The sequence below is a fragment of the Streptomyces sp. NPDC085944 genome (assembly GCF_040686295.1).
GTDB lineage: Bacteria > Actinomycetota > Actinomycetes > Streptomycetales > Streptomycetaceae > Streptomyces > Streptomyces salinarius.
Genome location: NZ_JBFBJX010000003.1, coordinates 20,674 through 246,282 on the forward strand (window position 1 = coordinate 20,674; position 225,609 = coordinate 246,282).

Sequence of the window (225,609 nt, forward strand, 5' to 3'; positions counted from 1 at the left end):
CGAGCCGGGAGCCGGGAGCCGGGAGCCGGGAGCCGGGAGCCGGGAGCCGGGAGCCGGGAGCCGGGAGCCGGGAGCCGGGAGCCGGGAGCCGGGAGCCGGGAGCCCCCGGGGGGCGAGACGCCCCACCCCGAGGCCGGGTACGGGCCCGTCCGCGCTCCGGTTCCGTCCGGTGTGACGATCGGTTGATCCGATCAGGGGATGTGCCCGCCGCGCTCCGCCGGGAACGTCGCAGAGCGTGAACTAGGCTCGGGAAACGCCCGAACCGGGCTTCCGGCGGGCACCGGCGTGCGGTGGGATCGGGAGTGTGGCCCGTGACGGATCAGGCGGTGGACACGGACGGCGTACGGCTGTCTCAGGACCCTGCTGAGGAGAGCGGGTTCCTCGGCCGCACCCGGGAGCTGAAAGAGCTGCGCGCCGACATCGAGCGCGCCGGCCTCGACACTCTCTCCGGCCGCAAGGCCCCCCGCGCGCGCGTGCTGCTCATCGCGGGCCGACCCGGCTCGGGGCGCACCGCACTCGCCGAGGAGCTGGCCGCACAGGTCGCGGACGCCTACCCCGACGGCGTCCTGCGGGCCAGGCTGAGCGAGCCGGACGGCACCCGCGTACCCGTCGCACACCTCGCCCGGGACCTGCTCACCGAGCTGGACCGCACCGCCCCGCCCGGCGCCGACGAGGACGACCTGACCGAGGCCCTGCGGGCCGCGCTCGCCGACCGCAGGGTTCTGCTCCTGCTGGACGCCGTCGCCGACGCCGAGCAGGTCGACGCGCTGCTGCCGGACACTCCGGACTGCCTGGCCGTCGCCGTGGCCGAGGGCCCGCTCATCGGCATCGCGGACGTCCGCCCCTGCACGCTGGGCGGCTTGGACACCAAGTCGGCGGTGGAGCTGCTGTCCCGCCACACCGGCTCGGTCCGCATCACCGTCGACCCCCGGGCCGCCGAACAGCTGGTCGAGCTCTGCCAGGCCCAGCCCGCCGCCCTGACCCTGGCCGGCGGCTGGCTCGCGGCCCGCCCCCAGGCGGCCGTCGCCGACCTGGCCAAGCACCTCCACGCGGAGGCCGAGGAAGGCAGCGCGCTCGACCGCGTCTTCCGCCTCGTCCACGCCTCCCTGCCCGGCACCGCCGCCCGGATGCTGCGCCTGCTCTCCCTCGCCCCGGCCGGCCTGGTCGACCCGCACACCGCCTCCGCGCTCGCCGGCTGCTCGGTGAACGGCGCCCGCACCACCCTGGACGACTTCGTCGCCCTCGGTGTGCTGCGCGCCGCCGACTCGCCGCTGCCCGAGTACGAGGTCCCCGGGTGCCTGCACGAGCGGCTGACACGCCTCGCCCGCAAGCACGAGCGGCCCGCCGAGCTGCAGCTGGCCCGCGCCCGCATGCTGGAGCGGACGGTGCGCCTGCTCCAGTCCTGCCGGGCGGTCACCGAGACCGACAGCCCGCAGGCCCGGGAGAAGCTCCTCGCCACACCGCGCGACCTGCGCTTTCCGCACCCCAGGGCCGCCGCCGACTGGCTGCGCGCCCGGCGTCCCGCCCTGCTGGCGGCGGCCCGCCTCGCGGTCGCCGACGGGGAGCTGGACACCCTCGCCCGCCGGCTCATGTCCCAGCTGGTGCGGGCCGTGGTCGCGCACTTCGGCACCCAGGCGGCCGCCCCCGACCTGTACGGCGTCCACCGCCTCGTCCTCGACGTGGCCGAGCGCCGCGAGCTGCCCCGGGAGAAGGCGGCGGCCCTGCTGAACCTGGCCGACCTGGACGCCCGTACCGGCCGTACCGCCGAGGCCCTGGTGCGCTACCGGGCCGCGCTGGACGCCGGACGCGAGGCGAACGACCCCTACGCCACCGGCCGCGCGATGGAATCCGTGGGCGGCGCCCACCTGGAGCTGGGGGACTACGACCGTGCCGCCGACTGGTTCGGCCGGGCCCTCGCCCAGCGCCTCGCCCGAAACGAGCGCGCCGACGCGGCCCGGGTCTACGGCCGCATCGCCACCGCCCACACCTACGCCGGACGCTATGGCGAGGCGGTGCGGTCCTGGCGGGCCGCCATCGCCGGGTACCGCAGGACCGGCGACGTGGCCGCGCACGCGCGGGCGCTGTCCGAGCTGGCCCGGGTCCAGGAGTACGCCGGGCGCCCCGAGGAGTCGCTGCGTACCTGTCAAGAGGCGGTCGACTGGGCCCGCCGGGCCGAGGACGACCGGCTCCAGGCCGCGCTGCACCTGCGGCTCGCCGACACCCTCGATCGGCTCGGCGATCCCACCGCGGCCGGGCTGCAGCGGAGCGTGGCCGAGCGCATGTTGAGGGAAGATCCCGCAGACGCCTGCGAAATCCGTAGCGCAGAGTCTGAAGATTAATGCTTTGAAAGGCTAGACAGAGGGAACGCCTTCATTAGACTGGCTCTGCCGCACTTTCTCCTGCGGTCTGACCCGGTGTGCCCGCGTTTGAGCGGGTATGCCTTGTAATAACCCACCCTCTGAGCCAAGGACCGTGATCCACGTGAAGGTCGGCATCCCCCGCGAGGTCAAGAACAACGAGTTCCGGGTGGCCATCACCCCCGCCGGCGTGCACGAGCTGGTGCGCCACGGTCACCAGGTCGTCGTCGAGCGCGACGCCGGCGTCGGCTCCTCCATCCCCGACGAGGAGTACGTGGCGGCCGGCGCGCGGATACTCGACACCGCCGACGAGGTCTGGGCCACCGCGGACCTGCTCCTGAAGGTCAAGGAGCCGATCGCGGAGGAGTACCACCGCCTGCGCAAGGACCAGACGCTCTTCACCTACCTGCATCTGGCCGCCTCCAAGGAGTGCACGGACGCGCTCGTCGAGTCCGGCACCACCGCCATCGCCTACGAGACGGTCGAGCTGCCAAGCCGCGCGCTGCCGCTGCTGGCCCCGATGTCCGAGGTCGCGGGCCGGATCGCCCCGCAGGTCGGCGCCTACCACCTGATGGCCCCCAACGGCGGGCGCGGCGTGCTGCCCGGCGGCGTGCCCGGCGTGACCCCCGCCAAGGCCGTCGTCATCGGCGGCGGCGTCTCCGGCTGGAACGCCACCCAGATCGCCGTCGGCATGGGCTTCGACGTGACCCTGCTCGACCGCGACATCAACAAGTTGCGCGAGGCCGACAAGATCTTCGGCACCAAGGTCAAGGCCGTCATGTCCAACTCGTTCGAGCTGGAGAAGGCCGTCCTCGACGCCGACCTCGTCATCGGCGCGGTGCTCATCCCGGGCGCCAAGGCCCCGAAGCTGGTCACCAACGAGCTGGTCTCCCGCATGAAGCCGGGCAGTGTCCTTGTCGACATCGCGATCGACCAGGGCGGCTGCTTCGAGGACTCGCACCCGACCACGCACGCCGAGCCGACCTTCAAGGTCCACAACTCGGTCTTCTACTGCGTCGCCAACATGCCGGGCGCGGTGCCCAACACCTCCACCAACGCGCTGACCAACGCCACGCTGCCCTACATCGTCGAGCTGGCCGACCGCGGCTGGGTCGAGGCGCTGCGCCGCGACCCCGCGCTGGCCAAGGGTCTCAACACGCATGACGGCAAGGTGGTTTACCGCGAGGTCGCCGAGGCGCACGGCCTGGAGTATGTCGACCCGGCGACTCTGCTCGCCTAAGTCGTCAAACGGCAAAGGCGATACGTCAACAGGCGTCGTCAACCCCGCACACCCGGCCGGACCTTGCCCGACAAGGTCCGGCCGGGTGTGTGTATGGTCACTTTGCGATTCTCGGTCAACTCGCCTCGAACGTAACGCTTCAACCGATTCGCGCACCGGTGAAACCTGCTGTGCGACGGCCGTACGCCCTTGACAGAGGGATGTTCCATTGCCGACACAGCGGGCCGGGTCCGGCGGATTGTGTTGCTGCGGACGGCCGACACGCCATAGAGTCGCCGAACGTCGGCATGGTGCCACGCTGACCTGTCTAGAAGTTCCCTGGTCACCAAGGAGGTAAGACGACTTGTGAATGAGTCGACATTTACTCCCGGGGGTGGTCAACCAGGAATGCCGGCACGGACCAGCGGTCCCGGGCGTCTCGAGGCTGTCGGCTCCGTAGCTGTACGCACCTCCGCAGCCGACCACCACAGTCCGCAGGCAACTCGGACAGCACACATGAGTATGGATGGCCAACACGTGAACGCCATGGCCGGCGACGGAAGTGGCGCGCCACGCAACCACTTCGCCGACTACGACGAACTGCCCGAGGGGCACTTCTACGACCCGGACGCGGAGTACGAACCGGATCCCGAGTACGCCGCCACGCTCGCGCCCGACGCGGCCCGACAGCGCCGCGAGCGCATCGGCCCGACCGGACGCCCGCTGCCGTACTTCCCGATCCCGGGCCCGCTGACCGAGCACGGTCCCGCCAAGATCATCGCTATGTGCAACCAGAAGGGCGGCGTGGGCAAGACCACGTCGACCATCAACCTGGGTGCCGCGCTCGCCGAGTACGGGCGCCGGGTGCTGCTCGTCGACTTCGACCCGCAGGGCGCGCTGTCGGTCGGCCTCGGCGTCAACCCGATGGAGCTCGATCTCACCGTCTACAACCTGCTCATGGAGCGGGGCATGGCGGCCGACGAGGTGCTGCTGAAGACCGCGGTCCCCAATATGGACCTGCTGCCCAGCAACATCGACCTGTCGGCGGCCGAGGTGCAGTTGGTGAGCGAGGTCGCGCGCGAGTCCACGCTGCAGCGGGCGCTCAAGCCGCTGATGGACGACTACGACTACATCGTCATCGACTGCCAGCCCTCGCTCGGCCTGCTCACGGTCAACGCGCTGACCGCCGCGCACAAGGTGATCGTGCCGCTGGAGTGCGAGTTCTTCGCGCTGCGCGGTGTCGCGCTGCTGACCGAGACGATCGAGAAGGTCCAGGAGCGGCTCAACCCCGACCTGGAGCTCGACGGCATCCTCGCCACGATGTACGACTCGCGCACGGTGCACAGCCGTGAGGTGCTCGCGCGGGTCGTCGAGGCGTTCGACGACCACGTCTACCACACGGTCATCGGACGTACGGTCCGCTTCCCGGAGACCACGGTCGCCGGTGAGCCGATCACCACGTACGCGTCCAACTCCGTCGGTGCCGCCGCCTACCGCCAGCTCGCCAGGGAGGTGCTCGCCCGGTGTCACGCCGAGTGAGTCTGCCGGGGGCCGACGAACTCTTCCGTACGACAGGGGGAATGGCGCTCCAGGCGTCCACCCCGCGGCGACCGGCGGGCGGCGAGGGCCGGGTGCCGGCCCCGGCGGGGGAGAGCGACCAGGCCGCCGCCGAGGACGCACCGCAGTCGGTGCCCGCCCGGGGTGGGGACGGCGAGGGCGCGGAACACGCCGCGGCGGACGCGGAGCCGGGCTCGGCGGGCGAGTCGCGCACCCGGGGCACGGAGCGCTCCGCGCGGGGATCCGGGCCCGGCACGGGCGCGCAGGAAGGTTCTGCCGCCCCCGGCGCCGACCGGCCCCGCAAGCGCGGCCGGGCCGCTGCACGGCGCCCCAGCGGGCGTGAGCGCCACGACGAGAAGATCACCGTGTACGTCTCCGCCGAGGAGCTGATGGACCTGGAGCACGCCCGCCTGGTGCTCCGGGGCGAGCACGGCCTGGCCGTGGACCGCGGCCGCATCGTCCGCGAGGCCGTCGCCGTGGTCCTCGCCGACCTGGAGACCCGCGGAGACGCCAGCATCCTCGTACGACGGCTGCGCGGGCGGTAGCGGTAGCCTGCGGGGGCCATGACCTCGAACGACGTCCCCCGCCCCGGCCGCACCCCGCGCGCCGGCCGCAGACGTGCGCTGGGCCGGGGGCCTCGGTCACCGGCGGCTCCGCCGGTGACCGAGGGTGCGCCTTTCGGTACCGGCACTTCCGGTGCGGACGCCGCCCAGCAGGACCTTCGGCCCGGACCGGCCCCCGCGCCGTCCTGGGCACCGGGTGCGGAGGAGCGGGAACCCGGGACTTCGGGCCCGGGGCCCCAGGGAACGCCTGGGGCGGCGTCCGGGACGGAACCGGATTCGTCAGAGCCAGGAGTGGGCTCGGCGACGGAGCCGACCGCCACGGACGCACAGGCGCTTGCCGCGCCGGAACGGGCTCCCGGGGAAGCGGACCGAGAGGGTTCCGAGCCGGTCGAGCGGCCGGTCCCGGCGACCGGGACCACCGCTCCGGCCGACCCGACCGGGGCACGGACGCGCGCGGGCGCGTCCGTGCCCGCCGGGCCGGAGTCCGGAGCCGGTCACCGCGACAGCACGCCGCACACGGACGGGGAACCCATGGCCGCCGGGCCGGGGGAATCCCCCCGGAACGGCGGTGAGGAGGCCTCCGGAGGGCGGGGCGAAGGCGGCGGCGGAACGGTGGACGGGCCGGCCGGTGCGGCCGACGACGGCGGGGCGGTCGGTGACGGCGGGGCGGCCGACGACGGCGGGGCGGTCGGTGACGGCGGGGCGACCGGTGACGGCGGGGCGACCGGTGACGGTGTCTTCAAGGTGCGGCTCGCCAACTTCGAGGGGCCGTTCGACCTGCTGCTCCAGTTGATCTCCAAGCACAAGATGGACGTCACGGAGGTCGCCCTGTCGAAGGTGACCGACGAGTTCATGGCGCACATCCGGGCGATGGGGCCGGACTGGGACCTCGACCAGACCACCGAGTTCCTGGTGGTCGCGGCGACGCTGCTCGACCTCAAGGCGGCCCGCCTGCTGCCCGCCGCCGAGGTCGAGGACGAGGCCGACCTGGCCCTCCTCGAAGCCCGCGACCTGCTCTTCGCCCGCCTGCTCCAGTACCGCGCGTACAAGCAGATCGCGGAGATCTTCAACGACCGGCTGGCCGCCGAGGCCCGCCGCCACCCCCGTACCGTCGGCCTGGAAGCCCACCACGCCGAGCTGCTGCCCGAGGTCGTCATCAGCATCGGCTCCGAGGGCTTCGCCAAGCTCGCCGTGAAGGCGATGCAGCCGAAGCCCAGGCCGCAGGTGTACGTCGAGCACATCCACGCGCCCCTGGTCAGCGTGCAGGAACAGGCCGGGATCGTCGTCGCGCGGCTGAGGGAACTGGGCGAGGCCAGTTTCCGCGTGCTGGTCCAGGACACCGAGGACACCCTGACCGTCGTCGCCCGCTTCCTGGCCCTGCTGGAGCTGTACCGGGAGAAGGCCGTCGAGCTGGACCAGGAGACCGCCCTCGGCGACCTGCTGGTGCGCTGGACCGGCGGCGACGGGGAGACGCAGCCGGTGGTGACCGACGAGTTCGACCGGCCGCCCGAGGCGCCGAAGGAGGAGCAGAAGGCGTGAGTGAATCAACCACCGAGGCCCCGGACCAGCCGGACGGCGTCGCCGCCCTGGACCTCAAGCCCGCCCTGGAGGCCGTCCTCATGGTCGTCGACGAACCCGCGACCGAGGAGCAGCTGGCGAAGATACTGCAACGGCCCCGGCGGCGGATCGCCGACGCCCTGCGCGAGCTGGCCGACGAGTACGCCGTCCAGGGGCGCGGCTTCGAGCTGCGCCTGATCGCGGGCGGCTGGCGCTTCTACAGCCGTCCCGAGTACGCAGCCGCCGTCGAGGGCTTCGCCCTGGACGGCCAGCACGCCCGCCTCACCCAGGCCGCCCTGGAGACCCTCGCCGTCGTCGCCTACCGCCAGCCGGTCAGCCGCAGCCGCGTCTCCGCCGTCCGCGGTGTGAACTGCGACGGCGTGATGCGCACCCTCCTGCAGCGCGGGCTGGTCGAGGAGGCGGGCACGGAATCCGAAACAGGTGCGATCCTGTACGTGACGACGAACTACTTCCTGGAGCGGATGGGCCTGCGCGGCCTGGACGAGCTCCCGGAGCTCGCGCCCTTCCTCCCGGAGGCGGAGGCGATCGAGGCCGACACACTGGAAGGGGTCCCGTCGTTCGATCCGGACGCCCCGGATGCCGGGGACGCAGACGACAAGACGGAATTTTGATGCGAAGCAGCAGCGGCAGGAACAGCAGCGGAAACAACGGCGGGAGCCGTGGTGGCAACAGCGGCGGCCGCGGCGGGAGCAGCGGGGGCCGCGGCAACTACCGCGGCGCCGGCAACAACCGCGACGACAAGCAGGGCGGCCGTCCCAAGAAGCCGCGCCCGGAGGAGCGGCGCTACGACGTGGGCCCCGGCGCCACGAAGGACGGTCCGAAGTCGGGCCGCGGCCCCTCGGCCCGGGGCGGCGCCAAGGGCGGCCCGAAGCGGCCCCAGCAGCGCGGCCGCAGCGCGCCCGCCACGTCCCGCGAGTACGAGACGCGGGCGGAGGAGCGCAACCGCGAGCGGTACGCCGGGAAGAAGGACGTCAAGCTGCCCAAGACCTTCCCGGGTGCCGAGCAGGAGGGCGAGCGGCTGCAGAAGGTCCTCGCACGCGCGGGCTACGGCTCCCGGCGCGCCTGCGAGGAGCTGATCGAGCAGGCCCGGGTCGAGATCAACGGCGAGATCGTGCTGGAGCAGGGCCGCCGCGTCGACCCCGAGAAGGACGAGGTCAAGGTCGACGGCCTGACCGTCGCCACGCAGTCGTACCAGTTCTTCTCGCTCAACAAGCCCGCCGGTGTCGTCTCCACCATGGAGGACCCGGAGGGTCGCCAGTGCCTCGGCGACTACGTCACCAACCGTGAGACCCGCCTCTTCCACGTCGGCCGGCTCGACACCGAGACCGAGGGCGTCATCCTGCTCACCAACCACGGCGAGCTGGCCCACCGCCTGACCCACCCCCGGTACGGCGTGAAGAAGACCTACCTCGCGCACATCGTGGGCCCGATCCCGCGCGACCTCGGCAAGCGTCTCAAGGACGGCATCCAGCTGGAGGACGGGTACGCGCGCGCGGACCACTTCCGGGTCGTCGAGCAGACCGGCAAGAACTACCTGGTCGAGGTCACGCTCCACGAGGGCCGCAAGCACATCGTCCGCCGGATGCTCGCGGAGGCGGGCTTCCCCGTCGACAAGCTGGTGCGCACCGCCTTCGGCCCGATCACGCTGGGCGACCAGAAGTCGGGCTGGCTGCGCCGGCTGTCCAACACGGAGGTCGGGATGCTGATGCAGGAGGTCGACCTCTAGGTCTCCAAGGGTTGTTCCGAGCGCCCGCCATCTTTATAGTCCTAATGACTATTAAGGGGGTGGGCGCTCCGTGCACGGCTACGACAAGCACGCTTTCGAACCCTTCGCCGTCACCGTCGACCTAGCCGTCCTCACGCTCCGCGCGGGCGCGCTGCACGTGCTGCTCGTCGAGCGGGGACAGGAACCGTTCGCGGGACGCTGGGCGCTGCCGGGCGGCTTCCTGCTGCCCGAGGAGTCGGCGGAGACGGCGGCCCGCCGCGAGCTGGCCGAGGAGACCGGTCTGGCGGACGTGACCGGGCTGCACCTGGAGCAGCTGCGGACCTACAGCGAGCCCGACCGCGACCCCCGCATGCGGGTCGTGTCCGTGGCCTTCGCCGCGCTGCTCCCGGACCCTCCCGAGCCGCACGGCGGCGGTGACGCGGCCGAGGCCCGCTGGGTGCCCTACGACGAGGCCCGCGGCCTCGCCTTCGACCACGACCGGATCCTCGCCGACGCCCGGGACCGCGTCGGCGCCAAGCTGGAGTACACCTGCCTGGCCACCGCCTTCTGCCCGGCCGAGTTCACCCTCGGCGAGCTGCGGCAGGTCTACGAGAGGGTGTGGGGCACGGCCCTGGACCGGCCCAACTTCCGCCGCAAGGTCCTCGCCACCCCCGGCTTCGTCGAGCCCGTCCCGGGCGCCGCCCGCCTCACCGGAGGCCGCGGCAAGCCCGCCGCCCTGTACCGCGCGGGAACGGCCACCACCCTGCACCCACCGCTGCTGCGCACTCCTCGGGAAGGACGCCCCGCATGACCACGACCCCCGGCACCAAACGCGCCGCCACCGGAGCGCTCATCGGCCTCGCCCTCGGCGACGCGCTGGGCTTCCCCACCGAGTTCAACGACGTGCCGTCGATCCTCGCCAAGTGCGGCCCCTGGCGGGAGATGGAGCTGCCCCGGCCGGCCATCGTCACCGACGACACGCAGATGACGCTGGCGCTGGGGAAGGGGATGCGGACGGCGACGGACCGGGGCGTCCTGGCACCCGAGGCGATGACCGAGCCGGTCCGGCAGGAGTTCATCGCCTGGAACCGCTCGCCCGACAACAACAGGGCCCCCGGCAACACCTGCCTGCGCGCCTGCGACCTGCTGGAGCGCGCCGACCGCCCCTGGCAGGACGCCAGCCAGATCCACTCCAAGGGCTGCGGCGCCAACATGCGCGTCGCCCCAGTCGGCCTGGTCCCCGGCCTCAGTGACGAACAGCGAGCGGGTGCCGCCCAGCTGCAGTCCGCGCTCACCCACGGGCACCCCACCGCGCTCGCCGCCTCCGACCTCACCGCACACGCCGTACGACTGCTGGCGGAGGGCGCCGAGCCGACCGGCCTGGTCGGGCTGCTGCGCTCGTACGCCTACGACAACCGCACCCGGTACCACGAGCGCTGGCTCGGCGACCTGTGGAGCCGTGCCCAGGACCAGACGCCCGAGCACTTCATCGCGCGCGGCTGGGACGAGTGCCTGGCGACACTCGACCGGCTCCAGGAGGCGGTGCGCACCGTCTCGCCCGAGACCGACCCCTGCCTGGCCGTCGGTCAGGGCTGGATCGCCGAGGAGGCCGTGGCGGCCGGGCTGCTCTGCTTCCTGCTCTTCGTCGACGAGCCGCTCACCGCCTTGCGCCGCAGCGCCTGCACCTCCGGCGACTCCGACTCCATCGCCTGCCTCGCGGGCGCCTTCGCGGGCGCGCACCTGGGCGCCGACGCCTGGCCGGCCGACTGGGCCGACCGCATCGAGTACCGGGGCGACCTGCTGGCCCTCGGCGCCCTCTGGGACGCTTGAGCCCATGATCGACGCCCTCGACATCGACCTGGCTCCGGTGGTGGCCGAACAGCCCTTCCCGGTGCTGTTCGCCACCGTCTCCGGCGCCCACCTCTACGGCTTTCCCTCCCGCGACTCCGACCTCGACCTGCGCGGCGTCCACCTGCTGCCCGCCGCCGACCTGGTCGGGCTGCGCGAGCCGGAGGAGACGCGGTCGCGGATGTGGGACCGGGACGGCGTCGAGATGGACCTGGTCACGCACGACCTGCGCAAGTTCGTCCGACTGATGCTCCGCCGCAACGGCTACGTGCTGGAGCAGCTGCTGTCGCCGCTGGTCGTGCACACCACCGACGCGCACCGGGAACTGGCCGCCCTGGCGCCGGGGGTCCTCACCAGCCACCACGCCCACCACTACCGGGGGTTCGCGGGCACCCAGTGGCGGCTGTTCGGGAAGACCGGCCAGCTGAAGCCGCTCCTGTACACCTTCCGGGTGCTGCTCACCGGCATCCACCTGATGCGCACCGGCGAGGTGCAGCCCCACCTGCCCACCCTCGTCGAGGAGACCGACACCGCTTTGGGGTACCTGCCCGAGCTGGTCGCCGCCAAGGCCGAGCGCGAGCACGGGGACGCGGACGTCGACCACGCGCGCGTGCGGGCCGACGTGGAGCGGCTGCACGCCGTGCTGGACGAGGCCCAGGCCGCCTCAGCGCTTCCCGGCGCCCCGGCCGGGTACGACGCCCTGCACGACTTCGTCGTACGGGCCCGGCTGGAGCGCTGAGGTTCGGCGGGTGCGGATCAGGAAGTCCTCCACGCGGCGCCGGTCCGGCTCCTCGGGGAGCGGGCTGTGCCGGGTCGCCTCCTCGCCCTCCCGCGCCAGGAGGTTCATCCGCGCCTCCACCTCCGGCCACGGCACCTCGCCGCGTTTCACGGCTAGCAGTGGCTCCCGCCTCTCGCCGACGTCGATCGTCAGGACGCCCGTGCGCAGCAGGTCGCGGGCGCTGGTCAGCAGCCTGAGCAGGTGCATCGCGTGCTTCCAGCGCGGGGCGCCGTGGGTGCGCACGTCGGCGTCGAGCTTGCGGCGCTGGCCGTACGCGTAGCGGGTGAAGGTCTCGTAGGCCCGGCGGGAGAGGAACGCCTCGCGGAGGGAGAGGAGTTCGCGGCCGGTGTCGTTTACCGACTCCACGAGCGGGGAGTGCAGGCACTCCAGGATGTTCGGGTTCGCGCGCAGGGCCAGTTCGCAGAAGCGCTCCAGCTCCCAGCTGAACTGCTCCTCCCCGGGGCCCTCCACGTGCGTGGGCGGCTTCTCGAAGCGCCAGTACAGCGCGGTCGGCGCGAGGAAGACGCCCCGGCGGTCCGTGTCGCTGTCCTCCGTCGCCAGACCGAAGGCGCGCGAGCCCATGACGCAGGAGTAGATCGTGTGGTCGCGGACCAGGGTCTCGTGGTTTCCGGGGGGTTCGGAGCGCATGGCGGGAGCGTACGCGGGCGGCTCACGCCAGGCGGATCGAATTTCCCTCCACCGTGATCCGCTTCCCGGGCAGCGGCTTCGTCGCCGGGCCTTGGACGACCGAGCCGTCGGCGACGGCGAACCCGCTGCCGTGGCGGGCGCGGTCGATGGTGCCGTCCCGCGCGTCCGAGACGATGCAGCCCTGGTGGGTGCAGACCGCCGAGAACGCCTTGAACTCGCCCTTCCGCGGCTGGGTCACGACGATCTTCTCCTCGGTGAGGACCTTGCCGCCGGCGATCGGGACGTCACCCGTCCGCGCCGGCTCCCGGCCCGGCGAGGCGGCCGAGGAGTCGTCGTCGCCTCCGCCGGCGCAGCCCGCGCGGAGCGCCGCCGCGCCCGCGTCCGTGCGGCGGAGGACCGTACGGCGGCTCGGGGTGTGGGTCATGTCGCAACTCCGGGGGAGAGGGCTGCCGGGCGGTGCGGCCAGCGTCTCAGGGGACGGGCGCCCCGGGCCGGTACGCGGCGGCCTGACTAGGCTGGACGGACCAAGAACCGATACACACGTCAGCAACACCGGCAGCATCAGCAACGTCAGCAAGGAGCATCGCCGTGGCGGTACGAGCGGTCCGGGGCGCCGTCCAACTGGAACGGGACGAGGCCGGGCACATGGACGAGCGGGTCGCGGCCCTGCTGACCGCCCTCATGGAGCGCAACGGCCTGACGGTCGACGACCTGATCAGCCTGTGGTTCACCGCCACCCCCGACCTCCACAGCGACTTCCCGGCCGCTGCCGCCCGCGGGCTCGGCATCACCGACGTGCCGCTGATCTGCGCCCAGGAGCTGGACGTCGAGGGCGCCATGCCGCGCGTCGTGCGTGTCCTCGCCCACATCGAGTCCGACCGGCCCCGCGCCGACGTCGCCCACGTCTACCTCGGCGCCGCCGCGGCCCTGCGCAAGGACATCGCCCAGTGAGAACCGCACTCGTCATCGGCACCGGCCTCATCGGCACCTCCGCCGCCCTCGCCCTCAGCGCGCGGGGCGTCACCGTCCACCTCGCCGATCACGAGCCCGAGCAGGCCCGCACCGCCGCCGCGCTCGGCGCCGGCACCGACGAGGCCCCGGACGGGCCGGTCGACCTCGCGATCGTCGCCGCACCGCCCGCCCTGGTGGCCGACGTCCTCGCCGACGCCATGGCCCGCGGCGTCGCCCGCGGCTACCTCGACGTCGCCAGCGTCAAGGGCGGCCCCCGGCGGGAGCTGGAGGCGCGCGGGCTCGACCTGTCGGCGTACCTCGGCACCCACCCCATGTCCGGCCGGGAGAAGTCCGGCCCGCTCGCCGCCACCGCCGACCTCTTCGAGGGCCGCCCCTGGGTGCTGACCCCGACCCGGGACACCGACACCGAGGTGCTGAACCTCGCCCTGGAGCTGGTCTCGCACTGCCGCGCGGTGCCCGTCGTGATGGACGCGGACGCCCACGACCGCGCCGTGGCCCTCGTCTCGCACATGCCCCACCTGGTCTCCAGCATGGTCGCCGCGCGCCTGGAGCACGCCGAGGAGGCCGCCGTACGGCTGTGCGGGCAGGGCATCCGCGACGTGACCCGGATCGCCGCCTCCGACCCCCGGATGTGGATCGACATCCTCTCCGCCAACCCGGGCCCGGTCGCCGACCTGCTCACCGACGTCGCCGCCGACCTGGAGGAGACGGTACGCGCGCTGCGCGCCCTGCAGTCCTCCGACGAGGACAAGCGCCGCGAGGGCGGCACCGGGATCGCCGAGGTGCTGCGGCGCGGCAACGCCGGGCAGGTCCGGGTCCCCGGCAAGCACGGGTCGGCGCCGCGGGCCTACGAGACGGTGGCCGTCCTCATCGACGACCAGCCCGGCCAGCTGGCCCGCATCTTCGCGGACGCGGAACGGGCCGGGGTCAACGTGGAGGACGTACGGATCGAGCACGCGACCGGGCAGCAGGCGGGCCTGGTGCAGCTGATGGTCGAGCCGAAGGCCGCCGCCCTCCTCACGGCGGCCCTGGAGGAGCGGGGCTGGGCGATCCGGCAGTGAGCGCGGGGCGCCGGACGCCTGTCGGAGGGCTCGCCAAGGCCCGGTAACCTTGTGCGGGACGTGTTCGCGTCCCGCACACCACCCACCGCACCGCACCAGGAAGGTGTCCCCCTGTGGAAAACGGCGCCGCCCCGACCGCCCCGGCCGTGATTGTCGCCATCGACGGCCCCTCCGGCACGGGCAAGTCGAGCACGTCGAAGGCCGTCGCCTCCCAGCTCGGCCTGAGCTACCTGGACACCGGTGCCCAGTACAGGGCGATCACCTGGTGGATGGTGAGCAACGGGATCGACACCGACGACCCGCACGCCGTCGCCGCCGCGGCCGGCAAGCCCGAGATCGTCTCCGGCACCGACCCGGCCGGCCCCACCATCACGGTCGACGGCGTGGACGTGGCCGGCCCGATCCGCACCCAGGAGGTCACCTCCAAGGTCAGCGCGGTCAGCGCCGTACCGGAGATCCGCGCCCGGATCACCGAGCTGCAGCGCTCCATCGCCGCCGCCGCGCCGCTCGGCATCGTCGTCGAGGGCCGCGACATCGGCACCACCGTGCTGCCCGACGCCGACCTCAAGATCTTCCTCACCGCCTCGGCGGAGGCCCGCGCAGCCCGCCGCAGCGGCGAGCTGAAGGGCGCCGACGTCAACGCCACCCGCGAGGCCCTGATCAAGCGGGACGCGGCCGACTCCAGCCGCAAGGCCTCCCCGCTGGCCAAGGCCGGCGACGCGATCGAGGTGGACACCACCGCCCTCACCCTGCCGCAGGTCATCGAGTGCGTCGTCACCCTCGTCGAGGAGAAGCGGGCGGGCAAGTGACCGCATCCTCCGCAGCGCCCGTCCCCTCGGAGAAGGGCGCCGAGGTCGGCCGGCGCATCGGCGTCGGCCTGATGTACGGGCTGTGGAAGCCGCGCGTGCTCGGCGCCTGGCGGGTGCCCGCCACCGGCCCGGTGATCTACGCCGTCAACCACGCGCACAACATCGACGGCCCGATGGTCATGGGCGTGGCGCCCCGGCCGACGCACTTCCTGATCAAGAAGGAGGCGTTCGTCGGCCCGCTGGGACGCTTCCTGACCGGCATCGGCCAGCTGAAGGTGGACCGCCACTCCACCGACCGCACGGCCATAGGGCAGGCGCTCGGTGTGCTGGCGGACGGCGGCGTGCTCGGCATCTTCCCGGAGGGCACCCGGGGCGAGGGCGACTTCGCCTCCCTGCGTGCCGGGCTCGCCTACTTCGCGGTGCGCAGCGGCGCCCCGATCGTCCCGGTCGCGGTGCTGGGAAGCACGGACCGTCCCGGACGGTTGATAAAGGCGCTGCCCCCGCTGCGCTCCCGGGTCGACGTCGTCTTCGGCGACCCCTTCGACGCGGGCGACGGCAGCGGGCGGCGCACCCGCAAGGCACTGGACGAGGCCACCGAGCGCATCCAGAAGCAGCTCACCGCGCACCTGGAAAACGCCAGGCGCCTCACCGGGCGCTGAGTGACACTTGAGTAGTGGATCACCCGGTACAGGGGTGTCCCACCGATCACCACGATGAACGAGGTACGGACTTCATGAACGACCACATCCACCCCGAGGGCTCGGGCGAGGAGCACGACCACGGGGCGCTCGGCGACGCCGAGTACGCGCAGTTCATGGAGCTGGCCGCCGAAGAGGGCTTCGACATCGCGGACGTCGAGGGCGCCATCGAGGAGGCCGGGCACGGCCCGCTGCCCGTCCTCGCCGTCGTCGGCCGCCCCAATGTCGGCAAGTCGACCCTCGTGAACCGCATCATCGGCCGCCGCGAGGCCGTCGTCGAGGACAAGCCCGGCGTCACCCGCGACCGCGTCACCTACGAGGCCGAGTGGGCGGGCCGCCGTTTCAAGGTCGTCGACACCGGAGGCTGGGAGCAGGACGTCCTCGGCATCGACGCCTCCGTGGCCGCGCAGGCCGAGTACGCCATCGAGGCCGCCGACGCCGTCGTCTTCGTCGTGGACGCCAAGGTGGGCGCCACCGACACCGACGAGGCGGTCGTCCGGCTGCTGCGCAAGGCCGGCAAGCCCGTCGTGCTGTGCGCCAACAAGGTCGACGGCCCCAGCGGTGAGGCCGACGCCTCCTACCTGTGGTCGCTGGGCCTGGGCGAGCCGCACCCGGTCTCCGCGCTGCACGGCCGCGGCACCGGCGACATGCTCGACAAGGTCCTGGAGGCCCTGCCCGAGGCCCCGGCGCAGACCTTCGGCACCGCCGTCGGCGGCCCGCGCCGCATCGCCCTGATCGGCCGCCCCAACGTCGGCAAGTCCTCCCTGCTGAACAAGGTGGCCGGCGAGGAGCGCGTCGTCGTCAACGAACTGGCCGGCACCACCCGCGACCCGGTCGACGAGCTGATCGAACTGGGCGGCGTCACCTGGAAGTTCGTCGACACGGCGGGCATCCGCAAGCGCGTCCACCTTCAGCAGGGCGCCGACTACTACGCCTCGCTGCGCACCGCCGCCGCCGTCGAGAAGGCGGAGGTGGCCGTCATCCTCATCGACGCCTCCGAGTCGATCTCGGTCCAGGACCAGCGGATCGTCACCATGGCCGTCGAGGCGGGCCGCGCGATCGTCGTCGCCTACAACAAGTGGGACACCCTCGACGAGGAGCGCCGCTACTACCTGGAGCGGGAGATCGAGACGGAGCTGGGACAGGTGGCCTGGGCGCCCCGGGTCAACGTCTCGGCGCAGACCGGCCGGCACATGGAGAAGCTGGTCCCCGCCATCGAGACCGCCCTGGCGGGCTGGGAGACTCGGGTCCCGACCGGCCGCCTGAACGCCTTCCTCGGCGAGCTGGTCGCCGCCCACCCGCACCCCGTGCGGGGCGGCAAGCAGCCGCGCATCCTCTTCGGCACCCAGGCGGGCACCAAGCCGCCGCGGTTCGTGCTGTTCGCCTCCGGCTTCATCGAGGCGGGCTACCGGCGCTTCATCGAGCGCCGGCTGCGCGAGGAGTTCGGCTTCGAGGGGACGCCGATCCATATCTCCGTGCGGGTGCGCGAGAAGCGCGGTGCGAAGAAGAAGTAGCGCGTACGGCTACGACGGGAAGCAGCGCGTACAGCCAAGGGAGAGGGCGCCCCGCTCGGGGCGCCCTCTCCCTTGGTCGTACGGCCGCTGTACGGCGGTCAGGTGCCGGACCGCGGAGCCGGTGGCAGCGCGGCCGGGACGTGGTGCGTGCCGCCGACGCGCTGCCACACCGACTGCTGGCCCACGCGGGCGCTCTGGGCCCCCGCGCTGTAGGCGCTGTAGGCGCTTCTGCCGCGCGGGATGCTCCGGAAGGCCGTGAATCCCAGCTCCTCCTCACCGCTGCGATCGCCGGGCAGCGATCGGAAGGACCGGACGTACTCGGCGTAGAGCGCGTCGTAGATCGGCGTGGCCGAGGGGCCGCCGTGGCGGTGGAAGGCGTCGTATGCGTACACGTATGTCCAAACGACCTCGCGCGGGAAGGGATGCGGCCCACGGGACGGCCGTTCGGCGGCCGTGTGACGGGGCTCAGGTCCCTGCCAGCGGCAGCGCGGCCGCGACCAGCTGTCCGTTCGCCGCCGCCTTGTCCAGCGCGTCCCGCAGCAGGTCCTCGCGCGGCTGCCGGCCGATCGACCCGACGGGTGCCGCGAACATCAGCACCTGCTGGTGCTTGTTGGCCGCCGTGCGCCAGCCCTCGGTGACCTGGAGCGGCTGGTGTGCCTGCCACCAGGCGACCGGCCGGCCGCCGTTCGTCCCGGGCTGGAGCACCGCGTGCAGCTGGCCCATCGCGAGCAGCACCGACCAGCCGTGCAACACGGCCGGCGCGGTCGACAGCTCGGTGACCGGCATGAAGCCCTGCTCGATCAGCAGCGGCAGGAAGTCGTCGCCGGAGCCCACCGTGCCGGGCCGCGCGATGGGCGCCGTCGGCTCCACCACGAGGGCCGGGTGCAGCTCCCCGGCGATGAGGATCAGTCCGCTGGTCACCCCGAGCACGGCCTGCTCGGGGGCGGCCTTCTCGGGTGCGGCGGGAGCGGGCTCGGAGCGGGCCTGGTCGGCGCTGATGGACCGCACGGCCCCCTGCAACTGCTCCTCGGTGACCTTGACGACCTGCGAGGGCAGGCAGCCGGCGTGGGCGAAGGCGAGCACGGCGGTCTCGTCCCCGATGAACAGGACGGTGCTGGTGCGCTCCTGCTCACAGTCGCCGGGAGTGCGGCAGGAGGTGCAGTCGTAGCTGCCCGGGGCGGACTCCCCGGCCAGCAGGCGGTCGGCTTCTTCGTCGCCGATCTCGGCGCGTACGTCGTCGCTGACGTCGAGCATGCGCGGCACGGGTGGCTCCCTCGGGATGCGGTCGTGGCCGGACCGGGTGGCTCCCGGGCCGTGATCCGGGCGGGTCCCGGCTCATGCAAAGACAACGGGCGATCCGTGGCGGGAGTCACGCCCCGTGGCCGACGGAATCGAACCATGCGACCCACCCGGTCCTCCGGGCGCCACGACCGTCGCCGCGCCTCCAAGTCGGCTGCCGTGAACAGGGGTTGAGTCGACAAGGCAGCTCTCGTCTGCCTGCCCGTGAGTCGACAAATCATGAAATCAGCGAATGAACAGGGTGACTGGAAATGGTTGTTGCCGAGCGGTCGCCCCGGTCGTGACCACATCGCAATCGGACACGGACAACCAGAAGGCGGGGTTCCGGGTCTAACCGGACGACGACAAGCCCATGGGAGGAACCGCACCGCATGACGACGCCGGCCCCGCCGGCCGCCCCGCTGCGCGCCGACTGCATCGGCGACTCCGCGGGCGGTCTGACCTTCGACGTCGCCGCGCGCGGAAACTCCGGGGCGGCCCTGCTCATCCTGCGCCGCCGCGGCTCCGACGAGGCCGCCGACGCCGCCGGGGACACGGTGAGCCTGCCGCTCGCCCCGGCGGCGGAGGGCCGGCTGCGCGCCGCGCTGCCCAGCAGCGTGTCCCTTCCCGAGGGCCGCTGGGACGCCTACGCCCGCCTCTCCGACGGCGAGCCGCGGCGCCTGGTGCCCGGCGTCACCGATCTGCGCCCCCTCGCCGACCGCACTCCCAGCGGGCTGCTCGGCCACGTCGCCGTCCGCATCCCCTACGCCACCCGGCAGGGCAACCTCACCGTCCGCAGCTGGCTGCGCGCCCCGCACGCCGAGGCGGTGGACCTGCGCCTCGCCGGCAGCGGTTTGACCGTACGCGGGCGGGTCTACGGCACCCAGCTCGTGCCCGGGGCCGACGCGGAGCTGCGCGCCCGGCCCGGTGACGGAGGAAGCGGCCGGGACGGCGGCGGCGTGCGCCGGGTGGAGGCCGTCGCCGAGCGGACCGAGTTCGCCTTCACGGTCCCCTACGACGGCCTGGCGCCGGGCGTCTGGGACCTGTGGCTGCGGCCCGCCGGTGACCACGGCCCGGCGGTGCGCCTCGCGCGGCTGCTGGACGACGTCGCCGACAAGAACCCGGTCTTCACGTTTCCCCGCGCCCGCGTGCGGACGCCGCACGGTCCCGTGGAGGCCGGGCCGTACTACACCCGGGACAACGATCTGTCGCTCGCCGTCGCCGCGCTGGACGCCTGACGCCGCCCGAAGCCGGACCGTGCGGGATGCGCGGGACGGGACCGTCCGTGTGTCCGATGTTCGATTCGTGTAAGCGATCCGCGAGCCCTTCCGCACGGCGCGCGGAAGTGTGTTCGGGAGTGTTCGGGCGTGAAATGCGGAGTGCCGCCGGGCCGGCCCGTGCGCCTTTTCCGCTCACCTATTCGACGGAGTGCGGCGACGCGTGAGAATTCACCTGGGCGGTCTCCGGAACTCGGGCGAAACCATCCGTCCGTGTGAACGCGTTCCAACAAAACGCGCATCATGATCCTGTGACAGAAATGTGACCGTAGGTGCACCCGTGACCCGTGTTACCGGCGTGGGCTTCCCCGCCGCCGGGGCAGGGCATAGCGTGGCGGCATGGCACCGATTCCGACCCCACCGGCCGAACCCCAGGACAGCCCGGACACCTACGTGGGCCTCGATTCCGGCGCGGCCGAACGGCTGGCGCGGGAGCGGGGCTGGTCGACGGTGCGGTCCCTGGCGCCGGGCACGGTGATCACCATGGAGTACCGCGTGGGCCGCCTCAACTTCGAGGTGAAGGACGGCCGGGTCTCCCGGGCCTGGAAGGGCTGAGACCCGCCTCACGCGTCCCCGACGGCACGCTCAGCCGCCCGACAGGGGGCGTGCGGCCGGGGCCGAGCTGCGCGGGTGGCGGTCGGCGTGCGGCGGCCGACGGCTGCCGGCCGGGGTCACCGGCGGACGGTCCGAGCGGGCCGTGTGCGGGCCCGGCGCCAGGTGGGCCGGGGCACGGGCGGCACGGGGCGCGGCGACCGGCTCGCGGGCCGGTGTCTTCGCCGGGCCGGAGCCCGGCGGCGTGAGGGCGACGGGCCGGGCGACCGGCAGCCGCCGCGCTGTCCTCCGCCGGCCGCGGCGGGCGTACCAGCGGTCGCGCAGGCCGAGGATCCACGCCTCCGCACGGGTGATCAGCGGCTCGAACCACGGGAGCGCCAGCAGGATCAGCAGCCCCGCCGCCCAGCCCAGGAGCACGTCGCTGAGCCAGTGCGTGCCGAGGTAGACGGTGGACATGCCCACCCCCAGCGAGGTGACCGCGGACAGCGCGGACAGCCAGCGCCGGGCACGGTGCGTCGAGGCCAGGTAGGCGAGGATGCCCCAGGTCACGACGGCGTTCGCGGTGTGACCGCTCGGAAATATATCGCCGCCGAGCCACATCTCGTTGGCGCCGATCGTGGTCGCGTAGTGGGGTCCGAGGCGGCCCATGCCGTACTTGGCGGCGCCGACCGTGACGTTCAGCAGCAGCAGCGAGACCCCGAGGGCCAGCAGCGGACGCAGCGTGTGCTGCCGCCAGGAGCGCCAGCCGAGCCAGGCCGCGACCATCACGGCGGTGGGTCCGCGCTGGCCGAGCACCACGTAGTAGTCGACGAACGCGTGGATCTCGGGCCACTGCTGGTAGGGCCGGAAGAACATGACCTGCCAGTCGAGCCGGACCAGCCACGAGGTGATCACCACGGCCCACACGATCGCGAGGTAGAACGCGAGGGTTCCGGCGAACAGCGCGAACCTGTGCCGGGACATCTCCGGCGCGTCCAGGAGCTCCGGTCGTTCCGGCTCCCGGTCCAGTCTCGCGAACACCCGGTCCAGACGGGTGGGCTTCCGTTCGGTACGCACCCAATCGACGTTACAGCGAGTGAGGAGTGATCTCTGACGAATCAACGGCTTTGTGATGACGATGTGATGTGGGATTCCTCTCAGCAGGTGCCCTATTTCCGGGTAATCCGCAATCCGGGTTCGGCCGTGGACTTCAATTCCTTTGATCTGTCCGGTCGGCGGTTTTATCGTGCTTATGAATGAGTTCACCGAATGCTGGTACGGAATTGCCCCGGCGGTCATCGGGCGGCACCCCGGCCGGCCGGGGCGGCCCCGAGCGCCGGCCGGGGCGGCCCGGAGCGCCGGTCAGGGCGGCCCGGAGCCGTTCAGCCAGAACGCCCCGTACACGGCGGACACCACCGCGACACCGCACACGACCGCCGCCGACCTGCCGGTACGCGGCCGGGCCAGGGCCACGGCCAGGGGGAACAGCAGCGGGAACGCGGGCAGCAGCAGCCGGGGCTTCGAGCCGAAGTAGCTCGACGCGCACAGGGCGAGCACGGTGACGATCCCCGCGTACACCAGCAGCGGGAGCGGCTGGCGCTGCCGTACGCACACCACGCACAGCCGGGCCAGCAGCACGACCGCGACGATCAGCCCGACGCCGGCCAGGGCCGCCGGGAACGAGGTGAACTTCCCGGCGACGAAACGGGCGAAGGCCACGCCCCCGTCGAAGCCGTTGCGCCAGCCGGCCTGCACGTCGAGGTAGCCGAACGGGCCCTTGCCGGTGCGGTGGCCGACCCACAGGACGTAACCGGCGGCGCCCAGGGGCGCGATCAGCATGCCCAGCACCCGCCGGACGCCGCGCCCGCCGTCCGTACCGTCCTCGCGCCGGTCGCGCACGTACGCCGCGATCGCGGCCGCCCACACCGCCGCCGCCACCGCGAGCCCCACCGGGCGGGTCAGCCCGGCCAGCGCGGCCAGCGTTCCCGTCGTCACCCAGCGCCCCGTCAGCACCGCGTACAGCGACCAGGCGGCCAGCGCCGTGAACAGGGACTCGCTGTACGCCATCGACTGCACGATCCCGACCGGCAGCGCGGCCCACAGCAGCACCGCGCAGACGCCCGTGCGGGGGCCGTACAGGTGGTCCGCCACCGCGAAGATCCCCCAGGCCGCGGCGAGCGAGGCGAGCAGGCTCACGACGAAGCCCGCGTCCGCGTACGACAGCGGGGAGACGGCCGCGCCCAGCCGCTCCAGCCAGGGCAGCAGCGGGAAGAAGGCCAGGTCGGAGTGGACGTCGCCGTTCGGCAGCCGCACCTCGTAGCCGTATCCCAGCTCGGCGACCCTGGTGTACCAGAGGGAGTCCCAGCGGGCCGTGAGCAGCGTGTACGCGCTCTTGTCGCGCGCGGCGCTCCACACGGCCAGGGCGAGCAGGCCCAGGGCGCGTACGGCGGCGTAGCCGAGGAGCGCCGGGGCGGCCCGGCGCAGGGCGCCGGACGGACCCGGGGCGCCGAGGCGGCCCGCGGTGCGCGTGTCAAGATCGGTCACGGACTCGATTATCTGCCGGGCGCGCGGGCCGCCGGTCCGCCGGGCGCGCGGGACGGCGGCCGCAGTGGCGCACGCCACACGGGTGAGGCGGGATGTGTGAGGCCTGCCACGTGTGCATCGCACGGTCTGGCGTACTCTGGCGAATCACTCGCGTTCCGTTGCACGGCCCGGAGCCCCCGCTCCCCTCCGGCCGAGCCGCAGGGGAGTCCCCACCCCACGGCCCGCCGGACGCGAGGGAACATCTTGGAGGTACGTACATGTCCGGGACGACCACGGCTGCCGCCGCGCCGCGCCGTCGGGCGGCCGGGGCCGGTGCCAACCGCTGGGTGGTCCTGGTCGTCCTCTGCGTCAGCCTGCTGCTCGTCGCCGTCGACGCGACCGTGCTGCACGTGGCGGTCCCCGCCGTCACCGAGGACCTCAGGCCCGGCGCCATCGAACTGCTCTGGATCGTCGACGTCTACCCGCTCGTCTGTGCCTCGCTGCTGATCCTCTTCGGCACGCTGGGCGACCGGGTGGGCCGCAGACGGATCCTGCTGCTCGGCTACGCCCTCTTCGGCGTCGCCTCCGCGCTCGCGGCCGTCGCCGAGAGCGCCCAGGTACTGATCGCGGCCCGTGCGCTGCTCGGCGTCGGCGGCGCCATGATCATGCCGGCGACGCTGTCGATGCTGCGGCAGGTCTTCCCCGACCGGCGGGAGCGGGCGCTGGCCATCGGCATCTGGAGCGCCGTGGCCGCGGTCGGTGCGGCGGTCGGTCCGCTGCTCGGCGGTTTCCTGCTGGAGCACTTCTGGTGGGGCTCGGTCTTCCTCGTCAACATCCCGCTCATGCTGGTCAGCCTGCCGGTGGGGCGGCTGCTGCTGCCCGAGTCGAAGGGCGACGGCCGCGGGCCCTGGGACGTGGTCGGCGCGCTGATGGCGGCGGGCGGTCTGTTCGGCGTGGTCCTGGGGGTGAAGCGGCTGGGCGGCGGGGAGCCGGTGGCCAGCCTGCTCACCCTGCTGCCGCTGGCGGCGGGCGCGGCGCTGCTGGCGGGTTTCGTGCGCCGGCAGCGACGGCGTACGTATCCGCTGGTGGACCTCGCGATGTTCCGGCGGCCGGCGTTCAGTACGTCGGTCGGGTGCATCGTGCTGGCCATGCTGGCCCTGGTGGGGCTCGAGCTGATCGCGGCGCAGTACCTGCAGCTGGTGCTCGGTCTTTCCCCGCTGGAGACCGGGCTGCGGCTGCTGCCGCTGACCTTCGCGGCGATGGCGGCGGGGCTGGCGGGCGCGCGGTTGCTGCGGCGGTTCGGGCCGCGGCGGATGGTGTGCGCGGGGTTCTGTCTGACCGCCCTCGCGGTGCTGCTGCTGACGGCGATGGGCCGTGCCGACAACTGTGCGCTGCTGCTGACCGGGTTCGTGCTGCTCGGCTTCGGTCTGGAGACGACGCTGTTCGGGGCGTACGAGTCGATGCTGAGCGAGGCGCCGCAGGAGCAGTCGGGAGGCGCGGCGGCGATCGGGGAGACCTCGTACCAGCTGGGCGCCGGGATCGGTATCGCCCTGCTGGGCAGCGTGATGAACGCGGCGTACGCGCCCGGGCTGACGGGAGGCGTGCCGGGGGTGCCGTCGTCGGCGTCGGCGGCGGCGGGGCATTCGCTGGGGGAGGCGTACGAGGTTGCCGCGCAGCTCGGGGGGCCGGCGGGGGTCGCGCTGCGGCGGGCCGCGGGGGACGCGTTCGTGCACGGGCTGCATGTGACGTTGGTGGTGAGTGCGGGGTTGTTGCTGCTGGGGGCGGTGATGGCGTTGCGGTTGCCGCGGGTGATGCAGTGCGAGGAGGCCGCGGTGCCGGCGCCCCGGGGGGCCGTGGAGTCCCAGTCCCGCGTCTCGGTGTGAGCCGGGAGGCGTCGCCCGGGGTGGCTGGGGAGTGTCGGCGGCTGTGGGCCGTTTTCGAGGGTCTCCCACCCACGCACCACCCGTTCGCCGTCGGTCGAGGGGCGGGCGTTGCTTGCGGGTGGCTGAGGAGCCTCGGCGGTCGGCCCGTGTGCCCCGAGTGCCCCGTGTTCGTAGTCGTCCGCTTCGACCGCAAGGCCGTCGGCAGTCGAGGGGGCTGCCGGGAGGCAGCGGGCGGCCGTGTCCTGCTGCCGCGCACGTACCGCAAGCCGCCGACGGTGGATCAGCCCCACGGGCGACGTCCACTCCGCTCTTGACGGCGAACAGGTGGTGCGTGGGTGGGTGACGGGCATGGTGGACGTGTGGAGCGCCGCATCGTAACGTCGGCGACGACAGCCGTGACTAGCGGCGCTAGTTTTAACAGTTCCGGAGGGTGTCCCATGGCCGCGTCCCCCAAGTTGCCCGCGTTCGACCCCGCCGACCCCCTCGGCATCGACGACCTGCTCGAGCCGGAGGATCTCGCGATCCGGGACACCGTACGGGGCTGGGCGACCGACCGCGTGCTGCCGTACGTCGCGGACTGGTACGAGAAGGGCGAGCTGCCCGGGATCCGGGAACTCGCGCGCGAGCTCGGCGGCATCGGCGCGCTCGGCATGTCCCTGGAGGGGTACGGCTGCGCCGGGGCCAGTGCCGTCCAGTACGGGCTGGCCTGTCTGGAACTGGAGGCGGCCGACTCCGGCATCCGCTCCCTGGTCTCCGTGCAGGGTTCCCTCGCCATGTACGCCGTCCACCGCTTCGGGAGCGAGGAGCAGAAGCAGCGGTGGCTGCCGCGCATGGCCGCCGGTGAGGTCATCGGGTGCTTCGGGCTGACCGAGCCCGACCACGGGTCCGACCCGGCCGCCATGCGCACCCACGCCAAGCGGGACGCCGGTGGCGACTGGGTGCTCAACGGGCGCAAGATGTGGATCACCAACGGCTCGGTGGCCGGTGTCGCCGTCGTCTGGGCGCAGACCGAGGAGGGCGTCCGGGGCTTCGTCGTCCCGACCGACAGCGCCGGGTTCTCCGCGCCCGAGATCAAGCACAAGTGGTCCCTGCGGGCCAGCGTCACCAGCGAGCTGGTCATGGACGACGTACGGCTGCCCGCCGATGCCGTGCTGCCGGAGGCGACCGGGCTGCGCGGGCCGCTGAGCTGTCTGTCGCACGCCCGTTACGGGATCGTCTGGGGCTCGATGGGGGCGGCGCGCAGTTCCTTCGAGGCGGCCCTGGAGTACGCGAAGTCGCGGGAGCAGTTCGGGCGGGCCATCGGCGGGTTCCAGCTGACCCAGGCCAAGCTCGCCGACATGGCGGTCGAACTGCACAAGGGGATCCTGCTCGCCCACCATCTCGGGCGGCGCATGGACGCCGGCCGCCTGCGTCCCGAGCAGGTCAGCTTCGGCAAGCTCAACAACGTCCGCGAGGCCATCGACATCTGCCGTACGGCGCGTACGATCCTCGGCGCCAACGGGATCTCGCTCGAATACCCCGTGATGCGGCACGCGACGAACCTGGAATCGGTGCTCACCTACGAGGGCACCGTCGAGATGCACCAGCTGGTGCTGGGCAAGGCGCTCACCGGACTCGACGCCTTCCGGTAGGAAGCCGGTACCGGTAGGAGGCCGGCGGGGTGGGGCGGGGCCGTGGTGCGCGGCCCCGCCTCAGCTCTGGTTGAAGAAACCGTCGGAACGGTGCGCGGCGGGCTCGCCGCTGATGACCTGGGTGTCGGCCGGGCTCAGCAGGAACACCCGGGTGGACACCCGCTCGATCGAACCGCGCAGGCCGAAGATGAGTCCGGCCGCGAAGTCGACGACGCGCTTGGCGTCGGTGCCCTCCATGGCCGTCAGGTTGACGATGACCGGGACGCCGTCCCGGAACAGCTCGCCGATGGCCCGTGCGTCCCGGAAACTGTCCGGGGTGACCGTCGCGATGCGGCGGCCCTTCTCCTCGGCCACGTCCGAGGCCACCTTGACCCGCGGGTCCGTGACCCAGGCGTCGCCGGTCTCGTTGCCCTCGGAGTAGTCGTCGTCGTAGTAGCGCTCGTCATCGTTGTCGTCGACGAGGCCGAGCCACGCACTCGCCTTGCGTACCGATCCCATGGACGCCTCCTCTCACAGCGGTCTTTCGTGCTTCCGCATCCCTATGGTCATCCATGATGCGGACGTCGCGCCAAGTGGATAGACGCCGCGCGGGGGGTTTGTGACGGTACTGGTGCACAGCGGATCCGTCGAGAGTCCTTGTGTCCCAAGGGTCGTTTCCCAAACGGCTGCTGACTGTGAGTGAAATATGATTCTTCACGGCACACGGGTGAGGGCGGGTGCGTACGGGTGATGGCGGTGGTCGGTACGATGCCGCAGCTCAGCGTCGTACCAATCACGGGGGAGCGTCGTGTTCGGAATCGTCAGGCCGTGCAGGCACCGGCTCGGGGAGGGCCTCGCGAGCCAGTGGATGGCTCATTTGTGCGGGTTGTGCCTCGCGCTGCGCAAGGACCACGGACAGTTCGCACGGATCGTGACGAACTATGACGGACTGCTCATATCGGTTTTGACGGAGGCTCAGGCGGCGCGCGGCGGTGCGGGTGCCGGCCGGCGCACCGCAGGACCCTGCCCGCTGCGCGGGATGCGCACCGCGTCCGTCGCACACGGTGAGGGGGCCCGGCTCGCGGCGGCCGTCTCTCTCGTACTGGCCTCGGCCAAGGTGCGCGACCATGTCGCCGACGGTGACGGCCTGCTGGCCCGCCGGCCGGTGGCCCTCGCAGCCCGCCGGATCGCCGGCGGCTGGGACGCGGCCGGGGCGCGCGGCGGCAGCGCCGTCGGGTTCGACACCGCCGTACTGGTCGACGCCGTGGACCGGCAGGGCGGCATCGAGGCGCTCGCCGGGCCCGGTACGCCACTGCTCACCGTCACCGAGCCGACCGAGACCGCGACCGCCGCCGCCTTCGCGCACACCGCGCACCTCGCCGGCCGCCCGGACAACGCCGCGCCGCTCGCCGAGGCCGGCCGGCTCTTCGGGAGACTCGCCCACCTCCTGGACGCCGTCGAGGACCGGGCGGCCGACGCCGCGTGCGGCGCCTGGAACCCGCTCACCGCCACCGGGACGCCGCTCACCGAGGCCCGGCGGCTCGCCGACGACGCCGTGCACGGGGTGCGGCTGGCCCTGCGGGAAGCCGAGTTCACCGACGGGCGGCTGGTGCACCGGCTGCTCGTGCATGAGCTCGGCACCTCCGTGGACCGCGCGTTCGGCACCGTCTCGTGCGCCCACGCCGGCCATCCGTACGCCCCTCCCGGCAGTACCCCGGGCACCCCCGGCGCGCCCGGCGGTCCCGGTGGTCCGACGCCCCCGGAGCCGCCGCGTCGCGACCGGCGCGGGCTGCTCGCGGGCTGCGCCGTGTGGCTCGGACTGGCCTGCACGTGCCAGATGTGCTGCGGCACCCACCACGACCCGTGGAGCGGTCAGCGCAGGGAAGGGCTCTGCTCCAACTGCGACTGCGGAAACTGCTGCGACTGCTGTGACTGCTGCAGCAACTGCTGCGGCGACGACGGGTGCGGCTGTGACGGGTGCGACTGCGGTTGCAGCTGCTGAGGCCCCGTCAGCCACCACCGGTTCGCGTCGGCTTGGCGCGGCTCGACTCGGAGGGGAAGGCCCGGTCATCCGGAGGGGCGACTTCCGGACATCTCCGCCTAGGCCGCGAAGGGTGAACCGCACCAAAAGTCAACGGTAGGTGACGGAGAGTCGGGTAAAAGTCGTTCAAAGCTTGACGGCCGAAAGGCACTCTTGCGCCGACCGGCCGTTCGGCCGAATACTCCAACCTCAGCGCTTGTCAGGGGCACGACGTTCCGGAACCCGGAGGGCCCGTCCCTGGCTGCGCCTCACGGGCCCCCAACCCCACAAGAGGGGCCCCCGACTTCCCCTGTGGAGGAACGAAAAGTGAGGATCAAGCGCACCAACCCCCGCAGCGGCATCACGAGACGGACTCGGCTGATCGCCGTATCCACCGGCCTCGTGGCCGCCGCCGCCATCGCGATCCCCAGCGCGAACGCGGCACCCACCCCGGCCACCTTCAGCGCCGCCGAACTGAACAGCGCCAGCGGCGCGGTGCTCCAGGCCGACGTCCCCGGCACCGCCTGGGCCGTCGACAGCAAGTCCGGCCGGGTGCTGCTCACCGTCGACAGCACCGTCTCCCAGGCCGAGATCGCGAAGATCAAGGAGCAGGCCGGCGACAAGGCCGGCGCGCTCACGATCAAGCGCACCCCCGGCACGTTCAACAAGCTCATCCAGGGCGGCGACGCCATCTACGCGAGCAGTTGGCGCTGCTCCCTCGGCTTCAACGTGCGCACCAGCAGTGGCGCCGAGTACTTCCTGACCGCCGGTCACTGCACCGACGGCGCCGGCACCTGGTGGTCCAACTCCGGGCACTCCACCGTGCTCGGCTCGACGGCCGGGTCCAGCTTCCCGGGCAACGACTACGGCATCGTCCGGTACACCAACACCTCGGTCAGCAAGCCCGGCACCGCGGGCGGTGTGGACATCACCCGCGCGGCCACCCCGAGCGTGGGTACCACCGTCATCCGTGACGGCTCCACCACCGGCACCCACAGCGGCCGGGTCACCGCCCTGAACGCCACCGTCAACTACGGCGGCGGCGACATCGTCGGCGGTCTGATCCAGACCACGGTCTGCGCCGAGCCCGGCGACTCCGGCGGTCCGCTCTACGGCAGCAACGGCACCGCGTACGGTCTGACCTCCGGCGGCAGCGGCAACTGCTCCTCCGGCGGTACGACGTTCTTCCAGCCGGTGACGGAGGCCCTGAACGCCTACGGCGTCAGCGTCTACTAGACCGCCCGGCGGCGTGACCCGGCCTGTTCCGGGTCACGCCCGAGCGAGACCGGCAGCGTGACGAGCCCCCGTACACCGGAGCGACGGTGTGCGGGGGCTCAACCCGTGCTGCCGGGCGAGACGATGCCGTTCCCGTGGGCGGACACCACGGCCTGTGCGCGGTCCCGCCAGGAAGACCGACGCACCCGCCCGCAGCGCGCCGAAGACGTACTCGTCCAGGTCGTAGGTGGTGAGGATCAGCACCCGGGGCGGGGAGCCGGAGGCGGTCGGCCGGGAGGCGGCCTCGACACCGTCCATGCCGGGCATGCGGATGTCCATCAGCACCACGTCGGGGCCGCAGAGCGGCGGCCCGGTCGAGTGCCTCGCCGCCGTCGGCGGCCTCGCCCACCACCTCGAGGTCGTCCCGGGGCTGCAGGGACAGCCGGAAGCCGACGCGGATCAGCTCCTGGTCGTCGACGACGAGAAGACGGATGGTCGTGCCTCGTCCTCGACCTCCCCGCTCTCCCCGACCGGCAGGCGGGCGGTCACCACGAATCCGTCGGCGGTACGGCGGGCGTCCAGGCTGCCGCCCGTCACCGCGGCACGTTCCCGCATCCCGCGGATGCCGTGGCCGCCGCCTTCGGCTCCGCCGCCACCGCCGTCCTCGACCGTGACGCGCAGGTGTGTCCGGCCGTAGTGGAGCGTCACCGCGACCCGGGTGGGGCCGGTGTGTTCGAGCACGTCGGTCAGCGCCTCCTCGACGATGCGGCAGGCCGACAGTTCCAGGCCGCCGGCCGGCGGCCGTGCCGTGCCGGTGATCTCCAGTCGCACGGGCATCCCGGTGGTCCTGTACCCGGAGACCGGCTCGTCGAGCCGGCCGAGCGAGGGCTGGGGCCGCACTGCGCGCTGTTGTCCGGCGTGCGCAGCAGACCGAGGATCCGGGGAGCTCGGCCAGGTCCTGCTCGGCGTTGCCCTCGACCCGTCCCAGGGGCTCGGCCGCGCCGAACGGCGTGAGGTCGACCCCCGCCTCCCAGAGGCTCGACAGCGGCGGAACCACGGCGAAGTCGGTGAAGGCCGTGTGACCGCACTGGAGTTGTCGTGCGCACGTCCTGAAGTCGACCTTGTGTACGGCCTGTGGGATCGGGAGAGTTAACGCTCGTCAACCAGCCTTCCGGTGCACGGGGTCCCCACAACCTCGTGTACCGACCCCCACAGGAGGACGTGAGTTGAAGCACCGACGCATACCCGGGCGGCGGGTCGCCGTGGTAGGTGCGGGCATCACCGCACTGGTCGCGGCCGGGGTCACCTTCCAGACCGCGAACGCCAGCGAGGCCCCCACGGCCGCGGCGCCCGAGACCCTGTCGGTCACGGCGGCCGGAAAGCTCGCTTCCACGCTGCTCAGTGACCTCGGCACCGACGCGGCGGGCACGTACTACGACGCACGGGCCAAGAGCCTGGTCGTCAACGTGCTCGAGGAGAGCGCCGCGCAGACCGTCGAGGAGGCCGGCGCCAAGGCGAGAGTCGTCGAGAACTCGCTCGCCGACCTGAAGAGCGCGCGCACCACCCTCACCGAGGACGCGACCATCCCGGGCACGTCCTGGGCGACCGACCCGACCACCAACAAGGTCGTCGTCACCGCCGACCGCACGGTCTCCGGGGCCGAACTGGCCAAGCTGACCAAGGTGGTCGACGGACTGGGCGCCAAGGCCGAGCTCAAGCGGACCAAGGGCGAGTACAAGCCCTTCGTCTCGGGCGGCGACGCCATCACCGGAGGCGGCGGGCGCTGCTCGCTCGGCTTCAACGTGACCAAGGGCGGCGAGCCGTACTTCATCACCGCGGGGCACTGCACCGAGTCCATCTCGACCTGGTCGGACTCCTCCGGGAACGTCATCGGCGAGAACGCGGCCTCCAGCTTCCCGGACAACGACTACGGCCTGGTCAAGTACACCGCCGACGTGGACCACCCGAGCGAGGTGAACCTCTACAACGGCTCCTCGCAGGCCATCTCGGGCGCCGCCGAGGCCACCGTCGGCATGCAGGTGACCCGCAGCGGCTCCACCACCCAGGTGCACGACGGCACGGTCACCGGCCTGGACGCCACCGTGAACTACGGCAACGGCGACATCGTCAACGGCCTGATCCAGACCGACGTCTGCGCCGAGCCCGGCGACAGCGGCGGCTCGCTCTTCTCGGGCGACAAGGCCGTCGGCCTCACCTCCGGCGGCAGCGGCGACTGCACCTCGGGCGGCGAGACCTTCTTCCAGCCGGTGACGGAGGCCCTGTCGGCCACGGGTACGCAGATCGGCTGAGCCGTACCCGCACACCTGTGAAGTCCCGTCCCGCGCGCGAGGGGCGGGACTTCCGCGTGTCCGCGCGCACTTGTGCGTGTCCGCGTGTCCGCGTGGGCTTCCGTGCGCCCGCCCGGGGCCGTGCCCCCGTGCCCGTACGGCGGTCAGCCGGCCGGCGCGACCGGCGTGGGCGGCAGCTCCTCCTCCTGCCGTCCCCGGCGCGGCAGCACGGACGCCAGCATCGTGATCACCGTCCCCAGAACCGCCCACGCCCACAGCACCAGGAGGGCGGCGGTCGTGTCGTTCCCCTTGAAGTAGGCGATCGAGCGGGCCGCCCAGGTGCCCGCGCCCGGCGGCAGCGCCGGGCCGATCGCCCTCCAGAACGGCGGCAGCAGCGGCAGCGGGAAGGCGCCGCCCGCGCTCGGGTTGCCCGCGATCACCACCAGCAGGATCGCCAGACCGATGCCGACGATCCCGAAGACGCCCTGGAGGGCGAGCGTGGCGGCGCCCACCGCGAAGGTGATCAGCGCGCCGAGCCCCCACAGGTCCAGCACACCGCCGGGCAGTGCGCCCAGGATCGGCCCGACGATCACCGCGCCGCCGAGCCCGCCGACGATCGCGACCAGCGCCATCACGATCAGCCGGATCGCCGCCCGGCGCGGGTTGGACGGCCGGGCACCGGTGCTGATCGCCAGGATCGAGGCGCACAGATAGCCGCCGACGCACCAGCCCACGACCAGGTAGAAGGATGACAGCCCGTTGAAGTCGTGGGACGAGGCCGGGGCCACGTCGACGGTCCGTGCCGTGCGCCGCTCGGCCTGCTCCGCCTTGCCGACGACACGCTCCAGGGTGGTGGCGAGCGCGGTGCCGCCGCCGGAGGCGACCAGCAGGGTGTCCTGGCCGCCCCCGGGGTTCACGATCAGGGCGCCGTCGATCTCCCGGTTCATGATCTGCTTCCGGGCGTCCGCCTCGTCGGCCACCGTGCGCGGGTCCAGCGGGGAGCCGGGCAGCCGCTCCAGCCGCTCGACCGTCTGCCCGGCGGCCGCGCCGGGCGCGGCCACCCCGAAGGGCACGTCCTTCGGTTTCGGGTCGTGCAGCGCCCCCACGTAGGAGGCGATGAACAGCAGCTGGAGCGCGATCACGCCGAGCACGAGCAGGGTGGCCCGCGGGGTGACGGCGTCCTTCACCTCACCGAGGAAGGAGCCGCTGCGCGTGCGGGAGCCCGCCGGTGTGTGTGACATGTCCCCACAGTCCGGGTCGGGGGGTGTTTGCGCAGGTGGGACGCGGCCGAACGGATGTCGTACACACATTCGAAGATGGAGGTATGGTGGGTGGAGTAGCTGGGAACAGGCGTTCGATAATGGCGTTCGGGCCTACGTGGTCATGCGTCGGTTCATGAGTCGGGAGGTGCGTGATGCCGGGTTTCACGCATCTGCACACCGTCTCCGGGTTCTCCGCCCGCTACGGCGCCTCCCACCCGGAGCGACTGGCCGAGCGCGCCGTCGAACGGGGCATGGACGCCCTCGCCCTCACCGACCGCGACACCCTCGCGGGCACGGTCCGCTTCGCCAAGGCCTGCGCGAAGGCGGGCGTCCGTCCGCTGTTCGGCGCGGAGCTGGCGGTGGCGGCCCCCGAGCCCGAAGCCGACCGTACGGACACCTCCGTACGCCGGGACCGGCGCCGCGCCCCCGTGCGCGGCGGCGCCTTCGTCGACGAGTCGGCCCCGCGGGTGACCTTCCTCGCCCGCGACGGCGCCCGAGGCTGGGCCGACCTGTGCCGCCTCGTCTCCGCCGCCCACACGGCCGAGGGCACCCCGCTGCTGTCCTGGCCCGACAACCACGCCGACGGCCTGACCGTCCTGCTCGGCCCCGACTCCGACGTCGGCCGCGCCCTCGCCGCCGGCCGCCCCGACCGCGCGGCCAGGCTCCTCACCCCCTGGCGCGAGGTCTACGGCGACGCCCTGCGCCTGGAGGCCGTCTGGCGCGGCCGCAAGGGCACCGGCCCCGGCTCCCTGCGCCTGGCCTCCCGCACCGTCGGCTTCGCCGCCGAGCAGGGCATCCGCCCGGTGCTCTCCAACGCCGTCCGCTACGCCGACCCCGGCCAGAACGAGGTCGCCGACGTCCTGGACGCCGCGCGCCGCCTGGTCCCTATCGACGCCACCAGGGAACTGGACTCCGGCGAGGCCTGGCTCAAGGACGCCGGTGCCATGCGGGACGCCGCCGAGCGGATCGTCGAGTCCGCGGGCTTCAGGCGCGAGGCCGCCCACCGCCTGCTGGAGCAGACCCGGGCGACGGCCGCCGAGTGCCTGGTCGACCCCGAGGACGACCTCGGCATGGGCGCCGTCCACTTCCCCGAGCCGCACCTCGTCGGCGCCGGCCGCCGCACCGCCCAGCGGGCGCTGGCCTCCCGGGCGGCGGCGGGCATGGTGCGGCGCGGCTACGACCGGCGCCCAGGCCATCGGGAGTACTGGGAGCGGATGCACCACGAGCTGGACATCATCGCCCACCACGGCTTCGCCTCGTACTTCCTCACCGTCGCCCAGGTCGTGGACGACGTACGGCACATGGGCATCCGGGTCGCCGCGCGCGGCTCCGGCGCGGGTTCGCTCGTCAACCACCTCCTCGGCATCGCCCACGCCGACCCGGTCGAGCACGGGCTGCTGATGGAGCGGTTCCTGTCCAAGGAGCGGGTGGTCCTGCCCGACATCGACATCGACGTGGAGTCCGCGCGCCGGCTCGAGGTCTACCGCGCGATCATCGGCCGGTTCGGCACCGAGCGGGTCGCCACCGTCGCCATGCCGGAGACGTACCGGGTGCGGCACGCCATCCGCGACGTGGGCGCCGCCCTGTCCATGGACCCGGCCGAGATCGACCGCGTCGCCAAGTCCTTCCCGCACATCCGTGCCCGCGACGCCCGCGCGGCCCTGGAGGAGCTGCCCGAACTCAAAGCGCTGGCGGGGGAGTCCCGGCGGGACGGAGGAGGGCGGTACGGCAAGCTCTGGGAGCTGGTCGAGGGCCTGGACGCCCTCCCGCGCGGCGTCGCCATGCACCCCTGCGGCGTCCTCCTCTCCGACGCCTCCCTGCTCTCCCGTACGCCGGTCGTGCCGACCAGCGGCGAGGGCTTCCCGATGGCCCAGTTCGACAAGGACGACGTGGAGGACCTCGGGCTGCTCAAGCTGGACGTGCTCGGGGTGCGGATGCAGTCGGCGATGGCGCACGCGGTCGCCGAGGTGAAGCGGGCCACCGGGACCGAGGTCGACCTGGACGCCGTACCCGAGGGCGACCCCGCGACGTACCGGGTGATCCAGTCCGCCGAGACGCTGGGCTGCTTCCAGATCGAGTCGCCGGGGCAGCGGGACCTGGTGGGGCGGCTCCAGCCGTCGACCTTCCACGACCTCGTGGTCGACATCTCGCTCTTCCGGCCCGGTCCGGTCGCCGCCGACATGGTGCGGCCGTTCATCGAGGCCCGGCACGGCCGGGCGCCGGTGCGCTATCCGCACGAGGATCTGGCGGAGCCGCTGGCGGGGACGTACGGGGTCGTCGTCTTCCACGAACAGATCATCGACATCGTGGACATCATGACCGGCTGCGGACGCGGCGAGGCGGACCGGGTGCGGCGCGGTCTTTCCGACCCCGAGTCGCAGGGACGGATCAAGGTGTGGTTCGCCCAGCACGCGACGGCGAACGGCTACGACGCGGAAACGATCCGGCGGACCTGGGAGATCGTCGAGGCCTTCGGCAGCTACGGCTTCTGCAAGGCGCACGCGGTGGCCTTCGCGGTGCCGACCTACCAGTCGGCGTGGCTGAAGGCCCATCACCCGGCCGCCTTCTACGCGGGGTTGCTCACGCACGACCCCGGGATGTACCCGAAACGGCTGCTGCTGGCGGACGCGCGGCGGCGCGGGGTGCCGATCCTGCCGCTGGACGTGAACAAGTCCGGGGTCGCACACAGGATCGAACTGGTGTCTGAATCAAGGAAACGCGGGGCGAAGGCCTGGGGCCTGCGCCTCGCCCTCTCCGACGTGCACGGCATCAGCGAGGCCGAGGCGGAACGGATCGCCGCGGGGCAGCCCTACGCCTCCCTGCTCGACTTCTGGGAACGGGCCCGCCCCAGCAGACCGCTGGCCGGGCGGCTCGCCCAGGTCGGCGGCCTGGACGCGTTCGGCGCCAACCGCCGTGACCTGCAACTGCACCTGACCGAGCTGCACCGCGGCGCCCGGGGCGGACGCGGCGACCAACTGCCCCTGGCCGGCGGCCGGAAGACCGCCTCCGTCGGGCTGCCCGACCTCACCTCGGCGGAGCAGCTCAGCGCCGAACTCGGCGTGCTCTCCATGGACGCCTCGCGCAACCTGATGGACGACCACCGCACCTTCCTGCGCGAGCTGGGCGTGGTGTCGGCCAAGCGGCTGCGCGAGGCGCGGCACGGGGAGACGGTGCTGGTCGCGGGTGCCAAGGCGGCCACCCAGACCCCGCCGATCCGGTCCGGTCGCCGGGTCATCTTCTCCACCCTGGACGACGGTTCGGGCCTGGTCGACCTCGCCTTCTTCGACGACTCGCACGACGCCTGCGCGCACACCGTCTTCCACTCCTGGCTGCTGCTGGTGCGCGGGGTGGTGCAGCGGCGCGGCCCGCGCAGCCTCAGCGTCGTCGGCTCCGCCGCCTGGAACCTCGCCGACCTGCTGGAGATCCGCCGGGAGGAGGGCCTGGAGGGGGTCGCCGCCCGGCTGGCCGCAGCGGGCGGGACCCGAGGAGCGGACGGGGACGGCGATCCCGGGGGCGATCCGGCGCGCCGCCGTCTCGCCGGTTCGGACGGACGGCCCGCGCCGGCCGGCTCCGCGGCCCAGGACCCGATGGAGCAGCGGACGATCCGCATGTCCACCGGGTACGAGATGCACCCCTGGGCCGATCTGCGCCCCGCGGGCGAAGGGCCCGCGGTCGGAAGGAAGTTGTGGCACCAGAGTCCGGGGAGTGCGGGATGACGATCCTCTGCGTACGTTTCCAGCTGCCGCCGACGCGCGAGGCGGCCCTGCCCGAACTGCTCGGGCTCCTGGAGGAGTTCACGCCGGTCGTCGAGGCGTTGCCGCCCGACGGGGCGTTGGCCGACCTGCGCGGCGCCGAGCGGTACTTCGGGCGCGACGCCGTGGAACTGGCCTCGGTGATCCGGGTCCGCGCCCTCGCGCTGTACGGCGTCGACTGCGTGATCGGTGCCGGACCCGCCCCGATGCTGGCCCGCATGGCCCTGCGCGACGCCCGGCCGGGACTGACCCGCGCGGTGCCCGGCGGTGAGGAGCGGGACTTCCTCGCCGGCAAGCCCGTCGCCGCGCTGCCCGGCGTCGGTACCGCGACCGCGCGCACGCTGTGCGAGTACGGCCTCGACACCCTCGGCCGGGTCGCCGCCGCGCCACTGTCCACGCTCCAGCGCCTGGTCGGCGCGAAGGCCGGCCGCGAGCTGCACGAGAAGGCCCGGGGCGTCGACCGCGGCCGGGTCGTCCCCAACGGCGTCTCCCGGTCCCTGGCCGCCGACCGCCCCTTCGACCGCGACGAACTCGACCCCGACCGGCACCGCCGCGCCCTGCTCTCGGCCGCCGACGAACTGGGTGCCCGGCTGCGCGCCGTGGGCAAGGTCTGCCGCACCCTCACCCTCACCGTCCGCTACGCCGACCGGTCGGCCACCACCCGCAGCCGCACCCTGTCCGAGCCGACCGCGCACTCGGCGGCCCTGACCCGGACCGCGTACGACCTGTACGAGGCGCTCGGCCTCCAGCGCGCCCGGGTCCGCTCGATCGCCCTGCGCGCCGAAAGCCTCACGCCGGCCGAGCACGCCTCCCACCAGCTCACCTTCGACCCCGTGGACGAGAAGGTCCGCCGGATCGAGGAGGTCGCGGACCGCGCGCGGGCGAAGTTCGGACCGCGGGCGGTGATGCCGGGGTCGCTGGCGGCGTGAGTCCCCGCCCGCGGGTCAGTTGGCCCACGGGGGAGCGATGCGGGTGCCGTCGGCCAGCTCCGCCGTCAGGCCGACGGAGGTGGTGACCCAGGAGGTCGCGGCCCGGTCGGCGGGGTTCTCGACGGCGAGGGTCGCCCCGGCATTGATGATCACCGTGTCGCCCGCGGTGACGCGCTCGGTGCGGCCGTCGAGGGTGATCAGCAGTTCGCCGGCGAGCAGATGGAAGACCTCCTCCCGGCTCACGGTGTGCGCGGGCGCCTTCGTCCCCGCCGGGATCTCGCCCCGCCAGGCGCACAGCTCCTTGCTGCCGGTGCGGGGACTGGCGTACGAGACGAAACGGGTGCCGTGGATCTCGTGGGTGGTGCCGGCGGACGAGCGGACGACGGGCATGACGGGGCTCCTCTGGTAATTGGTCAAGTAGGTTGACTATTTCCGTGGCGCCTCTATGGTCAAGCTGCTTGACCAATGTGTCAAGGGTGTTTCAATGCCCTCGTGCAGAACTCCGACGCCATGGTCCTGACCGCCGCCCTGCTCGCCGCGGCCGGCGAGCTCACGCAGCGCATTCATGAGGGGGTCGTCGCCCGTGGCTTCGAGGGGGTGCGGCCCGCGCACGGGTTCGCCTTCACCCGGCTGGCCCCGGACGGTGCGACCGTCACCGACCTGGCCGTGCACCTCGCAATGACCAAGCAGGCCGCCAGTCAGCTCGTGGAGGACCTGGTCCGCAGGGGATACGTCGAGCGCCGGCCGCATCCCGACGACGCGCGCGCCCGGCTGGTCGTGCTGACCGAGTCGGGGTGGGCCTGTACGCGGGCCGCGGAGGAGGCGGCCGCCGAGGTCGTGGGCGCGTGGGCCGACGTGCTCGGCGAGGACGGGGTGCGGGCGCTGCGTGACGGCCTGCTGCGAGTGGCGCCGGGCGGGCCGATCCGGCCCGCCTGGTGAACCCGGCCCTCTCGCCTGCGGCGTCGACGGCGTCGGTCATCGCCGGGTTATCACTGGAAGTTTTTACTGACGCGTAACTTCACACTTGCACTACTCGCCCGTAACTTGACGAGTGAACAGCATCCCGTGATCCGGATCACAGGGCGTCCTGCCGTCGCAACTCCCCACATCCGCAAGGAGTTCACCCGATGCTGCCCTGGAGCCGACTGCTCAGACCACTGACCGCGCTGCTGCTGACCGCCGCGGTCGCCCTCCTCCCCGCCGTCACCGCCACCGCCGCACCCGCCGCGGACGCGCGCCCCAGCTCCGGCTGGAACGACTTCACCTGCGAGCCCTCCGCCGCACACCCACGCCCCGTCGTCCTGGTCCACGGCACCTTCGGGAACTCCGTCGACAACTGGCTGGGACTCGCGCCCTACCTGACGAACCGCGGCTACTGCGTCTTCTCCCTCGACTACGGCCAACTGCCCGGCGTCCCGCTCTTCCACGGGCTCGGCCCGGTCGAGAAGTCGGCGGAGCAACTGGCCGCCTACGTCGACAAGGTGCTCACCGCGACCGGCGCCGCCGAGACCGACCTGGTCGGCCACTCGCAGGGCGGCATGATGCCCCGCTACTACCTCAGGTTCCTCGGCGGAGCGGACAAGGTGAACGCCCTGGTCGGCATCGCGCCCAGCAACCACGGCACCACGCTGTCCGGCCTCACCCGCCTGCTGCCGTACTTCCCCGGCGCCGAGGACCTGCTGAACGAGCACACCCCCGCCCTCGCCGACCAGGTCGTCGGCTCCGACGTCCTCACCGAGCTCAACGCGGGCGGCGACACCGTGCCCGGCGTGCGCTACACCGTCCTCGCCACGAAGTACGACGAGGTGGTCACGCCGTACCGCAGCCAGTTCCTCGACGGTCCCGGGGTGCGCAACGTCCTGCTGCAGGACCTGTGCCCGCTCGATCTCTCCGAGCACCTGGCGATCGGGCTGTTCGACCGGATCGCCTTCCACGAGGTGACCAACGCCCTGGACCCGGCGCACGCCACGCCCACCACCTGCGCCTCGGTCTTCGGCTGACGGGCGCACCCGCGCACCGGCGAACGCCACGCGGGGTCCGCCCGGCCTGAGCCGCCGGACGGACCCCGCGTTCCCCCGCGTTCCCCCGTGCTCCGGGTCAGCGGCCGTGCCGGCCACCGGTCGCGGCGCGGCGGCGGACCGACGCGAACAGGGTGGCCGCGCCGAGCGCAAGGGCGGCCGCGCCGCCGACGGCGAGATACGGCGTGGTGCCGTCCCCGCCGGTCTCGGCGAGGTTTCCGGTGCCCCCGCCGGCGGCCTTGACCTGGTTGGGCTCGGCGGCGCCCTCCGGAGCCCCCTCCGGCGCGTCGGGGGCGGCCGCCGGGGCCGTCGGGTCCGTGGTGGTCTCCGCGTCCTGGTCGCCGTGACCGCGGTGCTCGATCGTCGACTTGTCGGCCGCCGCCGCGATCTGCTCCTCGGACGGCGCGGAGGCCTCGGGTGCCGGAGCGGCACCACCGGCCGTGTCGCCGCCACTGCCGTCGCCGCTGCTGCCGTTGCCGCCCCCGAAAGTGACGTCCGAGCAGGAGTAGAACGCCTCCGGGCTGTCCGAGCGCTGCCACACCGCGTACAGCAGGTGCTTGCCGGACCGCTCGGGCAGTGTGCCGGAGAAGGTGTAGAAGCCGCCCGAGGCGACCGGGTCGGTGGCGGTCGCCACCGGGGCGGACAGGTCCAGGTCGCCCCAGCCGAGCGGCCGCGAGGGGTCGTAGCCGGGCTTGGTGACGTACACCTTGAAGGTGCCCTTGTGCGGGGCCGTCACACGGTACTTGAAGGTGTACGAGCCGCTGCTCACGCCGGTCGCGGGCCAGTCGGCGCGGGCCAGGTCCAGGCCCTTGAAGGCCGGGTCGTTGGCACTGCACAGCTTGCCGTCCGGGATCAGCTGCTGGTGTTTGCCGTCGGCGTTCCCGATGCGGATGCCGTTCCAGTCGTAGAGCGCCTGCGTGCCGCCCGCCGCGACCGCCGCCCTGCACGCCGCCGACTTGGGGTTCTCGGGCCCCTCGGCGTGGCACTGCGACACCCGGCTGACCGGGTCGCCCATCGAACCGTGCGCCGACGAGGGAGCGGCGGCCAGCGTGGTCAGGGCGAGCGGGGCGAGACCGGCGACGGCGACGGCGGCGGCCCTGCGGGACGCGGACGGTGCGGGCATGCGGTACTCCTCGAAACGATCACGGGGGACTGGGGAACTCGGGCCGGAACCCGTGGGGTTGATCAGCAAGCTAGCCCCAGGACACCGTGGAATCGCCTGCTGGAGGCGGGTGACGGAGATCCTTATGGTCGCGTTAAGGGAGTCCTCAGGCTGGCCTGAGGTAGCTACCGTTCACGGCATGGAAGGACAGCGGATCCGGCCGGCGGTCGCCTCGGACGTGCCGGCGGTCAAGACGGTGACCGACGCCGCGTACCGCCCCTACGTGGCGCGCATCGGCGTGGTGCCGCAGCCCATGGAGGCGGACCACGCGGCGGACGTGGCGGCGGGGAAGGTGTTCGTCACGGACGGGCCCGGTGAGGGCGTCGCGGGTCTCGTCGTCGTGGAGGCGCGGCCGGACCATCTGTCCCTCGACAGCATCGCCGTCCACCCCGACGCGCACGGCGGGGGAGTGGGGCGGCGGCTGCTGCGGTTCGTGGACGCGCACGCGCGTGCGCTGGGCCTGCCCGAGGTCAGGCTCTACACGAACGCGATGATGTGGGAGAACCAGGAGATCTACCCGAAGTACGGCTACGACGTCGTGGAACGCCGCGTGGACGGGCCCTACGACCGCGTCCACTACCGCAAGCGGCTGCTCTGAGACGTCTCATGGCGCGCCCTGCCCGGTCAGCCCTCCGGCCACCAGGTGCGCGCGATGTCCTTGCGGACCTCCGGGCGCCCCGAGGGGCGCTCGTCGATCTCCTCGCGGACTCGGCGGGCGTCGGTCTTCTTCAGGGGCTTCTGCACGGTCAGACGGCGCATGGCTGCCTCCTTACGGATCCACCGGGTTCCGCGTTCTCACGGAGGTAGACCCCTTCCCCGAGACTTACTCATCGAAGCATTCCTGTCAGTGGCGGTTGTCACGTTCCCGCGCTCCGACTCCGTTGTCAGTGCCGGGTGTCACCCTGGGCGCATGAGTGAGAACAGTGACGAAGCGACCGCGCCGGGTGTCGACTGGGAAGCGCTGGCCGCCTCCTTCGACGACGAGCCGGACCACGGCCTGCGTGACGCGGACGTGCGCCGGGCCTGGGCCGCCCGGCTGGCCTCCTGGCTGCCGGAGCGGCCCGGCGACGTGCTCGACCTGGGCTGCGGCACCGGCAGCCTGTCACTGCTCGCGGCCGAGCGGGGGCACCGCGTCACCGGCGTCGACCTCTCCCCGGCCATGGTGGAGCGGGCCAGGGTCAAACTCGCCGGCCGTGACGCGGTGTTCCTGACCGGTGACGCCGCGGCGCCGCCCGTGGGCGAGCAGCGCTTCGACACCGTGCTGGTGCGGCACGTGCTGTGGACGCTGCCCGACCCCGGCCGGGCACTGCGGCACTGGCGGCAGTTGCTGCGCCCCGGTGGACGGCTGGTCCTCGTCGAGGGCGTGTGGGGGAGCGTCGCCCCCGTCGGCATACCCGCCGGCCGGCTTACCGCCCTGCTCGCCCCGCTCGCCGGGCAGGCCCGCGTGGAGCGGCTGTCGGACGACCCGTCGCTGTGGGGCAGGGAGGTGACGGACGAGCGGTACGCGGTGGTGGCGACGTACGGATGAGCCGGGCGGTGCGCCGGGCGAGGTGCGTTATGCGAGGAGGCCGGTGAAGCCGTCCCCGCGGGCCAGTCGCTCCAGTTCGTCCAGCGCGGCCACGGCGGCGCCGGCGGCCCGGGGGTCCCGGTCCGCCAGCCCGCTCTCGGCGAACTCGTCCTCGTCGAGACGCCGTACGTCCGTGCCGTCGGCGGAGCGCCACAGGTCCAGGTCGAGGTCCTCGACGACCAGCTCGGTGCCGGTCAGCTCGGCGGGGCGGGTGACGTCGCAGTACCAGCCCTTCAGCGCACCGGCCGCGGTGCGGACCTCCTTGACCGCGTACCACCGGTCGCGCCAGTAGTACTCGGTGAAGACGTCACCGGCCTCGAAGCGCACGAAGCCGAAGTCGCGCACGCCGTCACCGGCCCAGGGGGCGCGGACGGCGAGGCGCGTGCCGTCGTCGTGCAGCAACGTGGCCGCGTACCGGATCTTCGTCCGGCCGGCCTTGACCAGCACGACGCTCACCTCGGCCGTCGGCTCAGCCGAGTTCGCGGACATGACGCACCTCCGTCGCGCAGATCTCGTACCCGAGCCACTTGTTGATGGCGAGCATCGGGCCGTTGTCGGTGTCGTTGCCGGTGAGCGCCTCCGTGTACCCGGCCGCGCGGGCCCGGTGCAGGGAGTCGGTCTTGGCGAGCTTGGCCAGGCCCCGGCCGCGCCGGTCGCGGACCGTGCCCGTCATCGCCGTCGAGTACCGGGTGCCGTCGGTGTAGGCGACGCTGAAGGCGGCCGGCCGGCCGTCGACGACCGCGACGGTGGTCAGTTCGCGGTTGAGCAGCGGGTGCCGCCATGTCTCCGCCAGCCAGGTCTCGTAGTCCGTGAACGCGAGGTCGACATCGCTCGGTTCGTCCGCGACCGTCTCCGCGTCCAGTTCGAACATGGGCCGCGGATCGTCCGCGAAGTCGGCCGCGGTGCGCAGCTCGACACCCGGGGGAGGGGACCACAGGGGCGGCAGCGCGGCGTTCGACAGATCCAGCCGGAGGAAGTACGCGGCACGCCGCCGCTGGTAGCCGTGCCGCTCGGCGAAGGCCAGGTTGGCGGGCCCGTCCAGCGCCCAGGCGTACAGCTTGGTCGCACCCTCCCCGGTCAGGTACTCCTCGGCCGTACGCACCAGCAGGCCGCCGGCGCCGCGCCGCTCCCGCTCCGGGTGGACGTAGATGTTCAGGAAGGCCTGACCGGGCGCCGGGCTGTCGTGCACCAGCCCGATCTGGGCCGTGCCGATCACCTCCCCGTCCTCCTCCGCGACCAGGGACCGGCTCCGGGCGTCCGGGTGGGTGTGGACGAGCCGGTGGACGACGGCTTCGGGCGTCCACAGGATGTACGGCAGGGCGCGATGGCGGACCTGGGTGAAGGCCGCGAGGTCGGCCGGGTCGTCGGGACGCAGATCGCGTACGAGAACGGTCATGGAGGCGCACGCTACGGCGGCCGGGCGGTCGGGTGCCTCTCATTTTCCCGGGGATACGGGACAATCACCGGGTGACCTTGAAGATCCGTATCGACGACGGCACGCCGCCCTACGAGCAGGTGCGCGCGCAGATCTCCGAACAGGCGCGGTCGGGCGCCCTGCCGGTCGGTTACCGGCTGCCCACCGTCCGCGGACTGGCCGAGTCCCTCGGGCTCGCCGCGAACACGGTCGCCAAGGCGTACCGGGCGCTGGAGGCGGACGGGGTGATCGAGACGCGGGGGCGCAACGGAACGTTTGTCGCCGCCGCGGGTTCTGCGGCGGAGCGGGAGGTAGCCGAGGCGGCGCGGGGGTATGCCGAGCGGGCTCGGCGGCTCGGGCTCGGTGAGGGGGACGCGCTCGACGCGGTGCGGGACGCCCTGCGGGCGGCTTACGGGTGAGCGCCGTTAGGGCGTGGGTTGATTTTCGGCTGCGGGTGCGTTGTGGCTTGTCGCGCCCACGCGGCGCAGCCGCAAATGTTTCAGCCCCGCGCCCCTAGCGGTGTTCGGGTGACCGTGAGACCACAAGCGCACCCCAGCCTGGCGAAGAGCACCGCGTCGGTCACCGCCGCCGCGTTCGGGTCGTTGTTGAAGTAGGTGTAGACGTCGCTCGTGGCCGGCCAGGTCGTGGCGATGCGGGTGAGCCACGTCGACAGTGACCGGCGGCCGTAGTGCGGCCACGCCCCGGCCCGGCCCTCGTGGAAGCGGACGTAGCCCCAGTCGGTGGTGCGCCACAGGGGCGTGGCCGGGCGGGCGCGGACGTCCGCCCAGCACAGGGCCGCCTGTCGGGAGACCAGGACCTCGTGGACCTCGGGTGTCCACCACGACGCGTGTCGCGGTTCCACCGCGACCCGGGTGCCGGGCGGGAAGCAGGCGAGGCAGGCGTCCAGGAGGTCCGGGTCGGCGCGCAGGGTCGGGGGCAGTTGCAGCAGGACCGGGCCGAGACGGTCGCCCAGGCCGGCCGCGTGGGTCATCAGGCGGTCGACCGGTTCCGCCGGGTCGCGCAGGCGTTTGATGTGCGTCAGGTAGCGGCTCGCCTTGACCGCGACCGTGAAGTCCGGCGGCAGCCGCTCGTGCCACGCCGCGAAGGTTTCCCGGGCGGGCAGGCGGTAGAAGGCGTTGTTGATCTCGACCGTCGCGAAGGCGGCCGCGTAGTGCTCCAGCCAGCGCCGGACCGGCAGACCGGGCGGGTAGAAGGCGTCCCGCCAGTCCCGGTACTGCCAGCCCGACGTGCCGACGAACAGGGGCATAGCCCCATCGAAGCACCGTGTTACAGATACAGCCCGGCGTCCGTGCCCGCCCGCGGCTCCGGCAGCGCGGTGGGCGAGGTGCCCCGGCGCAGCGCGAACAGCTCCGCCAGCGTCGCGCCCTCGCGCCCGACCCCTTCCTCGGAGCCGAGCCAGTCCACCGCCTCCCGGCGGGTGAGCGGGCCGACCTCGATACGGGCCAGGCAGCGGCCGGGGCGGACGACGGCGGGGTGCAGGCGCTCCAGGTCCTCGTTGGTCGTGACGCCCACCAGGACGTTGCGGCCCTGGCCGAGGAGCCCGTCGGTGAGGTTCAGCAGCCGGGAGAGCGCCTGGCCCGCCGTGTGCTTGGCCTCGCCGCGGATCAGTTCGTCGCAGTCCTCGAGCAACAGCAGCCGCCAGCGGCCCCTGCCCGCCGCGTCCTCCTCGCCGATGGCGATGTCCATCAGATAGCCGACGTCGGAGAAGAGCCGCTCCGGGTCGAGGACGCAGTCCACCTGGCACCAGTCCCGCCAGGAGCGGGCCAGCGTGCGCAGCGCGGAGGTCTTGCCCGTGCCCGGCGGGCCGTGCAGGAGCAGCAGCCGGCCCGCGATGTCCTCGGGCGTCGTCTTCATCAGGCCGTCCATCGCCTCCGCGACCGGCGCCGTGTAGTTGGCCCGGACCTCGTCCCAGGTGCCCGCGGCGATCTGGCGGGTGGTGCGGTGCGGGCCGCGCCGCGGGGAGACGTACCAGAAGCCCATCGTCACGTTCTCCGGCTGCGGTTCGGGCTCGTCCGCCGCCCCGTCCGTCGCTTGGCCGAGCACCTTCTCGGCCAGGTCGGCGCTGGTCGCCGTCACCGTGACGTCGGCGCCCCGGGTCCAGCGCGAGACCAGCAGGGTCCAGCCCTCGCCCTCCGCCAGGGTGGCGCTGCGGTCGTCGTCGCGGGCGATCCGCAGCACACGTGCGCCGGGCGGCAGCAGCGTGGCACCGGACCGTACGCGGTCGATGTTCGCCGCGTGCGAGTACGGCTGCTCACCCGTGGCGAAACGGCCGAGGAACAGCGCGTCGACGACGTCGGACGGGGAGTCGCTGTCGTCCACGTTGAGCCGGATCGGCAGGACTTCGTGCGGGTTCACGGACATGCCGCCATGATCCGGCACCCGACCGCCGCACGCACCCGCTTTCCCGGGCACACACGTCGAACGGAAGCCCGACGCGCCGCCCCCGTTCCGCACCACCATCCCCTTGATCTGGTCCCGAGTTGAACGAGTGTCAGCCAATTTTTGGCATGGACACTTCCTATCAACGCGCGTAGCCGGTACCACGGTTGTGGCAGCAAACCTGCTAAGGGAGGTTCCATGAGACGTTTCCGACTTGTCGGGTTCCTGAGTTCACTCCTCCTCGCCACCGGCGCCGCCCTCACCGGGGCCGCGACCGCCCAGGCGTCCCAACCCGCCGCAGCCGACGGCTATGTGGCCCTCGGCGACTCCTACTCCTCCGGGGTCGGATCGGGCAGCTACATCGGCTCCAGTGGCGACTGCAAGCGCAGCACGAAGTCCCACCCGTACCTGTGGGCGGCCGCCCACTCGCCCTCCACGTTCGACTTCACCGCCTGCTCCGGCGCCCGTACGGGTGATGTTCTCGCCGGACAACTCGGACCGCTCAGCTCCGCCACCGGCCTCGTCTCCATCAGCATCGGCGGCAACGACGCGGGCTTCGGCGACGTCATGACGGCGTGTGTGCTCCAGTCCGACAGCTCCTGCCTGTCGCGGATCGCCACCGCCGAGGCGTACGTCGACTCGACGCTGCCCGGCAAGCTCGACGGCGTCTACTCGGCGATCAGCGACAAGGCCCCCAACGCCCACGTCGTCGTCATCGGCTACCCGCGCTTCTACAAGCTCGGCACCAGCTGCATCGGCCTGTCCGAGACCAAGCGGAAGGCGATCAACAACGCCTCCGACCACCTCAACACCGTCATCGCCCAGCGCGTCGCCGCCCACGGCTTCACCTTCGGCGACGTCCGCACCACCTTCACCGGCCACGAGCTGTGCTCGGGCAGCTCCTGGCTGCACAGCGTCAACTGGCTGAACATCGGCGAGTCGTACCACCCCACCGCGGCCGGCCAGTCCGGCGGCTACCTGCCGGTCCTCAACGGCGCCGCCTGACCCGGAGCGGAAGGAGAAGGAGAAACGGAGCCGGAGACCCCGCCCGGCGGGGTCTCCGGCTCCCTCGCGTCCCGGCGGAACCGATCCGACCCGGCGACTGGCGTTTTCGGGCCGCTCGTCCGTAACCCCTGCCGAGGGCGCACGCCACGCGCGCCCGGCGACGACGTCGACGGACCGCAGCGCGGTCCGCGGAGAGGGGGACCGGTGGAGGCGGACGAGCTGCTGATGCTCGTGGCGGACGGCGACCAGAAGGCCTTCGAGGAGCTGTACGGACTGGTGTCGGGCCCGGTGTTCGGCCTCGTACGGCGGGTGGTGCGCGACCCCGCCCAGTCGGAGGAGGTCACGCAGGAGGTGCTGCTCGAACTGTGGCGGTCCGCCGCGCGGTTCGACCCGCGCCGGGGAAGCGCACTGTCGTGGATCCTCACCGTCGCCCACCGCCGAGCCGTCGACCGGGTGCGCAGCGCCCGCGCGGCCGGCGAACGCGACCGGCGCGAGGCCCGCCGCGCCCGCCACCCCGCCTACGACCAGGTCGCCGAAGAGGTCGAGGCCGGGCTCGAACGCGAGTGGGTGCGCCGCTGTCTGGACCGGCTGACCGCCCTGCAGCGCCAGTCGGTCACCCTCGCCTACTACGACGGCTACACCTACCGGGAGGTGGCCGAGCGCCTCCGCCTCCCGCTGGGCACGGTGAAGACGAGAATGAGAGACGGGCTCGGCCGCCTGCGCGACTGTCTGGGTGGTGCCGCATGAGCCTCGTCCGCCTACTGCCGGGCCGCCGCCGCGGCGCCCTCCACTCGCTCGCCGCCCCCTACGCCCTGGACGCCCTGGACGGCGCCGAACGGGTCCGCTTCGAACGGCATCTGGAGGGCTGCGAGCGGTGCGCCGCCGAGGTGCGGGCGCTGGCCGAGGACGCCGTCCGGCTGGCCTGGTCCACGGCCGCACCCGCGCCGCCCGCCCTGCGCGCACGGGTCCTGGCCGCCGTACGCACCGCCGCGCAGGAGCCCGCGCCCTCGACCGGGCCCGCCCTGCGGCTGCCCGCCCACGTGTGGGGCGGCCGGCCGCCGGCCGGGCGCTCCCGAGGCTCCCGGACGCGACTGCTGCTCGTGCCGTTCGCCACGGCGACGGCCGCCGCCGCGCTCGTGGTCGCCTCGCTCTTCGCCGTGCAGGCGGGCCGCACCCAGGGCGAGCTGGACTCCGCACGGGAAAGGGCACGTGAGATCGCCCACGTTCTCTCGGCTCCGGACGCCCGCGCCACCAGGGCCGCCGACGAGCGGGGCCGCGGTGTCGCGGTGGTCGCCTCCGCGTTCGAGGGGCGTGCGGTGGTCACCCTGAGCGGATACGGCGAGCCGCCGGGCGACCGCGTGCGCCAGCTCTGGCTGATGCGCCCCGGCGCCGAGCCGCGCCCCCTCGGGCTCATCGACGGCGACACGCCCCTGATCGCGTCCGGGCTGCGCCGCTCCGACACGTCACTCGCGGTGACGGTCGAACCGGCCGGGGGGTCGGCCCGGCCGACGAGTGCGCCGGTTGTCCAACTCGCCCTGGAATCTGTTGGATTCGGAGAGTAGTCGTCAACCCCCTTACGGGGAAGGTGAATCCTGTGACCGCGATACACGCATGCCGTACCGGGACGATAGGGTTACCCTGCCCGGGCCGGGTGGACTCGTACGGGTGGGGAGTGACATGGAACAGATAACAGTGCGCAGCAGGGCAAGGGTCCCTGCGATCACCTGCGGCAGCAGCGCGAGCAGTTCGCGCCTCGACCGTCATCTCGCGGTACTCGGAGGGCCCGCCCTCCCGCCGCGGGAGACCGTGGAGGCGACGTCGCTGATGCGTGAGCTGACCGCGCGTGAGCCCGCGCACAAGTCCAGCAACAGGGGCGCCCGGGTGCGCCGCGTCTCGCTGTTCGCGCCGCTGCGCCGACTGCGCCGTTCGCTGTTCGGCGGCAACTGAGGCCCGCGCGCCGGTGGTCACACCTCCCGGCGCGGCGCCGCGGCACTCGTCCGTCATCCCCACGGCACGCAGCGGCGCCCCGGTGTGCTCCCCGAGCGCGGACCGTCCCCGACGGACCCGACACCCTGCGTCCGTCCCGCAGGCGTTCTCACCCTCCCGTGCCGCGTCCGCGTCCCGCCGTCTCCCCACCGGCGGTGACGCTCCCCGGCTCGTTCAGCGGCCCCCGTGCGCGTACCGGCGCACGGCGAGCGGGACGAACACCGCGAGCAGTACCGCACACCAGGCCAGCGACCCGGCCACGGGATGCGACACCGGCCAGGCGGCCCCCTCCGGCACGGGCGCGTTGCCGAAGAGGTCCCGCAGCGCCGTGGTCACCGCGCTGATCGGGTTCCACTCCGCGACCGTGCGCAGCCAGCCCGGCAGCCCGTCCGTCGGGATGTAGGCGTTGGACAGCAGCGGAAGGAGGAAGGTCGCGCCGCCCAGTTGACCGGCGGCCTCCTCGTTGCGGGTGAGCAGCCCCAGGAAGATCCCGATCCACGTCGTCGCGAACCGGAACAGCAGCAGCAGCCCCACCGCGCCCACCGCGCCGAGCGCACCGCCCTCCGCCCGCCAGCCCACCGCGAGCCCGACGAGCAGCAGCGGCACCGTCCCGGCGGCCGTGACCAGCACGTCGGCGACCGACTGCCCGAGCGGCACGGCGGCCCGGCTCACCGGCAGCGTGCGCAGCCGGTCCGTCACGCCCCGGTGGGTGTCCTGGGCGGCCTGGAACATCCCGGTCATGATGCCGTTGGCGGCCGTGGCGACCAGCAGGCCCGGCACCAGGAACGCCCGGTACTCCTCGCCCGGCATCGCCAGCGCGCTGCCGAAGACGTAGCCGAAGAAGAGCAGCATCGTGATCGGCATCGTCTGGGTGAGGATCAGCAGCCCCGGGTTGTTCCGGGCCCGCCGCAACTGACGGCCCAGCATGGCCGCCCCGTCGTGAGCCAGACCGTACGCCGAGCCGTGATCCGATCCGTGAGCCGGGTCGTACGGCCTCGTCGTCACCGTGCTCATGCCACCAGCTCCTTGCCGTCGTCGTTGCCGTTGCCGCTGCCGCTGCCGCTGCCGCCGCCGTCGGTCAGGCGGAGGAAGACGTCGTCGAGGGTCGGCGGCCGCAGGCTCGCGTCCACCAGGGGCACGCCCGCCGCGTCGAGTTCGCGCACCAGGCGGGGCAGGGTCAGCGTCGGATCGGCGCTGACGGCGCCGGCGGTGCGCCGCTCGTGGTCCAGCACCGGCTCGGCACCGGTCAGCCGGTCCAGGACCGCCGCCGCCCCCGCCAGCGCGTCCGCGTCCGCGACGACGGCCTCCGCGTACGCCCCCACCAGCGCCTTGAGTTCGGCAGGCGACCCCGTGTGCGCGACCCGGCCCCGGACCACCAGCACGATGTCGTCGGCCAGTCGGTCGGCCTCGTCCAGGTACTGCGTGGTCAGCAGCACGGTGGTGCCGTCCGCCTTCAGGGCGCGCACGGCGTCCCAGATCCGGTTGCGGCTGGCCGGGTCGAGACCGGTCGTCGGCTCGTCCAGGAACAGCACGTCGGGCCGGCGCACCAGGCTCGCGGCCAGGTCGAGGCGGCGCCGCATGCCGCCGGACAGGGTGGCGGCGGGCCGGTCGGCGGCCTCGGCCAGGCCGAAGCGGTCGAGCAGCTCGTCGGCGCGCGCCGACGCGTCCCGCACCCTGTGCAGCCGGGCGAACAGCCGCAGGTTCTGGCGTCCGGTGAGGTCGCCGTCCACCGACGCGTACTGCCCGGTCACCCCGATCCGGCGCCGCACTGCTGACGCCTCGCGCACCAGGTCGTGACCGGCGACCCGGGCCGACCCCGCGTCCGGCCGCAGCAGGGTCGTCAGCAGCCGCACCGCCGTGGTCTTTCCCGCCCCGTTCGGCCCGAGCAGCCCGCAGACGGTGCCCTCGGCCACCGCGAGATCCAGGCCCCGCAGTGCGTGCACGGTGCCGAAGCGCTTCTCCAGACCCTCACTAAGTACAGCGTACGTAGTTGTCATGCGTCGACCATAGCGCACTACGTACGCTGTACGTAACTAGGATGGTGGCCGAGGTGATGCACGATGGCGGGCCGAGCGGCCGTACCCGAGGTGATCTGGTCGCGCCCCGAGCGCACCGGCCGGGGGCCCAGACCGGCGTACTCCCGCGCCGACATCGCCGCCGCCGCGGTGAGGATCGCCGACGCCGAGGGCCTGGACGCGGTCACGATGCGCCGCGTCGCCGGTGAGCTGGGCTGCGGCACCATGTCGCTGTACAACTACGTCCCCCGCAAGGAGGACCTGTACGAGCTGATGATGGACGCGGTCAGCGGCGAGCACGAGCTGTGGGAGCCCAGCGGCGACTGGCGCGCGGACATGATCCGGGTGGCCCACCAGACCCGTGACCTGATGCACCGCCACACCTGGCTGCCCCGGCTGATGTCACCCGTCTACGGCTTCAGCCCCAACGCCCTGCGCTACCTGGAGCACTGTCTGGCCTGCCTCGACCCCTTCGAGGGGTCCTACGGCACCAAGATGGAGCTGGTCGCGATGGTGAACGGCGTGGTGACGACGTACGTCGGCAACGAGATCGCCACCGCCGAGCGCACCCGCTCGCTGCCCTGGTCCGAGGAGCAGGAGAACGCGGCGCGCATCGCCTACCTCGGCCGGCAGGTCGCGAGCGGCGCCTATCCGCGCCTGGCGGCGTCCTTCGCGGAGGACGCGGGGCCGATCGACCTGGAGGGCGTCTTCGAGCGGGCGCTGACGCGGGTGCTGGACGGGTTCGCCTGAGCCGGGGCCCCGGCTCCGCCGGGGGTCACAGCAGTGCAAGCTGCCCCTCCGGCCCCTCCTCCCGTTCGTCCAGGACCGAGGCCGGCCGACGGGCCGCCGCCGGCGCCGGCAGTACGCCCGCCTCGCGCAGCTCGGTGGCGGTGATCCCGTCCGTGACCGTCAACTCCCGGCACTCGTCCCGCACTTCGGCCAGCAGTGCGAGCACGGTGATCAGCTCCAGCAGCTCGGACGTCCAGGCCTGCGGCCAGCCGGCCGGACGGATCGCGGTCAGCGTGCCCGGCTCGCCCTCCGCCGTGCGGGCCGCGAACCACTGCTCGAGCACCCCTGCCCCGCCCACCTCGAAGTCCCAGGCGCCGGGCGGCACGGGGGAGATGCGGCCCTCGTCCAGGAAGAGGGCCTCCTCGTCCCGGCCGTAGCGCAGAGTCAGGGGGCGCGGCGGCAGCGGGGCGCGGACGTACGGGCGGCGGCCTCCGGGCAGCTTGGGGCGCTCTCCGTCGCGGCGCATCAGCCACAGGGCGCGCCGCCCCAGCTCGACGCCGTGCTCCCACAGCTCCGGGTCCGTGGTGAGCGGGACCGCCGAACCGGGCCGCACGGCCGCCACCGACCAGGCGAGCACGTCCAGCGGGCCGGGGCGCGGGCCGAGGCGGGCGGACAGGTGGTCCAGGAGGCCCGGTGCGAGGTTGGGCTCCGCGCCGCCGGGGCGGCGGTACAGCGGCCGGATCCGGGCGGGTCCGAACAGCGGCGGCAGCGAGGTCGCGAGGAGCAGCGGCGGTCCGGCGGCGTCGGGGATCTCCACGGCGAACACCTGCCGCTCGTCCGCCACGCGCCACAACTCCGGACGGGCCGCGTCGATCAGCCGGTGGTCGGGAATCAGCCACTGCTCGTCGAACGGAGCCCGCAGCACCCGGACCGGCTCGGGACAGGGCCCCGAGGCGCGCGCCAGCCGCTCGGTGCCGCCGGCGCCGCCCGGCAGCCGCCCCACCGCCGAGTACGGCGTGCGCGAGCGGGTCGGCTCGAAGAGGACCGCGCGGTCGGGCCCCGCGGCCTTCAGCAGGGCGTCCCAACGGGCCTTCAGGGAACCCGGGTCGGGAGCCGCCGGCCACCCCCGGCCGAGCCGCGGCGGTGCGACGGACCACGGCATGAGGTCCGCCAGCGGCGGAGCGTCGTCGTGCGTCACGCCCGGCATCGTACGACGAGGCACCGCGGCCTCACGTGGCGTCCAGGGTGACCGTGAAGGAGAAGCGGTCGCCCCGGTAGTGGATGACCGCCACGTCGAGGACCCGGCCGTCGGTGTCGTAGGTGATGCCCGTGTAGTGCAGGATCGGGCTGAGCAGCGGGACCTGGAGCAGCCGCGCCGTCTCCGGGTCCGCGAGCCGGGCCTGAACGGTGTCCGTGATCCGGCTGATGTCCGTGCCCACCACGTCCCGCAGCACCTTGGTCATCGGCCACCGGGCGAGGTCGTCCAGGTCGATGCGTCCGGCCAGTTCGGGACGGACGTAGTTGCGGGCGTGGTTGGTCGGCTCGCCCGTCTTCTCGTCGCAGCGCAGCCGGTGGTACGTCGCCACCTCCGGCAGTTCCGGGAAGAACTCGGCGAGTTCCGGGGGCACGGGGGCGGTGCCGTGGTCCAGCAGTTCGGCCTTCATGCCGGACTGCTGGGCCACGATCGCGTCCACCGAGCCGAGCAGCCGCACCGGGGCGCCCCGGCGGGCGTGCGGCTCGATGAACGTGCCCCGCCGGCGGTGCCGGGTGATCAGCCCCTCGTCCTCCAGCTCCTTCAGCGCCTGCCGCATGGTCAGCACGCTCACCCCGTAGTGCCCGGCCAGCTGCTCCTCGGTGGGCAGGCGCAGCGGGTCCCGGGGCGAGCGGCCGAGTATCGAGGCGCGCAGCGACTGCGACACCTGGTACCACAGCGGCAGCTTGCGGTTCAGGACGATGGAGTCCGGGGCGAAGGAGGTCACGGGCCATCCGTACCGGTAGGGGAAACCTCAGTGCAAGGGGCGGAAGTGCCGCTGCAGACCCTGCCAGACGTCGTCGTAGCGGGGCTGCAGGTGCTCGGCGCGGGCCGCGTGGGGGGTGAGGGTCACCGGCCACCGGGTCTCGAACATGAACGCCAGGCCGTCGTCGATCCGCTGCGGCTTCAGCTCGGCCGCGCTCGCCCGGTCGAAGGTCTCCCGGTCCGGGCCGTGCGCCGACATCATGTTGTGCAGCGAGCCGCCGCCCGGCACGAAGCCCTCCGCCTTGGCGTCGTAGGCGCCCTCGATCAGGCCCATGTACTCGCTCATCACGTTCCGGTGGAAGTACGGCGGCCGGAAGGTGTCCTCGCCCACCAGCCAGCGCGGCGCGAAGACCACGAAGTCCACGCCGGCCAGGCCCGGGGTGTCCGACGGGGAGGTGAGCACCGTGAAGATCGACGGGTCCGGGTGGTCGTACGAGATGGTGCCGATGACGTTGAAACGGCGCAGGTCGTAGACGTACGGCACGTGGTTGCCGTGCCAGGCGACGACGTCGAGCGGGGAGTGGTCGTACTCGGCGGTCCAGAGGTTGCCGCAGAACTTGTTGACCACCTCCACCGGGCCGGGCGCGCTCTCGTCGTCCTCGTACGCCGCGACCGGCGCCCGGAAGTCCCGGGCGTTGGCCAGGCCGTTGGCGCCGATCGGGCCGAGGTCGGGGAGCTGGAACGGGGCGCCGTAGTTCTCGCAGACGTACCCGCGGGCGTCCCCGTCCAGCAGCTCCACGCGGAAGCGGACCCCGCGCGGGATCAGCGCGACGTGGCCCGGCTCGGCGTGCAGCAGCCCGAACTCGGTGCGCAGCAGCAGACCGCCGCGCTCCGGGACGATCAGCAGCTCGCCGTCGGCGTCGCTGAACACGCGCTCCATGGACGCCGTCGCGTGGTAGAGGTGCACGGCCATGCCGGTGCGCTGGGCCGCGTCGCCGTTGCCGCCGAGCGTCCACAGCCCCGCGACGAAGTCCGTGGCGGGCCCGGGCACCGGCAGCGGGTTCCACCGCAGCCGGTTCGGGTCCGGCACGGCCTGGTTGAAGGGCGCCGTGCGGATCGTGCCGTTGCCGGAACGGGTGAACGCCGGGTGGGCGGCCGACGGACGGATCCGGTACAGCCACGACCGTCGGTTGTGTGCCCTCGGCTCCGTGAACGCCGTGCCGCTCAGCTGTTCCGCGTACAGGCCCAGCGGCGCCCGCTGCGGCGAGTTCCGGCCCTCGGGCAGTGCGCCCGCCACGGCCTCCGAGCTGTGCTCGTTGCCGAAACCGGACAGATAGGACAGCCCCTCCGCGGTCTTCCGCGCGTCCCCGCTCATCGCTCGCTCCCTCGCAACCCGAATCCTCGCGACCCGGTTCCTGTGACGCATCGATTCCTATGGCACACCGTAGGATTGCGGTTTCCCGTGCGCAAGAGGGCGCAAGAGGACTACCCCGCTCCGCTCCTCCCCGGCCGTCCGCCGCGAGGATGACCGGAACCAGACCCCCGGGGGATCCGGAGTGTCGGACCCGTGTTCTAGTCTCCCGTCATGTCGTGGACGCGGGGAGTGCTCGCCGTGCTCGCGGTCTGTGTCCTGGTGTTGACGGGATCGGCGGGCTGCGACTCAGGTGACGTGGGGGAACCGGAGGCCGGGGATTCGGCCACGCCGGTGGGTAGGCTGCTCGACACCGCCGACGAGGAGGGCCGGCGCTACCGCGAGGTGGACGCCGAGCGCGCCCCCGAGGTCGGGATCGAGGTGCAGCCCGAGGCCGACGACAGCTGGGACGTCCGGCTGACCGTCCGCGACTTCCGGTTCTCGCCGGAGGGCACGGAGGCGAAGGCGGTGGCCGGCCGCGGCGTCGCCCGCCTCTTCCTCGACGGCGACCACCTCACGCGCCTGCGCGGCCCGCGCTACCGCCTCGCCGCCGACCTGGTGCCGCGCGGCACGCACCAGCTCACCGTCCGCCTGTACGCCGACGACGACACCGTCTGGGCCGTCGACGGCGAGCCCGTCGAGAGCACGGCGGACATCACGGCCTCGGAGGCGGAGCCGACCGGGGCGACGCAGCCGGAGGACATCGAGGGCCGGACGGTCACCGAACCGGCGACGGACCGGTGAACGCCGACCACGCCCGGCGCGGCTTCCCCGGCCGATGCGGAGGCCGCGGTTCACCCGACCGGTCCCGCAGGGCATCATGAGGACCGTGTCCCACGCGACCCCGCTCCGCCGCGCCCCCGTGCAGCGGCGCAGCGCCGAACGGCTGACCCGGATCCTCGACGCCTGCGCCGACCTCCTCGACGAGGTCGGGTACGACGCCCTCAGCACCCGGGCCGTGGCGCTGCGCGCGGACGTCCCCATCGGCTCGGTCTACCGCTTCTTCGGCAACAAGCGGCAGATGGCCGACGCGCTGGCCCAGCGCAACCTGGAGCGCTACGCGGAGCGCGTGACCGAACGGCTGACGGAGACGGAGGACGGCGGCTGGCGCGGCGCGCTGGACGCCGTGCTCGACGAGTACCTGGCGATGAAGCGGACCGCGCCCGGCTTCTCCCTGATCGACTTCGGCAACCAGATCCCCGTCGGCGACCGCCACGCCGTCCCCAACCACCGCGTCGCCGAGCGGCTCACCGAACTGCTCTCCGGCTACCTGGGCCGCCGCCCCGACGACGACCTGCGCCGCGTCTTCCTGGTCGCCGTGGAGACCGCCGACACCCTCGTCCAGCTCGCCTTCCGGGTCGCACCGGACGGGGACGAGCAGATCATCGAGGAGGCCCGGGAGCTGCTGCGGGCATATCTCGGGCGCGTACTCGACTGACGGGCCGGGGTACCCGGCGACGTCCGCACGCCCGGCCTCTCCCCAACATGCCTACCGGTCGGTATGCTCACCCGGGACGAGCGCCGCCGCCCCCTACGGGAGGACCCGTGTCCCGCACCGCCCTGCGTATCTGCCCCCTGTGCGAGGCCACCTGCGGCCTGGCCCTCACCGTCGACGGCACCACGGTCACCGCGGCCCGCGGAGACCGGGAGGACGTCTTCAGCCGCGGCTTCATCTGCCCCAAGGGCGCCTCCTTCGGGGCCGTCGACTCCGATCCCGACCGGCTGCGCACACCCCTGGTCCGCAGGGACGGGGTCCTGCGCGAGGCCACCTGGGAGGAGGCCTTCGACGCGGTGGCCGCCGGCGTCCGGCCGGTCGTCGAGCGGTACGGGCCGCACTCCGTCGGCGTGGTCCTCGGCAACCCGAACGTCCACACCATGGCCGGCGCCCTCTACCCGAACGTCCTGCTCGGCGCTCTCGGGACCCGCAGCCTCTTCACCGCGTCCACGCTCGACCAGATGCCCAAGCACGTCTCCAGCGGGCTGCTCTTCGGCGACGCGAACGCCATCCCGGTGCCCGACCTCGACCGCACCGACCACCTCCTGCTGATCGGCGCCAACCCGCTGGAGTCCAACGGCAGCCTGTGCACCGCCCCCGACTTCCCCGGCCGGCTCAAGGCGCTCAGGGCCCGCGGCGGCACCCTCACCGTCGTCGACCCGCGCCGCACCCGCACCGCGAAGCTCGCCGACCGGCACGTGGCGATCCGCCCCGGCACGGACGCGCTGCTGCTGGCCGCGATGGCCCACGTGCTGTACGAGGAGGACCTGGTCGACCTCGGCGCACTCGCCCCGCACGTCACGGGCGTCGACGAAGTGCGCCAAGCCGTAAGGGACTTCACCCCCGAGTCCGTCGCCGCCGTCTGCGACGTGGACGCCGGCACGACGCGCGCCCTCGCCCGCGAACTCGCCGCCGCCCCCACCGCCGCCGTGTACGGCCGCATCGGCAGCTGCACCGTCCCGCACGGCACCCTCGCCAGCTGGCTCGTGGACGTCCTGAACATCCTCACCGGGAACCTCGACCGGCCCGGCGGCGCCCTTTTCCCGCAGGCCGCCACCGACCGGACCCCGCGCCCCGCCGGACCCGGCCGCGGCTTCGCGCTCGGCCGCTGGCACTCCCGGGTGAGCGGACATCCCGAGGCCAAGGGCGAACTGCCGCTGTCCGCCCTCGCCGAGGAGATCGACACCGCCACCGGCGCGGGCGAGCCCGTCCGTGCGCTGCTCACCGTCGCCGCCAACCCCGTGCTGTCGGCGCCCGACGGCGACCGGCTCGACAAGGCACTGGGCGCCCTCGACTTCATGGTGAGCGTCGACCCGTACCTCAACGAGACCTCGCGCCACGCCCATGTCGTCCTGCCGCCGCCCCCGCCCGCCCAGAGTCCGCACCACGACTTCGCCTTCAACACCCTCGCCGTGCGCAACCAGGTCCGCTACACCCGCGCCGCGGTCCCCCTGGAGCCCGGCCGGATGGCCGAGACGGAGATCCTCACCCGGCTCACCCTGGCCGTCACCGGCGCGCACGGCACCGATCCCGCCACCGTCGACGCCATGGTGATCGAGCAGACCCTCGCCAAGGCCGTGCGCGAGCCGTACTCGCCCGTGCACGGCCGCGACCCCGGCGACCTCACCGCCCTGCTCACCGGCGAGAACGGCCCCGAGCGGCGCCTCGACCTGATGCTCCGCCTCGGCCCCTACGGCGACGGCTTCGGCGCCCGGCCGGACGGACTGACCCTCGCCCGCCTCCTCGCCCACCCGCACGGCATCGACCTCGGCCCGCTGCGCCCGCGCCTTCCGCAGCCGCTGAAGACCCGCAGCGGCAAGGTGGAGCTGCTGCCGGAGCCGATCGCCGCCGACCTGCCGCGCCTGGCCCGGGCCCGCGCCGAACGCTCCGCCGGGCTCGTCCTCGTCGGCCGCCGCCACCTGCGCTCCAACAACAGCTGGATGCACAACATCCCGGCCCTCACCGGCGGTTCCAACCGCTGCACCCTGCACCTCCACCCCGAGGACGCCGCACGGCTCGGCGTGCGCGACGGGCAGGCCGTCCGCGTGAAGGGCGCGGGGGGAGCGGTGACCGCGCCCGCCGAGGTCACCGACACCGTGCGCCCCGGCGTGGTCAGCCTCCCGCACGGCTGGGGCCACGACCGGCCCGGCACCCGCCAGACCCACGCCGCCGGCGATCCCGGCGTCAACGTCAACCAGCTCCTCGACGGCGGCATGCTCGACCCGCTCTCGGGCAACGCCGTCCTCAACGGCGTACCCGTCGAGCTGACCCCGCTGACCGGTGCACGGCTGTGACCTGGAGTTTTGCGCTTATTGCTCGTATGTCAACGTCTTGTTAACGCTCCAGCACGCCACCTAACGTCGCTCGCACCGCCTGCCCGGTGGGATGTTCAAGGGCGAACGTTAGGTACTCACTCATGCTGACCATCCTCGGCTTCGCCATGATCGCGACCTTTTTGGTCCTGATCATGATGAAGAAGATGTCGCCGATCGCGGCGCTCGTGCTGATTCCCGCGCTGTTCTGCGTGTTCGTCGGCAAGGGCGCCCATCTGGGCGACTACGTCATCGACGGCGTGTCCAGCCTCGCCCCCACCGCGGCGATGCTCATGTTCGCGATCGTCTACTTCGGTGTGATGATCGACGTCGGGCTCTTCGACCCGATCGTCCGGGCCATCCTGAAGTTCTGCAAGGCCGACCCGATGCGCATCGTCGTCGGCACGGCGCTGCTCGCCGCGATCGTCTCGCTGGACGGCGACGGCTCCACCACCTTCATGATCACGGTCTCGGCGATGTATCCGCTGTACAAGCGGCTCAAGATGAGCCTGGTCGTCATGACCGGCGTCGCCGCGATGGCCAACGGCGTGATGAACACGCTGCCCTGGGGCGGCCCCACCGCCCGCGCGGCCACCGCGCTGAAGGTCGACGCCACCGACATCTTCGTCCCGATGATCCCGGCCCTGGCCGTGGGCCTGGTCGCGGTCGTCGTCCTGGCGTACGTGCTGGGTCTGCGTGAGCGCAGGCGGGTGGGCACGCTGTCGCTGGACGAGGCGCCGGTGCGGGAGCAGGAGCAGGAGAGCGAGACGGTGCTGGTCGGTGCGGGTGCGGCCGCCGGGGCATCCGGTGCGCGTGCCGGTGCCGGTGCCGGTGCGGCTCGCGGTGCGGCGGGCGGCTCCGGCGCGGCGGCCGACGGGGACGCCGGGTCCGGCGACGAATCCGACGCCGAGTCCGGTGACGACTTCAAGGGGCTCGACCCGAACCGGCCCACCCTGCGCCCCAAGCTGTACTGGTTCAACGCGCTGCTCACGGTCGCGCTGCTCACCGCCATGATCATGGAGCTGCTGCCGATCCCGGTGCTCTTCCTGATCGGTGCCGCGCTCGTGCTCACGGTCAACTTCCCGCACATCCCCGACCAGAAGGCCCGCGTCGCGGCCCACGCCGACAACGTCCTCAACGTCTCCGGCATGGTCTTCGCCGCCGCCGTCTTCACCGGCGTCCTCACCGGCACCGGCATGGTCGACCACATGGCCAACTGGCTCGTGGACACCATCCCCGACGGGATGGGCCCGCAGATGGGCCTGGTCACCGGCCTGCTGAGCCTGCCGCTCACCTACTTCATGTCGAACGACGGTTTCTACTTCGGCGTCCTGCCGGTGCTCGCCGAGGCCGGCCAGGCGCACGGCGTGTCGTCGCTGGAGATCGCCCGCGCCTCGATCGTCGGCCAGCCGCTGCACATGTCCAGCCCGCTCGTACCGGCCGTCTACGTCCTGGTCGGCATGGCCAAGGTCGAGTTCGGCGACCACACCCGTTTCGTGGTCAAGTGGGCCGTCCTGACGAGCCTGGTGATTCTCGCGGCGGGCATTCTGTTCGGCATCATCTGACCGTCGGACCATCAGGAAGGGACACGATCATGGCGCCCGGTGGGAACCGCGGCTGGCTGCTCCGCCTCGTCATCGCCTTCGGCTTCGCGCAGGGGGCGGTGTCGATGGCCCGGCCCGCCGTCTCCTACCGGGCGCTCGCGCTGGGCGCCGACGAACGGGCCGTCGGCGTCATCGCCGGTGTGTACGCGCTGCTGCCGCTGTTCGCCGCCGTTCCGCTGGGCCGGCGCACCGACCACGGCCGCTGCGCGCCGCTGCTGCCCGTGGGGGTGGTGCTCATCGCCGGGGGCTGCGCACTGAGCGGCGTCGCCGGGTCGCTGTGGGCGATGGCCCTGTGGAGCGGCGTCATGGGCCTCGGGCACCTCTGCTTCGTCATCGGCGCCCAGTCCCTCGTCGCCCGCCAGTCCGCGCCGCACGAACAGGACCGCAACTTCGGCCACTTCACCATCGGCGCCTCGCTCGGCCAGCTGATCGGCCCGATCGCCGCGGGCGCGCTGATCGGCGGCCCCGACATGGCCGGCAGCAGCGCGCTCGCCCTGGTGGTGGCGGGCGCGGTCGCCGCGGTCGCCGTCACGTCCCTGTGGCGCATAGAGCACCCGACGGCGGGCGCCTCGAGCAAGGTGCCGGGCCCGCGCGTTCCCGTGGGGAGCATCCTGCGGGCCCGCGGTGTGCCCGCGGGCATCCTGATCAGCCTCTCCGTGCTGTCCGCGACCGACATCCTCACCGCCTACCTGCCGGTGGTCGGCGAGCACCGGGGGATCTCCCCGGCCGTGATCGGTGCACTGCTCAGCCTGCGGGCCGCCGCCACGATCGCTTGCCGGCTCGTGCTGACGCCCCTGCTGCGGCTCCTCGGCCGCACGGTGCTGCTCACGACGACGTGCCTGCTGGCCGCCCTGCTGTGCGCCGGGGTCGCGCTGCCGGTGCCGATGTGGGCACTCGCGCCGATGCTGGTCGGCCTCGGCTTCTGCCTGGGCGTCGGCCAGCCGCTGTCGATGACGACGGTCGTGCAGGCGGCCCCCGACGAGGCGCGCTCCACGGCTCTCGCGCTGCGGCTGACCGGCAACCGCCTCGGCCAGGTCGCCGCCCCCGCCGCCGCGGGTCTGATCGCCGGCGTCGCGGGCGTGGCCGCGCCGTTCGTGATGCTGGGCGCCCTCCTCCTGCTCTCCTCGGGCGTCGCCCCGCGGACCCCTTCGGCGGACGTGGCCGGCCAACGTTCCCCGGCGGCCGGGCATGATGTCCCGGACCGGGTCGCCGACGGCCGCCCGTGCCGGCCAGCCAAGGGACGAACGTGATCCTGATCATTCTCTCCGTCCTCCTGCTCCTCGTCGCCGGCGGCTGCGCCTGCGTCGTGTGGGCGGCCCGCGGCGCATCGTGGACGCGCACGGTGGCGACGGCGACCCTGGCGGCCGGTGAACCGGTGCGCGCGTCCGGCCGGTCCGGCGGCAACTGCGGCCGGGACGCCGACTCGGACGGCTGATCCGGAGGCCGAACCGGCAGCCGACTCGTCTTGATCACCCAGTGAGACGCCCCGAGCCCTGAATCCGGCCGTCCGCTTTCTCACCAGATGGACGTTCGTGCCGAGTTGCGGTCCGGTGTCTTCCCCCGGCCGGGCACGGTCCGTTAACTTCCGTGACTCACACGCCCCGTACGACCCGCACGAGGGCGTCCGACCGCGGAGCACCAGCGCTCAGTGAGCCCCGGGGGCACCTCCATGACACGCGCCATCTCCCTGCACGACGTGAGCAAGACCTACGCGCGAGGCGTCCGCGTGGTGGACCGGCTGTCGCTGGACATCGCGCCGGGCGAGTTCCTCGTCCTGCTCGGACCCTCCGGCTGCGGCAAGTCGACCGTGCTGCGCATGATCGCCGGGCTCGAGGAGATCACCGAGGGGCGGCTGACGCTGGACGGCGAGTACGCCAACGACCTGCTCCCGGCCGAACGGCGCATGGCGATGGTCTTCCAGAACTTCGCCCTGTACCCCAACATGACCACCCGCGGGAACATCGGCTTCCCGCTGCGCGTCGAGGACCCGCAGACCGACCACACCCCGCGCGTGGACGCCACCGCCCGGATGCTGGGCATCGAGGACCTGCTCGACCGCTTCCCCGCCCAGCTCTCCGGCGGCGAACGCCAGCGGGTCGCCATGGGCCGGGCCATCTCCCGCCACCCCACCGCCTTCCTGATGGACGAGCCGCTGTCCAACCTCGACGCCAAGCTCCGCAACCACCTGCGCGCCGAGATCACCCGGCTGACCCGGGAGTTGGGCGTCACCACCGTCTACGTCACCCACGACCAGTCCGAGGCCATGTCGCTGGGCGACCGGGTCGCCGTCCTGCGCGGCGGCGTCCTCCAGCAGGTGGACACCCCGCGCGCGGTCTACGCCCTGCCCCGCAACGTCTTCGTCGCCGCCTTCATCGGCACCCCGCGCATCAACCTGCTGCGCGGCCTCGTGCGCGCCCCGCTGGACGGGGCGATGACCATCAGCCTGGGCAAGCAGTTCCTGCGCCTGCCCGAACCGCTCTCCCTGGACCACCAGTTGCTCCGCGTCCAGCAGGGCCGCGAGGTCATCGTGGGCCTGCGCTCGGAGGCCGTACGGATCGCGAAGCCCTCCGCCGCCCGCCCCGGCGAGGTGCTGCTCACCGGTCTCGTGGAGCACGTCGAGTTCCAGGGCCACGAGGTCCTGGTGCACTTCAACACCGGTTCGCAGCCGGCCGTCGTGCCCGACCTGGAGGCCCCGCGCCTCGCGACCCGCCCGGCCGGGCGCCGTCGCCGCGACGGCACGGTCCTGGACCGGCTGCGGGAACGGGCGGGCGCCCTGCGCGCCGGTCCGGTGGTCGTCATGGACGAACCCGAGGAGCCCGAACCCGCGGTCGCCGCCCCCGACGGCCGCCTGCCCGGCGACCTGATCGTCCGGACCACCCCCGACATCGACCTGCGCCACGGCATGCAGGTGCCCCTCCTCGTCGACCTCGCCCACCTGTTCGTCTTCGACCAGCACGGCGACCGGATCTGCCCGGCCCCGGCACGACTGCCCGACCTGGAGGAGTGATCCCGGACGTATGTCGCACTCCGGGAGGGTGAGCCGCGCCACCATCGTGGGAGCCCCTGGTGCCGTAAAACTATCGGCGCTAGTTTGGGGCTGACGACGAGGCCCGCCCGGAAGGAACGCGATGAAGGCACACGACGGCATGTACATCGACGGAGCCTGGCGCCCCGCCGTCGGCCGGGACACGATCGACGTCGTGAACCCGACCGACGAGCAGGTGATCGGCCGCGTCCCCGCGGGCAACGCCCTGGACGTCGACACCGCCGTCCGGGCCGCCCGCGCCGCCCTGCCCGGCTGGGCCGCCACCCCGCCCGCCGAACGCGCCGCACGCCTGGCCGCCCTGCGGGACGTGCTGGTGGAGCGCAAGGACGACATCGCCGAGACGGTCACCGCCGAACTGGGCTCCCCGCCGAAGCTCTCGCAGGCCGTGCACGCCGCCGTCCCGATCGCGGTCGCCGGTTCCTACGCCGAGCTGGCGGCGACGTACGCCTTCGAGGAGAAGGTCGGCACGTCCGTCGTCCACCACGAGCCGGTCGGCGTGGTCGGCGCCATCACCCCCTGGAACTACCCGCTCCACCAGATCGTCGCGAAGGTCGCCCCGGCTTTGGCGGCCGGCTGCACGATCGTGGTCAAGCCCGCCGAGGACACCCCGCTCATCGCCCAGCTCTTCGCCGAGGCGGTGCACGAGGCGGGCGTCCCGGCCGGTGTCTTCAACCTGGTCACCGGCCTCGGCCCGGTCGCGGGGCAGGCGCTCGCCGAACACCCCGGCGTGGACCTGGTCTCCTTCACCGGCTCCACCGCCGTCGGCCGCCGCATCGGCGCCACCGCGGGCGCCGCCGTCAAGCGGGTCGCCCTCGAACTGGGCGGCAAGTCCGCCAACGTCATCCTCCCGAGCGCCGACCTCGCCAAGGCGGTCAACGTCGGCGTCGCCAACGTCATGTCCAACTCCGGCCAGACGTGCAGCGCCTGGACCCGCATGCTCGTCCACCGCGACCAGTACGACGAGGCGGTGTCGCTCGCCGCCGAGGCCGCCGCGAAGTACGGCGACCGGATCGGTCCCGTCGTCAACGCCAAGCAGCGGGAGCGGGTGCGCGGTTACATCGAGAAGGGCGTCGCCGAGGGTGCGCGTCTGGTCGCGGGCGGCCCCGAAGCCCCGCGCGAGCAGGGATACTTCGTCAGCCCGACGGTCTTCGCCGACGTGACCGACGACATGACCATCGCCCAGGAGGAGATCTTCGGGCCCGTGCTGTCCATCCTCCGCTACGAGGACGAGGACGACGCCCTGCGCATCGCCAACGGCACGGTCTACGGCCTCGCCGGCGCCGTCTGGGCCGGGGAGGAGGCCGAGGCGGTCGCCTTCGCCCGCCGGATGGACACCGGGCAGGTCGACATCAACGGCGGCCGGTTCAACCCGGTGGCGCCCTTCGGCGGCTACAAGCAGTCGGGCGTGGGGCGGGAACTGGGCACCCACGGGCTCGCCGAGTACCTCCAGACCAAGTCCCTCCAGTTCTAGGGGGTGTCGTTTGGACCAGGTCGGCTCCAGGCAAGGGTGCTTGTGGGCGACCCCGGCAAGATCCAAACGACGCCCCCCAGCCCGCCTTCAGCCCGCTTCCAGCCCGTAGGGGAGTCTTCACCTCATGGCCGTCCGTACCGCAGTCCGTGCCGCCGTCGTCCCCGCCGTAGGCGCCCCCCTGGAGGTCACCGGGATCGAGCTGCCCGAGCCCGGCCCGGGGCAGGTCCGGGTGAAGCTCGCCGCCGCCGGGGTCTGCCACTCCGACCTGTCCCTGTCCAACGGCACCATGCGCGTGCCGCTGCCCGCCGTCCTCGGCCACGAGGGCGCCGGCACCGTCGTCGCCGTGGGCGAGGGCGTCGTCCATGTGGCCCCCGGCGACGACGTGGTCCTCAACTGGGCCCCGTCCTGCGGCACCTGCCACGCCTGCTCGCTCGGCGAGGTGTGGCTGTGCGCCAACGCCCTGGCCGGCGCAGCGAACGTGCACGCCCACCGAGCCGACGACGGCACCGATCTGCACCCCGGCCTGAACGTCGCCGCGTTCGCCGAGGAGACGGTCGTGTCCGCGTCCTGCCTCCTGCCCGCCCCCGAGGGCATCCCCCTCACCGAGGCCGCACTGCTCGGCTGCGCCGTCCTGACCGGCTACGGCGCCGTCCACCACTCGGCGAAGGTCCGCGAGGGCGAGACGGTCGCGGTCTACGGCGTCGGGGGAGTGGGCCTCGCCACCCTCCAGGCGGCGCGGATCGCGGGCGCGTCGAAGATCGTCGCCGTCGACGTGTCCCCCGAGAAGGAGGAGCTGGCCCGCGCCGCCGGCGCCACCGACTACCTCCTCGCCTCCGACACCACCGCCCGGGAGGTCCGCGCCCTCACCGGCAAGCAGGGCGTCGACGTCGCCGTGGAGTGCGTGGGCCGCGCGACCACCATCCGCACCGCCTGGGAGTCCACCCGGCGCGGCGGTCGCACCACGGTCGTCGGCATCGGCGGCAAGGACCAGCAGGTCACCTTCAACGCCCTGGAGATCTTCCACTGGGGCCGCACCCTCTCCGGCTGCGTCTACGGCAACGCCGACCCCGCCCGTGACCTCCCGGTCCTCGCCGAACACGCCCGCGCCGGCCGCCTGGACCTCGGCGCCCTGGTCACCGAACGCATCGCCCTCGACGGCATCCCGGCTGCCTTCGAGAACATGCTGGCGGGCAAGGGCGGGCGGGCGCTGGTGGTCTTCTAGCTGTTCTGTCCCGGGAGGTTGTGGACGGGTGAGCCAGGTCTCGACTGAGGGATCTTGAACAGGTGAGGGCCTTCTGGGTTCGGTATGGATTGCGACATCTACCGCCGACCGCCAGGAGGCCTTCCCCGACTGGCCGGACTGGTACAACCACCACCGACCCCACTCCGGCATCGGTGGCTACCCACCAGCCGGCCGCGTCACCCACCCGTCCGGTCGGCACACCTAGAGCCGCCCCGCGTCCTCGCGACGCGGTTCCGTCGCGGGCTCGGGGTGTTCCGAGGACGAGGCCGGGCGCCTGCGCGAGCGGGACACCGCCACGCCCGCCAGGCACAGCGCGCCGCCCGCCAGCGTGAGCAGGCCCGGCACCTCGCCCAGCGCCAGCCACGACATCAGCACGACCAGGGCGGGCACGGCGTACGTGGTCGCGCCCATGCGGCCGGCGGTCGTACGGGCCAGCGCGTACGCCCACGTGGTGAACGCCAGCGCCGTCGGGAACACGCCCAGGTAGACCATGTTGAGCGTCGCGGAGACGGGCGCGTCGGCCGCCTCCGCCACCAGCCGGCCCGTGAACGGCAGGCAGAGGACCGCCCCGACCAGGCAGCCGAACGTCGTCACCTGAAGGGCGCTCGCGTGGGCCAGCGCGGGCTTCTGCGCGACCACTCCGCCCGCGTACGCCACCGCGGCCAGCAGGCACAGCACCACCCCGAGCAGCGAGGAGCCTCCCTCGCCCGACATGGACAGGCCCACGGTCACCGCACCGGCGAACGACACCGCCATCCCCGCCAGCAGCCGCGGCGGCAGCGCGTCGCCCAGCAGCCGCGCGCCCAGCAGCGCGATGAGGATCGGCCCGACGTTCACGACCAGGGCGGCCGTACCGGCGTCCACCTGCTGCTCGCCCCAGTTCAGGACGACCATGTAGAAGCCGAACCACAGCAGCCCCGATACCGCGATCCCGAGCCAGGCCGCGCGCGGCGGCACGCCCTCCCGGCGCAGCAGACAGATCACGCCGAGCGCCAGGGCGCCCGACAGCAGCCGCCCGAACGCCAGCGCGCCCGGCGAGTACGCCTCGCCAGCGCTGCGGATCGAGACGAACGCCGACGCCCACAGCACGACGGTGACGGTGGCCGCACCGGCCGCGAGCAGTTCCGGACGGCGGGACGTGGTGGTACGCATCATGCTCCCGAGGCTAGGAAGGGAAGGTCGGGACGACCGGCGGATTTCGGACGGGGAGAACGGCACGGCTCAGCGCAGCGACACCGGGTCGATCCGGAGCAGCTCGGACAGCGCGTCCTCGCCCGCCGGAGTCACCTTCACCGCCCGCTCCGAGCCGATCCGCACGCACCAGCCCCTGTCCAGCGCGTGCCGGCACAGCGCCGCGCCCGCGACGCCGGCGAGGTGCGGGCGGCGCTCGGTCCAGTCGAGGCAGGCCCGGGCCAGCGGCCTGCGCCCGGTACGCCGCAGGAGGATCCCAGCGGTGTCGAACCAGGTGAGCCCGGCGTCGGTGAGTGCGAAACCGGTGTCCTGGCGCAGCAGTCCGCGCACGGTGAGCGCGTCGGTGACGGCGATCCCGAGCCGTCCGGCGAGATGGTCGTAGCAGGTGCGGCCCGCGGCCATCGCCGACCCGGCGCTGGAGGCCCGCAGCGTGCGCGGACGTTGTGCCTGGGGCGCCGTCTGCGCGGCCAGGTCCTCCACCAGCTGGGCGACTCGGTGGTCGGCGAGCCGCACGTACCGGTGCCGCCCCTGCCGCTCCTCGGCGAGCAGCCCGCCCGCGACGAGCTTGCCGAGGTGCTCGCTCAGCGTCGAGGCGGCCACCCCCGCGTACCGGGCGAGTTCACCGGCGGTCCACGCCCGTCCGTCGAGCAGTGCCAGCAGGCAGGCGGCCCTGCTCTCGTCGGCGATCAGCCCGGCCAGTCGCGCCAGTCCGGGTGCGCCCGGGTCCTTCGAGGTCATGCCCCCAGCATGCGACACGGACGGTTGGGCGAAGACCGAAGCATCCGGGCCGAGGAAGCGGGCACCAGACAGGTGGAGGAAATAATGGTTTTTGTCTATTTATTCTTTCCTTGAGGGGTTGAAAGCGTGTGCGAGCGGGAGGCGGCATGGTGGAGGCGGACGTACGGCACCGGAGCAACGTGACGGTGACCGGCGACGCCGACGGGCCGGTGGTGGTGCTGGCCCACGGGTTCGGCTGCGACCAGAGCATGTGGCGCCTGGTGGTGCCCAGGCTGGCCGGGCGCTACAAGGTCGTCCTGTTCGACTACGTCGGTTCGGGCCGGTCCGACCCGTCTGCCTGGGTCCCCGAGCGGTACGCGTCGCTGGACGGCTACGCACAGGACGTGGTCGACGTCCTGCGGGCGCTGGACCTGCGGCGGGTGACGTTCGTCGGGCATTCGGTGAGCGCGATGGCCGGAGTCCTGGCCGCCCGCACGGCACCCGAGCGGATCGGATCCCTGGTCATGGTCAGCCCTCCCCGCGCTACATCGACGACGACGGGTACCGCGGCGGCTTCACACCGGCCGACATCGAGGAACTGCTGGCCTCGCTGGACTCGAACTACCTCGGCTGGTCGTCCGCGATGGCACCGGTGACCATGGGCAACCCCGACCGGCCGGAGCTGGGCCAGGAGCTGACCGACACCTTCTGCGCGACCGACCCGGCGATGGCCCGGGTTTTCGCGCGTACCACGTTCCTGTCGGACAACCGTGGCGACCTGGACGGGTTGAAAGTGCCGACGCTGGTCCTCGAATACGAGGAGGACGCCATCGCTCCCCGGGGGGTCGGCTCGTTCGTGCGGTCGCGCGTCCCCGGCGCCGGTCACCCTGGACGCCACCGGACACTGCCCGCAGCTCAGCGCCCCCGATGCCACCGCCGACGCCGTACTCGACTTCCTGGACCGTGTCCATGGCCCCCGGCCGGACTCCTGACCCCGCGCCCGGCGAGGACCGGAGGAACTGGGTGCCCTCGGCCGCCACCCCCGGCCCGGAGGACAGTGCCGAGGAGCTCTACGACGCCGCGCCCTGCGGCTTCCTTTCCACGGCCATGGACGGCACCGTCGTCAAGGTCAACGCGACGCTGCTGGACTGACTCGGCCGCGAACGGCGCGAGGTGGTGGGCCGGATGCGCTTCGCCGACCTGCTCACCGTCGGCGGGAAGCTCTACTACGAGACCCACTTCGCACCCCTGCTGGGGCTGCGGGGGGCGAGATCGGCGGGATCGCGCTGGAGCTGCGGACGGCGACGGGCGGACGGCTGCCGGTGCTCGTCTCCGCCGCAGTCAAGAGGGACGCCGACGGTAAGCCGGTGCTGATCCGCACCACGGTCTTCGACGCCTCCGACCGACGCGCCTACGAGGAGGAACTGCTGCACCGCAGAAGGGCCGCCGACGAGGCCCGCGACCTGGCCGAGGCGGCGCGCCGGGAGGCGGAGGCGGCACGCTCCCGCTCCGAGGCGGACCGGGCCCGGCTGACCGACGCCCTCGCCGTGCTCCAGCAGGCCCTGCTGCCCGCCGACCTTCCCACCGTCCCGGGCCTGGATGTGGCCTCCTACTACTACACGGCCTCGCCCGACCGGCTCGGCGGCGACTTCTACGACCTGTTCGCCCTCGGCGCGGGGCGCTGGGCCTTCTTCCTCGGCGACGTGAGCGGCAAGGGCCCCAGGGCCGCCGCCGTCACCTCGCTCACCCGCTACACCCTGCGGGCGGCACATCTTCCACGACTCCGACCCGGTCAGCGCCCTGTCCACGCTCAACGCCGTCCTTTACGACCGCTACGGCCTGGAGGCCGACCCGCGCCACTGCACCGCCGTGGTGGGCGTCGTCGAACCGGACGCCGCCCGCGGCCGCACCAGGGTCCGCCTCGCCTCCGGCGGTCACCCGCCGGCGTTCGTGCTGCGGGCCCACGCTGCGGGCGATCAAGGACGACAGCGAGATCCAGCTGATCGACATCGCCTGCCGCATCAACGCCGCCGCACTGGAGAAGGCGGTGCGGTCGGTCCAGCCGGGCATGCGGGACCACGACCTGCTCGCCGTGGCCGCCGGGCACCAGCACTCTCTCGGAGCGGAGTTCCTGACCCACTCCGTCTGCAACGTCCGGAAGGCTAGCGGCAGTTGGTTTGCAGACGGGGCCTCGCTGCGCGAGGGCGAACCCTTCTTCCTGGACACCGGCTGCCACGGTCCCGGAGGCTATGCCTCGGACGCCGCCCGTACCGGCTTCGTCGGGGAGCCGTCCCCGGCCGTGGCCCGGGCCTGGACGCACCTGCTCGCCGCCTACCAGGAAGGTTAGAACGCCGCCCGCCCCGGCGTGCGGTGCTCCACCGTCCACGACACCGTCAACGCCTACCTCATCCGCCACCACCTGCCGCCGACCCCGTACGGCACTTGGCACGGCGTCGGGCTGCGCTGCTGTGAACTTCCCTCCGTGAACGGGGCGTCCCGGATGGACACCGACTGCACCCTGCGCGTCGGTCACGTCATCGCCCTGGAACCCGAGACCGCGGTCGAGGTGGACGGACGGCTCCTGGTCCTCAAGATTGAGGACAACTTCGCGGTCACCCCCACCGGACTGCGCCGCCTCACGCGAGCCACCACGAGCGACGATCCGGCATCGTGACCGTCCTTCTGGCGCTGGGCGCCGCCCTCTTCTACGGTGTCTCGGACTTCACCGGAGGGCTGGGCGCCCGCGCACGCCACCCCGCGGCCGTCCTCCTGGTCGCGCAGACGACGGCCACCGCGGCCCTGCTGCTCTGCCTGCCCTTCGTCACCGGCCGGTCCGCGGGCAGCGACCTGCTCCTGGGCGCCGGTGCCGGACTGTCCGCCGCGGCGGACAGCCTGTGCCTGTACGCGGCACTCGCCCGTGGCCCGATGACCACCGGGGCGCCCCTGGCAGCGGTGCTCGTGGCAGCCCTGCCCTTGGGCTTCGCCCTCCTCACCGGAGAATGCCTCGGCCCGACTGCCTGGGTGGGAGCCCCACTCGCCGTCATCGCAGTGGCCCTCGTCGTCACGCCCGGGGCCATCCCGTCCACCACCCCGAAGCAGGCCACGGTGGCCTACGCGACCGTCTCGGGCGTCGCCTTCTCGGCCTTCTTCGTTCTCCTCGGCCGCACCGCGTCCCCTTCAGGGCTCACGCCGCTGGCCATCGCCTACCTCACCGCCACGTGCGCCCTCGCCGCAGGTGCCTGCCTTGCACGCCGAGCGCGCTCGGGACGCCAGCACGGTACTCCCTTCCCCTGGCGGCTGAGCCTGGCCGCCGGGCTCGCTGAACTGGCGGCCCACCTCTGTTACCAGTACGCCGCACGCGAGGGGCTGCTGGGCATCGCTGCCGTCCTCACCGCGCTGTACCCCGCGGCCACCACCCTCCTGGCACGCGTCGTCCTCCGGGAGCGACCCACTCGGACGCAGCGCATCGGATATCCCCTGTCCGTCGGCGCCGTAGTCCTGCTCGCGCTGGCCGCGCCCGGATGAGCAGACGCCGATGCCCCGTGCGGAACACCGGCGGACGACTGCTGACGGCACACGCCGCGGTGCTACGGCAGGGTTAACCGGACCGAGGCGAAGGGGAACACGGCGGCGTTGCCCGGGTTGACCACCGTTCCGAGGACGGTGCAGTTGAGGTCGGTGTAGGTCGTGGCGCGCGCGTCGGTGTTGTTGAAGCCGCTCAGTGCGACGCTGGTGACGTAGTAGCAGGTTCCCTCGCTGGGGTCGACGATGCGGTTGTTGCCGCCCAGCAGGTCGCTGTACTCGAAGGAACCGGTGATCGCGCTCTCGGAGGCCGCTGCAGGAACGGTGTTCGCTCCCACGAGGAGAGCGCCGGCCGCGACTGCGACCGCACCGAAGGCGATGCGACGAGGTGTACGCATGGGTGTCCTTTGTCGGGATGGCTGACACGTCGCAGGCGCGCCGCTCGGCAACGCGTCGCTGCGTGTGCGTGGAGGGACGGCGGAGGAAAGCCGCCCGAGATGGCACTGCTCCAAGGATGCGAGCATGACAACCAGGGGGGCGGGAGGCCTGACCGAGATGAAGCACGTGGTGAAAAGGCGGCGCTTTTCTACGCGCGCACTCCCCCGGGGTACGCCGAGCGCATCCCCGTACCGGTCGCCCGTGCGGCCCGTCGGAAGCGAAGCCGTCCTCGTAGGGGGCCTCGTGCGCTCCTCGACATCGCGTCGGGCGACGGGCATGCTGATGTGAGGCGTTTCGTCAGGAGCGTCGACCCGAAGGGGCCTCCAGTGGACTCGACACCTCATCCCTTGACCGGCCAGGCCCGCAGGCTCGCCGAGGTCCTCCTCGCGCCCCACGCGCAGCGAGTTGACCGGACGACCGTGCCCGTCTCCCACATCGATGCCCTGCGTGCTTCCGGTCTCCTCGGAACCAGTGCCCCCGCAGCGTACGGAGGGGCTGGGGCTCCCGACGCGGTCGCCCGGGAGATCCAGGAGATCCTGGCGGGCGCCTGCTGTGCGACATGGTTCGTCCAGACACAGCACCACGCCCCGGTCCGCCTCCTGGCCCGGTCGGAAGAACCCGCGCGGGACAGCTTGTTGCGGCCCTTGGCCACGGGAGAGCTGCTGTCCGGGGTCGCCTACGCGCACGTGCGTGCCTACCCCCGTGTTCTGGTCCGTGCCACTCCGCAGCGGCGAGGATGGTGCTTCGACGGGGCCGTACCGTGGTACACGGGCTGGGGGCTGAACGACGTGATGCTGCTGGCGGGCATCAGCGATGACGCCGAGGTGGTGTTCGCCTTCGCCGACGCACGTGACCGGCCCGGGCTCGAGGCCTCACCGCCGATGCGGCTCGCGGCCCTGTCCGCGAGCCGGACGGTGTCGCTGAAGTTGAGAGGGCTGTGGCTCTCGGACGAATCCGTGGTGTTGCGGGTACCGCAGGAGGCCTGGGCGCGTCACGACGCGTCACGCGGTGCCAACACCTCCCCGGCGGTGTTCGGGGTGGCGTACGCGGCCCTGCGCCTGCTGGAGCAGTCTCCGGACGCGGAATCGACGAGCCGGACGCTCCGTGCCCGACTCGACGAGGTGCGCCGACGCGCCTACGCCTTGGACGAGCACCTGGAGCCGGAGGAACGTGTGCCCGAACGCCTGGAGTTGCGGACACGGGCCTACCACCTGATGCGCACCGCCACGACCGCTGCGGTGGTCGCAGGAGGCGGCCGCGCGATGGATCTCGACCGTCCGGCACAGCGTCTCGCGAGGGAAGGCCTGTTCCTGCTGATCCAGGGCCAGACCGCGCAGGCCAGATCGGCCCACCTGACGTCGCTCGCCGCAGCCGTCGAGCCGTAGCGTCCACCGCGAGGCGACGGCGCTCAGCACCACGACTTCCCCCGACAGGAACCCCATCGCCCCGAAGCACTCGAGCTGATCACGGAGACGATACATGTGAGCGAGGACTTCTCCGCGCCCCACGTGCCACCCGGACTGGCCGGCGTGGCATGTGGCGACGACACCGTCATATCCCATTTCCGCGAGACGGAGGAAGCGGGTTACCTCTGCAGTCTCCGAATCCCCACTCCGCATCCCTACTTCGGTGATCGCGGAAGCCGGAACACTCCCCACGATGCCCTTCTCGTGCGCACCGTGGTGGAGCAGTGCGCCTACGCAGCCCTCCAGTCCGCCGGTCTGCTGCGAGACAGGGAGGTGCCGTTGAACACCTGGTCCAGCAGTCGGCTGCTCGTGAAGGAACCTCCCCTGGACGAGACGAGAGGCGGGCTGCTGGCGAGGAGCCGGGTCGACCTGGTCCGGGCCACCCGCAGTGGACGCACCCGACGGGTGAGAGCGTCCTGCGTGATCACCTCCGCCACGACCAGGGAGGCGGTGGCCGTCGGGGAGACGCTGGCCGGGATCCTGGAACGGCGTCTCTACCGGGCCTGGCGGGGTCCGTCGGTCACTCGAGCCGGCGATGTCCAGCACCCGTTGCCACCCGAGCCGGGCGTCCTCCACGCGGTACGCGCGCGGCCGGAGAACCAGGTCGTGGCCGGCCTGAGCCGACGACCGGACGGCCGCTTCGTCGCCCTGCTGCGCCTGCCGGCCCCGCACCGTTACCTGCTGCCGCCGTCCTCGGACCATGTGACGGGCCGGGTGTTCGCCGAGGCGACGCGGCAGGTCGTCCTCGCGGCGTCGTCCCCGGGCGCCACCGTGCGCTCGATGGACCTCGCCTTTCGTCACCTGTGCACCCTGGAAGGTCCGGTGCGCATCGAAGCCGGTGCCGTCGACCGTCAGGCAGACACCGCCGCGTGGTGCGTGACCTTCCGCAAGGCCGGGACGACCGTGTGCGCCGCGACTGCTGAAACGCTTGGATGACACACCCTCCGGGGGCGGATGGCGCAACCGGCCGCCGCGGCCGCCAGGAGGTCTCACCAACCGAGTTCCGCGCGGGCGAGCCGGTCCAGCGCTTCGTCGAGGACGTGTCCGGGCTGCCCCAGGAAGAGGCGCACGTAGGCGGTGGGTGGGCCGAGCCGGACGGACGGTGTGCTCGCAGGGACGGTCATGCTGCCCGCTCCCGGCAGTACCCCGGCGGCCATGCACAGCCGACGGTAGTGCGCCTCCGAGCCCTCGCGCACGAAGCGGGGCGGTACCCGGAACCTGAGGTAGGCACTGCAGGTCCCGACGTGCACGGCGTCAGGCGGAAATCCGAGGTCGCGACGGAGCCTGTCGGCCACCTGCCGCCGGGCTGCGGCGTATCCGCGCCGCAGCCCATCGAGGAACGCGTCCGCTTCCTCCTTCCTCAGCCAGGCCGCCATGGCGGCCTGCAGAGGCAGCGCACAGCCGTAGGAACGCTCCTGCGTGAAGCGGGCCAAGTCGGCCAGGACCTCCGGCCGGGAGGTGAGGGCACCCAGACCCCAGCCGTTGCAGTGGAACTGTTTGCCCAGCGTTCTGGTGGCGAGCCAGGGAGCGCTGGTCCGCGGTATCCCCTCGACCAGCATCAGCAGAGCGTTGGTGGGCTGTTCACCAGGCGTGTGGAGAGCGTAGTACGCGTCGTCCAGGAGAACGGCCGCATGGTGCGCCGCAGCCGGGCTGATGGTGCTTTCGACCCTGTCGGCGGCCCAGTTGGTGCCCGTCGGATTGTGCTGCGGGTTGAGGACGAGCAGGCAACCGCGTCCCGCACGCTTCACCAGGACCGCGATCTCCTCGAAGGCTCGCGCCGAAGCGGGGCTCAGTGCTCGGTAGCGTTCGGTCACCTGCTGAGCCACATGGTCGCCCGGTGTCATGCCGTCGCCTTCCTGCAGGTGTTCGGCGGTACGCCTGATTCCCCTGTTCATGACCACGCGGCGGAACTGGACGACAGGAGGGAACGTGCTTCCCACAGCTCGGGGAAGAACCGGTGCTCGGCAGCCTGCCGCAGCCAATCGATCCCGGTGGTGCCTCCGGTGCCGGGTTTGTTGCCGATCGTGCGTTCGACCAGGAGCAGATGCAGCGCACGCCACTGGCTGAACGCATGGGCGACGTCCATGAGCGTTTCGCCCAGTCGGAACAGGTCGCTCGAAGGGCCGTGCTCGTCGTAGACGCGGGCCCACGCCCGACGTGCGGCCTCGGTGGCCGGTGCCCCGTCGCCGGATCCGTCGTCGAGGAGGCCGCGCCGCTCCAGCAGTCCCAGGGCCTCGTCGTAGACGCTGCTGCGGAACAGGGCCCGGTGGACGGATTCCGACACTCCGGCCACGTCCGCGTGCCGACGTGCCATGGCTTCCGATTTCCGCCCGAGCGCGAACTCCAGCATGCGGTACATGTAGGAGTCGATGCCTGAGGCTGCTCCGAGGTGCTCCCGAAACGCATTGAACTCGGCTGGTGAAATCCCGGCGAGGACATCCCAGGTGGTGGTGAGCGATCCGAGCGCCGCAGTCGCTCGGCGAAGGTTCCAGGTGGCCTCGTCAGCCCGGTCGACGACGAGAGCCAAGCGTGCCGCGGACACCTCCTCGTGCACCAGCTTGAAGAGCAACTCCTTCGCCTGTCCGATGAGGTAGAACGTCATTTCTACGGGCAGACGCTTCCTTCCCTGCCGAGGTCTTCGTGAGGTTCTGCCAGGAAATCCCCAATCCATTTCTTGAGTTCGTCGATTTCGCCGGGGCCGGCAGCTCGCCGGCCCGAATCACCGTTCATGGAGTCTTCCTCCTACTGGGGCGGTCCTGGTGGGTACCCGGAGTCTCCGTCGAAGGACGTGCTTCTTCGGACGGGTGTACCGGGTACTGCAGGGCAGCTTGTGCCGCATGGGACGGATGACGTGGAACGCGCGCCCCGTGCGGCACTTCCCCGGCACGGAGAAGAACGCGTTTGCGCATGGCGTGGCTGAGATTCCCGTCGTTTCGCTCACGGCTCTGCCGCGACGCCGCTGTACGGCGGCTGCTCACGCTGCCGGGGACCGAACGCCGTGGAGGGCCGAGCGGCTGGTTCGAGGAGATTTTCGCCACGTGGAACGACCAGCCCCGTCACCGTTCCCGGACCGCTGTGACCGCGGTCCCTGTCACGAGCCCTGCTGCGTTCCGTCGGCAGCGGCGCTCGACCGGCGCGAACCGGCGGCCGGGCGGTGGCGGAACTCGTCGGGGTACACAGGAGCGGTTGGGTGGAGCAGGGGCCCGGCGGGAGGCATGGCGGCCGGCGGCGGGAGGTGCGGGGCGCGGTCAGAATTTTCCGCCGTCCAGGACAAGCTCTGTTCCGGTCAGGTAGCCGGCGGCGGGGGAAAGGCAGAACGCAGCGAAGCGGCCGAACTCCTCGGGCCGACCGTACCGGCGCAGGGAGATGCGCCGGGGGCTCTCGTCCGGTCCGAGGGGCGCGGCCCCGGTGGGGAAGCGACCGGGGAGCAGGGACAGGACGCGGATGCCGCGGGGGCCGAGTTCGGCAGCGAGGCTGCGGGCGGCCATGGCCAGGCCGGGGCGCAGCCCTGTGGAGAGGGCGAAGTCGGGCAGCGGGGCCCTGGCGGATGTGGAGAGGAGGAGGGCGAGCGCTCCGTCGCCGGGCAGCGCGGGCGCGAGCGTTCTCGCGCATCGCAGTACGGCGAGGAACAGGAGCTCGAAGTGCGCGCGCCAGTCGTCGTCGGTCGCGCCGAGGACGGTGCCGCGCGTGCTGTTGCCCGTTCCCAGAAGGGCTCCGTCGAGTCTGCCGAACGCTTCGTGGGCGGTGCGCACGAGCCGTTCCGGTGTGCCCGGGTCCAGGAGGTCGGCGGTGACGCCGACGCTGTGGTGCGGAGCGAGCCGTTCGACGGCACGGTGGACGCGGTCGGGGTGGCGTGAACAGACGACGACTCGCGCGCCCTCGTCCGTCAGGGCCTGCGCGGCGGCGAAGCCGAGTCCGGAGCTGCCACCGGTGACGAGGTAGCAGCGTCCGGCAAGTCCGAGGTCCACGGCGTCAGCGGTTCCGGTCCGCGACGGGCGAGAAGCGGTGTTCCTCGCCGTGCCGCCAGGGAAACAGGTGCAGAGCCCATCGGCGCAGGCAGTTCACGTACAGAGCGAGGGCAGTGGTCACGGAGCGGAACTCTTCCGTGGTCCGCAGGGCGGGGAGTGCGCGGTGGGTGCGGTGCATGAGCGAATGGAGGTCGTGGAAACCGCAGTGACCGAGGAATTCGGCCTGCATGGCTGTCAGGCGGGGCAGCAGTGTGCGCAGCGCGGCCAGGGGGATGTCCGGGTCGAAGGTGGCGGCCACAAGGGGGTTGAGGGTGGTGGAGCCGAGCAGGCGCAGTTCTCCGTTGACGTAGACCAGCGTGGAGAAGTACTGGCCACGGCTGCCCAGCGGGACGTCTCCCCGGTGCAGGGCCAGCAGATCGGCGGGCGGGCTGAGCCAGATGCGCTCGGTGTGCGTGTGGAGGTCGTCGAGCAGGGCCTGGGCGTCGGGGTCGACGACCCCGGGCTGGGCGGGCAGGCGCCAGTGGTCGGGAGGGACGCTGTGACGGGTGACGCGCACCTCGAGGATCCGCTTGGTGCGGTACACGGATTCCCAGCACTGCTCGGCCACTTGGCGAAGCGTCGGAAGGTCCTCTTCTTGAATGCGGGCGATGCGGGCGCACACGGTGGGTTCAAGAAGCGGCGCGTACTTGATCAGGAGGTGCTGGAGACGAGAGAGGTACACGCTGCCGTCGGGCGCCAGACTGCGGTCCTCTGCTGTCCGGTGCGGGGTGTGTACGGGCTCCGCGCCGGGGGCGAGGTGGTAGAAGTGGCCGTCGGCCACCACGGCGTGGCTCTGGACGCTGCGGTACGGCAGCATGTCCCACCAGGCCCGTGCCAGTTCGGGATTGAGGTCCTCGGCGAGGACGGCGGTGACCTTCGCGTCGAGGGCGGGCCACGCGATGTCTACGCGCTTCATGACTTCCTCCAGCATGTCCGGGGACCGGAACCGACCCGGTGGCGGGCGCGAGCACATCGACGGGCACCGGCACACGTCAGACCGGTTGCCGGGGGCCGAGAGCGGCCATTACGCGGGCGGGGCCGCGGAAGATGCTGTGACGACCGGACCGGCGGGCGAGGTCGCCGCCCGCGGTACTCGCGTCGGGATACCGCTGGGTGAGGGTGGCGAGCAGGGCGTCGGCCAGGCCGTACACGAGCGGTACGCCGGTGCAGCGGTGAGGGCCGTGGCCGAACTGGAGATGCCGGTTGGGAGTGCGCCCCGGGTCGAGAACGGCGGGAAGGGAGAAGGCGGCGGGATCGCGATCGGCCAGGGCGAGCGAGACGATCACGATGTCGCCCGCCCTGATCGGGGTCTCGGCCAGGACGGTGTCTGTCCGGGCGAAACGCCACACACCCCGCACGATCGGGCCGTCCAACCGCAGGTACTCGTCGCAGAGCCGTCGGCGGGCCAGCGGCGTGCGGCATCCCTCGGCCCAGCGATCCTGCGCGAGCACCCCCAGAACCAGCGTGGAGAGGAAGTCGGCGGTGCTTCGGCGGCCGGCCACGTACATCTGGAGCAGTACGTCGGTCCATTCGTCCAGCAGCGCTTCACCACGCGAACCGGCGGCCCCCGCGCAGGGAGGCCGCAGCTGCGGAAGTGCGCGGACATGCTGCCGGAGTGCCCGGCGGGCTTCGGTGATCTCCGTCCTCATGGCCTCGCCGGTCATCGGACGGACGAGGGTGTCGGCATGCGCGCGCAGCACCGCGTCGACCTGTTGCGGGAGGCCGAGGAACCCCGCGATCGTTTCGTCGACCAGTGGCTCGATCAAGGTGGGAACGAGATCGGTGGTGCGCTGCGGGGGCAAGGCCCCGACGAGTTCCGCGCACAGAGCCCCGGCGTGCCGGCGGAACGCAGGCAGGGCCCCGCCCGAGGACGCACCCAGCGTGGCCGTGCGCAGCCTGGCGTGCTCGGGACCGTCCTTGTCGATCAGACCCAGGCGCATCGGTGACACGTGCTGGGCCAAGGACGGGTGAACGTGCCTCTGGTCACTGGACAGTTCCGACGCCTCCATGGCGGCGGAGGCGGCCGCGTGAGTGGTCACCCACCACACGTCGAACCGCTCGTACAGCCGGACGCGGACGACCGGTCCGGCGGCCCGCAGGGGTTCCAGGACCGGGTAGGGATCGTCCGAGGATCCCAGGTCGTGGGGCAGGTGGTGGGTCGGGCAGCGCGGATCGGGATCCGCCCCGTCAATGAGTGCCTCATGGTGCATGGGCGGTCCCGTCGAGGAGGAGGACAGATCCGAGGGGCCCGGCCGGTGCCGAGCCGGGGAACCACCTGGTTGCCACTCATCGTGATGCCCTAAGTACTCTTCGTCCACGGTGGGTTTGAGACATCCTGCCGACGCGCAAATCCCTGGCTCGACGCAGATTTCAGGGCCGCTGTGCCGGCGGACCCGTCGCGACCGGCAGGACCGGGACCTGCCGACCGGTGGCTGGGAAGGGTCGCTCCGGCCGGCCATCTCCCGGTGTTGTCGGTGCCGCGGTCGACCTCCCTGCGGGCTCGCGGCGGGCGACGCGAGGTGTCACGGCCATCCGGCGGCGCGGTAGTCCGGTGTCATGGCGTGCGCGGCGCGCATGGCGCACGAAGTGTGGGGAAGGAGCTGTGAGACAACCACGTGCGGTCGCAAGGCCAGCGGGACGTCGCATCTCCCGGAGTTCGCACCGGACCTGTTCGATGCCGCGTGCGCTCACTCCCCGACCTGCCGGCCTCACTGGCAGCGGCTCGCTCCCCCCACCGACGGGCGAACTGGAAAGGCGCCAGCCCCCCACTTCATCGCCCCGTACTGCCGCACGGGGAACGGAACACGGGCGAAGGAGTGCAGTCGAGCGCGTCCTTGCCGCGCTGGACAGCCCCTTCTTGCCGCGCTGGACAGCCCCTTGCCGCGTCCGGCGCACTCCCTCGGACCCCTCGACACGGAACCCGACCCGACTCCGCGACTGCCTCCAGCGGGAATCCGCACCACCGCGCCACTGACTGGAAGACGATGCGCCGGACATCTGGAGCACCGCCACGCCCGGTGCCACGCACACGCGTCCGGCCCCCGGTCGTCCAGACCGGTTCCCACCACGGAGAGCCTGAGAAGGCACACCTGCGACCTGACCGACCGAGCCCGGTACGAAGGAGAATGTCATGCGGTACGCAGTCCAAGTCCCCACTCGCGGGGAATTCACTTTCGCCGACGTGTTCCTGCTCCCCCAGGACTACCAGGGGGGCTCCCGGCACCACGTCGACCTGACGCCCGACGACCCGCCGAACACTCGGCTGCCACTGGTCTCGGCCGACATGCTCGCGGTCACCGGCCGGCGAGTGGCCGAAACCATGGCGCGACGGGGCGGACTTGGCGTCTTCTCGCACGACCTGGGCGAGCAGTACGTGGGAGAGGCCATCCGGTCCGTCAAATCCGCCCACCCGGTGTGGGAGACGGCCCCGACCGTCTCCGCGGACGCCTCTGTCACCGCGTCACGGCACGTGGCAGGCCGGTACGGACACGGTCAGCTCGTGGTGACGGACGGTCATGGGGCGGCTGTGGGCACAGTTTCCGAGCTGCGACTGCTCGGCGCCGAGGGGCACACCCGGGTGGGGGACCTGGCCGAGGAGCCGATGACGCTCAGCGAGGACACCGATCCTCGGGAGGCGTTCTTACGGATGACCTCTCATGGGGCCGCAATGGCACTGGTGCGGAGCGCTGGGAGGGCCGGCACCGTCGCCACCCCCCGGGGTGCCATTCGCTCGATGCTCTTTCCGCCGGCTCTCGACGCCCGGGGCCGACTGCTGACCGCGGTCGCCGTCGGCATGACGCAGGGGGCCGTCTCCAGGGCCAAGGCACTGATCGAATACGGTGCCGACGTCGTCGTCCTGCACACCCCGCACGCCGCGCAGGAGCCGGCCCGTCGGACTGTCGCGGCCCTGCGGGAGGCCCTGGGCGACCGAACGCTGGTGGCCGGAGTGGCGGTGACCGGGGAGGCCACCGAGGCCCTCATCGGTGCCGGCGCCGATGTCGTCAAGGTAGGTCTGGGCGGCGGGGCCATGTGCACCACGCGGATGATGACGGCCGTGGGCAGGCCCCAGTTCAGCGCGATCGTGGAGTGCGCCGAGGCGGCCCGCGGCCTCGGGCGCAGCATCTGGTCGGACGGTGGAGTCCGTCATCCGCGGGACGTCGTGCTCGCTCTGGCCGCCGGGGCGTCCTCGGTGATGGTCGGGTCGTGGTTCTCCCGGACCTTGGAGAGCCCACCTCCGTTGATGACCGGTGAGGACGGGCAGCGTTACAAGGAATGCTTCGGGATCGCCTCCCGGCGCGCGGTCGGCGCCCGGTCCTCCGGACTCGACCCGGTCGAACAGGCCCTGGCCTCGTACTTCGACGAGGGCATCAGCAGCAGCCGTCTCAGCCTTGACCCGCAGCGGCAGGGCCTTGAGGATGTCATCGACCACATCGCGGCAGGGTTGCGCAGCGGTTGCACCTACACGGGGGCCACATCGCTGCCGGAACTCCGCGAACGCGCGGTCGTGGGCGTGCACCACAGTGCCGCGGGTTACGCCGAGGGCGCGCCGCTGCCGCAGGGCTGGTGAACAGGTGAGCACAGTCCGGCGACTGGTCCTGTGGGACATCGACTACACCCTCCTGGATGCCACCGGCGCGACGCCCGCCGCGTTCCGGGCGGCCTTCGCGGACCTGTTCGGCCGACCCATGACCACGTTCGTGACGATGCGGGGCCGCACGGAGCTGCGGGTCGTTCCGGAGGTCCTGCGACTGAACGGTGTAGCGGACGACCCCTGCGGGGTCGCCGCTTTCCTCCGCGCCCTGCGCGGGCAGTCGCCGGACATCATGGCCCACGCACGCCGGACCGGGCAGCCGCTGCCGGGCGCCCGGGAGGTTCTGGCCCTGCTGGCCGGGTACCGCCAGGTCGTCTGCGCCGTGGTCACTGGGAACATCCAGAGCAGCGCCCACGCGAAGCTGGCGGCCTTCCACCTCGACGAGACCCTCGACCTGTCAGTGAGCGCCTTCGGAGAGGAACATGAGGACAGAGGGCACCTCGTGCGCACCGCTGTCCGCCGGGCGGCAGCGCGTTACGCGGCCGACGCGTGGGCGACGCCCGTGGTCGTCGGGGACACTCCGCACGACATGCTGGCCGCGCGGGAGGCCGGGGCGGTGGCCGTAGGCGTCGCGAGTGGCGCCCACAGCCGCGTGCGCCTCCTCGCCGCAGGTGCGGATCTCTGCCTCGACACACTTGAGGACGCAGCTCCCCTGATGCGGTTGGTGACGAGTACGGAGCCTCCGCCCACGTGAAGGCGCGGCAGCGGACGGCTCGGTGCCGTGGGCCGGGCACGGGCACGGGCACGAGGGTGTCGTCCGGCCGGCGGGAAGGATTCAGAGGTGGATCCGCTGACGCGCCGGAGGCTTGGACGATCGCGGAGACGGCTGTCCTCTCCTGCGCACCTCGGCATTATGTCCCGGACCGACGCACGACGGCCGCTCACGCCACCCGCCCGGTCCGGACGAGGTGGCCCGTCGTGCGCAAGCGGCCGCTCGGATGCCGGTCCGGAGCGTGTGTGCTTCACGTACGCCACCCCGGTGCCCGACCGAAAGACGCTGACGGCTGCGCGTCAGGCCACGGCCCCCAGGGCCGGTGCCTCGTGCCCGGACGTGTCCGAGGGGGCGAAGGGAGAGGTCTCGACGGCGAGGAAGGCATCCGCGGCGAGATCCATGACGACCTCGGCGCCCCGACCGTGCTCGCGCACGCGGGCCGCGAACTCCTCGGCGGGCCAGGAGCCGCGGGGCGAACCGGCGGGGAATGTCTTCAGCACCAGGGCATGCGTCATCGCGACACCTCTGCACACGGGACGGCACAGCCACCCGGTCGGTTGACTGTCTTCCCCTGTGCATGCCCCCGTACGAGCGCAACACGCCCCGCACCCCCGCCCAGGGCGGGGGTGCGGGGCGGACAAAGCCCAGCGGCAGGCGCGGGCGATACGGGCGTCCAGGACGGGGAGAAGCAGTTGTCACTCACACGGGTGAAAAGAGCTGCGCCTGCATCCTCCGGCCGGAGGCGCACGGAAGCGTGATCGAGGGTGCTCCCCGTGCCCCTCACCGCCCCTGGCCCATGCCGAGCAGGATCCCCCGGCCAGGGGCGGACCCCATCCACAACCGAGCCCACACGGGACGGCGTGCCTCCGTCCCCCCTCGGGCCGGGACGTCACGACGGGGCAGCCGTCCGACCACGGATGGTCAAGCCGGGTTCCGCCGGCGCAGGAGAGGGACCCGCGCCGTGTGGAAGAGAACGTCGAAGACGACCGCACAGCTGCCTCCGGAGCCGGGAACCCAGTGGATCGTCTGCGGGCGGTGATGCGCCCGGCCTCCGTGCTGGCCGTCGCCGTGGCGCTCGCCCTCGGGGTACTCACCTGACGGGCGACGGGTGCCCCGGTGGACGGTCCGGGGCCGGCCGACTACCTCACCACCCCCGGCGGCATGCTGGTCGGTGCGCTGCCCGACGTCGTCTTCACCCCGGCCACCGCCGTCCTCGACCCCGGCGACACCCTGCTGCTCTACACCGACGGCCTGACGGAGGCCCGCATGGACCCCGACCGCACCACCCTCTACGGCGACGAACGGCTGCGGGACTTCGCCGCCCGGCAGGTCTCCACGGCGCCCGGCGACGTGATCGCCGCCGCGGCCGCCCTGCTGGAGAAGCTCGGCGACGGCGTCGACGACGATACCGCCCTACTCGCCCTGGGGGTCCCTAGCCGTCCCGGGTGAACCGCTCGTACTGCTGGGCCAGTCCGTCCAGCAGCGCCGTCAGGCCCGTCTCGAAGGCCCGCTCGTCGATCTTCTCCTGCTGCTCTGCCAGGAGGTGGGCCTGCTGGAGGTGCGGGTAGTCGGCGGGGTCGTAGGCACCGGCGTCGGTCACGAAGCCGCCGGCGAAGGAACCGAGCGCCGAGCCCATGATGAAGTACCGCATCAGCGCACCGATGGACGTGGCCTGGGCCGGGGGCCAGCCCGCCCGGACCATCGCGCCGTAGACGGCGTCCGCGAGGTGCAGCGCGGCCGGGCGGCGGCCGGGGCCGTGGGCCAGGACCGGAACGATGTTGGGGTGGTCGCGCAGGGCCGTCCGGTAGGAGACGGCCCAGTCGTGCAGCGCGGTACGCCACTCCCGGCCGTCCTCGAACATCGACAGGTCGACCTGCGCGCTCACCGAGTCGGCGACGGCCTCCAGGATCTCGTCCTTGGTGCGGAAGTGGTTGTAGAGCGAGGGCCCGCTGACTCCCAGTTCCGCGGCCAGCCGGCGCGTGGAGACGGCCGCGAGGCCCTCCGCGTCCACCAGCGCGCGCGCCGTCTCGACGATCCGGTCGGTGCTGAGCAGGGGCTTGCGCGGTCGGGCCATGGCGCACATAGTAGGGCTGCGGCTTTAAACTAGCAGTGCTAATTTACAACGCGGGCCCGGTGGTCCGCCGTTCAAGGTCCGTCTTCTGTGGGGTGACTCGGCATGAATCTGGAGCTCAGCGAGGAGCAGGGCGCCGTACGGCGGCTCGCCCGGGACTTCGTGGCCCGGGAGATCACCCCCAACGTCGTCGCGTGGGACCGCGCCGAGGAGGTGGACCGGGGCATCGTGAAGAAGCTCGGCGAGGTCGGCTTCCTCGGCCTCACCATCGACGAGGAGTACGGCGGCAGCGGCGGCGACCACCTCGCCTACTGCCTGGTCACGGAGGAGCTGGGGCGCGGTGACAGTTCCGTGCGCGGGATCGTCTCCGTCTCCCTCGGCCTGGTCGCCAAGACCGTCGCGGCCTGGGGCAGGGAGGAGCAGAAGCGACGCTGGCTGCCCGGCCTCACCTCCGGCGAGTACGTCGGCTGCTTCGGCCTCACCGAGCCCGGCACCGGGTCGGACGCCGGAAACCTCACCACCCGCGCGGTGCGCGACGGCGACGGTTACGTCATCAACGGCACCAAGACGTTCATCACCAACGGCACCTGGGCCGACGTGGTCCTGCTCTTCGCCCGCTCCACGGACGCCCCCGGCCACAAGGGCGTCTCCGCCTTCCTGGTCCCCACCGACACGCCCGGCCTGACCCGCCGCACCATCCACGGCAAGCTCGGGCTGCGCGGCCAGGCGACCGCCGAACTGGTCCTGGAGGACGTCCGCGTCCCCGCCTCCGCGATGCTGGCCCCCGAGGGCAAGGGCTTCTCGGTCGCCATGTCGGCCCTCGCCAAGGGGCGGATGTCGGTCGCGGCCGGCTGCGTCGGCATAGCCCAGGCCGCGCTGGACGCGGCCGTGCAGTACGCGGGGGAGCGGGAGCAGTTCGGCAAGACCATCGCCCACCACCAGCTCGTCCAGGAGCTGATCAGCGACATCGCCCTCGACGTGGACGCCGCCCGGCTGCTGACCTGGCGGGTCGCCGACCTGATCGACCGCGGGCAGCCCTTCGCCGTCGAGTCCTCCAAGGCCAAGCTCTTCGCCTCGGAGGCCGCCGTGCGCGCCGCCAACAACGCCCTCCAGGTCTTCGGCGGCTACGGCTACATCGACGAGTACCCGGCCGGCAAACTGCTGCGCGACGCCCGCGTGATGACCCTCTACGAGGGCACCAGCCAGATTCAGAAGCTGGTCATCGGGCGTGCGCTGACCGGGGTTTCGGCGTTCTGAGTACGCGGCCTGAGTATCTCGGCGGATGTGGCGGGTGCCACATCCGCCGATCCTTCTTTCCATGAGTGACACACCGGTCAAGCAGCAGAACACCGCGGCCTTCTACGGGCAGGCCGTCGCCTCGTTCGCGGTGGCCATGGCCGCCACCGCCATCGGCATCTACCAGCTCCGAGCCGACGCCTGGGTGCGGGCCTTCCTCGCCATCGCCGTCCTGTACCTGGTCACCTCGGCCTTCACGCTGGCCAAGATCGTCCGGGACCGGCAGGAGGTCGGCCAGATAGTCAGCCGGGTCGACCAGGCGCGGCTCGACAAGATCCTCGTCGAGCACGACCCCTTCCAGAAGCCGGGCGGCACCCCTGCGGGCCAGCGCCCTTAGGGCCTGCCCGGCGGATCCTGTCGCAGACGCGGGGCCTGGCACGCGCATCTACGGCGTTGTCGTCCCTCGCCGACTCCTCCACGCTCGGCTTCGCTCGCGCGGGAGGGGCCCCCATCGCGTCGACTCCCTCCTCCGCCTTGCAACTGCACGCGCCAGGCCCCGCCCACCAGCGGCAAGGAGGCGCCGCGGCCTTCTGCGACCTGATCCGCCGGACAGGCCCTAAGCGACCGCTCACCTTCGGCGGTATGGTGGTGCTCCTGTCACCGAGAGGGGCGAACACGCGATGAGTACGGCGGCCGAGACGACGGGCGGCGACATCGAGCCGTGGGAAGAGGTCACGCCTGACGCGGCCCGGCGGCTCCTGGTCGCCGCCGTGGAGGCGTTCGCCGAGCGCGGGTACCACGCGACCACGACCCGCGACATCGCCGGCCGGGCCGGCATGAGTCCGGCCGCGCTCTACATCCACTACAAGACCAAGGAAGAGCTGCTGCACCGCATCAGTCGCATCGGTCACACCAGGGCGGTGGCCATCCTGCGCTCCGCGGCCCAGGGCGAGGGCGGCGCGGCCGAACGGCTCGCCGGCGCGGTCAGCTCCTTCGTCCGCTGGCACGCCGGGCGGCGGACGACCGCGCGCGTCGTGCAGTACGAACTGGACGCGCTCGGTCCCGAGGCCCGGGAGGAGATCCTCACGCTGCGCCGGCAGTGCGACGCCGCGGTGCGCGGCATCATCGACGACGGCGTGGCGACGGGCGAGTTCGACGTGCCGGACGTCAAGGGCACCACGCTGGCCGTGCTGTCGCTCTGCATCGACGTGGCCCGCTGGTTCAACGTGAACGGCCCCCGGACACCCGACGAGGTGGGCGCGCTCTACGCCGACCTCGTGCTGCGGATGGTGGGGGCCGAACCCTCGGGGGTCGCTCAGAGGTAGTAGCGGGAGACCGACTCGGCGACGCACACCGGCTTGTCGCCGCCCTCGCGCTCCACGGTGAAGGCGACGCTCACCTGGACCCCGCCCTTGACGTCCTCGACGCCGGTGATCGTCGCCGTGGCGCGCAGCCGCGAGCCGACCGGCACGGGGGCGGGGAAGCGGACCTTGTTGGTGCCGTAGTTGACGCCCATCTTCACGCCCTCGACCCGAATCAGCTGCGGCCCGAAGAGTGGGAGCAGCGACAGGGTCAGATAGCCGTGCGCGATCGTGCTGCCGAACGGCCCCGCGGCCGCCTTCTCCGGGTCCACGTGGATCCACTGGTGGTCCCCGGTCGCCTCGGCGAACAGGTCGATCCGCTTCTGGTCGACCTCCACCCAGTCGGTGTACCCGAGTTGCTCACCCACCGCCGCCTTCACCTCGTCGGCGGACGTGAAGATCCTCGGCTCTGCCATGTCCCGGCCTCCCAAGTCGTACTGGTCCAAGCGAGTCTGCACTCTGCGTCAGTCTAAGCAACTGCTTAGCATGGTGGTCCCCGCAGTCCGTGTCAACGAGCCCGCCGGACGAGTGGCCGGGTCGGTAGGGTTCGAGGGGTGCCCCAGATTCCAGAGAAGCTCCAAGAGCTCACGGTCGGCCAGCTCGCCGCGCGCAGCGGTGCCGCCGTCTCCGCCCTGCACTTCTACGAGTCCAAGGGCCTGATCCACAGTCGCCGCACCTCGGGCAACCAACGCCGCTTCAGCCGTGACACGCTGCGCCGGGTCGCCTTCGTCCGCGCGGCGCAGCGGGTCGGCATCCCGCTGGCCACGATCCGCGAGGCGCTCGCCGAACTGCCGGAGGGGCGCACGCCCACCGCGGACGACTGGGCCCGGCTCTCCGAGTCCTGGCGCTCCGAACTGGACGAGCGCATCAAACAGCTCAACCGGCTGCGCGACCACCTCACCGACTGCATCGGCTGCGGCTGCCTGTCCCTGGAGACCTGCGTCCTGTCCAACCCCGACGACGCCTTCGGCGAACGCCGCGCCGGCTCCCGGCTGCTCGTGGAGCGACGCGGTTCCGCCGCCAGGAGCGGCCGACGGCCGAGCGGCGCCCGGGAGCCGGAAGTGCCGTGCTGCGGCGACTGACCGAGCGGTGGCCCCGGTCCTGCTGCCGGTCAGCCTCCGGCCCGGCCGCCGTGCTGCCCGTCAGCCTCCGGCCCGGCCGCTTGTCAGCCGTCGTAGTCGTGGCCGGGCGTCAGCCGTCGTCGTGGCCGGCCGAGGTTCACTCCGCGTCGTCGCGGCGGGCGGAGGTCCACTCCGTCAGCGCCGCGGTGACCAGTTCGGCGTTCGAGGCGGCCCGGTTGCCGCCCGGAAGGAACAGGGTGTCCTCCAGGCCGATCCGGGTCGCCAGGCCCAGCCGGCCGGCCAGCCGCAGCACCGGCCACGCCCCGCCGTCCTCGCCGTGGAGCAGGACGGGGCGGCCGTGAGCCGTGCCGAGCCCGGTCAGCAGGGCCCGCGCCGAGCCGCGCGCGGTCGCCGGGTCGGTGTCCGTGACCTCCGCCAGGACCCGCAACACCTTCGGCGCGAGCGGTGAGCGCAGGAACCGGTCCGCACCGTCCGTGCCGGACCACACGCCCGCCTCCACCGGCACCCCGCGTTCGAGCAGCGCCGCGGCCGTCTCCTCGGCGCCCGGCTCGTGCCAGTTGACCGACGCGTGGTCCGGCAGCGCCGTCCAGCTCCGGACCCGCGCCACCCGGGCCGCCGGATCGGGCTCGGCCCAGGCGCCCGTCGTGACCCCGACCGGCACACGGGCCGGCAGCCGCGCCCGTATCGCCTCCAGTGTCGCCGCGAGCACCCGCGGCGACAGCGTGTCCCGCCCGCACGGTGTCTTCGGGTGGACGTGGACGTCCGTGGCTCCGGCGGCGACCGCTTCGGCCACCGAGTCCGCGACCGCCTCCGGCGACAGCGGCACCACCGCACCGTCGGTGCTCCCCCGCGCCCCGTTCGCACACAACTGCACCATTCCCCCATGGTGCCGGGTGCCACTGACAACGCCGCCGGGGCGCCTCCCGCGCCGTCCGGGCAGTGGGGGAGTGCCCGTCGCAGCGGCACGGGCGCCATCCGAACGGCGCCACTGGGGTGCCGTACCGGCCACCGGGAGTGCGGCATCCCCGGCACACTCCCGCGGCCGGCTACGCCGACATCAGCAACCGGCCCCGGCGGGCGGCCGCCCGCGCGTCCGGAGTGAGGACGGGACGCGGCACGAGGATGCCGCAGTCCGTGCAGACCGGGCCCGTCGAGGGCTCGTGGTCCAGGTCGTACTTCCACACGAGGCGCTCTCCGTCGCACACCGGGCACACGGACCCCGGCTCACGCTCCAGCGCCGAGATCAGCCGGCGCAGCACCTCCGCCAGCGGCCCGTCGGGGTGGACCCGGGGGTCGTCGCACCAGGCCACCCCGAACCCGCCCCAGGTCAGCCGGTGCCAGTCGTCCACGCTGCCCGGCCTGCGCAGCCCGTCGTGCTTCTCCTTCCTGCGCCGCTCCGCGAACCCGACCTCGTAGGCCAGCCACACCGAACGCGCCTCCTCCAGCTCCTCCAGTGCGGCCACGAGCCGCGCTGGGTCGGGGGAGCGGTCCTCGGGACCGAACCCGGCCCGGGAGCAGAGATGGTCCCAGGTCGCCCTGTGCCCGTAAGGGGCGAAACGCTCAAGGCACTTGCGCAGCGAATAGCGCCGCAGCGCCAGGTCGCACCGTGGATCGCGGACCTGTCTCGCCAGACTTCGGAAACCGGCCATCGCCCTGCACCTCCGTCACACCTGCACCTGTACTTCGGTCACTTCGGCGTCGTCGTACGGACGTCGCCGAATAGACGTATCGACAACCGATTCGGCTCCATCCGATTTCCGATGCCCCCCATAAGCCGATCCAGCCGCTCCAAAAAAGTGACGCATGTTCACCTTCCCACTCGGGGATACCGGCGGTAACGTCCCGCCACACCCCCGTCGGGAGGAGCTGCCATGCCACGGCGCACCCCACGCAACGCCCTCGACAGACTGAGAACTCCCCGCGGTCTCCACGGGTTCCTGAAGACCGCATCCGTATGCGCCCTCATTGCCGGAGCTTTGTCACCGCTTTCCCCGGCGATGGCCGCCGGGACCGGGTCCACCGAGGTCACGGCCGCCGATGCCGTCGCCAACGACCACTGCGGCGGCCAGTGTTCCGACATCCTGCCGCCCGGCCAGAACGGCAACGCCACCCTCGCCCAGATCCTCCTCAACCAGGCGTTCGGCACCCAGCCGGCGCACGCCGAGGACCAGCTCGGCCCCTACGCCGACCTCGCCGCCGGCTACAAGGGCCTCACCAACGACAAGATCAACGACTTCTTCAACGACGCCTCCTTCGGCGTCCCGGACGGCCAGGCCGCCTCCACCGTCCGCCCCGCCGGACGCGACGACGTGACCATCGTCCGCGACAAGAAGACCGGCGTGCCGCACATCACCGGCACCACCCGCTACGGCACCGAGTTCGGCGCGGGCTACGCGGCCGCCCAGGACCGGCTGTGGCTCATGGACCTCTTCCGGCACGTCGGACGCGGCCAGTTGACCCCCTTCGCCGGCGGCGCCCCCGCCAACCAGGGCCTGGAGCAGCAGTTCTGGCGCAGCGCCCCCTACACCGAGGCCGACCTGGAGGCGCAGATCGAGAGCGCCGCAGCCAAGGCCGGTGAACGCGGCGAGCTGGCCCTGGCCGACGTCGACGCCTACGTCGCCGGCGTCAACGCCTACATCGACGCCTCCGACAAGGGCCGCTACTTCCCCGGCGAGTACGTCCTGACCGGACACAAGGACGCCATCACCAACGCCGGCACCATCGAGCACTTCAAGCGCACCGACCTGATCGCGCTGGCCTCCGTCATCGGCTCCCTCTTCGGCGCCGGAGGCGGCGGCGAGGTCAACAACGCGCTCTCCCTCCTCGCCGCCCAGGAGAAGTACGGCGTCGCCGAGGGCACGAAGGTCTGGGAGTCCTTCCGCCAGCGCAACGACCCCGAGGCGGTCCTCACCCAGCGGGACGGCAGCTTCCCGTACCTGCCCACCCCGGACGACCCCCAGGGCCGGGCCCTGCCCGACGCCGGCTCGGTCGAGGCGGAACCGCTGGTGTACGACCGTACGGGCAGCGCCGGCGCGGCGGGCGCGACCGGTGCCTCCGCCAAGGCGGCCGACACCGCCGTGACCTCGGCGCGGCGCGGCATGTCCAACGCCCTGGTCGTCAGCGGCGAGCACACCGCGAGCGGCCACCCCGTCGCCGTCTTCGGACCGCAGACCGGCTACTTCGCCCCGCAACTGCTCATGCTCCAGGAGATCCAGGGCCCCGGCATCAGCGCCCGCGGCGCCTCCTTCGCGGGCCTGAGCATGTACGTCGAACTCGGCCGCGGCCAGGACTACGCCTGGAGCGCGACCACCTCCGGCCAGGACATCATCGACACCTACGCGGTCGAGCTGTGCCAGGACGACCACCACTACCTCTACCGCGGCACCTGCACGCCCATGGAGAAGGTCGAGCGGCACAACGCCTGGAAGCCCACCGTCGCCGACGCCACGGCGGCCGGCTCCTACACGATGCGCGTCTGGCGCACCAAGTACGGTCCCGTCGAGTCCCGCGCCACGGTGGGCGGCAAGAAGGTCGCCTACACCACCCTGCGCTCCTCCTACCTCCACGAGGCCGACTCCATCATCGGCTTCCAGATGCTGAACGACCCGGACTACCTCAACAGCCCGGAGCGCTTCCGGGGCGCCGTCCAGCACATCAACTACACCTTCAACTGGTTCTACGCCGACTCCGAGCACACCGCGTACTACAACAGCGGAGACAACCCGGTGCGCGCGGACGGCGTCGACGCCGAGTTCCCGGTCTGGGCCCGGCAGGCGTACGAGTGGCGGGGCTGGGACCCGGCCGACAACACCGCCCGGTACACCGGCGCCTCCGCCCACCCGCAGTCGGTCGACCAGGACTACTACATCTCCTGGAACAACAAGCAGGCCAAGGACTACCCCGCCGCCTCCTGGGGCAACGGCTCCGTCCACCGCGGCAACCTCCTCGACGACCGGGTGAAGAAGCTGGTCGCCGAAGGCGGCGTCACCCGCACCGCGCTCGTCAAGGCCATGGCCGAGGCCGCCCTCGCCGACCTGCGCGCCGAGGACGTCCTGCCCGACCTGCTGAAGGTGGTCGAGTCCGCGCCGGTGACCGACCCGGCGGCGAAGGCGGCCGTGGACGGGCTGAAGGCGTGGCTGTCGCAGGGCGGCGGCCTGCGCACGGAGACCTCGGCGGGCTCGAAGAAGTACGCCCACGCCGACGCGATCCGCACCCTGGACGCCTGGTGGCCGCTGCTGGTGAAGGCCGAGTTCGAACCCGGCCTCGGCACCGACCTCTACACCGCCCTCACCCGCAACCTGCCCGTCGACGAGTCCCCGTCCGCCGCCCACGGCCCGACCGGCGCCCACGCCGGCAGCGCCTTCCAGTACGGCTGGTGGAGCTATGTCGACAAGGACCTCCGGGCCGTGCTCGGCGAGTCCGTCAAGGGCCCGCTCGCGCACACGTACTGCGGCGACGGCGACCTGGCCGCCTGCCGGGACACCCTGGTCTCCACCCTCAAGGAGGCCGCGGGCCGCACGGCCGCCCAGGTCTATCCCGGCGACGACAACTGCTCGGCCGGGGACCAGTGGTGCGCCGACTCGGTGATCCACCGCACCCTCGGCGGCATCAAGCACGGCGGCATCGGCTGGCAGAACCGGCCGACCTACCAGCAGGTCGTGGAGTTCACGTCGCACCGGTGACCGGCCGGGTCGACGGTCACTTGTAGAGCAGGTACTGGCGGCGGATCCTGCGGAACGCCGCCAGTTCCCTCTCCCAGCCGTCCACCACCTCGTCGGTGTCCGCGCCCGCGTCGATCATCGTGCGCACCTGCGTGGACCCGGTGAGCCTGTCGATCCAGTTGTCCGGCCGCCAGGCGAAGCCCTCCCAGGTCCGCCTGGCGGTCACCAGGAGGGCGATGCCGGTGCGCACCGGGTCGAACGCGGCCCGGTCGTGCACATGAAGCTGCACACCGCCGACGGTCCTGCCCGCGAACTTGGAGAAGGTGGGCGCGAAGTACGCCTCCCTGAACCGCACACCCGGCAGGCCGGCCCCGTTCGCGGCGGCGGCCCAGCCCCCGTCGATCCCCTCGGCGCCCAGCAGTTCGAACGGGCGGGTGGTGCCGCGCCCCTCGGAGAGGTTCGTGCCCTCGAACAGACAGGTCCCCGAGTACACCAGCGCGCACTCCGGCGTCGGCATGTTCGGACTCGGCGGCACCCAGGGCAGTTCGGAGGCGTCGTAGAACTCCGAGCGCTTCCAGCCCGTCATCGTCACCGTCTCCAGCGGCACCGGCGACTCGAGGAACTCTCCGTTGAACAGCAGCGCCAGCTCGGCGACCGTCATGCCGTGCGCCTGCGCGATCGGCTGCCGCCCGACGAAGGTGGCGAACTCCTCGTGCAGGACCGGCCCGAGGGCCGCCCGCCCGGTCACCGGGTTCGGCCGGTCCAGGACCACGAACCGCTTCCCCGCGAGCGAGGCCGCCTCCATGCAGTCGAACAGCGTCCAGATGTACGTGTAGAAGCGCGCGCCCACGTCCTGGATGTCGAAGACGACGGTGTCCACACCGGACGCCGTGAACACGTCCGCGAGCGGCTGTCCGTTCTTGAGGTACGTGTCGTACACCGGCAGCCCGGTCGCGGGGTCGTCGTAGCGGCCCTCCGAGCCGCCCGCCTGCGCCGTGCCCCGGAAGCCGTGCTCGGGGCCGAAGACGGCGGTCAGGTTCACCCGGTCGTCGGCGTGCATGACGTCGACGATGTGGCGTACGTCGCGGGTGATGCCGGTCGGGTTGGTGACGATGCCGACCTTCTGCCCGTCGAGCGGGGCGTAGCCGCCGTCCGCGAGGCGCTCGAAGCCGGTGCGCAGCCGACGGCCCCCGTGCCCCGCGGGTGCCGCGTGTGCCGTGCCGGTCGACACGGCGGCGGCGGTGGTGGTGCCGGCCGCGACCGCGGCCGTCGTGGCGAGCAGGTTGCGTCTGGACAGCGTCATGCGGTGACCTCCGTGATCGCGGCGGGTGTCATGCGCACGCACGCTAACCCGCGCTCGGGCCGCAGGGAATGGAGTAGACCGCGGTTCGCCTCTTCCGCCGTACATACCGACTGGTTAGTCTGGCGCTCCAACGGGCAGCGGGCAGTGCCCGAAGCGTGTCGCGTGTCGAAGGAGACCGATGGTGGAAGCCGTGCAGGATGCCGGAGTCGTCGTCACCGGGGCGGGAGGCGGCATCGGGGCCGCGCTGGCCCGGCGATTCGCCGCCGAGGGGGCCCGGGTCGTCGTCAACGACCTGGACGCCGTGCGGGCGAAGGCCGTCGCCGACGAGATCGGCGGCGTCGCGGTTCCCGGCGACGCCTCCGCGATCATCACCGAGGCCCGTGACGCGCTGGGCGGCACGGTCGACGTGTACTGCGCCAACGCGGGCGTGGGATGCGGCGGTTCGGAGGCGGCGGAGGAGTCCGTCTGGGCACTGGCCTGGGACGTCAACGTCATGGCACACGTCCGCGCGGCCCACGCACTGCTCCCCGACTGGCTGGAGCGCGGCAGCGGCCGCTTCGTCTCCACCGTCTCCGCCGCCGGACTGCTCACCATGATCGGCGCCGCCCCGTACAGCGTCACCAAGCACGGCGCGTACGCCTTCGCCGAGTGGCTGTCCCTGACGTACCGCCACCGCGGGATCAAGGTCCACGCCATCTGTCCGCAGGGCGTGCGCACCGACATGCTGGCCGCCACCGGCAGCGCCGGCGACCTGGTGCTGCGGCCCACCGCGATCGAACCGGGCGACGTCGCGGACGCCCTGTTCCAGGGTATCGAGGAGGACCGCTTCCTGATCCTGCCGCACCCCGAGGTCGCCGGGTACTACCAGGCGCGGGCCGCCGACCCCGACCGCTGGATGCGCGGCATGAACCGGGTCCAGCGGCAGTGGGAGGAAACGACGGCCGGGTGACCGCACGCCCGGCGCCCGCCCCGCGCCGGGCGCCCTGCCCGACGCGCCGAAGCCGGAAAGTGGGAAGATCCTCCGTCGGGAACCGCGTTCCCCTACGCGGCAGGACCCGACAGTGAACGGACAGCGAAACGGAAAGGCAGGTGACGGCAGTGCCCAGGACCACGGACGGGGACGGCACTCCGGTGCCGCAGCGGCTCCTGGCCGCCGCCACCCGGCTCTTCGCCGAGCAGGGCTACGACCGCACCTCGGTACAGGAGATCGTCGAGGCGGCAGGCGTCACCAAGGGGGCGCTGTACCACTACTTCGGCTCCAAGGACGATCTCCTGCACGAGGTGTACGCGCGCGTGCTGCGCCTCCAGCAGGAACGCCTGGACGCCTTCGCGGACGCCGACGAGCCGGTCGAGAAGCGGGTGCGGGACGCGGCGGCCGACGTCGTCGTCACCACCATCGAGAACCTCGACGACGCGTCGATCTTCTTCCGCTCCATGCACCAGCTCAGCCCGGAGAAGAACAAGCAGGTGCGTGCGGAGCGCCGGCGCTACCACGAGCGCTTCCGGGCGCTCATCGAGGAGGGGCAGCGGACCGGCGTCTTCACCAAGGAGACCCCGGCCGACCTGGTGGTGGACTACCACTTCGGCTCCATCCACCACCTGTCCACCTGGTACCGCCCCGACGGCCCGCTCAGCCCGCAGGAGGTCGCCGACCACTTGGCGGACCTGCTGCTGCGGGCGCTGCGTCCGTGAGACGCCCGGTGAGGTGATCGGCCAGGGCCGCCGCCGCGGGATTGCGCGGCCGCGGCCCGCGCCCGGCCAGTACGACGGTCCGGCCCGGCTCCGGCTGCCGGATCTCCACACACGGCAGCCCGGCGCGCTCACCGATCCGGCGCGGCACGAACGCCACGCCGATCCCGGCCCGCACCGGGTCGACCAGCAGCCCGATCCGGGTCACGTCACAGGTGATGCGGCGCTCCAGACCGCAGTGGGCCGCGAGCCGTCCATCTGTTGGACCGCTGCTCGGTCCGCGAGCCAGCCAGGAGGCATGACGCGCAGACCCTCGTCCTGGCCCCGTCTCCTCGTCTTCCTCCGTGCCCTCGCGCGCGCCGACCACCACTGCTCGGGCGGCTATTGACCGGCTGCCCGCGGGAAGGCGGTCAGAGGTACTTCTTGATCTCCCGGCGGGCCAGCGAACGCTGGTGCACCTCGTCCGGGCCGTCGGCGATCATCAGTGTCCGCGCGCCCGCGTACAGCTCGGCCAGCGGGAAGTCCTGGCTCACGCCGCCCGCGCCGTGCAACTGGATCGCACGGTCGATGATGTCGACCACCGCGCGGGGCGTGGCGATCTTGATGGCCTGGATCTCGGTGTGCGCACCCCGGTTGCCGACGGTGTCCATCAGCCAGGCGGTCTTCAGCACGAGCAGCCGCAACTGCTCGACGGTGACCCGGGCGTCCGCGATCCAGTTGTGCACCACCCCCTGCTGGGCCAGCGCCTTGCCGAAGGCCTCGCGGGACACCGCGCGGCGGCACATCAGCTCGATCGCCCGCTCCGCCATGCCGATCAGCCGCATGCAGTGGTGGATCCGGCCGGGACCGAGCCGGGCCTGGGCGATGGCGAAGCCGCCGCCCTCCTCGCCGATCAGGTGGGACACGGGCACGCGCGCGTGGTCGAAGGTCACCTCGGCGTGGCCGCCGTGGTAGTGGTCCTCGTAGCCGAAGACCTGCATGGCCCGGTCGACCGTCACCCCTGGCGTGTCGCGCGGAACCAGCACCATCGACTGCTGGCGGCGGATGTCCTCGCCGTCCGGGTCGGTCTTGCCCATCACGATGAAGATCCCGCAGTCCGGGTTCATCGCCCCGGAGATGTACCACTTGCGGCCCGTGACGACGTACTCGTCGCCGTCCCGCTCGATGTGCGTGGTGATGTTCGTGGCGTCCGAGGAGGCCACGTCGGGCTCGGTCATCGCGAACGCGGAGCGGATCTCACCGGCGAGCAGCGGCTGAAGCCACCGCTTCTTCTGCGCCTCGTCACCGAACTGGGCCAGCACCTCCATGTTCCCGGTGTCCGGCGCCGCGCAGTTCGTCGCGGTCGGCGCCAGCTGCGGACTGCGGCCGGTGATCTCGGCGAGCGGGGCGTACTGCAGGTTGGTGAGGCCGGCGCCGTGCTCGGCGTCGGGGAGGAACAGGTTCCACAGCCCCCGGCGGCGGGCCTCGGCCTTGAGGTCCTCCACGACCTGCGGGGTCTCCCACGGGGAGGCGAGCCGCGCGCGCTGCTCGTGGGCCACCTGCTCGGCCGGGTAGACGTACTCGTCCATGAAGGCGAGCAGCCTGGCGCGGAGTTCCTCGGTGCGTGTGTCGTACGCGAAGTCCATGGGGGTCAGCCCTTCTGAAGGGTGGTCAGGCCGTGCTCGATGAAGACGGGGACGAGGTCGCCGATGCGGTCGAAGCCGCGGCCGACCGTCTGGCCCAGCGTGTAGCGGTAGTGGATGCCCTCCAGGATCACGGCGAGCTTGAACCACGCGAACGCCGTGTACCAGGCGACCGTCGTGACGTCGCGCCCCGAGCGGGCGGCGTACCGCTCGATCAGTTCGGCGGGCGCGGGGTGGCCGGGGGCCTGGGCGGTGGTGGAGACGGGGGAGTCGGCCATGCCGAGCGGGCTGCTGTACATCACCAGCAGGCCGAGGTCGGTCAGCGGGTCGCCGAGCGTGGACATCTCCCAGTCGAGGATGGCCCGGATCTCGTCGCCCTCGCCGCCGATCAGGACGTTGTCGAGGCGGTAGTCGCCGTGCACGACCGTGGGGGCGGGGGAGCGGGGCAGCTCCCGGCCGAGGGTGGCGTGCAGTTCGTCGATGCCGGCCAGGTCACGGTTGCGGGAGGCGTCGAGCTGCTTGGCCCAGCGGCGCAGCTGGCGGTCCAGGAAGCCCTCGGGGCGCCCGAAGTCCGCGAGGCGCACCTCGGCGGGGTCCACCGCGTGCAGCCCGACCAGCGTGTCGACCAGGTTCAGCACCGCGGCGCGGGTGCGCTCCGGGCCGAGGGGCGCGAGCTGCTCGGCGGTGCGGTACGGGGTGCCCTCCACGAACTCCATCACGTAGAACGGCGCCCCCAGCACCTCCTCGTCCTCGCACAGCAGCACCGGGCGCGGCACGGGCACGTCCGTCGGATGCAGGGCGCTGATGACGCGGTGCTCGCGCCGCATGTCGTGCGCGGTGGCCAGGACGTGGCCGAGCGGCGGGCGGCGTACGACCCAGCGGGCGGCACCGTCCGAGACGGCGTAGGTGAGGTTCGACCGTCCGCCCTCGATCAGTCGGCCGGACAGCGGCCCGGTCACCAGGCCGGGCCGCTCGCGGTCGAGCAGGACGCGCAACCGGTCGAGATCGAGTCCGGGCGGGTGATCGGGGCTCATCGGCTCTCCTGGGGCAGGCGAACGGTACCCCCACATGATGCCGACCGGTCGGTATGTCGTCCAGTGGGCGGACGGAACGTGACCGGTGTTACGGGCAGGTCGGGCGCGGCTTCGGGTTCAGAGAACCAGGACCGCCCCGCAGGCGGCGAGAGCGAGCGTGCACAGAGCCGCGGCGGCGGCATGCGGCGGAGTGAGCGTACGGGGTCTGTTCGCCGCGGCGAGGGTGCGGATACGACCGTGGGCGATGCGGAGGAAGGCCAGCCAGAGGACGCAGCACAGGGCGACGGCCAGCACCGAGACGGCCGTCGCGCCCCCGTGCAGCGCGGCCTTCACGGCGAGTACGGCGACGACCGTGCCGGACAGGGTGGTACGCCGCCAGGCGAGCCGGGTGCGCTCGGGCTGGAGCCCGGGATCGCGGTCCGCGGGGTCCGTGTCGGCGCCGCTCACGCTCAGCCCTCCCAGCCGACGAGGACCACGACGACCATGACGACCGCTACCACGGCCACGACCAGGCTGAGCAGCGCCGGGAAGCGGGAGACGGGGAGGTCCTCGCCCCGGCGCATGGCGCGCTCGCAGCGTGCCCAGTGGTTCACGGCCCGCAGCGAGCACAACACCCCGGCGGCGAGCAGCGCGAGCGCGAGCCCGACCCGCCAGCCCCACCGCAGGTCGGGCAGGAACTGGTCCACCGCGAACCCGCCGCCGATCAGCGCGAGGGCGGTACGCAGCCAGGCCAGGAACGTACGCTCGTTGGCCAGCGAGAACCGGTAATCGGGAGTTCCCCCTTCCCGCCGCACCTCAGCGGGCACGAACCACAACCGAACACTCCGCGCAAATTCACTCACCCGGGGACCCTATCCGCCGCTCCGCCCCTTGGCAGCGTGCACCCACCCGCCCCGCCCCGTAGCTGCGTGCAGTCGCCGCCCCGCCCCCTCCAGCTGCGGGCAGTCGTGCCGCCGGGGCGGCGCGGGTGGGCGCTGGGGGTACCTCCCAGGCCGTTCAGGCACTGGGGGAGGCACCCGGCCCGGGCCCCCGCCCCCCGCCCCAGCCCCGCGCCGGGCGAGGAGGAAACGCCGGACCACTCACCCCCGCCGAGCCCGCAGCCGCGCATACGCCGCCGCCCCGTCCGGCACGAACTCCCACACTCCCTCCCCGACCCGCCGCTCCAGCTCCCCCTCGGACAGGAATCCGTACCACGCCACCTCCTCCACCTGAGGAGACACCGCCCCCGCCACCCGCACCTCGTACACCGCCGACCACCACGACCGCCCCGCCCCGTCGTCGTACAGGAACTTGAAGAGGAACTCCGGCCGCGGCAGCCCGCTCACCCCCAGCTCCTCCTCCGCCTCCCGCAGCGCCGCGTCGTCGTACGACTCGCCCGCGCCCACCACCCCGCCGACGAACATGTCGTACAGCGCGGGAAACACCAGCTTCGAAGCCGTCCGGCGGTGGACGAACACCCGTCCCTCGGGGTCGCGCGCCCACACGAAGACGCACCGGTGCCGCAGCCCCCGGTCGTACACGTCGCCCCGCCGGGCCCGCCCGACCACGCGGTCGTTCTCGTCGACGACGTCGAGGATCTCGTCAGCAGAACTCATCCGCCCATCCAAGCAGCTCGCCCATCGAAGCAGCCCGCCCATCGAAGCAGCTCGCCCATCCGAACAGCTCGCCCATCGAAGCAGCCCGCCCGGCCGACCAGCCCCGCCCGGCCCCGCCGTACCGCAGTGCCCGTCAGCCCCGCTCCAGCGCCGGTTCCCGCCCGCTCTCGCCCGTCCCCGTGCCCGCCCCCTGCGGCATCGCCGGGTGCAGGCCCAGCAGGACGATGCCCGCCACGATTGCCGCGAGGCCGCCCGCCTCCCACGCGAGCGCCCCGGCGTAGGTGTGCAGCCGGTCGCCGAGGAAGCCGACCCCGCAGGCGATCCCGGCGAGCGGCTGGGCCGCCGTCAGCGCGGGCAGCGACCGGCGCAGGGGCGCCGTCTCGAAGGCGCTCTGGACCAGGAGCAGGCCGGTGATGCCGAGCACCACCACGGCGTACGGCTGCCAGCCCGTCAGCAGTTCCGCCAGGCCGCCCGAGGTGAAGCGCCGGCCGCTGACCCGGGTCAACGCGTCCTGCACCCCGTACACCAGGCCGGCGGCCAGCGCCAGCAGTGCGGGCCCCCAAGTCAGCCGCACGCGGCCGGCCCACAGCGTGAGCAGCAGGGCCAGCCCCAGCATGACGCCGACGATCAGCCAGTGCCGTACCGGGTCCGTCACCGCATTGCCGCCGCGCGGCTCGCCCGCGAGGATGAACGCGCTCACGCCGCCCGCGAGCAGTGCGAGGCCGGCCCAGCCCTGGCGCCCCAGCGGCTGCTTGGTCCGGACCCGGGACAGCGCGAGGGCGAAGAGCAGATTCGTCGCCAGGAGCGGTTCGACGAGGCTCAGTTCGCCGCCGCCCAGTGCGAGCGCGCCGAGGACCAGACCGGCCACCATCAGCCCCGTGCCGGCCAGCCAGCACGGCATCCGCGCGAGGTCGAGCAGGAGGCGGGGCGAGAGGAAGTCGCCCAGCGGAGCGCGCTCGGCCGCGTTCTGCTGGAGGACGAAACCGAAACCCAGACAGCACGCGGCGCACACGGCGAGGACCAGAACCAGAACCGACACGCTGCGTACCTCGATCGTCAGTCGGGTCACGGGGGCGTCGGGGACGACTCTAGTGCGGGTGGCCGCCGGGTGCCGGGCAGGCGGCGCATTCGGGGTGCGGCCCGCCGACGGACCCCCGGGGCGGAGGCGGTGACCGCGGCTACCCAAGTTCCGCTGCAGTAAAGGGAGTTGACGCGTGTAACGCCACGGTCCCTCTTGACGCCAAGCCTTGGCTGCCGGTTTGCTGTGCGTGATCAGTTCATGGCGATCCGGTCATGGCAGTCCGGCTACGACGACCTAGCGTGTCGCGTGAGGAAGTTTCCCGCGGTGTCCCCACCTCCGCCTCCCCTCGGCCGCGGCCGCAAACGCGCGGCCCAAGCCTTCGACGACGCCCTCGACGACGCCGAACTCATCCCCGCTCGCGCCGCGTTGGCCCAGGGGCGCTGGCAGTCCGTCCGCTCCCTGCTGGTCCACACGGGTGACGACTGGGACCGCCGGGGGCACCGGGTCTCCGTGCTGGCCAAGGAGTCCCACTGCGCCCCCTGGGCCCGCGAGTGGCTGCTCGCCGACCCCGGCTCCGCCGACGCCTCGGTGCTCCTCGCCCACGCCCTGGTCTACCGCGCCCTGCGGGGCAGGGAGAAGCCCGCGCGGGTCCGCGAGGCGTGCCGGGACGCCGCCGCCCTGGTGCCGGCCGACCCCACGCCCTGGCTCGGGCTGCTCGTGCTGGAGCGCGCCCTGGGCGCCGACGAGGACGTCGTCCGCGTCTTCGACGAGGTGCGCGGGCGGTACGCCGACCACCACCACGCCCACCACCTGATGGCGGCCCGGCTCGCCGAGCGCGGCGGCGACGGCCCCGACCCGCTGCACGAGGTGTACGACTTCGCCAACTGGGCCGCCGAGCAGGCACCCGCCGACTCCCCGCTGGCCATCCTCCCGGTCGTCGCGCACGCCGAGCGCTACCGCGTGCTGGCCGCCGCCGGACACGGGTCCCCCGACCCGACGGCCTCGGGGCACTGGGTCGGCCGGCGTGCCCGGCTGGTGATGAAGGCGGCCTTCGACTGGTGGCTGGAGTGGGAGCAGGACGGCCACCCGCGCCGGCTGATCGACCTCAACTTCCTCGCCCACGCCAAGTCCTGCGAGGGCCGCGGCGCCGAGGCCGCCGCCCTGTTCCACCGCATCGGCGAGCACGCCACGCCGGCCCCGTGGTCGTACCCGGACCGCGACCCGCTCTCCGCCTTCCGCGCCGCTCGCTCCGGCGCGCTCGGCACGACCTGATCGCCCGACGAACCCGAAGCACACCACCCACGAGGAACACGAGAGAAGGACGTCCTGCGATGACCACGGGCAGTTCGAGCACGAGCAGATCCGCGAGCGGTGGCGCCATCAGTACCTTCAAGGGCGAGGATCGCGCCCTGCGCGCCGACCGGCTGGGCACCGGAGGACTGCTCCTGTCCGTGCTCGCCGCCACCGCCCCGCTGATGGTGGTCGCGGGCGTCATGCCCACCACCTTCGCGGTCATGGGCATCGTCGGACAGCCACTCCTCTTCGTGGTGCTCGGCGTCGTGCTGATCCTCTTCAGCATCGGATACGCCGAGATGAGCCGGCACGTCCACAACGCGGGCGCCTTCTACGCCTACATCGCCCGGGGCCTGGGCGGCACCGCCGGCGCGGGCGCCGCCCTGGTCGCGCTGGTCGCCTACAACGCCCTCCAGGTCGGCATCTACGGCATCTTCGGCTTCGAGGTCTCCGGACTGCTGTCCACCTACGCCGAGCTCGACGTGGCCTGGTGGATCCCGGCCCTCCTGGCGGTCCTCGCGGTCGGCACGCTGGGCTGGCTGAAGATCGACGTCAACGCGCGCGTGCTGGGCGTCCTGCTGCTCATCGAGGTCGTCCTGGTGGTGGTGTTCGACATCGCCGCCGTCGCCGACCCTGGGGTGCAGGGCCTGTCGCTGCACGCCTTCAACCCGGACACCCTGACCGGCGCCGGGGTCGGCACCGCGCTGTGCTTCTGCATCGCCGCCTTCCTCGGCTTCGAGCAGGCGCCGGTGTACGCCGAGGAGACCAGCCGGCCGCACCTGCTCGTTCCGCGTGTCATGTTCCTGGCGGTCGCAGGGGTCGCCGTCTTCTTCGCGCTCAGCAGCTGGGCCCTGACCGTGGCCACCGGACCCGACAAGATCGTCGGCACCGCGCAGGAGCAGAGCGCCGGACTGCTGTTCTTCCTGACCGAGTCGCGGCTCGGCGACACCTTCACCGACGTGCTCCACGTCCTGTTCGTCACCGGCATGTTCGCCGCGCTGCTCAGCTTCCACAACGTCGTCGCCCGGTACGCCTTCGCCATGGGCCGCGAGGGGCTGCTGCCCGCTGCCTTCGGGCGGACCAACGGCAGCAGCGGAGCACCCGGCACCGGCTCGCTGCTCCAGACCGCCGTCTCCGCGGTCGTCGTCGTCGGCTTCGCCGTCGCCGACGACAAGCCCAGCGGCGACCCGACCGAGCCCGTGCTCCACCTGTTCACCTGGGGCGGCAACATCGGTGCCCTCGGCGTGATCGTGCTGATGGCAGCCGCCTCGTTCTCCGTGGTGGCCTTCTTCGTCCGGCGCGGCGCCGCCGGGGCGCAGGGCGTACGCCTGGTCACCTCCACCGTCGCGGGCCTGGCCCTGCTGGTGATCGCCGGTTACACCGTCAAGGACTTCGACGTCCTCGTCGGCGCGGGCCCCGACTCCGCCCTGAGCCGGGTGCTGCCCGGCATCATCGGCCTCGCCGCCGTCGCCGGAGTGGTCCAGGGCCTGGTCCTGCGCTCCCGCGCCCCCGAACGGCACGCCCGTATCGGCCAGGGCAACGAGGCCTTCCAGCTGGACAAGGCCGCGTCCGCCTGACGACGGAAGGGCCCCCGAGCACGCCCCGGGTCCCGGCGGCTCAGCCGACCGGGGCCCGAGGCACGCGGGAAACGCCCGGACTCAGCCGGCCGGGGACGCGCCGAAGTCCAGCAGCACCTTGCAGGACCGGCTCCGGTCCGCCGCCAGCTCGAACGCCGACGCCGCGTCCCGCACCGGAACCACCGCGCTGACCAGCGCGTCGAACGCGGGCTCGGCCGCGAGCAGGCACAGCGCGTCGTCGAACTCGCCGTCGAAGCGGAACGCCCCGCGCAGCTCGATCTCCCGGCTCACCACCAGGTTCCCCGCGAAGGGGCTGTGCCCCGGCGGCAGCATGCCCAGCTGCACGACCACGCCGCCGCGCCGCACCAGCCGCAGACAGGTGTCGAGGCCCGCGGCCACACCGGAGGCCTCGATCGCCGTGTCCACCTCCGCCGGCCATCCGGAGTTCCCGGGGTCGTCGGCCCGTACGAGGGTGTCGGCGCCGGCGGCCCGGGCGTACTCCAGGGCCGCGGGCAGCAGGTCCGTCACCGTCACGTGGGCCGCGCCCGCCGCCTTCGCCGCCGCGACCACCAGGGCGCCGATCGGCCCGGCGCCGGTGACCAGCACGTGCCGCCCGGCCACCTCCCCGGACCGGCGCACGGCGTGCAGGGCCACGGACAGCGGCTCGGCGAGAGCGCCCCGGCGCGGGTCCAGGCCGGCCGGGAGGGGGCGCAACTGCTCGGCGGGGACGACGATCCGCGCCGCGAAGCCGCCCTGGACGTGCGGGAAGCGGGCCGCGCTGCCCAGATACCGGGTGTCCCGGCAGACGTTGCGCCGCCCGTCCGCGCACTCCGGGCACACCCCGCAGGGGGTCGCCGGGTGCACGGCGACGGACGTACCCGCCGCCGGTCCCGCCGTGTCCGGGGAGCCGTACGCCACGACCGTCCCGACCACCTCGTGGCCGAGCAGCATCGGCTCCCGCAGACGGAAGTCGCCGACGCCGCCGTGCCGCCAGTAGTGCAGGTCGGAGCCGCAGACACCGCCGTAACGCACGGCGACCAGCGCCTCGCCCGGACCAGGGCGGGGGACGGACACGTCCTCGACCCGCAGGTCGCCCGCACCGTGGATCACACAGCCCGGCGCGGAGGCATCCCCGGCGCTCACAGGACGCTCGTCATTCCGCCGTCGACGTACAGGATCTGCCCGCCGACGAAGTCCGCCGCGGGCGAGGCGAGGAACAGCAGCCCGCCCACCAGGTCCTCCGTACGGCCCCACCGGCCGGCCGGAGTGCGCCCGCGCACCCAGGCGCTGAACTTCTCGTCCTCGACCAGCGGCCGGGTCAGCTCGGTCTCGATGTAGCCGGGGCCGAGCCCGTTGACCTGGACGCCGTACGGGCCCCAGTCGGCGCACATGCCCTTGGTGAGCATCTTGAGCGCGCCCTTGGTGGCGGCGTAGGGCGCGATGCCCGGGCGGACCACCTCGCTCTGCAGCGAGCAGATGTTGACGATCTTGCCGTGGCCGCGCTCCGTCATCCGGCGCGCCGCCTCCCGGCCCACCAGGAAGGCGCTGGTGAGATTGGTGTCCAGGACGCGGTGCCAGTCCGCGTCCGCGAACTCCAGCAGGGGCGCCCGCAGCTGCATTCCGGCGTTGTTGACCAGGATGTCGAGCGGGCCCACCCGCTCCTCGACCTCCGCGATCCCGGCGGTGACGGACGGGCCGTCGGTCACGTCGAACACCGCCGTGTGAACCTCGCCGGGGAGCTGGGCGGCGGCCTTCGCGAGCCGGTCGCCGTCGCGTCCGTTGAGGACCACCCGGCAGCCGGCCTCCGCGAGGCCCCGGGCCAGCGCCAGCCCGATGCCCCGGCTGGAGCCGGTCACCAGGGCGGTGCGCCCGCCGATGTCGAAGAGGGGGTGAGCCGTCATCGTCGTGCTCCTGATCCTTTCTGACCCGTGCGTGGTGCGGCTATATGACCAGGGACAACAGCAGCACCAGGGCACCGGCGACCACGGAGATGATCGTCTCCATGACGGACCAGGTCTTGACGGTCTGGCCGACGTTCAGCCCGAAGTACTCCTTCACCAGCCAGAAGCCGGCGTCGTTGACGTGGCTGAAGAACAGCGAGCCGGCGCCGATGGCCAGGACCAGCAGGGCGGCGTGCGTGGTCGACATGTCGGCCGCGAGCGGAGCGACCAGACCGGCCGCCGAGACGGTGGCCACCGTCGCCGAACCGGTCGCCAGCCGGATCACCACCGCGATCAGCCAGGCGAGCAGCAGCGCCGGGATCGACCAGTCCTTGGAGATGTCCAGGACCATCTGGCCCACGCCCGAGTCGATCAGCGTCTGCTTGAAGCCGCCGCCCGCGCCGACGATCAGGAGGATGCCCGCGATGGGGGCGAGCCCCTTCTCGACCAGGCCGGAGAGACGGTCCTTGCCGAACCCGGCGGGCCGCAGCAGCGTGAAGATGCCGACGATCACCGAGACCAGCAGGGCGATCAGCGGGTTGCCGATGACGTCGAAGGTGCGCTGCACCACGTTCTCGGGGTCGTCGATGACGATGTCGACCAGGGCCTTGAGCAGCATCAGCACGACCGGCAGCAGGATCGTGGCCAGCGTGGCGCCGAAGCTCGGACGCTTGTCCAACTGCTCGGAGGCGCGCTGCGGGATCATGCGGTCGGGGGCCGGGACGTCCACCCAGCGGGCCGCGTACTTCGAGAAGACCGGACCGGCGATGATCACGGTGGGGATCGCGATCAGCACGCCCAGCGCCAGGGTCACACCGAGGTTGGCGTCCACCGCGTCGATGGCGACCAGCGGACCGGGGTGCGGCGGGACCAGGCCGTGCATCACGGACAGACCGGCCAGGGCCGGGATGCCGATCCGCATCAGCGAGTAGTTGCCGCGCTTGGCGACCATCAGGACGACCGGGATCAGCAGGACGATGCCGACCTCGAAGAACAGCGGCAGTCCGATGACCGAGGCGATCAGCACCATCGTCCACGGCATCGAACGCGGGGTGGCCTTGGCGAGGATGGTGTCCACGATCTGGTCGGCGCCGCCGGAGTCGGCGAGCATCTTGCCGAGGATCGCACCGAGGGCGATCAGGACGCCGACGCCCGCGACGGTGGAGCCGAGTCCGGCGGTGAAGCTGGTGATGACCTTGTCCAGCGGAGCCCCGGCGAATGCGCCGAGCGCCAGCGACCCGATGGTCAGCGACAGGAAGGCGTGCAGCTTGAACTTGGTGATGAGCAGGACGATGACGGCGATGCCCAGGAGCACGGCGATGCCCAGCTGAGCGTGGCCCGCCGAGGTGATCGGCTCGACGGGGTCCGCTGCCAGCATCTCGACGCTGAGTCTGGTCACGGTGGTTCCCTTGCGGTGATGGGGATTCGGGGGGAGTTCGGGGCCGTGCGCGCGGAGAGCGGCACGACCCCGGAGGTGGGGGGTGCGGGGGTTACTGGACCGGCTCGGGGAGGTCCCTCAGGGCGTCGACCGCCCGTTCGGTGATCTCCTCGGGGGTGCCGGCGACGTCCACCGCGACTCCCGCCTCGTCCGGCTGCAGCGGCTGGAGCGTGGCGAACTGGGAGTCGAGCAGGGCGGTCGGCATGAAGTGGCCCTGCCGGTGCGACATCCGGTCCTCGATCAGCTCACGGCTGCCCGTGAGATGCACGAAGACGACACCGGGAGCGGCGGCGCGCAGCCGGTCGCGGTACGACCGCTTCAGCGCCGAACTGCTCACCACCCCACCGAGCCCGGCACGCCCGTGCGCCCAGCCTCCGATGGCGTCCAGCCAGGGCCAGCGGTCCTCGTCGGTGAGCGGGGTGCCGGCCGTCATCTTGGCGATGTTGGCCGGTGGGTGGAAGTCGTCGCCCTCGGCGTAGGGAACGCCGAGCCGGGCCGCGAGCAGGGGACCGATGGTGGTCTTCCCGGTACCCGCGACGCCCATGACCACGACCACGTGGGGGGTGTGCAGTTGCTGCATCGCACTCTCGCTGTCTGCTGTCTTCGTCGACACCTGATGTCGACGCAACTGAAACTCATTAGTACGACAACTTCAAGAGTCTGTGACATATAAGTCTGACTTTTTGTTCCGGTGACGTGCCCCGTACGCTGAGTGCATGAGCACACCGGGCCGGGGGCTGCACGGCCGCGTACTGGACACCCTCGGCCCCGCGATCACAGCGGGCGAATACCCGGCGGGCAGCGTGCTGCGCACGGACGAGCTCGCCCAGCGTTTCGAGGTGTCGCGCTCCGTGATGCGGGAGGCGGTCCGGGTGCTGGAGTCCATGCACCTCGTCGAGTCCCGCCGCCGCGTGGGCGTCACCGTCCTCGCCGAGTGCGAGTGGAACGTCTACGACCCACAGGTCATCCGCTGGCGCCTGGCCGGCTCCGAACGCCCCCGGCAACTGCGCTCCCTGACCGTGCTCAGGTCCGCCGTCGAACCGGTCGCGGCGGGACTGGCGGCCCGGCTCGCCACGGCGGAGCAGTGCGCCGAGCTGACCGAGTGCGCGCTCGGCATGGTCGCCAACTCACGCGGTCACCGGCTGGAGGAGTACCTCTTCCACGACGTGGCCTTCCACCGCGTCATCCTCACCGCCTCCGGCAACGAGATGTTCGCCCGCCTCGGCGGCGTCGTCGCCGAGGTCCTGGCCGGCCGCACGCACCACGACGTGATGTTCGAGGACCCCGACCCGGCCGCCGTCACCCTGCACGTCCAGGTCGCCGAGGCGGTCCGGGCCCGCGACGCCGAGCGCGCGGAGCGACTGACCCGGGAGATCACCGAGGGCGCGCTGCAGGAGCTGGACATCCTGGCGCCCTGAGCGCCGAGGGCGCCAGGGGGAGGCGTCGTCAGTCGAGGAACTCCCCGTCCACGTACACCCACGCCCCGTCCAGCCGCTCGAACCGGCTTCGCTCGTGCAGCGAGCCGCCGCGGTAGGACGCCCGGAACGTCACGGTCCCGGTGGCGTGGAAGGCGGAGCCGTCGGACGTCCCCAGGATCTCCAGACCGGTCCACCGCACGCCCGGGTCGAGGTCGAGCCGCGCGGGCCGGGTCCGCGGGTGCCAGGTGCGCAGCAGATGGCCCGCGTCGCCCTTCGCGAAGGCGCTGTAGCGGGAGCGCATCAGGGCCTCGGCGGTCGGCGCGGCGGCGGTCCCGGCGTGGAAACGGCCGCAGCACTTCTCGTACGGCTCGGACCGCCCGCAGGGGCAGGCAGGGGTGGTCATGGCGACAACTCCAGGTGGTCGCGGCGACTGTCGTCGAAAAGCAGAAAACCCCTGCTCAGCAGGGGTTTCAGCTGGTGTCCGAGGGGGGACTTGAACCCCCACGCCCGATAAAGGGCACTAGCACCTCAAGCTAGCGCGTCTGCCATTCCGCCACCCGGACAAGGTGTCTGTCGCGCGGGGTGCTCCCCTTGGCGACGACGTAAACATTACCAGGCTTTCCGGGGTGGCCGATCACCCCCTCCTTGGGCCCGGACGGCTCAGGGAGGAGGATGAGGGGGACCCACCAGCAGTGACATGAGCAGTGACAGCGGGAGGAACCACGTGAGCGACTCGGGCACGGGCACCGGCACGGCCAGGAGTGTCACCGGCGAGGACGAGGTCGTCGACCTCTGCCGCGAGCTGATCCGGATCGACACCAGCAACTACGGCGACCACTCGGGACCGGGCGAGCGCAAGGCCGCCGAGTACGTCGCCGAGAAGCTCGCCGAGGTGGGACTCGAGCCGAAGATCTTCGAGTCCCACCCCGGACGCGCCTCCACGGTGGCCCGGATCGAGGGCGAGGACCCGTCCAGGCCCGCGCTGCTCATCCACGGCCACACCGACGTGGTCCCGGCCAACGCGGACGACTGGACCCACCACCCCTTCTCCGGGGAGGTCGCCGACGGCTGCGTGTGGGGGCGCGGCGCGGTCGACATGAAGGACATGGACGCGATGACCCTCGCGGTCGTCCGCGACCGGCTGCGCAGCGGGCGCAAGCCCCCGCGGGACATCGTGCTCGCGTTCCTCGCCGACGAGGAGGCCGGCGGCACCTACGGCGCCCGGCACCTCGTCGACCACCACCCCGACCTCTTCGAGGGCGTCACCGAGGCGATCAGCGAGGTGGGCGGCTTCTCCTTCACCGTGAACGAGCAGCGCCGCCTGTATCTGATCCAGACGGCCGAGAAGGGCATCCACTGGATGAAGCTCACCGTGGCCGGCACCGCGGGGCACGGGTCGATGATCCACCGCGACAACGCCATCACCGAGCTGTCCGAGGCCGTCGCCCGCCTGGGCCGGCACAAGTTCCCGGTCCGCGTCACCAAGACGACCCGGGCCTTCCTCGACGAACTCGGCGACGCGCTCGGCACCGAGTTGGACCCGGAGGACATGGACGGGACGATCGCCAGGCTCGGCGGGATCGCCAAGCTCATCGGCGCGACCCTGAGCAACACCGCCAACCCGACCCAGCTGGGCGCGGGTTACAAGGTCAACGTCATCCCCGGCGAGGCCACGGCGCACATCGACGGGCGCTATCTGCCCGGGTACGAGGAGGAGTTCCTCGCCGACCTCGACCGCATCCTCGGACCGCATGTGCGGCGCGAGGACGTGCACGCCAACAAGGCCGTCGAGACCACCTTCGACGGAGCGCTGGTCGACGCGATGCAGTCCGCGCTGGTGGCCGAGGACCCGGCCGCGAAGGCGATCCCCTACATGCTCTCCGGCGGCACGGACGCCAAGTCCTTCGACGACCTGGGCATCCGGGGCTTCGGCTTCGCGCCGCTCAAGCTGCCGCCCGAGCTGGACTTCGCGGGCATGTTCCACGGCGTCGACGAGCGGGTGCCGGTGGAGGGACTCCAGTTCGGCGTGCGGGTGCTCGACCGCTTCATCGACGCGTCCTGAATCGCCTGTGTGTACGGGAGGAGACCGGGACGAGTGAATGCGCTCATAAGCTCGTAGCCTCATTACTTCCTCCTCGTTACAGGTGATGCGATCGGCAATTTTGGGATCGCGTTTGCCAACTAGGAGGAACAATGCTCAAGAAGGTCGTCGCCGCCGCGGCTGCCACCGGTGGTCTGGTTCTCGCGGGCGCGGGCATGGCCGTCGCCGACTCCGGTGCCCAGGGTGCCGCCGTGCACTCGCCCGGCGTCCTTTCCGGCAACGTCGTTCAGGTTCCCGTGCACGTCCCGGTGAACGTCTGCGGCAACACGATCTCCGTGATCGGTCTGCTGAACCCCGCCTTCGGCAACGTCTGCGTCAACAAGTGACGTTGTGCCTCGCCCCGTGAGGATCTGATTCCGTCGGCCCCGGAGTGCACGCCATGTGCTCCGGGGCCGACGGCCTTTCGGGGGACATTCGAGGCGAGGGGACGACGGCAGCGCCGGAATTCCGGCACGCTCGCATTCTCGGTACCACGGGACCAGACAAGGCAGGGATTCAGAACATGCGACAGGTCACCCGCAAGGGCCTGATGACGATGGCGGCGGCCACCGGCGTGATCGCCGCCGCGGGCGGCAGCGCCCACGCGGACTCGGGCGCGCACGGCTCGAGTTCGGGCTCGCCCGGCGTACTCTCCGGCAACACGGTGCAGGCCCCGGTGCACGTGCCGGTGAACGTCTGCGGCAACACGGTGGACGTGGTCGGCGTCCTCAACCCGGCGATGGGCAACTCGTGTGCCAACAAGGGCGGCGGCGCCACCGGAGGGCACGGCGACTCCGGCTCCGGCGGATACGGCGACTCCGGGAGTCATGACGGGGCGCACGGCGGCTCGCACGGCGGCGGGGGCTCTCACGCGGGCGGCCACGCCTCGGACTCGCCGGGCGTCGGCTCCGGCAACCACGTCGAGGTGCCGATCGACGTGCCGGTGAACGTGTGCGGCAACAGCATCGACGTGATCGGCGCCCTCAACCCGGCCTTCGGCAACGACTGCGACAACGGGGGCGGAGGCGGGAACCACTCGACGCCGCCCGGCGACCACGAGACGCCTCCCGAGAAGCCGGGCAACCCCGACAACCCCGACACCCCGGACAACCCGTCCGGTTCGGACGGCGATACGCCGGGCGACTCCACGGACGACAACCAGCCGGGCACCCAGACCGTCGCCCAGCCGGGAGGCGGCGCGGCGCTCGCCGAGACCGGCAGTGACCTGCCGCTGGGCCTCGCCCTCCCGGTCGGTGCCGGAGCGCTGCTCGCGGGCACGGTGCTCTACCGCAAGGCACGCGCCTCGGCGTGAGACGGGCGCACCGGCACACGCAGCGGGCTCCGCACCGGCGGGGCCCGCTCCGTGTCCGCCTCCGTCACTCGGGCCCGACCGGGCCGGGGCCCCGGATCACCAGGTGGCGCGCACCTGGCGGATGATCCGCCGCCGCAACCGCACCTTGCGGCTGCCGTCACGCAGCAGGGTCAGGCGGTACAACTCCCAGTGTCCGTACTCGGCATGGTCCGTCAGCTGACGTGTCGCCTCCTTACGGGTGACCCCGCGCGGTAGGTACACATCGACAAATTCGTATTCCGGCATCGAATCTATTGTGCGGGCTGGGGCCCGGTACGGATAGCGTCTGCACTATGTCTGATGCTGCGCAGCCCACCGCTGCCGAGGTACGCGCCGCCGCCGAGGCGGTCAAGACCGCGCTCGACCGCCACCTGGCCGCGGTCGAACGCCGGTCGGGAGAGGAAGACCCGGCCGTCTACGACGCGTTCAACGAGCTGGCCGCGGCCGCGGAGGCGTACGACGAACTGCTCTACGACCGGTACGACGAGGTCACGCCCTTCGAGATCCCCGGCGAGGACACCTTGCCGCCGTACACGGGCCCCGAGGAACCCAGCGCGCTCAGCGTCCTGATCCGCCGCGACTACGAGGTCGCCGAGCCGCAGCGCCTGATGGCCCAGGCCCGACGGGTCGAGGCGGCGGACGAGGAGGGCCCGGGCGCGGAGACCTCGGACACGGTGCACGGGGCGCTCGGCCTCCTGTTCGGCGAGTTCGAGCCGGACGAGATCGCCTCCCGGCACAAGGAGTTCGGGCTGGAGGAGGGCGACTCCACGCTCTGGGTGACGGCCGCGGACGAGAGCGCCGAACCGGGGGAGTGGCTGGAGGCCCCGTTCGAACAGGTCGACCCGCAGCGGGTGGTCTGCCGCTTCGACGTCAGCGCGGTCTTCGACGAGGCGTTCGACGACGGCCTCGACGACGGCGACGAGGACGACGGCGACGGCGATCTGCCGGAGCTGGACGAGGACCTCGACACGGACCTCGACACGGACCTGGAGGAGGACGGTGAACCGGCACGCCTGGAGGCGGACCGCTGAGTTCCGGAGCCACGGCACGGAGCCGGGCGGGCCGGGCGCCGTGAACCCGGCACGGTGTCGGCCGCGTGCCGTGGCCGCCCGGCAGCGTACGGCCGGGCGGGCGGCAGGCAATCGGTGCCCGTGGTCGGACGTGGTCAGTCGGTGACCGGGACCTGAGGGGTGAGCAGGACCGGCAGCCTGGTCGTGCGCGGCTTGGCCGGGACCTCCGCCACGGCGCGGGGGAGGGCCTGCTCCACGCCGTGCACCACGGACAGGTGCCGGGCGGCACGGCCGAACGCCGTGTAGATCCAGGGGCGGCTGAGTGCCTGCACGGCGTCGCCGGGCAGGACCACGACCACGGCGGGCCAGCGGCCGCCCAGCGCCTGGTGGGCGGTCAGCGCCCAGCCGTGCCGCACGGACCCATCCACCCGCTCCCTGGGCACGACCACGGTCTCGCCCGCGCACGACAGGTGCAGCCCGTCGGCGTCGGCCGTCACCACCCGGCCCGGCAGCACCCGGCCCGGCGCGGGGGAGTGGACGACCCGGTCACCGGGGTCGAAGCCGCCGAAGCGGCCGGGTCCGGGGTTGAGGAGCTCCTTCAGCGCGGCGTTGAGCACGCGCGTGCCCGCCGCGCCGCCGTGGCCCGGCGTGATCACCTGGGTCTCCTCGGCCGGAACGCCGATCGCGCGCGGCACCGAGTCCGCGACGAGCTGGACGGTGCGGTGCACGGCCTCGCCCGCGTCCCGCACCGGCACGATCACGATCTCCTTGCCGGGCGCCTCCACCTGGCCCAGCTCGCCGATGCCGACGCCGGAGACCAGTTCACCGAGGGGACCGGGGTCCGGGAGCCGCGAGGCGACCTGGGGACAGACCCGTGCCGCCAGCAGGTCCGCGAAGACCCGTCCGGGGCCCACGGACCAGAGCACCGCCGGGTCGCCGGCCAGCACCAGCCGGGCCCCGTCCGGCAGTGACTCCGCGAGCAGGGCGCCCGCCTCGACGTCGAGCTGGGGTGCGTCGAGGACGACGAGCAGATCGAGGTCCAGCGCCCCGTCGGCGTCCCGCCCCGGCCCCTCGGCGCCGGTCAGGAGTCCGGTCAGGGTGACGACGGCGGCAGCGGCCGGCCCCGGGGCGGCCGAGTCGGCCGGCGGGGCGCCCAGCAGGGCGGCGAAGCGGTCGCGGCCGAGCGGGCCGGGTGCGGCGGCCCAGGCCCGCAGGCCCAGGGAGTGCGCCGCGTGCAGCAGGGCGGCGGGCTCGGCCAGGGACGCCTCGCCGCCGGTGTGCAGGACCAGCCCGTGGGTCGCGACGGCACGGATCAGATCGGCGGCGGAGCCCGGCGCGGACGCGGCGGCCTCCTCCCAGTCCGCGGCGGAACCGTCCTGCTTGGGCGCCGAGTTGACCAGCCGGGCCAGACCGTCGGCGAGGCTCTCCTCGGCGAGCGCGTACCGCTCGAGACCGATCAGCACCCGGACCGGACGCTCCTCGCCCTCCTCGCCTTCCCCGCTCTCAGCGCCCTCTGCGTGTGCGTCCTCCGCACCGCCCGCCGTGCGCTCGGGTCGGGCACCGGGCTCCTCCAGCGCGTCCTGGAAGGCGAGTGCCTCGCCCTCGGCGAGCGTGCTCTGCACGGCCGCGTCGGGGTCCGGAACGCCCCGCTGGGCCAGCGTGGCGGTCAGCCGCGGCAGCTCCAGCGCCGTGTGCCCGGCCAGGGCCGCCTGCTCCAGCAGCCAGACGGTGACGGCACGGCCGCGCCGCTCGTCGTCCGGGCCGCACTCCGCGCCGAGCAGGGCCCGGGCGAACCCGTCGGCCTGCTCCGGCCGCACGCCGCCGACCCGGAGCAACTGCCAGGGGTCGGCGCGCAGCGCGTCCTCCGCGCCCTCGCCCAGGAGCGCGGCGGTCTGCGGCGCCAGCGCTTCGGGGGCGCCGCCCTCGGCCAGCACGCGACGCACCGACTGCACCGTCTCCGGCGCCGGACCCGCAGGACCCGCAGGACCCGCGGGACCGACGGACCCGGCGTGGGCGGCGGGCGGCGCGGCGGCCTCCGGACGGGCCCGTCGTACCGGCTCAGGGGCGGGGCGGCGCGCGGGCTCGGGGGCCTCGAAGACCGTGGCCGCCGGTTTCTCGCCGCTCTCCACGGCGCGTACGGCGGCGAGCAGATCGGCCGCCGAGCCACTCAGCTTCCCCCCGGCGTCGATCGGCCCCTGCTTCTCCGCCTTCCGCCGCTCGATCCGCTCCCGCTCGGCCCGCTGCGCCGCCAGCTCGGCCTCGGCCTCGGACACCTGCGCGGCCGCCTCGACCCCGTCCCCGGCATCGGACGCCTGCCCGGCGGACTCGTCCGGCGCCACCTCGGAGGCGGCCCCCGCACTGGCCCCCGCATCGGCCGCGGTGTCCGGCTCGGCGGCGTCCGGCGCGGACACCTCGGCCGTGCCGGCGGCCTCGGGCGCGGAGGCCTCGGCCGTGCCCGGGGTCTCCGGCCCGGTGTCCACGGCGTCCGTGGCGTCCTTCGAGACGGGCTCGGGCTCCGTGCTCACAGCGTGCTCCAGTCGTGATCGGGATAACGGTGCACGGGCGCCGACACGTCGTCGAGCGCCCGGCAGATCTCGTCAGGAAGACTAAGCGTCTCCACTGACAACGCCGCCGTGAGCTGCTGCGCGGTGCGCGGGCCGATGATCGGGGCGACCACCCCGGGCCGGTCGCGGACCCAGGCGAGCGCCACCTGGAGCGGGGTCACCGCGAGCCCGTCCGCCGCCGTCGCGACCGCGTCCACGATGTGCCCGGCCGTGTCGTCGAGGTAGGGCTCGACGAACGGGGCCATGTGGTCCAGGGCGCCCCGCGAGTCCGGGGGCGTGGTGTCCTTGCGGTACTTGCCCGTGAGCACCCCGCGGCCCAGCGGGGACGAGGGGAGCAGACCGATCCCCAGGTCCAGGGCGGCCGGCAGCACCTCCCGCTCGACGCCCCGCTGGAGCAGCGAGTACTCCATCTGGGTGCTCGCCACCCGGTTGCGGACCCCCGGCGCCGCCAGCTGCCAGGTCGCCGCCTTGGCCAGCTGCCAGCCGCAGAAGTTCGAGACCCCCGCATAGCGCGCCCGGCCGCTGCTCACCGCCACGTCCAGGGCGTGCAGCGTCTCCTCCAGCGGCGTGTGCGGGTCGAAGGCGTGCAGGTGCCACACGTCGACGTGGTCCGTGCCCAGGCGGGCCAGGGAGGCGTCCAGCGCGGAGAGCAGATGGGCGCGCGAACCGTCGAACCGGCGGTCGGGATCCGGAACGCTGCCCGCCTTGGTCGAGATCACCAGGTCCCGGCGCGGCACCAGGCCCTCCATCAGACGCCCGAGCAGGTACTCGGACTCCCCGTCGCCGTACACGTCCGCCGTGTCGACGAGCGTCCCGCCCGCTTCCCAGAAGGTCTTCAAGAGGTCCGCGGCGTCGTGCTCGTCCGTGTCGCGGCCCCAGGTCAGGGTGCCGAGACCGATGCGGGACACGCGCAGGCCGGTGCGGCCGAGATGCCTCTGCTCCATGAACGCCGACACTACTGGCCGCGGCTTGCCCCGTGGGGGCCTGTGGACAACCCATTTCCGCGCGCTAAGGTCGGGGCACCAGCCACGTTACTGATCGGTAAGGGGAATCGGCCATGCAGCTCGGGATCAACCTCGGCTACTGGGGTGCCGGAATGGACGCGGACAACCTGGCCGTCGCCCAGGAGGCCGACCGGCTCGGATACGCCGTGTGCTGGGCCGCCGAGGCCTACGGTTCCGACGCGGCCACCGTGCTCACCTGGGTCGCCGCCCAGACCGAGCGCATCGACGTGGGCTCGGCCATCTTCCAGATCCCCGCCCGCCAGCCCGCCATGACCGCGATGACCGCCGCCACCCTGGACTCCCTGTCCAAGGGCCGCTTCCGCCTCGGCCTCGGCGTGTCGGGACCGCAGGTCTCCGAGGGCTGGTACGGCGTCAAGTTCGACAAGCCGCTCGCCCGCACCCGCGAGTACGTGGAGATCGTGCGCAAGGCGATGACCCGGGAACGGTTGTCCTACGAGGGACGGCACTGGACGCTTCCGCTGCCCGACGGCCCCGGCAAGCCGATCAAGCTGACCGTGCACCCGCAGCGCGAGCACATCCCGCTGTACATCGCCGCCATCGGCCCGAAGAACCTGGAGCAGACCGGCGAGATCGCCGACGGCGCCCTGCTCATCTTCCCCTCCGCCGACCACCTGGAGGAGACCGCCGTCAAGCACCTGCGCGCCGGACGCGAGAAGGCCGGCAAGACCCTCGACGGGTTCGACGTCTGCCCGACCCTGCCGCTCGCCCTCGGCGACGACAAGGACGTCACCACCCTCGCCGACACCTTCCGCCCCTACACCGCGCTCTACGTCGGCGGCATGGGAAGCCGCAGGCAGAACTTCTACAACCAGCTCGCCCAGCGCATGGGATACGAGCGGGAGGCCGCCGAGATCCAGGACAAGTACCTGTCCGGCGACAAGCAGGGCGCCGCCGAAGCCGTACCCCACGAGCTGATCGACCAGACGACCCTGCTCGGCTCCGTCGACCGCATCGCCGACCGGATGAAGGCCTACGCCGCGGCCGGCGTCACCACCCTGACCCTCGCCCCCGCGGGCTTCACCCTGGACGAGCGGATCGCCGCCCTGCGCGCCGGCACCGAGGCCCTGGAGCGCGCCGGACTGGCGTAGGAGGCGGAAAGTTTCTGCGGCCGTGGTGGGGGCTCGGGGGTCTTCCCCGCCACGGCCGTCACGGGGAACAACGCGCCCACGCGCGCGGGGTTACGCCTCCGCGCTTGTCCGGCCGTCCTTCTTTCGGCGCAGTCGTGCGCCGCACCTGTTGCCGTGCCCCCTCGCCCGCACTTGACTCGGCTTCGCGGAGTGTGCGGAACCTGCGGACCACGCAGCGGCAGAGAGGTGCCCCGATGCTTTCGGCCAAGAGCCTTTTCCAGGAGATCCTCGACAACGACGAGGCGTTTCGCCTCTTCTGCTCCATCGCGGCCAGCGGTGAGTCCCAGGGCGGCTGGGAGAACGCGCGCATCGCGGCGCTGGTGCCGGAGAGCGAACGCGCCCTCGCCCCCAAGATCACCCGGCACGGCGCGGACGAGGACAAGCACGGCCGGATCTTCAACGCCCTGCTGAAGAAGCGCGGCCTCGAACCCGTCGAGGTACCGGCCGACACCGACTACACGATGCTCCTGGAGCGGCACGGCATCGGCCTCGCCCACGAGAAGCTCAAGGCCGACCAGCCGCTCACCGTCCGGGACATCATCACCTACCTCGCCCACAGCAGGGTCACCGAGCAGCGCGCGGCCGAACAGATGGCGATGCTCGTCAAGTACTTCGCCGACCATCCCGACCTGGGTCGGGCGGTCCGGATGATCTCCGCCGACGAGGACAACCACCTCGCCTACTCCCACGAGGAACTGCTCCGCTACGCCGCGGCGGGGCACGGCCCGTACATCCGGCGCACCCTGCGCGAGTGCGCGCACGCCGAGATCCGCGTCCACCGCGACGTCAGCCTCGCCGTGATGGCCCGCATGGGGCGCATCCTCGGCTGGTCGCGCGCCAGGTCGGCGCTGCTCGCGGCGGGCATCCGCGCCATGTACGCCGCCGAGCGGGCGGTGGGCTGGCGGCGCATGGTGGGCCTGCGGGCGCCCGAACGGCGCGACGCGCTCGGCGGACCCGCCACCGCGGCCCCCGAGGTCGCCTGACCTGCCCGGGCCCCGAGCCCTGCAGGCCGCCCGACCGCCACCGGCTTCCCCTACAGCCAGCCCCGGCGCTTGAACTGCCGGTACAGCAGCACCTCCAGGGCGGCCATCAGCGCGATCACCGCCGGATAGCCCCACACCCAGTGCAGCTCCGGCATGTGGTCGAAGTTCATGCCGTAGATCCCCGCGAGCATCGTGGGGACCGCCGCCATGGCCGCCCACGCGGAGATCTTCCGCATGTCGTCGTTCTGCCGGACGCCCGTCTGCGCCAGATGCGCCGACAGAATGTCCGACACCAGCCGGTCCAGGCTCTCCACCGACTCGTTCACGCGCGTGAGGTGGTCGCTCACGTCCCGAAAGAAGGGCCGCGCCTTGTCGTTCACGAACGGCACCGTGCCGCCGTAGCCGCTCGTACCGGCCAACCGGGCCAGCGGCGGCGCGAGCGGGCCCGTCGCCCGGCGGAACTCCAGCACCTGCCGCTTGAAGGTGTAGATCCGCGACGCGGTGTGCCGGGAGCCGCCGCCCTCCGGCGAGAAGACCTCCGCCTCCAGCTCCTCCAGGTCGGTCTGCAGCTCGACCGCCACGTCCAGGTAGTGGTCGACGGTGGCGTCCGCTATCGCGTACAGCACCGAGGTGGGGCCCTTGCCCAGCAGTTCCGGCTCGTGCTCCAGCCGCTGCCGCACGGCCTTCAGCGGGGCGCCCTCGCCGTGCCGGACCACCACCGCGAACGCGTCACCCAGGAAGATCATGAGCTCGCCGGTGGAGACCGCGTCGCTGTCCGGCTCGTACACCACCGGCTTCAGGACGGCGAAGAGCGAGTCGTCGTACACCTCCAGCTTGGGCCGCTGATGCGCCTTGAGCGCGTCCTCCACCGCCAGCGGATGCAGCGCGAACTCCTGGCTGACCAGGTCGAACTCCTCCTCCGTCGGCTCGTGCAGCCCGATCCACACGAAACCGCCCGCCCCCCGCGCCGCACCGAGCGCGTCGGAGAGGTCCTCGGGCCCGTCCGTGCGGTGCCCGTCCCGGTAGATGGCACAGTCGACGATCACCGAACCCATTCTCCCCTCGCCCGGACGCCCCTGCGCCGCGCCGTACGCCTACCCTGGCCGCATGCCCACGCTGATCCTGGTTAGGCACGGACGCTCCACCGCCAACACCGAGGGACTGCTCGCTGGCTGGACGCCCGGCGTCGCCCTCGACGAACGCGGCGCCGCGCAGGCCGCCGCGCTCCCCGGGCGGCTCGCCGGCCTGCCGCTCTCCGAGATCGTCACCAGCCCTCTGCAGCGCTGCCGGGAGACCCTCCGGCCGCTGCTCGACGCCCGGCCCGAACTGCGGGCGCACACCGACGAACGGATCGGGGAGTGCCACTACGGCGACTGGTCCGGCCGCAAGCTCGCCGAACTCAAGGACGAGCCCCTGATGGAGGTCGTCCAGGCGCACCCCTCCGCCGCGGCCTTCCCCGGCGGCGAGTCGATGCGCGCCATGCAGACCCGCGCCGCCGAGGCCGTACGCGAGTGGAACGCGCGCGTGGAGCGCGACCACGGACCCGACGCCGTCTACCTCATGTGCTCCCACGGCGACATCATCAAGTCCCTCGTCGCCGAGGCCCTCGGCCTCCACCTCGACCTCTTCCAGCGGATCTCCGTCGAGCCCTGCTCCGTCACCGCGATCCGCTACACCCGGCTGCGCCCGTTCCTCGTCCGCCTCGGCGACACCGGCGACTTCGCCTCCCTCGCCCCGCGCGAGCAGCCGCCCGGTGACGAAGCGCCGGTCGGGGGTGGTGCGGGCGCACCGTGATCGTCCGCCGCAGTAGGGTGAACCGGTCGCGGCAGCACTGCCCCCGATCTTCCGCTTTCCCCGACTCCCATGGAGACAGGACGTGTCCCGTCAGGTGTTCCTCTACGACCAACCGGAACGTTTCGTGGCCGGTACGGTCGGGCTGCCCGGGCGCCGTACGTTCTTCCTCCAGGCCTCCGCCGGCTCCCGGGTGACCAGCGTGGCCCTGGAGAAGACCCAGGTCGCCGCCCTCGCCGAGCGCATGGACGAGCTTCTGGACGAAGTCGTACGGCGCAGCGGCGGCAGCACCGCCGTCCCCGCCACCGCACCCACCGGGCCCGCCGACACCGCGCCCCTCGACACCCCCGTCGAGGAGGAGTTCCGCGTCGGCACCATGGCGCTGGCCTGGGACGGCGAGGACCAGCGCATGATCGTCGAGGCGCAGGCCCTCGTGGAGCTGGACGCCGAGTCCGAGGAGGACCTGGCGGAGGCCGAGGAACGGCTCCTCCAGGACGAGGAGAACGGCCCGCCGATGCTCCGGGTCCGCCTCACTGGCGCGCAGGCCAGGGCCTTCGCCAAGCGCGCCCTCGACGTCGTCAACGCCGGGCGGCCGCCGTGCCCGCTGTGCAGCCTCCCGCTCGACCCGGAAGGACACGTATGTCCGCGCCAGAACGGATACCGCCGCGGAGCGTGACCACCGACGCGGCGGCGGCCGAACTGCTCGCCCTGGGCGAACTGACCGTACGCGGACGCATCCGTGACGCGTCCAACGCGGCGCTGTACTGCACGGTGACGCACGAGGGACGCGAGGCGGCCTGCGTCTACAAACCGGTCGCCGGGGAACGCCCGCTGTGGGACTTTCCCGACGGCACCCTCGCCCAGCGCGAGGTCGCCGCCTACGAGGTCTCCGAGGCCACCGGCTGGGGCCTGGTCCCGCCCACCGTGCTGCGCGACGGCCCGTACGGCGAGGGCATGGTCCAGCTGTGGATCGAGGCCGTCCCGGACACGGAACTGCTCGCCCTGGTCGACGAGGAGGAACCGGGCCCGGGCTGGAAGGGCATCGCCCTGGCCGAGGTCGGCGAGGGCCGCACCGCGCTGCTCGTCCACGCCGACGACGAACGGCTGCGCCGGCTCGCCGTACTCGACGCCGTGATCAACAACGCCGACCGCAAGGGCGGCCACCTGCTGCCCGCGGCGGGGGAGCGCCTGTACGGCATCGACCACGGGGTCACCTTCAACGCCGAGAACAAGCTGCGCACCCTCCTGTGGGGCTGGGCGGGCGACCCGCTCACCGCGGAGGCCCTGGCGGTCCTCGACGCCCTCAGACAGGCGCTGAAGGACGGCGGCACCCTGGCGACCCGGCTCGCCGCGCTCATCACCGGCGCCGAACTCGACGCCACGCGCGCGCGGGTCGACGCCCTGCTGGCCTCCGGAAAGCACCCGGAACCGAACGGCGAGTGGCCGGCCATCCCGTGGCCGCCGGTGTAGAGACCCCTTGCCACGCCGGCCGGTGATGCGCAAGAACGCCTTACCGGCCATCCGGCCCGGTCCGGTTCGTGTACGGAACATCCGTCCGGTTAGGCTCATGACATGCATGCCTGGCCCGCTTCCGAGGTCCCCGCCCTGCCTGGTCAGGGCCGCGACCTGAGGATCCACGACACCGCGACCGGCGGCCTGGTCACCCTCGACCCCGGTCCCGTCGCCCGCATCTACGTCTGCGGCATCACCCCGTACGACGCCACCCACATGGGGCACGCGGCGACCTACAACGCGTTCGACCTCGTGCAGCGCGTGTGGCTCGACACCAAGCGGCAGGTCCACTACGTCCAGAACGTCACCGACGTGGACGACCCGCTCCTGGAGCGGGCCGTGCGCGACGGGGTCGACTGGACCGCCCTCGCCGAGCAGGAGACCGCCCTCTTCCGCGAGGACATGACGGCGCTGCGGATGCTTCCGCCCCGGCACTACATAGGCGCCGTCGAGGCCATACCCGGCATCGTCCCGCTCGTCGAACGACTGCGCGACGCGGGGGCCGCCTACGACCTCGAGGGCGACGTCTACTTCTCCGTGGAGGCGGACCCGCACTTCGGCGGCGTCTCCCACCTCGACGCCTCCGCGATGCGGCTGCTGTCCGCCGAGCGCGGCGGCGACCCCGACCGGCCCGGCAAGAAGAACCCGCTCGACCCGATGCTGTGGATGGCAGCGCGTGAGGGCGAGCCCAGCTGGGACGGCGGCACGCTCGGCCGCGGACGCCCCGGCTGGCACATCGAGTGCGTCGCCATCGCCCTCGACCACCTCGGCATGGGCTTCGACGTCCAGGGCGGCGGCTCCGACCTCGCCTTCCCGCACCACGAGATGGGCGCCTCGCACGCCCAGGCCCTCACCGGTGAGTTCCCGATGGCCAAGGCGTACGTGCACGCCGGCATGGTCGGTCTCGACGGCGAGAAGATGTCCAAGTCCAAGGGCAACCTGGTCTTCGTCTCCCAGCTGCGGCGCGAGGGCGTCGACCCGGCCGCCATCCGGCTCTCCCTTCTCGCCCACCACTACCGCTCCGACTGGGAGTGGACCGACCAGGTGCTTCAGGACGCCCTCGCCCGCCTCGACCGCTGGCGCGCCGCCGTCTCCCGCCCCGACGGCCCACCCGCCGAGGCCCTTGTGGAGGAGATCCGCGAGGCCCTGGCCAACGACCTGGACTCCCCGACCGCCCTGGAAGCGGTCGACCGCTGGGCAGCCCTCCAGCAGGAGTCCGGCGGCACGGACATCGGCGCCCCGGGCGTGGTCTCCCGAGCAGTGGACGCCCTCCTGGGCGTGGCCCTGTAAGCCAGCCAACCCGCGTAGCTGTGGGCGGTTCGTGCCTCCCCCCAGTGCCTGAACGGCCTGGGAGGCACCCCCAGGGCGGCACGGGTGGGCACAGCGGCACCCGGCAAGCGCCGGTTCGCATCCCCCGCAGTGACCCGCACGTAAACGAGTGAGGGGGCGCTCCCACCAGGGAAGCGCCCCTCACTCGTGTCCAACCGGCTCAGTCCTCCGAGGACTCCTCGTCCTCCCCGCCTGCCTTCGGCGGCTTCGGCGGCCGGCTCCGCCCACTCGGGTTGTCCCGCAGAAACGGCGTTCCGGCCGGACCCTCGCCCCCGTCCGCCGTGGCGTGCCCGCCAGGCCCCGCGGGCCCCGTCCCGGCCCCGTCCCGGCGCCGCAGATACCGCTCGAACTCCCGCGCGATCGCCTCGCCCGACGCCTCCGGCAGCTCCGCCGTGTCCCGGGCCTCCTCCAGCGACTGCACGTACTCGGCGACCTCGGTGTCCTCCGCGGCCAACTGGTCCACGCCCACCTGCCAGGCACGCGCGTCCTCGGGCAGCTCGCCCAGCGGGACCCGCACGCCGATCAGGTCCTCCAGCCGGTTCAGCAACGCCAGCGTGGCCTTCGGGTTCGGCGGCTGCGACACGTAGTGCGGCACCGCCGCCCACAGCGACACGGCCGGCACGCCCGCGTGTGTGCACGCCTCCTGGAGGATGCCGACGATGCCCGTGGGCCCCTCGTACTTGGTCTCCTCCAGGTCCATGCGCCGGGCCAGGTCGGCGTCCGACGTGGTCCCGCTGATCGGCACCGGCCGGGTGTGCGGCGTGTCGCCCAGCAGGGCGCCCAGGACGACCACCATCTCGACACCCAGCTCGTGGGCGAAGCCCAGCAGCTCGTTGCAGAACGAGCGCCAGCGCATGGACGGCTCGATGCCCCGCACGAGCACGAGGTCGCGCGGTTTCTCGCCGCCGACCCGGACCACCGAGAGCCGCGTCGTCGGCCAGGTCACCTTGCGGACGCCGTCCTCGATGAAGACGGTGGGACGGTTGACCTGGAAGTCGTAGTAGTCCTCGGCGTCCAGCGCCGCGAACACCTCGCCCTTCCACTCCCTGTCGAGATGCGCGACCGCGGTGGAGGCGGCGTCACCGGCATCGTTCCAGCCCTCGAACGCGGCCACCATGACCGGGTCGACCAGCTCGGGAACCCCCTCGAGCTCGATCACCCAGCGCCTCCTTCCGACGTGCCCTCGCGTACCCCCCAACCTTACGGCGTGCCGAGGGGCCGCCCGCAGCCCCTTTGCACGGGGCGGTGAACGGATCACTGCCCCGTGCCCGGCGTGCGGACACCCGCCGCCCGTCGTTGAAAGAGGTCCCTACTTCTTGTCGAGCACGTCCTGGACCTGCGCGCGGACCTCGTCCGTGGCCAGGCCGCGGATCGTCAGCGTCGTACGGCGGCGCAGCACGTCGTCCGCCGTCTCGGCCCACTCGTTGTCCCGGGCCCACACGACCTGCGCCCAGATCTCCGGGGCGTCCGGGTGGACACGCTGCGCCAGCTCCGGGCTCTCGTTGGCGAGCCGGGCGATGTCGAAGGCGAGCGAACCGTAGTGCGTGGCCAGGTGCCTGGCGGTGTCGGCCGCCATGCGCGGGCCGGGCGCCGAGCCGTCCACCAGCAGCCGGTGGGCCACTGCGCGCGGGTTGGCGACGCCGGGCAGCGGCAGCTTCTTCGGCAGCGACGCGATCGGCTCGAAGTCGTCGCCCAGCGGGTGGCCCGGCAGCGCCTCCAGCTTCTTCATCACCGTACGGCCGATGTGGCGGAAGGTGGTCCACTTGCCGCCCGCGACGGACAGCATGCCGCCCCGGCCCTCGGTCACCACCGTCTCGCGCTTGGCCTTCGCCGTGTCGCCGGGGCCGCCCGGCAGCACGCGCAGGCCCGCGAAGGAGTACGTGATGAGGTCCCGGTCGAGCTGCTGGTCGCGGATGGAGAACGCGGCCTCGTCGAGTATCTGGGCCACGTCCTTGTCGTTGACCGCGACGTCCGCCGGGTCGCCCTCGAACTCCTCGTCGGTCGTGCCGAGCAGCAGCATGTCCTCCCAAGGGAGGGCGAAGGTGATCCGGTACTTGTCGATCGGGGTGGCCAGCGCGGCCCTCCAGGGCGCGGTGCGCTTGAGTACCAGGTGCGCGCCCTTGGACAGGCGGATGGACGGCGCCGCGTTCGGGTCCTCCATACGGCGCAGGTGGTCGACCCACGGGCCGGTGGCGTTGAGCACCAGGCGGGCGTTCACCCCGAACTCGTCGCCGGACAGCCGGTCCTTCAGCTCGGCGCCGGTCACCCGGCCGTTGGTGAAGCGCAGCCCCGTGACCTCGGCGTGGTTGAGGACCACCGCGCCGGACTCGACCGCCGCGCGGACGGTCATCAGCGCCATGCGGGCGTCGTTCATCTGGTCGTCGCCGTACACGGCCACGGCCTTCAGGTTGTCGGTGCGCAACTCGGGCACGTCCTGCGCGGCCTTGGCCGGGGAGAGCAGGTGGCCGACGCCGTCGCCGAACGCGGACAGTGCCGAGTACGCGAAGACACCGGCCCCGAGCTTGGCCGCGCCGTGCGGCCCGCCCTTGTACACGGGGAGGTAGAAGGTGAGCGGGTTCGCCAGGTGGGGGGCCACCTGGCGGGAGACCGCACGGCGCTCGAAGTGGTTCTCCGCCACCAGCTTCACCGCGCCGGTCTGCAGGTAGCGCAGACCGCCGTGGAGCAGCTTGGAGGAGGCGGAGGAGGTGGCGCCGGCGAAGTCGCCGGCGTCGACCACGGCCACCCTGAGGCCGGACTGCGCGGCGTGCCAGGCGGTGGAGATGCCCAGGATGCCGCCGCCGATCACGAGAAGGTCGTACGACGCCTTGGAAAGCTGGTCCCGGGTCTCGGCCCGGCTCGGGTTCGAGCCGGAGGCCGGGTGCGTACCCAGGGCAGGCACGGACTGCAGGGTGGACTGCGTGGTCATGGTGGTTCTTACTCCTCGTCCTCGAGCCAGCCCATGGTCCGCTCGACGGCCTTGAGCCAGCTCTTGTACTCACGGTCGCGGGTGTCCGCGTCCATGCGGGGGGTCCACTCGGCGGCCCGCCGCCAGTTGGCGCGCAGGTCGTCGGTGCTGTTCCAGAAGCCGACGGCGAGACCGGCGGCGTAGGCGGCGCCGAGGCAGGTGGTCTCGGCGACCATCGGGCGCACCACGGGGGCGTCCACGAAGTCGGCGAGGGTCTGCATCAGCAGGTTGTTGGAGGTCATGCCGCCGTCGACCTTGAGGGCGGTCAGCTCCACCCCGGAGTCCTTCGTCATGGCGTCCGCGATCTCCCGCGTCTGCCAGGCGGTGGCCTCCAGGACGGCGCGCGCGAGGTGCGCCTTGGTGACGTACCGGGTGAGGCCGGCGATCACACCGCGGGCGTCGGAGCGCCAGTACGGGGCGAACAGGCCGGAGAAGGCCGGCACGAAGTAGGCGCCGCCGTTGTCCTCGACCGTCAGGGCGAGGGTCTCGATCTCGGCAGCGGTGGAGATCAGGCCCATCTGGTCGCGCATCCACTGCACCAGCGAACCGGTGACGGCGATCGAGCCCTCCAGGGCGTAGACCGTGTCCTGGTCGCCGATCTTGTAGCCGACGGTGGTGAGCAGCCCCGAGTAGGAGTTGATCAGCTTGTCACCGGTGTTCATCACCATGAAGGTGCCGGTGCCGTACGTCGACTTGGTCTCGCCCTCGGAGAAGCAGGTCTGGCCGAACAGGGCGGCCTGCTGGTCGCCGAGCGCCGAGGCCACCGGGATGCCGCCGAGCAGCTCGCCGAGCCGGCCGCCCGTGATCTCGCCGTACACCTCGGCGGAGGAGCGGATCTCGGGGAGCATCTGCATCGGCACGCCGATCGACTCGGCGATCTTCTCGTCCCACGCCATGGTGTGCAGGTTCATCAGCATGGTGCGCGAGGCGTTGGTGACGTCGGTGACGTGCTTGCCGCCGTTCACCCCGCCGGTCAGGTTCCAGATGACCCAGGTGTCCATGGTGCCGAAGAGCAGGTCGCCCGCCTCGGCGCGCTCGCGCAGGCCGTCGACGTTGTCGAGCAGCCAGCGGGCCTTGGGACCGGCGAAGTAGGAGGCCAGGGGAAGGCCGGTCTCGCGGCGGAAGCGGTCCTGGCCGACGTTGCGGCCGAGCTCCTTGCACAGGGCGTCGGTGCGGGTGTCCTGCCAGACGATGGCGTTGTGGACGGGCTCACCGGTGTTCTTGTCCCAGACGAGGGTGGTCTCGCGCTGGTTGGTGATGCCGATGGCCTTGATGTCGTCGCGGGTGATGCCGGCCTTCTCGACGGCTCCGGCGACGACCTCCTGGACGTTGGTCCAGATCTCGGTGGCGTCGTGCTCGACCCAGCCGGGCTTGGGGAAGATCTGCTCGTGCTCCTTCTGGTCGACGGAGACGATGCGGCCGTCTCGGTCGAAGACGATGCAGCGCGAGGAGGTCGTGCCCTGGTCGATCGCGGCGATGAAGGGTCCGGCGGTGTGGGCGTCGGTCACTGTGTGCTCCTGGGGTTCCGTGGTGGGTGGCCGGTGCTTACGGCGCGTGGTCTGCGGCTCGATGATCGCCGAACGGGAGCCCGCTCAGGCGAACGCGACGTTGTAGACACCTGCGGCGATCGCACCACCGATCAGCGGACCGGCGATCGGGACCCAGGCGTAGGACCAGTCGGAGCCGCCCTTGTTGGGCAGGGGCAGCAGGGCGTGCACGATGCGCGGGCCGAGGTCACGGGCCGGGTTGATCGCGTAGCCGGTCGGACCGCCCAGGGACAGACCGATCGAGACGACCACCAGCGCGGTGATCAGGCCGCCCAGGATGCCCAGGCCGTTGCCCTCGTCGTTCAGGCCCTGGGTGAGTACGGCGAGCACCAGCACGAAGGTGCCGATGACCTCGGTGGAGAGGTTCTGCACCGCGTTGCGGACCTCGGGCCCGGTGGAGAAGATGCCCAGCACCGGGCCGGCGCCCTTCTCCTGCGCCTCGACCGACTTGGCCGTGGTGTCCTGCGCGCCCGGCCCGCCGACGATCTCCTGGTCGGTGAGGTGGGCCAGGAACTGGCCGTAGTAGGCCAGCCAGACCAGGGCCGCGCCGATCATGGCGCCGAGCATCTGTCCGGCGAAGTAGGTGGGGACGTTGCTCCACTCACCGTCCTTGATGGCGATGCCGACGGTCACGGCCGGGTTCAGGTGGGCGCCGGAGAGCGGACCCGAGATGTACACCGCCGTCATGACGGCGAAGCCCCACCCGAAGGCGATGGCCAGCCAGCCGGCGTTGCGGGCCTTGGAGGCCTTGAGCGTCACGGCGGCGCAGACGCCGCCGCCGAGCAGGATGAGTATGGCGGTACCGATGGTCTCGCCGATGAAGATGTCGGAGCTGGACACCCGCGACTCCTTTGTCCTTCGTCCAGGGGAAGCCGAACCCCCGGGTCCCTCCGGGTGTTCCGGCGCCCTCGGTGTGAGAGCGATGGCGGCCCTTGGCACTGTGCACACTCTAACGCGTATTGCCGGTAGGTGTTCGACAATGCCGACCGATGGACGCGAGTCTCGTTCGGCGTCAGGCGTGCGTCAAGGGCTGTGTTATCGAAAGCACGATCGTTATTGATCGTCGTGTGCTATCGATCTCTGCTCGGCCGGTCTCGCGGGTCACCCTTCCCGTGTCCGCAGCCGTTTGCGGACACGCAAAAGGGCCGGAACACCCTCGGTGTCCCGGCCCGCCCCGCCCGTGTACGCCCTAGAACCGCCCGGCGCCCAGGTCCCGCGAGACCGCCCGTGCGCAGTCCCGTACCGCGGCGACCAGCTCGGGCCGCAGCTCGCCCTCCCGGCACAGCCGCTCCACGGCCCCCGTGATGCCGACCGCGCCGACCGGCATCCGCCTGCGGTCGTGGATGGGGGCGGCGATGGACGCGATGCCCTCCCAGGTCTCCTCGACGTCGGCCGCGTACCCACGCGCGCGCGTGATGTCCAGGACGTGCTCGAAGCGGTCCGGCTCGCAGATGGTGCGGTCCGTGAACGCCTTGCGGTCGGCCTCCAGCGCCTCGCTGTGCGCCACCGGGTCGTACGCCGACAGCACCTTGCCCAGCGCCGTCGAGTGCAGCGGCTGCATGGCCCCGATCTCCAGGACCTGCCGGCTGTCGTCGGGCCGGAAGACGTGGTGCACGATCAGGACGCCCTGCTGGTGCAGGACGCCGAGGTGGACGCTCTCGCCGCTGGAGCGGGCCAGGTCGTCGGTCCACACCAGGGCGCGGGCCCGCAGCTCGTGCACGTCCAGATAGGTCGTGCCCAGACGCAGCAGTTCGGCGCCCAGCTGGTAGCGACCGGAGGCGTCGTCCTGCTCGACGAAGCCCTCCTGCTGGAGGGTGCGCAGGATGCCGTGCGCGGTGCCTTTGGCCAGACCCAGCGACGAGGCGATGTCCGACAGGCCGAGCCGCCGCTCGCCGCCCGCGAGCAGGCGCAGCATCGCGGCCGCCCGCTCGAGCGACTGGATGTTCCGTGCCATCGACGTACTGCCTCCGTCCCCTTCGACTGCCGACCTCGGCGTCGCTGACGTCGTTCGGCAATGCCGAACACTACCGGTCCATGCCGACCTCCCGCTAATGGTCGGCGGGCAACTGTTGCACTCCGGCCACTTCCCGATGGCCGCGGCCGCCCTCCGGCAAGCGCGTGCACCGGGCGCGTTCCGCCGCCGTCGGGGCCCTTCGGGAAACGGCGGACTCGGCCGTTCGGCCGGTATTCGCCCGCCATCCTCGTCCGTCTCGTGGACGCCCTGACCATCCGCTCCCGGACCCGGCTACCCTGGCGGCGTGCGTACTCCCCGGGGACGTCCACGACGGACGGCACCGGGCAGGCGCAAAGCCGACAGCCGTCGCATCCTAGGGAGCCCCTTCATGGCCTCGTCGCCATCCACCCCGCCCGCCGACACCCGCACCCGCGTGTCCGCCCTCCGAGAGGCCCTCGCCACCCGTGTGGTGGTCGCCGACGGCGCCATGGGCACCATGCTCCAGGCCCAGAACCCCACGCTGGACGACTTCCAGCAGCTGGAGGGGTGCAACGAGGTCCTGAACGTGACCCGGCCCGACATCGTGCGTTCGGTGCACGAGGAGTACTTCGCGGCCGGCGTCGACTGCGTCGGCACGAACACCTTCGGCGCCAACCACTCCGCCCTCGGCGAGTACGACATCCCCGAGCGCGTCCACGAACTGTCCGAGGCCGGCGCCCGCGTCGCCCGCGAGGTCGCGGACGAATTCGCGGCCGGGGACGGGCGGCAGCGCTGGGTCCTGGGCTCCATCGGCCCCGGCACCAAGCTTCCCACCCTGGGCCACGCCCCCTACACCGTGCTGCGCGACGCCTATCAGCGCAACGCCGAGGGCCTGGTCGCCGGCGGCGCCGACGCCCTGCTCGTGGAGACCACCCAGGACCTGCTGCAGACCAAGGCCTCCGTGCTCGGCGCCCGGCGCGCCCTCGACGCCCTCGGCCTCGACCTGCCCGTCATCGTCTCCGTCACCGTCGAGACCACCGGCACCATGCTCCTCGGCTCCGAGATCGGCGCCGCGCTCACCGCGCTGGAACCGCTCGGCATCGACATGATCGGCATGAACTGCGCCACCGGCCCGGCGGAGATGAGCGAGCACCTTCGCTACCTCGCCCGTCACGCCCGGATCCCGCTGACCTGCATGCCCAACGCCGGTCTGCCCGTCCTCGGCAAGGACGGCGCCCACTACCCGCTGACCGCGCCCGAGCTGGCCGACGCCCACGAGACCTTCGTCCGCGAGTACGGCCTGTCGCTGGTCGGCGGCTGCTGCGGCACCACCCCCGAGCACCTGCGCCAGGTCGTCGAGCGGGTCCGCGGCGCGGAGCCCACCGAGCGCCGGCCGCGGCCCGAACCCGGCGCCGCCTCCCTCTACCAGACCGTGCCCTTCCGCCAGGACACCTCCTACCTGGCCATCGGCGAGCGCACGAACGCCAACGGCTCCAAGAAGTTCCGCGAGGCCATGCTGGCGGGCCGCTGGGACGACTGCGTGGAAATGGCCCGGGACCAGATCCGCGAGGGCGCGCACATGCTCGACCTGTGTGTGGACTACGTCGGCCGGGACGGCGTCGCCGACATGGAGGAGCTGGCCGGCCGGTTCGCCACCGCCTCGACGCTGCCGATCGTGCTGGACTCCACCGAGGTCGACGTGATCCAGGCGGGTCTGGAGAAGCTCGGCGGCCGCGCGGTGATCAACTCGGTGAACTACGAGGACGGAGCCGGCCCCGAGTCCCGCTTCGCCCGCGTCACCCGGCTGGCCCGGGAGCACGGGGCCGCGCTGATCGCGCTGACCATCGACGAGGAGGGCCAGGCCCGCACCGCCGAGAAGAAGGTCGAGATCGCCGAACGGCTCATCGACGACCTCACCGGCAACTGGGGCATCCGTGAGTCGGACATCCTCGTCGACTGCCTGACCTTCACGATCTGCACCGGCCAGGAGGAGTCCCGCAAGGACGGCCTGGCCACCATCGAGGGCATCCGGGAGCTGAAGAAGCGCCACCCGGACGTGCAGACCACGCTCGGCCTGTCGAACATCTCCTTCGGCCTCAACCCGGCCGCCCGCATCCTGCTGAACTCCGTCTTCCTCGACGAGTGTGTGAAGGCGGGCCTCGACTCGGCGATCGTGCACGCGTCGAAGATCCTGCCGATCGCCCGTTTCGACGAGGAGCAGGTCACCACCGCCCTCGACCTCATCCACGACCGCCGCCGCGAGGGCTACGACCCGCTGCAGAAGCTCATGCAGCTCTTCGAGGGCGCCACGGCCAAGTCCCTGAAGGCGTCCAAGGCCGAGGAGCTGGCCGCCCTCCCGCTGGAGGAGCGCCTCAAGCGCCGCATCATCGACGGCGAGAAGAACGGCCTCGAACAGGACCTGGACGACGCCCTCCAGGAGCGTCCCGCGCTCGACATCGTCAACGACACCCTGCTCGACGGCATGAAGGTCGTCGGCGAACTGTTCGGCTCCGGCCAGATGCAACTGCCGTTCGTGCTCCAGTCCGCCGAGGTCATGAAGACCGCGGTGGCGCACCTGGAGCCGCACATGGAGAAGACCGACGACGACGGCAAGGGCACCATCGTGCTGGCCACCGTCCGCGGCGACGTCCACGACATCGGCAAGAACCTGGTCGACATCATCCTGTCCAACAACGGCTACACCGTCGTCAACCTCGGCATCAAGCAGCCGGTCTCCGCGATCCTGGAGGCGGCCGACGAGCACAGGGCCGACGTCATCGGCATGTCCGGCCTCCTGGTCAAGTCCACGGTGATCATGAAGGAGAACCTGGAGGAGCTCAACCAGCGGGGGCTGGCCGCCGACTACCCGGTCATCCTCGGCGGCGCCGCCCTCACCAGGGCCTACGTCGAGCAGGACCTGCACGAGATCTACGACGGCGAGGTCCGCTACGCCCGCGACGCCTTCGAGGGCCTGCGCCTGATGGACGCCCTGATCGGCATCAAGCGCGGCGTTCCCGGCGCCCGGCTGCCCGAGCTGAAGCAGCGCCGGGTGCGGGCGGCCACCGTCGAGATCGAGGACCGTCCGGAGGAGGGCAGCGTCCGCTCCGACGTCGCCATCGACAACCCCGTGCCCGAGCCGCCGTTCCGCGGCACCCGCGTCGTCAAGGGCATCCAGCTCAAGGAGTACGCCTCCTGGCTGGACGAGGGCGCCCTCTTCAAGGGCCAGTGGGGTCTCAAGCAGGCCCGCACCGGCGAGGGGCCCTCCTACGAGGAACTCGTCGAGTCCGAGGGCCGGCCCCGGCTGCGGGGGCTGCTGGACCGGCTCCAGACGGAGAACCTGCTGGAGGCGGCCGTGGTCTACGGCTACTTCCCCTGCGTCTCCAAGGACGACGACCTGATCGTCCTGGACGACGACGGCAACGAACGCACCCGCTTCACCTTTCCGCGCCAGCGCCGCGGCCGGCGCCTGTGCCTGGCCGACTTCTTCCGCCCGGAGGAGTCCGGCGAGACCGACGTGGTCGGCTTCCAGGTCGTCACCGTCGGCTCCCGCATCGGCGAGGAGACGGCCCGGATGTTCGAGGCCAACGCCTACCGCGACTACCTCGAACTGCACGGACTGTCCGTCCAGCTCGCCGAGGCCCTCGCCGAGTACTGGCACGCACGCGTGCGCTCCGAACTGGGCTTCGCCGGGGAGGACCCGGCCGACATGGAGGACATGTTCGCCCTGAAGTACCGGGGCGCCCGCTTCTCCCTCGGCTACGGCGCCTGCCCCGACCTGGAGGACCGCGCCAAGATCGCCGCCCTGCTGGAGCCCGAGCGCATCGGCGTCCACCTCTCCGAGGAGTTCCAGCTCCACCCCGAGCAGTCCACGGACGCCATCGTCATCCACCACCCCGAGGCGAAGTACTTCAACGCACGCTAGGGGGGCGGCCCACCAGGCGCGCCGTACCCGCCCCGTCGGCCACACCAGGCGTTCGCGCCCCGCACGACGTACACTGGTCGGTCCACTGCAGGCCGGCTCCCTTCGTGGGAGCCGGCCTGATCGTCCCTCAAGGAGGTATGTGGATGACCAGTACGGTCCCCGCTCTCGGAACCCGTACGGCCGAAGGGTCCGCCCTGCAAGCCGTGCTCCTCGACATGGACGGCACCCTGGTGGACACGGAGGGCTTCTGGTGGGACGTCGAGACGGAGGTCTTCGCCTCCCTGGGCCACACCCTGGACGACTCCTGGCGCCACGTCGTGGTCGGAGGCCCCATGACCCGCAGCGCGGGCTTCCTGATCGAGGCCACCGGCGCCGACATCACCCTGGCCGAACTGAGCGTCCTGCTCAACGACGGGTTCGAGGAGCGCATCGGCCGTGACCTGCCGCTCATGCCCGGCGCCGCCCGGCTGCTCGCCGAACTCTCCACGCACGAGATCCCCACGGCCCTGGTCTCCGCCTCGCACCGGCGCATCATCGACCGTGTCCTGAAGTCGCTCGGCCCCCACCACTTCGGCCTCACCGTCGGCGGCGACGAGGTGCCGCGCACCAAGCCCCACCCCGACCCCTACCTGGCCGCCGCGGCCGGACTCGGCGTCGACCCGGTCCGCTGCGCCGTCGTCGAGGACACCGCGACCGGGGTCGCCGCCGCGGAGGCCGCCGGCTGCCACGTCGTGGCCGTGCCCTCGGTCGCTGACATCACCCCGGCCGCCCGGCGCACCGTGGTCGCCTCCCTGGAAGAGGTCGATCTGACATTTCTGCGCGGCCTGATGACACAAATGCGCTAGCCGTTCACCGAGCGTGCAGCGGCGGTAAGCGGCCAATTCCGGGAAGGTCCGCCCCGAGCGGCCCCACCACTGTTCCCGGGCTAATTCCCCCGCCTCGGATGGCCGAATTCCGGCACCGGCGACCGAAGGCCAACTGTGACGTTCGCCACGCCGACAGGGGTCGACAGACGTGCGCAGGTGTGCCGCATCCGGCTAGGCGAACGTTGTCGAGGAGCCTTTGTGTCCTGATTGGTGAAACCCTGCACTAATCCTTCCACTGTCGGGTTTTCGGTGTGTCCACACCCGGTTTCGCTCCGTGATGGGTCCTCAGCTCCGATGGCTGCGAACCCCCGTGCGGGCGCGGACTAATCTCGTCGCGAGAACATCGGCCACTACCCCCGTGATCCGCCGCGACACCCCTGCATGCCGGATACACGGACCGACAGCTCTGGAGAAACTCGAGCATGAACCGCAAGACTTTGGTGCTGCCGGCCGTCGTCGGCCTGCTCGCGCCGGTGCTCGCCGCCTGCGGAGGATCGGACAGCGGCAGCGGCGACGGGGACGCGATCGTCGTCGGCACCACGGACCGGTTCAGCGCCTCCGAGGAGACGCCCGCGCCGCTCGACCCGGCATACGCCTACGACGTCGGCCTCTGGAACGTCCTGCGTCAGACCACGCAGACGCTCATGGCGCAGCCCCGCGGAGGCGGCGAGCCCGTCCCCGACGCCGCCCAGAAGTGCGGGTTCACCGACACCGGAAACGAACGGTACGCGTGCACCCTGCGGGACGGACTCAAGTTCGCCAACGGCGACCCCGTCACCGCCGAGGACGTCAAGTACTCCATCGAGCGCGCCATCGCCATCGACGCCGACAGCGAGGTGGCCACGCTGCTCAACACCGTCGACACCGTCGAGACCCAGGGCGAGCGCGAAGTCATCTTCCACCTCAAGACGGCGGACGCGACCTTCCCGTACAAGCTGTCGACGCCGGTCTCGGGCATCGTCAACCCCGACCAGTACCCCAAGGACAAGCTGCGCGACGGCTGGGAACTGGACGGCTCCGGCCCGTACACCATGAAGGCCGAGGTCAAGGACGACATCCTCACCAAGGCCGTGTTCACCAAGAACCCCAGCTACAAGGGGAGCGCGAAGGTGAACAACGACAAGGTCGAGATGGTCTTCTTCGACGACGCGGACGCCATGGGCGACGCGATCGACAAGGGCGACATCGACGTCATGACCCGCGCGATGACGCCGGAACAGGTCCAGAAGCTCGCGAAGGCCACCGACGGCGACGTCAGCCTCGTCGAGGTGTCCGGCCTGGAGATCCGGTACCTCGCCTTCAACACGGAGGCCGCGACGGTCAAGGACGAGGCCGTCCGCAAGGCGATGGCTCAGCTCATCAACCGCAGCGAACTCGTCTCCAAGGTGTACGGCTCGCAGGCCCAGCCGCTGTACTCGATGGTCCCGGCCGGCATCACCGGCCACTCCAACTCGTTCTTCAACCAGTACGGCGACCCGAACGTCGACAAGGCGAAGGCGATGCTGGAGGACGCGGACATCAGCACGCCCATCAAGCTGACGATGCACTACACCACCGACCACTACGGTGCCGCGACCAAGAAGGAGTTCGAGCAGCTGCAGAAGCAGCTGAACGACAGCGGCCTGTTCGACGTGGACATCAAGGGCACGCCCTGGAAGACGTTCCGCAAGGCGGAACAGGACGGCAAGTACGACGTCTACGGCATGGGCTGGTTCCCCGACTTCCCGGACGCCGACAGCTTCATCGCGCCGTTCCTCGACAAGGGCAACACCCTCAACTCGCCCTACGAGAACAAGCAGATCATCAACACGCTGATCCCCGAGTCCCGCGCCGAGGCCGACCGGCTCTCCGCGGTGGACGTCCTCACCGAGATCCAGGACATCACCGCCAAGGACGTGCCGCTGATCCCGTTGTGGCAGGGCAAGCAGTACGTCGCCACCCGCGACGACGTCACGGGCGCCGCCTACCTCCTCAACGCGTCCTCGACGCTGCAGCTGTGGGAGCTGGGCCGGGGCGTGAGCGGCTGACGCCGTCCCCGGACACACCGAAGGGCGCCCTCTTCCGGCCAGGAAGAGGGCGCCCTTCGGTTTCCAGGCGCGCCGCGCCGGCCGCCTACTGCGCGCCGGGACGGACCAGACCGCTCTCGTACGCGTACACCGCGGCCTGCACCCGGTCCCGCAGACCCAGCTTGGTCAGCACATGGCCCACGTGCGTCTTGACGGTCGTCTCACTGACGAACAGGTCCGCGGCGATCTCCGCGTTCGACAGCCCGCGCGCCACCAGCTTCAGCACCTCGACCTCACGGTCCGTCAGCGTGTGCAGGGTGTCCGGCACCGGCTCGTCACCGGACGGCAGATGCGTGGCGTACTTGTCGAGCAGCCGACGGGTGATGCTCGGCGCCAGCATCGCCTCGCCGTTCGCCACCACACGGATCGCCTGCACCAGCTCGTTGGCCGGGGCGTCCTTGAGCAGGAAGCCGCTGGCGCCCGCCTTCAGCGCCTCCACCACGTACTCGTCCAGGTCGAAGGTGGTCAGCACCAGCACCTTGGCCGGACCGTCCCGCTCGGGCCCGGTGATCTGCCGGGTCGCCTCCACACCGTCCATCCGCGGCATGCGGATGTCCATCAGGACCACGTCGGGCTGCAGCGCCCGCACCTGGTCGAGGGCCTGGAGGCCGTCTCCGGCCTCGCCGACGACCGCGAGATCCTGCTCCGCCTCCAGAATCATCCGGAAGCCCGTGCGCAGCAGCGGCTGGTCGTCGACCAGTAGGACGCGGATGGCCACGTAAGTCTCCTTCGATGGGACAGGCCCTAGTCCGGCCCCATTCTGCCCTGCTCGGCCCCGTCGGAGTCGGCCGCCCTCACCGGGAGCGGATAGGGCGGGGGAGTGCCGCCGAACTCCGGGCAGTGCGCCTGGTGGTCGCACCAGCCGCACAGCTTCGTGGGCCGCGGCCGCCAGTCGCCCGTCTCGGTCGCCAGCCGGATCGCCTCCCACAGCGCCAGCAGCTTGCGCTCGACCCGCTCCAGGTCGGCCGGGACCGGGTCGTACGTGAGCACGTCACCACTGCCGAGATATACCAGCTGCAGACGCCGCGGGACGACCTTCTTCAGTCGCCACACCACCAGCGCGTAGAACTTCATCTGGAACAGCGCACCCTCCGCGTACTGCGGCCGGGGCGCCTTGCCGGTCTTGTAGTCGACGATCCGCACCTCGCCGGTGGGGGCCACGTCGACCCGGTCGATGATGCCGCGCAGCCGCAACCCCGAGTCCAGCTCGGCCTCGACGAACAGCTCCCGCTCGGCGGGCTCCAGCCGGCTCGGATCCTCCAGGGTGAACCAGCGCTCGACGAGCCGCTCCGCCTCCGACAGCCACTGCGCCAGCCGCGCCCCCTCCGGATCGTCCGCGAACAGCTCACCGACCTCCGGCCTGCTCTCCCGCAGCCGGTCCCACTGGCCCGGCACCAGAGCCTTGGCCCGCGGCGCCGTCCGCTCGACTGCCGGCGCGTCGAAGAGCCGCTCCAGCACCGCATGCACCAGGGTGCCCCTGGTCGCCGCCTCGCTGGGCTTCTCCGGCAGCCGGTCGATGACCCGGAACCGGTACAGCAGCGGGCACTGCATGAAGTCCCCGGCCCGCGAGGGCGAGAGCGAGACCGGCGCGGTCGCTGGGCGAGCGGTCGCCACGGGCGCGGGCGGGGCGTCGCCGGTCGGCGCGTCCAACACCACGACCGCCGGTTCCACCACCACACCCGGCTGATCCGCCGCGGCCTCCGCCGGTCGGGCGGATCCGCCGGCGTCCTCCGCGACATCCTCGGTACTCGTCTCCATGCCCACAGACCTTACGGCCGGACACTGACAGCGACCCAGTCCGACGCCGTGACCCGTGTGACAGAAGGCAAGCACATGGGTGCCGGGGCTGAACGGGCCGGGACGGACGCATACCATCGACACGAGACCCTCCCGTCCGCAGGCGGGAGACGCTTCGAACGAGGGGACATCGTGGACGTGAGCGGCGGGAGCGGGCAGCCGCGGTCCGGCAACGACGAGTCGGCCGAGCCCCGGGCACATCCCACGGCCCCGGCCGCCGAGCCCGCCGACACCACCCGGCCGGAACCCACGGTCGCCGGCCCCACACCCACGGACCCCGGCGCACCGGACCACGGGGCGTCGGAAGCAGGAACACCGGGCCCCGAGTCGCCGGACACCGGCGCACCGACGCCCACCGAACGCGGGGAGGCCCCCGCCGACTCGGGGGAGGCCCCCGCCGACTCGGGGCAGACCCCCGCCGAAGCCTCCACCCCGCGCGACGAGTCCGACCGGAACGCCCCGGACACCCCGCCCGGAACCCCGGACCCGGGAGCCCGCCCCACCGAGGGCACCGAACCGGACGCCCCGCGCGCCGAGGACGCGCCCCCGGACGCCGCCCCGGCCCCCCAGCACCCACCCCGCCCGGACAGGCCCGCCGAGTCCACCCCCGCCGCCGGACACGGCACGGCAGGGGAACCGCCGGAGCAGCCGGCCTCCGGCGACGACGCGGCCGCCCGCCCGTCGGCAGGCCCGTCCGCCGGTGCCGAGAGCGACACCGGCACCCCCCACCACCGCACCGAAGCCCACACCCCCGGCGGAGGCGGTCCGGGCCGGCCCCCGCAGCGCCGACCGGGACCCGGGGGCGGACTGCTCATGGGCCGGCCCTTCGGCGTACCCGTGTACGTCGCCCCCAGCTGGTTCCTGGTCGCCGCCCTGATCACCTGGGTGTTCGGCGGCCAGCTCGACCGCGTACTGCCCGAGCTCGGGGCCGCCCGCTACCTCGTCTCCCTCTTCTTCGCCGTCGCCTTCTACGCCTCCGTCCTCGTCCACGAACTCGCCCACACCGTCGCCGCCCTCCGCTTCAAGCTCCCCGTACGCCGCATCCAGCTCCAGTTCTTCGGCGGCGTCTCCGAGATCGAGAAGGAGGCCGAAACCCCCGGCCGCGAGTTCATGCTGGCCTTCGTCGGCCCCCTGCTCTCCCTCGTCCTGTCCGGCGTCTTCTACGCCGCCCTCCTGCCCGTCGAACCCGACAGCGTCCCCGGCGTCCTCCTCGCCGGACTGATGGTCTCCAACCTCATCGTCGCCGTCTTCAACCTGCTGCCCGGCCTCCCCCTGGACGGCGGCCGCATGCTCCGCGCCGTCGTCTGGAAACTCACCGGCAAGCCCATGAGCGGCACCGTCGCCGCCGCCTGGGTCGGCCGCGCCCTCGCCATCGCCGTACTCGTCGGCCTGCCGCTGGCCACCCAGTCCCTCGGCAGCAAGGCCGCCGACGACGTGGGCATGGACACCGTCCTGGACGCCCTGCTCGCCGCCATCCTCGCCGCGATCATCTGGACCGGCGCCGGAAACAGCCTCCGCATGGCCCGCCTGCGCGAACACCTCCCCGAACTGCGCGCCCGCGCCCTCACCCGGCGCGCAGTCCCCGTCCAGGCCGACACCCCCCTCTCCGAGGCCCTGCGCCGCGCCAACGCCTCCGGGGCCCGCGCCCTGGTCGTCGTCGACGCCGACGGCACCCCCGCCTCACTCGTCCGCGAAGCCGCCATCGTCGGCGTACCCGAGCACCGCCGCCCCTGGGTGGCCGTCAGCACCCTCGCCCAGGACCTCACCGACGGCATGCGCGTCTCCGCCGAACTGTCCGGCGAAGAACTCCTCGACGCCCTGCGCGCCAACCCCGCCACCGAATACCTCGTCGTCGAGGAGACCGGCGAGATCTACGGCGTCCTGTCCGCCGCCGACGTGGAACGCGCCTTCGTCAAGGCCATGGCAAGACCCAGCTGAGCGCGCCCGAAGGGGCGCGGGGAACCGCCCGAGCCCTCCCCGGGGCCCGCCCGTCCGCACGTGCCCTCCGCCGGTCAAGCCACCGGCGGGAAACCGGTAGGCTGGTCACATGTCCGAACCGACCGGTGCCGCCCGCAGGCGCGGGCCCTTCAAGGTCGGGGACCAGGTTCAGCTGACCGACCCCAAGGGCCGCCACTACACGTTCACGCTCGAGGCCGGGAAGAACTTCCACACCCACAAGGGTTCCTTCCCCCACGACGAACTGATCGGTGCTCCCGAGGGCAGCGTTGTCCGCACCACCGGGAACGTCGCCTACCTCGCGCTGCGCCCCCTGCTCCCCGACTACGTCCTTTCCATGCCCCGCGGGGCAGCCGTCGTCTACCCGAAGGACGCGGGGCAGATCCTCGCCTTCGCCGACATCTTCCCCGGCGCACGCGTCGTCGAAGCAGGCGTGGGCTCCGGCTCCCTCAGCAGCTTCCTGCTGCGCGCCATCGGCGACCAGGGCATGCTGCACTCCTACGAGCGCCGCGAAGACTTCGCCGAGATCGCCCAGCAGAACGTGCAGCGCTACTTCGGCGGCCCGCACCCCGCCTGGCAGCTCACCGTCGGCGACCTCCAGGACAACCTGTCCGACACCGACGTCGACCGCGTCATCCTCGACATGCTCGCCCCCTGGGAGTGCCTGGACGTCGTCAAGAAGGCGCTCGTGCCCGGCGGCATCCTGTGCTGCTACGTCGCCACCACCACCCAGCTCGCCCGGACCGTGGAGTCCATCCGCGAGATCGGCTGCTTCAACGAGCCGACCTCCTGGGAAACCATGATCCGCAACTGGCACGTCGAGGGCCTCGCCGTCCGCCCCGACCACCGCATGATCGGCCACACCGGCTTCCTCCTCACCGCCCGCCGCCTCGCCGACGGCGTCGAGCCGCCCATGCGCCGCCGCCGCCCCGCCAAGGGCGCCTACGGCGAGGACTACGACGGCCCCAACGCCGGCGGAGGCTCCGGCCGCTGAGACCGGCCCCCGCGCCGCAGACAACGAACAGACGCCGTGGTGGAGTTCCGGCAGCGTCCCGGAACTCCACCACGGCGTCGCCGCGTTGACCGTCACCGCCCGACGCGAGCAGCGACCCCGCGGAAAACGGAAGCCAGTACCCACCCCGCCGTTCCCCCGCACTGTGACGTGTGGCACGATGCTGGCCACCCCCACCGGCACAGCCCTCACAGGAGACACTCCTCGTGCAGCACCCCGCCGTTCCGGATCTCTCGCACACGCACACCCGGCCGATCCACTGGGTCGCCACCGCCACGGCCGTCGCCGGTGTGGTCGCACTGTCCTCGGTCCTCCAGCCCGACGCCGCGACAGCGGCCCAGCCCGGCGCCCACACCACCGCGACCGGACCCAAGAGCGCGCCCGCACACATCGCGCCGCCCGACCCCGCGACCGTGACCTTCCCCCTGGAATGCGGCCCCGTCGAAGCCGTCGTCCAGAAGAGGGCCACCGGCGACCTCGACGGCGACGGCCGGCCCGAGACCGTGGCCTCCGTGCACTGCGACGCCCCCATGGGCACCCCGCCCGACGGCGTGTACGTCATCACGCGCAACGCCGACGGCGGCGAGCCCCGCGTCGTCGCCACCCTCGTCGACCCCGGGGACCGCCGCACCGCCACCGAGCTCTCGGTGCGCGACGGGGCCGTCCGCGCCACGCTCCTCGGCTACTCCTCGCCCGACGTGCCCAGTTGCTGCCCCGACGTCACCGACCAGGTGAAGTGGCAGTGGAAGAACGGCGCGTTCGTCAGCGACACGCCCTCACAGGCACGCACCGTCTGACCTGCGCCCCCGGACACACGGCGTGACCCACCGGACGGCGGTCACGGAACGTACGCGCCAAGTTACGATTCGGTCACTCTGCGTCCGGACCGTAGACCTCGGCCCTGTCCGAAACACGACGCACGTGAATGCACTCGCCCGGACACTCCTTCGCCGAGTCCACCACATCCGTGAGAAGCGGCAACGGCACGGGCGTTGCCGCCCCCGGAGCCTGCAGCAGCTCGTCGTCGGCGCCCTTCACGTACGCCAGACCGTCGATGTCCAGCTCGAACACCTCGGGCGCGTACTGGGCGCAGATACCGTCACCGGTACACAGGTCCTGGTCGATCCAGACCTCCAGAGCCCCACCGTCGACAACGGCCTCCTGCTGCACGCTCATCTCTCCTGCCGTTTCCTGGGCCCAGCCGTTCGGGAATCCGGCCAGCTCTGACGGGTGTTGAACACTTCGAGCCTACCCCCGCCGGGGTTCCCCCCACGTTCCGTGGGTATTCCCCTGGCGTGAGGGAGAGCGCAAGGGTGAAGATCGGACACACCCCTACCGTCTTTGTGATCTAGGGGTTTCAATCGACACCCACCCAGGTAGGGTCTGGAAGCGTCCAGCTCCCCTTGGAGGAGGTGAGGACCGTGGCAGCCCACGACGACGACATGAACCGCGGCATCCGCCCGGGACGCGGGTCCGAGGACCCGGCCGGGCAGGTGGCCTACCTTGAGCAGGAGATCGCCGTCCTGCGACGCAAGCTCGCCGAATCTCCGCGACACACGAGAATTCTCGAAGAGCGGATCGTCGAACTGCAGACCAATCTGGCCGGCGTGTCCGCCCAGAACGAGCGGCTCGCCGGCACCCTCCGCGAGGCCCGCGACCAGATCGTGGCCCTCAAGGAGGAAGTCGACCGGCTGGCCCAGCCACCGGCCGGCTTCGGCGTCTTCCTGCAGGCCAACGAGGACGGCACCGCCGACATCTTCACCGGCGGCCGCAAACTCAGGGTGAACGTCAGCCCGAGCGTCGAGCTAGACGAGCTCCGACGCGGCCAGGAAGTGATGCTCAACGAAGCACTCAATGTGGTCGAGGCCATGGAGTACGAGAGCGTCGGCGACATCGTCACCCTCAAGGAGATCCTCGAGGACGGCGAGCGCGCCCTGGTGCTCGGCCACACCGACGAGGAAAGGGTGGTACGGCTCGCCGAACCCCTGCGCGGACTCACCATCCGCCCCGGCGACGCCCTCCTGCTCGAACCCCGCTCCGGCTACGTCTACGAGGTCGTCCCCAAGAGCGAGGTCGAAGAACTCGTCCTCGAAGAGGTCCCCGACATCGGCTACGAGCAGATCGGTGGCCTCGGCGGACAGATCGAGATGATCCGCGACGCGGTCGAGCTCCCCTACCTCTACCCCGACCTGTTCAAGGAACACGAGCTGCGTCCCCCCAAGGGCGTCCTGCTCTACGGACCCCCCGGATGCGGCAAGACGCTCATCGCCAAGGCCGTCGCCAACTCGCTGGCCAAGAAGGTCGCCGAGGTCACCGGCCAGGCCGCCGGCAAGAGCTTCTTCCTCAACATCAAGGGCCCCGAGCTCCTCAACAAATACGTCGGCGAGACCGAGCGGCAAATCCGCCTCGTCTTCCAGCGAGCCCGCGAAAAGGCCAGCGAGGGCACCCCCGTCATCGTCTTCTTCGACGAGATGGAATCCCTCTTCCGCACCCGCGGCTCCGGCGTCAGCTCGGACGTGGAGAACACCATCGTCCCCCAGCTCCTCGCCGAGATCGACGGCGTGGAAGGCCTGCAGAACGTGGTCGTCATCGGCGCCTCCAACCGCGAGGACATGATCGACCCCGCCATCCTGCGGCCCGGCCGCCTCGACGTGAAAATCAAGATCGAACGTCCCGACGCCGAAGCGGCCAAGGACATCTTCGGCAAGTACCTCACCGAACGCCTCCCCCTCCACTCCGACGACCTCGCGGAACACGAGAAGGACAAGGCGGCCACCGTCCAGAGCATGATCCAGACGGCGGTGGAACAGATGTACGCCGAATCCGAGGAGAACCGCTTCCTGGAAGTCACCTACGCCAACGGCGACAAGGAAGTCCTTTACTTCAAGGACTTCAATTCCGGTGCCATGATCGAGAACATCGTGGGCCGCGCCAAGAAAATGGCGATCAAGGACTTCCTCGACAAGAACCAGAAGGGCCTCCGCGTCTCCCACCTCCTCCAGGCCTGCGTGGACGAGTTCAAGGAGAACGAGGACCTGCCCAACACCACCAACCCCGACGACTGGGCCCGCATCTCCGGAAAGAAGGGCGAACGGATCGTGTACATCCGTACGCTCGTCACCGGAAAGCAGGGCGCGGACACCGGACGCTCCATCGACACGGTGGCGAACACCGGTCAGTACCTGTAAAAGGCGGGGCGGCTGCGGGTGCCCTCACCGGGTACCCGCAGCCGACTGTTTTCCGGAGCCCCGGCTGGAGCAAGGCAATGACGCAAATGATCTCCCCGCCAGCGCAAAGGCGTTCTAGGCTCTTCACTACCGCCGAGTCGCGCAGTGCGGGGACGGGCACCGCACACGCATCGGAGCGCCAGCGGTACTTGAGCGGCGCCCACTACGGGCGCTGCCGGGCAAGGAGGGCCGCATGACCGTACGGCGAGTAATGGGCATCGAGACGGAGTACGGAATCTCCGTCCCCGGCCACCCGAACGCCAATGCCATGCTCACCTCGTCCCAGATCGTCAACGCCTACGCGGCGGCGATGCACCGGGCCCGCCGGGCCCGCTGGGACTTCGAGGAGGAGAACCCGCTCCGGGACGCGCGAGGCTTCGACCTCGCCCGTGAGGCCGCCGACAACAGCCAGCTCACCGACGAGGACATCGGCCTCGCCAACGTCATCCTCACCAACGGAGCACGGCTCTACGTCGACCACGCCCACCCCGAATACAGCGCTCCGGAAGTCACCAACCCCCGCGACGCGGTCCTCTGGGACAAGGCCGGCGAACGCATCATGGCCGAAGCCGCCGAACGCGCCGCGGCACTGCCCGGCGCCCAGCCCATCCACCTCTACAAGAACAACACCGACAACAAGGGCGCCTCCTACGGCACGCATGAGAACTACCTGATGAAGCGGGAAACCGCCTTCTCGGACATCGTGCGCCACCTGACGCCCTTCTTCGTCTCCCGCCAGGTCTTCACCGGCGCCGGCCGCGTCGGCATCGGCCAGGACGGCCACGAACACGGCTTCCAGCTCAGCCAGCGGGCCGACTACTTCGAGGTCGAGGTCGGCCTGGAGACGACACTCAAGCGCCCCATCATCAACACCCGCGACGAACCGCACGCCGACGCCGAGAAATGGCGCCGCCTGCACGTGATCATCGGCGACGCGAACCTGTCGGAGATCTCGACCTACCTCAAGCTGGGCACGACGGCCCTGGTCCTCTCCATGATCGAAGACGGCTTCATCGCCGTCGACCTCGCCGTCGACCAGCCGGTACGCACCCTCCACCAGGTCTCGCACGACCCGGCCCTCAAGCACCTCGTCACCCTGCGCAGCGGCCGCACACTGACCGCCGTACAGCTCCAGATGGAGTACTACGAGCTGGCCCGCAAATACGTCGAGGAACGGTACGGCGCGGACGCCGACGACCAGACCAAGGACGTCCTCGGCCGCTGGGAGGACACCCTCAACCGGCTCGAGAACGACCCGATGAGCCTCGCCGGCGAGCTGGACTGGGTCGCCAAGCGAGAACTCATGGAGGGCTACCGCCGCCGCGACAACGTCGACTGGGACGCCGCCCGGCTGCACCTCGTCGACCTCCAGTACGCCGACGTACGGCCCGACAAGGGCCTCTACAACCGTCTGGTGGACCGCGGCCGCATCAAGCGCCTGCTGGACGAGAACGAGGTCGAGCGGGCCCGCACGAAGCCCCCGGAGGACACCCGCGCCTACTTCCGCGGACGCTGCCTGGAGCAGTACGCCGACGACGTCGCGGCGGCCTCCTGGGACTCGGTGATCTTCGATCTGCCGGGCCGGGACTCGCTCCAGCGGGTCCCAACCCTGGAACCGCTTCGCGGAACGCGTAATCACGTCAAGGAGCTCCTGGACCGCTGCCGTACCGCGGACGACCTGGTCAGGGTCCTGTCCGGCGGGTGAGCGGACCGAGCGGGCACCGGGGAGTAGACAGCCGGACGGGGTGGAATACACCGGGTCCGGGAACCATGAGGATGGCCCCCGTACGTTGAGGAAAGTGCGGGGCCGATGTCGGACCGGGCTTGTAGGGTCTGATCTTGACCGAGCAACTGTGTCGGGCGAACCGAGCGGGGTGAGGGTTATGGCGACCAAGGACACCGGCGGCGGGCAGCAGAAGGCCACGCGGTCCACCGAGGAGGTCGAGGAGCAGGCGCAGGACACGCAGGCCTCCGAGGACCTCAAGGAACGCCAGGAAAAGCTGAACGACGACGTGGACTCCGTCCTGGACGAGATCGACGACGTACTCGAGGAGAATGCCGAGGATTTCGTGAGGTCCTTCGTGCAAAAGGGTGGACAGTAAAAGCTTAATGGCCACTTTTCCTTCGAAGTGAAGGTAACGGGGGAGTTCGGGGTGGTTGGGCAATCGGGCGAGAATCAGTGCACGGGATGCAAGCGGAATCTGCCCGTGTCCGAGTTCGCCCGGGACAGGAACCGTGGGGACGGCCTTCAAGTGCGGTGTCGGGAGTGCGTGGCGGAGGACAGCGCCGCGCGCTACCGGCGCCGCCGTGAAGCCATGGGGCTGACCGTCCGGGAGAAGGCGGACGTTCCAGCGGGGGACAAGCTCTGTCAGGCCTGTGGCGAAGTCAAGCCGCACAGCGAGTGGCACCGCAACGCGACCGCCTCTGACGGCCTGGCGACCCGCTGCAAGGCGTGCCGAGCCATCCAAGGGCGGGCAGGCCACCTGAAGCGGCACTACGGCCTCACCGAAGCCGAGCGCGATCAGTTGATCGCCGATCAGGGCGGCGTCTGCTGCATATGTCTTGCCGCTCCCGCCGCACATGTGGATCACTGCCACGAGACGGGTAGGGTCCGTGGCGTACTGTGCTTCAGCTGCAACGCTGCGCTGGGGCAGTTCAAGGACCGGCCCGATGCCATAAGGCGGGCTGCCGCTTACGTGGAAGGAAACGCGTGGAAGCCAACACTCGTAGCACCGGGCGTCTACCAGCTGCCTTCCTGACGCCCGGGTCCTCCTCCTTCATGGACTTCCTCGGTGAGCACCAGCCGGAGATGCTCCCGGGCAACCGGCAGCTGCCGCCGGTGCAGGGCGTCGTCGAGGCACCGCACGGCACCACGATCGTGGCGGTCACGTTCCCCGGCGGTGTCGTCCTCGCCGGTGACCGGCGGGCCACCATGGGCAACATGATCGCCCAGCGGGACATCGAGAAGGTCTTCCCGGCCGACGAGTACTCCGCGGTCGGCATCGCCGGCACCGCCGGCCTGGCCGTGGAGATGGTGAAGCTGTTCCAGCTGGAGCTGGAGCACTTCGAGAAGGTCGAGGGCGCGCAGCTGTCCCTGGAGGGCAAGGCGAACCGCCTGTCGACGATGATCCGGTCCAACCTGGGCATGGCGATGCAGGGGCTGGCCGTGGTGCCGCTGTTCGCCGGTTACGACGTGGACCGGGGCCGGGGCCGCATCTTCTCGTACGACGTGACGGGCGGCCGGTCCGAGGAGCGGAACTACGCGGCCACGGGGTCGGGCTCGGTCTTCGCGCGCGGTGCGATGAAGAAGCTGTTCCGTGACGACCTGACCGAGGAGCAGGCCACGACGCTCGTGGTGCAGGCGCTGTACGACGCGGCTGACGACGACTCGGCGACCGGTGGTCCCGATGTCGCCCGCCGGATCTATCCGATCATCACTGTGATCACCGAGGACGGTTTCCGCCGACTCGGCGAGGACGAGTCCGCGGAGCTGGCCCGTTCGGTGCTCGAGCGGCGGCTCGAGCAGCCCGACGGTCCGCGGGCCGCGCTGCTGTAGCGGGAGCGGGTCCTCGTGTTGTCAGGTGGTCCAGTGATTTCGACAGGAAGGGACGGATAACCGGTGTCGACGCCGTTCTATGTATCTCCTCAGCAGGCGATGGCCGACCGGGCGGAGTACGCCCGCAAGGGCATCGCGCGTGGCCGCAGCCTGGTGGTGCTGCAGTACGCCGACGGCATCGTGTTCGTCGGTGAGAATCCGTCCCGTGCGCTGCACAAGTTCAGCGAGATCTACGACCGGATCGGCTTCGCGGCCGCCGGCAAGTACAACGAGTACGAGAACCTGCGGATCGGCGGCGTGCGCTATGCCGACCTGCGGGGTTACACCTACGACCGTGACGACGTGACGGCGCGCGGTCTGGCCAACGTGTACGCCCAGACGCTGGGCACGATCTTCTCCAGCCAGGCCGAGAAGCCGTACGAGGTGGAGCTGGTCGTCGCGGAGGTCGGGGACAGTGCGGAGAACGACCAGATCTACCGGCTGCCGCACGACGGTTCGATCGTGGACGAGCACGGCTCGGTTGCGGTCGGGGGCAACGCGGAGCAGATCAGCGGGTATCTGGACCAGCGGCACCGGGACGGCATGACGCTGGCCGAGGCGCTGAAGCTGGCGGTGCAGGCGCTGTCCCGCGACACCAATGGCAGTGAGCGGGAGATTCCGGCGGAGCGGCTGGAGGTCGCGGTGCTGGACCGGACGCGTCCGCAGCAGCGCAAGTTCAAGCGTCTCGTGGGTGGCCAGCTGTCGCGGCTGCTGGAGTCCGGCGCGGGTGCGGGTGAACCGTCGGCGCAGAGCGGGTCCGAGGCCGACTCCGATTCGGGGGCGGGCGAGGAGTAGGCGCGCACCTCATCGCGGCGGGGCCGTCGATCCCCGTACCACCAGGCTGACCGGCAGGTCCCCCTCCTCGGGGGGCCTGCCTTCCAGTACCGCGAGCAGGGCTCGCATGCCTCGTTCGCCGAAGGCTTCCGCGTCGAGGCGGACGGTGGTGAGTTCGGGGTCGATGGCGGTGGCGAGGCCGAGGTCGTCGAGGCCGGTGACGGAGAGGTCGTCGGGGACGCGGAGTCCGGCGCGGCGGACGGCCTTGTAGGCGCCGGCCGCCAGTTTGTCGTCGTCGCAGACGAGTGCCGTGGGTCGGGGTCCGGGGGCGGCGAGGGCGGTTTCCGTGGCCTTCAGGGCGCCCTCGATCGAAATGGGCGCCCTGATCGTGCGCAGCTGGCTGCCGGGGGCGGCGTCGAGCCGCGAGGCCAGTTCGCGGGCGCGTACCTCGAAGGTCCAGGAGGGGATGTCGGCCGCGAGGTGGAGGAAGCTGCGGTGGCCCAGGGTCAGCAGGTGCTCGGTGACCTGGCGGATGCCGTCGGCGATGTCGAGGTTGACCGTGGCGGCGCCGAGGCTGCCCTCGGGGTCGCTGTCGAGCATGACCAGGGGGAGCTGGTCGCCGCGGATGGCGGTGAGGGCGTCGGCGGCCATGGAGGAGGCGATGACGCCGTCGAGTGCGGCCTGTGCGGAGGCGAAGGGGTCGCGGGCGGGGCCGACGCCTTCGGGTGAGGGGTAGAGGACCACTCCGAAGCCGTGTCGGGCGGCGACGCGTGCGGCGCCCGTGTAGACCTCGGCGAAGAACTCCGTGGTGAGGGCGGGGACGACGAGCAGCACGGTGCGGGTGCGGCCGAGACGCAGGTTCCGTGCCGCGAGGTTGGGGCGGTAGCCCAGTTCGAGTGCGGCGTCGCGGACACGCTGGGCCGTCGGTGCGGAGACGCGTCCGCGCCATTTGTCGCCGAGGACCAGGGAGACGGCTGCCTGGGAGACGCCGGCGGCCTGGGCGACGTCCCGGCTCGTGGGGCGGGTGCTGCCTCGTGCCACCGTTCGCCTGCGCTTTCGTCTGGACTGCTGAACAGGCGACATGGTACGTATGGCAGCGGACGTTATACGTAAAACGTGTGTGACCGAGAACGGGGAGGTGCGTCGTGGTCGCCGGGTATCTGGGCATTCTCCGGGCGCGGTATGCCGTGCGGCTGCTGGCCGGCACGCTGGTCGGGCGGTTGCCCAACGCGACCGCGGCGATCGCGATCGTGCTGTTCGTGCGGGCCGAGGGCGGTTCGTACAGCCTGGCGGGGGCGCTGGCGGCGGTGTACGGCGTCGCGAACGCCGTGGGGCAGCCGGTGCTGGGGCGGCTGGTGGACCTGCACGGGCAGCCGCGGGTGCAGTTGCCGGCCGCGGTGCTGTCGGCGCTGGCGATGGCCGTGTTCGCCTTCGCGGGCACCGGGGTGGCCGTGCTCGCGTACGCGGCCGTGGGGGCGGCGGGGCTGTTCACGCCGCCGCTGGAGGGCGGGCTGCGGGCGTTGTGGCCGAGTGTGCTGGGTGAGGAGGACCAGGTGCACACGGCGTACGCGATGGACGCCGTGGCACAGGAGGTCATGTTCACCGTCGGACCGCTGCTGGTGACGGTGTGCGTGTCGCTGTGGTCGCCGCAGGCGGCCCTGCTGGTGCTGAACGGCCTCGGTGTGCTGGGCGCGCTGTCCGTGGTCGTGTCGCCGCCTTCGCGGGCGTGGCGGTCGGCGCCGCGGGAGGCGCACTGGCTGGGGGCGTTGCGGTCGGGCGGGTTGCTGGCGCTGCTGGGGGCCTTCCTCTTCATCGGGATGGCGCTCGGGTCGATCACGGTGGCTTCGGTCCCGTACGCCGACGAGCACGGCGGTGACGCCGTGTACGGGTGGCTGATGGCGGCGCTGGGGCTGGGTGCGCTGGTCGGCGGAGTGGTGTACGGGGCGCGGCGGTGGGCGGGCGAGCCGGCGCGGCGACTGCGGGTGCTGGTGGCCCTGCTGGCGGTCTGTTACCTGCCGTTGATGCTGATGCCGGGCGCGGTGGCCATGGTGCTGCTGGCGGTGGTGGCGGGGGTGTTCCTGGCGCCGTGCATCGCGTGTGCGTTCGTCCTGGTGGATGTGCACGCGCCGCGGGGGACGGTGACGGAGGCGTTCTCGTGGCTCGTGACGACCTTCACCGTGGGTGCCTCGGCGGGGACGGGGCTGGCGGGGCCCGTCGTGGAGCACGGTGGGGCGCTGTGGGGCTTCGCGGTGCCGGGGGCGGCGGGCTTCGTCTCGCTGCTCGTACTGGCGTGCACGGGGCGGGTCCTCGCAGCTCCCGCGCGGGGGGCGGTGGTTGCGGCTTCATCGGAAAATGATCCAAACCGTGCCGTCGAACCCCGTTTCAGTTCGGGTCATCAGGCGTAATGTTCAGTCATGGACCGCCGCATTTTCGGGCTGGAGAACGAGTACGGCGTCACGTGCACGTTCAGGGGACAGCGCCGCCTGTCGCCTGACGAGGTGGCGCGGTACCTCTTCCGCCGTGTCGTGTCATGGGGCCGCAGCAGCAACGTCTTTCTGCGCAATGGTGCCCGCCTGTATCTCGACGTGGGATCACATCCGGAATACGCGACACCCGAGTGTGACAACGTGACCGAACTCGTCACCCACGACAAGGCGGGCGAGCGCATTCTCGAAGGACTCCTGGTGGACGCCGAACGACGCCTGCACGAGGAGGGAATCGCGGGCGACGTCTACCTCTTCAAGAACAACACCGACTCCGCGGGCAACTCGTACGGTTGTCACGAGAATTATCTCGTGGCCCGGCACGGGGAGTTTTCGCGGCTGGCGGACATCCTGATTCCGTTCCTGGTGACGAGGCAGTTGCTCTGCGGTGCCGGCAAGGTGCTGCAGACGCCGCGCGGTGCGGTGTACTGCGTCAGCCAGCGGGCGGAGCACATCTGGGAGGGTGTCTCCTCGGCGACGACCCGGTCCCGGCCGATCATCAACACGCGTGACGAGCCGCACGCCGACGCGGAGCGCTACCGGCGGCTGCACGTCATCGTGGGCGACTCGAACATGTCCGAGACGACGATGCTGCTCAAGGTCGGTGCGACCGACCTGGTGCTGCGCATGATCGAGGCGGGCACGGTGATGCGGGACCTGACCCTGGAGAACCCGATCCGGGCGATCCGCGAGGTCAGCCACGACATCACCGGGCGGCGCAAGGTGCGTCTGGCCAGTGGCCGGGAGGCGTCCGCGCTGGAGGTGCAGCGGGAGTACTACGAGAAGGCCGTCGACTTCGTCGACCGCCGCGGTATCCGCACCGGCACGGTGGAGCGGGTGCTGGAGCTGTGGGGTCGCACGCTGGAGGCGATCGAGGCGGAGGACCTGGACCGTATCGACACCGAGATCGACTGGGTCATGAAGTACAAGCTCCTGGAGCGGTACCGGGCCAAGCACAACATGACCATGTCGCATCCGCGGGTCGCGCAGATAGACCTCGCCTACCACGACATCCACCGTCGTCGTGGTCTGTACTACCTGCTCGAGAAGAAGGGCCAGGCCGCCCGGGTCGCCAACGACCTGAAGATCTTCGAGGGCAAGTCCGTCCCGCCGCAGACCACTCGGGCCCGGCTGCGCGGCGACTTCATTCGGCGGGCCCAGGAGCAGCGCCGGGACTTCACGGTCGACTGGGTCCACCTCAAGCTCAACGACCAGGCGCAGCGCACCGTGTTGTGCAAGGACCCGTTCCGGTCGGTGGACGACCGGGTGGAGAAGCTGATCGCCGGGATGTGACCCCGACGGGGTGAGAGCCGGGCCTTTCGCGCGAGAGGGCGGAACGCCACACGGGCACCGTACGTTAGCCGTACGGTGCCCTTCTCACGCCGTAGAGTTGCGCGCACGCCAGCCATCAGGACCGATCCGACACCGATACGAGGCCCCCACCGTGCGCCGACGTTCCCTTCTCATCGCCGTCCCCGCGGGACTGGTCACGCTCGCCGCCTGCGGTGACGACTCCGGCTCATCGAGTGACGCGAGCGACAGCGCGTCTCCGCAGGCGTCGGCCACCTCCGCGCCGCCTCCGCCGAAGATCGTCGACGGTCCGCTGCCGGCGATCACCGCGGGGACGAAGTTCGGCGAGAAGCCGACCGTGGCCAAGGGCAGCGGCGAGCCCTCCAAGGACCTCGCGGTCAAGACGGTCGTCGCGGGCGGCGGCAAGGCCGTCGCGGAGAACGACTTCATCGCGGCGAACTACCTGGGCCAGATCTGGCAGAGCGCGAAGGTCTTCGACAACTCCTACGACCGCAAGACCCCGCTCGTCATCCAGCTCGCGCAGGGCAGCATCATCGATGGCTGGCGGTACGCGCTCACCGGCAAGAAGACCGGCAGCCGCGTCGAGTTCTCCGTGCCGCCCACCTGGGGTTACGGGGAGCAGGGCAACGAGCAGGCGGGCATCAAGGGCGACGACACGCTGGTGTTCGTGGTGGACGTCCAGGACACCTTCAACGCGAAGAGCAGTGCCGACGGCAAGAAGGTCCCGCAGGACGACGCGGCCCTGCCGAAGGTCGGCACCAACACCGACGGCAAGGCGCCGTCCATCGAGGTGCCGAAGGCCGACGCGCCGAAGAAGCTCGTCGCGGAGTACGTCCTGGAGGGGGACGGTGCCGAGGTGGGTGCCCAGGACAGTGTGCTCGTGCAGTACAAGGGCGTGCTGTGGGACGGCGGCAAGGAGTTCGACTCGACGTACGCCCGCAAGCAGCTGACGTCGTTCTCGCTGCAGCAGGTCGTCAAGGGCTGGTCGCAGGGGCTGACCGGAAAGAAGGTGGGCAGCCGCGTCCTCGTCGTCGTCCCGCCGGACCTGGGCTACGGGGACAATCCGCCGGAGGGCAGCGGTATCGAGAAGGACTCCACGCTGGTCTTCTCCGTGGACATCCTCGCGAAGATGTGACGTCCGGGGATGTAAGACTTGGGCGTTGCCTTTCCGCAGACAAGCAGGAGCTGAACACGTGAGCATCGACAAGCCCGAGGTCGACTTCCCGGGCGGCGAGCCCCCGGCGGACCTCGAGATCAAGGACATCTGGGAGGGCGACGGCCCGGTTGCCGAGGCCGGTCAGACCGTGACCGTCCACTACGTGGGCGTGACCTTCAGCACGGGCGAGGAGTTCGACGCCAGCTGGAACCGCGGTACGCCGTTCCGCTTCCCGCTCGGTGGCGGCCGCGTCATCGCCGGCTGGGACCAGGGCGTGCAGGGCATGAAGGTCGGCGGTCGCCGACAGCTGACCATCCCGGCGCACCTCGCCTACGGCGACCAGAGCCCCACCCCGGCGATCCCGCCCGGCTCGACGCTGATCTTCGTGGTCGATCTGCTCGGAGTCTGATCGAAGTCCGTACGGACGGCGATCAGAGCCGGTCACCTGGGGTCCATGCCTGTCCGGGCATGGGCCCTCGGCTTTTGCCGCGCCGCCGCGGGGCGGTACGGTCATCCGTCGTAAGCACCATAGGGAGAAGGGCGTCGATGGCCATTGCCAAGGCCGAGCGGCTGATGAACCTGGCGCTGTGTCTGCTCGGGACACGGCGGCCACTCAGCAAGCGCGAGCTGCGCGAGTCGGTCGAGGCCTACCTCGAGGCGGGCTCCGACGACTCCTTCAACCGCATGTTCGAGCGCGACAAGGACGACCTGCGCGAACTCGGACTGGTCATCGAGACCGTGGAGAGCCTCGACGGCGAGATCGGCTACCTGGCCCGCCGGGACAGCAACCGGCTGCCGCCCATCACCCTGGACGCCGAGGAGGCCGCCGCCCTGGGGCTGGCCGCGAAGGTGTGGCAGCAGGCCCGGCTCGCCGGGGCCGCGAGCGGCGCGCTGCAGAAGCTGCGGGCGGCCGGGCTGCCCGAGGACGTCGACCCGTACGAGGCGCACGGTGCGCTGGAGCCCCGTATCCCGGTGCACGAGGCGGCCTTCGAGCCCTTGATGCTGGCCTGCCGCGACCGCCGGCCGGTCGTCTTCGACTACCGCAAGGCGAACGCCGCCCAGCCCGAGGCCCGGCACGTGGAGCCGTGGGCGCTGGAGTGCTGGCGCGGCCACTGGTACCTGGCGGGTTACGACCGCGACCGGGGTGCGGAGCGGGTGTTCCGGCTGTCGCGGATCACGGGGAAGGTGCGCTCGCGCGGCGCGCGGTTCACCGCACCGGTGCCGGACGTCGTCACCGTGCGGGAGACGGTCGCCGGCTGGGCGGGGGAGACCGCCGACCGTTCCGCGCTGATCCGGCTGCGCACGGGCGCGGGGTACCCCCTTCGGGCGAAGGCCACCGGGGTGCGGGAACTCGGTGACGGCTGGGACGAGTTGGAGATTCCGTACGGGCACGGCCTGGACGCCTGGCTGGTGGAGTTCGGGCCGGACGTGGTGGTGCTGGAGCCGGCGGAGTTGCGTGCGGACGTGGTGGACCGGCTGCGTGCCGTCGCCAAGGGCTGAGGGGGAGCGGACAACACAGTGGCAGGCAAACCGGTCAGGCCCGTGAACGCCATCGACCAGACACGTCGGATGCTGTCCCTGGTGACGTATCTGCGCGAGCGTCCCGGGGCCCGTGTCGAGGACGTGGCGCGTGCCTTCGGCATCACCGAGGACGAGCTGGTCTCCGATCTCGACGTGCTTCCGATGTGCGGCACCAGCTTCCGCGGCGGCGACCTCCTCGACATCGACACCGACGGCGAGCGCATCTGGTGGCACAATCCCGCCGCGCTGGGCGCGGACGCCGCCGAGCCGCTGCGGCTCGCCGCCGACGAGGCGACCGCGCTGCTGGTCGCCGCCCGGGCCGTGGCGACCCTGCCCGGGCTGCGCGAGAGCGACCGGCAGGCGCTGCTGCGGGCGACCGCGAAGGTGGAGACCTCGGCCGGGGAGGCCGCCGGCGCCAGCTCGCGCCTGTCCGTCACCTTCGAGTCCGAGGGCGGTGTCTTCGCCGACGTCGACCGGGCCATCTCGGAGCGCCGTCGGCTGTGGATCCGCTACTACTCACCGGCCCGCGACGAGGTCACCGAGCGGGAGATCGACCCCATCCGGCTGGTCAGCGTCGGGCACACCTATGTGGAGGCGTGGTGCCGCCGCTCGGAGGCCCGGCGCACCTTCCGGCTGGACCGGGTGGCCGAGATCCGCATCCTGGACGAGCCGTCCGCGCCGCCGGAGGTGGAGCTGCGGGACCTGTCGGAGGGTCTGGTGCAGCCGGCCGCCGAGGACCCCGAGGTGGTCGTGGAGGTCGGCCCGGGGGGGCGCTGGGTGGCCGAGTACTACCCGCACGACAGCGCGGATGAACTTCCCGACGGCGGCCTGCGTATCACCCTGCGCACGCCCGACCCGGCCTCCCTGCGGAGGCTGGCGCTGCGGCTCGGGCGCGACGGGCGGATCGTCTCCCCGTCCGCGCTCGCCGACAGTGCCCGGCAGGCCGCCCGCGAGGCGCTGGCCGCGTACGACGGCGTGGAGGCGGCCGGGGAGCACGGCGACGCCGGGACGGTCGCCGGGGCCGGTACGCGCCGGGGCGCGGGGGCGGTCGACGGGCGGCACGACAGGCAGGAGCGAGCACTGTGAGCGACCCCCTGGGACCGACGGGACCAGCAAGGACGCCCGGACAGTCCGGGCCGGGCATGACGGCGGCGACCGCGTTCGCCGGCATGAGACGTGTGTCACCGGTCGTCTTCAAGGCGGGCTGCCCGGAGTGCCGGGGCCGGTTCGAACTCGCCGCCAGCGCCCTGCGCCTGGCGATCGGCGCCACGAGCCGCACCACGTTCTACTCGTTCACCTGCCCCGACTGCGGGTCGGCCGTGCGCAAGCCGGCCGGGGAGCGGGTCGTGGAGCTGCTCACCGGCGGCGGGGTCAGGACGCTGCGGCTGCACTCCACCGTCTAGTCTCGACCTCATGTTCTGGCCGATGTTCGCGGTTGCCGTGGGTTTCCTGGGTCTTGCCGTCCTCGCGGTGTTCGCCGTGAAGGTGTTCGTGGAGGCCGAGCGCCTCGGCCGGCAGGTGACGGACTCCGCCCGCCGGATCAGCCGTGCCGCGGAGGACCTGGAGCGAGCGACCGAGAGCGCCGCCCGTGCTGTGGACGCCTTGTGATCCGTGTGAACCCCACCGCGGACCGACGCCGGTGCCCCGACGGGCGGGGTGAGTTATGTTTTGGGGCACTTCGCCCTGTCACCTCACGGGTTTCGGACGGTACGCTGCTGGTCGCGGCCAGGAAAACGAGGCCCGGTCGCGGACGGGAGTACGCACGGGGATTGCCTCGCGTTCACCCCTGAGCGTTACGATCGCTGCACAACACGATCGATCGGACACCTGTCCGACCGGTCGGACAGCACCCCCACCCAGCCGCCTCGGTGAGAAGGTAAAGACTTATGTTCGGAAGGCTCGGCGCCCCCGAGATCATTCTCATCCTCGTCGTCATCATCCTGCTGTTCGGCGCGAAGAAGCTTCCGGACATGGCGCGGTCGCTCGGCAAGTCGGCGCGCATCCTCAAGAGCGAGGCCAAGGCGATGAAGAGTGAGGGCAAGTCCGACGAGGCCGCCCCCGCCGACCCGCCGAACCCGGAGCAGTCCGCGGCACAGCGCACCATCCAGGCCGCCCCCGGCGACGTGACCAGCTCCCGGCCGGTCACCGAGCCGACGGACACGACCAAGCGCTGACGCAGGGCCGGTGACCTCCGGCCCGCCGCACGAGATGGGAACGTGGGTTGCTGAAGTCTGCCCGCAACAAGGAGAAGGATCCCGAGGGGCGGATGCCGCTCGCGGAACACCTTCGTGAGCTCCGCAACCGGCTCGCGAAGGCGCTGCTGGCCATCGTCGTCGTCACCGTGGCCGCCGCCTTCTTCTATCAGGAGATCATCAACCTCCTCACCGAGCCGATCCTCGAGTCGATCGGCTGCGACAAGTCGTTCGCGGAGCTGGCCCAGTCGGAGACCGGCTCGGAGCCGTGCGCGCAGATCACCATCAACGGTCTGCTCGGCCCCTTCACCCTGGCGCTGAAGGTGTCCCTGACGGCCGGTGTCGTGCTGGCCTCGCCGGTCTGGCTCTACCAGCTGTGGGCGTTCGTCGCCCCCGGCCTGCACCGGAACGAGAAGAAGTACGCCTACGCGTTCGTCGCGACCGGCGCCCCGCTGTTCCTCGTCGGCGCCTACTTCGCCTACGCGGTGCTGCCCACCTCGGCGAAGGTGCTGATCGAGTTCACCCCGAACGACGTCGACAACCTGCTGCCGCTGGACGAGTTGCTCGACCTCGTCACGCGCATGGTGCTCGTCTTCGGCCTCTCCTTCGAGCTGCCCCTGCTGCTGGTGATGCTCAACTTCACCGGAGTGCTCACGGGCAGCCGCATGCTCGGCTGGTGGCGCGCGATGATCATGGGGATCACGCTGTTCGCGGCCATCGCCACGCCCAGCACGGACCCCCTGACCATGCTCATGCTGGCCGGACCGATCTGGGTGCTGTACTTCGGCGCGGTCACCGTCGCGCTGCTGAACGACCGCCGCAAGGCCCGTCGCGAGGCCCTGGAGCCCGACGACGACGAGGCGTCCGAGCTGGACCTCACCCCCGAGACCATCGGCGAGGCCGAGGCCGTGACCACCGCCCGCGCCCTGCCCGAGCAGGCCACGACGGACCGCGTCAACGGGTACGACGACGTGACCTGAGGGACGCCGGGGCGGTGACCGCAGGCGTCGCCGCCCCCTCGGGGCCTCCCGCGGCCCCGCCTCGCCCCGCGGCCCCCGCGCGGCCGATCCGGATAATGATCGTCCTGTTGTCAGTGCGGCCCGGTACGCTCGAAAGCACGATGACAGAGGATCTCTCACCGGCCGAGCGGTACGCGGCAGCCCGTCAGCGCGCTGTCGAGCAGGCCACCGCACTCGCCACCTTCCGCGAGATGTACGACTTCGGCCTCGACCCCTTCCAGATCGAGGCCTGTCAGGCGCTCGAGGCGGGCAAGGGCGTGCTGGTGGCCGCGCCCACCGGCTCCGGCAAGACGATCGTCGGCGAGTTCGCGGTCCACCTCGCCCTCCAGCAGGGCCGGAAGTGCTTCTACACGACGCCCATCAAGGCGCTGTCCAACCAGAAGTACGCCGACCTGTGCCGCCGCTACGGCACGGACAAGGTGGGCCTGCTCACCGGCGACAACAGCGTGAACTCGGAGGCACCGGTGGTCGTCATGACCACCGAGGTCCTGCGGAACATGCTGTACGCGGGCTCGCAGACCCTGCTCGGCCTCGGCCACGTGGTCATGGACGAGGTGCACTACCTCTCCGACCGCTTCCGCGGCGCCGTGTGGGAGGAGGTGATCATCCACCTGCCCGAGTCGGTGACCCTGGTGTCACTGTCGGCGACCGTGTCCAACGCGGAGGAGTTCGGCGACTGGCTCGACACCGTGCGCGGCGACACCCAGGTGATCGTCTCCGAGCACCGGCCCGTGCCGCTGTTCCAGCACGTGCTGGCGGGCCGCCGCATGTACGACCTGTTCGAGGAGGCCGAGGGCCACAAGAAGGCCGTCAACCCCGACCTGACGCGCATGGCGCGCCTGGAGGCGAGTCGCCCGTCCTACCAGGACCGCAGGCGCGGCCGTGCCATGAAGGAGGCCGACCGGGAGCGGGAGCGCAGACAGCGCTCGCGCATCTGGACGCCGAGCCGGCCCGAGGTCATCGAGCGGCTGGACTCCGAGGGGCTGCTGCCCGCGATCACCTTCATCTTCAGCCGGGCCGGCTGCGAGGCCGCCGTCCAGCAGTGCCTGTACGCGGGCCTGAGGCTCAACGACGAGGGCGCCCGGGAGCAGGTCCGGGCCCTGGTCCAGGAGCGCACCGCCTCCATCCCGCGCGAGGACCTGCACGTCCTGGGCTACTACGAGTGGCTGGAAGGGCTGGAGCGCGGCATCGCCGCCCACCACGCGGGCATGCTGCCCACCTTCAAGGAGGTCGTCGAGGAGCTGTTCGTCCGCGGCCTGGTCAAGGCCGTCTTCGCGACCGAGACCCTCGCCCTAGGCATCAACATGCCAGCCCGCTCGGTCGTCCTCGAAAAGCTCGTCAAGTGGAACGGCGAGCAGCACGCCGACATCACCCCCGGCGAGTTCACCCAGCTCACCGGCCGGGCCGGCCGGCGCGGCATCGATGTCGAGGGGCACGCCGTGGTGCTGTGGCAGCGCGGCATGAACCCCGAACACCTCGCGGGACTCGCCGGCACCCGCACGTACCCGCTGCGCTCCAGCTTCAAGCCGTCGTACAACATGGCGGTCAATCTGGTCGAGCAGTTCGGCCGGCACCGGTCGCGGGAGCTGCTGGAGACGTCCTTCGCGCAGTTCCAGGCCGACAAGTCGGTCGTCGGCATCTCCCGTCAGGTGCAGCGCAACGAGGAGGGCCTGGAGGGCTACAAGGCCTCCATGACCTGCCACCTCGGCGACTTCGACGCGTACGCCCGGCTGCGCCGCGAGCTGAAGGACCGCGAACAGGAGCTGGCCCGGCAGGGCGCCAATCAGCGGCGTGCCGAGGCCGCCGTGGCGCTGGAGAAGCTGAAGCCGGGCGACGTCATCCACGTGCCCACGGGCAAGTACGCGGGCCTCGCCCTCGTCCTCGACCCGGGGCTCCCCGCCGGGAGGTCCAACGGTCACCGCGGCTTCGACCACCACGACGGTCCCCGCCCGCTGGTGCTGACCGCCGAGCGGCAGGTCAAGCGGCTGGCGTCGATCGACTTCCCGGTGCCCGTCGAGGCGCTGGACCGGATGCGGATCCCGAAGACGTTCAACCCGCGCTCGCCGCAGTCCCGCCGCGACCTCGCCTCCGCGCTGCGCACCAAGGCCGGGCACATCCCGCCGGAGCGGGCCCGCAAGAAGCGCTCCGAGGCCGCCGACGACCGGGAGATCGCCCGGCTGCGCAAGGCGATCCGCGCCCACCCCTGCCACGGCTGCGACGACCGCGAGGACCACGCCCGCTGGGCCGAGCGCTACCACCGCCTGCTGCGCGACACCTCGCAGCTGGAGCGACGGATCGAGGGCCGGACGAACACCATCGCCCGCACCTTCGACCGGATCGTGGCGCTGCTGACCGAGCTGGACTATCTGCGCGGCGACGAGGTCACCGAGCACGGAAAGCGCCTCGCGCGGCTCTACGGCGAGCTGGACCTGCTCGCCAGCGAGTGCCTGCGCGAGGGCGTCTGGGAGGGGCTGTCCCCGGCCGAGCTGGCCGCCTGCGTCTCCGCGCTGGTCTACGAGTCGCGGGCCGCCGACGAGGCGATGGCGCCGAAGGTGCCCTCGGGCAAGGCGAAGGCCGCGCTCGGCGAGACGGTCCGGATCTGGGGCCGGCTCGACGCCCTGGAGGAGGACTTCCGGATCAGCCAGACCGAAGGCGTGGGCCAGCGCGAGCCCGACCTCGGCTTCGCCTGGGCGGCGTACATGTGGGCGTCCGGCAAGGGGCTCGACGAGGTACTGCGCGAGGCGGAGATGCCGGCCGGCGACTTCGTGCGCTGGTGCAAGCAGGTCATCGACGTCCTGGGCCAGATCGCGGCCGCCGCGCCCGGTGCGGGCTCCACCGTCCCGAAGAACGCGCGCAAGGCCGTCGACGAGCTGCTGCGCGGAGTCGTCGCCTACTCGTCCGTGGGCTGACCCCGGCCCCGACACCCCACAGGCCCGGCGGGAATCCCCGCCGGGCCTGCCCGCGTTCCCGGCCGCTCCGGGCCGCGGATTCGCTCATCACGGTGAGTGATTGTCGTACGTCCTGATGGCGCTACTCCGTGTGTTCGAACGACTCCCCGGCGTGCAAATGGGCTCGACCATACTCCAGTCCCCGGGCCCGTTTCAGGTGCTTGCCGAATATGACACGGCGATGATCCCACCGGACTAAGCTCGCCCGCAGCGCACCGAGTTGAGGTGTAATCGCGCGCTTGTTCCCAATGCGCCGAACATCCCGACAACTCCCAGACATACCCCGCCGCAAGCATCCCCACCCCCGCCTATTCGTCTTCAGAGGGCCTACATGGTGAGTGTTGATTCCCCTCCAGGTCGCCGCGAACTTCCCTACGCGCGCGTGCTGTTGCTGCCGGCCATACTGATGGCCGCGGCCACCGGGGCCGCCGTCGCCCTCGTGACGGAACCGGCCCGGCTCGCCGTCGGCCTGTGCGGCGGCCTCGCCATCGTCCTGGTGCTCGTCGCGGCCGCCGAAGCCGTACGCCGCGGCCGTATGCTGCGGACCCTGCGCGCCGAACACGCCCGTCACAGCGCGTATCTGGAACACCGGGCCGCGGGCCACCACGAGGAGATGGTCCGCCTCGGCGCCGAAGTCATCCCGAACGTCCTGCATTTCATGCGCCGGGGCGCCACGCCCCGCGAGGTGATGAACCGCCTCGGCGAGATCGACCCCTCCTACCCGGAACTGGGCGAGCCCCAGCGCGAGCTGATCCGGATGGTCTGCGAGATCGTCGACCACGAGGACTCCATGCGCGAGTCCGCCGAGCGTTCCTTCGTCGACATCGCCCGCCGCGTCCAGGCGATCGTCCACCAGCAGCAGAAGGAACTGCGCGAAATGGAGGAGGACCACGGGCGCAATCCCGAGGTCTTCGACGACCTCCTGCGCATCGACCACGGCACCTCCCTGATCGGCCGCCTCGCCGACTCCATCTCCGTCATCGGCGGCGGCCGGCCCGGACGCCAGTGGCCCGAGCCGGTCGCCCTCTACAGCGTCCTGCGCGGCGCCATGTCCCGGATCCTGGAGTACCGCCGGATCAACCTGGCCTCCATCGCCAAGGTCAACATCAAGGGCACCGCGGTCGAACCGGTCATCCACGCCGCCGCGGAACTCCTCGACAACGCCACCCGCTACTCGCCGCCCGCGGCCAAGGTGCACGTCACCGCGACCGAGGTGCAGAGCGGTGTGTGCATCGAGATCGAGGACGCCGGCGTCAGCCTCAGCGAGGAGTCCCGCGCCCGCATCGAGGGCCTGCTCGAACAGGCCAAACGCGGCACCGACGTGCAGGACCTCGCCCAGCACCCGCGCCTTGGTCTGTCCGTGGTCGGACGGCTGTGCACGCAGTTCGGCATGGACGTCTCGCTGCGCGCCTCCGCGTACGGCGGCGTCCGCGCCATCCTCATCGTGCCCAGCAAGATGATGACCACCGAGCCGGGCGTCGGCCTCGCCCACGGCATCGGCGCCACCTCCATCCCCGCTCCCGGCCCCGACGCGCTGCCCGGACCGCAGCGCAAGCCCAAGAAGCGCCGCCCCACCAGCCCGCGGATCCCCGCCACCGTCTCCCTGGAGGACGACGTCCCCGAGGTGACCGAATGGACGGCGGGCGGTCTTCCGCAGCGCCGCAGCCGGGTCAAGATGCCGCTCAGCCAGCGCCTCGCCGAGCAGGCGGCCTGGGAGCGGGAGGACGCCGAGCGCGAGGCCCGCCAGGCGGCGGAACGCGCCCGCAACGGCATCCCGGCGCCCGCGGAGCCGGAGCCCGGGCAGGGCAAGGACCAGGGCGGCCTCCCGCCGGGCCACTTCATCGGCGCCTTCTGGGAGGGCCTCAAGCAGCACCCGGGCACCGCCCGGGCCCACCAGCAGTCCAGCAGCAGTGAGCCGGCCCACGCCCCGGCAGACGACGAGGGGAACCTCAAGTGATCGAGCAGCAAGGCAAGTTCGACTGGATGCTCCGGGACCTCTACGACGGCGTCCCGGGCATCGAGATGATCGTGGTGCTCTCCGCCGACGGCCTGCGCATCGCCCGCTACTCCGGCGACCCCGACGCCGCCGACCGCGTCGCCGCGGCCTGCGCCGGACTGCAGAGCCTCGCGAGCGCCGTCAGTCAGGAGATCCCCACCAGCGACGGCGACATGAAGATGGTGCTCATCGAGATGAACGGCGGCTACTTCTACCTGATGGCCGCGGGCCCCAACGCCTACCTCGCCGTGCTCTCCGACGTCCGCTGCGAACCCGGCCGGATGGGCCTGAGCATGGCCGACCTGGTCGCCCGGATCGGCCCCCACCTCACCAGTCCCGCCCGGCGCAACGGGCAGACCGTATGACCCCTCCCCAGCGCCAGAGGCGAACCCCCGGGCCGGACGGCCCGGCCGCGCCGGCCCCCGACGGCGCACCGGCCAAGGAGGGCGAACTCCGCAACCCCGAGCGGCTCTTCGTCATCGGCGGCGAAGGGGGCGGCGAACGCGCCGACATCGACCTCGTCACCCTGATCGTGGCCCGCGCCGACCCCCCGGTCTCCGCCACCCCGGAGCAGGCCGCCCTGCTGCGGCTGTGCGCGGCCCCCCTGTCCACAGCCGAGCTGTCGGCCTACCTGGGCCTGCCGTTCAGCGTGGTGACCGTGCTGCTCACCGACCTGCTGGCAAAGGAACTGGTGCAGGCCCGCGCCCCGATCGTCCGCCAGAAGGTCGCCGACCGAAACCTCCTCGAAGCGGTGATGCATGGACTTCAAAAGCTCTGACACGATCCCGGGCCCACGCACCGAGGACCGGCTGCCCCACACCGCCGAGGCCGCCGTGAAGATCGTCATCGTGGGCGGCTTCGGGGTCGGCAAGACCACCATGGTCGGCTCGGTCAGCGAGATCAGACCGCTGACCACCGAGGAGACCATGACCCAGGCCGGCATCGGCGTCGACGACAACTACGGCTCCGCCTCCAAGACGGCCACCACCGTCGCCATGGACTTCGGCCGCATCAGCATCACCGACGAACTGGTGCTGTACCTCTTCGGCACGCCCGGCCAGGAACGCTTCTGGTTCCTGTGGAACGGCCTGTTCGAGGGCGCCCTCGGCGCGGTCGTCCTCGTCGACACCCGCCGCCTGGAGGTCAGCTTCGACGTCATGGGACGCCTGGAGGAGCGCGGTGTGCCCTTCGTGGTCGCCGTCAACACCTTCCCCGACGCGCCCCGTTACCCCATGGCGGAGCTGCGCACCGCGCTCGACCTGCCCGAGGAGATCCCCATCCTCGACTGCGACGTGCGGCGCCGGGCCTCCAGCCGGGACGTCCTGATGACCCTGATGCGCTTCCTGCACGCCCTCGCCATGAAGGGTGCGCTGACCTGACCCGCGCGCCCCGCCGACACCCTCCACATATTTGACGTGATCCACATCTTTTGCTGCGGAGCGAGACTGTGACGCCTGAACGCCACGCCCCGACCGGAACGGGCGAACCCCTGCTCGAACCCCCGCCCGGCTGCCCCGCGCACGGCCTCGGGCCGGGCGGACTGCACCGGCTGCACGAGGCCGACGACCTGCAGGAGCTCTACGAGAAGCTGCGCGAGCAGCACGGGCCGGTGGCGCCCGCACTGCTCCACGACGACGTACCCATGTGGGTGGTCCTCGGGCACGCCGAGAACCTGCACATGGTCAGCACCCCCTCCCAGTTCTGCCGCGACAGCCGGATCTGGACCCCCCTCAACGAGGGCATGGTCAAGCCCGACCACCCGCTGATGCCGCACATCGCCTGGCAGCCCATCTGCTCCCACGCCGAGGGCGACGAGCACAAGCGGCTGCGCGGCGCGGTCACCAGCGCCATGTCCGACCTCGACTTCCGGGAGCTGCGCCGGCACATCAAGCGCTACACCCAGCGCGTCGTCAACCGGTTCTGCGAGGAGGGCCGCGCCGACCTGGTCGGCCAGTTCGCCGAACACCTGCCGATGGGCGTGATGTGCCATCTCCTCGGCATGCCCGAGGAGTACAGCGACCGGCTGGTGGAGGCCGCCCGCGACACCCTCAAGGGCACCGAGACGGCCATCGCCAGCCACGCCTACGTCATGGAGGCACTGGGCCGGCTCACCGCCGCCCGCCGGGCCGCCCCGGCCGACGACATCGCCGGCCGCCTCGTCACCCACCCGGCCGAACTCACCGACGACGAGGTCCGCGAACACCTGCGGGTGGTCCTGCTGGCCGCCTACGAGGCGACCGTCAACCTGATCTCCAACGTGCTGCGCGTGGTCCTCACCGACCCGGGCTTCCGCGCCCAGCTCAGCGGCGGGCAGATGACGGTGCCCCAGGCAGTCGAGCAGTCCCTGTGGGACGAGCCGCCGTTCAGCACCGTCTTCGCCTACTTCGCCAAGCAGGACACGGAGCTCGGCGGTCAGCGCATCCGCGCCGGCGACGGACTGCTGCTCGGCATCGCGCCGGGCAACGTCGATCCGCGCATCCGCCCGGACCTGAGCGCGGACATGATGGGCAACCGCGCCCACCTCGCCTTCGGCGGCGGCCCGCACGAGTGCCCCGGGCAGGACATCGGGCGGGCCATCGCCGACGCCGGCATCGACGCGCTGCTGATGCGGCTGCCCGACGTCCGGCTCGACTGCGACGAGGACGAACTGCGGTGGCGGTCCTCCATCGCGTCGCGGCACCTGGTGGAGCTGCCGGTGCGGTTCGAACCCAGGGCACAGCAGGACATCAGGCAGCAGCCGAGCCACGCGCCCGTCCCGGAACGGCGCGCCCCCTGGCACATCGGCATGCCGAAGCCGGAGCAGCGCACGCAGCCGCCGCTGCCGCCTCACCCGCCGCAGCCCGTGTCGGTGACGGCCGCCGCGCCCCAGCAGGTGCCGACCGCGGAACAGCCGCCTCCCCGCGGCGCCTGGCAGCGCTTCCTGCGCTGGTGGCGCGGCTACTGACGGCCGTCCCGGTCGCCGTACGCGGCCCAGTCCTCGTACGCCGTCCAGGCGCCGAGCGACCGGCCGCTGCGGAAGCGGTGCTCGCGCCCCGTGACGGGATCGGTGAACGCCAGCTCCCGCGCGAGCAGTTGCAGCGGGCGCCGGAAGTCGCCGGCCGGCACCGGGGCGGCCACCTCGGGGTAGAGGGGGTCGCCGAGGATCGGCACGCCGAGCGCGCTCATGTGCACGCGCAGCTGGTGGGTCTGACCGGTGCCGGGCACCAGCCGGTACCGGGCGAGCCCCCGTTCCGGCCGGCGGCCGAGCAGCTCGACGCGGGTCACGGCGTTCGGCTCGCCGTCCACCTCGCGGGCGGCGAGCACCCCGCGCTCCTTCAGGATCCGGCTGCGGACCGTCCGGGGGAGGGCGAGCGAGGGATCGTACGGGGCGACGGCCTCGTACTCCTTGCCCACACGCCGGTCGGCGAACAGCCTCTGGTAGGCGCCGCGTTCCTGTGGGCGCACGGTGAACAGCACCAGCCCCGCCGTGAGCCGGTCCAGGCGGTGCGCGGCGCCGAGCTCCGGAACGCCCAGCTTTCGGCGCAGCAGTGCCAGCGCGGTCTGCGTGACGTGACCGCCGCGCGGGGTGGTGGCCAGGAAGTGCGGCTTGTCCACGACGACGACGTGCTCGTCGCGGTACACGATCTCCAGCGGGAAGGGCACCTCCACCTCGGCGGGCAGCTCGCGGTGGAACCACACGAACATGCCCGGCTCGTACGGCGCGTCGCCCGCCACAGGGCGCCCGTCGGCCCCGACGAACGCCCCGGCGTCGAACATGCCCTCGACCACCCCGGCGCCCGCGCCCGACAGCCGCTCCACCAGGTGCTCCCGCACCGTGGACCACGGCCCGTTAGCGGGCAGCCGCACCCGCACCGCGTCGATGCCGTCGCGCTGCGGCAGGGGCGAGGGCGGGGGAGGGGTACGGCGTCTCATCACCGCCAGCGTACGAGGCGGTGACCTGCTGCGCTGGGCCGAGGCGGTCATGGTCCCGGGAAAACCGCTGGGCCGCCGCCCGCCCCCGTTGGCAGGATGCCGCCCATGCCCTACCTGAACCGCCCGGTCCTCCCCGCCGGCACCCTGTCGCGCACCCCGCAGCCCACGATCCCCACCGGCGACGGGCTGCTGCTGCGCCCGTGGCGCGCCGAGGACGCGCCCGCCGTGCACGCGGCCTTCCAGGACCCGGTGATGCACCAGTGGCACATCCGCGCCGCCGACTCCGAGGAGGAGGTACGGGGCTGGATCGCCGAGTGGCAGCAGGCGTGGGACCGGGAGCGCAACGTCCAGTGGGCGGTCGCCGACGCGGCCGACGACCGGCTGCTCGGCCGGGTCGCCCTGCGCCAGGTGCTGCTCGGCGACGGGGTGGCGGAGGTCGCCTACTGGACGACGGCCGGCGCCCGCGGCCGAGGCGTCGCCGCGCGCGCCACGCGCACCCTCGCCCGCTGGGCCCTGGACGAGATCGGCTTCCAGCGCCTGGAACTCTCCCACGCGGTGGCCAACGAGGCCTCGTGCCGAGTGGCGCGGAAGGCCGGCTTCGCCCTGGAGGGCACCAAGCGCAGCGCCCTGCTCCACCCCGACGGCTGGCACGACATGCACCTGCACGCACGCGTGCGCGGCGATTGATCGAGAGGGGACTGTGACCGCCGGACCGGATCGGGCGTCCCGGCACGCCGGGGGCCCGGCGCGGGGGCTGCCCCGCTGGGCGTCGCGGGTCGGTGGAACCCGGCGGGCGCGGGGTGCGGATGCTCGTCCGCCGTGCCCGGGCGGGCGCGGCTCCGGCCACGAGGGCCGCACGCGCGGCCACCGGCCGCAGTGCGCTGCTCCACCCCGGCGGCCGCGACGACACGCATCTGCCCGCACGCGTGCGCGGCGATTGACGGCACGAGCGCGGAGGGAAGGGCAGGAGGGACGCTACGCCGCCGCCGGGCCCTCCTGCTCCGCCTCGATGCGGGCGTTCCACTCGCGCTTGGAGGCCTGCCAGCCGTCCTCGTTGTGGCCGAGCCGCCAGTAGCCGGAGATCGACAGGTCCTCGCGGGGGATCTCGCGCTCCACCCGGAGATACCGGCGCAGGTCCTTCACACAGGCCGCCTCGCCGTGGACGAACGCGTGCAGCCTGCCCTCGGGGAACTCCAGCGCGCGTACCGCCTCGACCAGGGCCTGCCCCACCGGGCGTCCCGCGCGGTGCAGCCAGACCACCTCCACGTCGGAGTCGATCTTCTGCTCCTCCTCCGGCCCCTCGACCTCCACGAAGGCGAACGCGCGGGAGCCGTCCGGCAGCGCCTCCAGGGAACGGGCGATCGCGGGCAGCGCGCTCTCGTCACCGGCGAGCAGATGCCAGTCGGCGGCCGGGTCGGGGGCGTAGGCGCCGCCGGGGCCCATGAAGTGGATCGTCTCGCCCGGCCGTGCCCGCTTGGCCCAGGGCCCGGCGAGACCCTCGTCGCCGTGGACGACGAAGTCCAGCGTCATCTCCCGCAGCTCGGCGTCCCAGTGGCGCACGGTGTACGTCCGGGTCACCGGCCACTGCTCCCGCGGGAACTCCTCGCGGATCCGCTCCATGTCGAAGGGCTCCGGGTAGGTGGCACCCCCGGAGGGGAACAGCAGCTTCACGTAGTGGTCGGTACAGGTGTCCGCCGAGAACGCGGCCAGTCCCTCGCCGCCGAGCACCACGCGCTGCATCTGCGGGGTCAGCCGCTCGGTGCGGACGACCTGCGCGGTGTGCGGTTTGCGCGGCTTGCGTGCCGGACGGTCTGCCATGACGGCCTCCCTGTTTCCTGCGTGCGATTCCCCGAGTTAGGTATGCCTAAGCTAGCATCCCGGCTCCGTTCGACGCCCGGGGAACGGGTGCCCGCACCTCACGGTTCAGGCACTCAGCGTGGTCAGCAGCCGCTGCAGCGACCCGCCGAGCCCCCAGCGGGCGGCCAGCTCGTCCAGCGCCCCGGCGTCGCGCGGGCCGTGCGGAAGCGCCGTGTCGGCGTCCGGCAGCGGGACGTCGTCCGCCACCCGTACGACCTTCGGGGCGACCTCGAGATACGGCCCGGCCTCGGTGAGCCGCCTGCGCTGCGTGGGCGTCAGCTTCGCCTTCGGGTCGTCCACGGCGGCCCGGATCCCGGTCAGGTCCCCGAACTCGGCCAGCAGCTTGGCCGCCGTCTTCTCACCGACGCCGGGCACACCGGGCAGGCCGTCGCTCGGGTCGCCGCGCAGCAGCGCCAGATCGGCGTAGCCGCTGCCGTCGACGCCGTACTTCTCGCGCAGCGCGGCCTCGTCGACGAGGTTGAGCGTGCCCACTCCCTTGACCGGGTACAGCACGCGCACGCCGCGGGCGTCGTCGACGAGCTGGTACAGGTCCCGGTCGCCGGTGACGATGTCGACCGGGCCGGTGGCTCGCGCGGTGTAGGTGCCGATGACGTCGTCCGCCTCGTACCCGGCCACGCCGACGCGGGCGATGCCGAGCGCGTCCAGGACGGCCTCGATGACCGGCACCTGCGGGGACAGCGTGTCGGGCACCTCCTCCTCGTCGGGACCCGCCGGGCGCTCCTGGGCCACCCGGTGCGCCTTGTAGGAGGGGATCAGCTCCACCCGCCAGTGCGGGCGCCAGTCGGCGTCCATGCAGGCCACCAGGTGGTCGGGGCGGTGGTCCTTCACCAGGCGGTCGATGAAGTCCAGCAGCCCGCGCACGGCGTTCACCGGCGTGCCGTCGGGCGCCTTCACCGAGTCCGGCACGCCGAAGTAGGCGCGGAAGTAGAGGGAGGCGGTGTCGAGAAGCATCAGTCGTCCGGTCACGCCTCGCAATCATGCCGCAGGTCATGTGGGCGGGCCGGGGAGGACGTGTGAACTGGCTCACTTAAATGTTTGGCGCATAAGCATCGGGGCAGGCGCGCACCCGGGCCGAAGCTGGTTGATGCGTTCAACTGTCAGGGGAGCTTTGGGCCCTGCCCCTGCCCCCGAGCCAAGAGGTAAGCGTGTCAGCCAGACTAGAGGCCGAGAACCTGTACAAGGTCTTCGGCAGGAAACCGGATCAGGCCGTCGAGCGACTGCGACAGGGGGACGTCCGCGGGGACCAGGGAGAGGTCCGGAAGGACCAGAAGGACGTCCGCGAGGAGCTGCGCGCCGACGGCACCACCGCCGCCGTCATCGACGCGTCCTTCACCGTGCAGCCCGGCGAGATCTTCGTGGTGATGGGTCTGTCCGGATCGGGCAAGTCCACGCTGCTGCGCATGCTCAACGGTCTGTCCGAACCGACCGCAGGGCACGTCCGCTTCGGGGGCCAGGACCTCACCGAGCTCAGCGACCGCGAGCTGCGCGAGGTCCGTTCCAAGAAGATCAGCATGGTCTTCCAGCACTTCGCGCTCTTCCCGCACCGCAGCGTCCGTGACAACGCTGCCTACGGTCTTGAAGTGCAGGGCGTGCCCCGCGCCGAGCGCGAACGCCGCGCCGACGAGGCGCTCGCCCTGTGCGGCCTGGCCGGCTGGGAGAAGTCCTGGCCCGACGAGCTGTCCGGCGGCATGCAGCAGCGCGTCGGCCTGGCCCGCGCGCTGGCCACCGACGCCGACCTGCTGCTCATGGACGAGTCCTTCAGCGCCCTCGACCCGCTGATCCGCCGCGACATGCAGGACCAGCTGCTCGACCTGCAGAAGACCCTGAAGAAGACCATCGTCTTCATCACCCACGACCTGAACGAGGCCATGCGCCTGGGCGACCGCATCGCCGTCATGCGGGACGGCCGGATCGTGCAGATAGGCAGCGCGCAGGACATCCTGATACGTCCCGCCAACGACTACGTGGCCTCCTTCACCAAGGACGTCGACCGCTCCCGCGTCCTGACCGCGGCCGCCGTCATGGAGACCGACGTGCGCGGCGACGAGGCCGACTGCGACTGCGAGACCGCCACGCCCGAGACGCCGTTCTCGGAGCTGTGCGCGATCAGTGCCCGGGTGCCCCACGCGGTCGCGGTGGTCGACGGCGAGCGCCGCCTCGTCGGCGTCGTCCCGGCCCAGCGCCTCATCGGCTTCCTCGGCGACGAGGACGTCGAACCCGGCGTCTGCCAGTCCCCGCGGGACAAGGGCGGCAAGAAGGTGATCAGCCGTGCCTAGGATCCCCCTCGGCGACTGGGTCAACAGCACCGTCGACTGGCTGCTCGACAACGTCTCCTGGCTCTTCACCTTCCTCAAGAGCATCTTCACCGGCGCCTACGACGGCATCAACGCCGTCCTCCAGGCCCCCGAGCCGCTGCTGCTCGCCGGCATCTTCGCCGTGCTCGCCTTCTGGCTGCGCGGCACTTTCGCCGGCATCCTCTCCTTCGCCGGGTTCGCCTTCATCGACTCCCTCGAACTGTGGGAGAACGCGATGGTCACCCTGGCGCTCCTGCTGGTCGCCACGATCATCGCCCTGGTCGTGGCGGTGCCGGTGGGCATCTGGGCGGCCCGCTCGGACCGCGTGAGCGCGTTCGTGCGTCCGATTCTGGACTTCATGCAGACGCTGCCCGCGATGATCTACCTGATCCCCGCGATCCTGTTCTTCGGGACCGGTTCCGCCCCGGGCATCGTGGCCACCCTGATCTTCGCGCTCGCCCCCGGCGTCCGCATGACCGAGCTGGGCATCCGCCAGGTCGACAAGGAACTGGTCGAGGCCGCCGAGGCGTTCGGCACCACACCCCGCAACACCCTGCTGCGCGTCCAGCTCCCGCTGGCGCTGCCCACGGTGATGGCGGGCGTCAACCAGGTCATCATGCTCGGTCTGTCCATGGCCGCGATCGCCGGCATGGTCGGCACCGGCGGCCTCGGCGGCGACGTCATGGAGTCCATCGGCCAGCTCAACGTCGGCCTCGGCGCCGAGGCCGGTATCGCCATCGTGATCCTGGCGATCTACCTGGACCGCATGACCAGCGCGCTGGGTACCCACGTCTCCCCGTTGGGCCGCCGCGCCGCCGCCAAGGCACGCGCCGCCAAGGGCCTGAAGATCTGGTCCTACCGCCCCCAGCCGCAGGTCGCCGTGATCGGCATCGTGATCCTGGGCCTGGTCGCCGGCGGCATGGGCATGTTCGGCGGCAGCTCCGACGACGCCGACACCGCCGCGGGCGGCAAGAACGTCGGCCAGGGCAAGAAGGTCTCCATCGGCTACATCCCCTGGGACGAGGGCGTCGCCTCCACGTTCCTGTGGAAGGAGATCCTCGAACAGCGCGGCTTCGAGGTCGAGGCCAAGCAGTTCGAGGCCGGCCCGCTCTACACCGCGCTCGCCCAGGGCAACATCGACTTCCAGACCGACTCGTGGCTGCCCACCACCCACGAGCAGTACTGGAAGAAGTACGGCAAGCAGCTCGAGGATCTCGGTGCCTGGTACGACGAGACCTCGCTGGAGCTGACCGTTCCGGCGTACATGAAGGACATCAACTCCCTCGCGGACCTCAAGGGCAAGGCCGGTCTCTTCGACGGGAAGATCACCGGCATCGAGTCCAGCGCCGGTGAGACGCACCTGCTCAAGACCAAGATCCTCAAGGAGTACGGTCTCGACCAGGAGTACAAGGTCGTCGACAGCTCCACGCCGGCGATGCTGGCCGAGCTGAAGCGGGCCTACAGCAAGCAGGAACCGATCGTCGTCCCGCTGTGGTCCCCGCACTGGGCGTACAACGACTACGACCTGAAGAAGCTGAAGGACCCCAAGGGCGCGTGGGGCAAGGGCGACGGCGTGCACACGCTGTCCCGCAAGGGCTTCTCCGACGACAACCCGGTCGTCACCAAGTGGCTCAAGGACTTCTCCATGACGGAGAAGCAGCTCACCAGCCTCGAGGCCGAGATCAACAAGGCCGGCAAGGGGCAGCAGCAGGCCGCCGTCCGCACCTGGCTCAAGGCCAACCCGGGCGTCGTCGACAAGCTCGCCCCGGTCGAGGGCGGCAACGGCGGCACCCCCGCCGAGGCCAAGCGCACCCTCAACGTGGCGTGGTTCCCCTGGGAGGAGGACGTCGCCGTCACCTACCTGTGGAAGAACGTCCTCGCGCGCCGCGGCTACGAGATGAACCTGAAGCAGATGGACGTCGGCCCGGTCTACACCGGTCTGGCCTCCGGCGGCATCGACCTCAACTTCGACGCGTGGCTGCCCTACGCCCAGAGCAACTACTGGAAGAAGCACAAGGACAACCTCGTCGACCTGGGCACCTGGTACGAGCCGACCTCCCTGGAGATCGCCGTCCCCTCGTACGTCAAGGACGTCAAGTCCCTCGCGGACCTCAAGGGCAAGAGCGACCTCTTCGACGGGAAGATCATCGGCATCGAGCCCGGCACCGGTGAGATGCAGCTGCTGAAGAACGAGGTCCTGCCGGGCTACGGTCTCGAGGACGAGTACAAGGTCGTCGACGGCTCCACGCCCGCCATGCTGGCCGAGCTCAAGCGCGCCCTCGCCAAGAAGGAGCCGGTCGCGGTCACCCTGTGGTCCCCGCACTGGGCCTACAGCGACTACGAGCTGACCAAGCTGAAGGACCCGAAGAAGGCCTTCGGCGAGGGCAACACGATCCGGACCATCTCCAGCAAGAAGTTCCCCGAGCAGTACCCGCAGCTCACGAAGTGGATCAAGAACTTCAAGATGAGCGAGGACGAGCTGGGCAGCCTGGAGGCCGAGATCAAGGACCGCGGCCAGGGCCACGAGGAGGAAGCCGTCGCGGCCTGGCTGAAGGAGCACCCGGACATGGTCGGCCGGATGACCCCGTAGCGGCGCGGTACTCCGTGACGGTCACCCGAGGGGTGGGCCCGGCGGCGTCTCCCCCGCGAGACGCACCGCCGGGCCCGCCCCTCGGGTCGTTCGCGACCCGGACACGGTAGGGATTCGGCCAACCACGGAGCGCCACGCCGCGGCCTGAGCAGGGCCGCGCCGGGACGGGAGTGGCTGGCGGGAACACCGAAGGCCGTCCGCGCCTTGAACCGGTAGGGTGCGCGGACCGGTCCGCGGGTGGCGAGAACTGTGAGGTCGCGGCCACCACAACGTGACACCGATGTGACGGCCGCATGAAACGGTTTGCCGAACATGCGTAGGGTGCAGAGAACTCATCAGGAGAACGGCACCCCGCACGGGGCACGTCGACGGCACGCGCACGGGCGTAGGAGGGAGCCGGAGCGATGGGCGACCACAAAGATCAGCACCTCCGGGTGGGCGCGGCCGTACGGCGGCGGCGCCGGGACCTCGAACTCACGCTCGCCGTGGTGTCCGAGCGCAGCGGCCTGTCCGTGCCCTTCCTGAGCCAGATCGAGAACGACCGGGCGCGGCCCAGCCAGACCTCCCTGGAGAAGGTGGCCGACGCCCTGCGCACCACCGCCGTGGAACTGCTCGCCGCGGCCGACCCCGCGTGCAGCGTCGACGTGGTCCGCGCCGAGGACCCCGGCCCCGACTTCGCACCCAGGGTGCGCTCGCTGGTGCGCGGGCACCACCAGATGCACGCCTCCGAGTTCACCGGCGACCACGACGCCGGGCGGGAACTGCAGTACCGCAACGACCAGTTGATGTTCGTCGCCGAAGGCGCCGTGGAGATCGAGGCCGAGGGGCGCGCCTACCGGCTCGGGCGGGGTGACACGCTGTACCTCACCGGCGGGGTGCGGCACCGCTGGCGGGCCACGGTGCCCGACACCCGGCTGATCGTCGTCGCCGTCGCCGAGCACATCGAGGCGGTCAGGGAAGGCCCACGCAGGTGAGGGCGTGCGCGTGAGGGTCGTCTCCCTGGTGCCCTCGCTGACCGAGGCGGTGGCCCGCACCGTCCCCGGGGCGCTGGTGGGCGCGACCGACTGGTGCACGCACCCGGCCGGCCTGGACGTCGTACGGGTCGGCGGCACCAAGAACCCGAGGACCGACCGGATCCTCTCCCTCGCCCCCGACCTGGTGATCGCCAACGAGGAGGAGAACCGCGCCCCCGACCTGGACGCCCTGCGCGCCGGAGGCGTCGAGGTGCTGGTGACCGAGGTGCGCACCGTCCCGCAGGCCGTCACCGAGCTGGAGCGGACGCTCACCGCCTGCGGGGTGCCCGCACGGCCCCGCTGGCTCGACGAGGCGGAGGCCGCCTGGGCGGACCCGCCCGTCCCCGGGCGGCGCGCCACGGCCGTCGTACCGGTCTGGCGCAGGCCCTGGATGGTGCTGGGTCGCGACACCTTCGCCGGCGACGTCCTGGCCCGCCTCGGCGTCGACCACCTGTACGCCAGGCACGCCGAGCGCTACCCGAGGATTCCGGTGGACGAACTGCGGGCGGCCCGCCCGGACGTCGTGGTCCTGCCGGACGAGCCGTACCGCTTCACCGCCGACGACGGCCCGGAGGCCTTCCCCGGTCTGCCCTGCGCCCTCGTCGACGGGCGGTACCTCACGTGGTACGGGCCGTCACTGGCCGAGGCGCCCCGGGCCCTGGCCGCGGCCCTGCGAGCAGCGCACCGCTGAGCAGACCCCGGGCGGTGTGCACGGCGGCCACGGCCCAGGCGGCCACGAGGAGGGCGTACAGGGCGACGGTGAGACCGTCGTAGACGACCAGACCCGTCTCCCGGGCCAGCGCCCCGGCGCCGGTGACGCAGGTGCCCACCGGAAAGGTGAACGACCACCACGTCATCGAGAAGCCCATGCCGGCCCGGCGGGCCCGTAGGACGTGCGCGGCGGCGAGGGCCAGCCACATCACCGCGAAGCCCATCACCGGCACCCCGTACAGCACGGCGAAGACCGAGAAGCCCTCGGCGTACGGGCCCGGCACGACGCCCGGCGCCACGTCCGCGAACTTCCCGACGGCGGTCGTCGACTGCCCGAGCGGCCCCAGGACGAGGAACAGCGACGGGGTGAGCGCCAGCGGCAGCGGTCCGCCGGTGAGCAGCCGCCCGAAGACCACCGGCAGTGTCACCAGCGTCGCGAACAGACTCACCCCGAACATCGCGACACAGGCGAGCAGCAGCGTCTGGCGGGGCTGCCCCGGCGGCAGGTGCGGCACCAGCAGCGGTCCGACGGCCGCGGACACCATCGGCGCCACCAGCGGCAGCAGCCACACCGGGCTGGCCTGCCCCGGCTCGATCCGGTGGCGTACGGCCATCAGGTACGGCACGGCGACCGCCGCCGCGAGCCCGGTCGCCGTGCCGGCGGCGAACAGCACGGTGTCCAGGGCGACCGCGACCGGGAGGCCGATCCAGTCCCGCCCGAGCGTCAGGGCACCGCCGCCGACGGCCAGCAGGGCCATCGACAGACAGCCGTAGAACGGCGCCGCGGCGGGGTCGAGGAGATGGGCGCGGGCCTGGTCGCGGTGGTGGAGCCAGTGCAGGGACCGGGCGGCCAGCAGAACCACCAGCAGGACGAGGGACAGGGCCCAGACCGCGGTGCAGAGGAAACGCAGGCCGGGCACGTGGCCGGGCAGCGCGGCTCCCGCCGTGCCGACGATGGAGGTGCCCATGACACAGGCGTACCAGTTGGGCCCGAGATGCCGGACGGCCGGCACCCGCCGGACGGCCGGGCCGACGGCGGGCGAGGGGGCAGGGGAACGAGGCTGGGCTGCGGTGACCATGGCTCCACCGTCCCGGCAGGGGAGGGCCCTGACCAGGGACCATGTCTCTATGAGGGCATAAGCTGGGGTTATGAGCAGGGGTACGGCGAGTGGTGCGGGCGGTGGCACGGATGGTGCCGAGGGCGGGCAGGACGACCGGGGGCGGTCCGTGGCGGGCTCGCTGGCGCACCGGGTGCCGGACCTCGGGGCGCTGGAGCTGTTGCTGGCGGTGGCCCGCCTGGGCAGCCTCGGCGGGGCCGCGCGCGAACTGGGCATCACCCAGCCGGCCGCCAGCAGCCGCATCCGCTCGATGGAACGGCAGCTGGGTGTCGCCCTGGTGGACCGCTCGCCACGCGGTTCCCGGCTCACCGACGCGGGCGCCCTGGTGACGGACTGGGCGCGGCGGATCGTGGAGGCCGCGGAGGCGTTCGACGCGGGTGCGCAGGCGCTGCGGGACCGGCGGGACTCGCGGCTGCGGGTCGCGGCGAGCATGACGATCGCCGAGTACCTGCTGCCGGGCTGGCTGGTCGCGCTGCGCGCCCAGTTGCCGGACACCGCGGTGTCGCTGCTCGCGGGCAACTCGGCGGCGGTCGCCGAGCGTCTGCTGGCCGACGACGCCGACCTCGGGTTCGTGGAGGGGGTGAGCGTGCCGACCGGCCTCGACTCCGCGGTCATCGGCCACGACCGGCTCATCGTCGTGACCGCGCCGGGCCACCCCTGGGCCCGCCGCAGGCGCCCGCTTCAGGCCGCGGAGCTGGCGTCGACCCCCCTGATCCTGCGGGAGAAGGGATCCGGCACCCGGCAGGTCCTGGACGCGGCGCTGGGCGGTCTGGCCCGCCCCCTGATCGAGCTGTCGTCGACCACGGCGGTGAAGGCGGCCGCGGTGGGCGGCGCCGGCCCCTCCGTCCTCAGCGAACTCGCCGTCGGCGAGGAACTGACCACCCGGCGCCTGGTGAGCGTCCCCGTGGCGGACGTCGTCCTCGCCCGCGACCTGCGCGCGGTCTGGCCCACGGGCCACCGCCCCACGGGCCCGGCCCGCCGGCTGCTGTCCCTGACCCGGGCGTAGCCGCGCGGCCGGGGGCGTCTCGTCGCACGGACCGCACCCGCGCGGCCGCCGGAACACGCTTGTTCCGCGCCGGCGACGGCACCCGCACCCGAGGAAGGCTTCCGGGCCCCACGGTGGTGTCCCCGGCGTGGCCCGCCGCCGTCGGGCCCGTGCCGAGGAGGTCTGCCGTCCGGTGGGGGAGGGGCGCGCCGTCGGAGTCGTTCAGCCCTCCCGTGCCGCGTCCACCATCGCGCGCATCACGCGCACGTCCTCGCCCATTTCCGGATGCCACTGGACGCCGAGGACCCAGCCGGGGGCGGTCGGCAGTTCCAGGGCCTCCACGGTGCGGTCCGCGGCGTGGGCCGAGGCCGGGCGGGCCGGTGTCGGGCGGTCTGCGCTCCGGGGCGACGCGTGCGTGTGCGGTGAGTTTTCTCAGCTCTCGCGTGCCGCGTCCACGAGGGCTTTCATGACGCGGTCGTCCTCGCCCATTTCCGGATGCCACTGGACGCCGAGGACCCAGCCGGGGGCGGTCGGCAGTTCCAGGGCCTCCACGGTGCGGTCCGCGGCGTGGGCCGAGGCCGGGCGGGCCGGTGTCGGGCGGTCTGCGCTCCGGGGCGACGCGTGCGTGTGCGGTGAGTTTTCTCAGCTCTCGCGTGCCGCGTCCACGAGGGCTTTCATGACGCGGTCGTCCTCGCCCATTTCCGGATGCCACTGGACGCCGAGGACCCAGCCGGGGGCGGTCGGCAGTTCCAGGGCCTCCACGGTGCCGTCCCCGGCGTGGGCCGAGGCGACCAGGCCCGTGCCGAGGCGGTCCACCGCCTGGTGGTGGTACGTCGGGACGAACGTCTCCTCCGGCACCACGCCCGCGTACAGCGTCCCCGGCACCGGCTTGACCGGGTGGCCGCCGAACACGCCCACCACCTCGGCGTGCCCCTCGATGTGCTGGACGAGGGTGCCGCCCAGGGCGACGTTGAGGAGCTGCATGCCCCGGCAGACGCCCAGCAGCGGGACCCGTGCCGCCAGGGCCGCCTCGATCAGCGCCAGCTCCCAGGTGTCCCTGGCCCGGGCGGGAGGGCCGGTGCGCGGGTCGGGCTCGGCGCCGTAGCGGACCGGCTCCACGTCCGGGCCGCCCGCGATCACCAGCCCGTCGACGCGGGCGACGGCCGCCGCGGCGTGCCCGGGATCGTCCGGCGGGAGCATCGCGGCCAGTCCGCCCGCCCGCCGCACCAGCCGCGGATACCCGGCGGGCAGCAGCACCGCCTCCAGCTCCCACACGCCCCAGCGCGCCCCGGACTCCAGATACGTGCTGACACCGATCAGCGGCCTGTCCGCCATCCACCCTCCAGAAGATCGGACCAGGTAATGGGCCGCACCCACACCTTTGCCGTCCACACCCTTGCCGCAGCGCACCGCCACGGCAAGGCGTTCAGGTCAGAAACCCGCGCAGCAGCGACGCCGTCCCCGCGCAGTGCTGGCGCGTCATCTCCCGCGCCCCGTCCGCGTCCCCGTCCAGCACCGCCTCCACCAGCGCCGCGTGCTGACGCTGGGAGTGCTCCAGGTTGCGCACCAGCAGCGGGATGCAGTCCAGCAGGTCGTTGAGGGTGGCGCGGACCGCCGCGTACTGCGCCGCCAGCGCCGGTGAGCCGCACAGTTCCGCGAGGGTGAGGTGCAGCATCGTGTCCAGCCGCCGGTACTGCGCCAGCGGCGCCTCGCGCGTCCCGGCCAGCGCCTCCCGCAACCGGCCCGCCTGCGCGTCCGTCAGCCCGTGCGCCGCGCACAGCCCGGCCGCGCCCACCTCCAGGACCTCCCGGAACCGCAGCACGTCCTCGATGTCCACCCCGGCCACCCGGCGCCGCAGCTCGTCCTCGCCGGCCGCGTCCGCCCGCGGCAGCACGAACGTTCCGCCGTACCGCCCCCGTCGCGCCTCCACCAGCCCCTGGTCCTGGAGCACGCGCAGCACCTCCCGCAGCGTCACCCGGCTGATCCCCAGCCGCTCCGCCAGCTCCCGCTCGGCCGGCAGCCGCTCGCCCCCCGCCACCAGGCCCAGCCGCACGACCTGGAGGATCTGCTCCAGCGCCTCCTCGAAGCCGTTCCCGGCCCGCACCGGCCGCAGCACCGGAGCCAGCCGGTCCGTCACGCTCCCGCCACTCCCGCCGGATTCCTCCCGCACGCGGCCGCGCCCCCTTCCCAACCAAAGGTTCCCGGCAATACCTTATGGCTCCCGGCCAGAAGGAGGCTCTCCCCGTGGCAGACCGCACACCCCCGCTCGGGGTCGAGGAACTGCACGCCCTCGTCGCCGCCGGTGACATCGACACCGTCGTGCTGGCCTTCCCCGACATGCAGGGCCGCCTCCAGGGCAAGCGGTTCGCCGCCCGCTTCTTCCTCGACGAGGTCCTGGCCCACGGCACCGAGGGCTGCAACTACCTCCTCGCCGTCGACGCCGACATGAACACCGTCGACGGCTACGCCATGTCCTCCTGGGACCGCGGCTACGGCGACTTCGCCATGCACGCCGACCCGGCCACCCTGCGCAAGCTGCCCTGGAACGAGGGCACCGCGATGGTCGTCGCCGACCTCGCCTGGGCGGACGGCTCCCCGGTGCTCGCCGCGCCCCGCCAGATCCTGCGCCGCCAGCTGGAACGGCTCGCGGAACACGGATACACCGCCCAGGTCGGCACCGAGTTGGAGTTCATCGTCTTCCGGGACACCTACGAACACGCCTGGGACGCGAACTACCGCGGCCTCACCCCGGCCAACCAGTACAACGTCGACTACTCCGTCCTCGGCACCGGCCGCGTCGAACCCCTGCTGCGCCGCATCCGCAACGAGATGGCCGGCGCCGGCCTCACCGTCGAGTCCGCCAAGGGCGAGTGCAACCCCGGCCAGCACGAGATCGCCTTCCGCTACGACGAGGCCCTGGTCACCTGCGACCAGCACGCCGTCTACAAGACCGGCGCCAAGGAGATCGCCGCCCAGGAGGGCATGTCCCTCACCTTCATGGCCAAGTACAACGAGCGCGAGGGCAACTCCTGCCACATCCACCTCTCGCTCGCCGACGCCGACGGTCGCAACGCGATGACCGACGGGTCCGGGATGTCCGACGTCATGCGGCACTTCCTCGCCGGGCAACTGGTGGCGCTGCGCGAGTTCTCCCTGCTCTACGCCCCGCACGTCAACTCCTACAAGCGCTTCCAGCCCGGCTCCTTCGCCCCGACCGCCGTCGCCTGGGGCCACGACAACCGCACCTGCGCCCTGCGCGTCGTCGGCCACGGCCGCTCGCTGCGCTTCGAGAACCGCCTCCCCGGCGGCGACGTCAACCCGTACCTCGCGGTGGCCGGCCTGGTCGCCGCGGGACTGCACGGCATCGAACAGCGGCTGGAACTGCCCGAGCCCTGCCCCGGCAACGCCTACGCCGCCGACTTCGCACACGTCCCCACCACCCTGCGCGAGGCCGCCGAACTCTGGGAGAACAGCACCCTCGCCAAGGCCGCCTTCGGGGACGAGGTCGTCGCCCACTACCGCAACATGGCGCGCGTCGAACTGGACGCGTTCGACGCCGCCGTCACCGACTGGGAACTGCGCCGCTCCTTCGAACGCATGTGAGGTACCGGTTGTCCGAGTTGTCAGAGGAACTCCCCGACGAGCTGCGGGTACTCAACCCCGCCACCGAAGAAGTCGTCGCCACCGTCCCCGCCGCCTCCGCGGCCGACGTGGACGCCGCCGTCACCCGCGCCGCCCGGGCCCAGACCGCCTGGGCCGCCCTCGCCCCGGGCGACCGGGGCCGGCTGCTGCGCCGCTTCGCCGCCACCGTCGACGAGCACCTGGAGGAGCTGGCCCGCCTGGAGGTCCGCGAGGCGGGGCACCTGATCGGCAACGCCCGCTGGGAGGCCGGCAACGTCCGCGACCTGCTCGACTACGCCGCCGGGGGAGTGGAGCGGCTCACCGGCCGCCAGATCCCGGTCGCCGGCGGCCTGGACGTCACGCTCCTCGAACCGCTCGGCGTCGTCGGCGTCATCGCCCCCTGGAACTTCCCGCTGCCGATCGCGGCCTGGGCCACGGCACCCGCGCTCGCGGCGGGCAACGCCGTCCTGCTCAAGCCCGCCGAGACGACCCCGCTCACCGCGCTGCGCCTGGCCGAACTCGCCCTGGCGGCAGGCCTGCCCGAGGGCCTGTTCCAGGTGCTGCCCGGGCACGGTCCGGTCGCGGGGAACGCGCTCGTCGAGCACCCGGGCGTCGCCAAGATCGTCTTCACCGGGTCCACCGCCGTGGGCCGACGGGTGGCGGCCAAGGGCGCCGCCCTCCTCAAACCCGTCACCCTCGAACTCGGCGGCAAGAGCCCCAACATCGTCTTCGCCGACGCCGACATCGAGGCCGCCGCGGCCGCCACGCCCATGTCCTTCCTCGACAACAGCGGCCAGGACTGCTGCGCCCGCACCCGCATCCTCGTCCAGCGGTCCGTGTACGACCGCTTCCTCGCCCTGCTCGCCCCCGCGATCGAGGCCGTCCGCGTCGGCGACCCGGCCGACGAGACCACCGGGATGGGCCCGCTGATCTCCCGCGCCCAGCTGGAGCGCGTCCGCTCCTACGTCCCCGACGACGCCGACGGCATCCGCGGCAAGGCACCCGAGGGCGGCCCCGGCTTCTGGTTCCCGCCGACCGTCCTCACCGGCGTCGACGTGCACGCGCGCGTGGCCGTCGAGGAGGTCTTCGGGCCCGTCGCCGTCGTCCTGCCCTTCGAGGACGAGGCCGACGCGATCCTCCTGGCCAACGCCACCGACTACGGCCTGTCCGGCTCGCTGTGGACCCGGGACGTCGGCCGCGCCCTGCGCGTGTCGGGCGCGGTGCGCGCCGGGAACCTGTCCGTCAACTCCCACGCGAGCGTCCGCTACTGGACGCCCTTCGGCGGGTTCAAGCAGTCCGGCCTCGGCCGCGAGCTGGGGCCGGACGCGCTGACCGCGTTCACCGAGACCAAGAACGTCTTCATCAGCACCACCTCGTCGAGCACGGAGGACTCCGCACAGTGAGCGAAGACATCGTCTGCCGCCGGCTCGTCGGCCGTACCGCCGTCGTCACCGGAGCCGGCAGCGGCATCGGCCTCGCCTCCGCCCGCCGGCTGGCCTCCGAGGGCGCCCACGTCGTCTGCGGCGACGTGGACGAGACCCGGGGCAGGGCCGCGGCCGAGGACACCGGCGGCATCTTCGTCAAGGCCGACGTCACCGACGCCGAGCAGGTCGAGGCGCTGTTCGCGGCGGCGTACGACACCTACGGCAGCGTCGACGTCGCGTTCAACAACGCCGGCATCTCGCCGCCCGACGACGACTCCATCCTGGAGACCGGCCTGGAGGCGTGGAAGCGCGTCCAGGAGGTCAACCTCACCTCCGTCTACCTGTGCTGCAAGGCCGCCATTCCCCACATGCGGCGCCAGGGCCGGGGCTCCGTCATCAACACGGCGTCCTTCGTGGCCCGGATGGGCGCGGCCACCTCGCAGATCTCGTACACCGCATCCAAGGGCGGTGTCCTCGCCATGTCCCGGGAACTGGGCGTGCAGTTCGCACGGGAGGGCATCCGCGTCAACGCCCTGTGCCCGGGGCCGGTCAACACCCCGCTGCTCCAAGAGCTGTTCGCCAAGGACCCGGAGCGGGCCGCGCGCCGCCTCGTGCACATCCCCCTCGGCCGGTTCGCCGAGGCCGAGGAGATCGCCGCCGCCGTCGCCTTCCTGGCCAGCGACGACTCCTCCTTCGTCAACGCCACCGACTTCCTGGTCGACGGTGGCATCTCCGGGGCGTACGTCACACCGCTGTAGATCCCCGCGCACGGCGTCCTACAGTGCCGGGATGAGCATGACGCCACCGCCCGGCTGGTACCGCGACCCGTCGGCCCCGCACCTGGAGCGCTGGTGGGACGGCACGGCCTGGACGGAGCACCGCCGCACCCCGGAACCCGTCGGGTACGGGCCGGCGTCGGGCGGGGCCCCGGGGCCGGAGCAGCAGCCCGCGTCCAGGCATCACCAGGCGCAGTACGGCCAGGTGCAGCACGGCCCGGCACAGCCCGGCCAGGCGGCGACCGTACCGCGGTCCGCCGGCGCCGGAACGGGCGGCGGCGGAGCGGGGGCGGGCACCGGCGGACGCGGGAAGGCCGTCGCGGTGACCGGCGCCGCGGCCGTCCTGGTCGCGTCGATCGTCACCGGCGTGTTCGTGCTGGGAGAGGACGACGGCGGCACCCCGCGGACGCGGACCTCGCCGGCCACGGCCACCGCCACCGACTCCTCGCCGGTCAACGACCCGCCCTCCCCCTCACCGCCCTCTCCCTCACCGACCGCCGCCGACGACCCGGCCGTGGTCGAGGACCAGCTCAACGGCGTGACCTTTCCGCTGCCGGACGGCTGGGTCCGGCCCAAGTACGTCGCCGAGGACGACGTCATGATGACCACCGACGGCACCTACGACTGCCCCGCCGACGGCAGCGTCTGCCGGCACGGTCTCGTCGTCTCCCGCACCGTCACGGCCAACGCCGAGTCCTCCCCGAAGGTCCTGGCCCGGCAGGACATCGAGGACGCGGCCGACGACGCCTACGACCGCGACCTGATCGGCAACAAGCCCTTCGGCGGCATCGAGTCCCACGAGGAGGTGGCGTCCGGCCCCGTCGCGGTCGCCGGACGCGCCGGGTACTACGTGCGCTGGCGGGTGACGACGGCCGAGGGGCCCGGCGGTTACGTGCAGTCGATGGTGTTCCCCTCCACCGTCGGCACCGAGTCCCCGATCCTCGTCCGCTACGTCTTCGACGCCGGCGAGGACGGGCCGCCCCTGGCCGTCATGGACGAGATCACCAAGGGCATCCGGCCCGTCGGCGACGCGGACACCGGCGGCGGCGTCGGCAGCGGCCTCGGCCCGACGGACTGACCCCGCCGCGAGGAGCCCGCCGAGCTAGAGGAAGGTGTGCCCCTCGCCCCGGTACGTCGGCACCGTCGCCGTCACCGCGTCCCCCTCCACCAGGTGCAGCGCGTCGAACCGCTCGCACGGCTCCCCGGCCTTGGCGTGCCGGAACCACACCTTGTCGCCGATGAGCAGGTCGTCGGCGGGCGAGCCCAGCAGCGGCGTCTGCACCTCGCCGGCGCCCTCCTGGGGGTCGTAGCGCAGCCCCTCGGGCAGATACGGCACCGGCAGCCGGTCGGCGCCGGGGGCGCCGGAGGCCGGATATCCGCCGCCGAGCACGGTCACGGCTCCGACGCCGGGCCGCCGTACGACGGGCTGCGCGAACAGGGCCGCGGGACGGCCGCGGAACGACGTGTAGTTGTCGAACAACCGCGGCACGTACAGGCCGGACCCGGCGGCGATCTCCGTGACCGCGTCCTCCGCGGCGGTGTGCTGCACACTGCCCGTGCCGCCGCCGTTGACGAATTCCAGGCCGGGCACCACGGCCCGGACCGCCCGCACCACCGCGGCCCGGCGCTCGGCGAGTTCGCGGCGGGCGGCGGCCTGCATCAGCCGCACCGCACGCGACCGGAACGGATGACCCGCCACCGCGTCCCCGACACCGGCCACATGACCCTCGTACGCCATGATGCCGACGACCTCGAATCCCGGCCGACGGGCCACGGCGCGGGCCAGGTCGGCGACCTCGGCGGGGGAGTGCAGCGGCGAGCGCCGGGCCCCGACCCGCACCCGGCCCCCGAACAACCGCAGCGAGGTGTCCAACTCCAGACACACCCGCACGACTTCCCGGCCGCCGCCGCCCTCGCGCGCCGCGTCGACGAGATCCAGCTGCGCCGGGTCGTCGACCATCACGGTCACGGCGGAGGCGAGCTTCGGGTCGGCGGTCAGCTCGGCGTACCCGGCGCGGTCCGCCGACGGATACGCGAGCAGGACGTCCTCGAAACCGGAGCGCGCCAGCCACAGGGACTCGGCCAGCGTGAACGACATGACGCCCGCGAAACCGTCCCTGGCCAGAGCCCGTTCCAGCAGCGCCCGGCAGCGTACGGACTTGCTCGCGACCCGGATCGGCTTGCCGCCGGCGCGGCGGACCAGGTCGTCCGCGTTGGCGTCGAAGGCCTCCAGGTCCACGATCGCCACGGGGGCGTCCAGATGGGCGGTGGCCCGGTCGTAACGGGCCCGGTCTGCGGCGCGTGCGGTCATGACGGCAGCCTGCCAGACAGGATTACCGCAGGGTAGGGGGACGATCCGGGCCAATGCCACGGGCGCGTGGACTGGTTCCCCCTCCGGCCGGGTCACGCCGTAGAGTGACGCGCACGCACGGCGGGCCCGACCCCGGCGGCAGGGCCCCGGAGCCCGTGCCGGGATGGCGGCCCTCCCGTGCGGGTATGCGTGCCCGGGACGGATCGGTCCGCGCCGGGCCGGGGCAGGAGACCACATCACCGGCCCGCGCCGGAGAAACGGCCCGGGCCCGAGGAAACGGGGGGTGCATGAGCACGGAAGCGCGCCGCGCCTCCCTCCCCCCGCAGCCCGGGACCCCACCCCGCCCTGCCGCGCCGCCGCACACCGAGACACCGGCCGGCCCCGCCTCCCCGCCGCCTCCCGGGACGCCACCCCACCCTCGGACGCCGCCAGCCCCGGAGCCCCCGCCTCGCCCCGCCACCTCGCCGCGTGCGGAGCCCCCGCCTCGCCCCGCCACCCCGCCGCGTGTGGAGACGCCGGTCGGCCCTGTCTCTCCGCCGCGTGCGGAGACGTCGGTCGGCCCTGCCGCGCCGCCAGCCCCGGAGCCCTCGCCTCGCCCCGCCACCTCGCCGCGTGCGGAGACGCTGGCCGGCCCTGTCTCTCCGCCGCGTGCGGAGACGTCGGTCGGCCCTGCCGCGCCGCCAGCCCCGGAGCCCTCGCCTCGCCCCGCCACCCCGCCGCGTGTGGAGACGCCGCACCGCCCCAGCACGCCGCCGAGTACGGGGATGCCGTCGCGTCCCGGGACCTCCCCCCGCCTCACCCCGCCGCGTGCGGGGATGCCGTCGCGCTCTGACTCGTCTCCCGAGTTCCACCCCCGTCCCGGGACGTTGCCCCGCACGGATTCCCGGGCGGATACGGACCCCGGAGCGGGGAGCGGTGCCCGCGCTCGTCCGGCGGACCCGACCGGTCCGCACGCACCGCCGCGTGCGGACACCCGCGTCCCGTCGCGCCCGGCGGAGCCCGGCGGCGGGCCCGAGGTCGCGCAGGGCGAGTCGAGGGGGCGCGGTGGAGCGTCCTCCTCCGCCACCCCGGCGCAGCGTGCGGACGGGTGTGTCGCCTCGGACGCGGGACGGGACGGGGCCCCCGGCAACTCCGAGGGCTCCGACGCCCGGACCCGCCACCCGCGCTTCCGGCTCGGTGACGCCCGGCTCGGTGACGCCCGGTCCGGTGGCACCCGGTCCGGTGACCCCGCGCCACCCCGAGCCTCCGCCCGCTTCCCCGACACCGCGCCGACCGTCGGCCGTGCCGGACCGCAGGGCGGCGGGGTACCGCGGACGCCGCGCCACCGCCCGGGTGGCCCCGCCGAGACACCGACCGAGACGACCACCCGCCTGCGCCCGATCCCGGCGGACCCGGCGGAGGACCCGACAGCGGAACCGGCGGCCCGGACACCGCGCCCCGTCCCCCGACCGGCCGCCCCGACCACCCCCGACCCCGCCCTTTCCTGGAGCACCCCGAGCGCTCCGGCGTTCCCGAACGACGCACGCCCCCGGATCTCCTTCGGCGAGCCCGAGGGGTACGACGGACTGGCCCGGCCCCGTCCGCTCGGCGGCCGCCCGAAGCCGCAGGCCCTCGCCGCCGCCGTCTGCCTCGTGCTCGGCGTGGGACTGCTCACCGGAGCCGTCACCGGCAGCTGGCTCGCCGGGGACTCCGGTGACGACGGCGCGCGCGGCGCGTACGCCGAGGCCGGGGAGCTGTGGCACAGCGTGCCCGTCGACCAGCTGTTCCCGCCCACCGTCCAGGGCAAGGGCGCGGGCCCCGGTGGAGCCGACCGCACCTGGACGCGGGTCGCCGTGGCCCCGGACGGCGACTGCGCCGGCGCCTTCGACCGGCTCCTCGCCAAGGCGCTCGACCCGGTCGGCTGCTCCCGCCTGCTGCGCGCCACCTACACCGACGCCACCCAGAGCTACGTCACCACCGTCGGCCTGCTCTTCACCAAGGCCGACGCCGCCGCCATGACCTCGCTGGCGGGCCGTTTCGAGAAGGACGGCCTCGGCCGCCGGACCGACCTCATGCCCCTGCCGTACGCGGCGAAGGACACCGTCGCCGAGGGCTTCGGCGCCCCGCAGCGGGCCTCGTGGACCGTTTCCGTGCTCACCGACGCCCCCGTCGTCGTCTACGCCGTCTCCGGCTGGGCCGACGACCGCACCGTCGACGAACCCGAACCGGCCGAGGAGGCCATCGAGTCGGGCGCCACGTCGGCCCCCGCCCAGGCCGGCCTCGGCCACGAGGCGCAGGGCCTCGCCGACCGCGTCGAACGCGCCCTGCGCAAGAACGTCGGCGCCCCCACGGAGCACCCGTCGTGACCCCCGCAGACATCCGCCGCGGGAGCGGGGCCCTGAGCCTCCTCCTCGCCGTCGCCCTCGCCCTCGTCCCGGCGTCCGCCGCGCACGCCGACGGCATCCGCGCCCAGCAGTGGGCCCTGGACGCCCTGCACACCCAGGAGGCGTGGCGCACCACCAAGGGCGCGGGCATCACCGTCGCCGTCCTGGACACCGGCGTCGAGGCCGACCATCCGGACCTGGCCGGCAACGTCCTCACCGGCAAGGACCTGGTCGGCTTCGGCGCGAGCGAGGGCGACCGCTCCTGGGCCCGGCACGGCACCGCCATGGCCGGGATCATCGCCGGTCACGGCCACGGCCCCGGCAACGGCGAGGGCGTCATGGGCATCGCCCCCGACGCCAAGATCCTGCCCGTGCGCGTGATCCTGGAGGACGGCGACCCATCCCGCGCCAAGGCCCGCAAGACCCGCGGCAACGCCCTGGCCGAGGGCATCCGCTGGGCCGCCGACCACGGCGCCGACATCATCAACCTCTCCCTCGGCGACGACTCCGCCTCCGCCCACCCCGAGCCCGCCGAGGACGAGGCCATCCAGTACGCCCTGAAAAAGGGCGTGGTCGTCGTCGCCTCGGCCGGCAACGGCGGCGAGCTGGGCGACCACGTCTCCTACCCGGCCGCCTACCCGGGCGTGATCGCCGCGACCGCCGTCGACCGCTACGGCACCCGCGCCTCCTTCTCCACCCGCCGCTGGTACGCCACGGTCAGCGCCCCCGGCGTCGACGTGATCATCGCCGACCCGGACCACCGCTACTACGAGGGCTGGGGCACCAGCGCCGCCTCCGCCTTCGTCTCCGGGGCGGCCGCCCTGGTGAAGGCGGCCCACCCCGATCTCACCCCGGCCCAGGTCAAGGCCCTCCTGGAGGACACCGCCCGCAATGCCCCGGCCGAGGGCCGCGACGACTCCCGCGGCTTCGGCTTCGTCGACCCGGTCGCCGCCATGGAGGCCGCCGGACGGCTGAAACCCGAGGGGCTCAGGGCGGCGGCGTACGGCGACGAGTACTTCGGCCCGGGACCCGACGCCCCCGACTCCGGCGACGACACCTCGGCCTGGGCCGCCCCGCTGGCCGGCGGCGCGGGCGGCGTCCTGGTGGTCGCGGCCGTGGTCCTGTGGCGAGGCCGCCGCGAACACCCCGACGACCTCTGATCACCCGGAACAGTCACCAGGGGTATCACCCGGAGCCGCCGGGGGTGTGCACCTCACCCCTGAGCAGCCACTAGCGGTCCCCGGAGCCCTCGTCCGTGAACACGCCCACCGCCGCCCGCGCCGCCGCCTCGGTCAGTGCGATCCCCTCGGCCTGCGTGCCGCTGCCCCGCGACACCACCGCCACCAGGTAGCCGTGGCCACCGGACTCGACCCGTCCGATGCTGTTGACCACCCACAGCCCGGTGGTGCTGCGGCGCAGCCAGCCGTTCTTCAGCGCCCACCCGGAACCGCCCGTTCCGCCGGCCCCGTCGGCCGCCGCCGACACGCCCCACCGCTGACCGTCGGCGATCCGCTCCATCAGCTCCCGTACGTAAGCCCGTGAGGCCGCGGTCAGCTCCGAGCCGTCGGCGACGAACACCTGCCGCAACAGCGCGACCTGGTCGGCCGCCGTGGTCTGCGTCAGCCCCCACAGCGGGCCCTCGCCGCCCTCCGTCCCCGTCAGGCCGAAGCGCGCGTTCGCGGCGTCCAGTCCGTCGGCCGTCCCGATCGCCCGCCACAGCGCCGACGCCGACTCGTTGTCGCTGTTCTCGATCATCGCGGCGGCGTACGATCTCTCCGCGGCCGTCGGTGAACGTCCCGCGTCCTGGGCCTGGAGCAGCAACGCCGCCAGGATGTCGACCTTCACGATGCTCGCCGTGTCATAGGAGCCCGCGCCGTACGAGGCGCTCTCGCCGGAGGCCGGGTCCAGCACCGCCACCGACACCTCGGCGCCGTCCGCAACCGGCACCGACGCCATGGCCGCGGCCAGCCGCGCGTCACCGTCCACCTGCGGCTCGGCCGTCTCGACCGGCTCGACCGTCTCCACCGCTTCCTCCCCGCCCGAGGGTGCCGAAGCCGACGACGATACGGCGCCGACCGCGCCCGGCCGTGCGTGGCCCTGCCAGTACACCGCGCCGCCGGCCGTGGCGCCGACGACGGCGAACGCGATCAGGGCGAGCCGCGTCCGGGAGGGCCGCCGCCGGGCCCGCCGGGTTCTGGAGGGTGCCATGGCGGCGCTCGTTCAGGCGGTTGCTGTGCGGGGCGTGGGGCTGAGGTGAAAACCGGGTCAGAGATACGTCGGAGATCCCTGAGAGGCCGGTGACAAGCGCCGTACCCGCACCCCGATAAGGTCGGGAACCGTGGCGAACAAGAACATCCCCGACTCCGCCTTCTCCGACGACGACGGCACCGCCGACCCCCGGCTGAGCGCAGCGCTCGCCGCCTGGGCCGAGGATCGCACCGCCGTGGCGCCGGTCCTGGAGGCGCTCAAGGGCGCCCGGCTGCTGGTACCCGTCGTCGCCGTACTCGGCGAGGTGGAGGAGGACGAGAACGGGCTGCGCCGGGAGAAGACCAGTGACATGGCCGTCCCGACCCTGAAGGCGGGCGACCGCACCGCACTCCCCGCGTTCACGTCCACCGCGTCGCTCGCCCGCTGGGACCCCGCCGCCCGCCCCGTCGCCGTACCCGTGCACCAGGCACTGGAGGCCGCCGCGCACGAGAAGGCGGACACCGTCGTACTGGACCTGGCCGGCCCGGTGGCGTTCGAGCTGACCGGGCAGGTGCTGCTGGCGCTGGCCGAGGGGCGTACGACGACCGATCCGCTCGCCGACCCCGCCGTCGCCGGGGCCGTGCGCGCCGCCCTCGCCGACGAGCCCGCCGTGCTCCGCGCCCACCTCGGGCCGGGACGGGCCGACGGCACCCTGGCGCTGGTCCTGGACCCGGCGGCCGACCCGGCGCAGGCCGCCCGCGCCGTCGCCGAACGGCTGGCCGCCGACGACACGCTGAGGGCCCGCCTGGTGCGCGGCCTCGACCTGGCACTGCTGCCGGCCGGGGCGACGCCGCCGGGCGAGCCCTTGTACGTGCGGGGGTAGCTTCCGGATCCGGCGGGGCGGCGGTCAGCCGTAGACCGCGCCCGTGTACTTCTCGCCCGGGCCCTGGCCCGGCTCGTCGGGGACGAGGGAGGCCTCGCGGAAGGCCAGCTGGAGCGACTTCAGGCCGTCGCGCAGCGGGGCCGCGTGGAACGAGCTGATCTCGGTCGCGGTCGCGTCCAGCAGACCGGCCAGCGCGTGCACCAGCTTGCGGGCCTCGTCCAGGTCCTTGTGGTCCTCGCCCTCCTCGGTCAGGCCCAGCTTCACGGCGGCGGCGCTCATCAGGTTGACGGCGACCGTCACGATCACCTCGACCGCCGGGACCTCGGCGATGTCGCGGGTCATGGCGTCGAAGTCGGGGTTCGCCGAGGATTCGGGAGGGGTCTCACTCATGCCGCACACGATAGGGCCCCGGCCCGGCCCCCTTGACAGCAGGAGGGCGGGGAGACACCGGGTTAGCGCACGCTCTCCCGAGCTGCTAACCTTGTGTAACGACCGGTCGGACACGTACGCCCACGGCAGCGGATCCGGCCCACAAGTGGAGGCTTCGAACTCCCACCTGGCCGTCCTCCGGACGGCGGGTCACCGGTCAGGCGGTCCCGTCCCAGCGGCGGTGACCAGCCCGAAATCGCGCCCCGCGGTCATCGCGGCGGTGCTCCGGTAGCAGTTCGAGGAGCCCCGCCTGTGATCGTCCGGGGCATTTTTTGTGCGCCGGCGCGGTTAGGTCTATCGAACACAGACGTTACGCGGCTGTCCGCCAGACCGTCGCGTGGTGCTACCGAGGAGGATCCATCAGCGCCGAGCCCCGCATCAACGACCGGATTCGCGTTCCCGAGGTGCGACTTGTCGGTCCCAGCGGCGAGCAGGTCGGGATTGTCCCGCTTGCCAAGGCCCTGGAGCTTGCGCAGGAGTACGACCTCGACCTCGTCGAGGTCGCGGCGAACGCCCGTCCGCCCGTGTGCAAGCTCATGGACTACGGGAAGTTCAAGTACGAGTCGGCCATGAAGGCCCGTGAGGCGCGCAAGAACCAGGCGCACACGGTCATCAAGGAGATGAAGCTCCGGCCGAAGATCGACCCGCACGACTATGACACCAAGAAGGGTCACGTCGTCCGGTTCCTCAAGCAGGGCGACAAGGTCAAGATCACGATCATGTTCCGTGGTCGCGAGCAGTCCCGGCCGGAGCTCGGCTACCGACTGCTGCAGCGTCTCGCGGAGGACGTCCAGGACCTCGGCTTCGTGGAGTCGAACCCGAAGCAGGACGGCCGAAACATGATCATGGTCCTCGGTCCGCACAAGAAGAAGACCGAGGCGATGGCCGAGGCCCGCCAGGCGCAGGAAGCGCGCAAGGCGGACGCGAAGGCGAACCCCGGCAAGTCGCAGAACGCCGCGGAGGCCGACGACGCGGAAGCCGAGGCCCCGGCCGAGGCGCCCGCCGAAGCGTGACCCCGGGGGACCGTCAGTCCCCAGGACACCAACCGATACAAGAGCGACGCTCCACCCCGTGCCCGGTTTCACGACCGGGCACCGGAGCGCCACCGACGAGGAGAGAACGGCGCTATGCCGAAGAACAAGTCGCACAGCGGTGCCAGCAAGCGCTTCAAGATCACCGGCTCCGGCAAGGTGCTGCGTGAGCGCGCCGGCAAGCGCCACCTGCTCGAGCACAAGTCGTCCCGCGTGACGCGTCGCCTCACCGGCAACGCCGAGATGGCCCCGGGCGACGCCGCGAAGATCAAGAAGCTTCTCGGCAAGTGACGTACGGGCGCCACTGAGCGCCGTACGGCAGGACCGGGACCCAATCGACACCGGGCCGCGTGAGGATCACCGCGGCCCCGCTACAAGGAGTTAACAAGTGGCACGCGTCAAGCGGGCAGTCAACGCCCACAAGAAGCGCCGGGCGATCCTCGAGCAGGCCTCCGGCTACCGCGGTCAGCGTTCGCGCCTGTACCGCAAGGCCAAGGAGCAGGTCACCCACTCGCTGGTCTACAACTACAACGACCGCAAGAAGCGCAAGGGTGACTTCCGCCAGCTGTGGATCCAGCGCATCAACGCCGCTGCCCGCGCCAACGGCATCACGTACAACCGCTTCATCCAGGGCCTGAAGGCCGCCAACGTCGAGGTCGACCGCAAGATCCTCGCCGAGCTGGCCGTCAACGACCCGAACGCGTTCGCCGCGCTCGTCGAGGTCGCGCAGAAGGCGCTGCCGAGCGACGTGAACGCGCCGAAGGCGGCGTGACGCTGCGCTGGCTTCAGCCGTAGTTGAAGGGACCCGCAGGCTGGAGCCTGCGGGTCCCTTCGGTTGCCCACCGCCTTGGCCCGTCGTTCGGCTGCGGAGCCGTCGTGGCTGGTCGCGCAGTTCCCCGCGCCCCTGAAGGGGCGCCCCAGTCCGCGTCGATGCATATGTGAAGGTGAGAAGAGTGCGCCCAGCCGCCCCCGAGCTGATCTCCCCCCGTTCCCCCCGTGTCGCTGCCGCGCGGCGGCTTGGGAAGCGGAACGTCCGGGGGAAGGAGCGGCTGTTCCTGGCCGAGGGGCCGCAGGCCGTGCGGGAAGCCGCCGGGTACGGGGAGACGCTGGTCGAGCTGTTCGCCACCGTCGAGGCCGCCGAGCGGTACGCCGACATCGTCGGGGCCGCGCGTGAGGTGGGCGCGCGGGTGCATCTCGCCGACGACGCGGTGATCCAGGACATCTCCACCACCGTCACCCCGCAGGGGCTGGTCGGGATCTGCCGGTTCCTCGACACGCCGTTCGAGGAGATCCTCGCCGCGCGGCCCAAGCTCGTCGCCGTCCTCGCGCACGTCCGGGACCCCGGCAACGCCGGGACCGTGCTGCGCTGCGCCGACGCCGCCGGCGCGGAGGCGGTCGTGCTCACCGACGCCTCCGTCGACCTGTACAACCCCAAGGCCGTACGCGCCTCCGTCGGCTCCCTGTTCCACCTGCCGGTCGCCGTCGGCGTCCCCGTCGAGCGGGCCGTCGTCGGGCTCAGGGACGCCGGGGTCCGGGTGCTGGCCGCCGACGGTGCGGGCGAGGACGACCTCGACACCGAGCTGGACGCCGGCACCATGGGCGGGCCCACCGCCTGGGTGTTCGGCAACGAGGCCTGGGGGCTTCCGGAGGAGACCCGCGCCCTCACCGACGCCGTGCTGCGCGTCCCGATCCACGGAAAGGCGGAGAGTCTGAACCTCGCGACCGCCGCCGCCGTATGTCTCTACGCGTCGGCGCGGGCACAGCGCGCCGCCGGAGGGTGCCGCTCCGTCACCAAGAGCTAGTAGGGTGACCAGCTCAGGGCCCCTGCGCGGTTGAGAGGTGGGGTACGGGGATGAGCGTCGGCACGAGCAGCGCACCGGGAGCAGGGGGCGCGCCGCGTCCGCCCGCGCCCCGTGCTCCCGGCGATCTCGCCGCTCCCGCCGGCCTCGGCGTCGACCCGGACCAGCTGCCCGACGGGCTGGTCGTCGCGGACGAGAACGGGCGGGTGATCTGCTTCAACGCGGCCGCCGTCCGCATCACCGCCACCCCCGCCGCCGCGGCCCTCGGACAGCCCCTGGAGAGCGCGCTGCCGCTGGAGGACCTGGAGGGGCGGCGCTGGTGGCAGCTCACCGACCCCTACGGCGGCCTCGCCATCCGCGTCCGCCAGCCCGAGCGCAACCTGCTGCTCCCCGGCGGCCGGGAAGTCCTGGTCACCGCCCGCTACGTGCGCACCGAACCCCTCGGCCGCGTCCACCGCGTCGTCGTCACCCTGCGCGACACCGAGGCCCGCCGCCGCACCGAGCGCAGCCACGCCGAGCTGATCGCCACCGTCGCCCACGAACTGCGCTCCCCGCTCACCTCCGTCAAGGGCTTCACGGCCACGCTGCTGGCCAAGTGGGAGAGGTTCACCGACGACCAGAAGCGGCTGATGCTGGAGACCGTCGACGCCGACGCCGACCGGGTCACCCGGCTCATCGCCGAACTGCTCGACATCTCCCGCATCGACTCCGGCCGGCTCGAGGTGCGCCGCCAGCCCGTCGACATCGGCGCCGCCGTCGGCCGGCACATCCAGGCGTACGTCGCCGCCGGCCAGGAGGCCGACCGGTTCCTGCTCCGCCTCGCACAGCCGCTGCCCGACCTGTGGGCCGACCCCGACAAAATCGACCAGGTGCTCAGCAACCTGCTGGAAAATGCCGTGCGGCACGGCGAGGGAACCGTCACCATTGACATCACGCCCACGGCGTCACCCCGTGAAGGGGAGGGCACCGGCACGTCGGTCACGGTGAGCGACGAGGGGGCGGGCATCCCGGAGGAATCCATGAACCGCGTCTTCACCCGCTTCTGGCGGGGCAGCAAGCGCGGCGGCACCGGCCTCGGGCTGTACATCGTCAAGGGCATCGTCGAGGCCCACGGCGGCACCATCACGGTCGGCCGCGCCCCCGGCGGCGGCGCCGAGTTCCGATTTACGTTGCCCGTGGCGGCACCGGCGTACCTCGGCTGACAAGCAGCTGAGAAGGCCGACGGCCCCCACGGGCGTCATCAGCGTTCCACCACCCCGTTAGACTCGGTCTTTGGCACCTTTGCGTCCAGATCCGCAGACGAAGCGTCTCCGCGCCGTCTGAGGACCGTAGACGGGGCGTCCCAGCCAGCCAATCGGAAGCACGGGAAGAGATGTCGGCACCGAATAAGTCGTACGACCCTGTCGAGGTCGAGGCGTTGAAACCGGAAGAGATCGAGCGCATGCGGGACGAGGCGCTCGCCGCCTTCGCCGCCGCGGACTCCCTCGACGCGCTCCAGGAGGCCAAGGTCGCCCACACCGGCGGCACCTCCCCGCTGTCGCTGGCCAACCGCGAGATCGGCGCCCTGCCCCCGCAGGCCAAGGCCGAGGCCGGCAAGCGCGTCGGCATGGCCCGCGGCGTCGTGAACAAGGCGCTCGCGGCCCGCCAGGCCGAGCTGGAGGCCGAGCGCGACGCGCGCGTCCTGGTCGAGGAGGCCGTGGACGTCACGCTGCCCTACGACCGCGTACCGGCCGGCGCCCGCCACCCGCTCACCACGCTCTCCGAGCGCATCGAGGACATCTTCGTGGCCATGGGCTACGAGGTCGCCGAGGGCCCCGAGGCGGAGACCGAGTGGTTCAACTTCGACGCGCTCAACATCGGCCCGGACCACCCGGCCCGCGGCGAGGCCGACACCTTCTTCGTCCAGGGCCCGGACGGCGGCTCCGAGTCCGGCGTCGTGCTGCGCACCCACACCTCGCCCGTCCAGATCCGCTCCGCGCTCTCCCGCGAGCTGCCGGTCTACGTGATCTGCCCCGGCCGCGTGTACCGCACCGACGAGCTGGACGCCACGCACACCCCCGTCTTCCACCAGGTCGAGCTGCTCGCCGTCGACGAGGGCCTGACCATGGCGGACCTCAAGGGCACGCTGGACCACATGGTCCAGTCGCTGTTCGGCGCGGAGATGAAGACCCGGCTGCGGCCGAACTTCTTCCCCTTCACCGAGCCGTCCGCCGAGATGGACATGCTCTGCTACGTCTGCAAGGGCGCGTCCGTCGGCAACCCCGACCGGCCCTGCCGCACCTGCTCCAGCGAGGGCTGGATCGAGCTGGGCGGCTGCGGCATGGTCAACCCGCGGGTGCTCACCGCCTGCGGCATCGACCCGGAGAAGTACAGCGGCTTCGCCTTCGGGTTCGGCATCGAGCGGATGCTGATGTTCCGCCACAACGTCGAGGACATGCGAGACATGGTCGAGGGTGACGTCCGTTTCACCCGGCCGTTCGGGATGGAGATCTGATGCGGGTCCCGCTTTCCTGGCTGCGGGAGTACGTCGACCTGCCGGCCACCGAGACCGGCCGCGACGTGCAGGCCAAGCTGATTTCGGCCGGCCTCGAGGTCGAGACCGTCGAGCACCTGGGCGCCGACCTCAAGGGTCCCCTCGTCGTCGGCCAGGTGCTGACCATCGAGGAGCTGGAGGGCTTCAAGAAGCCGATCCGCTTCTGCACCGTGGACGTCGGCCGGGCCAACGGCACCGGTGAGCCGCAGGAGATCGTCTGCGGCGCCCGCAACTTCGCGGTCGGCGACAAGGTCGTCGTGGTCCTGCCCGGCGCCACCCTGCCCGGCGGCTTCTCGATCTCCGCCCGCAAGACCTACGGCAAGATGTCCCACGGCATGATCTGCTCCAGCGACGAGCTGGGCATGGGCGACGACGGCACCCACGGCATCATCGTGCTGCCGCCGGAGACCGAGGTCGGCAAGGACGCCATCGAGCTGCTGGAACTGGTCGACGAGGTGCTGGACATCGCCGTCACCGCCAACCGCGGCGACTGCCTGTCCATCCGCGGTGTCGCCCGCGAGGCCGCCATCGCCTACGGCCTGCCGCTGCGCGACCCGGCCCTGCTGGACGTGCCCGGTCCCAACGCCTACGGCTACCCGGTGAAGATCGCCGACCCCACCGGCTGCGACCGCTTCACCGCCCGCACCGTGACCGGCCTCAGTGCCGAGGCGCGCTCCCCGATCTGGCTCCAGCGCCGGCTCCAGAAGGTCGGCATGCGCCCGATCTCGCTCGCCGTCGACGTCACCAACTACGTGATGATGGAGCTGGGCCAGCCCCTGCACGCCTACGACCGCTCCCTGGTCCAGGGCACCATCGGCGTGCGCCGGGCCCAGGAGGGCGAGAAGATCGTCACCCTCGACGGCACCGAGCGGAAGCTGCACGCCGAGGACCTGGTCATCACCGACGACCGGGGCCCGATCGGCCTGGCCGGGGTCATGGGCGGCGCCAACACCGAGATCGCCGACCACGGCGACACCGAGAACGCGACGAGTGACGTGGTCATCGAGGCCGCCCACTTCGACCAGGTGTCCATCGCGCGCACCGCCCGCCGGCACAAGCTGTCCTCCGAGGCCTCCCGCCGCTTCGAGCGCGGCGTCGACCCGCAGGCCGCCGCCGCTGCCGCGCAGCGCACCGTCGACCTCCTTGTGCTGCTCGCGGGCGGCACCGCCGAGTCCGGCGTCACCGAGATCAGTGCCCCGCCCGTGCCGCACACGATCACCGTGGCGGCCGACCACCCGGACAAGGTCGCGGGCGTGACCTACGGCCGCGAGACCGTCGTACGCCGCCTCCAGGAGGTCGGCTGCGACGTGTACGGACAGGACGAGCTGATCGTCACCGTCCCGTCCTGGCGGCCCGACCTCGACGACATCAACGACCTGGCCGAAGAGGTCATCCGCCTGGAGGGCTACGAGAACCTGCCCTCCACGCTGCCCCGGCCCCCGGCGGGCCGCGGCCTGACCGCCCGCCAGCGGCTGCACCGCCGCGTCGGGCGTGCCCTGGCCGGTGCCGGGTACGTCGAGGCGCTGAACTACCCGTTCGTCGGCGAGCAGGTCTTCGACCAGCTCGGCCTGGACGCCGACGACCCGGCCCGCCGTGTCGTCAAGCTGGTCAACCCGCTCAGCGACGAGGAGCCCGCGCTGCGGACCTCGCTGCTGCCCGGCCTGCTGGGCGCGCTGCGCCGCAACGACGGCCGGGGCGCGCACGACCTGGCGCTCTTCGAGACCGGCCTGGTCTTCCACCCGCGCGACGAGCAGCGTGTCGCCGCGAACCTGCCGGTGGACCGGCGCCCGAGCGCGGACGACCTCGCCGCGCTGGACGCCGCGCTGCCCGACCAGCCGCGGCACGTCGCCGTGGTCCTGGCCGGCGCCCGCGAGCAGGCCGGCTGGTGGGGCAAGGGCCGCCCGGCCGACTGGGCCGACGCGGTGGAGGCCGCCCGCACCGTCGCCCGCGAGGCCGGCGCCGAACTGGGCGTCCGCAAGGGCCAGTACGGGCCGTGGCACCCGGGCCGCTGCGCCGAGCTGTTCGTCACCGTGGACGGCGAGGAGCGCGTGATCGGGCATGCGGGCGAGCTGCACCCGCGGGTGCTCAAGGCGCTCGGACTGCCCGCGCGGACCTGTGCGATGGAGCTGGACCTCGACGCGGTGGAGCGGGTCGGCGAGGACACCCCGCAGGCGCCGGGCATCTCGACCTTCCCGGTCGCGACACAGGATGTCGCCCTGGTCGTCGAGGAGTTCGTGCCGGCGGCGGAGGTCGAGGCCGCGCTGCGCGAGGGCGCGGGTGAACTGCTGGAGTCCATCCGGCTGTTCGACGTGTACGACAACCCGGAGCAGCTGGGTGAGGGGCGCAAGTCCCTCGCGTACGCGCTGCGCTTCCGCGCCGGGGACCGGACGCTGACGGTCGACGAGGCGTCGGCCGCCCGCGACGCGGCGGTCGCCCTCGCGGGCGAGCGGGTGGGAGCGGTGCTCCGGAGCTGACGGTTCGCCCAAGGGGCGTGGGGTTTCCGCCGGTTGGCGGCTGCGGGCAGTCGGTGGCCGGTCGCGCAGTTCCCCGCGCCCCTTCAGGGACGTCAGCGCCACGTCGCCTTTCGGGGGCGCGGCCCCTCTGTGAGGCGTTGCGGTCATGCCGACAAGGGGCGCGGGGAACCGCGCGAGCAACCGCCACGCTCCCGCAGCCGCCAACGCACCGCAATCGTCTCCGCACCCGGCGGAGCCAGCGCGCCGTCCGCCCCGCCACGGAGTGTCGGGCAGGCAGCCGGGCGGACGGCGTGGATACGGACCGCCGCACTGTACGAGGGGGAGCCGGCGGCCCGGCCGGCCTCTTTCGAGGCCCTTCAGTCAACCGGCCCGGAACTCTCCGCGACAGCGCGCACACGCTGCGGATGCGCGCACTCCGTTCACACCCCGTGCGAAGACCGACGCACTACGCTGTCGGCACCGATTCACCGGGGGGCCACCCATGCAGCCCAACACCCTGCTCGACGCGATCCTCGACGAAGCCGGGATCTCGCACGCGGGACTGGCCGCACGCGTCAACCAGGCGGGGCGGGCGCGCGGGCTCGTACTGAGGTACGAACACACCGCCGTCGCACGGTGGTTGAAGGGTCAGCGGCCCCGCGGCCAGGTGCCCGACCTGATCTGCGAGGTCCTCGCCTCCCGGCTGCACCGCCCCGTCACCCTCGACGACATCGGCCTCGGCGTGCCGGGCGAACCCGCCGTCCCGCACACCGGCTCGCTGTCCGGGTTCGTGGAGCGCGCCACCGCCCTGTGGCGCTCCGACCAGCAGCAGCGCCCGCACATCCTCGGCGCCCCGGCCCTCACCGGGACGCCCGCCGTGCTGCCGGTGTGGGAGTGGGAGAACCCGCCCGAGGACACGGACGTCTCCCGCGGCGGACGGCACCGGGTCACCGCGGCCGACCTGGAGATGGTGCGCTGCGCCCGCACGCACTACGAGCAGATGTACCGCAAGGCCGGCGGCATCGCGACCCGCGCCCGCATCGTCGGCTTCCTCAACTCCGAGGCCGCGCCTTTGCTTCGCGGCGGCTACACCGATGCCACCGGACGGCAGCTGCACCGGGTCACCGGGGGACTGGTGGCCGTCGCCGGGATCTGCGCGTACGACTCGGACGCGCACGGTCTCGCGCAGCGCTACTTCCACCAGGCCCTCCGGCTCGCCAAGGCCAGCGGAGACCGGGGGCTCGGCGCCTACGTCATCGCGCTGCTGGTCAACCAGGCGCTCTTCATGCGGGAGTACCGGCAGGCCGTCGCCTTCGCCGAGGCCGCGCTGCGCGCCGCGGGCCGGCACATCACCCCCGCGCTCGCCTCCGACCTGTACGCGATGCAGGCGAAGGCGTACGCGCACCTGGGCGACGGCAGCAGCGCACTGTCCTGCATCCGCCGGGCCGAGCAGGCCGCCGAGCGCATCCGGCGCGGATACGAGCCCGACGAGACCGGCTACGTCCAGCCCGGCCTGGTCAACGTCCAGGTGGCGGAGGCGCTGCTGAGCCTCGGCGAACTCGCGGCGGCCGGAGAGCACGCGGCGGCGGCCGTCGACACCCCGGCGCACGACCGGGGACGCGTGCACCGGCTCGCCATGCTCAGCACGATCGAGCTGCGTCAGGGGCATGCCGACAAGGCGGTGGCCACTGCCGTACGGATGGCGGAACAGGCCCGGGGCATGGAGTCCCAGCGGTTGCGCGACCGACTGCGCGCGGTGCGCGAGCACCTGGTGAGCAGCGGGTGCGCGGGCACGGCCGAGGCCGCCGAACTCATCGACGGGGCGCTGCGCGTCCCGCTGTGACCACCGGCCCTGCGCCCGCCCCTGCGCCGTGAGCGGCCGTCGTACGCCTGCTGTCGGCACGTCGGCTGCTGCGATATTGCCACCTAATCAAAGAAAGGTGGCAGAACCGTGCAGTGGACGAAAAAGAGCGAACGAAATGTGTACTCGAATCGCTGGTTCAGGGTGAATCTGGCCGATGTCGCGCTCCCGGACGGCCGGCACCTCGACCACTTCCTGATACGGATGCGCCCCGTCGCCGCGGCCACCGTCGTGAACGAGGCGGACGAGGTCCTCCTGCTGTGGCGGCACCGTTTCATCACCGACAGCTGGGGCTGGGAACTCGCGGCCGGCGTCGTCGAGGACGGCGAGGACCTCGCGGTGGCCGCGGCCAGGGAACTGGAGGAGGAGACCGGCTGGCGGCCCGGACCACTGCGCCACCTGATGAGCGTGGAGCCCTCCAACGGCCTCACCGACGCCCGGCACCACATCTACTGGACCGACGAGGGCACGTACGCCGGACCCCCGGTGGACGCCTTCGAGTCGGACCGCCGGGAATGGGTGCCGCTCAAGCTCGTCCCCGACCTCGTCGCCCGCGGGGAGGTCCCGGCCGCCACCATGGCGGCCGCGTTACTCCTCCTGCACCATCTCAGGGTCGGGCGAGATCAGCCGTAGGCGTAGAAGCCCGAGCCGCTCTTGCGGCCGAGGCGGCCCGCGTCGACCATGCGCTGGAGCAGCGGGGGAGCGGCGTACAGCGGCTCCTTGTACTCCTCGTACATCGAGTACGCCACCGAGGCGACCGTGTCCAGGCCGATCAGGTCGGCCAGCTTCAGCGGACCCATCGGGTGGGCGCAGCCCATCTCCATGCCGTTGTCGATGTCCTCGCGGCTGGCGATGCCCGACTCGAACATCCGGATCGCGGAGAGAAGGTACGGAATCAGCAGCGCGTTGACCACGAAGCCCGAGCGGTCCTGGGCGCGGATCGCGTGCTTGCCCAGCACCTTCTCGGTGAACAGCTGGGCCCGGCTGAGCGTGCCCTCGGAGGTGGTGAGCGCCGGGATCAGCTCGACGAGCTGCTGCACCGGTGCCGGGTTGAAGAAGTGGATGCCGATGACGTGGTCGGGCCGCGAGGTGGCGACCGCCAGCTTCACCAGCGGGATCGAGGAGGTGTTGGAGGCAAGGATCGCGTCCGGCCGGGTCACGACCTGATCGAGCACCTGGAAGATCTCGGTCTTGACCTGCTCGTTCTCGACGACGGCCTCGATCACCAGATCGCGATCGGCGAACTCGCCGAGGTCGGTGGTGAAGCTGAGGCGCGCCTGCGTCGCGTCCCGCTCCTCCTCGGTCATCTTGCCGCGCTCGGCCGCCTTGGTCAGCGAGTTGTACAGCCGCGTGCGGCCGATCTCCAGAGCCTCGCCGGTGGTCTCGGCGACCACCACCTCCAGACCGGAGCGGGCGCACACCTCGGCGATGCCCGCCCCCATCTGACCGCAGCCCACCACGCCGACGCGTGCGATATCTCCCGAGATGCCGGTCACATCGTCCCTTTCGCTGACTCCACGGCTGGCAGCAGGCATGCCGGGGTCCCCGTCGCCTGCTCCGATCGAGCACGTTACCCCCGAATGGTCACGGATCCGTCTCCCGGGTCGGGCATGCTGAGGCTCCGTACACGATCCGTGACCGCGCGGATCCACTGCGTTCAGGAGGTTGTCCCATGGGCGGTGTCTCGCGCCGTGCCTTCACGGCGGCGGCGTTGTCGGCGTTCACCCTGGCGCCGGGGTCGTCGGCAGCGGCCTCGGCGCCGGCGAAGCCGGAGCCCTCGCGCAGCGCCGCCGCCGGGATGCGCGGGATGTGGCTGGCCACCGTGGCCAACCACGACTGGCCCACGCGCGCGGGGCTGCGCGCCGCCGAGCAGCGTGCGGAGCTGATCGCGCACCTCGACAACGCGGTACGGCACCGCCTCAACACCGTGATGTTCCAGGTGCGGCCGGCGGCCGACGCGCTGTGGCCCTCGCCGTTCGAGCCGTGGTCGCAGTACCTGTCCGGCAGCCAGGGCCGCGACCCCGGCTGGGACCCGCTGGGCACGGCGGTGCAGGAGGCCCATGCCCGCGGCCTGCAGCTGCACGCCTGGTTCAACCCGTACCGCGTCGCCGTCCACGACGACCCCGCCCGCCTCGTCTCCTCCCACCCCGCCCGCAAGAATCCCGGCTGGGTGGTGCCGTACGGCGGTCAGCTCTACTACAACCCCGGGCTGCCCGAGGTCCGGGCCTTCGTGCAGGACGCCATGATGGACGCGGTGGCGAGGTACGAGGTGGACGGGGTCCACTTCGACGACTACTTCTACCCCTATCCGGTGGCCGGGCAGAGCTTCGCCGACGGCGGGACCTTCCGCACTTTCGGCACCGGCTTCGCCACGAAGGCCGACTGGCGGCGGGACAACATCGACCGTCTGGTGCGCGAGACGGCGGCCCGCGTCAAGCGGATCCGCCCGGCCGCCCGCTTCGGCGTCAGCCCCTTCGGCGTGTGGCGCAACGCCGCCACCGACGGACGCGGCTCGGACACCCGGGCGGGCGTGCAGACGTACGACGACCTGTACGCGGACACCCGCAAGTGGGTGCGCGAGGGCTGGCTCGACTACGTCGTGCCGCAGCTGTACTGGCACATCGGCATGGACGGCGCCGACTACGCGAAGCTGCTGCCCTGGTGGGCCGGGGTGGTCAAGGACAGCCGCACCCAGCTGTACGTGGGCGAGGCGCTGTACAAGTCCGGGGATCCGGCCCAGCCCGCCGCCTGGCGGGACCCGGCCGAACTCTCCCGCCACCTCACGCTGGCCGCGCGGTACCCCGAGGTCCGCGGGCACGTCTACTTCTCGGCGAAGGACGTCGCCGAGGACCCCGGCGGCGCGATGGCGCGCCTGGCCGCCGACCACTACACCCGGCCGGCCGCCGTCCCGCGCTGAGCCGCCGCAGAGCGGCTCGGCCGACTAGAGCTGGACCTCCCTGTGCCGGATCTCCGTGTCGGGGCCGGGCGAGCACACACCCTCGTGCCCGTCCTCGAAGCGGACCCGGTACGGGGGACTGCCGTCCCGGCCCAGGACTTCGACGATCTCCCCGACCTTGTCGTGCTCACCGACCACCCGGCCGTGCTGGACCAACCGGTCGCCCTTGATTGCATGCATGCGTGAGGCCTCCTCGCCTGTGTGCCGCCGGGCAGCTCCCTACCCCCGGGCCCGCTGGGTCACCGCGATGCACACGAGTACGGCCGCGGCCGTCAGCGGAGCGGCCACCGGCAGGTGCTCGCCCAGGAGAAGTACCGACCACACCAGTGTGAGCAGCGGCTGGGCCAGCTGCAACTGGCTGGCCTTCGGGATGCCGATCGCGGCCATGCCCCGGTACCAGACGACCAGACCGAGGAACTGCGACCCGATCGCCACCCACAGCATCCCGGTCACACTGTGCGCCGTCAGATGCACCGGCTCGTAGGACAGCGCCACCGCCGCCATCGGCACCGTCAGCGGCAGGCACAGCACCAGCGCCCAGCCGATGACCTGCCAGCCCGGCATCACCCGGGCCAGCCGGCCGCCCTCCGTGTAACCGGCCGCGCACACCAGCAGCGCCGCGAAGAGATAGGCGTCGGCCGAGGTCAACGCGCCGCCGCTCTGCTGCACCGTGAAGGCGATCACGGCCGCCGCACCCGCGAGGGCCGCGATCCAGAAGATGCGCGAGGGACGGGTGCCGACGCGCAGCGCGGACAGCAGGGCGGTGGTCAGCGGGAGCAGGCCCACCACGACGGCGGCGTGCGCGGTGGTCGAGGTCCGCAACGCGAGCGTGGTCAGCAGGGGGAAGCCCAGCACGACCCCGGCGCCCACCACCGCGAGGCCCAGCCAGTGCCGCCGCTCGGGCGGTGCCACCCTCAGCACCAGCAGACAGGCCCCGGCGACCGCGGCGGCCAGGATGCTGCGCACGGCGATCAGGGACCAGGGGCCGAAGCCCTCCAGCCCCCAGGCGGTGGCGGGGAAGGTGAGGGAGAAGGCGACGACGCCGAGGGCGGCCTGGACGGTGCCGAGGGGCCCGCCGCCGGTGTCCCCGCTCGTGCCGCCGACTGCTATCCGGGGCGGCGTGATAGCGCTACTCTGTGCTCTCATGCAAGAGCGTAGCAGCGTCGCTGATCTGGTGGCCGTGTTGCGGCGGGAGCTCGACCGCTACTCACCGGGAGAAAAGCTCCCGTCCAGCCGGGCCCTCGTCGACCGGTTCCGGGTGAGCCCGGTGACGGTCTCCCGCGCCCTGGCCCAGCTGGCCGCCGAAGGGCTGGTGGTCACCCGGCCCGGCGCGGGCGCCTTCCGGGCCCGGCCGCGCCCCTCGGCCGCACCCGCCGGGGACACCTCCTGGCAGGAGGTCGCGCTCAGCGCCGACGGTGCCGCCGACCTCGTACCGCGCTCCGTGGACGCCTCCGGGGTGCTGGCCTCGCTGGCCGCGCCGCCGCCCGGTGTCGTGGAGCTCAACGGCGGCTACCTGCACCCGTCGCTGCAGCCGGAGCGGGCGATGGCGGCGGCGCTGGCGCGGGCCGGGCGGCGGCCCGGCGCCTGGGGGCGGCCGCCGATGGAGGGGCTGCCGGAGCTGCGGGAGTGGTTCGCGCGCGGTATCGGCGGGGCCATCACGGCGGCCGAGGTGCTGATCACCGCGGGCGGCCAGTCCGCGCTGGCCACCGCCCTGCGCGCCCTCGCCCCGCCGGGCGCCCCCGTCCTCGTCGAGTCCCCGACCTACCCCGGCATGCTCGCCATCGCACGGGCGGCCGGCCTGCGTCCGGTACCCGTCCCCATGGACGCCGACGGCGTACGGCCCGCCCTGCTCGCCGACGCCTTCCGCGCCACCGGCGCCCGCGTCTTCGTCTGCCAGCCCCTGTTCCAGAACCCGACCGGCGCCGTGCTCGCCCCCGAGCGGCGCGGCGAGGTGCTGCGCATCGCGCGGGCGGCCGGCGCCTTCGTCGTGGAGGACGACTTCGTACGGCGGCTCGTGCACGAGGACGCGGGCCCGCTGCCCGCCCCGCTCGCCGCCGACGACCCGGACGGCGTCGTCGTCCACGTCTGCTCGCTCACCAAGGCGACCTCGCCCAGTTTCCGGGTGAGCGCCCTGGCCGCACACGGCCCGGTCCTCGACCGGCTGCGCGCCATTCAGGTCGTCGACACCTTCTTCGTGCCCCGGCCCCTCCAGGAGGCGGCGCTGGAACTCGTCGGCTCGCCCGCCTGGCCGCGCCATCTGCGGGCCGTGTCCGCCGAGTTGAAGACCCGCCGGGACGCGATGACCTCCGCGCTGCGGCTGCACCTCCCCGAGATCACCCTGGCCCACGTGCCCTCCGGCGGCTACCACCTGTGGCCGCGCCTGCCCGAGGGCGCCGGGGGCACCTCCCAGGCGTTCGGCTCCGGGGGAGAGGCCGCCCTGACCGCGGCCGCCCTGCGCGCGGGCGTCGCGATCACCCCCGGCCGCCCGTACTTCAGTGCCGAGCCGCCCGCCGCCCACTTCCGGCTGAGCTTCGCCGCGGTCGCCAACGTCGGGGAGGTCGCGGAAGGCGTACGCCGCCTGCGCACCGCCTGGCTGGAGGTGCGGGGCCGCTGAAGCGGACGCACACCGGGCTGCCGCGCGGCCGGTGAAGCAGTCGGTGAGCCGGGGCGCACCCAGGGTGACCCACAGGTAACACCCCTTGACCCGGGCACCCTCGCGCTCCACCATCACCGCATGGCGCTTCGGGTCACGTTCGTCGCGGCCGCACGCAGCTCACCGCTGCTCGCGGAGCGCTTCGACGACGACCGGCCGCTCGACCAGGCCGGATGGGACGAGGCGCTGCGCGCCGCGGGCGACCTCCGGCCGCTCGCCGCGGCCGAGTTGCGCTACTGCTCGCCCACGCCCCGCAGCCGCGCCACCGGGGACGCCCTCGGCTGTGCACCGCTGCTCCAACTGGCCCTGCGCGACTGCGACATGGGCCGTTGGCGTGGTCTGACGCTCGGTGAGGCCATGGCACGCGAGCCGGGGGCCGTGGACGCCTGGCTCGCCGACCCGCGCTCGGCCCCGCACGGCGGGGAGTCGCTGCTGGGCTTCATCACCCGGGTCGGCGGCTGGCTCGACACCCGTCCCGGCGAGGACGGCGACCGCATCGTCGCCGTGGCCGAACCCTCCGTGATCCGGGCGGCGCTGGTCTACGCGCTCAAGGCGCCGCCCGGAACATACTGGAACCTGGACGTCCGTCCGCTGTCGACGACCACCGTGACGGGCCGCGCGGGCCGCTGGAACCTCCGCTTCGAGGGCGCGCCGGACCAGGGTGCTACCCGCCCGGTGTTTCGCGAAGGTAATCCGTTGTGATCAGCAGGTCCTTGGCCGGGCCGCCCACCCGCCACACCGTCCGCCAGCGGTCCGGGCCCCGGACGGTGAACTCGCCGCGGTAGAGGTCGGCGGCGCACGGGTGGTCGGCCACGTGGTGTCCCGAGGTCAGGTCCAGGCCGTGGAAGGGGCGGCCGTCGGCGAAGCGCACGTCCGCGCGGCCCGGTCCGCCCCCCGGCTCGTAGCGCAGCGTCCGCCCGGCGGGCCGGGACACGCCCTGCCAGGTGAAGACGCCCGACTCCCGGCCGACCAGCCCGCCGGCGTCGAGCGCGTCGAAGGACGTGACCCCCTCGAACCGGCCCTCCAGGCCGCTCGCCAGGTCCCGCACCGACCGCTCGGTGCGCCAGCGCCCCGCGAGAAACGCCAGTACGTCGGGCACCGGCCACGACTCGCCCATCTTCCCTCGCTTCCCCGCTCCGGCCCACTGGTTGCCGCACGGCCCATTGACGCGTCTGGTCCCCCTCCCCATCTTGCCGTTCGAAGTGCTGACCAATGTCCGATATTTCGAACTAATGGAACGGTCCGAACGATGCATTCGAGCCGCGGAGTATCCATGTCACGCACCGGCTGGAGACTCGGTCTCAGCGTCACCGCCCTCCTGACGGCATCCGCCCTGCTGCCGTCCCCGGTGCACGCGGAGGCCGCCGCCGACTGCACGATCACCGTCGGCCCGGCTGCCCAGGGCTCGCGTCACCACGCTGGCCGCCGACCGGGACGCGGTCAACACCGGGACGGACGCACCGCGGTGACCCCGGCGACCTCGACCTTCTCGGGAGTGGCGAGCGAGTTCACCCACACCTTCCCGGCGAACTCGGTGACGCTCCTGCGGATCGGGCAGCGCCAGCCCCGCCGGCGCGCGACCGGGACCGGCGACGCCACCCCACGGCGTCGCCGGTCCCGGCTAGCCTGGGGAGGCATGATCGTATGGCTGAACGGCACCCACGGTGCGGGCAAGACGACGACCGCCCTGCTCGTGCAGCGGCTGCTCCCGGACTCCCGGGTGTTCGACGCCGAGAAGGTCGGCGAGACGCTCATGGACATCACGCCCGGCCTGCCGGAGACGGACAACTTCCAGCACTGGCCGCCGTGGCGGCCGCTCGTCGTCGAGACCGCCCGCCGGGTACTCGACTACGCCGGCGGCACCCTGGTGATGCCGATGACGGTGCTGGTCGAGGCGTACTGGCGGGAGATCGCGGGCGGCCTCGCCGGGCACGGGATCCCCGTACGGCACTTCGTCCTCCACGCCGACCGGGAGACCCTGCGGGGGCGCATCGCGGGCGACACCGTACTGGGGCCCAACTCGCCGTTCCGTCTGCGGTACCTCGAGCCGTACGCCGAGGCCGCCCGCACCTGGCTGCACGCCGAGGCCGAGGTCGTCGACACCACGCACCTCACGCCCGACCGGGCCGCGCGGCACATCGCGGAGGCCGTCAAGGGCTGAGGTCCCGCTCGGCCTCGCCGTGGGGCTGGTATTCACTGGATTGCATAAACGTGCAGCGAAACGTATAGTCATGCCATCCAGGAGGAGGGTTTTCCATGGCGGTACGTGCGGCGGTGGCCGGAGCGAGCGGGTATGCGGGCGGTGAGCTGCTGCGCCTGCTCCTGACCCACCCCGAGATCGAGATCGGCGCCCTGACCGGCAACTCCAACGCGGGTCAGCGGCTCGGCGCGCTGCAGCCGCACCTGCTGCCGCTGGCCGACCGGGTGCTGGAGCCGACCACGGCGGACGTCCTCGCGGGGCACGACGTCGTCCTCCTCGCGCTGCCGCACGGGCAGTCCGCCGCCGTCGCCGAACAGCTCGGCCCGGAGACCCTGGTCGTCGACATGGGCGCCGACTTCCGGCTCAAGGACGCGGCCGACTGGGAGACGTTCTACGGCTCCCCGCACGCCGGCACCTGGCCCTACGGCCTCCCCGAACTTCCGGGTGCCCGCGCCGCGCTGGAGGGGTCCAAGCGCATCGCGGTGCCCGGTTGCTACCCGACGGCCGTGTCCCTGGCCCTCTTCCCCGCCTACGCCGCGTCGCTGGCCGAGCCCGAGGCGGTGATCGTCGCCGCCTCCGGGACGTCCGGCGCCGGCAAGGCGGCCAAGCCGCACCTGCTGGGCAGCGAGGTCATGGGCTCCATGTCGCCCTACGGCGTCGGCGGCGGCCACCGGCACACCCCCGAGATGATCCAGAACCTCGGCGCGGTCGCCGGCGAGCCGGTCACCGTCTCCTTCACACCGACCCTCGCGCCGATGCCCCGCGGCATCCTCGCCACCTGCACCGCCAAGGCGAAGCCCGGCGGCAGCGCCGAGTCGGTGCGGGCCGCCTACGAGAAGGCCTTCGCCGACGAGCCCTTCGTGCACCTGCTGCCCGAGGGACAGTGGCCCGCGACCGCCTCCGTGTACGGCTCCAACGCCGTCCAGGTGCAGGTCGCGTACGACGCCGCCGCGGGCCGGATCATCGCGATCAGCGCCATCGACAACCTGGCCAAGGGCACCGCGGGCGGTGCCGTCCAGAGCATGAACATCGCCCTGGGTCTCGACGAGACCACCGGACTGACGACGATCGGAGTTGCGCCGTGAGTGTGACGGCAGCAAAGGGATTCACGGCGGCGGGCATCGCCGCCGGGATCAAGGAGAGCGGCAACCCCGACCTGGCCCTCGTGGTCAACACCGGCCCCCGCCGCTCCGCCGCGGGCGTCTTCACCTCCAACCGCGTCAAGGCCGCGCCGGTCCTGTGGTCCGAGCAGGTCCTCAAGAGCGGTGAGCTGACCGCCGTCGTGCTCAACTCCGGCGGCGCCAACGCCTGCACCGGCCCCAAGGGCTTCCAGGACACCCACGCCACCGCCGAGAAGGTCGCCGAGGTGCTCGGGACGGGGGCGGGCGAGGTCGCCGTCTGCTCCACCGGGCTCATCGGCGTACTGCTGCCCATGGACAAGCTGCTCCCGGGCGTGGAGACGGTGGCCGGTCAGCTCTCCGAGCACGGCGGCGAGAAGGCCGCCATCGCCATCAAGACGACGGACACCGTGCACAAGACGTTCGTCGTGACGAAGGACGGCTGGACCGTCGGCGGCATGGCCAAGGGCGCCGGGATGCTCGCCCCGGGGCTCGCCACCATGCTCGTCGTGATCACCACCGATGCCGACCTGGAGACCGAGGCCCTGGACCGCGCCCTGCGCGCCGCCACCCGGGTCACCTTCGACCGGGTCGACTCCGACGGCTGCATGTCCACCAACGACACCGTGCTGCTGCTCGCCTCCGGCGCCTCCGGCACCACCCCCGAGTACGAGGCCTTCGCCGAGGCCGTCCGCACCGTCTGCGACGACCTCGGCCAGCAGCTGATCCGGGACGCCGAGGGCGCCAGCAAGGACATCAGGATCGAGGTCGTGAACGCCGCGACCGAGGACGAGGCCGTCCAGGTGGGCCGCACCATCGCCCGCAACAACCTGCTCAAGTGCGCCATCCACGGCGAGGACCCCAACTGGGGCCGCGTCCTGTCCGCCATCGGCACCACCGACGCGGCCTTCGAGCCCGACCGGCTGAACGTCGCCATCAACGGCGTCTGGGTCTGCAAGAACGGCGGCGTCGGCGAGGACCGCGAGCTGGTCGACATGCGCTACCGCGAGGTGCACATCGTCGCCGACCTCGCCGCGGGCGACGCCACCGCCACCATCTGGACCAACGACCTCACCGCCGACTACGTCCACGAGAACAGCGCGTACTCCTCATGAGCGACGGAACGAGCAACGCACCCACGCGGAAACACACCGCGCTCCCCAAGGCCCAGATCCTCATCGAGGCGCTGCCCTGGCTGACCCGGCACCACGGCAAGACCGTCGTCATCAAGTTCGGCGGGAACGCCATGATCGACGAGGACCTCAAGGCCGCCTTCGCCCAGGACGTCGTCTTCCTGCGGCACGCCGGCCTCAAGCCCGTCGTCGTGCACGGCGGCGGCCCGCAGATCAGCGCCGCCCTCGACAGGCACGGCATCGTCAGCGAGTTCAAGGCCGGCCTGCGCGTCACCACCGAGGACGCCATGGACGTCGTACGGATGGTGCTCGCCGGGCAGGTACAGCGGGAGCTGGTCGGGCTGCTCAACCAGCACGGACCGCTCGCCGTCGGCCTCACCGGCGAGGACGCGCACACCCTCACCGCCACCAAGCACCAGCCCGAGATCGACGGCGAACTCGTCGACATCGGACGGGTCGGCGAGATCACCGAGATCGACACCGGTGCCATCGAGGCACTGCTGGCAGACGGCCGCATTCCGGTCGTCTCGTCGATCGCCCGTTCCCAGGACGACCACCATGTCTACAACGTCAATGCTGATACGGCGGCTGCGGCACTCGCTGCGGCGCTCGGCGCCGAGACTCTCATGGTCCTCACCGACGTCGAGGGCCTCTACGAGGACTGGCCGGACTCCGACGAGGTGATCAGCCGCCTCACCGCGTCCGAGCTGGAGAAACTGCTGCCCGACCTGTCCAGCGGCATGGTGCCGAAGATGGAGGGCTGCCTGCACGCGGTGCGGGGCGGCGTCACCACCGCCCGCGTCATCGACGGCCGCGTCCAGCACTCGATCCTGCTGGAGATCTTCACCGACGAGGGGATCGGCACGATGGTCGTGCCGGACGAAGAGGGGGAGTCGTGAGCAACACAGGGGCCGCCGCGGGAGCGGCGGGCAACGCGGAGCTGACCGAGCGGTGGCAGGGCACCCTCATGAACAACTACGGCACGCCGCGCCTGCCCCTGGTGCGCGGTGAGGGTTCCCGGCTGTGGGACGCCGACGGCACGGAGTACCTCGACTTCGTCGGCGGCATCGCGGTCAACGCGCTCGGCCACGCCCACCCGGCGGTCGTCGACGCCGTGAGCCGGCAGATCGCCTCCCTCGGCCACGTCTCCAACCTCTTCATCGCCGAACCGCCCGTCGCCCTCGCCGAACGGCTGCTCCAGCACTTCGGCCGCGACGGCAGGGTCTACTTCTGCAACTCCGGCGCCGAGGCCAACGAGGGCGCCTTCAAGATCGGCCGGCTGACCGGCCGGCCGCACATGGTCGCCACCGAGGGCGGTTTCCACGGCCGCACCATGGGCGCCCTGGCCCTGACCGGCCAGCCCGGCAAGCAGGAGCCGTTCCTGCCGCTGCCCGGCGACGTCACCCACGTGCCGTACGGCGACCCGCAGGCGCTGGCCGCGGCGGTCACCGAGGAGACGGCCCTGGTGATCATCGAGCCGATCCAGGGCGAGAACGGCGTCGTCGTCCCGCCCCCCGGCTACCTGAAGGCGGCCCGCGCCATCACCGCCGCCACCGGTGCGCTGCTCGTCCTGGACGAGGTGCAGACCGGCGTCGGCCGGACCGGGCACTGGTTCGAGTACCAGGCCCACGAAGGCGTCCTGCCCGACGTGGTCACCCTCGCCAAGGGCCTCGGCGGCGGACTCCCGCTCGGCGCGACGATCGCCTTCGGCCGCGCCGCCGACCTGCTCCAGCCCGGTCACCACGGCACCACCTTCGGCGGCAACCCGGTCGCCTGCGCCGCCGGACTCGCCGTCCTCGACACCATCGCCGACGAGGGACTGCTGGACAACGTCAAGCGGCAGAGCGAGACGCTCCGGGGCGGTGTCGAAGCCCTCGGCCACCCGCTGGTCGCCCACGTCCGGGGCGCCGGACTGCTCCTGGGTATCGTGCTCACCGAGCCGCTCGCCGCCCGGGTGCAGCAGGCGGCTCAGGACGCCGGAATCCTGGTGAACGCGCCCGCGCCCGATGTCGTACGGCTGATGCCCGCGCTGAACCTCGGCGACGACGTGGTGGACGCGTTCCTCGGGGCGCTGCCCGGCATCCTTGACCAGGCCGCCGAGACGGCTCACGGGGACGGACGATCCGGAGAATGAGACGACGATGAGCCACGCGCAGGAGCACGAGCAGACGGCCGGGCCCGCCCTGCCGCAGACCCGCACCGCACGCCACCGCCGGATCGTGGACATCCTCAACCGGCAGGCGGTCCGCTCGCAGAGCCAGCTGGCGAAGCTGCTCGCCGACGACGGGCTCACCGTCACCCAGGCGACGCTCTCCCGGGACCTGGACGAGCTGAACGCGGTCAAGATCCGCAACACCGACGGCGACCTCATCTACGCGGTGCCCAGCGAGGGCGGCTTCCGCACCCCGCGGGCGCCGCTCGGGGAGTCGGCCAAGGAGGAGCGGATGCGGCGGCTCTCCGCGGAGCTGCTGATCTCCGCGGAGGCGTCCGCGAACCTCGTGGTCCTGCGCACCCCTCCGGGAGCGGCGCAGTTCCTCGCCTCGGCCATCGACCAGGCGGAACTGCACGACATCCTGGGCACGATCGCGGGCGACGACACGCTGATGCTGATCAGCCGGGAGCCTGCCGGCGGGCAGGCCCTGGCGGACCACTTGCTGCGGCTGGCGCAGAACGGGGGCTGAGCGGGACCGCGTGCCGCTGGCGGGGGAGCGGCGACGCTACCCCTCCGTCAATGCCGCGGCCAGCTCGTCCAGACCGTCCACGGCCCATTCGACGGCGTCCGTGGGCCCCGGCGGGTCGCCGACCGGACGCCCGACGTAGGCGGTGCGCATCCCCGACTCCGGGCATCGCGCAGGTCCCAGGCGTGGGCGGCGACCATCAGCACCCGCTCGGGCGGGCAGCCCGCCGCGGTGTGGGCGAGCCGGTAGACCTCCGGCGACGGCTTGTACATGCGGGCCTCCTCGGCCGACGGGGCCTGGTGCCAGCGCAGCCCGGCGTGCTTGTGGAGGCGGAGCAGACTCGCGCGGGGGGCGTTGGACAGGCCCACGACCGGGAAGCCGGCCAGCCGCGCGGGCCCGGAGACGGAGTCGTCCCACGGCTCCGGGCGCCGCCCCGCGCCGGTCAGCCGCGCGACGGCGTCCGCGTCGGTCAGCCCGGCGTGCCCGGCGAAGCGCTCCGCCGCCTCGCGGTCCAGGACCGCGAGGCGGCGTACGGCCGCTCCCCGGCGTTGACGCGGCGTATCTCCTGTTCGACGTGCTCCTGCCAGACCGTCAGCCACCGGTCGACGGACGCCTCGTCGGCGCCGGGCACGGCCTCCCGCAACGCGTTCCGCAGTCCTCCCGGTTCGCCGACCGTCGTGCCGAGCACGTCGAACACGACGACCTCGACACCGCGCACTTCCGCCATCGCGGGCTCCTCCCGCGTACGGACGTCTGCCCGGCGGCGCCGGTCACCCGTGGGCCGGGTTCAGCCCAGCCACGCCGCCAGGCCTGCAGTACACCGCACCTCGTCCCCCGCCGTGATCAGCAGCCCCTCGACGCCGGGGAGTTGCTCCAGCCACCGCAACCCCTCCCGTGCCCCCATCGCGAAGGCCGCCGTCGCCCAGCAGTCCGCCCACGTCAGCCGGGGCGCGACCACCGTCACGGACAACAGGTCGGTCACCGCCGAGCGCCCGGTGCGGGGATCGACGACGTGCGCGCCCCGCTCGGCGGAGCCGGACGTCGCCACGGCCAGCTCGGCCGCGCCCGCCGCCGAGACGACCGCCGCGAGGCCGCCCGGCCGCAGCGGGTCCGACACCCCGACCCGCCACGGCCGCGCCGCACCCGGCGTCCCGAGCAGTTGTACGTCGCCACCCCCGTTGACGCTGACACCGCTCGCACCGGCGACCACCGCCGAGATCCGCCGCGCGGCACGCTCCACGGCCCAGCCCTTGACGATGCCGGTCGGATCGAGCCGTCCCCCGTACCGGGTGCTGAACCAGCCGTCGCTCACCCGCTCCGCCTCCGCCGCCAGCTCCAGCACCTCGGCGACCTCCGGCACACAGGCCTCGACGGCCAGTTCGCCGCGCGCCAGCCGCGAGATCTCGCTGCCGTCCCGGTAGGTGCTGAACACCTCGTCCGCCCGGTGCAGCCCGGCGACCGCATCGGTCAGCGCCGCCCGTACCGCCGCGGGTTTCCCGCCGCGGACGTCGAAGGAGAAGACGGTCCCCATCGCCTCCTCCACGTGACGCACCGCGGCGGGAGCCTGTGCGGGTCCGGAGGGGGACCCGGGCCCGGACCCCGACTCGGACTCCGGCTCGGCCTCGGTCACGGCGTCAGCCACCGGCCCGGTCCAGCGCCGACTGGAGGGACTGTTGGTACCCGGCGCTGGTGTAGGTGGCGCCCGACACCGCGTCGATGTCGGCGTTCCCGGCGGCGACGGCCGCCCGGTTCAGCTTGGGCACGGCGTCGGCCGTCACCTGGCCGCTGCGGCCGCCCTTGGGCGCCTGGAGCGTCTCGACCTCGGTGATCTTCCCGCCGCTGACGGTCACCCGGACCTGCACGGGGCCGTACTGGGTCTGCGCGGCGTCACCGGTGAGCACCTGCGTGCCCTGCCCGGCTCCGGCGCCCGCTGCGGCGGCTCCGGCTCCGGCTCCGGACCTGGCCGCCGCGGCCGCCTTGTCGAGGGCCGACTGGAGGGACTGTTGGTACCCGGCGCTGGTGTAGGTGGCGCCCGACACCGCGTCGATGTCGGCGTTCCCGGCGGCGACGGCCGCCCGGTTCAGCTTGGGCACGGCGTCCGCGGTGACCCGGTCGCTCTGTCCGCCCTCGGGCGCCTGCACGGCCTCGGCCCTGGTGATCTTCCCGTCGCTCACGGTGAGCCGGACCTGCACGGGACCGTACTGCGTACTGGCCGCGTCACCCGTGACGGTGCCGGCCCCGGCGCCCCGGCCGCCCTGCGGCGACTGTGCGGCCACGGGCGGCACCGCGCCGCCCGCCGCCGAGGCGGAGCCCGGGTCGGACGCCGGTTTCAGCGACAGCAGCAGCACGATCCCGGACACGGTGGCGGCCCCGGCGAGCACGGCACGCCGAACGGGGTGGCTTTTCCTCATGGGTCCTGGACTCCTGTTGTCCGTCGCTCACATCTCGAACGACTCGTGGTGGATACGGCGGGCGGGGACCCCCGCGCCGCGCAGTGCCTCGTACACCGACTGGGCGAAGCCGGGCGGCCCGCACAGGAAGACGTCGTGGCGCTCGACGTCCGGGATCTTCCGGGCCAGGGTCTCCGCGGAGATGTCCGGGCGCTCCCCGTCCGGGCTGTTGACCGCGTACATCAGCCGGGCGCCGCGCTCGTCGGCGATCCCGGCCAGCTCGTCCCAGAGCGCCAGGTCCTGGGTGCTGTTGGCCCGGTAGAGCAGCGTGATGTCGCCGGACGCGCCGGGCAGCGTCTCGAACAGCGCCCGCATCGGGGTGATCCCCACCCCGCCCGCCACCAGCAGCACCTTGCCGCGGCTGCGGCGCTGGGCGGTCAGGGCGCCGTACGGCCCCTCCGCCCACACCCGGGTGCCGGGCTCCAGCTCGCGCAGCCGGGCGCTGTGGTCGCCGATGGCCTTCACGGTGATCCGCAGCAGGTCCGGGCGCGGCGCCGCCGACAGCGAGTACGGGTGGGAGCTGAACCGCATTCCCGGCGCGAGGAACCGCCAGCGGAAGAACTGCCCGGCCTCCGCGCCCATCCGGTGCAGCCGGCGCCCGCCGATGAGCACCGACACGATCCCGGGCGTCTCCTCGATCACCGCCTCCACCCGCATCCGGTGCCGCAGGTTGAGCCGGAGGGGGGTCAGCACCCGGTACCAGAGCACCAGGGCGGTCACGGAGCCGTACAGCGCGTACCAGACGGTCCTGGCGAGCGGCTCGACGGCGAAGTCGTTGCCGGTGGTCAACTGGTGCCAGAAGGTCAGGAACACCGCCGCGTAGGTGAGCAGGTGCACGTGGTACCAGGCGTCGTACGGGATGCGGCGGCGCACGGGGCCGGCGGACAGCAGCCCGACGACGACCAGCAGGCCGGTGCCGAGGGCGGCCTTGCCCATGTCCGGCAGCCGGTTCACGGAGTCGACGGTCTGCGCGACGACGTCGCCGAGGCCCTTGCCGGCCTGTGCCGCGTAGCCCCACATGATCAGGAAGACGTGGGCGAGGACCAGGCAGAGGGTGTAGCGACCGGTCATGGCGTGCCAGCGGGCGACCCGGTCGGACCCGACGCGCCGCTCCAGCGCCGGCACCCGGGCCATCTGGAGCACCACCAGCGCCATCAGGTACCCGGCGAGCAGGCCGGTGATCCGGCCCGCGCCGAGGATCCGGCCGGTGTCGTCGGAGATGGCGGGCGTGTTGCGCCACCACAGCCACAACACGCCCGCCGCGCCCGCCCACACGGCGAGCAGCAGGGGGACGGCGGGGGAGCGGCGCGGACGGATGCGCCGCATCGTCTGACGGCGGGCGGCACGGCCGCCGGCGAGCGTGGTGGTCACGGTTCCTCCGTGGGACTTGGCCCTTGGCCCACAGATACGCGCCGTGCCCCTCGAGCGTTCAGCCCGCGCGGTCGTGCCCTCCGGATTCAGTAGCGGGTGATTGCCGTCGCCCCGCCCGAGGTCCCGACCGCGAGGTGCGGTCGTTCCCCCGGCTCGGCCCACCGCAGGATCCGCCGCATGGCGTCCTCGGGCACCGACACGCAGCCCGCCGTCGCCCCGCGCCCGTCGACGTGCAGGAAGATGCCCGCGCCGCGGCCGCGCACCGGGCGGTCGTAGTTGAAGCCGACGACCAGGGCGTACGCGTACTGGGTCCGGTACGCGACCAGGTGCTCGGCCTCGGCGGCGCGGCAGTCGGCGGGGCGCGGCTCGGTCCAGCGGTTGTAGAAACGGGAGGCGTTGTCCTGGCACCACCAGGAGTCCTGCCGGACGGGCCGGTACGGGTACGCCGTCCCGCGCGGCGCCGCCTCGATGCCGAAGGCGTACGGCAGGTCGTACAGCCCGGTCGGCGTGGTGTTCGTGCCCTGGACGCGGGTCGCCCCTTCGGTGAGTCCGCCGGAGCCGAAGCGGGCGGGCGCGGAACCGGCCGCCACCCAGCGGCCGTCGTCGTCGCCGCGGTCCCACCAGGTGACGGTGCCCGTGGTCGATCCGGTGTCCGGCGCGACCGCGGTGATCAGCTGGGTGCCGCCGCCCGTGTCCGCCATCCGGGCCGGCAGCGGCCGGGCGGCGGACCCGTCGGCGGGAGCGGCACCGAGCGTGAGGAGGGAGGCGGAGACGAGGACGGCGACGAGGACACCGGGGCGCATGGCTCAGACGGTAGACGGGGGGAGGGGAAGCGGCAGCCCGGGGAGCCCGTCAATGCTGTGGGCGATGTGCTCCTTCTTGGTGAAGTAGGCGCTGAGCGAGGCGTCGTCCTCACGGGCGAACCGCTTGCCGTGCAGGTCCCGGTCGTTCTCGTAGGCCATGAAGGGGACGGCGTAGCCGCAGGTGTCGCGGATGAGTTCGGCGTGCACGACGATGACCGCGCGCAGGCCGTGCACGGTGGTGTCGATGTCCGGGAAGTGGGTGAGAAGCTCCGGGAAGCGCGGGTCGTCGCGGAAGACCGGCTCGCCGCGGCCGTGCACGCGCACGATGTTCGGCGGGCCCTGGAAGGCGCACCACATCAGGGTGATGCGCCCGTTCTCCCGCAGGTGGGCGATGGTCTCCGCGTTGGATCCCGCGAAGTCGAGGTAGGCCACCGTGAGCTCGTCGAGCACCGCGAAGCAGCCGGTGAGGCCCTTGGGGGACAGGTTGACCGTGCCGTCACCGGCCAGGGGAGCGGTGGCGGTGAAGAAGAGGGGCTGCGCCTCGATGAAGGTGCGGAGTCTGCCGTCTATGCGCTCGTAAGTCTTTCCCATGTCTAACGATTATGGGGGTGCGGGCCATGACGTGCGCCGTCGAGCCGCGAGATTGACGAATCATGCAGAGTTCTGCATACTCATGCATGACAGTGATCGTACGGTGAGGAGCGACCCAAGTGAGCAGCAACAGCGGTGACGTCCGGCTCTGGGGCGGCCGTTTCGCCGACGGTCCCGCCGAGGCCCTGGCCAAGCTGTCCGCGTCCGTCCACTTCGACTGGCGGCTCGCGCCCTACGACATCGCCGGTTCGCGTGCCCACGCGCGCGTGCTGCACAAGGCGGGCCTGCTCACCGAGGACGAGCTGACCCGGATGATCGCCGGGTTGGACCGGCTGGAGGCGGACGTCGCCGACGGCTCCTTCACCGGCACCATCGCCGACGAGGACGTCCACACCGCCCTGGAGCGGGGCCTGCTGGAACGCCTCGGCCCCGACCTCGGCGGCAAGCTGCGCGCCGGCCGCTCCCGCAACGACCAGGTGGCCACCCTCTTCCGCATGTACCTGCGGGACCACGCCCGTACCGTCGGCGCTCTGATCGCCGACCTCCAGGACGCGCTGATCGGCCTCGCCGAGGCCCACCCGGACGTGGCCATGCCCGGCCGCACCCATCTCCAGCACGCCCAGCCGGTGCTCTTCGCCCATCACGTCCTCGCCCACGTCCAGGCGCTGGGCCGGGACGCGGAGCGGCTGCGCCAGTGGGACGAGCGCACGGCCGTCTCCCCGTACGGCTCGGGCGCGCTCGCCGGCAGCAGTCTCGGCCTGGACCCGGAGGCCGTCGCCCGTGACCTGGGCTTCGAGCACGGCAGCGTCGGCAACTCCATCGACGGCACCGCCTCCCGGGACTTCGTCGCCGAGTTCGCCTTCATCACCGCGATGATCGGCGTCGACGTCTCCCGGATCGCCGAGGAGATCATCATCTGGAACACGAAGGAGTTCTCCTTCGTCACCCTCCACGACGCCTTCTCCACCGGCTCCTCGATCATGCCGCAGAAGAAGAACCCCGACATCGCCGAGCTGGCCCGGGGCAAGTCCGGACGGCTGATCGGCAACCTGACCGGCCTGATGGCGACCCTCAAGGCCCTCCCGCTCGCCTACAACCGCGACCTCCAGGAGGACAAGGAGCCGGTCTTCGACTCCATCGACCAGCTGGAGATCCTGCTCCCCGCCTTCACCGGCATGACGGCCACCCTCACCGTGCACCGCGAGCGGATGGAGGAGCTGGCCCCGGCCGGGTTCTCGCTCGCCACCGACATCGCCGAGTGGCTGGTCAAGCAGGGCGTGCCGTTCCGTGTCGCGCACGAGGTGGCCGGCGAGTGCGTCAAGGTCGCCGAGGCCGACGGCAAGGAGCTGGACGAGCTGACCGACGAGCAGTTCGCCAAGATCTCCGAGCACCTCACCCCCGAGGTGCGCACCGTCCTCAACGTCCCCGGCGCCCTCGCCTCCCGCAGCGGACGCGGCGGTACGGCGCCCGGCGCGGTCGCCGTCCAGCTCGCCGAGGTGAAGGCGGACGTGGCGGCCCAGCACGCCTGGGCGGACGCGAAGAAGTAGCAGCACGCAGCAGCAGCCGGTGTGCCCGGAGGGCATCGCGGTTACGTTGGTCAACAGCTCAGCCGTCCAACGGCTGAGCGGCGCAACAGCCTCAGCAGCCGACCGAACGGAGCCCGCGATGCCCTTCGCCCGCCTGGCCGCGGCGACCACCCCCACCTGCCACATCGGCCTGGGTCTCGCCGCCGTCGGCCGACCCGGCTACATCAACCTCGGCCGCGACCGTGACCTGCCGGCCGACCGGACGGTCGAGGCACTGCGCGAACGCACCCACGACCTCCTCGACGCCGCCTACGCGCAGGGTGTGCGCTACTTCGACGCGGCCCGCTCCTACGGACGCTCCGAGGAGTTCCTCGCCGACTGGCTCCGGGACCGCCCCGACGTCGACGACGTGGTCGTCGGCAGCAAGTGGGGCTACACCTACACCGCCGACTGGTCGACCGACGCCGAGCAGCACGAGGTCAAGGACCACGGCGTCGCCACGTACGACCGCCAGCGCGCCGAGACCGACGCCCTGCTCGGCGACCGGCTCGACCTCTACCAGATCCACTCGCTCACCCCGGACAGCCCGGCCCTCACCGACAAGGAGCTGCACGCGAGGCTGGCCGAGGCCGCCGCGCAGGGCAGCACCGTCGGCTTCTCCACCAGCGGCCCCGCCCAGGCCGACGCCATCCGCGCCGCGCTCGCCGTGACCGTCGACGGCGAGCCCCTCTTCCGTACCGTCCAGTCGACGTACAACGCGCTGGAGACCTCCGCTGGTCCCGCGCTGGCGGAGGCGCACGAGGCCGGGCTCACCGTCATCGTCAAGGAGGGCATGGCCAACGGCCGCCTCGCGGACCAGTACGCGCCCTCCGTCCTCAAGGCCGTCGCGGAGGAGACCGCGCTGGGCTGCGACGCGGTCGCCCTCGCCCTGATCCTGCGCCAGCCCTGGGCCGGCGTCGTGCTGTCCGGCGCCGCGACCGTGAACCAGCTGGGCTCCAACCTGCACGCCGCCGTCGTCGACCTCGACGGCGACCAGGTGGCACGCCTCGGCACCCTCGTCGAGGCCCCGGACGCCTACTGGGAGCGACGCGGACAGCTGCCCTGGCACTGAGACCGCCAGGTTTCCCGCATCCGTGACTGACCGTGAGCGGTGAGTCACGTGTACCCCACATGAGACAAGCGTGTCTCATGTGGGGTATTGTTGTCTCATGGCCGTCGATCGTGAACAGGTACTGCGCAGCGCCGCGGCCCTGCTGACCCGGAGATCCACCGCGACCATGGACGAGGTCGCCAGGGCCGCCGGGATCAGCCGGGCCACGCTGCACCGGCACTTCGCCGGGCGCGACGCCCTGGTGCGGGCGCTGGAGTCGCTGGGCATCGCCGAGTGCGAGGCCGCCCTCGCGGCGGCCCGCGCCGACGAGGGCCCGGCGGCCGACGCGGTGCGCCGGCTGGTCCGCGCGATGGAGCCCTCCGCCGCCCTGCTCGCCTTCCTCTACTCCGAGAACCAGCTCTTCGAGGGCGAGGAGCAGAACGAGGGCTGGGCCCGCATCGACGCCGGGCTCACCGAGCTGTTCCGCCGCGGCCAGGAGAGCGGCGAGTTCCGTATCGACCTGACACCCGCCTGGCTCACCGAGGCGCTGTACGGCCTGCTGGCCTCCGGCGCCTGGGCCGTGACCGAGGGCCGCGTGGCCCGCAACGACTTCACCCACATGATCGTCGAGCTGCTGCTAGGCGGCGCGCTCCGGAGAGAGGAACCATGAACCGCACCCTGCAGCCGGCCCGCCCGACCGAGGCGGTGAAGCGTCCCGGCCGCTGGCTGGCGCTGTCCGTCCTGGTGCTGGCCGTGCTGCTGGTGGCCGTCGACGCGACCGTCCTCGGTCTCGCGACCCCCTACATCAGCGAGGACCTCGCCCCCTCCGGCACCCAACTGCTCTGGATCGGCGACGTCTACTCCTTCGTCATCGCCGGACTGCTCGTCTCCATGGGCAGCCTCGGCGACCGCATCGGCCGCAAGCGGATCCTGCTCGTCGGCGCCACGGCGTTCGGCGCGATCTCCGTCCTCAACGCCTACGCCCACACCCCCGAGGTGATGATCCTCGCCCGGGCCCTGCTCGGCGTCGCGGGCGCCACCCTGATGCCCGCCACCCTCGCCCTGATCCGCAACCTCTTCCACGACCCGCGCGAACGCAGCCTCGCCGTCGGCATCTGGGGCGCCACCGCCTCCGCGGGCACGGCGGTCGGTCCGATCGTGGGCGGGTTCTTGCTGGAGCACTTCTGGTGGGGCTCCGTCTTCCTGATCAACCTGCCCGTGATGGCCGTCCTGGTCGTCGTCGGCGTAAAGCTGCTGCCCGAGTCCCGCAACCCGAACCCGGGCCCCTGGGACCTGCTCAGCGTCGTCCTGTCCCTGGTCGGCATGGTCGGTGTCGTGTACGCCGTGAAGGAGACCGCCGCCCACGGGTTCGCCTGGGCCACGCTCGGCGCGGGTCTGCTGGGCGCCGCCGCGCTCTACGGCTTCGTCCGCCGCCAGCTGACCATGCCGGTCCCGCTGCTGGACATGCGGCTGTTCGGCAACCGCGGCTTCAGCGGCGCGGTCCTGGCCGACCTGCTGACCATCCTGGGCCTGTCGGGGCTGGTGTTCTTCCTCTCCCAGTACCTGCAACTCGTCCAGGGCAGGCGGCCCCTCGAGGCGGGCCTGGCCGAACTGCCCGCCGCCGTCGGCGCGGTGGTCGCCGGTCTGATCGCCGGCCGTGCGGCCCGGCGCTTCTCGGTCCGTGCCGTGGTCTCCGGTGGACTCGCCGCCGTCGGCCTCGCGCTCGCCGCGCTGACCGTCATCGGACAGCACACCGGCTACCCGCTGCTCGGCACGGCGCTGCTGGTCGTCGGCCTGGGCGCGGGCTTCGCCTTCACCGTCACCGCGGACGTGATCCTCTCCAGCGTGCCCGGGGAACAGGCGGGCGCCGCCTCCGCGGTCTCCGAGACGGCGTACGAACTCGGCGCCGCCCTCGGTATCGCGGTGCTCGGCTCCATCGTGACCGGTGTCTACCGCGACTTCACCGGTCCCGCGGGCACCCCGGACGCGGCCCACGAGTCGCTCGGCGGCGCGGTGGAGGCCGCCGCGCACCTCCCCGGCCCCACCGGCCAGGCACTGCTGGACTCCGCCCGGCAGGCCTTCGTCGACGGGTTGACCCTCGCGGCGGGCGTCGGT

At 72.4% G+C, this 225,609-nt stretch carries 213 protein-coding genes, 1 tRNA gene and 7 pseudogenes (1 of these 221 only partly in view); 137 read left to right on the forward strand and 84 right to left on the reverse strand.

Annotated features, from left to right (window positions below):
• The first annotated feature begins 311 nt into the window (after positions 1–311).
• From AB0P07_RS06350 to AB0P07_RS06395, 10 genes are all read left to right on the forward strand, one after another.
• Positions 312–2,339, forward strand: coding sequence for a tetratricopeptide repeat protein (locus AB0P07_RS06350; RefSeq protein WP_365545944.1), 2,028 nt, complete (start codon positions 312–314; stop codon positions 2,337–2,339).
• Positions 2,340–2,481: 142 nt separating this feature from the next.
• The gene (gene ald, locus AB0P07_RS06355) at positions 2,482–3,597 is read left to right on the forward strand and encodes an alanine dehydrogenase (RefSeq protein ID WP_365547038.1); all 1,116 of its coding nucleotides are present in this window, start codon (positions 2,482–2,484) and stop codon (positions 3,595–3,597) included.
• A gap of 387 nt (positions 3,598–3,984) precedes the next feature.
• A complete protein-coding gene (locus AB0P07_RS06360) occupies positions 3,985–5,115 on the forward strand; it encodes a ParA family protein (RefSeq protein ID WP_078884777.1) in 1,131 nt (376 codons plus the stop codon).
• Between the two features lie 41 nt (positions 5,116–5,156).
• Positions 5,157–5,678 carry a hypothetical protein gene (locus AB0P07_RS06365; RefSeq protein WP_365545947.1) on the forward strand — a complete coding sequence of 174 codons (522 nt, stop codon included), beginning with the start codon at positions 5,157–5,159 and terminating at the stop codon, positions 5,676–5,678.
• A 549-nt stretch (positions 5,679–6,227) separates the two neighbouring features.
• Complete coding sequence (locus AB0P07_RS06370; protein WP_365545950.1) at positions 6,228–7,235, forward strand: segregation/condensation protein A; 1,008 nt, start codon at positions 6,228–6,230, stop codon at positions 7,233–7,235.
• Entirely contained in the window at positions 7,232–7,885 is a 654-nt protein-coding gene (gene scpB, locus AB0P07_RS06375) for an SMC-Scp complex subunit ScpB (protein ID WP_365545953.1), read from the forward strand. The genes AB0P07_RS06370 and scpB overlap by 4 nt, the downstream gene beginning before the upstream one ends.
• Positions 7,885–9,000 (forward strand): pseudouridine synthase, encoded by a 1,116-nt coding sequence (locus tag AB0P07_RS06380; protein WP_073731048.1) that lies wholly within the window; start codon positions 7,885–7,887, stop codon positions 8,998–9,000. Before scpB ends, AB0P07_RS06380 begins: the two co-directional genes overlap by 1 nt.
• A 70-nt stretch (positions 9,001–9,070) precedes the next feature.
• A complete protein-coding gene (locus tag AB0P07_RS06385) occupies positions 9,071–9,790 on the forward strand; it encodes an NUDIX domain-containing protein (protein WP_365545956.1) in 720 nt (239 codons plus the stop codon).
• Positions 9,787–10,809, forward strand: a complete 1,023-nt coding sequence (locus AB0P07_RS06390; RefSeq protein ID WP_365545959.1) for an ADP-ribosylglycohydrolase family protein — start codon at positions 9,787–9,789, stop codon at positions 10,807–10,809. The genes AB0P07_RS06385 and AB0P07_RS06390 overlap by 4 nt, the downstream gene beginning before the upstream one ends.
• A gap of 4 nt (positions 10,810–10,813) precedes the next feature.
• Positions 10,814–11,566, forward strand: coding sequence for a nucleotidyltransferase domain-containing protein (locus AB0P07_RS06395; RefSeq protein WP_365545962.1), 753 nt, complete (start codon positions 10,814–10,816; stop codon positions 11,564–11,566).
• Here AB0P07_RS06395 and AB0P07_RS06400 read toward each other — a convergent pair.
• Both AB0P07_RS06400 and AB0P07_RS06405 read right to left on the reverse strand, forming a co-directional pair.
• On the reverse strand, positions 11,492–12,253 hold the full coding sequence (locus AB0P07_RS06400) for a nucleotidyltransferase domain-containing protein (protein WP_365545965.1): 762 nt from the start codon (positions 12,251–12,253) through the stop codon (positions 11,492–11,494). The genes AB0P07_RS06395 and AB0P07_RS06400 overlap by 75 nt on opposite strands.
• A gap of 22 nt (positions 12,254–12,275) precedes the next feature.
• A complete protein-coding gene (locus tag AB0P07_RS06405; RefSeq protein WP_365545968.1) occupies positions 12,276–12,677 on the reverse strand; it encodes a Rieske (2Fe-2S) protein in 402 nt (133 codons plus the stop codon).
• Between the two features lie 164 nt (positions 12,678–12,841).
• On the opposite strand from AB0P07_RS06405, the gene aroH reads away from it, so the two are divergent.
• The 5 genes from aroH to der all read left to right on the forward strand — a co-directional run bounded on the left by aroH (position 12,842) and on the right by der (position 17,307).
• Positions 12,842–13,204, forward strand: a complete 363-nt coding sequence (gene aroH / locus AB0P07_RS06410; RefSeq protein ID WP_365545971.1) for a chorismate mutase — start codon at positions 12,842–12,844, stop codon at positions 13,202–13,204.
• Entirely contained in the window at positions 13,201–14,286 is a 1,086-nt protein-coding gene (locus tag AB0P07_RS06415; protein ID WP_365545974.1) for a prephenate dehydrogenase, read from the forward strand. Before aroH ends, AB0P07_RS06415 begins: the two co-directional genes overlap by 4 nt.
• 113 nt (positions 14,287–14,399) lie before the next feature.
• Positions 14,400–15,095, forward strand: coding sequence for a (d)CMP kinase (gene cmk / locus AB0P07_RS06420; protein WP_365545976.1), 696 nt, complete (start codon positions 14,400–14,402; stop codon positions 15,093–15,095).
• Positions 15,092–15,754 (forward strand): lysophospholipid acyltransferase family protein, encoded by a 663-nt coding sequence (locus AB0P07_RS06425; protein WP_365545979.1) that lies wholly within the window; start codon positions 15,092–15,094, stop codon positions 15,752–15,754. Before cmk ends, AB0P07_RS06425 begins: the two co-directional genes overlap by 4 nt.
• Before the next feature lie 74 nt (positions 15,755–15,828).
• Complete coding sequence (gene der / locus AB0P07_RS06430; protein WP_365545981.1) at positions 15,829–17,307, forward strand: ribosome biogenesis GTPase Der; 1,479 nt, start codon at positions 15,829–15,831, stop codon at positions 17,305–17,307.
• A 98-nt stretch (positions 17,308–17,405) separates the two neighbouring features.
• Here der and AB0P07_RS06435 read toward each other — a convergent pair whose 3' ends face one another.
• Positions 17,406–17,699 carry a hypothetical protein gene (locus AB0P07_RS06435; protein ID WP_102931335.1) on the reverse strand — a complete coding sequence of 98 codons (294 nt, stop codon included), beginning with the start codon at positions 17,697–17,699 and terminating at the stop codon, positions 17,406–17,408.
• 73 nt (positions 17,700–17,772) lie between these two features.
• Positions 17,773–18,570: a hypothetical protein gene (locus AB0P07_RS06440; protein WP_102931334.1), complete on the reverse strand. Its 798-nt coding sequence runs from the start codon at positions 18,568–18,570 to the stop codon at positions 17,773–17,775.
• A 407-nt stretch (positions 18,571–18,977) separates the two neighbouring features.
• On the opposite strand from AB0P07_RS06440, the gene AB0P07_RS06445 reads away from it, so the two are divergent.
• The gene (locus tag AB0P07_RS06445; RefSeq protein ID WP_365545984.1) at positions 18,978–19,823 is read left to right on the forward strand and encodes a hypothetical protein; all 846 of its coding nucleotides are present in this window, start codon (positions 18,978–18,980) and stop codon (positions 19,821–19,823) included.
• A 378-nt stretch (positions 19,824–20,201) separates the two neighbouring features.
• Positions 20,202–20,417 (forward strand): I78 family peptidase inhibitor, encoded by a 216-nt coding sequence (locus tag AB0P07_RS06450; protein ID WP_054103246.1) that lies wholly within the window; start codon positions 20,202–20,204, stop codon positions 20,415–20,417.
• 30 nt (positions 20,418–20,447) lie between these two features.
• Here AB0P07_RS06450 and AB0P07_RS06455 read toward each other — a convergent pair whose 3' ends face one another.
• Together AB0P07_RS06455 and AB0P07_RS06460 are read right to left on the reverse strand one after the other, a co-directional pair.
• Positions 20,448–21,470 (reverse strand): phosphatase PAP2 family protein, encoded by a 1,023-nt coding sequence (locus AB0P07_RS06455; RefSeq protein ID WP_365545987.1) that lies wholly within the window; start codon positions 21,468–21,470, stop codon positions 20,448–20,450.
• A 285-nt stretch (positions 21,471–21,755) separates the two neighbouring features.
• A complete protein-coding gene (locus tag AB0P07_RS06460) occupies positions 21,756–22,937 on the reverse strand; it encodes a glycosyltransferase family 39 protein (protein ID WP_365545990.1) in 1,182 nt (393 codons plus the stop codon).
• Between the two features lie 257 nt (positions 22,938–23,194).
• Here AB0P07_RS06460 and AB0P07_RS06465 point away from each other — a divergent pair, with 257 nt between their 5' ends.
• Both AB0P07_RS06465 and AB0P07_RS06470 read left to right on the forward strand, forming a co-directional pair.
• Positions 23,195–24,799 carry an MFS transporter gene (locus tag AB0P07_RS06465; RefSeq protein ID WP_365545992.1) on the forward strand — a complete coding sequence of 535 codons (1,605 nt, stop codon included), beginning with the start codon at positions 23,195–23,197 and terminating at the stop codon, positions 24,797–24,799.
• Positions 24,800–25,236: 437 nt separating this feature from the next.
• Entirely contained in the window at positions 25,237–26,430 is a 1,194-nt protein-coding gene (locus AB0P07_RS06470; protein WP_365545995.1) for an acyl-CoA dehydrogenase family protein, read from the forward strand.
• A 60-nt stretch (positions 26,431–26,490) separates the two neighbouring features.
• Here AB0P07_RS06470 and AB0P07_RS06475 read toward each other — a convergent pair whose 3' ends face one another.
• Positions 26,491–26,928 (reverse strand): cell division protein SepF, encoded by a 438-nt coding sequence (locus tag AB0P07_RS06475; RefSeq protein WP_061445547.1) that lies wholly within the window; start codon positions 26,926–26,928, stop codon positions 26,491–26,493.
• Positions 26,929–27,217: 289 nt separating this feature from the next.
• Here AB0P07_RS06475 and AB0P07_RS06480 point away from each other — a divergent pair, with 289 nt between their 5' ends.
• Positions 27,218–28,411: a DUF5685 family protein gene (locus AB0P07_RS06480; protein WP_365545998.1), complete on the forward strand. Its 1,194-nt coding sequence runs from the start codon at positions 27,218–27,220 to the stop codon at positions 28,409–28,411.
• A 345-nt stretch (positions 28,412–28,756) separates the two neighbouring features.
• The gene (locus AB0P07_RS06485) at positions 28,757–29,665 is read left to right on the forward strand and encodes a S1 family peptidase (protein WP_365546001.1); all 909 of its coding nucleotides are present in this window, start codon (positions 28,757–28,759) and stop codon (positions 29,663–29,665) included.
• Between the two features lie 168 nt (positions 29,666–29,833).
• On the opposite strand, the pseudogene AB0P07_RS06490 reads toward AB0P07_RS06485, so the two are convergent.
• A pseudogene (locus tag AB0P07_RS06490) lies at positions 29,834–30,137 on the reverse strand (response regulator transcription factor); the annotation flags it as partial.
• The gene (locus tag AB0P07_RS06495) at positions 30,104–30,481 is read right to left on the reverse strand and encodes a hypothetical protein (protein ID WP_365547079.1); all 378 of its coding nucleotides are present in this window, start codon (positions 30,479–30,481) and stop codon (positions 30,104–30,106) included. The gene AB0P07_RS06495 and the pseudogene AB0P07_RS06490, both read right to left, overlap by 34 nt.
• Positions 30,482–30,870: 389 nt before the next feature.
• Here AB0P07_RS06495 and AB0P07_RS06500 point away from each other — a divergent pair, with 389 nt between their 5' ends.
• The gene (locus tag AB0P07_RS06500; RefSeq protein WP_365546003.1) at positions 30,871–31,953 is read left to right on the forward strand and encodes a S1 family peptidase; all 1,083 of its coding nucleotides are present in this window, start codon (positions 30,871–30,873) and stop codon (positions 31,951–31,953) included.
• 143 nt (positions 31,954–32,096) lie between these two features.
• Here the strand turns inward: AB0P07_RS06500 and AB0P07_RS06505 are convergent, their stop codons facing one another.
• The gene (locus tag AB0P07_RS06505; protein WP_365546006.1) at positions 32,097–33,173 is read right to left on the reverse strand and encodes a DUF3533 domain-containing protein; all 1,077 of its coding nucleotides are present in this window, start codon (positions 33,171–33,173) and stop codon (positions 32,097–32,099) included.
• 173 nt (positions 33,174–33,346) lie between these two features.
• Between AB0P07_RS06505 and dnaE the strand changes: the two genes are divergently transcribed.
• Positions 33,347–36,910 carry a DNA polymerase III subunit alpha gene (dnaE, locus tag AB0P07_RS06510; RefSeq protein ID WP_365546009.1) on the forward strand — a complete coding sequence of 1,188 codons (3,564 nt, stop codon included), beginning with the start codon at positions 33,347–33,349 and terminating at the stop codon, positions 36,908–36,910.
• Positions 36,907–37,875 (forward strand): hypothetical protein, encoded by a 969-nt coding sequence (locus tag AB0P07_RS06515; protein ID WP_365546012.1) that lies wholly within the window; start codon positions 36,907–36,909, stop codon positions 37,873–37,875. Before dnaE ends, AB0P07_RS06515 begins: the two co-directional genes overlap by 4 nt.
• A 15-nt stretch (positions 37,876–37,890) precedes the next feature.
• Here AB0P07_RS06515 and AB0P07_RS06520 read toward each other — a convergent pair whose 3' ends face one another.
• Complete coding sequence (locus AB0P07_RS06520; RefSeq protein WP_365546015.1) at positions 37,891–38,265, reverse strand: cupin domain-containing protein; 375 nt, start codon at positions 38,263–38,265, stop codon at positions 37,891–37,893.
• A gap of 102 nt (positions 38,266–38,367) precedes the next feature.
• Between AB0P07_RS06520 and AB0P07_RS06525 the strand changes: the two genes are divergently transcribed.
• Positions 38,368–38,814, forward strand: a complete 447-nt coding sequence (locus tag AB0P07_RS06525; RefSeq protein WP_365546018.1) for a MarR family winged helix-turn-helix transcriptional regulator — start codon at positions 38,368–38,370, stop codon at positions 38,812–38,814.
• 188 nt (positions 38,815–39,002) lie between these two features.
• Positions 39,003–39,875: an alpha/beta fold hydrolase gene (locus AB0P07_RS06530; protein ID WP_365546020.1), complete on the forward strand. Its 873-nt coding sequence runs from the start codon at positions 39,003–39,005 to the stop codon at positions 39,873–39,875.
• Between the two features lie 97 nt (positions 39,876–39,972).
• Here AB0P07_RS06530 and AB0P07_RS06535 read toward each other — a convergent pair whose 3' ends face one another.
• Positions 39,973–41,016: a lytic polysaccharide monooxygenase gene (locus tag AB0P07_RS06535; RefSeq protein WP_365546023.1), complete on the reverse strand. Its 1,044-nt coding sequence runs from the start codon at positions 41,014–41,016 to the stop codon at positions 39,973–39,975.
• Positions 41,017–41,194: 178 nt separating this feature from the next.
• On the opposite strand from AB0P07_RS06535, the gene AB0P07_RS06540 reads away from it, so the two are divergent.
• The gene (locus AB0P07_RS06540; protein WP_365546026.1) at positions 41,195–41,653 is read left to right on the forward strand and encodes a GNAT family N-acetyltransferase; all 459 of its coding nucleotides are present in this window, start codon (positions 41,195–41,197) and stop codon (positions 41,651–41,653) included.
• A gap of 26 nt (positions 41,654–41,679) precedes the next feature.
• Here the strand turns inward: AB0P07_RS06540 and AB0P07_RS06545 are convergent, their stop codons facing one another.
• Entirely contained in the window at positions 41,680–41,814 is a 135-nt protein-coding gene (locus AB0P07_RS06545; protein ID WP_037798967.1) for a hypothetical protein, read from the reverse strand.
• A 151-nt stretch (positions 41,815–41,965) separates the two neighbouring features.
• On the opposite strand from AB0P07_RS06545, the gene AB0P07_RS06550 reads away from it, so the two are divergent.
• Complete coding sequence (locus AB0P07_RS06550; protein ID WP_365546028.1) at positions 41,966–42,583, forward strand: class I SAM-dependent methyltransferase; 618 nt, start codon at positions 41,966–41,968, stop codon at positions 42,581–42,583.
• 27 nt (positions 42,584–42,610) lie between these two features.
• Here AB0P07_RS06550 and AB0P07_RS06555 read toward each other — a convergent pair whose 3' ends face one another.
• The gene (locus AB0P07_RS06555) at positions 42,611–43,111 is read right to left on the reverse strand and encodes a DUF402 domain-containing protein (RefSeq protein WP_365546031.1); all 501 of its coding nucleotides are present in this window, start codon (positions 43,109–43,111) and stop codon (positions 42,611–42,613) included.
• Positions 43,092–44,018, reverse strand: a complete 927-nt coding sequence (locus AB0P07_RS06560; protein ID WP_365546033.1) for a GNAT family N-acetyltransferase — start codon at positions 44,016–44,018, stop codon at positions 43,092–43,094. Before AB0P07_RS06560 ends, AB0P07_RS06555 begins: the two co-directional genes overlap by 20 nt.
• 71 nt (positions 44,019–44,089) lie before the next feature.
• On the opposite strand from AB0P07_RS06560, the gene AB0P07_RS06565 reads away from it, so the two are divergent.
• Positions 44,090–44,455 carry a GntR family transcriptional regulator gene (locus AB0P07_RS06565; protein WP_365546036.1) on the forward strand — a complete coding sequence of 122 codons (366 nt, stop codon included), beginning with the start codon at positions 44,090–44,092 and terminating at the stop codon, positions 44,453–44,455.
• Between the two features lie 80 nt (positions 44,456–44,535).
• Here AB0P07_RS06565 and AB0P07_RS06570 read toward each other — a convergent pair whose 3' ends face one another.
• Together AB0P07_RS06570 and AB0P07_RS06575 are read right to left on the reverse strand one after the other, a co-directional pair.
• Positions 44,536–45,303 (reverse strand): DUF72 domain-containing protein, encoded by a 768-nt coding sequence (locus tag AB0P07_RS06570; RefSeq protein ID WP_365546038.1) that lies wholly within the window; start codon positions 45,301–45,303, stop codon positions 44,536–44,538.
• A 20-nt stretch (positions 45,304–45,323) separates the two neighbouring features.
• Complete coding sequence (locus AB0P07_RS06575; RefSeq protein ID WP_365546040.1) at positions 45,324–46,418, reverse strand: DUF5925 domain-containing protein; 1,095 nt, start codon at positions 46,416–46,418, stop codon at positions 45,324–45,326.
• A 216-nt stretch (positions 46,419–46,634) separates the two neighbouring features.
• Here AB0P07_RS06575 and AB0P07_RS06580 point away from each other — a divergent pair, with 216 nt between their 5' ends.
• The 4 genes from AB0P07_RS06580 (at position 46,635) to AB0P07_RS06595 (ending at position 49,388) form a co-directional block, all read left to right on the forward strand.
• On the forward strand, positions 46,635–47,441 hold the full coding sequence (locus tag AB0P07_RS06580; RefSeq protein ID WP_365546043.1) for an SGNH/GDSL hydrolase family protein: 807 nt from the start codon (positions 46,635–46,637) through the stop codon (positions 47,439–47,441).
• 204 nt (positions 47,442–47,645) lie between these two features.
• Positions 47,646–48,188: a sigma-70 family RNA polymerase sigma factor gene (locus AB0P07_RS06585; RefSeq protein ID WP_365546045.1), complete on the forward strand. Its 543-nt coding sequence runs from the start codon at positions 47,646–47,648 to the stop codon at positions 48,186–48,188.
• A complete protein-coding gene (locus AB0P07_RS06590; RefSeq protein ID WP_365546048.1) occupies positions 48,185–49,003 on the forward strand; it encodes an anti-sigma factor in 819 nt (272 codons plus the stop codon). The genes AB0P07_RS06585 and AB0P07_RS06590 overlap by 4 nt, the downstream gene beginning before the upstream one ends.
• 115 nt (positions 49,004–49,118) lie before the next feature.
• Positions 49,119–49,388, forward strand: a complete 270-nt coding sequence (locus AB0P07_RS06595; protein WP_365546050.1) for a hypothetical protein — start codon at positions 49,119–49,121, stop codon at positions 49,386–49,388.
• A 213-nt stretch (positions 49,389–49,601) separates the two neighbouring features.
• On the opposite strand, the gene AB0P07_RS06600 is transcribed toward AB0P07_RS06595, so the two are convergent.
• Entirely contained in the window at positions 49,602–50,441 is an 840-nt protein-coding gene (locus AB0P07_RS06600) for an ABC transporter permease (RefSeq protein WP_365546051.1), read from the reverse strand.
• Positions 50,438–51,424, reverse strand: coding sequence for an ATP-binding cassette domain-containing protein (locus AB0P07_RS06605; RefSeq protein WP_365546054.1), 987 nt, complete (start codon positions 51,422–51,424; stop codon positions 50,438–50,440). Before AB0P07_RS06605 ends, AB0P07_RS06600 begins: the two co-directional genes overlap by 4 nt.
• 63 nt (positions 51,425–51,487) lie before the next feature.
• Here AB0P07_RS06605 and AB0P07_RS06610 point away from each other — a divergent pair, with 63 nt between their 5' ends.
• A complete protein-coding gene (locus AB0P07_RS06610) occupies positions 51,488–52,192 on the forward strand; it encodes a TetR/AcrR family transcriptional regulator (RefSeq protein ID WP_365546057.1) in 705 nt (234 codons plus the stop codon).
• A gap of 25 nt (positions 52,193–52,217) precedes the next feature.
• On the opposite strand, the gene AB0P07_RS06615 is transcribed toward AB0P07_RS06610, so the two are convergent.
• The 3 genes from AB0P07_RS06615 to hmgA are packed head-to-tail and all read right to left on the reverse strand — an operon-like array spanning position 52,218 to position 55,503.
• Positions 52,218–53,378 (reverse strand): type ISP restriction/modification enzyme, encoded by a 1,161-nt coding sequence (locus AB0P07_RS06615; protein WP_365547040.1) that lies wholly within the window; start codon positions 53,376–53,378, stop codon positions 52,218–52,220.
• A gap of 22 nt (positions 53,379–53,400) precedes the next feature.
• Positions 53,401–54,150, reverse strand: a complete 750-nt coding sequence (locus AB0P07_RS06620) for a GntR family transcriptional regulator (protein WP_365546059.1) — start codon at positions 54,148–54,150, stop codon at positions 53,401–53,403.
• Positions 54,151–54,177: 27 nt separating this feature from the next.
• Entirely contained in the window at positions 54,178–55,503 is a 1,326-nt protein-coding gene (gene hmgA, locus AB0P07_RS06625; RefSeq protein WP_365546062.1) for a homogentisate 1,2-dioxygenase, read from the reverse strand.
• Between the two features lie 210 nt (positions 55,504–55,713).
• Here hmgA and AB0P07_RS06630 point away from each other — a divergent pair, with 210 nt between their 5' ends.
• The 10 genes from AB0P07_RS06630 to AB0P07_RS06675 all read left to right on the forward strand — a co-directional run bounded on the left by AB0P07_RS06630 (position 55,714) and on the right by AB0P07_RS06675 (position 66,915).
• Positions 55,714–56,283, forward strand: a complete 570-nt coding sequence (locus AB0P07_RS06630; RefSeq protein WP_365546065.1) for a hypothetical protein — start codon at positions 55,714–55,716, stop codon at positions 56,281–56,283.
• 76 nt (positions 56,284–56,359) lie between these two features.
• Positions 56,360–56,977 carry a TetR/AcrR family transcriptional regulator gene (locus AB0P07_RS06635; RefSeq protein WP_365546068.1) on the forward strand — a complete coding sequence of 206 codons (618 nt, stop codon included), beginning with the start codon at positions 56,360–56,362 and terminating at the stop codon, positions 56,975–56,977.
• A 107-nt stretch (positions 56,978–57,084) separates the two neighbouring features.
• A complete protein-coding gene (locus AB0P07_RS06640) occupies positions 57,085–59,328 on the forward strand; it encodes a molybdopterin oxidoreductase family protein (RefSeq protein WP_365546071.1) in 2,244 nt (747 codons plus the stop codon).
• Positions 59,329–59,450: 122 nt separating this feature from the next.
• Complete coding sequence (locus AB0P07_RS06645; protein ID WP_365546074.1) at positions 59,451–60,911, forward strand: citrate:proton symporter; 1,461 nt, start codon at positions 59,451–59,453, stop codon at positions 60,909–60,911.
• Between the two features lie 29 nt (positions 60,912–60,940).
• Entirely contained in the window at positions 60,941–62,200 is a 1,260-nt protein-coding gene (locus AB0P07_RS06650; RefSeq protein ID WP_365546077.1) for an MFS transporter, read from the forward strand.
• A complete protein-coding gene (locus tag AB0P07_RS06655; protein ID WP_365546080.1) occupies positions 62,197–62,385 on the forward strand; it encodes a hypothetical protein in 189 nt (62 codons plus the stop codon). Before AB0P07_RS06650 ends, AB0P07_RS06655 begins: the two co-directional genes overlap by 4 nt.
• Positions 62,386–62,619: 234 nt before the next feature.
• Positions 62,620–63,957, forward strand: coding sequence for an ABC transporter ATP-binding protein (locus tag AB0P07_RS06660; protein WP_365546082.1), 1,338 nt, complete (start codon positions 62,620–62,622; stop codon positions 63,955–63,957).
• A 121-nt stretch (positions 63,958–64,078) separates the two neighbouring features.
• On the forward strand, positions 64,079–65,467 hold the full coding sequence (locus AB0P07_RS06665) for an aldehyde dehydrogenase family protein (RefSeq protein WP_365546085.1): 1,389 nt from the start codon (positions 64,079–64,081) through the stop codon (positions 65,465–65,467).
• A gap of 124 nt (positions 65,468–65,591) precedes the next feature.
• Positions 65,592–66,689, forward strand: coding sequence for a Zn-dependent alcohol dehydrogenase (locus AB0P07_RS06670; protein ID WP_365546088.1), 1,098 nt, complete (start codon positions 65,592–65,594; stop codon positions 66,687–66,689).
• 88 nt (positions 66,690–66,777) lie between these two features.
• Entirely contained in the window at positions 66,778–66,915 is a 138-nt protein-coding gene (locus AB0P07_RS06675) for an integrase core domain-containing protein (protein ID WP_365547043.1), read from the forward strand.
• On the opposite strand, the gene AB0P07_RS06680 is transcribed toward AB0P07_RS06675, so the two are convergent.
• Positions 66,912–67,862 carry a DMT family transporter gene (locus AB0P07_RS06680; RefSeq protein WP_365547046.1) on the reverse strand — a complete coding sequence of 317 codons (951 nt, stop codon included), beginning with the start codon at positions 67,860–67,862 and terminating at the stop codon, positions 66,912–66,914. The two genes, AB0P07_RS06675 and AB0P07_RS06680, sit on opposite strands and share 4 nt — an antisense overlap.
• 69 nt (positions 67,863–67,931) lie before the next feature.
• Entirely contained in the window at positions 67,932–68,639 is a 708-nt protein-coding gene (locus tag AB0P07_RS06685) for a winged helix-turn-helix domain-containing protein (protein WP_365546090.1), read from the reverse strand.
• A 146-nt stretch (positions 68,640–68,785) separates the two neighbouring features.
• On the opposite strand from AB0P07_RS06685, the gene AB0P07_RS06690 reads away from it, so the two are divergent.
• The 4 genes and pseudogenes from AB0P07_RS06690 (at position 68,786) to AB0P07_RS06705 (ending at position 72,143) form a co-directional block, all read left to right on the forward strand.
• Positions 68,786–69,274 (forward strand): alpha/beta fold hydrolase, encoded by a 489-nt coding sequence (locus AB0P07_RS06690; RefSeq protein WP_365546093.1) that lies wholly within the window; start codon positions 68,786–68,788, stop codon positions 69,272–69,274.
• Positions 69,275–69,641: 367 nt separating this feature from the next.
• A pseudogene (locus AB0P07_RS06695) lies at positions 69,642–70,580 on the forward strand (SpoIIE family protein phosphatase); the annotation flags it as partial.
• A gap of 85 nt (positions 70,581–70,665) precedes the next feature.
• Positions 70,666–71,292 (forward strand): annotated as a pseudogene (locus AB0P07_RS06700) (M24 family metallopeptidase).
• Positions 71,289–72,143, forward strand: coding sequence for an EamA family transporter (locus tag AB0P07_RS06705; RefSeq protein ID WP_365546096.1), 855 nt, complete (start codon positions 71,289–71,291; stop codon positions 72,141–72,143). The pseudogene AB0P07_RS06700 and the gene AB0P07_RS06705 overlap by 4 nt, the downstream one beginning before the upstream one ends.
• A gap of 62 nt (positions 72,144–72,205) precedes the next feature.
• Here the strand turns inward: AB0P07_RS06705 and AB0P07_RS06710 are convergent, their stop codons facing one another.
• On the reverse strand, positions 72,206–72,538 hold the full coding sequence (locus tag AB0P07_RS06710; protein WP_365546099.1) for a hypothetical protein: 333 nt from the start codon (positions 72,536–72,538) through the stop codon (positions 72,206–72,208).
• 366 nt (positions 72,539–72,904) lie between these two features.
• Here AB0P07_RS06710 and AB0P07_RS06715 point away from each other — a divergent pair, with 366 nt between their 5' ends.
• Both AB0P07_RS06715 and AB0P07_RS06720 read left to right on the forward strand, forming a co-directional pair.
• On the forward strand, positions 72,905–73,963 hold the full coding sequence (locus AB0P07_RS06715) for an acyl-CoA dehydrogenase family protein (protein ID WP_365546101.1): 1,059 nt from the start codon (positions 72,905–72,907) through the stop codon (positions 73,961–73,963).
• A gap of 285 nt (positions 73,964–74,248) precedes the next feature.
• Positions 74,249–74,980 (forward strand): AfsA-related hotdog domain-containing protein, encoded by a 732-nt coding sequence (locus tag AB0P07_RS06720; RefSeq protein ID WP_365546104.1) that lies wholly within the window; start codon positions 74,249–74,251, stop codon positions 74,978–74,980.
• A gap of 53 nt (positions 74,981–75,033) precedes the next feature.
• On the opposite strand, the gene AB0P07_RS06725 is transcribed toward AB0P07_RS06720, so the two are convergent.
• The 6 genes from AB0P07_RS06725 to AB0P07_RS06750 all read right to left on the reverse strand — a co-directional run bounded on the left by AB0P07_RS06725 (position 75,034) and on the right by AB0P07_RS06750 (position 80,261).
• Positions 75,034–75,939, reverse strand: a complete 906-nt coding sequence (locus tag AB0P07_RS06725; protein WP_365546107.1) for an aminotransferase class I/II-fold pyridoxal phosphate-dependent enzyme — start codon at positions 75,937–75,939, stop codon at positions 75,034–75,036.
• Positions 75,936–76,658, reverse strand: a complete 723-nt coding sequence (locus AB0P07_RS06730; protein WP_365547049.1) for a tryptophan 2,3-dioxygenase family protein — start codon at positions 76,656–76,658, stop codon at positions 75,936–75,938. Before AB0P07_RS06730 ends, AB0P07_RS06725 begins: the two co-directional genes overlap by 4 nt.
• Positions 76,649–76,774 carry a DUF6875 domain-containing protein gene (locus AB0P07_RS06735; RefSeq protein ID WP_365546110.1) on the reverse strand — a complete coding sequence of 42 codons (126 nt, stop codon included), beginning with the start codon at positions 76,772–76,774 and terminating at the stop codon, positions 76,649–76,651. The genes AB0P07_RS06730 and AB0P07_RS06735 overlap by 10 nt, the downstream gene beginning before the upstream one ends.
• Positions 76,775–77,292: 518 nt before the next feature.
• A complete protein-coding gene (locus tag AB0P07_RS06740; protein ID WP_365546113.1) occupies positions 77,293–78,012 on the reverse strand; it encodes an SDR family oxidoreductase in 720 nt (239 codons plus the stop codon).
• A 4-nt stretch (positions 78,013–78,016) separates the two neighbouring features.
• Positions 78,017–78,967, reverse strand: coding sequence for a hypothetical protein (locus tag AB0P07_RS06745; RefSeq protein WP_365546116.1), 951 nt, complete (start codon positions 78,965–78,967; stop codon positions 78,017–78,019).
• 76 nt (positions 78,968–79,043) lie between these two features.
• Positions 79,044–80,261 carry a cytochrome P450 gene (locus AB0P07_RS06750; protein WP_365546119.1) on the reverse strand — a complete coding sequence of 406 codons (1,218 nt, stop codon included), beginning with the start codon at positions 80,259–80,261 and terminating at the stop codon, positions 79,044–79,046.
• Between the two features lie 920 nt (positions 80,262–81,181).
• Here AB0P07_RS06750 and AB0P07_RS06755 point away from each other — a divergent pair.
• The gene (locus tag AB0P07_RS06755; RefSeq protein WP_365546122.1) at positions 81,182–82,618 is read left to right on the forward strand and encodes an IMP dehydrogenase; all 1,437 of its coding nucleotides are present in this window, start codon (positions 81,182–81,184) and stop codon (positions 82,616–82,618) included.
• 4 nt (positions 82,619–82,622) lie between these two features.
• Positions 82,623–83,336 carry a haloacid dehalogenase-like hydrolase gene (locus tag AB0P07_RS06760; RefSeq protein ID WP_365546124.1) on the forward strand — a complete coding sequence of 238 codons (714 nt, stop codon included), beginning with the start codon at positions 82,623–82,625 and terminating at the stop codon, positions 83,334–83,336.
• A 317-nt stretch (positions 83,337–83,653) separates the two neighbouring features.
• Here AB0P07_RS06760 and AB0P07_RS06765 read toward each other — a convergent pair whose 3' ends face one another.
• Entirely contained in the window at positions 83,654–83,869 is a 216-nt protein-coding gene (locus AB0P07_RS06765) for a hypothetical protein (RefSeq protein WP_365546127.1), read from the reverse strand.
• Between the two features lie 448 nt (positions 83,870–84,317).
• On the opposite strand from AB0P07_RS06765, the gene AB0P07_RS06770 reads away from it, so the two are divergent.
• Complete coding sequence (locus AB0P07_RS06770; protein WP_365546129.1) at positions 84,318–84,452, forward strand: hypothetical protein; 135 nt, start codon at positions 84,318–84,320, stop codon at positions 84,450–84,452.
• A 30-nt stretch (positions 84,453–84,482) separates the two neighbouring features.
• A pseudogene (locus AB0P07_RS06775) lies at positions 84,483–84,803 on the forward strand (SpoIIE family protein phosphatase); the annotation flags it as partial.
• On the opposite strand, the gene AB0P07_RS06780 reads toward AB0P07_RS06775, so the two are convergent.
• Positions 84,787–85,428, reverse strand: coding sequence for a TetR/AcrR family transcriptional regulator (locus AB0P07_RS06780; protein ID WP_228955586.1), 642 nt, complete (start codon positions 85,426–85,428; stop codon positions 84,787–84,789). The pseudogene AB0P07_RS06775 and the gene AB0P07_RS06780 overlap by 17 nt on opposite strands.
• A 102-nt stretch (positions 85,429–85,530) precedes the next feature.
• Between AB0P07_RS06780 and AB0P07_RS06785 the strand changes: the two genes are divergently transcribed.
• The 3 genes from AB0P07_RS06785 to AB0P07_RS06795 all read left to right on the forward strand — a co-directional run bounded on the left by AB0P07_RS06785 (position 85,531) and on the right by AB0P07_RS06795 (position 87,986).
• Positions 85,531–86,682, forward strand: a complete 1,152-nt coding sequence (locus tag AB0P07_RS06785; protein ID WP_365546132.1) for an acyl-CoA dehydrogenase family protein — start codon at positions 85,531–85,533, stop codon at positions 86,680–86,682.
• Between the two features lie 61 nt (positions 86,683–86,743).
• Positions 86,744–87,058, forward strand: coding sequence for a YiaA/YiaB family inner membrane protein (locus AB0P07_RS06790; RefSeq protein ID WP_365546135.1), 315 nt, complete (start codon positions 86,744–86,746; stop codon positions 87,056–87,058).
• Between the two features lie 283 nt (positions 87,059–87,341).
• Entirely contained in the window at positions 87,342–87,986 is a 645-nt protein-coding gene (locus AB0P07_RS06795; RefSeq protein ID WP_365546138.1) for a TetR/AcrR family transcriptional regulator, read from the forward strand.
• Here AB0P07_RS06795 and AB0P07_RS06800 read toward each other — a convergent pair.
• Positions 87,977–88,438: a MaoC family dehydratase gene (locus AB0P07_RS06800; RefSeq protein ID WP_365546140.1), complete on the reverse strand. Its 462-nt coding sequence runs from the start codon at positions 88,436–88,438 to the stop codon at positions 87,977–87,979. The two genes, AB0P07_RS06795 and AB0P07_RS06800, sit on opposite strands and share 10 nt — an antisense overlap.
• 138 nt (positions 88,439–88,576) lie before the next feature.
• On the opposite strand from AB0P07_RS06800, the gene soxR reads away from it, so the two are divergent.
• On the forward strand, positions 88,577–89,104 hold the full coding sequence (gene soxR, locus AB0P07_RS06805) for a redox-sensitive transcriptional activator SoxR (protein ID WP_365546143.1): 528 nt from the start codon (positions 88,577–88,579) through the stop codon (positions 89,102–89,104).
• A gap of 136 nt (positions 89,105–89,240) precedes the next feature.
• On the opposite strand, the gene AB0P07_RS06810 is transcribed toward soxR, so the two are convergent.
• Complete coding sequence (locus AB0P07_RS06810; protein WP_365546146.1) at positions 89,241–89,981, reverse strand: 3-keto-5-aminohexanoate cleavage protein; 741 nt, start codon at positions 89,979–89,981, stop codon at positions 89,241–89,243.
• Between the two features lie 169 nt (positions 89,982–90,150).
• Positions 90,151–90,753: a hypothetical protein gene (locus AB0P07_RS06815; protein WP_102930296.1), complete on the reverse strand. Its 603-nt coding sequence runs from the start codon at positions 90,751–90,753 to the stop codon at positions 90,151–90,153.
• A gap of 222 nt (positions 90,754–90,975) precedes the next feature.
• Here AB0P07_RS06815 and AB0P07_RS06820 point away from each other — a divergent pair, with 222 nt between their 5' ends.
• Positions 90,976–93,786 carry a penicillin acylase family protein gene (locus AB0P07_RS06820; protein WP_365546149.1) on the forward strand — a complete coding sequence of 937 codons (2,811 nt, stop codon included), beginning with the start codon at positions 90,976–90,978 and terminating at the stop codon, positions 93,784–93,786.
• A 16-nt stretch (positions 93,787–93,802) separates the two neighbouring features.
• Here the strand turns inward: AB0P07_RS06820 and AB0P07_RS06825 are convergent, their stop codons facing one another.
• On the reverse strand, positions 93,803–95,068 hold the full coding sequence (locus tag AB0P07_RS06825; protein WP_365546152.1) for a DUF1343 domain-containing protein: 1,266 nt from the start codon (positions 95,066–95,068) through the stop codon (positions 93,803–93,805).
• A gap of 178 nt (positions 95,069–95,246) precedes the next feature.
• Between AB0P07_RS06825 and AB0P07_RS06830 the strand changes: the two genes are divergently transcribed.
• Together AB0P07_RS06830 and AB0P07_RS06835 are read left to right on the forward strand one after the other, a co-directional pair.
• On the forward strand, positions 95,247–96,017 hold the full coding sequence (locus AB0P07_RS06830; protein ID WP_365546155.1) for an SDR family oxidoreductase: 771 nt from the start codon (positions 95,247–95,249) through the stop codon (positions 96,015–96,017).
• A 149-nt stretch (positions 96,018–96,166) separates the two neighbouring features.
• A complete protein-coding gene (locus AB0P07_RS06835; RefSeq protein WP_102930292.1) occupies positions 96,167–96,760 on the forward strand; it encodes a TetR/AcrR family transcriptional regulator in 594 nt (197 codons plus the stop codon).
• Here AB0P07_RS06835 and AB0P07_RS06840 read toward each other — a convergent pair.
• The 7 genes from AB0P07_RS06840 to AB0P07_RS06870 all read right to left on the reverse strand — a co-directional run bounded on the left by AB0P07_RS06840 (position 96,699) and on the right by AB0P07_RS06870 (position 102,047).
• Positions 96,699–97,046: a LysR substrate-binding domain-containing protein gene (locus AB0P07_RS06840; RefSeq protein WP_365547052.1), complete on the reverse strand. Its 348-nt coding sequence runs from the start codon at positions 97,044–97,046 to the stop codon at positions 96,699–96,701. The genes AB0P07_RS06835 and AB0P07_RS06840 overlap by 62 nt on opposite strands.
• Before the next feature lie 121 nt (positions 97,047–97,167).
• Positions 97,168–98,382, reverse strand: a complete 1,215-nt coding sequence (locus tag AB0P07_RS06845; RefSeq protein ID WP_365546158.1) for an acyl-CoA dehydrogenase family protein — start codon at positions 98,380–98,382, stop codon at positions 97,168–97,170.
• A gap of 5 nt (positions 98,383–98,387) precedes the next feature.
• Positions 98,388–99,413: a phosphotransferase family protein gene (locus AB0P07_RS06850; protein ID WP_365546161.1), complete on the reverse strand. Its 1,026-nt coding sequence runs from the start codon at positions 99,411–99,413 to the stop codon at positions 98,388–98,390.
• 117 nt (positions 99,414–99,530) lie between these two features.
• Entirely contained in the window at positions 99,531–99,860 is a 330-nt protein-coding gene (locus AB0P07_RS06855; RefSeq protein ID WP_365546163.1) for a DUF202 domain-containing protein, read from the reverse strand.
• A gap of 2 nt (positions 99,861–99,862) precedes the next feature.
• Positions 99,863–100,255, reverse strand: a complete 393-nt coding sequence (locus tag AB0P07_RS06860; RefSeq protein WP_365546165.1) for a DUF202 domain-containing protein — start codon at positions 100,253–100,255, stop codon at positions 99,863–99,865.
• A 237-nt stretch (positions 100,256–100,492) separates the two neighbouring features.
• Positions 100,493–101,008, reverse strand: a complete 516-nt coding sequence (locus AB0P07_RS06865) for an NUDIX domain-containing protein (protein WP_365546167.1) — start codon at positions 101,006–101,008, stop codon at positions 100,493–100,495.
• A gap of 133 nt (positions 101,009–101,141) precedes the next feature.
• Positions 101,142–102,047, reverse strand: coding sequence for a DMT family transporter (locus AB0P07_RS06870; protein ID WP_365546170.1), 906 nt, complete (start codon positions 102,045–102,047; stop codon positions 101,142–101,144).
• 306 nt (positions 102,048–102,353) lie between these two features.
• On the opposite strand from AB0P07_RS06870, the gene AB0P07_RS06875 reads away from it, so the two are divergent.
• Together AB0P07_RS06875 and AB0P07_RS06880 are read left to right on the forward strand one after the other, a co-directional pair.
• Positions 102,354–103,301 carry a hypothetical protein gene (locus AB0P07_RS06875; RefSeq protein ID WP_365546172.1) on the forward strand — a complete coding sequence of 316 codons (948 nt, stop codon included), beginning with the start codon at positions 102,354–102,356 and terminating at the stop codon, positions 103,299–103,301.
• Between the two features lie 59 nt (positions 103,302–103,360).
• Positions 103,361–104,899, forward strand: a complete 1,539-nt coding sequence (locus AB0P07_RS06880; RefSeq protein ID WP_365546175.1) for an APC family permease — start codon at positions 103,361–103,363, stop codon at positions 104,897–104,899.
• An 81-nt stretch (positions 104,900–104,980) separates the two neighbouring features.
• Here AB0P07_RS06880 and AB0P07_RS06885 read toward each other — a convergent pair whose 3' ends face one another.
• From AB0P07_RS06885 to AB0P07_RS06900, 4 genes are all read right to left on the reverse strand, one after another.
• Entirely contained in the window at positions 104,981–106,042 is a 1,062-nt protein-coding gene (locus AB0P07_RS06885; RefSeq protein WP_365546178.1) for an L-idonate 5-dehydrogenase, read from the reverse strand.
• Positions 106,039–106,800, reverse strand: coding sequence for an SDR family oxidoreductase (locus AB0P07_RS06890; protein ID WP_365546180.1), 762 nt, complete (start codon positions 106,798–106,800; stop codon positions 106,039–106,041). The genes AB0P07_RS06885 and AB0P07_RS06890 overlap by 4 nt, the downstream gene beginning before the upstream one ends.
• A gap of 40 nt (positions 106,801–106,840) precedes the next feature.
• On the reverse strand, positions 106,841–108,238 hold the full coding sequence (locus AB0P07_RS06895; RefSeq protein ID WP_365546183.1) for a gluconate:H+ symporter: 1,398 nt from the start codon (positions 108,236–108,238) through the stop codon (positions 106,841–106,843).
• A 91-nt stretch (positions 108,239–108,329) separates the two neighbouring features.
• Positions 108,330–108,857 (reverse strand): gluconokinase, encoded by a 528-nt coding sequence (locus AB0P07_RS06900; protein WP_365546186.1) that lies wholly within the window; start codon positions 108,855–108,857, stop codon positions 108,330–108,332.
• A 136-nt stretch (positions 108,858–108,993) separates the two neighbouring features.
• Here AB0P07_RS06900 and AB0P07_RS06905 point away from each other — a divergent pair, with 136 nt between their 5' ends.
• A complete protein-coding gene (locus tag AB0P07_RS06905; protein WP_365546188.1) occupies positions 108,994–109,695 on the forward strand; it encodes an FCD domain-containing protein in 702 nt (233 codons plus the stop codon).
• Between the two features lie 28 nt (positions 109,696–109,723).
• On the opposite strand, the gene AB0P07_RS06910 is transcribed toward AB0P07_RS06905, so the two are convergent.
• Positions 109,724–110,098 carry a YchJ family metal-binding protein gene (locus AB0P07_RS06910; protein ID WP_365546191.1) on the reverse strand — a complete coding sequence of 125 codons (375 nt, stop codon included), beginning with the start codon at positions 110,096–110,098 and terminating at the stop codon, positions 109,724–109,726.
• A gap of 72 nt (positions 110,099–110,170) precedes the next feature.
• Positions 110,171–110,258 (reverse strand) — tRNA-Leu (locus AB0P07_RS06915).
• 134 nt (positions 110,259–110,392) lie between these two features.
• Between AB0P07_RS06915 and AB0P07_RS06920 the strand changes: the two genes are divergently transcribed.
• From AB0P07_RS06920 to AB0P07_RS06930, 3 genes are all read left to right on the forward strand, one after another.
• A complete protein-coding gene (locus AB0P07_RS06920) occupies positions 110,393–111,757 on the forward strand; it encodes a M20/M25/M40 family metallo-hydrolase (protein WP_365546194.1) in 1,365 nt (454 codons plus the stop codon).
• A 131-nt stretch (positions 111,758–111,888) separates the two neighbouring features.
• On the forward strand, positions 111,889–112,122 hold the full coding sequence (gene chpH, locus AB0P07_RS06925) for a chaplin ChpH (RefSeq protein WP_019325258.1): 234 nt from the start codon (positions 111,889–111,891) through the stop codon (positions 112,120–112,122).
• A 176-nt stretch (positions 112,123–112,298) separates the two neighbouring features.
• Positions 112,299–113,087 (forward strand): chaplin family protein, encoded by a 789-nt coding sequence (locus tag AB0P07_RS06930; protein ID WP_365546198.1) that lies wholly within the window; start codon positions 112,299–112,301, stop codon positions 113,085–113,087.
• Between the two features lie 96 nt (positions 113,088–113,183).
• Here AB0P07_RS06930 and AB0P07_RS06935 read toward each other — a convergent pair whose 3' ends face one another.
• The gene (locus AB0P07_RS06935) at positions 113,184–113,372 is read right to left on the reverse strand and encodes a DUF5703 family protein (RefSeq protein ID WP_007388288.1); all 189 of its coding nucleotides are present in this window, start codon (positions 113,370–113,372) and stop codon (positions 113,184–113,186) included.
• A 47-nt stretch (positions 113,373–113,419) separates the two neighbouring features.
• Between AB0P07_RS06935 and AB0P07_RS06940 the strand changes: the two genes are divergently transcribed.
• Complete coding sequence (locus tag AB0P07_RS06940; protein WP_365546201.1) at positions 113,420–114,157, forward strand: hypothetical protein; 738 nt, start codon at positions 113,420–113,422, stop codon at positions 114,155–114,157.
• 134 nt (positions 114,158–114,291) lie between these two features.
• Here the strand turns inward: AB0P07_RS06940 and AB0P07_RS06945 are convergent, their stop codons facing one another.
• Positions 114,292–116,661, reverse strand: coding sequence for a helix-hairpin-helix domain-containing protein (locus AB0P07_RS06945; protein ID WP_365546204.1), 2,370 nt, complete (start codon positions 116,659–116,661; stop codon positions 114,292–114,294).
• Positions 116,658–117,644, reverse strand: coding sequence for an aldo/keto reductase (locus AB0P07_RS06950; protein WP_365546207.1), 987 nt, complete (start codon positions 117,642–117,644; stop codon positions 116,658–116,660). Before AB0P07_RS06950 ends, AB0P07_RS06945 begins: the two co-directional genes overlap by 4 nt.
• 113 nt (positions 117,645–117,757) lie before the next feature.
• On the opposite strand from AB0P07_RS06950, the gene AB0P07_RS06955 reads away from it, so the two are divergent.
• On the forward strand, positions 117,758–118,813 hold the full coding sequence (locus AB0P07_RS06955; protein ID WP_365546209.1) for an LLM class F420-dependent oxidoreductase: 1,056 nt from the start codon (positions 117,758–117,760) through the stop codon (positions 118,811–118,813).
• A 233-nt stretch (positions 118,814–119,046) separates the two neighbouring features.
• A complete protein-coding gene (locus tag AB0P07_RS06960) occupies positions 119,047–119,835 on the forward strand; it encodes a ferritin-like domain-containing protein (protein WP_365546211.1) in 789 nt (262 codons plus the stop codon).
• A gap of 50 nt (positions 119,836–119,885) precedes the next feature.
• On the opposite strand, the gene corA is transcribed toward AB0P07_RS06960, so the two are convergent.
• On the reverse strand, positions 119,886–120,881 hold the full coding sequence (corA, locus tag AB0P07_RS06965; RefSeq protein ID WP_365546214.1) for a magnesium/cobalt transporter CorA: 996 nt from the start codon (positions 120,879–120,881) through the stop codon (positions 119,886–119,888).
• A gap of 61 nt (positions 120,882–120,942) precedes the next feature.
• Here corA and AB0P07_RS06970 point away from each other — a divergent pair, with 61 nt between their 5' ends.
• From AB0P07_RS06970 to mshC, 4 genes are all read left to right on the forward strand, one after another.
• On the forward strand, positions 120,943–121,629 hold the full coding sequence (locus AB0P07_RS06970) for a histidine phosphatase family protein (RefSeq protein WP_365546217.1): 687 nt from the start codon (positions 120,943–120,945) through the stop codon (positions 121,627–121,629).
• Positions 121,630–121,711: 82 nt separating this feature from the next.
• Complete coding sequence (locus AB0P07_RS06975) at positions 121,712–122,302, forward strand: DUF3090 domain-containing protein (RefSeq protein ID WP_030187752.1); 591 nt, start codon at positions 121,712–121,714, stop codon at positions 122,300–122,302.
• Positions 122,266–123,096, forward strand: coding sequence for an SCO1664 family protein (locus AB0P07_RS06980; protein ID WP_365546220.1), 831 nt, complete (start codon positions 122,266–122,268; stop codon positions 123,094–123,096). The genes AB0P07_RS06975 and AB0P07_RS06980 overlap by 37 nt, the downstream gene beginning before the upstream one ends.
• A 102-nt stretch (positions 123,097–123,198) precedes the next feature.
• Positions 123,199–124,428 (forward strand): cysteine--1-D-myo-inosityl 2-amino-2-deoxy-alpha-D-glucopyranoside ligase, encoded by a 1,230-nt coding sequence (gene mshC, locus AB0P07_RS06985; RefSeq protein ID WP_365546223.1) that lies wholly within the window; start codon positions 123,199–123,201, stop codon positions 124,426–124,428.
• Positions 124,429–124,627: 199 nt separating this feature from the next.
• Here mshC and parJ read toward each other — a convergent pair whose 3' ends face one another.
• The 5 genes from parJ to AB0P07_RS07010 form a co-directional block, all read right to left on the reverse strand.
• Positions 124,628–125,626, reverse strand: a complete 999-nt coding sequence (gene parJ, locus AB0P07_RS06990; RefSeq protein ID WP_365546226.1) for a filament polymerization regulator ParJ — start codon at positions 125,624–125,626, stop codon at positions 124,628–124,630.
• 150 nt (positions 125,627–125,776) lie between these two features.
• Complete coding sequence (locus AB0P07_RS06995; RefSeq protein ID WP_365546229.1) at positions 125,777–127,393, reverse strand: glycerol-3-phosphate dehydrogenase/oxidase; 1,617 nt, start codon at positions 127,391–127,393, stop codon at positions 125,777–125,779.
• A gap of 8 nt (positions 127,394–127,401) precedes the next feature.
• Complete coding sequence (glpK, locus tag AB0P07_RS07000; RefSeq protein WP_365546232.1) at positions 127,402–128,940, reverse strand: glycerol kinase GlpK; 1,539 nt, start codon at positions 128,938–128,940, stop codon at positions 127,402–127,404.
• 84 nt (positions 128,941–129,024) lie between these two features.
• Positions 129,025–129,819, reverse strand: a complete 795-nt coding sequence (locus AB0P07_RS07005; protein WP_125633038.1) for an MIP/aquaporin family protein — start codon at positions 129,817–129,819, stop codon at positions 129,025–129,027.
• A gap of 349 nt (positions 129,820–130,168) precedes the next feature.
• Positions 130,169–130,933, reverse strand: coding sequence for an IclR family transcriptional regulator (locus AB0P07_RS07010; RefSeq protein WP_061445627.1), 765 nt, complete (start codon positions 130,931–130,933; stop codon positions 130,169–130,171).
• A 388-nt stretch (positions 130,934–131,321) separates the two neighbouring features.
• Between AB0P07_RS07010 and metH the strand changes: the two genes are divergently transcribed.
• From metH to AB0P07_RS07025, 3 genes are all read left to right on the forward strand, one after another.
• Positions 131,322–134,834: a methionine synthase gene (gene metH, locus AB0P07_RS07015; protein ID WP_365546236.1), complete on the forward strand. Its 3,513-nt coding sequence runs from the start codon at positions 131,322–131,324 to the stop codon at positions 134,832–134,834.
• A 143-nt stretch (positions 134,835–134,977) separates the two neighbouring features.
• Positions 134,978–135,679: an HAD family phosphatase gene (locus tag AB0P07_RS07020; protein ID WP_365546239.1), complete on the forward strand. Its 702-nt coding sequence runs from the start codon at positions 134,978–134,980 to the stop codon at positions 135,677–135,679.
• A gap of 443 nt (positions 135,680–136,122) precedes the next feature.
• Positions 136,123–137,727: an ABC transporter substrate-binding protein gene (locus AB0P07_RS07025; protein WP_365546242.1), complete on the forward strand. Its 1,605-nt coding sequence runs from the start codon at positions 136,123–136,125 to the stop codon at positions 137,725–137,727.
• A gap of 85 nt (positions 137,728–137,812) precedes the next feature.
• Here AB0P07_RS07025 and AB0P07_RS07030 read toward each other — a convergent pair whose 3' ends face one another.
• Both AB0P07_RS07030 and AB0P07_RS07035 read right to left on the reverse strand, forming a co-directional pair.
• The gene (locus AB0P07_RS07030; RefSeq protein ID WP_003977171.1) at positions 137,813–138,484 is read right to left on the reverse strand and encodes a response regulator transcription factor; all 672 of its coding nucleotides are present in this window, start codon (positions 138,482–138,484) and stop codon (positions 137,813–137,815) included.
• Positions 138,485–138,510: 26 nt separating this feature from the next.
• The gene (locus AB0P07_RS07035) at positions 138,511–139,524 is read right to left on the reverse strand and encodes a RecB family exonuclease (protein ID WP_365546245.1); all 1,014 of its coding nucleotides are present in this window, start codon (positions 139,522–139,524) and stop codon (positions 138,511–138,513) included.
• Between the two features lie 171 nt (positions 139,525–139,695).
• On the opposite strand from AB0P07_RS07035, the gene AB0P07_RS07040 reads away from it, so the two are divergent.
• From AB0P07_RS07040 to AB0P07_RS07050, 3 genes are all read left to right on the forward strand, one after another.
• Positions 139,696–141,501 carry a site-2 protease family protein gene (locus AB0P07_RS07040; protein ID WP_365546248.1) on the forward strand — a complete coding sequence of 602 codons (1,806 nt, stop codon included), beginning with the start codon at positions 139,696–139,698 and terminating at the stop codon, positions 141,499–141,501.
• 109 nt (positions 141,502–141,610) lie between these two features.
• The gene (locus AB0P07_RS07045; protein ID WP_007447851.1) at positions 141,611–142,513 is read left to right on the forward strand and encodes a tRNA (adenine-N1)-methyltransferase; all 903 of its coding nucleotides are present in this window, start codon (positions 141,611–141,613) and stop codon (positions 142,511–142,513) included.
• Positions 142,514–142,737: 224 nt separating this feature from the next.
• A complete protein-coding gene (locus AB0P07_RS07050; RefSeq protein ID WP_365546251.1) occupies positions 142,738–143,328 on the forward strand; it encodes a hypothetical protein in 591 nt (196 codons plus the stop codon).
• Between the two features lie 73 nt (positions 143,329–143,401).
• On the opposite strand, the gene AB0P07_RS07055 is transcribed toward AB0P07_RS07050, so the two are convergent.
• Complete coding sequence (locus tag AB0P07_RS07055; RefSeq protein WP_365546254.1) at positions 143,402–143,707, reverse strand: ferredoxin; 306 nt, start codon at positions 143,705–143,707, stop codon at positions 143,402–143,404.
• Positions 143,708–143,952: 245 nt separating this feature from the next.
• On the opposite strand from AB0P07_RS07055, the gene arc reads away from it, so the two are divergent.
• The 6 genes from arc to prcA all read left to right on the forward strand — a co-directional run bounded on the left by arc (position 143,953) and on the right by prcA (position 150,148).
• On the forward strand, positions 143,953–145,719 hold the full coding sequence (gene arc, locus AB0P07_RS07060) for a proteasome ATPase (protein ID WP_102932339.1): 1,767 nt from the start codon (positions 143,953–143,955) through the stop codon (positions 145,717–145,719).
• A gap of 232 nt (positions 145,720–145,951) precedes the next feature.
• Positions 145,952–147,463, forward strand: coding sequence for a depupylase/deamidase Dop (gene dop, locus AB0P07_RS07065; protein WP_365546257.1), 1,512 nt, complete (start codon positions 145,952–145,954; stop codon positions 147,461–147,463).
• A 178-nt stretch (positions 147,464–147,641) separates the two neighbouring features.
• Complete coding sequence (locus AB0P07_RS07070; protein ID WP_365546260.1) at positions 147,642–147,860, forward strand: ubiquitin-like protein Pup; 219 nt, start codon at positions 147,642–147,644, stop codon at positions 147,858–147,860.
• 51 nt (positions 147,861–147,911) lie between these two features.
• Positions 147,912–148,517, forward strand: a complete 606-nt coding sequence (locus tag AB0P07_RS07075; protein ID WP_365546263.1) for an endonuclease VII domain-containing protein — start codon at positions 147,912–147,914, stop codon at positions 148,515–148,517.
• Entirely contained in the window at positions 148,469–149,314 is an 846-nt protein-coding gene (gene prcB / locus AB0P07_RS07080; RefSeq protein WP_365546265.1) for a proteasome subunit beta, read from the forward strand. Before AB0P07_RS07075 ends, prcB begins: the two co-directional genes overlap by 49 nt.
• A 63-nt stretch (positions 149,315–149,377) precedes the next feature.
• Complete coding sequence (gene prcA, locus AB0P07_RS07085) at positions 149,378–150,148, forward strand: proteasome subunit alpha (protein ID WP_365546268.1); 771 nt, start codon at positions 149,378–149,380, stop codon at positions 150,146–150,148.
• A 9-nt stretch (positions 150,149–150,157) separates the two neighbouring features.
• On the opposite strand, the gene AB0P07_RS07090 is transcribed toward prcA, so the two are convergent.
• A complete protein-coding gene (locus AB0P07_RS07090; protein ID WP_365546271.1) occupies positions 150,158–151,168 on the reverse strand; it encodes a LacI family DNA-binding transcriptional regulator in 1,011 nt (336 codons plus the stop codon).
• A 104-nt stretch (positions 151,169–151,272) separates the two neighbouring features.
• On the opposite strand from AB0P07_RS07090, the gene AB0P07_RS07095 reads away from it, so the two are divergent.
• The 16 genes from AB0P07_RS07095 (at position 151,273) to AB0P07_RS07170 (ending at position 167,697) form a co-directional block, all read left to right on the forward strand.
• Positions 151,273–152,532: an MFS transporter gene (locus AB0P07_RS07095; RefSeq protein ID WP_365546274.1), complete on the forward strand. Its 1,260-nt coding sequence runs from the start codon at positions 151,273–151,275 to the stop codon at positions 152,530–152,532.
• Positions 152,533–152,541: 9 nt separating this feature from the next.
• Entirely contained in the window at positions 152,542–153,903 is a 1,362-nt protein-coding gene (gene pafA / locus AB0P07_RS07100) for a Pup--protein ligase (RefSeq protein WP_061445640.1), read from the forward strand.
• A 151-nt stretch (positions 153,904–154,054) separates the two neighbouring features.
• The gene (locus AB0P07_RS07105; protein ID WP_365546278.1) at positions 154,055–155,056 is read left to right on the forward strand and encodes an FKBP-type peptidyl-prolyl cis-trans isomerase; all 1,002 of its coding nucleotides are present in this window, start codon (positions 154,055–154,057) and stop codon (positions 155,054–155,056) included.
• Positions 155,057–155,114: 58 nt separating this feature from the next.
• Positions 155,115–155,486: an FKBP-type peptidyl-prolyl cis-trans isomerase gene (locus AB0P07_RS07110; RefSeq protein ID WP_064727030.1), complete on the forward strand. Its 372-nt coding sequence runs from the start codon at positions 155,115–155,117 to the stop codon at positions 155,484–155,486.
• 137 nt (positions 155,487–155,623) lie between these two features.
• A complete protein-coding gene (locus AB0P07_RS07115; RefSeq protein WP_365546281.1) occupies positions 155,624–156,577 on the forward strand; it encodes a WYL domain-containing protein in 954 nt (317 codons plus the stop codon).
• 18 nt (positions 156,578–156,595) lie between these two features.
• A complete protein-coding gene (locus tag AB0P07_RS07120) occupies positions 156,596–157,684 on the forward strand; it encodes a WYL domain-containing protein (RefSeq protein ID WP_365546284.1) in 1,089 nt (362 codons plus the stop codon).
• A 56-nt stretch (positions 157,685–157,740) separates the two neighbouring features.
• Entirely contained in the window at positions 157,741–158,001 is a 261-nt protein-coding gene (locus AB0P07_RS07125) for a hypothetical protein (protein WP_061445645.1), read from the forward strand.
• A 10-nt stretch (positions 158,002–158,011) separates the two neighbouring features.
• On the forward strand, positions 158,012–158,206 hold the full coding sequence (locus AB0P07_RS07130; RefSeq protein WP_052837748.1) for a hypothetical protein: 195 nt from the start codon (positions 158,012–158,014) through the stop codon (positions 158,204–158,206).
• A gap of 278 nt (positions 158,207–158,484) precedes the next feature.
• Positions 158,485–158,772 (forward strand): Sec-independent protein translocase subunit TatA, encoded by a 288-nt coding sequence (gene tatA, locus AB0P07_RS07135; protein WP_102930518.1) that lies wholly within the window; start codon positions 158,485–158,487, stop codon positions 158,770–158,772.
• 47 nt (positions 158,773–158,819) lie between these two features.
• On the forward strand, positions 158,820–159,770 hold the full coding sequence (tatC, locus tag AB0P07_RS07140) for a twin-arginine translocase subunit TatC (RefSeq protein ID WP_365546287.1): 951 nt from the start codon (positions 158,820–158,822) through the stop codon (positions 159,768–159,770).
• Positions 159,771–159,865: 95 nt separating this feature from the next.
• On the forward strand, positions 159,866–162,718 hold the full coding sequence (locus AB0P07_RS07145) for a DEAD/DEAH box helicase (RefSeq protein ID WP_365546290.1): 2,853 nt from the start codon (positions 159,866–159,868) through the stop codon (positions 162,716–162,718).
• Between the two features lie 370 nt (positions 162,719–163,088).
• On the forward strand, positions 163,089–164,714 hold the full coding sequence (locus AB0P07_RS07150) for an ATP-binding protein (protein WP_365546293.1): 1,626 nt from the start codon (positions 163,089–163,091) through the stop codon (positions 164,712–164,714).
• Positions 164,711–165,118 carry a roadblock/LC7 domain-containing protein gene (locus AB0P07_RS07155; protein WP_003977197.1) on the forward strand — a complete coding sequence of 136 codons (408 nt, stop codon included), beginning with the start codon at positions 164,711–164,713 and terminating at the stop codon, positions 165,116–165,118. Before AB0P07_RS07150 ends, AB0P07_RS07155 begins: the two co-directional genes overlap by 4 nt.
• Positions 165,115–165,531, forward strand: a complete 417-nt coding sequence (locus AB0P07_RS07160; protein WP_125633060.1) for a DUF742 domain-containing protein — start codon at positions 165,115–165,117, stop codon at positions 165,529–165,531. The genes AB0P07_RS07155 and AB0P07_RS07160 overlap by 4 nt, the downstream gene beginning before the upstream one ends.
• Complete coding sequence (locus AB0P07_RS07165; protein WP_061445651.1) at positions 165,512–166,132, forward strand: ATP/GTP-binding protein; 621 nt, start codon at positions 165,512–165,514, stop codon at positions 166,130–166,132. The genes AB0P07_RS07160 and AB0P07_RS07165 overlap by 20 nt, the downstream gene beginning before the upstream one ends.
• A 68-nt stretch (positions 166,133–166,200) precedes the next feature.
• Positions 166,201–167,697 (forward strand): cytochrome P450, encoded by a 1,497-nt coding sequence (locus AB0P07_RS07170; protein WP_365546298.1) that lies wholly within the window; start codon positions 166,201–166,203, stop codon positions 167,695–167,697.
• On the opposite strand, the gene AB0P07_RS07175 is transcribed toward AB0P07_RS07170, so the two are convergent.
• Positions 167,691–168,665, reverse strand: coding sequence for an RluA family pseudouridine synthase (locus AB0P07_RS07175; RefSeq protein WP_365546300.1), 975 nt, complete (start codon positions 168,663–168,665; stop codon positions 167,691–167,693). The genes AB0P07_RS07170 and AB0P07_RS07175 overlap by 7 nt on opposite strands.
• A gap of 105 nt (positions 168,666–168,770) precedes the next feature.
• On the opposite strand from AB0P07_RS07175, the gene AB0P07_RS07180 reads away from it, so the two are divergent.
• The gene (locus tag AB0P07_RS07180; RefSeq protein ID WP_365546303.1) at positions 168,771–169,352 is read left to right on the forward strand and encodes a GNAT family N-acetyltransferase; all 582 of its coding nucleotides are present in this window, start codon (positions 168,771–168,773) and stop codon (positions 169,350–169,352) included.
• Positions 169,353–169,640: 288 nt separating this feature from the next.
• On the opposite strand, the gene AB0P07_RS07185 is transcribed toward AB0P07_RS07180, so the two are convergent.
• Positions 169,641–170,483, reverse strand: coding sequence for a siderophore-interacting protein (locus AB0P07_RS07185; RefSeq protein ID WP_365546306.1), 843 nt, complete (start codon positions 170,481–170,483; stop codon positions 169,641–169,643).
• Between the two features lie 105 nt (positions 170,484–170,588).
• Positions 170,589–171,494, reverse strand: a complete 906-nt coding sequence (locus AB0P07_RS07190; protein ID WP_365547055.1) for a 5'-3' exonuclease — start codon at positions 171,492–171,494, stop codon at positions 170,589–170,591.
• Positions 171,495–171,688: 194 nt separating this feature from the next.
• Between AB0P07_RS07190 and AB0P07_RS07195 the strand changes: the two genes are divergently transcribed.
• The 4 genes from AB0P07_RS07195 (at position 171,689) to AB0P07_RS07210 (ending at position 177,131) form a co-directional block, all read left to right on the forward strand.
• Positions 171,689–172,819, forward strand: a complete 1,131-nt coding sequence (locus AB0P07_RS07195) for a betaine/proline/choline family ABC transporter ATP-binding protein (RefSeq protein ID WP_365546309.1) — start codon at positions 171,689–171,691, stop codon at positions 172,817–172,819.
• Positions 172,812–175,427 (forward strand): ABC transporter permease/substrate binding protein, encoded by a 2,616-nt coding sequence (locus AB0P07_RS07200; protein ID WP_365546312.1) that lies wholly within the window; start codon positions 172,812–172,814, stop codon positions 175,425–175,427. The genes AB0P07_RS07195 and AB0P07_RS07200 overlap by 8 nt, the downstream gene beginning before the upstream one ends.
• Positions 175,428–175,831: 404 nt before the next feature.
• The gene (locus tag AB0P07_RS07205) at positions 175,832–176,401 is read left to right on the forward strand and encodes an XRE family transcriptional regulator (RefSeq protein WP_365546315.1); all 570 of its coding nucleotides are present in this window, start codon (positions 175,832–175,834) and stop codon (positions 176,399–176,401) included.
• A 10-nt stretch (positions 176,402–176,411) separates the two neighbouring features.
• Positions 176,412–177,131: a helical backbone metal receptor gene (locus AB0P07_RS07210; protein ID WP_365547058.1), complete on the forward strand. Its 720-nt coding sequence runs from the start codon at positions 176,412–176,414 to the stop codon at positions 177,129–177,131.
• On the opposite strand, the gene AB0P07_RS07215 is transcribed toward AB0P07_RS07210, so the two are convergent.
• Positions 177,058–178,230, reverse strand: coding sequence for a TDT family transporter (locus AB0P07_RS07215; RefSeq protein WP_365546318.1), 1,173 nt, complete (start codon positions 178,228–178,230; stop codon positions 177,058–177,060). The two genes, AB0P07_RS07210 and AB0P07_RS07215, sit on opposite strands and share 74 nt — an antisense overlap.
• Before the next feature lie 70 nt (positions 178,231–178,300).
• Here AB0P07_RS07215 and AB0P07_RS07220 point away from each other — a divergent pair, with 70 nt between their 5' ends.
• Positions 178,301–179,275, forward strand: a complete 975-nt coding sequence (locus AB0P07_RS07220) for a LysR family transcriptional regulator (RefSeq protein WP_365546321.1) — start codon at positions 178,301–178,303, stop codon at positions 179,273–179,275.
• Positions 179,276–179,476: 201 nt separating this feature from the next.
• Here the strand turns inward: AB0P07_RS07220 and AB0P07_RS07225 are convergent.
• The 4 genes and pseudogenes from AB0P07_RS07225 to AB0P07_RS07240 form a co-directional block, all read right to left on the reverse strand.
• Positions 179,477–179,635 (reverse strand): annotated as a pseudogene (locus AB0P07_RS07225) (gamma-glutamyl-gamma-aminobutyrate hydrolase family protein); the annotation flags it as partial.
• A gap of 51 nt (positions 179,636–179,686) precedes the next feature.
• Positions 179,687–179,845: pseudogene (locus AB0P07_RS07230) on the reverse strand (gamma-glutamyl-gamma-aminobutyrate hydrolase family protein); the annotation flags it as partial.
• 51 nt (positions 179,846–179,896) lie between these two features.
• Positions 179,897–180,589 (reverse strand): gamma-glutamyl-gamma-aminobutyrate hydrolase family protein, encoded by a 693-nt coding sequence (locus AB0P07_RS07235; RefSeq protein WP_365546324.1) that lies wholly within the window; start codon positions 180,587–180,589, stop codon positions 179,897–179,899.
• Positions 180,590–180,680: 91 nt separating this feature from the next.
• Positions 180,681–181,391: an FCD domain-containing protein gene (locus tag AB0P07_RS07240; protein ID WP_365546326.1), complete on the reverse strand. Its 711-nt coding sequence runs from the start codon at positions 181,389–181,391 to the stop codon at positions 180,681–180,683.
• A 107-nt stretch (positions 181,392–181,498) separates the two neighbouring features.
• Here AB0P07_RS07240 and glnA4 point away from each other — a divergent pair, with 107 nt between their 5' ends.
• The 4 genes from glnA4 to AB0P07_RS07260 are packed head-to-tail and all read left to right on the forward strand — an operon-like array spanning position 181,499 to position 186,153.
• Positions 181,499–182,857, forward strand: coding sequence for a gamma-glutamylethanolamide synthetase GlnA4 (gene glnA4, locus AB0P07_RS07245; protein WP_365546329.1), 1,359 nt, complete (start codon positions 181,499–181,501; stop codon positions 182,855–182,857).
• A gap of 17 nt (positions 182,858–182,874) precedes the next feature.
• Positions 182,875–184,278 carry an aldehyde dehydrogenase family protein gene (locus AB0P07_RS07250; RefSeq protein ID WP_365547061.1) on the forward strand — a complete coding sequence of 468 codons (1,404 nt, stop codon included), beginning with the start codon at positions 182,875–182,877 and terminating at the stop codon, positions 184,276–184,278.
• Positions 184,275–185,057 carry a 3-oxoacyl-ACP reductase gene (locus AB0P07_RS07255; protein ID WP_365546332.1) on the forward strand — a complete coding sequence of 261 codons (783 nt, stop codon included), beginning with the start codon at positions 184,275–184,277 and terminating at the stop codon, positions 185,055–185,057. Before AB0P07_RS07250 ends, AB0P07_RS07255 begins: the two co-directional genes overlap by 4 nt.
• Positions 185,058–185,094: 37 nt before the next feature.
• Positions 185,095–186,153: a DUF2510 domain-containing protein gene (locus AB0P07_RS07260; protein WP_365547064.1), complete on the forward strand. Its 1,059-nt coding sequence runs from the start codon at positions 185,095–185,097 to the stop codon at positions 186,151–186,153.
• Between the two features lie 24 nt (positions 186,154–186,177).
• On the opposite strand, the gene AB0P07_RS07265 is transcribed toward AB0P07_RS07260, so the two are convergent.
• Complete coding sequence (locus tag AB0P07_RS07265) at positions 186,178–187,386, reverse strand: amino acid deaminase/aldolase (protein ID WP_365546335.1); 1,209 nt, start codon at positions 187,384–187,386, stop codon at positions 186,178–186,180.
• A gap of 866 nt (positions 187,387–188,252) precedes the next feature.
• Between AB0P07_RS07265 and AB0P07_RS07270 the strand changes: the two genes are divergently transcribed.
• Together AB0P07_RS07270 and mycP are read left to right on the forward strand one after the other, a co-directional pair.
• Entirely contained in the window at positions 188,253–189,731 is a 1,479-nt protein-coding gene (locus tag AB0P07_RS07270) for a hypothetical protein (protein WP_365546338.1), read from the forward strand.
• Entirely contained in the window at positions 189,728–190,909 is a 1,182-nt protein-coding gene (gene mycP, locus AB0P07_RS07275) for a type VII secretion-associated serine protease mycosin (protein ID WP_365546341.1), read from the forward strand. Before AB0P07_RS07270 ends, mycP begins: the two co-directional genes overlap by 4 nt.
• A 70-nt stretch (positions 190,910–190,979) precedes the next feature.
• On the opposite strand, the gene AB0P07_RS07280 is transcribed toward mycP, so the two are convergent.
• Positions 190,980–191,957: a serine hydrolase gene (locus tag AB0P07_RS07280; protein ID WP_365546344.1), complete on the reverse strand. Its 978-nt coding sequence runs from the start codon at positions 191,955–191,957 to the stop codon at positions 190,980–190,982.
• Between the two features lie 130 nt (positions 191,958–192,087).
• Here AB0P07_RS07280 and AB0P07_RS07285 point away from each other — a divergent pair, with 130 nt between their 5' ends.
• Positions 192,088–192,819 carry an SseB family protein gene (locus AB0P07_RS07285; protein WP_365546347.1) on the forward strand — a complete coding sequence of 244 codons (732 nt, stop codon included), beginning with the start codon at positions 192,088–192,090 and terminating at the stop codon, positions 192,817–192,819.
• A 24-nt stretch (positions 192,820–192,843) separates the two neighbouring features.
• Here the strand turns inward: AB0P07_RS07285 and AB0P07_RS07290 are convergent, their stop codons facing one another.
• Positions 192,844–193,209, reverse strand: coding sequence for a DUF1844 domain-containing protein (locus AB0P07_RS07290; protein ID WP_061445672.1), 366 nt, complete (start codon positions 193,207–193,209; stop codon positions 192,844–192,846).
• Between the two features lie 398 nt (positions 193,210–193,607).
• On the opposite strand from AB0P07_RS07290, the gene infC reads away from it, so the two are divergent.
• The 9 genes from infC to AB0P07_RS07335 all read left to right on the forward strand — a co-directional run bounded on the left by infC (position 193,608) and on the right by AB0P07_RS07335 (position 203,558).
• Complete coding sequence (gene infC, locus AB0P07_RS07295; RefSeq protein WP_356866163.1) at positions 193,608–194,261, forward strand: translation initiation factor IF-3; 654 nt, start codon at positions 193,608–193,610, stop codon at positions 194,259–194,261.
• Between the two features lie 114 nt (positions 194,262–194,375).
• Positions 194,376–194,570 carry a 50S ribosomal protein L35 gene (gene rpmI / locus AB0P07_RS07300; RefSeq protein WP_003977225.1) on the forward strand — a complete coding sequence of 65 codons (195 nt, stop codon included), beginning with the start codon at positions 194,376–194,378 and terminating at the stop codon, positions 194,568–194,570.
• A gap of 97 nt (positions 194,571–194,667) precedes the next feature.
• Positions 194,668–195,051, forward strand: a complete 384-nt coding sequence (gene rplT / locus AB0P07_RS07305; RefSeq protein WP_003977226.1) for a 50S ribosomal protein L20 — start codon at positions 194,668–194,670, stop codon at positions 195,049–195,051.
• A 181-nt stretch (positions 195,052–195,232) separates the two neighbouring features.
• Complete coding sequence (locus AB0P07_RS07310; protein ID WP_365546351.1) at positions 195,233–196,081, forward strand: RNA methyltransferase; 849 nt, start codon at positions 195,233–195,235, stop codon at positions 196,079–196,081.
• Positions 196,082–196,131: 50 nt separating this feature from the next.
• On the forward strand, positions 196,132–197,280 hold the full coding sequence (locus tag AB0P07_RS07315; RefSeq protein ID WP_365546354.1) for an ATP-binding protein: 1,149 nt from the start codon (positions 196,132–196,134) through the stop codon (positions 197,278–197,280).
• Between the two features lie 170 nt (positions 197,281–197,450).
• Positions 197,451–198,572: a phenylalanine--tRNA ligase subunit alpha gene (gene pheS / locus AB0P07_RS07320; protein WP_365546357.1), complete on the forward strand. Its 1,122-nt coding sequence runs from the start codon at positions 197,451–197,453 to the stop codon at positions 198,570–198,572.
• Positions 198,572–201,085: a phenylalanine--tRNA ligase subunit beta gene (gene pheT / locus AB0P07_RS07325; protein WP_365546359.1), complete on the forward strand. Its 2,514-nt coding sequence runs from the start codon at positions 198,572–198,574 to the stop codon at positions 201,083–201,085. The genes pheS and pheT overlap by 1 nt, the downstream gene beginning before the upstream one ends.
• Positions 201,086–201,566: 481 nt before the next feature.
• Positions 201,567–202,907, forward strand: coding sequence for a transcriptional regulator (locus AB0P07_RS07330; RefSeq protein WP_365546362.1), 1,341 nt, complete (start codon positions 201,567–201,569; stop codon positions 202,905–202,907).
• Between the two features lie 108 nt (positions 202,908–203,015).
• Entirely contained in the window at positions 203,016–203,558 is a 543-nt protein-coding gene (locus AB0P07_RS07335) for an NUDIX hydrolase (RefSeq protein ID WP_365546364.1), read from the forward strand.
• Here AB0P07_RS07335 and AB0P07_RS07340 read toward each other — a convergent pair.
• Positions 203,549–204,460, reverse strand: coding sequence for a 3-hydroxybutyryl-CoA dehydrogenase (locus AB0P07_RS07340; protein WP_365546367.1), 912 nt, complete (start codon positions 204,458–204,460; stop codon positions 203,549–203,551). The genes AB0P07_RS07335 and AB0P07_RS07340 overlap by 10 nt on opposite strands.
• Before the next feature lie 137 nt (positions 204,461–204,597).
• On the opposite strand from AB0P07_RS07340, the gene AB0P07_RS07345 reads away from it, so the two are divergent.
• Positions 204,598–205,842 (forward strand): family 10 glycosylhydrolase, encoded by a 1,245-nt coding sequence (locus tag AB0P07_RS07345; RefSeq protein WP_365546369.1) that lies wholly within the window; start codon positions 204,598–204,600, stop codon positions 205,840–205,842.
• A gap of 24 nt (positions 205,843–205,866) precedes the next feature.
• On the opposite strand, the gene AB0P07_RS07350 is transcribed toward AB0P07_RS07345, so the two are convergent.
• Together AB0P07_RS07350 and AB0P07_RS07355 are read right to left on the reverse strand one after the other, a co-directional pair.
• Positions 205,867–206,061, reverse strand: coding sequence for a DUF1918 domain-containing protein (locus AB0P07_RS07350; protein ID WP_102931887.1), 195 nt, complete (start codon positions 206,059–206,061; stop codon positions 205,867–205,869).
• Between the two features lie 39 nt (positions 206,062–206,100).
• Entirely contained in the window at positions 206,101–207,027 is a 927-nt protein-coding gene (locus tag AB0P07_RS07355; protein WP_365546372.1) for a DMT family transporter, read from the reverse strand.
• On the opposite strand from AB0P07_RS07355, the gene AB0P07_RS07360 reads away from it, so the two are divergent.
• A complete protein-coding gene (locus AB0P07_RS07360) occupies positions 207,026–208,495 on the forward strand; it encodes a PLP-dependent aminotransferase family protein (RefSeq protein WP_365546375.1) in 1,470 nt (489 codons plus the stop codon). The two genes, AB0P07_RS07355 and AB0P07_RS07360, sit on opposite strands and share 2 nt — an antisense overlap.
• A gap of 120 nt (positions 208,496–208,615) precedes the next feature.
• On the forward strand, positions 208,616–209,236 hold the full coding sequence (locus AB0P07_RS07365; protein WP_365546378.1) for a histidine phosphatase family protein: 621 nt from the start codon (positions 208,616–208,618) through the stop codon (positions 209,234–209,236).
• On the opposite strand, the gene AB0P07_RS07370 is transcribed toward AB0P07_RS07365, so the two are convergent.
• A complete protein-coding gene (locus AB0P07_RS07370) occupies positions 209,199–209,651 on the reverse strand; it encodes a DUF6314 family protein (protein WP_365546380.1) in 453 nt (150 codons plus the stop codon). The two genes, AB0P07_RS07365 and AB0P07_RS07370, sit on opposite strands and share 38 nt — an antisense overlap.
• Before the next feature lie 519 nt (positions 209,652–210,170).
• Here AB0P07_RS07370 and AB0P07_RS07375 point away from each other — a divergent pair.
• From AB0P07_RS07375 to AB0P07_RS07400, 6 genes are all read left to right on the forward strand, one after another.
• Positions 210,171–210,695 (forward strand): AAA family ATPase, encoded by a 525-nt coding sequence (locus tag AB0P07_RS07375; protein ID WP_365546382.1) that lies wholly within the window; start codon positions 210,171–210,173, stop codon positions 210,693–210,695.
• A gap of 95 nt (positions 210,696–210,790) precedes the next feature.
• On the forward strand, positions 210,791–211,819 hold the full coding sequence (gene argC / locus AB0P07_RS07380; protein WP_365546384.1) for an N-acetyl-gamma-glutamyl-phosphate reductase: 1,029 nt from the start codon (positions 210,791–210,793) through the stop codon (positions 211,817–211,819).
• Positions 211,816–212,967, forward strand: a complete 1,152-nt coding sequence (argJ, locus tag AB0P07_RS07385) for a bifunctional glutamate N-acetyltransferase/amino-acid acetyltransferase ArgJ (protein WP_365546387.1) — start codon at positions 211,816–211,818, stop codon at positions 212,965–212,967. Before argC ends, argJ begins: the two co-directional genes overlap by 4 nt.
• Entirely contained in the window at positions 212,964–213,884 is a 921-nt protein-coding gene (gene argB / locus AB0P07_RS07390; protein WP_365546388.1) for an acetylglutamate kinase, read from the forward strand. The genes argJ and argB overlap by 4 nt, the downstream gene beginning before the upstream one ends.
• Positions 213,881–215,119, forward strand: coding sequence for an acetylornithine transaminase (locus AB0P07_RS07395; RefSeq protein ID WP_365546391.1), 1,239 nt, complete (start codon positions 213,881–213,883; stop codon positions 215,117–215,119). The genes argB and AB0P07_RS07395 overlap by 4 nt, the downstream gene beginning before the upstream one ends.
• A 7-nt stretch (positions 215,120–215,126) precedes the next feature.
• A complete protein-coding gene (locus tag AB0P07_RS07400; protein ID WP_007447727.1) occupies positions 215,127–215,666 on the forward strand; it encodes an arginine repressor in 540 nt (179 codons plus the stop codon).
• Positions 215,667–215,702: 36 nt separating this feature from the next.
• On the opposite strand, the pseudogene AB0P07_RS07405 reads toward AB0P07_RS07400, so the two are convergent.
• The 6 genes and pseudogenes from AB0P07_RS07405 to AB0P07_RS07430 all read right to left on the reverse strand — a co-directional run bounded on the left by AB0P07_RS07405 (position 215,703) and on the right by AB0P07_RS07430 (position 220,878).
• Positions 215,703–216,390, reverse strand: a pseudogene (locus tag AB0P07_RS07405) (haloacid dehalogenase type II).
• Positions 216,391–216,450: 60 nt separating this feature from the next.
• Entirely contained in the window at positions 216,451–217,194 is a 744-nt protein-coding gene (locus tag AB0P07_RS07410; RefSeq protein WP_365547067.1) for an FAD:protein FMN transferase, read from the reverse strand.
• 103 nt (positions 217,195–217,297) lie between these two features.
• On the reverse strand, positions 217,298–218,074 hold the full coding sequence (locus tag AB0P07_RS07415; protein WP_365546394.1) for an FMN-binding protein: 777 nt from the start codon (positions 218,072–218,074) through the stop codon (positions 217,298–217,300).
• Between the two features lie 27 nt (positions 218,075–218,101).
• Positions 218,102–219,484, reverse strand: coding sequence for a ferredoxin reductase family protein (locus tag AB0P07_RS07420; RefSeq protein ID WP_365546397.1), 1,383 nt, complete (start codon positions 219,482–219,484; stop codon positions 218,102–218,104).
• Positions 219,485–219,570: 86 nt separating this feature from the next.
• A complete protein-coding gene (locus AB0P07_RS07425) occupies positions 219,571–220,287 on the reverse strand; it encodes a L,D-transpeptidase family protein (protein ID WP_365546400.1) in 717 nt (238 codons plus the stop codon).
• A gap of 3 nt (positions 220,288–220,290) precedes the next feature.
• A complete protein-coding gene (locus AB0P07_RS07430) occupies positions 220,291–220,878 on the reverse strand; it encodes a pyridoxamine 5'-phosphate oxidase family protein (RefSeq protein WP_365546403.1) in 588 nt (195 codons plus the stop codon).
• A gap of 119 nt (positions 220,879–220,997) precedes the next feature.
• On the opposite strand from AB0P07_RS07430, the gene argH reads away from it, so the two are divergent.
• From argH to AB0P07_RS07450, 4 genes are all read left to right on the forward strand, one after another.
• Positions 220,998–222,425: an argininosuccinate lyase gene (argH, locus tag AB0P07_RS07435; RefSeq protein ID WP_365546405.1), complete on the forward strand. Its 1,428-nt coding sequence runs from the start codon at positions 220,998–221,000 to the stop codon at positions 222,423–222,425.
• Positions 222,426–222,543: 118 nt separating this feature from the next.
• Entirely contained in the window at positions 222,544–223,515 is a 972-nt protein-coding gene (locus tag AB0P07_RS07440) for an aldo/keto reductase (RefSeq protein ID WP_365546408.1), read from the forward strand.
• A gap of 97 nt (positions 223,516–223,612) precedes the next feature.
• Positions 223,613–224,164, forward strand: coding sequence for a helix-turn-helix domain-containing protein (locus tag AB0P07_RS07445; protein WP_365546410.1), 552 nt, complete (start codon positions 223,613–223,615; stop codon positions 224,162–224,164).
• Positions 224,161–225,609 carry the 5' portion of an MFS transporter gene (locus AB0P07_RS07450; RefSeq protein ID WP_365546412.1) on the forward strand. The gene runs 84 nt beyond the window's last position, so 1,449 of the gene's 1,533 nt are visible here — the first part of the coding sequence; the start codon lies at positions 224,161–224,163; the stop codon falls past the right edge of the window. Before AB0P07_RS07445 ends, AB0P07_RS07450 begins: the two co-directional genes overlap by 4 nt.

Coding starts and splice junctions, on each gene's coding strand:
- AB0P07_RS07190 (WP_365547055.1), bottom strand. CDS start 171,494: ATGCTTCTCGACACCGCCTCCCTCTACTTCCGCGCCTACTTCGGCGTG.
- AB0P07_RS06930 (WP_365546198.1), top strand. CDS start 112,299: ATGCGACAGGTCACCCGCAAGGGCCTGATGACGATGGCGGCGGCCACC.
- AB0P07_RS06645 (WP_365546074.1), top strand. CDS start 59,451: ATGCTGACCATCCTCGGCTTCGCCATGATCGCGACCTTTTTGGTCCTG.
- AB0P07_RS06395 (WP_365545962.1), top strand. CDS start 10,814: ATGATCGACGCCCTCGACATCGACCTGGCTCCGGTGGTGGCCGAACAG.
- AB0P07_RS07035 (WP_365546245.1), bottom strand. CDS start 139,524: ATGGAGACGAGTACCGAGGATGTCGCGGAGGACGCCGGCGGATCCGCC.
- AB0P07_RS07370 (WP_365546380.1), bottom strand. CDS start 209,651: ATGGGCGAGTCGTGGCCGGTGCCCGACGTACTGGCGTTTCTCGCGGGG.
- AB0P07_RS06865 (WP_365546167.1), bottom strand. CDS start 101,008: ATGAGTTCTGCTGACGAGATCCTCGACGTCGTCGACGAGAACGACCGC.
- AB0P07_RS06595 (WP_365546050.1), top strand. CDS start 49,119: ATGGAACAGATAACAGTGCGCAGCAGGGCAAGGGTCCCTGCGATCACC.
- chpH (WP_019325258.1), top strand. CDS start 111,889: ATGCTCAAGAAGGTCGTCGCCGCCGCGGCTGCCACCGGTGGTCTGGTT.
- pafA (WP_061445640.1), top strand. CDS start 152,542: ATGGACCGCCGCATTTTCGGGCTGGAGAACGAGTACGGCGTCACGTGC.
- AB0P07_RS07410 (WP_365547067.1), bottom strand. CDS start 217,194: ATGGGGACCGTCTTCTCCTTCGACGTCCGCGGCGGGAAACCCGCGGCG.
- AB0P07_RS06780 (WP_228955586.1), bottom strand. CDS start 85,428: ATGGCCCGACCGCGCAAGCCCCTGCTCAGCACCGACCGGATCGTCGAG.
- AB0P07_RS06745 (WP_365546116.1), bottom strand. CDS start 78,967: ATGAAGCGCGTAGACATCGCGTGGCCCGCCCTCGACGCGAAGGTCACC.
- der (WP_365545981.1), top strand. CDS start 15,829: ATGAACGACCACATCCACCCCGAGGGCTCGGGCGAGGAGCACGACCAC.
- AB0P07_RS07150 (WP_365546293.1), top strand. CDS start 163,089: ATGGTGAGTGTTGATTCCCCTCCAGGTCGCCGCGAACTTCCCTACGCG.
- AB0P07_RS07160 (WP_125633060.1), top strand. CDS start 165,115: ATGACCCCTCCCCAGCGCCAGAGGCGAACCCCCGGGCCGGACGGCCCG.
- AB0P07_RS06370 (WP_365545950.1), top strand. CDS start 6,228: ATGGCCGCCGGGCCGGGGGAATCCCCCCGGAACGGCGGTGAGGAGGCC.
- AB0P07_RS06360 (WP_078884777.1), top strand. CDS start 3,985: ATGCCGGCACGGACCAGCGGTCCCGGGCGTCTCGAGGCTGTCGGCTCC.
- AB0P07_RS06495 (WP_365547079.1), bottom strand. CDS start 30,481: ATGCCCGTGCGACTGGAGATCACCGGCACGGCACGGCCGCCGGCCGGC.
- AB0P07_RS06940 (WP_365546201.1), top strand. CDS start 113,420: ATGTCTGATGCTGCGCAGCCCACCGCTGCCGAGGTACGCGCCGCCGCC.
- AB0P07_RS06570 (WP_365546038.1), bottom strand. CDS start 45,303: ATGCCCCTGTTCGTCGGCACGTCGGGCTGGCAGTACCGGGACTGGCGG.
- AB0P07_RS06900 (WP_365546186.1), bottom strand. CDS start 108,857: ATGCAGCAACTGCACACCCCCCACGTGGTCGTGGTCATGGGCGTCGCG.
- AB0P07_RS07290 (WP_061445672.1), bottom strand. CDS start 193,209: ATGAGTGAGACCCCTCCCGAATCCTCGGCGAACCCCGACTTCGACGCC.
- AB0P07_RS06445 (WP_365545984.1), top strand. CDS start 18,978: ATGACGACGCCGGCCCCGCCGGCCGCCCCGCTGCGCGCCGACTGCATC.
- AB0P07_RS06530 (WP_365546020.1), top strand. CDS start 39,003: ATGCTGCCCTGGAGCCGACTGCTCAGACCACTGACCGCGCTGCTGCTG.
- AB0P07_RS06785 (WP_365546132.1), top strand. CDS start 85,531: ATGAATCTGGAGCTCAGCGAGGAGCAGGGCGCCGTACGGCGGCTCGCC.
- AB0P07_RS06710 (WP_365546099.1), bottom strand. CDS start 72,538: ATGCGTACACCTCGTCGCATCGCCTTCGGTGCGGTCGCAGTCGCGGCC.
- AB0P07_RS06790 (WP_365546135.1), top strand. CDS start 86,744: ATGAGTGACACACCGGTCAAGCAGCAGAACACCGCGGCCTTCTACGGG.
- AB0P07_RS07115 (WP_365546281.1), top strand. CDS start 155,624: ATGGCCATTGCCAAGGCCGAGCGGCTGATGAACCTGGCGCTGTGTCTG.
- hmgA (WP_365546062.1), bottom strand. CDS start 55,503: ATGAGCGGGGACGCGCGGAAGACCGCGGAGGGGCTGTCCTATCTGTCC.
- AB0P07_RS06550 (WP_365546028.1), top strand. CDS start 41,966: ATGAGTGAGAACAGTGACGAAGCGACCGCGCCGGGTGTCGACTGGGAA.
- AB0P07_RS06580 (WP_365546043.1), top strand. CDS start 46,635: ATGAGACGTTTCCGACTTGTCGGGTTCCTGAGTTCACTCCTCCTCGCC.
- AB0P07_RS07360 (WP_365546375.1), top strand. CDS start 207,026: ATGCAAGAGCGTAGCAGCGTCGCTGATCTGGTGGCCGTGTTGCGGCGG.
- AB0P07_RS06590 (WP_365546048.1), top strand. CDS start 48,185: ATGAGCCTCGTCCGCCTACTGCCGGGCCGCCGCCGCGGCGCCCTCCAC.
- AB0P07_RS07430 (WP_365546403.1), bottom strand. CDS start 220,878: ATGGGAAAGACTTACGAGCGCATAGACGGCAGACTCCGCACCTTCATC.
- AB0P07_RS06750 (WP_365546119.1), bottom strand. CDS start 80,261: ATGCACCATGAGGCACTCATTGACGGGGCGGATCCCGATCCGCGCTGC.
- AB0P07_RS06920 (WP_365546194.1), top strand. CDS start 110,393: ATGAGCAGTGACAGCGGGAGGAACCACGTGAGCGACTCGGGCACGGGC.
- AB0P07_RS07205 (WP_365546315.1), top strand. CDS start 175,832: ATGGGCGACCACAAAGATCAGCACCTCCGGGTGGGCGCGGCCGTACGG.
- AB0P07_RS07235 (WP_365546324.1), bottom strand. CDS start 180,589: ATGGCGGACAGGCCGCTGATCGGTGTCAGCACGTATCTGGAGTCCGGG.
- AB0P07_RS07220 (WP_365546321.1), top strand. CDS start 178,301: ATGAGCAGGGGTACGGCGAGTGGTGCGGGCGGTGGCACGGATGGTGCC.
- AB0P07_RS07440 (WP_365546408.1), top strand. CDS start 222,544: ATGCCCTTCGCCCGCCTGGCCGCGGCGACCACCCCCACCTGCCACATC.
- AB0P07_RS07415 (WP_365546394.1), bottom strand. CDS start 218,074: ATGAGGAAAAGCCACCCCGTTCGGCGTGCCGTGCTCGCCGGGGCCGCC.
- AB0P07_RS06815 (WP_102930296.1), bottom strand. CDS start 90,753: ATGGCCGGTTTCCGAAGTCTGGCGAGACAGGTCCGCGATCCACGGTGC.
- AB0P07_RS07425 (WP_365546400.1), bottom strand. CDS start 220,287: ATGCGCCCCGGTGTCCTCGTCGCCGTCCTCGTCTCCGCCTCCCTCCTC.
- AB0P07_RS06555 (WP_365546031.1), bottom strand. CDS start 43,111: ATGTCCGCGAACTCGGCTGAGCCGACGGCCGAGGTGAGCGTCGTGCTG.
- AB0P07_RS07340 (WP_365546367.1), bottom strand. CDS start 204,460: ATGCCTGCTGCCAGCCGTGGAGTCAGCGAAAGGGACGATGTGACCGGC.
- AB0P07_RS06810 (WP_365546146.1), bottom strand. CDS start 89,981: ATGGTGCAGTTGTGTGCGAACGGGGCGCGGGGGAGCACCGACGGTGCG.
- AB0P07_RS06515 (WP_365546012.1), top strand. CDS start 36,907: ATGACGATCCTCTGCGTACGTTTCCAGCTGCCGCCGACGCGCGAGGCG.
- AB0P07_RS07260 (WP_365547064.1), top strand. CDS start 185,095: ATGACGCCACCGCCCGGCTGGTACCGCGACCCGTCGGCCCCGCACCTG.
- AB0P07_RS06765 (WP_365546127.1), bottom strand. CDS start 83,869: ATGACGCATGCCCTGGTGCTGAAGACATTCCCCGCCGGTTCGCCCCGC.
- AB0P07_RS07365 (WP_365546378.1), top strand. CDS start 208,616: ATGGCGCTTCGGGTCACGTTCGTCGCGGCCGCACGCAGCTCACCGCTG.
- AB0P07_RS06505 (WP_365546006.1), bottom strand. CDS start 33,173: ATGTCACACACACCGGCGGGCTCCCGCACGCGCAGCGGCTCCTTCCTC.
- AB0P07_RS07215 (WP_365546318.1), bottom strand. CDS start 178,230: ATGGTCACCGCAGCCCAGCCTCGTTCCCCTGCCCCCTCGCCCGCCGTC.
- AB0P07_RS06690 (WP_365546093.1), top strand. CDS start 68,786: ATGGTGGAGGCGGACGTACGGCACCGGAGCAACGTGACGGTGACCGGC.
- AB0P07_RS06465 (WP_365545992.1), top strand. CDS start 23,195: ATGTCCGGGACGACCACGGCTGCCGCCGCGCCGCGCCGTCGGGCGGCC.
- AB0P07_RS07010 (WP_061445627.1), bottom strand. CDS start 130,933: ATGGCACGGAACATCCAGTCGCTCGAGCGGGCGGCCGCGATGCTGCGC.
- AB0P07_RS06400 (WP_365545965.1), bottom strand. CDS start 12,253: ATGCGCTCCGAACCCCCCGGAAACCACGAGACCCTGGTCCGCGACCAC.
- AB0P07_RS07280 (WP_365546344.1), bottom strand. CDS start 191,957: ATGGCACCCTCCAGAACCCGGCGGGCCCGGCGGCGGCCCTCCCGGACG.
- AB0P07_RS06735 (WP_365546110.1), bottom strand. CDS start 76,774: ATGAACGGTGATTCGGGCCGGCGAGCTGCCGGCCCCGGCGAAATCGAC.
- AB0P07_RS06560 (WP_365546033.1), bottom strand. CDS start 44,018: ATGACCGTTCTCGTACGCGATCTGCGTCCCGACGACCCGGCCGACCTC.
- AB0P07_RS07375 (WP_365546382.1), top strand. CDS start 210,171: ATGATCGTATGGCTGAACGGCACCCACGGTGCGGGCAAGACGACGACC.
- AB0P07_RS06405 (WP_365545968.1), bottom strand. CDS start 12,677: ATGACCCACACCCCGAGCCGCCGTACGGTCCTCCGCCGCACGGACGCG.
- AB0P07_RS07055 (WP_365546254.1), bottom strand. CDS start 143,707: ATGAGCGTGCAGCAGGAGGCCGTTGTCGACGGTGGGGCTCTGGAGGTC.
- rpmI (WP_003977225.1), top strand. CDS start 194,376: ATGCCGAAGAACAAGTCGCACAGCGGTGCCAGCAAGCGCTTCAAGATC.
- AB0P07_RS07070 (WP_365546260.1), top strand. CDS start 147,642: ATGGCGACCAAGGACACCGGCGGCGGGCAGCAGAAGGCCACGCGGTCC.
- AB0P07_RS07020 (WP_365546239.1), top strand. CDS start 134,978: ATGACCAGTACGGTCCCCGCTCTCGGAACCCGTACGGCCGAAGGGTCC.
- AB0P07_RS06660 (WP_365546082.1), top strand. CDS start 62,620: ATGACACGCGCCATCTCCCTGCACGACGTGAGCAAGACCTACGCGCGA.
- tatA (WP_102930518.1), top strand. CDS start 158,485: ATGTTCGGAAGGCTCGGCGCCCCCGAGATCATTCTCATCCTCGTCGTC.
- AB0P07_RS06830 (WP_365546155.1), top strand. CDS start 95,247: ATGGTGGAAGCCGTGCAGGATGCCGGAGTCGTCGTCACCGGGGCGGGA.
- AB0P07_RS06890 (WP_365546180.1), bottom strand. CDS start 106,800: ATGACGGCTCACCCCCTCTTCGACATCGGCGGGCGCACCGCCCTGGTG.
- argC (WP_365546384.1), top strand. CDS start 210,791: ATGGCGGTACGTGCGGCGGTGGCCGGAGCGAGCGGGTATGCGGGCGGT.
- AB0P07_RS07045 (WP_007447851.1), top strand. CDS start 141,611: ATGTCCGAACCGACCGGTGCCGCCCGCAGGCGCGGGCCCTTCAAGGTC.
- AB0P07_RS06905 (WP_365546188.1), top strand. CDS start 108,994: ATGAGCACACCGGGCCGGGGGCTGCACGGCCGCGTACTGGACACCCTC.
- AB0P07_RS06635 (WP_365546068.1), top strand. CDS start 56,360: ATGAGGACCGTGTCCCACGCGACCCCGCTCCGCCGCGCCCCCGTGCAG.
- AB0P07_RS06380 (WP_073731048.1), top strand. CDS start 7,885: ATGCGAAGCAGCAGCGGCAGGAACAGCAGCGGAAACAACGGCGGGAGC.
- AB0P07_RS06970 (WP_365546217.1), top strand. CDS start 120,943: ATGCCCACGCTGATCCTGGTTAGGCACGGACGCTCCACCGCCAACACC.
- AB0P07_RS06955 (WP_365546209.1), top strand. CDS start 117,758: ATGCAGCTCGGGATCAACCTCGGCTACTGGGGTGCCGGAATGGACGCG.
- pheT (WP_365546359.1), top strand. CDS start 198,572: ATGCGGGTCCCGCTTTCCTGGCTGCGGGAGTACGTCGACCTGCCGGCC.
- mshC (WP_365546223.1), top strand. CDS start 123,199: ATGCATGCCTGGCCCGCTTCCGAGGTCCCCGCCCTGCCTGGTCAGGGC.
- AB0P07_RS06670 (WP_365546088.1), top strand. CDS start 65,592: ATGGCCGTCCGTACCGCAGTCCGTGCCGCCGTCGTCCCCGCCGTAGGC.
- AB0P07_RS06980 (WP_365546220.1), top strand. CDS start 122,266: ATGTCCGCGCCAGAACGGATACCGCCGCGGAGCGTGACCACCGACGCG.
- AB0P07_RS06665 (WP_365546085.1), top strand. CDS start 64,079: ATGAAGGCACACGACGGCATGTACATCGACGGAGCCTGGCGCCCCGCC.
- AB0P07_RS06825 (WP_365546152.1), bottom strand. CDS start 95,068: ATGACGCTGTCCAGACGCAACCTGCTCGCCACGACGGCCGCGGTCGCG.
- AB0P07_RS06960 (WP_365546211.1), top strand. CDS start 119,047: ATGCTTTCGGCCAAGAGCCTTTTCCAGGAGATCCTCGACAACGACGAG.
- AB0P07_RS06390 (WP_365545959.1), top strand. CDS start 9,787: ATGACCACGACCCCCGGCACCAAACGCGCCGCCACCGGAGCGCTCATC.
- AB0P07_RS06650 (WP_365546077.1), top strand. CDS start 60,941: ATGGCGCCCGGTGGGAACCGCGGCTGGCTGCTCCGCCTCGTCATCGCC.
- AB0P07_RS06540 (WP_365546026.1), top strand. CDS start 41,195: ATGGAAGGACAGCGGATCCGGCCGGCGGTCGCCTCGGACGTGCCGGCG.
- AB0P07_RS06845 (WP_365546158.1), bottom strand. CDS start 98,382: ATGGACTTCGCGTACGACACACGCACCGAGGAACTCCGCGCCAGGCTG.
- AB0P07_RS07180 (WP_365546303.1), top strand. CDS start 168,771: ATGCCCTACCTGAACCGCCCGGTCCTCCCCGCCGGCACCCTGTCGCGC.
- AB0P07_RS06795 (WP_365546138.1), top strand. CDS start 87,342: ATGAGTACGGCGGCCGAGACGACGGGCGGCGACATCGAGCCGTGGGAA.
- AB0P07_RS06685 (WP_365546090.1), bottom strand. CDS start 68,639: ATGACCTCGAAGGACCCGGGCGCACCCGGACTGGCGCGACTGGCCGGG.
- AB0P07_RS07185 (WP_365546306.1), bottom strand. CDS start 170,483: ATGGCAGACCGTCCGGCACGCAAGCCGCGCAAACCGCACACCGCGCAG.
- AB0P07_RS06520 (WP_365546015.1), bottom strand. CDS start 38,265: ATGCCCGTCGTCCGCTCGTCCGCCGGCACCACCCACGAGATCCACGGC.
- AB0P07_RS06610 (WP_365546057.1), top strand. CDS start 51,488: ATGGCGGGCCGAGCGGCCGTACCCGAGGTGATCTGGTCGCGCCCCGAG.
- argB (WP_365546388.1), top strand. CDS start 212,964: ATGAGCGACGGAACGAGCAACGCACCCACGCGGAAACACACCGCGCTC.
- dnaE (WP_365546009.1), top strand. CDS start 33,347: ATGCCGGGTTTCACGCATCTGCACACCGTCTCCGGGTTCTCCGCCCGC.
- AB0P07_RS06680 (WP_365547046.1), bottom strand. CDS start 67,862: ATGCGTACCACCACGTCCCGCCGTCCGGAACTGCTCGCGGCCGGTGCG.
- AB0P07_RS07345 (WP_365546369.1), top strand. CDS start 204,598: ATGGGCGGTGTCTCGCGCCGTGCCTTCACGGCGGCGGCGTTGTCGGCG.
- AB0P07_RS06910 (WP_365546191.1), bottom strand. CDS start 110,098: ATGACCACCCCTGCCTGCCCCTGCGGGCGGTCCGAGCCGTACGAGAAG.
- AB0P07_RS06950 (WP_365546207.1), bottom strand. CDS start 117,644: ATGGAGCAGAGGCATCTCGGCCGCACCGGCCTGCGCGTGTCCCGCATC.
- AB0P07_RS07130 (WP_052837748.1), top strand. CDS start 158,012: ATGTTCTGGCCGATGTTCGCGGTTGCCGTGGGTTTCCTGGGTCTTGCC.
- AB0P07_RS07265 (WP_365546335.1), bottom strand. CDS start 187,386: ATGACCGCACGCGCCGCAGACCGGGCCCGTTACGACCGGGCCACCGCC.
- AB0P07_RS07355 (WP_365546372.1), bottom strand. CDS start 207,027: ATGAGAGCACAGAGTAGCGCTATCACGCCGCCCCGGATAGCAGTCGGC.
- AB0P07_RS07025 (WP_365546242.1), top strand. CDS start 136,123: ATGAACCGCAAGACTTTGGTGCTGCCGGCCGTCGTCGGCCTGCTCGCG.
- AB0P07_RS06470 (WP_365545995.1), top strand. CDS start 25,237: ATGGCCGCGTCCCCCAAGTTGCCCGCGTTCGACCCCGCCGACCCCCTC.
- AB0P07_RS06545 (WP_037798967.1), bottom strand. CDS start 41,814: ATGCGCCGTCTGACCGTGCAGAAGCCCCTGAAGAAGACCGACGCCCGC.
- AB0P07_RS07350 (WP_102931887.1), bottom strand. CDS start 206,061: ATGCATGCAATCAAGGGCGACCGGTTGGTCCAGCACGGCCGGGTGGTC.
- pheS (WP_365546357.1), top strand. CDS start 197,451: ATGTCGGCACCGAATAAGTCGTACGACCCTGTCGAGGTCGAGGCGTTG.
- AB0P07_RS06820 (WP_365546149.1), top strand. CDS start 90,976: ATGCCACGGCGCACCCCACGCAACGCCCTCGACAGACTGAGAACTCCC.
- AB0P07_RS06755 (WP_365546122.1), top strand. CDS start 81,182: ATGCGGTACGCAGTCCAAGTCCCCACTCGCGGGGAATTCACTTTCGCC.
- AB0P07_RS06850 (WP_365546161.1), bottom strand. CDS start 99,413: ATGAGCCCCGATCACCCGCCCGGACTCGATCTCGACCGGTTGCGCGTC.
- AB0P07_RS07175 (WP_365546300.1), bottom strand. CDS start 168,665: ATGAGACGCCGTACCCCTCCCCCGCCCTCGCCCCTGCCGCAGCGCGAC.
- AB0P07_RS06605 (WP_365546054.1), bottom strand. CDS start 51,424: ATGACAACTACGTACGCTGTACTTAGTGAGGGTCTGGAGAAGCGCTTC.
- AB0P07_RS06575 (WP_365546040.1), bottom strand. CDS start 46,418: ATGTCCGTGAACCCGCACGAAGTCCTGCCGATCCGGCTCAACGTGGAC.
- AB0P07_RS07315 (WP_365546354.1), top strand. CDS start 196,132: ATGAGCGTCGGCACGAGCAGCGCACCGGGAGCAGGGGGCGCGCCGCGT.
- AB0P07_RS06475 (WP_061445547.1), bottom strand. CDS start 26,928: ATGGGATCGGTACGCAAGGCGAGTGCGTGGCTCGGCCTCGTCGACGAC.
- AB0P07_RS06600 (WP_365546051.1), bottom strand. CDS start 50,441: ATGAGCACGGTGACGACGAGGCCGTACGACCCGGCTCACGGATCGGAT.
- AB0P07_RS07165 (WP_061445651.1), top strand. CDS start 165,512: ATGGACTTCAAAAGCTCTGACACGATCCCGGGCCCACGCACCGAGGAC.
- AB0P07_RS06800 (WP_365546140.1), bottom strand. CDS start 88,438: ATGGCAGAGCCGAGGATCTTCACGTCCGCCGACGAGGTGAAGGCGGCG.
- AB0P07_RS07445 (WP_365546410.1), top strand. CDS start 223,613: ATGGCCGTCGATCGTGAACAGGTACTGCGCAGCGCCGCGGCCCTGCTG.
- AB0P07_RS06880 (WP_365546175.1), top strand. CDS start 103,361: ATGACCACGGGCAGTTCGAGCACGAGCAGATCCGCGAGCGGTGGCGCC.
- AB0P07_RS06725 (WP_365546107.1), bottom strand. CDS start 75,939: ATGAACAGGGGAATCAGGCGTACCGCCGAACACCTGCAGGAAGGCGAC.
- AB0P07_RS06630 (WP_365546065.1), top strand. CDS start 55,714: ATGTCGTGGACGCGGGGAGTGCTCGCCGTGCTCGCGGTCTGTGTCCTG.
- dop (WP_365546257.1), top strand. CDS start 145,952: ATGACCGTACGGCGAGTAATGGGCATCGAGACGGAGTACGGAATCTCC.
- AB0P07_RS06450 (WP_054103246.1), top strand. CDS start 20,202: ATGGCACCGATTCCGACCCCACCGGCCGAACCCCAGGACAGCCCGGAC.
- AB0P07_RS07400 (WP_007447727.1), top strand. CDS start 215,127: ATGAGCCACGCGCAGGAGCACGAGCAGACGGCCGGGCCCGCCCTGCCG.
- AB0P07_RS06365 (WP_365545947.1), top strand. CDS start 5,157: ATGGCGCTCCAGGCGTCCACCCCGCGGCGACCGGCGGGCGGCGAGGGC.
- AB0P07_RS06615 (WP_365547040.1), bottom strand. CDS start 53,378: ATGCCGGGCGTGACGCACGACGACGCTCCGCCGCTGGCGGACCTCATG.
- AB0P07_RS07125 (WP_061445645.1), top strand. CDS start 157,741: ATGACGGCGGCGACCGCGTTCGCCGGCATGAGACGTGTGTCACCGGTC.
- AB0P07_RS06995 (WP_365546229.1), bottom strand. CDS start 127,393: ATGACCACGCAGTCCACCCTGCAGTCCGTGCCTGCCCTGGGTACGCAC.
- AB0P07_RS07145 (WP_365546290.1), top strand. CDS start 159,866: ATGATCGTCCTGTTGTCAGTGCGGCCCGGTACGCTCGAAAGCACGATG.
- AB0P07_RS06935 (WP_007388288.1), bottom strand. CDS start 113,372: ATGCCGGAATACGAATTTGTCGATGTGTACCTACCGCGCGGGGTCACC.
- metH (WP_365546236.1), top strand. CDS start 131,322: ATGGCCTCGTCGCCATCCACCCCGCCCGCCGACACCCGCACCCGCGTG.
- AB0P07_RS06535 (WP_365546023.1), bottom strand. CDS start 41,016: ATGCCCGCACCGTCCGCGTCCCGCAGGGCCGCCGCCGTCGCCGTCGCC.
- AB0P07_RS07330 (WP_365546362.1), top strand. CDS start 201,567: ATGCAGCCCAACACCCTGCTCGACGCGATCCTCGACGAAGCCGGGATC.